Origin of the sequence: Geodermatophilus sp. TF02-6 (genome assembly GCF_003319115.1) — a bacterium.
Lineage (GTDB): Bacteria > Actinomycetota > Actinomycetes > Mycobacteriales > Geodermatophilaceae > Geodermatophilus.
Genome location: NZ_QOHF01000002.1, coordinates 1 through 227926, shown reverse-complemented (window position 1 = coordinate 227926; position 227926 = coordinate 1). Strand labels below are relative to the sequence as shown.

At 75.3% G+C, this 227926-nt stretch carries 213 protein-coding genes, 1 rRNA gene, 4 pseudogenes and 1 riboswitch (1 of these 219 cut by a window edge); of the genes and pseudogenes, 129 read left to right on the top strand and 89 right to left on the bottom strand.

Annotated features, from left to right (window positions below; genetic code table 11):
* The 7 genes in view from sufB to DQ238_RS03105 are tightly spaced (at most 44 nt apart) and all read left to right on the top strand, a layout consistent with a single transcriptional unit that may run on beyond the window.
* Positions 1 to 1116: the 3' portion of a Fe-S cluster assembly protein SufB gene (gene sufB / locus DQ238_RS03135; protein ID WP_113779836.1), read on the top strand. It extends 327 nt beyond the left edge of the window; only the last 1116 of its 1443 coding nucleotides appear in the window; the start codon falls outside the window, past its left edge; it ends in the stop codon at positions 1114 to 1116.
* Positions 1116 to 2501, top strand: coding sequence for a Fe-S cluster assembly protein SufD (gene sufD / locus DQ238_RS03130; RefSeq protein ID WP_113779835.1), 1386 nt, complete (start codon positions 1116 to 1118; stop codon positions 2499 to 2501). The genes sufB and sufD overlap by 1 nt, the downstream gene beginning before the upstream one ends.
* Positions 2502 to 2504: 3 nt before the next feature.
* On the top strand, positions 2505 to 2858 hold the full coding sequence (locus tag DQ238_RS03125; protein ID WP_113779834.1) for a non-heme iron oxygenase ferredoxin subunit: 354 nt from the start codon (positions 2505 to 2507) through the stop codon (positions 2856 to 2858).
* Positions 2859 to 2894: 36 nt separating this feature from the next.
* A complete protein-coding gene (sufC, locus tag DQ238_RS03120) occupies positions 2895 to 3668 on the top strand; it encodes a Fe-S cluster assembly ATPase SufC (protein WP_113779833.1) in 774 nt (257 codons plus the stop codon).
* Positions 3665 to 4996 carry a cysteine desulfurase gene (locus DQ238_RS03115; protein WP_113779832.1) on the top strand — a complete coding sequence of 444 codons (1332 nt, stop codon included), beginning with the start codon at positions 3665 to 3667 and terminating at the stop codon, positions 4994 to 4996. The genes sufC and DQ238_RS03115 overlap by 4 nt, the downstream gene beginning before the upstream one ends.
* 3 nt (positions 4997 to 4999) lie before the next feature.
* The gene (gene sufU, locus DQ238_RS03110; RefSeq protein ID WP_113779831.1) at positions 5000 to 5479 is read left to right on the top strand and encodes a Fe-S cluster assembly sulfur transfer protein SufU; all 480 of its coding nucleotides are present in this window, start codon (positions 5000 to 5002) and stop codon (positions 5477 to 5479) included.
* 44 nt (positions 5480 to 5523) lie between these two features.
* A complete protein-coding gene (locus tag DQ238_RS03105; RefSeq protein WP_255418008.1) occupies positions 5524 to 5871 on the top strand; it encodes a metal-sulfur cluster assembly factor in 348 nt (115 codons plus the stop codon).
* A gap of 139 nt (positions 5872 to 6010) precedes the next feature.
* On the opposite strand, the gene DQ238_RS03100 is transcribed toward DQ238_RS03105, so the two are convergent.
* Positions 6011 to 8149, bottom strand: coding sequence for a DUF2157 domain-containing protein (locus DQ238_RS03100; RefSeq protein WP_113779829.1), 2139 nt, complete (start codon positions 8147 to 8149; stop codon positions 6011 to 6013).
* Positions 8150 to 8275: 126 nt separating this feature from the next.
* Between DQ238_RS03100 and DQ238_RS03095 the strand changes: the two genes are divergently transcribed.
* The 7 genes from DQ238_RS03095 to DQ238_RS23470 all read left to right on the top strand — a co-directional run bounded on the left by DQ238_RS03095 (position 8276) and on the right by DQ238_RS23470 (position 14822).
* Positions 8276 to 9877, top strand: a complete 1602-nt coding sequence (locus DQ238_RS03095; RefSeq protein ID WP_113779828.1) for an ABC-F family ATP-binding cassette domain-containing protein — start codon at positions 8276 to 8278, stop codon at positions 9875 to 9877.
* Positions 9878 to 10379: 502 nt separating this feature from the next.
* The gene (locus tag DQ238_RS03090) at positions 10380 to 10607 is read left to right on the top strand and encodes a helix-turn-helix domain-containing protein (RefSeq protein WP_113779827.1); all 228 of its coding nucleotides are present in this window, start codon (positions 10380 to 10382) and stop codon (positions 10605 to 10607) included.
* Complete coding sequence (locus DQ238_RS03085) at positions 10604 to 11380, top strand: enoyl-CoA hydratase/isomerase family protein (RefSeq protein WP_113779826.1); 777 nt, start codon at positions 10604 to 10606, stop codon at positions 11378 to 11380. Before DQ238_RS03090 ends, DQ238_RS03085 begins: the two co-directional genes overlap by 4 nt.
* A 141-nt stretch (positions 11381 to 11521) precedes the next feature.
* Positions 11522 to 13414 (top strand): ABC transporter ATP-binding protein, encoded by a 1893-nt coding sequence (locus DQ238_RS03080; RefSeq protein WP_233495667.1) that lies wholly within the window; start codon positions 11522 to 11524, stop codon positions 13412 to 13414.
* A gap of 43 nt (positions 13415 to 13457) precedes the next feature.
* A complete protein-coding gene (locus tag DQ238_RS03075) occupies positions 13458 to 13919 on the top strand; it encodes an SgcJ/EcaC family oxidoreductase (RefSeq protein ID WP_113779824.1) in 462 nt (153 codons plus the stop codon).
* Positions 13916 to 14236 carry a sulfurtransferase gene (locus DQ238_RS23475; protein ID WP_233495666.1) on the top strand — a complete coding sequence of 107 codons (321 nt, stop codon included), beginning with the start codon at positions 13916 to 13918 and terminating at the stop codon, positions 14234 to 14236. Before DQ238_RS03075 ends, DQ238_RS23475 begins: the two co-directional genes overlap by 4 nt.
* Before the next feature lie 97 nt (positions 14237 to 14333).
* On the top strand, positions 14334 to 14822 hold the full coding sequence (locus DQ238_RS23470; RefSeq protein ID WP_233495665.1) for a sulfurtransferase: 489 nt from the start codon (positions 14334 to 14336) through the stop codon (positions 14820 to 14822).
* Positions 14823 to 14838: 16 nt separating this feature from the next.
* On the opposite strand, the gene DQ238_RS03065 is transcribed toward DQ238_RS23470, so the two are convergent.
* The 6 genes from DQ238_RS03065 to DQ238_RS03040 all read right to left on the bottom strand — a co-directional run bounded on the left by DQ238_RS03065 (position 14839) and on the right by DQ238_RS03040 (position 20845).
* Positions 14839 to 15537: a hypothetical protein gene (locus DQ238_RS03065; RefSeq protein ID WP_113779823.1), complete on the bottom strand. Its 699-nt coding sequence runs from the start codon at positions 15535 to 15537 to the stop codon at positions 14839 to 14841.
* A 154-nt stretch (positions 15538 to 15691) separates the two neighbouring features.
* Positions 15692 to 16072: a type II toxin-antitoxin system VapC family toxin gene (locus DQ238_RS03060; protein WP_113779822.1), complete on the bottom strand. Its 381-nt coding sequence runs from the start codon at positions 16070 to 16072 to the stop codon at positions 15692 to 15694.
* Entirely contained in the window at positions 16069 to 16314 is a 246-nt protein-coding gene (locus DQ238_RS03055; RefSeq protein WP_113779821.1) for a type II toxin-antitoxin system Phd/YefM family antitoxin, read from the bottom strand. Before DQ238_RS03055 ends, DQ238_RS03060 begins: the two co-directional genes overlap by 4 nt.
* A gap of 71 nt (positions 16315 to 16385) precedes the next feature.
* A complete protein-coding gene (locus DQ238_RS03050) occupies positions 16386 to 17192 on the bottom strand; it encodes a sirohydrochlorin chelatase (RefSeq protein ID WP_233495664.1) in 807 nt (268 codons plus the stop codon).
* Positions 17189 to 17935: an SDR family oxidoreductase gene (locus DQ238_RS03045; protein WP_113779820.1), complete on the bottom strand. Its 747-nt coding sequence runs from the start codon at positions 17933 to 17935 to the stop codon at positions 17189 to 17191. Before DQ238_RS03045 ends, DQ238_RS03050 begins: the two co-directional genes overlap by 4 nt.
* 27 nt (positions 17936 to 17962) lie before the next feature.
* Complete coding sequence (locus tag DQ238_RS03040) at positions 17963 to 20845, bottom strand: aconitate hydratase (protein ID WP_305037552.1); 2883 nt, start codon at positions 20843 to 20845, stop codon at positions 17963 to 17965.
* A 258-nt stretch (positions 20846 to 21103) separates the two neighbouring features.
* Here DQ238_RS03040 and DQ238_RS03035 point away from each other — a divergent pair, with 258 nt between their 5' ends.
* The 8 genes and pseudogenes from DQ238_RS03035 to DQ238_RS03000 all read left to right on the top strand — a co-directional run bounded on the left by DQ238_RS03035 (position 21104) and on the right by DQ238_RS03000 (position 29263).
* Positions 21104 to 21847, top strand: coding sequence for a Sir2 family NAD-dependent protein deacetylase (locus DQ238_RS03035; protein WP_113779818.1), 744 nt, complete (start codon positions 21104 to 21106; stop codon positions 21845 to 21847).
* Entirely contained in the window at positions 21844 to 22248 is a 405-nt protein-coding gene (locus DQ238_RS03030; RefSeq protein ID WP_233495663.1) for a hypothetical protein, read from the top strand. Before DQ238_RS03035 ends, DQ238_RS03030 begins: the two co-directional genes overlap by 4 nt.
* A complete protein-coding gene (locus DQ238_RS03025; protein WP_113779817.1) occupies positions 22245 to 22667 on the top strand; it encodes a DUF1772 domain-containing protein in 423 nt (140 codons plus the stop codon). Before DQ238_RS03030 ends, DQ238_RS03025 begins: the two co-directional genes overlap by 4 nt.
* A 102-nt stretch (positions 22668 to 22769) precedes the next feature.
* Positions 22770 to 24305, top strand: coding sequence for an AMP-binding protein (locus tag DQ238_RS03020; RefSeq protein WP_113779816.1), 1536 nt, complete (start codon positions 22770 to 22772; stop codon positions 24303 to 24305).
* Between the two features lie 43 nt (positions 24306 to 24348).
* On the top strand, positions 24349 to 25680 hold the full coding sequence (locus tag DQ238_RS03015; protein ID WP_233495662.1) for a C40 family peptidase: 1332 nt from the start codon (positions 24349 to 24351) through the stop codon (positions 25678 to 25680).
* A gap of 355 nt (positions 25681 to 26035) precedes the next feature.
* Positions 26036 to 26956, top strand: a pseudogene (locus DQ238_RS03010) (AAA family ATPase); the annotation flags it as partial.
* 266 nt (positions 26957 to 27222) lie between these two features.
* Positions 27223 to 28251 carry a DUF58 domain-containing protein gene (locus DQ238_RS03005; RefSeq protein ID WP_113779815.1) on the top strand — a complete coding sequence of 343 codons (1029 nt, stop codon included), beginning with the start codon at positions 27223 to 27225 and terminating at the stop codon, positions 28249 to 28251.
* A 55-nt stretch (positions 28252 to 28306) separates the two neighbouring features.
* Positions 28307 to 29263: a VWA domain-containing protein gene (locus tag DQ238_RS03000; RefSeq protein ID WP_113779814.1), complete on the top strand. Its 957-nt coding sequence runs from the start codon at positions 28307 to 28309 to the stop codon at positions 29261 to 29263.
* Between the two features lie 115 nt (positions 29264 to 29378).
* On the opposite strand, the gene DQ238_RS02995 is transcribed toward DQ238_RS03000, so the two are convergent.
* Positions 29379 to 30350 carry a zinc-binding dehydrogenase gene (locus DQ238_RS02995; RefSeq protein WP_113779813.1) on the bottom strand — a complete coding sequence of 324 codons (972 nt, stop codon included), beginning with the start codon at positions 30348 to 30350 and terminating at the stop codon, positions 29379 to 29381.
* Between the two features lie 97 nt (positions 30351 to 30447).
* Entirely contained in the window at positions 30448 to 31110 is a 663-nt protein-coding gene (locus DQ238_RS02990) for a TetR/AcrR family transcriptional regulator (protein ID WP_158550700.1), read from the bottom strand.
* A 150-nt stretch (positions 31111 to 31260) separates the two neighbouring features.
* Between DQ238_RS02990 and DQ238_RS02985 the strand changes: the two genes are divergently transcribed.
* Together DQ238_RS02985 and DQ238_RS02980 are read left to right on the top strand one after the other, a co-directional pair.
* Complete coding sequence (locus DQ238_RS02985; RefSeq protein ID WP_158550699.1) at positions 31261 to 32043, top strand: alpha/beta fold hydrolase; 783 nt, start codon at positions 31261 to 31263, stop codon at positions 32041 to 32043.
* A 32-nt stretch (positions 32044 to 32075) separates the two neighbouring features.
* On the top strand, positions 32076 to 33911 hold the full coding sequence (locus DQ238_RS02980) for an NAD(P)/FAD-dependent oxidoreductase (RefSeq protein WP_113779810.1): 1836 nt from the start codon (positions 32076 to 32078) through the stop codon (positions 33909 to 33911).
* Between the two features lie 89 nt (positions 33912 to 34000).
* On the opposite strand, the gene DQ238_RS02975 is transcribed toward DQ238_RS02980, so the two are convergent.
* Positions 34001 to 35029 carry an acyl-CoA dehydrogenase family protein gene (locus DQ238_RS02975; RefSeq protein ID WP_255418005.1) on the bottom strand — a complete coding sequence of 343 codons (1029 nt, stop codon included), beginning with the start codon at positions 35027 to 35029 and terminating at the stop codon, positions 34001 to 34003.
* A 214-nt stretch (positions 35030 to 35243) separates the two neighbouring features.
* On the opposite strand from DQ238_RS02975, the gene DQ238_RS02970 reads away from it, so the two are divergent.
* From DQ238_RS02970 to DQ238_RS02955, 4 genes are all read left to right on the top strand, one after another.
* Positions 35244 to 36806: an AMP-binding protein gene (locus DQ238_RS02970; RefSeq protein WP_113779809.1), complete on the top strand. Its 1563-nt coding sequence runs from the start codon at positions 35244 to 35246 to the stop codon at positions 36804 to 36806.
* A 97-nt stretch (positions 36807 to 36903) separates the two neighbouring features.
* Positions 36904 to 37617 (top strand): 3-oxoacyl-ACP reductase FabG, encoded by a 714-nt coding sequence (gene fabG, locus DQ238_RS02965; protein WP_113779808.1) that lies wholly within the window; start codon positions 36904 to 36906, stop codon positions 37615 to 37617.
* Between the two features lie 58 nt (positions 37618 to 37675).
* Positions 37676 to 38446 carry an enoyl-ACP reductase FabI gene (fabI, locus tag DQ238_RS02960; RefSeq protein ID WP_113779807.1) on the top strand — a complete coding sequence of 257 codons (771 nt, stop codon included), beginning with the start codon at positions 37676 to 37678 and terminating at the stop codon, positions 38444 to 38446.
* An 89-nt stretch (positions 38447 to 38535) separates the two neighbouring features.
* A complete protein-coding gene (locus DQ238_RS02955) occupies positions 38536 to 39672 on the top strand; it encodes a ferrochelatase (protein ID WP_113779806.1) in 1137 nt (378 codons plus the stop codon).
* An 80-nt stretch (positions 39673 to 39752) separates the two neighbouring features.
* Here the strand turns inward: DQ238_RS02955 and DQ238_RS02950 are convergent, their stop codons facing one another.
* Entirely contained in the window at positions 39753 to 40490 is a 738-nt protein-coding gene (locus DQ238_RS02950; protein WP_113779805.1) for a hypothetical protein, read from the bottom strand.
* A gap of 97 nt (positions 40491 to 40587) precedes the next feature.
* Here DQ238_RS02950 and DQ238_RS02945 point away from each other — a divergent pair, with 97 nt between their 5' ends.
* Both DQ238_RS02945 and DQ238_RS02940 read left to right on the top strand, forming a co-directional pair.
* A complete protein-coding gene (locus DQ238_RS02945; RefSeq protein WP_113779804.1) occupies positions 40588 to 41031 on the top strand; it encodes an NfeD family protein in 444 nt (147 codons plus the stop codon).
* Positions 41032 to 41123: 92 nt separating this feature from the next.
* Positions 41124 to 42329 carry an SPFH domain-containing protein gene (locus DQ238_RS02940; RefSeq protein WP_113779803.1) on the top strand — a complete coding sequence of 402 codons (1206 nt, stop codon included), beginning with the start codon at positions 41124 to 41126 and terminating at the stop codon, positions 42327 to 42329.
* A gap of 201 nt (positions 42330 to 42530) precedes the next feature.
* Here the strand turns inward: DQ238_RS02940 and DQ238_RS02935 are convergent, their stop codons facing one another.
* On the bottom strand, positions 42531 to 43487 hold the full coding sequence (locus DQ238_RS02935; protein ID WP_113779802.1) for an RNA polymerase sigma factor SigF: 957 nt from the start codon (positions 43485 to 43487) through the stop codon (positions 42531 to 42533).
* Complete coding sequence (locus DQ238_RS02930; protein WP_113779801.1) at positions 43484 to 43981, bottom strand: ATP-binding protein; 498 nt, start codon at positions 43979 to 43981, stop codon at positions 43484 to 43486. The genes DQ238_RS02935 and DQ238_RS02930 overlap by 4 nt, the downstream gene beginning before the upstream one ends.
* 215 nt (positions 43982 to 44196) lie before the next feature.
* On the opposite strand from DQ238_RS02930, the gene DQ238_RS02925 reads away from it, so the two are divergent.
* The gene (locus DQ238_RS02925; RefSeq protein ID WP_113779800.1) at positions 44197 to 46053 is read left to right on the top strand and encodes a SpoIIE family protein phosphatase; all 1857 of its coding nucleotides are present in this window, start codon (positions 44197 to 44199) and stop codon (positions 46051 to 46053) included.
* Between the two features lie 58 nt (positions 46054 to 46111).
* Positions 46112 to 47131 carry a DNA topoisomerase IB gene (locus DQ238_RS02920; protein ID WP_233495660.1) on the top strand — a complete coding sequence of 340 codons (1020 nt, stop codon included), beginning with the start codon at positions 46112 to 46114 and terminating at the stop codon, positions 47129 to 47131.
* Between the two features lie 213 nt (positions 47132 to 47344).
* On the opposite strand, the gene DQ238_RS02915 is transcribed toward DQ238_RS02920, so the two are convergent.
* Both DQ238_RS02915 and DQ238_RS02910 read right to left on the bottom strand, forming a co-directional pair.
* The gene (locus DQ238_RS02915; RefSeq protein ID WP_113779798.1) at positions 47345 to 47743 is read right to left on the bottom strand and encodes an STAS domain-containing protein; all 399 of its coding nucleotides are present in this window, start codon (positions 47741 to 47743) and stop codon (positions 47345 to 47347) included.
* A 351-nt stretch (positions 47744 to 48094) separates the two neighbouring features.
* Complete coding sequence (locus DQ238_RS02910; protein ID WP_113779797.1) at positions 48095 to 48508, bottom strand: hypothetical protein; 414 nt, start codon at positions 48506 to 48508, stop codon at positions 48095 to 48097.
* Positions 48509 to 48671: 163 nt separating this feature from the next.
* On the opposite strand from DQ238_RS02910, the gene DQ238_RS02905 reads away from it, so the two are divergent.
* The 6 genes from DQ238_RS02905 (at position 48672) to DQ238_RS02880 (ending at position 53871) form a co-directional block, all read left to right on the top strand.
* Positions 48672 to 49241 carry a DUF1360 domain-containing protein gene (locus tag DQ238_RS02905; protein ID WP_113779909.1) on the top strand — a complete coding sequence of 190 codons (570 nt, stop codon included), beginning with the start codon at positions 48672 to 48674 and terminating at the stop codon, positions 49239 to 49241.
* A gap of 180 nt (positions 49242 to 49421) precedes the next feature.
* A complete protein-coding gene (locus tag DQ238_RS02900) occupies positions 49422 to 50492 on the top strand; it encodes a Ku protein (protein ID WP_113779796.1) in 1071 nt (356 codons plus the stop codon).
* An 85-nt stretch (positions 50493 to 50577) separates the two neighbouring features.
* A complete protein-coding gene (locus DQ238_RS22660) occupies positions 50578 to 50718 on the top strand; it encodes a hypothetical protein (protein ID WP_158550698.1) in 141 nt (46 codons plus the stop codon).
* Positions 50715 to 51632: a non-homologous end-joining DNA ligase gene (gene ligD, locus DQ238_RS02890; RefSeq protein ID WP_113779794.1), complete on the top strand. Its 918-nt coding sequence runs from the start codon at positions 50715 to 50717 to the stop codon at positions 51630 to 51632. Before DQ238_RS22660 ends, ligD begins: the two co-directional genes overlap by 4 nt.
* A 101-nt stretch (positions 51633 to 51733) precedes the next feature.
* A complete protein-coding gene (locus DQ238_RS02885; protein ID WP_113779793.1) occupies positions 51734 to 52207 on the top strand; it encodes a Fur family transcriptional regulator in 474 nt (157 codons plus the stop codon).
* Entirely contained in the window at positions 52204 to 53871 is a 1668-nt protein-coding gene (locus tag DQ238_RS02880) for a catalase (RefSeq protein WP_113779792.1), read from the top strand. The genes DQ238_RS02885 and DQ238_RS02880 overlap by 4 nt, the downstream gene beginning before the upstream one ends.
* A gap of 63 nt (positions 53872 to 53934) precedes the next feature.
* On the opposite strand, the gene DQ238_RS02875 is transcribed toward DQ238_RS02880, so the two are convergent.
* Complete coding sequence (locus tag DQ238_RS02875) at positions 53935 to 54885, bottom strand: proteasome assembly chaperone family protein (protein WP_113779791.1); 951 nt, start codon at positions 54883 to 54885, stop codon at positions 53935 to 53937.
* A gap of 91 nt (positions 54886 to 54976) precedes the next feature.
* Positions 54977 to 56242 carry an AI-2E family transporter gene (locus DQ238_RS02870; protein ID WP_305037551.1) on the bottom strand — a complete coding sequence of 422 codons (1266 nt, stop codon included), beginning with the start codon at positions 56240 to 56242 and terminating at the stop codon, positions 54977 to 54979.
* A 358-nt stretch (positions 56243 to 56600) separates the two neighbouring features.
* Here DQ238_RS02870 and DQ238_RS02865 point away from each other — a divergent pair, with 358 nt between their 5' ends.
* The 3 genes from DQ238_RS02865 (at position 56601) to DQ238_RS02855 (ending at position 58678) form a co-directional block, all read left to right on the top strand.
* Positions 56601 to 57245 carry a hypothetical protein gene (locus tag DQ238_RS02865; RefSeq protein ID WP_113779790.1) on the top strand — a complete coding sequence of 215 codons (645 nt, stop codon included), beginning with the start codon at positions 56601 to 56603 and terminating at the stop codon, positions 57243 to 57245.
* Between the two features lie 94 nt (positions 57246 to 57339).
* A complete protein-coding gene (locus tag DQ238_RS02860; RefSeq protein WP_113779789.1) occupies positions 57340 to 57885 on the top strand; it encodes a hypothetical protein in 546 nt (181 codons plus the stop codon).
* A 46-nt stretch (positions 57886 to 57931) separates the two neighbouring features.
* Positions 57932 to 58678, top strand: a complete 747-nt coding sequence (locus tag DQ238_RS02855; protein ID WP_113779788.1) for a dienelactone hydrolase family protein — start codon at positions 57932 to 57934, stop codon at positions 58676 to 58678.
* Between the two features lie 12 nt (positions 58679 to 58690).
* On the opposite strand, the gene DQ238_RS02850 is transcribed toward DQ238_RS02855, so the two are convergent.
* Positions 58691 to 59611: an ABC transporter six-transmembrane domain-containing protein gene (locus DQ238_RS02850; protein WP_113779787.1), complete on the bottom strand. Its 921-nt coding sequence runs from the start codon at positions 59609 to 59611 to the stop codon at positions 58691 to 58693.
* Positions 59612 to 59694: 83 nt separating this feature from the next.
* On the opposite strand from DQ238_RS02850, the gene DQ238_RS02845 reads away from it, so the two are divergent.
* The 7 genes from DQ238_RS02845 (at position 59695) to DQ238_RS02815 (ending at position 64842) form a co-directional block, all read left to right on the top strand.
* Positions 59695 to 60105, top strand: a complete 411-nt coding sequence (locus DQ238_RS02845) for an ankyrin repeat domain-containing protein (RefSeq protein ID WP_113779786.1) — start codon at positions 59695 to 59697, stop codon at positions 60103 to 60105.
* 154 nt (positions 60106 to 60259) lie between these two features.
* On the top strand, positions 60260 to 61606 hold the full coding sequence (locus tag DQ238_RS02840) for an AI-2E family transporter (RefSeq protein WP_113779785.1): 1347 nt from the start codon (positions 60260 to 60262) through the stop codon (positions 61604 to 61606).
* 90 nt (positions 61607 to 61696) lie between these two features.
* Positions 61697 to 61960, top strand: coding sequence for a hypothetical protein (locus DQ238_RS02835; RefSeq protein ID WP_113779784.1), 264 nt, complete (start codon positions 61697 to 61699; stop codon positions 61958 to 61960).
* 91 nt (positions 61961 to 62051) lie between these two features.
* A complete protein-coding gene (locus DQ238_RS02830; RefSeq protein ID WP_233495659.1) occupies positions 62052 to 62480 on the top strand; it encodes an ATP-binding protein in 429 nt (142 codons plus the stop codon).
* A gap of 83 nt (positions 62481 to 62563) precedes the next feature.
* Positions 62564 to 62983: a DUF350 domain-containing protein gene (locus DQ238_RS02825; protein ID WP_113779783.1), complete on the top strand. Its 420-nt coding sequence runs from the start codon at positions 62564 to 62566 to the stop codon at positions 62981 to 62983.
* Between the two features lie 152 nt (positions 62984 to 63135).
* Positions 63136 to 63906 (top strand): 3-oxoacyl-ACP reductase FabG, encoded by a 771-nt coding sequence (gene fabG / locus DQ238_RS02820; protein ID WP_113779782.1) that lies wholly within the window; start codon positions 63136 to 63138, stop codon positions 63904 to 63906.
* A gap of 312 nt (positions 63907 to 64218) precedes the next feature.
* Positions 64219 to 64842, top strand: a complete 624-nt coding sequence (locus DQ238_RS02815) for an SGNH/GDSL hydrolase family protein (protein WP_113779781.1) — start codon at positions 64219 to 64221, stop codon at positions 64840 to 64842.
* A 269-nt stretch (positions 64843 to 65111) separates the two neighbouring features.
* Here DQ238_RS02815 and DQ238_RS02810 read toward each other — a convergent pair whose 3' ends face one another.
* A complete protein-coding gene (locus DQ238_RS02810) occupies positions 65112 to 66944 on the bottom strand; it encodes an NAD(P)/FAD-dependent oxidoreductase (RefSeq protein ID WP_113779780.1) in 1833 nt (610 codons plus the stop codon).
* Between the two features lie 130 nt (positions 66945 to 67074).
* Here DQ238_RS02810 and DQ238_RS02805 point away from each other — a divergent pair, with 130 nt between their 5' ends.
* The gene (locus tag DQ238_RS02805) at positions 67075 to 68367 is read left to right on the top strand and encodes a GAF domain-containing protein (RefSeq protein WP_113779779.1); all 1293 of its coding nucleotides are present in this window, start codon (positions 67075 to 67077) and stop codon (positions 68365 to 68367) included.
* Between the two features lie 137 nt (positions 68368 to 68504).
* Here DQ238_RS02805 and DQ238_RS02800 read toward each other — a convergent pair whose 3' ends face one another.
* Entirely contained in the window at positions 68505 to 69797 is a 1293-nt protein-coding gene (locus tag DQ238_RS02800) for a hydroxyacid-oxoacid transhydrogenase (protein ID WP_113779778.1), read from the bottom strand.
* Between the two features lie 158 nt (positions 69798 to 69955).
* Between DQ238_RS02800 and DQ238_RS02795 the strand changes: the two genes are divergently transcribed.
* Both DQ238_RS02795 and DQ238_RS02790 read left to right on the top strand, forming a co-directional pair.
* Positions 69956 to 71119, top strand: coding sequence for an AI-2E family transporter (locus DQ238_RS02795; RefSeq protein WP_233495658.1), 1164 nt, complete (start codon positions 69956 to 69958; stop codon positions 71117 to 71119).
* Positions 71120 to 71224: 105 nt separating this feature from the next.
* Complete coding sequence (locus DQ238_RS02790) at positions 71225 to 73663, top strand: phosphoketolase (protein ID WP_233495657.1); 2439 nt, start codon at positions 71225 to 71227, stop codon at positions 73661 to 73663.
* Between the two features lie 75 nt (positions 73664 to 73738).
* Here the strand turns inward: DQ238_RS02790 and DQ238_RS02785 are convergent, their stop codons facing one another.
* On the bottom strand, positions 73739 to 74143 hold the full coding sequence (locus tag DQ238_RS02785) for a cupin domain-containing protein (RefSeq protein ID WP_199506098.1): 405 nt from the start codon (positions 74141 to 74143) through the stop codon (positions 73739 to 73741).
* Positions 74144 to 74273: 130 nt separating this feature from the next.
* Here DQ238_RS02785 and DQ238_RS02780 point away from each other — a divergent pair, with 130 nt between their 5' ends.
* The 3 genes from DQ238_RS02780 to DQ238_RS02770 all read left to right on the top strand — a co-directional run bounded on the left by DQ238_RS02780 (position 74274) and on the right by DQ238_RS02770 (position 77084).
* Positions 74274 to 75665, top strand: a complete 1392-nt coding sequence (locus DQ238_RS02780) for a nitrate/nitrite transporter (RefSeq protein WP_233495656.1) — start codon at positions 74274 to 74276, stop codon at positions 75663 to 75665.
* Positions 75666 to 75893: 228 nt separating this feature from the next.
* Entirely contained in the window at positions 75894 to 76817 is a 924-nt protein-coding gene (locus DQ238_RS02775) for a hypothetical protein (protein ID WP_113779776.1), read from the top strand.
* 54 nt (positions 76818 to 76871) lie between these two features.
* Positions 76872 to 77084: a hypothetical protein gene (locus DQ238_RS02770; protein ID WP_147263001.1), complete on the top strand. Its 213-nt coding sequence runs from the start codon at positions 76872 to 76874 to the stop codon at positions 77082 to 77084.
* Between the two features lie 12 nt (positions 77085 to 77096).
* Here DQ238_RS02770 and DQ238_RS02765 read toward each other — a convergent pair whose 3' ends face one another.
* Both DQ238_RS02765 and DQ238_RS02760 read right to left on the bottom strand, forming a co-directional pair.
* Positions 77097 to 77717, bottom strand: a complete 621-nt coding sequence (locus DQ238_RS02765) for an FMN reductase (RefSeq protein WP_113779774.1) — start codon at positions 77715 to 77717, stop codon at positions 77097 to 77099.
* Positions 77714 to 78814: an LLM class flavin-dependent oxidoreductase gene (locus tag DQ238_RS02760; RefSeq protein WP_113779773.1), complete on the bottom strand. Its 1101-nt coding sequence runs from the start codon at positions 78812 to 78814 to the stop codon at positions 77714 to 77716. The genes DQ238_RS02765 and DQ238_RS02760 overlap by 4 nt, the downstream gene beginning before the upstream one ends.
* Before the next feature lie 181 nt (positions 78815 to 78995).
* Positions 78996 to 79156, top strand: a riboswitch (cyclic di-AMP (ydaO/yuaA leader).
* 231 nt (positions 79157 to 79387) lie between these two features.
* On the opposite strand from DQ238_RS02760, the gene DQ238_RS02755 reads away from it, so the two are divergent.
* Positions 79388 to 80272: a lytic transglycosylase domain-containing protein gene (locus DQ238_RS02755; RefSeq protein ID WP_113779772.1), complete on the top strand. Its 885-nt coding sequence runs from the start codon at positions 79388 to 79390 to the stop codon at positions 80270 to 80272.
* Positions 80273 to 80306: 34 nt separating this feature from the next.
* Here the strand turns inward: DQ238_RS02755 and DQ238_RS02750 are convergent.
* From DQ238_RS02750 to DQ238_RS02740, 3 genes and pseudogenes are all read right to left on the bottom strand, one after another.
* Positions 80307 to 80942: pseudogene (locus tag DQ238_RS02750) on the bottom strand (IS5/IS1182 family transposase).
* A 421-nt stretch (positions 80943 to 81363) separates the two neighbouring features.
* On the bottom strand, positions 81364 to 81753 hold the full coding sequence (locus tag DQ238_RS02745; protein WP_158550697.1) for a PIN domain-containing protein: 390 nt from the start codon (positions 81751 to 81753) through the stop codon (positions 81364 to 81366).
* A complete protein-coding gene (locus DQ238_RS02740; RefSeq protein ID WP_147263000.1) occupies positions 81750 to 81986 on the bottom strand; it encodes a hypothetical protein in 237 nt (78 codons plus the stop codon). The genes DQ238_RS02745 and DQ238_RS02740 overlap by 4 nt, the downstream gene beginning before the upstream one ends.
* Positions 81987 to 82493: 507 nt before the next feature.
* Here DQ238_RS02740 and DQ238_RS02735 point away from each other — a divergent pair.
* From DQ238_RS02735 to DQ238_RS02715, 5 genes and pseudogenes are all read left to right on the top strand, one after another.
* On the top strand, positions 82494 to 83129 hold the full coding sequence (locus DQ238_RS02735) for a methyltransferase (protein WP_199506097.1): 636 nt from the start codon (positions 82494 to 82496) through the stop codon (positions 83127 to 83129).
* Between the two features lie 18 nt (positions 83130 to 83147).
* Positions 83148 to 83825 carry a TetR/AcrR family transcriptional regulator gene (locus DQ238_RS02730; protein WP_233495655.1) on the top strand — a complete coding sequence of 226 codons (678 nt, stop codon included), beginning with the start codon at positions 83148 to 83150 and terminating at the stop codon, positions 83823 to 83825.
* Between the two features lie 57 nt (positions 83826 to 83882).
* Complete coding sequence (locus DQ238_RS02725) at positions 83883 to 85385, top strand: NAD(P)/FAD-dependent oxidoreductase (RefSeq protein ID WP_113779768.1); 1503 nt, start codon at positions 83883 to 83885, stop codon at positions 85383 to 85385.
* Positions 85382 to 86254 carry an SDR family oxidoreductase gene (locus tag DQ238_RS02720; protein WP_113779767.1) on the top strand — a complete coding sequence of 291 codons (873 nt, stop codon included), beginning with the start codon at positions 85382 to 85384 and terminating at the stop codon, positions 86252 to 86254. The genes DQ238_RS02725 and DQ238_RS02720 overlap by 4 nt, the downstream gene beginning before the upstream one ends.
* 3 nt (positions 86255 to 86257) lie before the next feature.
* Positions 86258 to 86716: pseudogene (locus tag DQ238_RS02715) on the top strand (DUF72 domain-containing protein); the annotation flags it as partial.
* A 219-nt stretch (positions 86717 to 86935) separates the two neighbouring features.
* Here the strand turns inward: DQ238_RS02715 and DQ238_RS23465 are convergent.
* Together DQ238_RS23465 and DQ238_RS02700 are read right to left on the bottom strand one after the other, a co-directional pair.
* A pseudogene (locus tag DQ238_RS23465) lies at positions 86936 to 87142 on the bottom strand (DUF2784 family protein); the annotation flags it as partial.
* A 556-nt stretch (positions 87143 to 87698) separates the two neighbouring features.
* Positions 87699 to 88082, bottom strand: coding sequence for a VOC family protein (locus DQ238_RS02700; RefSeq protein WP_113779766.1), 384 nt, complete (start codon positions 88080 to 88082; stop codon positions 87699 to 87701).
* 48 nt (positions 88083 to 88130) lie between these two features.
* On the opposite strand from DQ238_RS02700, the gene DQ238_RS02695 reads away from it, so the two are divergent.
* Positions 88131 to 89114, top strand: a complete 984-nt coding sequence (locus DQ238_RS02695) for a pentapeptide repeat-containing protein (RefSeq protein WP_113779765.1) — start codon at positions 88131 to 88133, stop codon at positions 89112 to 89114.
* Entirely contained in the window at positions 89111 to 89653 is a 543-nt protein-coding gene (locus tag DQ238_RS02690; protein WP_113779764.1) for a GXWXG domain-containing protein, read from the top strand. The genes DQ238_RS02695 and DQ238_RS02690 overlap by 4 nt, the downstream gene beginning before the upstream one ends.
* 279 nt (positions 89654 to 89932) lie before the next feature.
* On the opposite strand, the gene DQ238_RS02685 is transcribed toward DQ238_RS02690, so the two are convergent.
* From DQ238_RS02685 to DQ238_RS02665, 5 genes are all read right to left on the bottom strand, one after another.
* Positions 89933 to 90391: a hypothetical protein gene (locus tag DQ238_RS02685; RefSeq protein ID WP_113779763.1), complete on the bottom strand. Its 459-nt coding sequence runs from the start codon at positions 90389 to 90391 to the stop codon at positions 89933 to 89935.
* Positions 90392 to 90470: 79 nt separating this feature from the next.
* Complete coding sequence (gene pntB, locus DQ238_RS02680; RefSeq protein WP_113779762.1) at positions 90471 to 91877, bottom strand: Re/Si-specific NAD(P)(+) transhydrogenase subunit beta; 1407 nt, start codon at positions 91875 to 91877, stop codon at positions 90471 to 90473.
* Positions 91878 to 91882: 5 nt separating this feature from the next.
* On the bottom strand, positions 91883 to 93424 hold the full coding sequence (locus DQ238_RS02675) for a Re/Si-specific NAD(P)(+) transhydrogenase subunit alpha (protein WP_370447501.1): 1542 nt from the start codon (positions 93422 to 93424) through the stop codon (positions 91883 to 91885).
* Between the two features lie 298 nt (positions 93425 to 93722).
* A complete protein-coding gene (locus DQ238_RS02670) occupies positions 93723 to 94889 on the bottom strand; it encodes an acyl-CoA dehydrogenase family protein (protein WP_113779761.1) in 1167 nt (388 codons plus the stop codon).
* Positions 94890 to 94896: 7 nt separating this feature from the next.
* Positions 94897 to 96072 (bottom strand): acyl-CoA dehydrogenase family protein, encoded by a 1176-nt coding sequence (locus DQ238_RS02665; RefSeq protein WP_113779760.1) that lies wholly within the window; start codon positions 96070 to 96072, stop codon positions 94897 to 94899.
* A gap of 133 nt (positions 96073 to 96205) precedes the next feature.
* Between DQ238_RS02665 and DQ238_RS02660 the strand changes: the two genes are divergently transcribed.
* Positions 96206 to 97033 carry a hypothetical protein gene (locus DQ238_RS02660; RefSeq protein ID WP_113779759.1) on the top strand — a complete coding sequence of 276 codons (828 nt, stop codon included), beginning with the start codon at positions 96206 to 96208 and terminating at the stop codon, positions 97031 to 97033.
* A 113-nt stretch (positions 97034 to 97146) separates the two neighbouring features.
* Here the strand turns inward: DQ238_RS02660 and DQ238_RS02655 are convergent, their stop codons facing one another.
* From DQ238_RS02655 to DQ238_RS02645, 3 genes are read right to left on the bottom strand one after another with little or no spacing between them, the layout of a single operon-like run.
* Positions 97147 to 98577, bottom strand: coding sequence for an MFS transporter (locus DQ238_RS02655; RefSeq protein WP_113779758.1), 1431 nt, complete (start codon positions 98575 to 98577; stop codon positions 97147 to 97149).
* On the bottom strand, positions 98574 to 99743 hold the full coding sequence (locus DQ238_RS02650) for a 4-hydroxybenzoate 3-monooxygenase (protein ID WP_113779757.1): 1170 nt from the start codon (positions 99741 to 99743) through the stop codon (positions 98574 to 98576). Before DQ238_RS02650 ends, DQ238_RS02655 begins: the two co-directional genes overlap by 4 nt.
* A 50-nt stretch (positions 99744 to 99793) precedes the next feature.
* Complete coding sequence (locus tag DQ238_RS02645) at positions 99794 to 100570, bottom strand: IclR family transcriptional regulator (RefSeq protein ID WP_113779756.1); 777 nt, start codon at positions 100568 to 100570, stop codon at positions 99794 to 99796.
* 142 nt (positions 100571 to 100712) lie between these two features.
* Between DQ238_RS02645 and pcaH the strand changes: the two genes are divergently transcribed.
* From pcaH to DQ238_RS02615, 6 genes are all read left to right on the top strand, one after another.
* The gene (gene pcaH / locus DQ238_RS02640) at positions 100713 to 101459 is read left to right on the top strand and encodes a protocatechuate 3,4-dioxygenase subunit beta (protein ID WP_113779755.1); all 747 of its coding nucleotides are present in this window, start codon (positions 100713 to 100715) and stop codon (positions 101457 to 101459) included.
* Positions 101456 to 102076 (top strand): protocatechuate 3,4-dioxygenase subunit alpha, encoded by a 621-nt coding sequence (gene pcaG, locus DQ238_RS02635; protein ID WP_233495654.1) that lies wholly within the window; start codon positions 101456 to 101458, stop codon positions 102074 to 102076. The genes pcaH and pcaG overlap by 4 nt, the downstream gene beginning before the upstream one ends.
* Complete coding sequence (pcaB, locus tag DQ238_RS02630) at positions 102073 to 103398, top strand: 3-carboxy-cis,cis-muconate cycloisomerase (protein ID WP_113779754.1); 1326 nt, start codon at positions 102073 to 102075, stop codon at positions 103396 to 103398. The genes pcaG and pcaB overlap by 4 nt, the downstream gene beginning before the upstream one ends.
* A complete protein-coding gene (pcaD, locus tag DQ238_RS02625) occupies positions 103395 to 104201 on the top strand; it encodes a 3-oxoadipate enol-lactonase (protein WP_113779753.1) in 807 nt (268 codons plus the stop codon). The genes pcaB and pcaD overlap by 4 nt, the downstream gene beginning before the upstream one ends.
* Positions 104198 to 104665 carry a 4-carboxymuconolactone decarboxylase gene (pcaC, locus tag DQ238_RS02620; protein WP_233495653.1) on the top strand — a complete coding sequence of 156 codons (468 nt, stop codon included), beginning with the start codon at positions 104198 to 104200 and terminating at the stop codon, positions 104663 to 104665. The genes pcaD and pcaC overlap by 4 nt, the downstream gene beginning before the upstream one ends.
* 70 nt (positions 104666 to 104735) lie before the next feature.
* Positions 104736 to 106196 carry a benzaldehyde dehydrogenase gene (locus DQ238_RS02615; RefSeq protein ID WP_113779752.1) on the top strand — a complete coding sequence of 487 codons (1461 nt, stop codon included), beginning with the start codon at positions 104736 to 104738 and terminating at the stop codon, positions 106194 to 106196.
* Between the two features lie 5 nt (positions 106197 to 106201).
* Here DQ238_RS02615 and DQ238_RS02610 read toward each other — a convergent pair whose 3' ends face one another.
* Genes DQ238_RS02610 through DQ238_RS02590 form a run of 5 tightly spaced genes read right to left on the bottom strand, consistent with a single transcriptional unit; the run spans position 106202 to position 109945 of the window.
* Positions 106202 to 107044, bottom strand: a complete 843-nt coding sequence (locus tag DQ238_RS02610) for a biotin-dependent carboxyltransferase family protein (protein ID WP_113779751.1) — start codon at positions 107042 to 107044, stop codon at positions 106202 to 106204.
* Positions 107041 to 107652, bottom strand: a complete 612-nt coding sequence (locus DQ238_RS02605; RefSeq protein WP_113779750.1) for an allophanate hydrolase subunit 1 — start codon at positions 107650 to 107652, stop codon at positions 107041 to 107043. The genes DQ238_RS02610 and DQ238_RS02605 overlap by 4 nt, the downstream gene beginning before the upstream one ends.
* On the bottom strand, positions 107652 to 108404 hold the full coding sequence (locus DQ238_RS02600; RefSeq protein ID WP_113779749.1) for a LamB/YcsF family protein: 753 nt from the start codon (positions 108402 to 108404) through the stop codon (positions 107652 to 107654). Before DQ238_RS02600 ends, DQ238_RS02605 begins: the two co-directional genes overlap by 1 nt.
* A 4-nt stretch (positions 108405 to 108408) precedes the next feature.
* Positions 108409 to 108966 (bottom strand): dihydrofolate reductase family protein, encoded by a 558-nt coding sequence (locus tag DQ238_RS02595; protein ID WP_113779748.1) that lies wholly within the window; start codon positions 108964 to 108966, stop codon positions 108409 to 108411.
* A 43-nt stretch (positions 108967 to 109009) separates the two neighbouring features.
* Positions 109010 to 109945, bottom strand: a complete 936-nt coding sequence (locus DQ238_RS02590) for a helix-turn-helix domain-containing protein (protein ID WP_113779747.1) — start codon at positions 109943 to 109945, stop codon at positions 109010 to 109012.
* Between the two features lie 96 nt (positions 109946 to 110041).
* Between DQ238_RS02590 and DQ238_RS02585 the strand changes: the two genes are divergently transcribed.
* Positions 110042 to 110812, top strand: a complete 771-nt coding sequence (locus tag DQ238_RS02585) for a putative hydro-lyase (RefSeq protein WP_113779898.1) — start codon at positions 110042 to 110044, stop codon at positions 110810 to 110812.
* Between the two features lie 19 nt (positions 110813 to 110831).
* Positions 110832 to 111935 (top strand): NAD(P)-dependent alcohol dehydrogenase, encoded by a 1104-nt coding sequence (locus tag DQ238_RS02580; RefSeq protein ID WP_113779746.1) that lies wholly within the window; start codon positions 110832 to 110834, stop codon positions 111933 to 111935.
* Between the two features lie 99 nt (positions 111936 to 112034).
* On the opposite strand, the gene DQ238_RS02575 is transcribed toward DQ238_RS02580, so the two are convergent.
* Together DQ238_RS02575 and DQ238_RS02570 are read right to left on the bottom strand one after the other, a co-directional pair.
* Positions 112035 to 112220 (bottom strand): hypothetical protein, encoded by a 186-nt coding sequence (locus tag DQ238_RS02575; protein ID WP_113779745.1) that lies wholly within the window; start codon positions 112218 to 112220, stop codon positions 112035 to 112037.
* 314 nt (positions 112221 to 112534) lie between these two features.
* A complete protein-coding gene (locus DQ238_RS02570) occupies positions 112535 to 113230 on the bottom strand; it encodes a DsbA family protein (RefSeq protein WP_113779744.1) in 696 nt (231 codons plus the stop codon).
* A gap of 285 nt (positions 113231 to 113515) precedes the next feature.
* Here DQ238_RS02570 and DQ238_RS02565 point away from each other — a divergent pair, with 285 nt between their 5' ends.
* The 4 genes from DQ238_RS02565 (at position 113516) to DQ238_RS02550 (ending at position 117306) form a co-directional block, all read left to right on the top strand.
* On the top strand, positions 113516 to 114514 hold the full coding sequence (locus DQ238_RS02565; RefSeq protein WP_113779743.1) for a Gfo/Idh/MocA family protein: 999 nt from the start codon (positions 113516 to 113518) through the stop codon (positions 114512 to 114514).
* Positions 114511 to 115638: a zinc-binding alcohol dehydrogenase gene (locus DQ238_RS02560; RefSeq protein WP_233495652.1), complete on the top strand. Its 1128-nt coding sequence runs from the start codon at positions 114511 to 114513 to the stop codon at positions 115636 to 115638. The genes DQ238_RS02565 and DQ238_RS02560 overlap by 4 nt, the downstream gene beginning before the upstream one ends.
* On the top strand, positions 115635 to 116852 hold the full coding sequence (locus tag DQ238_RS02555) for a glycosyltransferase (protein ID WP_113779741.1): 1218 nt from the start codon (positions 115635 to 115637) through the stop codon (positions 116850 to 116852). Before DQ238_RS02560 ends, DQ238_RS02555 begins: the two co-directional genes overlap by 4 nt.
* A gap of 100 nt (positions 116853 to 116952) precedes the next feature.
* On the top strand, positions 116953 to 117306 hold the full coding sequence (locus DQ238_RS02550; protein ID WP_113779740.1) for a hypothetical protein: 354 nt from the start codon (positions 116953 to 116955) through the stop codon (positions 117304 to 117306).
* A gap of 79 nt (positions 117307 to 117385) precedes the next feature.
* Here the strand turns inward: DQ238_RS02550 and DQ238_RS02545 are convergent, their stop codons facing one another.
* The 3 genes from DQ238_RS02545 to DQ238_RS02535 form a co-directional block, all read right to left on the bottom strand.
* Positions 117386 to 117958 (bottom strand): DoxX family protein, encoded by a 573-nt coding sequence (locus DQ238_RS02545; protein WP_113779739.1) that lies wholly within the window; start codon positions 117956 to 117958, stop codon positions 117386 to 117388.
* An 82-nt stretch (positions 117959 to 118040) separates the two neighbouring features.
* Entirely contained in the window at positions 118041 to 119882 is a 1842-nt protein-coding gene (locus DQ238_RS02540) for a glycosyltransferase (RefSeq protein WP_113779738.1), read from the bottom strand.
* The gene (locus DQ238_RS02535; RefSeq protein ID WP_113779737.1) at positions 119879 to 121138 is read right to left on the bottom strand and encodes a glycosyltransferase; all 1260 of its coding nucleotides are present in this window, start codon (positions 121136 to 121138) and stop codon (positions 119879 to 119881) included. Before DQ238_RS02535 ends, DQ238_RS02540 begins: the two co-directional genes overlap by 4 nt.
* Positions 121139 to 121229: 91 nt before the next feature.
* On the opposite strand from DQ238_RS02535, the gene DQ238_RS02530 reads away from it, so the two are divergent.
* The 4 genes from DQ238_RS02530 to DQ238_RS02515 all read left to right on the top strand — a co-directional run bounded on the left by DQ238_RS02530 (position 121230) and on the right by DQ238_RS02515 (position 125954).
* Positions 121230 to 122309 carry a glycosyltransferase family 9 protein gene (locus DQ238_RS02530; protein WP_233495651.1) on the top strand — a complete coding sequence of 360 codons (1080 nt, stop codon included), beginning with the start codon at positions 121230 to 121232 and terminating at the stop codon, positions 122307 to 122309.
* Positions 122306 to 123394, top strand: coding sequence for a glycosyltransferase family 4 protein (locus DQ238_RS02525; RefSeq protein WP_113779735.1), 1089 nt, complete (start codon positions 122306 to 122308; stop codon positions 123392 to 123394). The genes DQ238_RS02530 and DQ238_RS02525 overlap by 4 nt, the downstream gene beginning before the upstream one ends.
* Positions 123395 to 123428: 34 nt before the next feature.
* Positions 123429 to 124868: an NADP-dependent succinic semialdehyde dehydrogenase gene (locus tag DQ238_RS02520; RefSeq protein ID WP_113779734.1), complete on the top strand. Its 1440-nt coding sequence runs from the start codon at positions 123429 to 123431 to the stop codon at positions 124866 to 124868.
* A gap of 138 nt (positions 124869 to 125006) precedes the next feature.
* Entirely contained in the window at positions 125007 to 125954 is a 948-nt protein-coding gene (locus tag DQ238_RS02515) for an NADP-dependent oxidoreductase (RefSeq protein WP_113779733.1), read from the top strand.
* A 106-nt stretch (positions 125955 to 126060) separates the two neighbouring features.
* Here DQ238_RS02515 and pdxY read toward each other — a convergent pair whose 3' ends face one another.
* Positions 126061 to 126912, bottom strand: coding sequence for a pyridoxal kinase PdxY (gene pdxY / locus DQ238_RS02510; RefSeq protein ID WP_113779732.1), 852 nt, complete (start codon positions 126910 to 126912; stop codon positions 126061 to 126063).
* A gap of 100 nt (positions 126913 to 127012) precedes the next feature.
* Between pdxY and DQ238_RS02505 the strand changes: the two genes are divergently transcribed.
* Complete coding sequence (locus DQ238_RS02505) at positions 127013 to 128194, top strand: cysteine--tRNA ligase (protein ID WP_113779897.1); 1182 nt, start codon at positions 127013 to 127015, stop codon at positions 128192 to 128194.
* Between the two features lie 142 nt (positions 128195 to 128336).
* Entirely contained in the window at positions 128337 to 129014 is a 678-nt protein-coding gene (locus DQ238_RS02500; protein ID WP_305037550.1) for a response regulator transcription factor, read from the top strand.
* Positions 129015 to 129084: 70 nt separating this feature from the next.
* Here the strand turns inward: DQ238_RS02500 and DQ238_RS02495 are convergent, their stop codons facing one another.
* From DQ238_RS02495 to DQ238_RS02470, 7 genes are all read right to left on the bottom strand, one after another.
* A complete protein-coding gene (locus DQ238_RS02495; protein ID WP_113779731.1) occupies positions 129085 to 130815 on the bottom strand; it encodes a GAF domain-containing protein in 1731 nt (576 codons plus the stop codon).
* A 70-nt stretch (positions 130816 to 130885) separates the two neighbouring features.
* Entirely contained in the window at positions 130886 to 131341 is a 456-nt protein-coding gene (locus tag DQ238_RS02490; RefSeq protein WP_158550696.1) for a pyridoxamine 5'-phosphate oxidase family protein, read from the bottom strand.
* 198 nt (positions 131342 to 131539) lie between these two features.
* Positions 131540 to 131743: a hypothetical protein gene (locus DQ238_RS02485; protein WP_113779729.1), complete on the bottom strand. Its 204-nt coding sequence runs from the start codon at positions 131741 to 131743 to the stop codon at positions 131540 to 131542.
* On the bottom strand, positions 131740 to 134151 hold the full coding sequence (locus DQ238_RS02480; protein ID WP_113779728.1) for a phosphatase PAP2 family protein: 2412 nt from the start codon (positions 134149 to 134151) through the stop codon (positions 131740 to 131742). Before DQ238_RS02480 ends, DQ238_RS02485 begins: the two co-directional genes overlap by 4 nt.
* 75 nt (positions 134152 to 134226) lie before the next feature.
* A complete protein-coding gene (locus DQ238_RS22655; protein ID WP_158550695.1) occupies positions 134227 to 134382 on the bottom strand; it encodes a hypothetical protein in 156 nt (51 codons plus the stop codon).
* Positions 134379 to 134603 carry a hypothetical protein gene (locus tag DQ238_RS02475; RefSeq protein WP_113779727.1) on the bottom strand — a complete coding sequence of 75 codons (225 nt, stop codon included), beginning with the start codon at positions 134601 to 134603 and terminating at the stop codon, positions 134379 to 134381. The genes DQ238_RS22655 and DQ238_RS02475 overlap by 4 nt, the downstream gene beginning before the upstream one ends.
* Positions 134604 to 134710: 107 nt before the next feature.
* Entirely contained in the window at positions 134711 to 135391 is a 681-nt protein-coding gene (locus DQ238_RS02470; RefSeq protein ID WP_233495650.1) for a TVP38/TMEM64 family protein, read from the bottom strand.
* Here DQ238_RS02470 and DQ238_RS02465 point away from each other — a divergent pair.
* From DQ238_RS02465 to DQ238_RS02445, 5 genes are all read left to right on the top strand, one after another.
* On the top strand, positions 135326 to 135724 hold the full coding sequence (locus DQ238_RS02465; RefSeq protein ID WP_199506095.1) for a GNAT family N-acetyltransferase: 399 nt from the start codon (positions 135326 to 135328) through the stop codon (positions 135722 to 135724). The two genes, DQ238_RS02470 and DQ238_RS02465, sit on opposite strands and share 66 nt — an antisense overlap.
* A 503-nt stretch (positions 135725 to 136227) precedes the next feature.
* Positions 136228 to 137379 (top strand): acyl-CoA dehydrogenase family protein, encoded by a 1152-nt coding sequence (locus DQ238_RS02460; protein ID WP_113779726.1) that lies wholly within the window; start codon positions 136228 to 136230, stop codon positions 137377 to 137379.
* 430 nt (positions 137380 to 137809) lie between these two features.
* Entirely contained in the window at positions 137810 to 141052 is a 3243-nt protein-coding gene (gene icmF / locus DQ238_RS02455) for a fused isobutyryl-CoA mutase/GTPase IcmF (RefSeq protein WP_113779725.1), read from the top strand.
* A gap of 12 nt (positions 141053 to 141064) precedes the next feature.
* Positions 141065 to 141973 carry a helical backbone metal receptor gene (locus DQ238_RS02450; protein ID WP_233495649.1) on the top strand — a complete coding sequence of 303 codons (909 nt, stop codon included), beginning with the start codon at positions 141065 to 141067 and terminating at the stop codon, positions 141971 to 141973.
* A gap of 31 nt (positions 141974 to 142004) precedes the next feature.
* Positions 142005 to 142373: a hypothetical protein gene (locus DQ238_RS02445; RefSeq protein ID WP_113779724.1), complete on the top strand. Its 369-nt coding sequence runs from the start codon at positions 142005 to 142007 to the stop codon at positions 142371 to 142373.
* A gap of 36 nt (positions 142374 to 142409) precedes the next feature.
* Here DQ238_RS02445 and DQ238_RS02440 read toward each other — a convergent pair whose 3' ends face one another.
* On the bottom strand, positions 142410 to 143057 hold the full coding sequence (locus DQ238_RS02440; protein WP_113779723.1) for a response regulator transcription factor: 648 nt from the start codon (positions 143055 to 143057) through the stop codon (positions 142410 to 142412).
* Entirely contained in the window at positions 143045 to 144790 is a 1746-nt protein-coding gene (locus DQ238_RS02435; protein ID WP_113779722.1) for a histidine kinase, read from the bottom strand. Before DQ238_RS02435 ends, DQ238_RS02440 begins: the two co-directional genes overlap by 13 nt.
* A gap of 522 nt (positions 144791 to 145312) precedes the next feature.
* Between DQ238_RS02435 and DQ238_RS02425 the strand changes: the two genes are divergently transcribed.
* Positions 145313 to 146467: a CaiB/BaiF CoA-transferase family protein gene (locus DQ238_RS02425; RefSeq protein WP_113779720.1), complete on the top strand. Its 1155-nt coding sequence runs from the start codon at positions 145313 to 145315 to the stop codon at positions 146465 to 146467.
* Between the two features lie 39 nt (positions 146468 to 146506).
* Complete coding sequence (locus tag DQ238_RS02420) at positions 146507 to 147271, top strand: crotonase/enoyl-CoA hydratase family protein (RefSeq protein ID WP_113779719.1); 765 nt, start codon at positions 146507 to 146509, stop codon at positions 147269 to 147271.
* A gap of 201 nt (positions 147272 to 147472) precedes the next feature.
* Here DQ238_RS02420 and DQ238_RS02415 read toward each other — a convergent pair whose 3' ends face one another.
* Positions 147473 to 148714 (bottom strand): acyl-CoA dehydrogenase family protein, encoded by a 1242-nt coding sequence (locus DQ238_RS02415; RefSeq protein WP_113779718.1) that lies wholly within the window; start codon positions 148712 to 148714, stop codon positions 147473 to 147475.
* A 168-nt stretch (positions 148715 to 148882) separates the two neighbouring features.
* On the opposite strand from DQ238_RS02415, the gene DQ238_RS02410 reads away from it, so the two are divergent.
* Entirely contained in the window at positions 148883 to 149914 is a 1032-nt protein-coding gene (locus tag DQ238_RS02410; protein ID WP_199506094.1) for a chemotaxis protein CheB, read from the top strand.
* A gap of 3 nt (positions 149915 to 149917) precedes the next feature.
* On the top strand, positions 149918 to 151951 hold the full coding sequence (locus tag DQ238_RS02405; protein WP_199506093.1) for a CheR family methyltransferase: 2034 nt from the start codon (positions 149918 to 149920) through the stop codon (positions 151949 to 151951).
* Between the two features lie 21 nt (positions 151952 to 151972).
* On the opposite strand, the gene DQ238_RS02400 is transcribed toward DQ238_RS02405, so the two are convergent.
* From DQ238_RS02400 to DQ238_RS02390, 3 genes are all read right to left on the bottom strand, one after another.
* A complete protein-coding gene (locus tag DQ238_RS02400; RefSeq protein ID WP_113779716.1) occupies positions 151973 to 153280 on the bottom strand; it encodes an ANTAR domain-containing protein in 1308 nt (435 codons plus the stop codon).
* 13 nt (positions 153281 to 153293) lie between these two features.
* Positions 153294 to 153692: a hypothetical protein gene (locus DQ238_RS02395; protein WP_113779715.1), complete on the bottom strand. Its 399-nt coding sequence runs from the start codon at positions 153690 to 153692 to the stop codon at positions 153294 to 153296.
* Between the two features lie 61 nt (positions 153693 to 153753).
* Positions 153754 to 154680, bottom strand: coding sequence for an LLM class flavin-dependent oxidoreductase (locus tag DQ238_RS02390; RefSeq protein WP_158550694.1), 927 nt, complete (start codon positions 154678 to 154680; stop codon positions 153754 to 153756).
* A 161-nt stretch (positions 154681 to 154841) separates the two neighbouring features.
* Here DQ238_RS02390 and DQ238_RS02385 point away from each other — a divergent pair, with 161 nt between their 5' ends.
* Complete coding sequence (locus DQ238_RS02385) at positions 154842 to 155441, top strand: YceI family protein (RefSeq protein ID WP_113779713.1); 600 nt, start codon at positions 154842 to 154844, stop codon at positions 155439 to 155441.
* Positions 155442 to 155561: 120 nt separating this feature from the next.
* Here the strand turns inward: DQ238_RS02385 and DQ238_RS02380 are convergent, their stop codons facing one another.
* Positions 155562 to 156425: an alpha/beta fold hydrolase gene (locus DQ238_RS02380; protein ID WP_113779712.1), complete on the bottom strand. Its 864-nt coding sequence runs from the start codon at positions 156423 to 156425 to the stop codon at positions 155562 to 155564.
* A 460-nt stretch (positions 156426 to 156885) separates the two neighbouring features.
* Here DQ238_RS02380 and DQ238_RS02375 point away from each other — a divergent pair, with 460 nt between their 5' ends.
* From DQ238_RS02375 to DQ238_RS02365, 3 genes are all read left to right on the top strand, one after another.
* Positions 156886 to 157740: an SDR family oxidoreductase gene (locus DQ238_RS02375; RefSeq protein WP_113779891.1), complete on the top strand. Its 855-nt coding sequence runs from the start codon at positions 156886 to 156888 to the stop codon at positions 157738 to 157740.
* A gap of 130 nt (positions 157741 to 157870) precedes the next feature.
* The gene (locus DQ238_RS02370) at positions 157871 to 158644 is read left to right on the top strand and encodes a cyclase family protein (RefSeq protein ID WP_113779890.1); all 774 of its coding nucleotides are present in this window, start codon (positions 157871 to 157873) and stop codon (positions 158642 to 158644) included.
* A complete protein-coding gene (locus tag DQ238_RS02365; protein ID WP_113779711.1) occupies positions 158641 to 160290 on the top strand; it encodes a thiamine pyrophosphate-binding protein in 1650 nt (549 codons plus the stop codon). The genes DQ238_RS02370 and DQ238_RS02365 overlap by 4 nt, the downstream gene beginning before the upstream one ends.
* Positions 160291 to 160383: 93 nt before the next feature.
* Here the strand turns inward: DQ238_RS02365 and DQ238_RS02360 are convergent, their stop codons facing one another.
* Positions 160384 to 161577 (bottom strand): MFS transporter, encoded by a 1194-nt coding sequence (locus DQ238_RS02360; protein ID WP_233495648.1) that lies wholly within the window; start codon positions 161575 to 161577, stop codon positions 160384 to 160386.
* Positions 161578 to 161765: 188 nt separating this feature from the next.
* Here DQ238_RS02360 and DQ238_RS02355 point away from each other — a divergent pair, with 188 nt between their 5' ends.
* Positions 161766 to 163049 (top strand): S8 family serine peptidase, encoded by a 1284-nt coding sequence (locus DQ238_RS02355; RefSeq protein WP_199506092.1) that lies wholly within the window; start codon positions 161766 to 161768, stop codon positions 163047 to 163049.
* A gap of 40 nt (positions 163050 to 163089) precedes the next feature.
* Positions 163090 to 163323 (top strand): hypothetical protein, encoded by a 234-nt coding sequence (locus tag DQ238_RS02350; RefSeq protein ID WP_113779709.1) that lies wholly within the window; start codon positions 163090 to 163092, stop codon positions 163321 to 163323.
* A 3-nt stretch (positions 163324 to 163326) separates the two neighbouring features.
* On the opposite strand, the gene DQ238_RS02345 is transcribed toward DQ238_RS02350, so the two are convergent.
* Complete coding sequence (locus tag DQ238_RS02345; RefSeq protein WP_113779708.1) at positions 163327 to 164943, bottom strand: acyl-CoA synthetase; 1617 nt, start codon at positions 164941 to 164943, stop codon at positions 163327 to 163329.
* A gap of 198 nt (positions 164944 to 165141) precedes the next feature.
* Between DQ238_RS02345 and DQ238_RS02340 the strand changes: the two genes are divergently transcribed.
* Complete coding sequence (locus tag DQ238_RS02340) at positions 165142 to 166170, top strand: ATP-dependent 6-phosphofructokinase (RefSeq protein ID WP_113779707.1); 1029 nt, start codon at positions 165142 to 165144, stop codon at positions 166168 to 166170.
* Positions 166171 to 166206: 36 nt separating this feature from the next.
* On the opposite strand, the gene DQ238_RS02335 is transcribed toward DQ238_RS02340, so the two are convergent.
* The 3 genes from DQ238_RS02335 to DQ238_RS02325 form a co-directional block, all read right to left on the bottom strand.
* Complete coding sequence (locus DQ238_RS02335) at positions 166207 to 167025, bottom strand: MBL fold metallo-hydrolase (RefSeq protein WP_113779706.1); 819 nt, start codon at positions 167023 to 167025, stop codon at positions 166207 to 166209.
* A gap of 423 nt (positions 167026 to 167448) precedes the next feature.
* Complete coding sequence (locus DQ238_RS02330; protein WP_113779705.1) at positions 167449 to 168867, bottom strand: selenium-binding protein SBP56-related protein; 1419 nt, start codon at positions 168865 to 168867, stop codon at positions 167449 to 167451.
* Between the two features lie 152 nt (positions 168868 to 169019).
* Entirely contained in the window at positions 169020 to 170297 is a 1278-nt protein-coding gene (locus DQ238_RS02325) for a DNA adenine methylase (protein ID WP_199506091.1), read from the bottom strand.
* A 105-nt stretch (positions 170298 to 170402) separates the two neighbouring features.
* On the opposite strand from DQ238_RS02325, the gene DQ238_RS02320 reads away from it, so the two are divergent.
* Complete coding sequence (locus DQ238_RS02320; protein ID WP_113779704.1) at positions 170403 to 171182, top strand: dienelactone hydrolase family protein; 780 nt, start codon at positions 170403 to 170405, stop codon at positions 171180 to 171182.
* On the opposite strand, the gene DQ238_RS02315 is transcribed toward DQ238_RS02320, so the two are convergent.
* Together DQ238_RS02315 and DQ238_RS02310 are read right to left on the bottom strand one after the other, a co-directional pair.
* On the bottom strand, positions 171179 to 173026 hold the full coding sequence (locus tag DQ238_RS02315; RefSeq protein ID WP_305037554.1) for a sugar phosphate isomerase/epimerase and 4-hydroxyphenylpyruvate domain-containing protein: 1848 nt from the start codon (positions 173024 to 173026) through the stop codon (positions 171179 to 171181). The two genes, DQ238_RS02320 and DQ238_RS02315, sit on opposite strands and share 4 nt — an antisense overlap.
* 193 nt (positions 173027 to 173219) lie before the next feature.
* Positions 173220 to 174110: a shikimate dehydrogenase gene (locus tag DQ238_RS02310; protein ID WP_113779702.1), complete on the bottom strand. Its 891-nt coding sequence runs from the start codon at positions 174108 to 174110 to the stop codon at positions 173220 to 173222.
* 193 nt (positions 174111 to 174303) lie between these two features.
* On the opposite strand from DQ238_RS02310, the gene DQ238_RS02305 reads away from it, so the two are divergent.
* The 3 genes from DQ238_RS02305 to DQ238_RS02295 all read left to right on the top strand — a co-directional run bounded on the left by DQ238_RS02305 (position 174304) and on the right by DQ238_RS02295 (position 178105).
* The gene (locus DQ238_RS02305; protein ID WP_233495646.1) at positions 174304 to 174924 is read left to right on the top strand and encodes a TetR/AcrR family transcriptional regulator; all 621 of its coding nucleotides are present in this window, start codon (positions 174304 to 174306) and stop codon (positions 174922 to 174924) included.
* A 228-nt stretch (positions 174925 to 175152) separates the two neighbouring features.
* Complete coding sequence (locus DQ238_RS02300) at positions 175153 to 176502, top strand: MFS transporter (RefSeq protein ID WP_113779700.1); 1350 nt, start codon at positions 175153 to 175155, stop codon at positions 176500 to 176502.
* A 163-nt stretch (positions 176503 to 176665) separates the two neighbouring features.
* Entirely contained in the window at positions 176666 to 178105 is a 1440-nt protein-coding gene (locus DQ238_RS02295) for a carboxylesterase family protein (protein ID WP_158550693.1), read from the top strand.
* 12 nt (positions 178106 to 178117) lie between these two features.
* On the opposite strand, the gene DQ238_RS02290 is transcribed toward DQ238_RS02295, so the two are convergent.
* Positions 178118 to 178462 (bottom strand): UBP-type zinc finger domain-containing protein, encoded by a 345-nt coding sequence (locus DQ238_RS02290; RefSeq protein ID WP_113779698.1) that lies wholly within the window; start codon positions 178460 to 178462, stop codon positions 178118 to 178120.
* 96 nt (positions 178463 to 178558) lie between these two features.
* On the opposite strand from DQ238_RS02290, the gene DQ238_RS02285 reads away from it, so the two are divergent.
* From DQ238_RS02285 to DQ238_RS02265, 5 genes are all read left to right on the top strand, one after another.
* The gene (locus tag DQ238_RS02285; RefSeq protein WP_113779697.1) at positions 178559 to 178918 is read left to right on the top strand and encodes a co-chaperone YbbN; all 360 of its coding nucleotides are present in this window, start codon (positions 178559 to 178561) and stop codon (positions 178916 to 178918) included.
* A 152-nt stretch (positions 178919 to 179070) separates the two neighbouring features.
* A complete protein-coding gene (locus DQ238_RS02280) occupies positions 179071 to 180729 on the top strand; it encodes an FAD-dependent oxidoreductase (protein ID WP_113779696.1) in 1659 nt (552 codons plus the stop codon).
* A complete protein-coding gene (locus DQ238_RS02275; protein WP_113779695.1) occupies positions 180726 to 182159 on the top strand; it encodes an ATP-binding protein in 1434 nt (477 codons plus the stop codon). Before DQ238_RS02280 ends, DQ238_RS02275 begins: the two co-directional genes overlap by 4 nt.
* Before the next feature lie 258 nt (positions 182160 to 182417).
* Positions 182418 to 183941 (top strand): MFS transporter, encoded by a 1524-nt coding sequence (locus DQ238_RS02270; protein WP_233495645.1) that lies wholly within the window; start codon positions 182418 to 182420, stop codon positions 183939 to 183941.
* Positions 183942 to 184051: 110 nt separating this feature from the next.
* Entirely contained in the window at positions 184052 to 184654 is a 603-nt protein-coding gene (locus tag DQ238_RS02265) for a hypothetical protein (protein WP_199506089.1), read from the top strand.
* Between the two features lie 83 nt (positions 184655 to 184737).
* Here DQ238_RS02265 and DQ238_RS02260 read toward each other — a convergent pair whose 3' ends face one another.
* The 6 genes from DQ238_RS02260 to DQ238_RS02235 form a co-directional block, all read right to left on the bottom strand.
* Positions 184738 to 185505 (bottom strand): sulfite exporter TauE/SafE family protein, encoded by a 768-nt coding sequence (locus DQ238_RS02260; RefSeq protein WP_113779694.1) that lies wholly within the window; start codon positions 185503 to 185505, stop codon positions 184738 to 184740.
* Positions 185502 to 186251, bottom strand: coding sequence for a hypothetical protein (locus DQ238_RS02255; protein WP_113779693.1), 750 nt, complete (start codon positions 186249 to 186251; stop codon positions 185502 to 185504). Before DQ238_RS02255 ends, DQ238_RS02260 begins: the two co-directional genes overlap by 4 nt.
* A 54-nt stretch (positions 186252 to 186305) precedes the next feature.
* A complete protein-coding gene (locus DQ238_RS02250; RefSeq protein ID WP_113779692.1) occupies positions 186306 to 187085 on the bottom strand; it encodes a sulfite exporter TauE/SafE family protein in 780 nt (259 codons plus the stop codon).
* 167 nt (positions 187086 to 187252) lie between these two features.
* On the bottom strand, positions 187253 to 189799 hold the full coding sequence (locus tag DQ238_RS02245; protein ID WP_233495644.1) for an RNA helicase: 2547 nt from the start codon (positions 189797 to 189799) through the stop codon (positions 187253 to 187255).
* A 92-nt stretch (positions 189800 to 189891) separates the two neighbouring features.
* Entirely contained in the window at positions 189892 to 190500 is a 609-nt protein-coding gene (locus DQ238_RS02240; protein WP_113779691.1) for a TetR/AcrR family transcriptional regulator, read from the bottom strand.
* A 64-nt stretch (positions 190501 to 190564) separates the two neighbouring features.
* Complete coding sequence (locus DQ238_RS02235; RefSeq protein ID WP_113779690.1) at positions 190565 to 191449, bottom strand: alpha/beta fold hydrolase; 885 nt, start codon at positions 191447 to 191449, stop codon at positions 190565 to 190567.
* Between the two features lie 226 nt (positions 191450 to 191675).
* Here DQ238_RS02235 and DQ238_RS02230 point away from each other — a divergent pair, with 226 nt between their 5' ends.
* On the top strand, positions 191676 to 192533 hold the full coding sequence (locus tag DQ238_RS02230) for a glucose 1-dehydrogenase (RefSeq protein WP_113779689.1): 858 nt from the start codon (positions 191676 to 191678) through the stop codon (positions 192531 to 192533).
* Positions 192534 to 192643: 110 nt separating this feature from the next.
* On the opposite strand, the gene mmuM is transcribed toward DQ238_RS02230, so the two are convergent.
* Positions 192644 to 193546, bottom strand: coding sequence for a homocysteine S-methyltransferase (gene mmuM / locus DQ238_RS02225; protein ID WP_113779688.1), 903 nt, complete (start codon positions 193544 to 193546; stop codon positions 192644 to 192646).
* 78 nt (positions 193547 to 193624) lie between these two features.
* On the opposite strand from mmuM, the gene yidD reads away from it, so the two are divergent.
* Positions 193625 to 194140: a membrane protein insertion efficiency factor YidD gene (gene yidD, locus DQ238_RS23460; RefSeq protein WP_233495643.1), complete on the top strand. Its 516-nt coding sequence runs from the start codon at positions 193625 to 193627 to the stop codon at positions 194138 to 194140.
* 17 nt (positions 194141 to 194157) lie between these two features.
* Positions 194158 to 194598: an alternative ribosome rescue aminoacyl-tRNA hydrolase ArfB gene (arfB, locus tag DQ238_RS02215; RefSeq protein WP_113779687.1), complete on the top strand. Its 441-nt coding sequence runs from the start codon at positions 194158 to 194160 to the stop codon at positions 194596 to 194598.
* A 78-nt stretch (positions 194599 to 194676) separates the two neighbouring features.
* Here the strand turns inward: arfB and DQ238_RS02210 are convergent, their stop codons facing one another.
* The 5 genes from DQ238_RS02210 to DQ238_RS02190 form a co-directional block, all read right to left on the bottom strand.
* Positions 194677 to 195897 (bottom strand): RNA polymerase sigma factor, encoded by a 1221-nt coding sequence (locus tag DQ238_RS02210; RefSeq protein ID WP_233495642.1) that lies wholly within the window; start codon positions 195895 to 195897, stop codon positions 194677 to 194679.
* Positions 195898 to 195914: 17 nt separating this feature from the next.
* The gene (locus DQ238_RS02205; RefSeq protein WP_113779685.1) at positions 195915 to 196262 is read right to left on the bottom strand and encodes a YciI family protein; all 348 of its coding nucleotides are present in this window, start codon (positions 196260 to 196262) and stop codon (positions 195915 to 195917) included.
* 80 nt (positions 196263 to 196342) lie between these two features.
* Entirely contained in the window at positions 196343 to 196981 is a 639-nt protein-coding gene (locus DQ238_RS02200; RefSeq protein WP_113779684.1) for a GNAT family N-acetyltransferase, read from the bottom strand.
* A 130-nt stretch (positions 196982 to 197111) separates the two neighbouring features.
* Positions 197112 to 198044, bottom strand: a complete 933-nt coding sequence (locus tag DQ238_RS02195) for an alpha/beta hydrolase (protein ID WP_199506088.1) — start codon at positions 198042 to 198044, stop codon at positions 197112 to 197114.
* A gap of 307 nt (positions 198045 to 198351) precedes the next feature.
* Positions 198352 to 198936 (bottom strand): helix-turn-helix domain-containing protein, encoded by a 585-nt coding sequence (locus DQ238_RS02190; RefSeq protein ID WP_199506087.1) that lies wholly within the window; start codon positions 198934 to 198936, stop codon positions 198352 to 198354.
* A gap of 68 nt (positions 198937 to 199004) precedes the next feature.
* On the opposite strand from DQ238_RS02190, the gene DQ238_RS02185 reads away from it, so the two are divergent.
* Positions 199005 to 200609, top strand: a complete 1605-nt coding sequence (locus DQ238_RS02185; RefSeq protein WP_113779883.1) for a bifunctional NAD(P)/FAD-dependent oxidoreductase/class I SAM-dependent methyltransferase — start codon at positions 199005 to 199007, stop codon at positions 200607 to 200609.
* Here DQ238_RS02185 and DQ238_RS02180 read toward each other — a convergent pair.
* Entirely contained in the window at positions 200584 to 201045 is a 462-nt protein-coding gene (locus DQ238_RS02180) for a DUF2000 domain-containing protein (RefSeq protein ID WP_113779682.1), read from the bottom strand. The genes DQ238_RS02185 and DQ238_RS02180 overlap by 26 nt on opposite strands.
* Positions 201046 to 201159: 114 nt before the next feature.
* On the opposite strand from DQ238_RS02180, the gene DQ238_RS02175 reads away from it, so the two are divergent.
* Complete coding sequence (locus DQ238_RS02175; protein ID WP_113779681.1) at positions 201160 to 201972, top strand: AraC family transcriptional regulator; 813 nt, start codon at positions 201160 to 201162, stop codon at positions 201970 to 201972.
* Positions 201973 to 201988: 16 nt separating this feature from the next.
* Here the strand turns inward: DQ238_RS02175 and DQ238_RS02170 are convergent, their stop codons facing one another.
* The 4 genes from DQ238_RS02170 to DQ238_RS02150 form a co-directional block, all read right to left on the bottom strand.
* Positions 201989 to 202789, bottom strand: coding sequence for a hypothetical protein (locus DQ238_RS02170; protein ID WP_113779680.1), 801 nt, complete (start codon positions 202787 to 202789; stop codon positions 201989 to 201991).
* Positions 202790 to 203595: 806 nt separating this feature from the next.
* Positions 203596 to 204729 carry a uroporphyrinogen-III synthase gene (locus DQ238_RS02160; protein WP_233495641.1) on the bottom strand — a complete coding sequence of 378 codons (1134 nt, stop codon included), beginning with the start codon at positions 204727 to 204729 and terminating at the stop codon, positions 203596 to 203598.
* Positions 204730 to 204866: 137 nt separating this feature from the next.
* Positions 204867 to 206330, bottom strand: a complete 1464-nt coding sequence (locus tag DQ238_RS02155; RefSeq protein ID WP_233495640.1) for a PP2C family protein-serine/threonine phosphatase — start codon at positions 206328 to 206330, stop codon at positions 204867 to 204869.
* Entirely contained in the window at positions 206330 to 207076 is a 747-nt protein-coding gene (locus DQ238_RS02150) for a GAF and ANTAR domain-containing protein (RefSeq protein ID WP_158550692.1), read from the bottom strand. The genes DQ238_RS02155 and DQ238_RS02150 overlap by 1 nt, the downstream gene beginning before the upstream one ends.
* Positions 207077 to 207217: 141 nt before the next feature.
* Between DQ238_RS02150 and DQ238_RS02145 the strand changes: the two genes are divergently transcribed.
* The 5 genes from DQ238_RS02145 to DQ238_RS02125 all read left to right on the top strand — a co-directional run bounded on the left by DQ238_RS02145 (position 207218) and on the right by DQ238_RS02125 (position 210371).
* Entirely contained in the window at positions 207218 to 207688 is a 471-nt protein-coding gene (locus tag DQ238_RS02145; RefSeq protein WP_113779676.1) for a PH domain-containing protein, read from the top strand.
* Between the two features lie 334 nt (positions 207689 to 208022).
* On the top strand, positions 208023 to 208652 hold the full coding sequence (gene infC, locus DQ238_RS02140) for a translation initiation factor IF-3 (RefSeq protein ID WP_199506086.1): 630 nt from the start codon (positions 208023 to 208025) through the stop codon (positions 208650 to 208652).
* A gap of 208 nt (positions 208653 to 208860) precedes the next feature.
* Complete coding sequence (rpmI, locus tag DQ238_RS02135; RefSeq protein WP_113779674.1) at positions 208861 to 209055, top strand: 50S ribosomal protein L35; 195 nt, start codon at positions 208861 to 208863, stop codon at positions 209053 to 209055.
* A 34-nt stretch (positions 209056 to 209089) separates the two neighbouring features.
* Positions 209090 to 209485: a 50S ribosomal protein L20 gene (rplT, locus tag DQ238_RS02130; protein ID WP_113779673.1), complete on the top strand. Its 396-nt coding sequence runs from the start codon at positions 209090 to 209092 to the stop codon at positions 209483 to 209485.
* A 100-nt stretch (positions 209486 to 209585) separates the two neighbouring features.
* Positions 209586 to 210371 (top strand): RNA methyltransferase, encoded by a 786-nt coding sequence (locus DQ238_RS02125; protein ID WP_113779672.1) that lies wholly within the window; start codon positions 209586 to 209588, stop codon positions 210369 to 210371.
* A gap of 187 nt (positions 210372 to 210558) precedes the next feature.
* Here the strand turns inward: DQ238_RS02125 and DQ238_RS22985 are convergent, their stop codons facing one another.
* Positions 210559 to 211137 carry a PAS domain-containing protein gene (locus tag DQ238_RS22985; protein ID WP_199506085.1) on the bottom strand — a complete coding sequence of 193 codons (579 nt, stop codon included), beginning with the start codon at positions 211135 to 211137 and terminating at the stop codon, positions 210559 to 210561.
* Positions 211138 to 211166: 29 nt separating this feature from the next.
* Positions 211167 to 212000, bottom strand: a complete 834-nt coding sequence (locus tag DQ238_RS22980) for an EAL domain-containing protein (protein WP_199506084.1) — start codon at positions 211998 to 212000, stop codon at positions 211167 to 211169.
* A gap of 192 nt (positions 212001 to 212192) precedes the next feature.
* On the opposite strand from DQ238_RS22980, the gene pheS reads away from it, so the two are divergent.
* Together pheS and pheT are read left to right on the top strand one after the other, a co-directional pair.
* On the top strand, positions 212193 to 213275 hold the full coding sequence (gene pheS / locus DQ238_RS02115) for a phenylalanine--tRNA ligase subunit alpha (RefSeq protein WP_113779671.1): 1083 nt from the start codon (positions 212193 to 212195) through the stop codon (positions 213273 to 213275).
* Positions 213276 to 213303: 28 nt separating this feature from the next.
* Positions 213304 to 215838 (top strand): phenylalanine--tRNA ligase subunit beta, encoded by a 2535-nt coding sequence (pheT, locus tag DQ238_RS02110; RefSeq protein WP_113779670.1) that lies wholly within the window; start codon positions 213304 to 213306, stop codon positions 215836 to 215838.
* Positions 215839 to 216098: 260 nt separating this feature from the next.
* On the opposite strand, the gene DQ238_RS02105 is transcribed toward pheT, so the two are convergent.
* Complete coding sequence (locus tag DQ238_RS02105; RefSeq protein ID WP_113779669.1) at positions 216099 to 216677, bottom strand: carboxymuconolactone decarboxylase family protein; 579 nt, start codon at positions 216675 to 216677, stop codon at positions 216099 to 216101.
* 191 nt (positions 216678 to 216868) lie between these two features.
* On the opposite strand from DQ238_RS02105, the gene argC reads away from it, so the two are divergent.
* The 11 genes from argC to DQ238_RS02050 form a co-directional block, all read left to right on the top strand.
* Positions 216869 to 217909 (top strand): N-acetyl-gamma-glutamyl-phosphate reductase, encoded by a 1041-nt coding sequence (argC, locus tag DQ238_RS02100; RefSeq protein WP_113779668.1) that lies wholly within the window; start codon positions 216869 to 216871, stop codon positions 217907 to 217909.
* A gap of 55 nt (positions 217910 to 217964) precedes the next feature.
* Entirely contained in the window at positions 217965 to 219128 is a 1164-nt protein-coding gene (gene argJ / locus DQ238_RS02095; RefSeq protein ID WP_113779667.1) for a bifunctional glutamate N-acetyltransferase/amino-acid acetyltransferase ArgJ, read from the top strand.
* Between the two features lie 16 nt (positions 219129 to 219144).
* Entirely contained in the window at positions 219145 to 220203 is a 1059-nt protein-coding gene (argB, locus tag DQ238_RS02090; RefSeq protein ID WP_199506083.1) for an acetylglutamate kinase, read from the top strand.
* A complete protein-coding gene (locus tag DQ238_RS02085; RefSeq protein WP_233495639.1) occupies positions 220200 to 221396 on the top strand; it encodes an acetylornithine transaminase in 1197 nt (398 codons plus the stop codon). Before argB ends, DQ238_RS02085 begins: the two co-directional genes overlap by 4 nt.
* The gene (gene argF, locus DQ238_RS02080) at positions 221393 to 222340 is read left to right on the top strand and encodes an ornithine carbamoyltransferase (RefSeq protein ID WP_113779666.1); all 948 of its coding nucleotides are present in this window, start codon (positions 221393 to 221395) and stop codon (positions 222338 to 222340) included. The genes DQ238_RS02085 and argF overlap by 4 nt, the downstream gene beginning before the upstream one ends.
* The gene (locus DQ238_RS02075; protein WP_113779665.1) at positions 222337 to 222867 is read left to right on the top strand and encodes an arginine repressor; all 531 of its coding nucleotides are present in this window, start codon (positions 222337 to 222339) and stop codon (positions 222865 to 222867) included. Before argF ends, DQ238_RS02075 begins: the two co-directional genes overlap by 4 nt.
* A complete protein-coding gene (locus DQ238_RS02070) occupies positions 222864 to 224066 on the top strand; it encodes an argininosuccinate synthase (RefSeq protein WP_113779664.1) in 1203 nt (400 codons plus the stop codon). Before DQ238_RS02075 ends, DQ238_RS02070 begins: the two co-directional genes overlap by 4 nt.
* The gene (gene argH / locus DQ238_RS02065) at positions 224063 to 225496 is read left to right on the top strand and encodes an argininosuccinate lyase (protein ID WP_199506082.1); all 1434 of its coding nucleotides are present in this window, start codon (positions 224063 to 224065) and stop codon (positions 225494 to 225496) included. Before DQ238_RS02070 ends, argH begins: the two co-directional genes overlap by 4 nt.
* The gene (locus DQ238_RS02060; RefSeq protein ID WP_370447500.1) at positions 225460 to 226155 is read left to right on the top strand and encodes a DNA-3-methyladenine glycosylase; all 696 of its coding nucleotides are present in this window, start codon (positions 225460 to 225462) and stop codon (positions 226153 to 226155) included. The genes argH and DQ238_RS02060 overlap by 37 nt, the downstream gene beginning before the upstream one ends.
* A complete protein-coding gene (gene tyrS / locus DQ238_RS02055; RefSeq protein ID WP_113779662.1) occupies positions 226152 to 227432 on the top strand; it encodes a tyrosine--tRNA ligase in 1281 nt (426 codons plus the stop codon). Before DQ238_RS02060 ends, tyrS begins: the two co-directional genes overlap by 4 nt.
* Before the next feature lie 372 nt (positions 227433 to 227804).
* Positions 227805 to 227926, top strand: a 16S ribosomal RNA gene (locus DQ238_RS02050); the annotation flags it as partial.

Below are 227926 nucleotides of genomic sequence, written 5' to 3'. Positions count from 1 at the left end.
CCGGCGGACATCAAGAGCACCTACGACAAGCTGGGCATCCCCGAGGCGGAGAAGCAGCGGCTGATCGCCGGCGTGGCCGCCCAGTACGAGTCCGAGGTCGTCTACCACAAGATCCGCGAGGACCTCGAGGAGCAGGGCGTCGTCTTCCTCGACACCGACACGGGTTTGAAGGAGCACCCCGACCTGTTCCGCGAGTACTTCGGCTCGGTGATCCCCTCTGGTGACAACAAGTTCGCCGCGCTCAACACCGCGGTGTGGTCGGGCGGCTCGTTCATCTACGTGCCCAAGGGCGTGCACGTGGAGATCCCGCTGCAGGCCTACTTCCGGATCAACACCGAGAACATGGGCCAGTTCGAGCGGACGCTGATCATCGTCGACGAGGGCGCCTACGTGCACTACGTCGAGGGCTGCACCGCGCCGATCTACAAGTCGGACTCGCTGCACTCCGCGGTCGTGGAGATCATCGTCAAGAAGAACGCCCGCTGCCGGTACACGACCATCCAGAACTGGTCGAACAACGTCTACAACCTGGTCACCAAGCGGGCGATCGCCCACGAGGGCGCGACCATGGAGTGGATCGACGGCAACCTCGGCTCCAAGGTCACCATGAAGTACCCGGCGGTGTGGATGACCGGCGAGCACGCCAAGGGCGAGGTGCTCTCCATCGCCTTCGCCGGTGAGGGCCAGCACCAGGACGCCGGCGCGAAGATGGTGCACGCCGCGCCGCACACCTCCTCGACCATCGTGTCCAAGTCGGTGGCCCGCGGCGGCGGCCGCACCTCCTACCGCGGCCTGGTGCAGATCGACGAGGGCGCGCACGGCTCGAAGTCGACGGTGAAGTGCGACGCGCTGCTGGTCGACACCATCAGCCGGTCGGACACCTACCCCTACGTCGACGTCCGCGAGGACGACGTCGCCATGGGTCACGAGGCGACCGTCTCCCGGGTCAGCGAGGACCAGCTGTTCTACCTGATGAGCCGCGGCCTGTCCGAGGACGAGGCGATGGCGATGGTGGTGCGCGGGTTCGTCGAGCCGATCGCCCGGGAGCTGCCCATGGAGTACGCCCTCGAGCTCAACCGCCTGATCGAGCTGCAGATGGAAGGTGCCGTCGGCTGATGCCGTCCGAGAAGTCCAACACCACCGGCCTGACCACGGAGTCGGCCACCCTCGCCGGCGAGCTGTTCGCCGAGGGGGTCGGCACCCAGGCCGGCCCGCCGACCACCCCGGCCGCGGGCACCGGCACCGCCGGCCAGGCCGCTCCGGGGGCGCACTCGCACGGCGGTGCCGTGCCATCAGGTGCAGCGACCTCAGGTGCGGCGGCAGGTGCCGCGACCTCAGGTGCAGCGCCCACCGGCTCCCCGGCCGAGCGGTTCACCTCGACCGACCCCGACGCGTTCGGCGTCCCCACCGGCCGCGAGGAGGACTGGCGCTTCACCCCGATGCGCCGGATCCGCCCGCTGCTGCAGGGTGGACCGTCGGAGGAGCACCTGGACCGGGACGCCGACCTGCCCGAGGGCGTCGAGCTGACCCGTGTCGAGGCCGACGACCCGCTGATCAAGGGCCTGCCCGAGCCGGCCGACTTCCTGGCCGCGCTCGCCCGGCAGCGCAGCGGCGGCGCCGTCGTCGTCCGGGTGCCCGCCGAGGCCCAGCTGGACCGCCCGGTCACCCTGCGGCTGTCGGGCACCGGCTCGGACGACGTCGTGTGGGGCCAGCTGGTCGTCGAGGTGGGCGCGTTCGCGCAGGCGACCGTCGTCCTCGACCACACCGGGCTGGCCCGCTACGCCGGGGGCGTCGCCGTCCTCGTCGGCGACGGCGCACAGGTGAGCCTCGTGTCGGTCCAGGACTGGGCGCCGGGGGCGGTCCACGGCGGCCAGTTCGACGCCGTCGTCGGCCGCGACGCCACGTTCACGCAGGTCGTGGTGACCCTCGGCGGCGACGTGGTCCGGCTGGTCAGCAACGTGCAGTACGCCGGCCCCGGGGGGACGGCGGAGCTGCTCGGCGTCTACTTCTCCGACGAGACCCAGCACCAGGAGCACCGGCTGTGGGTCGACCACGCGGAGCCCAACTGCACCAGCAACGTGCTCTACAAGGGCGCGCTGCAGGGCGAGGGCGCGCGCACGGTGTGGGTCGGCGACGTGCGAATCCGGCCCGCGGCCACCGGCACCGACACCTACGAGCTCAACCGCAACCTGGTGCTCACCGACGGCGCCCGCGCCGACTCGGTGCCCAACCTGGAGATCGAGACCGGCGAGATCGTCGGCGCCGGCCACGCCAGCGCCACCGGCCGGTTCGACGACGAGCAGCTGTTCTACCTCTGCTCGCGGGGCATCGACGCCGAGACCGCGCGCCGCCTGGTCGTCCGCGGCTTCTTCGCCGACGTCGTCTCGCGCATCGGCCTGCCCGAGCTGGTCGACCGCCTGATGGCATCCATCGAGACCCGCCTGGGCGCGCTGCCCGACCTCCCCGTCAACACCGACGAGCAGCCGGTCGAGGTGGCCTGACCGATGCCTTTTCAGCGGGTCTGCGCGCTGTCCGACATCGAGGAGCCCGGGGCGCTGCGGGTGGAGCTGGACGACGTCGACATCGCCGTCGTCCGGTTCGAGGGCGAGGTCTACGCCATCGAGGACCTCTGCTCGCACGCCGAGGTGCCGCTGTCCGAAGGCGAGGTCGAGGAGTTCGGCGGCGCCCCGACCATCGAGTGCTGGCTGCACGGGTCGTGCTTCGACCTGCGCACCGGCGAGCCCACCAACCTGCCGGCCACCGAGCCGGTCGACGTCTACCCGGTCCGCGTGGACGGGGAGGACGTGTACGTCGACACCGAAGCCGACGGCAGCCTCCCGCTCGCGGCCGGTGAGTGAGTGAGTGAGTGAGTGAGTGAAGGAGCGAGAAGAAGAGTGTCCGTGCTGGAGATCCGCGACCTGCACGCCAGCGTCGGTGAGGGAGATGACGCCAAGGAGATCCTCCGCGGCGTCGACCTGACCGTCCGCTCGGGTGAGACCCACGCGATCATGGGGCCGAACGGGTCGGGCAAGTCGACCCTCGCCTACTCGATCGCCGGCCACCCCAAGTACACGATCACCGGCGGCACGGTGACCCTCGACGGCGAGGACGTCCTCGCGATGAGCGTCGACGAGCGGGCCCGCGCCGGCCTGTTCCTCGCCATGCAGTACCCGGTCGAGGTCCCCGGCGTCTCGGTGTCGAACTTCCTGCGCACCGCCGCCACCGCCGTCGAGGGTGAGGCGCCGAAGCTGCGTACCTGGGTCAAGGACGTCAAGACCGAGATGTCGGCCCTGGAGATGGACCAGGCGTTCGCCGAGCGCAACGTCAACGAGGGCTTCTCCGGCGGTGAGAAGAAGCGCCACGAGATCCTGCAGATGCGGCTGCTCAAGCCGAAGATCGCCGTCCTCGACGAGACCGACTCCGGCCTCGACGTCGACGCGCTGCGGGTCGTCTCCGAGGGCGTCAACCGCACCCGCGAGGAGGGGGACGTCGGCGTCCTGCTGATCACCCACTACACGCGGATCCTGCGCTACATCACGCCCGACTTCGTGCACGTGTTCGTGAACGGCCGGATCGCCGACGAGGGCGGCCCAGAGCTCGCGGAGAAGCTGGAGACCGAGGGCTACGCCGCGTACGTCAAGGGCTCGAAGGAGACCGCGAAGGCATGACTCAGACCGTCTCGCGTCCCGCTGTCGGGGCGCGCACCCCGCTGCCCCTGGACGTCGAGGCGATCCGGGCGGACTTCCCGATCCTGTCCCGCACCGTGCGGGACGGAAAGCGGCTGGTCTACCTCGACTCCGGGGCCACCTCGCAGAAGCCCCGCAGCGTCCTGGACGCCGAGCGGGACTTCTACGAGACCTGCAACGCCGCTCCGCACCGGGGCGCTCACCAGCTGGCCGAGGAGGCCACCGCCCGCTACGAGGCGGCCCGGGCCACGATCGCCGCGTTCATCGGCGCTCAGCCTGCGGAGGTCGTCTTCACCCGCAACAGCACCGAGGCGATCAACCTGGTCGCCTACGCGCTGTCCAACGCGGCCACGGCCAAGGAGCCGGCCTTCCGCCGGTACGCCGTCGGCCAGGGCGACGAGATCGTGGTCACCGAGATGGAGCACCACGCCAACCTGGTGCCCTGGCAGCAGCTGTGCGAGCGCACCGGCGCCACCCTGCGCTGGCTCGGGCTGACCGACGACGGCCGGCTGGACCTCTCCGACCTGTCCACCGTGGTCAACGAGCGGACGAAGCTGGTCGCGGTCACCCAGCAGTCGAACATCCTCGGCACGATCAACCCGCTGGACCAGATCGTGGCCCGGGCGCACGAGGTCGGCGCGCTGGTGCTGGTGGACGGCGCCCAGTCGGTGCCGCACCAGCCGGTCGACGTCACCGCGCTCGACGCGGACTTCCTCGTCTTCTCCGGGCACAAGATGCTCGGGCCCACCGGCGTCGGCGTGCTGTGGGGCCGCTACGAGGTGCTCGACGCGCTGCCGCCGTTCCTCACCGGCGGCTCGATGATCGAGGTCGTGCGCATGGAGGGCAGCACCTTCATGCCACCGCCGCAGCGGTTCGAGGCCGGCGTCCCGATGACCGCGCAGGTGATCGGGCTGGCCGCGGCCGTGGAGTACCTGCAGCGGCTGGGCATGGAGAAGGTGCAGGCGCACGAGGAGGCGCTGACCGGCTACGCGCTGGCGAAGCTGGCCGAGATCCCCGGCGTCACGGTGATCGGCCCGCCGGACACCGTGGCCCGCGGCGGCGCGGTCTCCTTCACCGTCGAGGGCATCCACCCGCACGACGTCGGGCAGGTGCTCGACGACCTCGGCGTCGAGGTGCGGGTGGGCCACCACTGCGCCTGGCCGGTGGTGCGCCGCTACGGCGTCCCCGCGACGACCCGGGCGACCTTCTACGTGCACACCGGGTACGACGACGTCGACGCGCTCGCCGACGCCGTCCGGAAGGCCCAGGAGTTCTTCGGCGTTGTCCCCTCCTCGGAGGGGGTGGGCTGAACCGTGCAGCTCGAGTCGATGTACCAGGAGATCATCCTGGACCACTACCGCAACCCGCACGGCCGCGGTCTGCGCGACCCGTTCGAGGCCGAGGTGCACCACGTCAACCCCACGTGCGGTGACGAGGTGACCCTGCGGGTGCACCTGGACGGCGACCGGCTCGCCGACGTCTCCTACGAGGGGATGGGCTGCTCGATCAGCCAGGCGTCGGTGTCGGCGATGCGCGACCTGGTCGTCGGGCGGACGGTGCCCGAGGCGCTGGAGACCGGCGAGCACTTCATGACCCTGATGCAGAGCAGGGGCGACCCGTCGGTGGCCGAGAAGCTCGAGGACGAGCTCGAGGACGCCGTCGCGTTCGCCGGGGTGTCGAAGTACCCCGCGCGCATCAAGTGCGCGCTGATGAGCTGGATGGCCCTCAAGGACGCCTCCGCGCGGGCCCTGTCGGTCACCGACCCCACCACCCCGACGGGAGGGCACCAGTGAGTGAGACCACCGAGAACACGACGTCCGATGCTGCGCCGGCGGAGCTGCCGCCGTACAAGTCGGCGCTGGTCGAGGACGTCGAGGAGGCCATGCGCGACGTCGTCGACCCCGAGCTCGGCGTCAACGTCGTCGACCTCGGCCTGGTCTACGGCATCGACGTCGTCGACGACAGCGACGCCCAGGTCGCGGTCATCGACATGACGCTGACCTCGGCGGCCTGCCCGCTGACCGACGTCATCGAGGACCAGGCCCGCGCCGCGCTCACCGGCGGTCCCGGTCCCGGCCTGGTCGACGATCTCCGGATCAACTGGGTGTGGATGCCGCCGTGGGGCCCGGACAAGATCACCGACGACGGCCGCGAGCAGCTGCGCGCCCTCGGCTTCCGCGTCTGAAAGACCTCTCTGCTCCGCAGGCCCAGCGTGGGGCCCTGCGGAGGGCCACTCCGCCTCCGCGATCATGAAGTCCGGGGAGCGACACGCCGCGAATCGGCCGCGTGCCGCTCCCCGAACTCCGTGATCGCGAAGTGCGGTGTCAGCGCATCTGCGCCACCCAGGCCACCGCCTCGCGGGCTTGCTGCCGCCGCCGCTCGTAGGTGGCGCCGAGCACCAGCAGGACCACCCCGACGACGGCGAGCGTGAGCCAGCGCGGCAGCAGCGGGGCGTACGGCGTCAGCCGGCCCGTGACGACGAGGACCAGCGACGCGGCGCCGACGACGAACGGCGCCTGACAGTGGGTCAGCGTGCCGACGACGGTCAGCGCCGCGGCCGCGACCACGACGAGCACCAGCCGCACCACCGACGGCTCGGCGACCGCGACCAGCGCCGAGGGGACCAGGGCGGTCGCCACGGCCGGCCCCTCCGCCGCCCACGACCGGGCGCCGGCCCGCAGCTGCGGCAGGGCGACCAGCAGCAGGCCAGCCGCGGCCGGCAGCGTGTACGCCTCGGGCGTCTGCACCGAGGCGCCGCCCGCGGCGATCCAGCAGGCGACCACCAGGTCGGTGACGGCCAGCACCGCCACCCGCCGCCGGTGCGCGACGAGCGCGTAGCCCCCGGCCGCGGCACCGGCGAGGCCGAGCTGCAGCGCCGCCTGCCCCCATGCGCCGACCTCCGCGCCGACGAGCGCAGCGACGAGTGCGGCGACCGCGGCCGCCCCGGCAGCCGCCGGCTCTTCCGCGGCGCCGGTCCGGACAGCGGCCAGGGCGAACCCCGCGACGGCCACCAGGACCACGAGCAGCCCCGCGGCGGCCGTGCCCAGCACCCCGCCCTCCAGGGCGAGCAGGACCGCCCCGACCGGGAGCAGCAGGGCGGCGACCACCGCCTCCGGCCGCAGGGCGGGCAGCCGGACGGCGGCCAGCACCGCCGGCACCGTGCCCGCGAGGACGACGAGGGCCAGCGCGCCGAGCCGGTCGTCCAGGTACAGCAGCCCGCTCCCGCCTCCGGTGAGCACCCCACCGCCGGTGAGCAGCCCGGCCAGCGCCGCGCGCCGTCGCACCGCCGGGACCGCTGCGGTCAGCAGGAGAAGGCCCAGTCCCGCCGCGGCGACCCAGCCGGCCGGGCCGCCGTGGGCCAGCGCACCGGTCAGCGCCACGGCCGCGACGCCGGCACCCGTCCCCGCCACCGGCTCGGCGTGCGGCAGGCGCGCGGCCAGCCGTGGCTCCTGCCGCAGCAGCAGCACGACCGCGCCGGCCGCGGCGAGCAGGCCGGTCACCGCCCAGGCGTCGAGCGCCGTCCCGGTCCAGGCGACGCCGGCGCCGCCGAGCGCCGCGACCGCCGCCCACAGCGCCGCCAGTACCTGGGCGACCGGCACCAGCACCGGCCGCAGCCGCAGCAGCACCAGCACGTCGAGCAGCGCGACACCGAGTGCTACGGCGACCGGGGCCCCGGTCAGCTCGACGGCTGACGGCAGCAGCAGCAACGGCACCGGCTGAGCGGCCAGCAGGGCGACGAGGGGCCAGGTGACGGTGCTGCGGGTCAGCCGGCCGAGCGCCGCGGCGACGGCGGCGACGACGGCGCAGGAGACCGCCGTCCACAGCCGCGGTGGCACGTCGCCCAGCCCCCACAGCCCGAGCGCGCGCGCCGCACCGAGGTCGACGGCCAGCAGCGCGGCACCCGCGGCGGCCAGCGCCTCCTCCGTGGCCCGCAGGCCCCGCCGCGCCGTCCAGGCCGAGACGCCGCAGGCGGACGCCGTGACGGTGCCCATCACCGCGGCCTGGAACACCAGGCCCAGGCGGGTCCAGGCCACGGCGACGAAGGCGATCGCCGCGGCCACCACGAGCAGCGCGCCCAGCCCGAGCAGCACCTGCTGAGGGCTGACCCGGCGCGGTGGCGGGGGCACCGGGTGCCGCTCGTCGACCGAGGGCGGCGAGGGCGGCGCCGGCGACGGGGGCGCCACGGTGACCACGGGTGCGGCGACCGACGCAGCGGGGGCCGGGCGCGGTGGCGCAGGCGCGGCCGCGGGAGGCGGCGACGCCGCCGTCCGCAGGACGGCCAGCAGCCGGTCGCGGTCGCGGGCCAGCCCGTCGATGGCCGCGCCGATCCGGGCGACGACGGCGGCCGCCTCGGCGACGGCCGGCAACCCGCAGGAGGGACACGGCGCGGGTCCCCGGCCGGCAGCCGGCCGGCCGCACACCGGGCACGGCGGGCTCCAGGACGGCCCGTTCGTCGAGGTCATGCCGGGGATGGTGGCGTGCCGGCGCGCCGCGTGGCGGCCGGTTCACCCGCCCTGTGGACGCCGGTGCCGCCGACGTCACCCGAAACGCGGTCGGAGCGCACCGGGGGAGCGCCTACCCTGGGATCAGTGATCACGACGACCGGCCTCGAGCTGCGCGCCGGCGCCCGCGTCCTCATCAGCGACGCCACCCTGCGCGTGCAGCCCGGCGACCGCATCGGCCTGGTGGGCCGCAACGGCGCCGGCAAGACCACGACGCTCACCACCCTCGCCGGTGAGCGCCTCCCGCACGCCGGCGAGGTCGCGGTCACCGGGGAGATCGGCTACCTGCCGCAGGACCCCCGCAGCGGCGACCTCGACACCACCGCCAGCGACCGCGTCCTCTCCGGCCGCGGCCTCGACGTCCTGCGCGCGCAGCTGACCAAGGCGCAGATCGCCATGGCCGAACCGGCCGACGACGCCGAGCGCGACCGCGCGGTGCGCCGCTACGGCCGGCTGGAGGACCAGTTCGCCGCCCTCGGCGGGTACGCCGCCGAGAGCGAGGCCGCCCGCATCTGCACCGCCCTCGGCCTGCCCGACCGGGTGCTCGCCCAGCCGCTGCGCACCCTCTCCGGCGGACAGCGGCGCCGCGTGGAGCTCGCCCGCATCCTGTTCTCCGACGCCGAGACGCTGCTGCTCGACGAGCCGACCAACCACCTCGACGCCGACTCCATCACCTGGCTCAAGGGGTTCCTGGCCGCGCACAGGGGCGGGCTGGTCGTCATCAGCCACGACGTCGAGCTGCTCGAGGCCGTCGTCAACAAGGTCTGGCACCTCGACGCCAATCGGGCCACCGTCGACGTCTACAACCTCGGCTGGAAGCCCTACCTCGCCCAGCGCGAGACCGACGAGCGCCGGCGCAGGCAGGAGCGGGCCAACACCGAGCGCAGGATCGAGGCGCTGACCGCGCAGGCGGACCGGATGCGGGCCAAGGCGACCAAGGCCCGCGCCGCGCAGAGCATGGACAAGCGCGCCCAGCGGCTGGCCGCCGGCCTGGAGGCCGTACGGGTGCAGGACCGGGTGGCCCGGCTGCGCTTCCCGACCCCCGCGCCGTGCGGGAAGACCCCGCTCACCGCCCAGGGGCTGTCCAAGAGCTACGGCTCCCTGGAGGTCTTCACCGACGTCGACCTCGCCGTCGACCGCGGCAGCCGGGTCGTCGTCCTCGGCCTCAACGGGGCCGGCAAGACCACGCTGCTGCGCCTCCTGGCCGGCGAGGAGGCCCCCGACACCGGCGAGGTCCGGCCCGGGCACGGCCTGCGGATCGGCTACTACGCCCAGGAGCACGAGACGCTCGACCTCGACCGCTCCCTGCTCGAGGTGCTGCGCGCGGCGGCGCCGCAGAGCACCGACACCGAGCTGCGGCGCGTCCTCGGCGCGTTCCTCTTCTCCGGCGACACCGTCGACCAACGGGCCGGCACCCTCTCCGGCGGCGAGAAGACCCGGCTGGCGATGGCCACCCTCGTCGTCTCCGGCGCCAACGTGCTGCTGCTCGACGAGCCGACCAACAACCTCGACCCGGCCAGCCGCGAACAGGTGCTCGAGGCGCTGCGCACCTACACCGGCGCCATCGTGCTCGTGACCCACGACGAGGGTGCGGTGCGGGCGTTGGACCCGGACAAGGTGATCCTGCTGCCCGACGGCACCGAGGACGCCTGGAGCGAGGACCTCGCCGACCTGGTGGAGCTGGCGTAGTCACCGTCGTCCTACCGGACGACACCGCGGCCACGGACCGTCCCCGGCCTGCGCTGAGCCCCAGAGCCCCGTCCCCGCTCGGGGGAGCCTCCGGCCCCCCGCTCGCAGGGACCCGACACCGCGGCCACGGACCGTCCCCGGTTCGCGCTGAGCCCCAGACCCCCGTCCCCGCTCGGGGGAGCCTCCGGCCCCCGCTCGCAGGGACCCGACACCGCGGCCACGTGCCGTCCCCGGTCCGCGCTGAGCCCCAGACCCCCGTCCCCGCTCGGGGGAGCCTCCGGCCCCCGCTCGCAGGGACCCGACACCGCGGCCACGGACCGTTCTCCGGCAGCTCCGGGTCGCAGTCGATGGAGTGACTCCAACATTTTTCCGTCTCGCCTGGCCGAGCCCGCGTCCCTGGGTGATCATGGGTCGCGGACGCCGGGGTCAGCGGGCCCGGCGTCGAGGGGACGAGCACCGGCGGGCCGGACGGTCCGCAGCCGGTGGGGGACGGAGGGCAGCCATGGCCGACTCGAGCACAGCGGACCTCGGCAAGGGCAAGCGCATCACCGGGGGCGAGCGCACGTCGCTCGCCGACGAGCTGCGCAAGCGGTACGACGGGGGCGAGAGCATCCGGTCGCTGGCGACGTCGACCAACCGCTCCTACGGCTTCGTCCACCGCCTCCTGTCCGAGTCCGGTGCCACCCTGCGCAGCCGCGGGGGAGCCAACCGGAACAGCAGGAAGAGTTGAGCGGGGCAGACCCCGACGGCTGGGTGCGGACGGCGCGGGACGGCGCCGTCCTCACCGTCACCCTCGACCGGCCCGGCCGGCTCAACGCGCAGACCCCCGCCACGTGGGCCGCGCTGGCCGCCGTCGGCGAGTCGCTGGACGACGGGGTGCGGGTGGTCGTGGTGCGCGGCGCCGGCCGGTCGTTCTCGGCCGGGCTGGACCGCAGCCTGTTCAGCACCGACCCCGACACCCCCGGCGGGCTCGGTGAGCTGGCGAGGATGCCCCCGGAGCTGACCCAGGAGCGCATCCGCCGCTACCAGACCGGCTTCCGCTGGCTGCGCTCGCCGGGGATCGTGTCGGTCGCCGCGGTCCAGGGACACGCCATCGGCGCCGGCGCGCAGCTGGCGCTCGCCTGCGACCTGCGGGTGCTCACCGAGGACGCCGCGCTGCGGCTGCCCGAGGCGACCCTGGGGCTGGTGCCCGACCTCACCGGCACCAGCACCCTGGTCGAGCTGGTCGGCTACTCCCGGGCGCTGGAGATCTGCCTGACCGGGCGCGCCGTCGACGCGGCCGAGGCCCGGGCGGTCGGGCTGGCCACCTCCGTCGTCCCGGCCGACCGGCTCGACGCGGCCGTCGCCGAGCTCGCGGCGGCGCTCACCGCGCCGCCGGTGGGCGCCAGCCGGGAGACCGCGGCGCTGGTCCGCTCCGCCGTCCGCAACGACCCGCAGGAGCAGGACGCCGCCGAGCGGGCCGCGCAGACCCGGCGGCTGGCCGAGCTCGCCGGCGGGCGCTGACGCGGCGGCGGACGCCGGGAGACCGCCCGCTGGAACGTCGGTGAGCGCCGGGAGACCGCCCGCGGAACAGGCCGCACCGGCGCGGTGTTGGCCTGGGGGTCCGCTCCCCGTGGGACCGGAGAGGGAGGAGGTGACGTGGACGTGAGCAGTCCCATGACCTCCATGGCGGCGATGCGCTCCTTCCGCCGCGACCCATCGGTGACCGCGCGTGAGCTGCCCAAGGGCACCGTCCGCCGCATCCTGGGCATCGCCCGGCCCTACCGCCGCGACCTGGTGTTCTTCCTGCTGCTGGTGATCGGCTCGTCGGTCATCGGCGTGCTGACCCCGCTGCTGGCCGGCCGGATCGTCAACCGGATCGCCAGCCTGGAGGGGACGGCGGCCGACATCGTCCGCATCGCGCTGCTGATCGCCGCGCTGGCGGTCGTGGACGCCGGCATCTCCCTGGCCACCCGCTGGTTCTCCGCCCGGATCGGCGAGGGCGTGATCTACGACCTGCGCAGCCGGGTGTTCGAGCACGTCCAGCGCATGCCGGTCGCCTTCTTCACCCGCACCCAGACCGGTGCGCTGGTCAGCCGGCTCAACAACGACGTCATCGGCGCGCAGCAGGCGTTCACCTCGACGCTGTCGGGGGTGCTGTCCAACGCCATCGGGCTGGTGCTCACCGCCGGCGTGATGTTCACGCTGTCCTGGCAGATCACCGCGCTGTCGCTGGTGCTGGTGCCGGTGTTCGTGCTGCCCGCCCGGCGGATCGGCCGGCGGCTGCAGGAGATCACCCGGGAGTCCTACGGGCTCAACGCCTCGATGAACGCCACGATGACCGAGCGGTTCAACGTCGCCGGCGCGCTGCTGGTCAAGCTCTTCGGCCGGCCCGCGGTCGAGGCGGAGGGGTTCCGCGGCCGGGCCGCCCGGGTCCGCGACATCGGCGTCGTCTCGGCGATGTACGGGCGCACCTTCTTCACCGCCCTCACCCTGGTGGCCGCGCTGGCGACCGCGCTGGTCTACGGCCTCGGCGGCTGGCTGGCGTTCACCGGCTCGCTCAGCCCCGGCGACGTCGTGGCGCTGGCGCTGCTGCTGTCCCGGCTGTACGGGCCGCTGACCGCGCTGTCCAACGTCCGGGTCGACGTCATGAGCGCGATGGTCAGCTTCGACCGCGTCTTCGAGGTGCTCGACCTGCAGCCGATGATCCGCCAGGCGCCTGACGCCGTCCCGGTGCCGGAGACCGACCGGTCGATCGAGTTCGAGCACGTCTCGTTCAGCTACCCGTCGGCCGCCGACGTCTCGCTGCCCTCGCTGGAGGAGGTCTCGCTGCCCGAGCACGGCGGGCCGACGGCGGTGCTGCACGACGTCTCCTTCCGCGTCGAGCCCGGACAGCTGGTCGCGCTGGTCGGCCACTCGGGGGCGGGCAAGTCGACGATCGCCAACCTGGTGCCGCGGCTGTACGACGCGACCAGCGGCACCGTGCGGGTGGGCGGGCTCGACGTCCGGCGCGCGACGCTGGACTCGCTGCGCGACGCGATCGGCGTGGTCAGCCAGGACGCGCACCTGTTCCACGACACCATCCGGGCCAACCTCCTCTACGCCCGACCCGAGGCGAGCGAGGAGCAGCTGTGGGCGGCGCTGAGCGGCGCCCGGATCGCCGGGCTGGTGCGCTCGCTGCCCGACGCGCTGGACACCGTCGTCGGCGACCGCGGCTACCGGCTCTCCGGCGGGGAGAAGCAGCGGCTGGCGATCGCCCGGGTGCTGCTCAAGGCGCCGGGGATCGTGATCCTCGACGAGGCGACCGCCCACCTGGACAGCGAGTCGGAGGTCGCTGTGCAGCACGCGCTGGACACCGCGCTCACCGGCCGGACGTCGCTGGTGATCGCCCACCGGCTGTCGACCATCCGCAGCGCCGACCAGATCCTGGTCGTCGACGACGGTCGCATCGTGGAGTCGGGCACGCACTCGCAGTTGCTGGCGCTCGGGGGGCGCTACGCGGACCTGTACCAGACCCAGTTCGCCGTCGGGGAGGGTCGGACGGTCGGTGCGGCGTGACCACTACCGTCACTCTGGTCCCGGGCACGATGAAGGAGTGAGCGTGACGTCAGCGCACCCCTACGACGCGCAGATCCGTGCGCTCTACACCCAGTTCATCGACGGGTGGAACCGGCGCAGCGGTGCCGCGGTCGCGGCCGGGTTCGCCGACGACGGGGACATCATCGGCCCCGACGGCACCCACCACCGTGGCCGGCTCTCCATCGCCGCCGACCTGCGCCAGGCCTTCGGCAACCACCCGACCCCCACCTACGTCGGCATCGTGCGCTCGGTCCGCCCGATGGCCACCGGCGTCGCGGTGCTGCTGGCCCACGCCGGGATGATCCCGCCCGGGGCGAGCGACTTCGACCCGGCGCTGCACACGGTGCACACGCTGGTCGCCGTGGACGAGGGGGGTCGCTGGCGGATCTCGCTGCTGCAGTCCACCCCGGCCGGCTGGTACCACCACCCCGGGGCCAAGGACGCGCTGACCCAGGAGCTGCGCGGGCTGCTGGCCCCGCAGTGACCCCACCCGCCGACGCGCCCGTGCTCGTCACCGCGGGCGAGCTGCGGGCGCGGCGAGCACGGACGGTACTGCTCGACGTCCGCTGGGCGCTGGGCGACCCGCACGGCCGTGCCCGGTACCGCTCCGGCCACCTGCCCGGGGCGGTCTTCGTCGACCTCGACGCCGAGCTCAGCGACCGGCCCTCCTCCACGGCAGGCCGCCATCCGCTGCCCTCGTTACAGCGACTGCAACGAGCCACTCGGCGGTGGGGGATCCGGACCGGCGACCCGGTCGTGGTCTACGACGACGTCGGCGGGCTGGCGGCTGCCCGGGCCTGAGGAAGGACCCCTCTGCCCCCCGCCACTCGCAGGCTCGCGGCGGAACCCTGCAGAGGGGCCGCGGGAGCGCTGGGGCGGGCTGGCCGACGTCCGGCTGTTGGACGGCGGCCTCGCGGCGTGGACCCGCGCCGGCGGGCCGGTGGAGACCGGCGACGTCGTCCCCGAGCCCGGCGACGTGACGCTGACCGGCGGCGGCATGCCGGTGGTCTCGATCGACGAGGCGGCGGCCCTGCCGGCGTCCGGCGGAGTGCTGCTCGACGCCCGGGCCGCCGAGCGCTACCGGGGGGACGTCGAGCCGGTGGATCCGCGCGCCGGGCACGTACCCGGCGCGGTCAGCGCACCGACCACCCGCAACCTGGCCGGCGACGGCACCTTCCTTCCAGCCGCTGTACTGACCGCGCGCTTCGCCGGGCTCGGGATCGCGCCGGGGCGCCCGGTCGCCGCCTACTGCGGATCCGGGGTCACCGCGGCCCACGAGGTCGCCGCCCTGGCCGTCGCGGGCATCGAGGCGGCGCTGTACCCCGGCTCCTGGTCGCAGTGGTCGGCCGACCCCGACCGGCCGGTGGCCACCGGCGACCGACCCTGACGGCGGTCCGCCGCGTTCAGGACAGCCGCCGCACGACGCCGGTGACCTCCGTCGCATGACCGACGAACGGGTCCTCCCGCCGGTGCAGGGCGAGCTCGACGACGCGCCCGTCGGCGGGCTCGTCCGGGCGGTCGTCGGCGGTGGCGCCGAGCAGCGAGGTGAGTCCCGCGACGGTCGGCTGCCACAGGGCCGCCCAGTTGCTCCCGGGCGGCACCGTGTACGACAGCTGCAGCTGCACCGGTCCGGCGGGCAGCGCCTGCGCGCCGGCCAGCTGCTCGCCGACCTGGGCGGTGAACGCGGGTGACCCGGCCGAGGTGTCGGTCCGCACGGCGAACCGGCGCTCGCCGGCCGGGAGGGGCACCGGCCGCGCCGGGCCGACGCGCAGGACGGAGTCCGCGGCGGCGGCCTTGGTGGCCCACACGCTGGTGAAGTCCCGCCCGTGGGCGCCCAGCCACTCCACCAGCGGGCCGAGGTAGCGGGCCAGGCCGTACTGGTCGAGCAGCCGGGCGTCGCCGGGCAGGCCGACGTCCAGGCGCAGGGCGAGTGGGCCACCGACCATCGGTGGCGGCCCCAGCGCCTGCTCGGCGGAGGTCACGAACTCCCGGACGTGCACCGGGTCTGGGTTGCCGGTCACCAGCCAGCCGACCAGGCGCGGCGGCATCTCCAGCGGCCGGGGGTCCCCCTCCGGGCGGGCGTAGAACTTGGGGTCGGCCATGGTCGCGAGCCTCCCCGGGACCGCGGGACCGGACAACCGCACGGCCCGCAGGACTGCTCGGACGGCGGGTCGGACGGCCACCGCGGCGTCGTAGCGGTCGAGCAGGACGGCGACGATCCGCTCGTCGGGCAGCAGGTCAGCTGCGGGGTCCGGATCAGGCCAGCGCGTCGACGACCAGGACGCCGTACGCCCGGAACCGCGGATCGGCGGTCACCACGGTCAGGTCTTCGGCTATGGCCTGTGCGATCAGCAGCCGGTCGAAGGGATCGCGGTGGTGCAGCGGGAGCTCGGCGACCGCCAGGCCGTGCGCTGGCGCGAGCGGCAGGATCCGCGCTCCGCTGGTCACCACGTGCGCATGGAGATCCCTGTCGAGCGAGAGCTCCCCCACAGTGGCCTTGACCCCGACCTCCGCGAAGGAGACGACGCTGACCAGCAGCCGGCTCACGTCCGCGATCGCCTGCTGAGCGCTCGCACCGAGTCGGCGGAGGCCGCTCGCCTGCCACAGCACGACGTACGTGTCGAGGAGGAGCCTCACGCCGGATCGTCGATCATGTCGTCGATCTCCGTGTCGGTGAACTCGGAGTCGTCCCCGATCCAGACGTGTCCTGCCATCGCCCCCCACTCAGCGAGGAAACGGCTCCCCGGCGATGGCGGCTCGACGGGTACGAGTCGGGCGACGGGGACGCCGTCTCGGGCGATCTCCACCTCCTCGCCGGCCTCTACTCGAGCCAGCAGCTTGGACAGCTCGGTCTTGGCCTGTCCCACGTTGACCTGCACAGGATGATCCTCACCGGGTTGGCCGAGCTCGGCCAAGTACCGACCTGGACTGGACCGAGCGTCCGCGACGGTCAACCGGACGCCGGGGCCCCGTCGTAGCGGTCGAGCAGCACCCGCACGATCCGCTCGTCGGGCAGCAGGGGGGCGCTGACCGCGTCGGCGCCGGCCCCGGCCAGCCGGTCGTGGAAGTGTCCCGGGGCGAGCAGGTAGGCGGCCACCACCACCCGCGCGGCGCCGTCCCGGCGTGCGGCGGCGACCGCGTCGGGCACCGGCGGCTGCGCGGCCGACCCGTAGCCGGTGCTCACGGGGCCGGCCCAGCGAAACTTCAGTTGCGCGGCGGTGGCCTCGACATCGGCGACCGACCGGGGGTCGCTGGACCCGGCGGCGGCGAGGACGACGGCGGTGGCGGGGTCGCGGGGGTCCGCGCCGGCGGCGAGCAGCCGATCGTGCAGCACGGCGACCAGCCGCGGGTCGGGCCCCAGCGGCCGGGCGGCGCGGGCCGAATCGTGCTCCCCCACGGCGCGGGCGATGTCGACGTGCACGTGGTACCCGCCGGACAGCAGCAGGGGGACGACGACGGCCGAGCGGCCCTCGGCGGCGAGGCCGGCCACGACGTCGGCCACGGTCGGCGGCTGGACGTCGACGAACGCCGCGGTCGTGGTCAGCCCCGGGCGCAGCCGGCGGGCGGCCAGGGCGAGCTCGGCGACCAGCCGGCGGCCGGTCGGGTTGCGGGTGCCGTGGGCGCAGGCGACGAGGACCGGGCCTTCTCGCAGGGGCCCGCCGCGAGCCCGGATGGCCCCGTCCAGGGCACCGCCCTGAGCCTGCGAGGGATGAGGAGGACGGGGTCCTTCTCGGGGGGCGAGGGGGTCCTCCTTCACGGCGTTCGGAGGCGGCCGCCGTCGACGGCCACCATCGTGCCGGTGACGTAGGAGGCGGCCGGGGAGAGGAGGAACGCGGCCACCCGGCCGAACTCCTCGGGCTGCCCGACCCGGCGCAGCGGGATGCCCTCGGCGGCCCGCGCCATCCCCTCCTCGCCGTACAGCGTGGCGGTGCGGTCGGTGGCGATGGTGCCCGGCATCAGCCCGACCACCCGGACCCCGCGCGGCCCGAGCTCGTCGGCCAGGCCCTTGGCAGTCATCGCCAGGCCGGGCCGCAGCCCATTGGAGACGGCCAGCCCGTCGAGCGGCTCGCGCACCGACGTGGACAGCACGAACGCGATCACCGAGCCGGCGCCCAGGTGCGGGACGAGCGCCCGGACCAGCCGCAGCGGGCCGAGCAGCACGCTGTCCACCCCGGCCCGCCAGTCCTCCTCGGCGGTGCCCAGCACGGTGCCCGGCGCCGGACCGCCGACGCTGACCAGCGCGCCGTCCACCCCGCCCAGCCGGTCGGTGGCCGCCTCGACCAGCCGCTCGGCGTCGCCGGGGTCGGCCAGGTCGGCGACGACCCCGGACGCCGCCGGCGCCCCGCCCAGCGCGGCGACGGCGGCGTCCACCGACTCCCGGGAGCGCGCGCTGAGCAGCACCCGCGCCCCGTCCTCGACCAGGGCCCGGGCGGTCGCGAACCCCAGCCCGCGGCTCGCGCCGGTCAGCAGGTAGCGGCGACCGCCCAGGCCCAGGTCCATCAGACGGCGTCCATCAGGCGGCGTCCATCAGGCCCTGGCCGACCCGCGGAGGGACCGCAGGACGTACTGCATGATCCCGCCGTTGCGGTAGTAGCTCGCCTCGCCAGGGGTGTCGATGCGCACCCGGGCGTCGAACTCCACGTCGCCGGCCTTCACCTTGACCGTGCGGGGCGTGCGGCCCTCGTCGAGCTCGGTGATGCCGGTGATCGTGAACTCCTCGTCGCCGGTCAGGCCCAGCGACTCCCGGTCCTGGCCCTCGGGGAACTGCAGGGGCAGCACGCCCATGCCGATGAGGTTGGAGCGGTGGATCCGCTCGTAGCTCTCGGCGATGACCGCGCGGACACCGAGGAGCGCCGTCCCCTTGGCCGCCCAGTCGCGCGACGAGCCGGAGCCGTACTCCTTGCCGGCGAGCACGACCAGCGGGATGCCGGCTTGCGCGTAGGCCACCGACGCGTCGTAGATCGTCGTCGTCTCGCCGGTGAGGTGGTTCTTGGTGACCCCGCCCTCGGTGCCGGGCACCAGCAGGTTGCGCAACCGGATGTTGGCGAACGTGCCGCGGATCATCACCTCGTGGTTCCCGCGCCGGGAGCCGTAGGAGTTGAAGTCGCGCCGCTCGACGCCGTGGTCCCGCAGGTACCTCCCCGCCGGGCTGTCCGGCTTGATCGAGCCGGCCGGGGAGATGTGGTCGGTGGTCACCGAGTCGCCGAGCACCGCCAGCGTGCGCGCGCCGGTGATGTCGGCCACCGGGGCCGGCCGGGCCGGCATGCCCTCGAAGTACGGCGGCTTGCGGACGTAGGTGCTCTCCGGGTCCCAGGCGAAGGTGTCCCCGGTCGGCGTGGGCAGGTTCTGCCACTGCTCGGTGCCGGCGAACACGTCGGCGTAGTCCTCGGCGAACATCTCCGCGGAGATGGCCTCGTCGATGACCTGCTGCACCTCGTGCGGCGAGGGCCAGATGTCGGACAGGTACACGTCCCGCCCGTCGGCGCCCCGGCCCAGCGGCTCGGAGGTGAGGTCGACGTCCATCGAGCCGGCCAGCGCGTAGGCGATCACCAACGGCGGGCTGGCCAGGTAGTTCATCTTGACGTCGGGGTTGATCCGGCCCTCGAAGTTGCGGTTGCCCGACAGCACCGAGACGACGGCGAGGTCGGCCTCGTTGACCGCGGCGCTGACCGGCTCGGGCAGCGGGCCGGAGTTGCCGATGCAGGTGGTGCAGCCGTAGCCGACCAAGTAGAAGCCGAGCTTCTCCAGGTACGGGGTCAGCTGGGCCTTCTCGTAGTAGTCCATGACGACCTTGGACCCCGGTGCCAGCGTCGTCTTCACCCACGGCTTGGTCGCCAGGCCCGCCTCGACGGCCTTCTTGGCCAACAGCGCCGCGCCGATCATCACTTGCGGGTTGGAGGTGTTGGTGCACGAGGTGATGGCCGCGATCACCACGGAGCCGTGGTCGACGTGGGTCTCGGTGCCGTCCTCGAGCACCACCCGGGTCGGCTTCGAGGCGCGGTCGGGTACCCGGTCGGGGACGACGGTGCGCGGCTTGCCGGCGCCGCCGTCGCCGTCCTCGTCGCCGGGGGCCGCGGTGGCCGGATCGGAGGCCGGGAACGACTCCGCCGAGGCCTCGTCGACGGCCGACTCCACCCCGTAGGGCTGCTCCTGCTGCGGGACGCCGGGCTCGCGGTCCTCGCCGCCGGTCACGTCGTCGGCCACGTAGTCGCCGAGCGCGGCGCGGAAGGAGGCCTTGGCGTCGGACAGGGCGACGCGGTCCTGCGGCCGCTTGGGGCCGGCGATCGACGGGACGACGGTGGAGAGGTCCAGCTCCAGGTACTCGGAGAACACCGGCTCGCGGGACGGGTCGTGCCAGAGGCCCTGCTCCTTGGCGTAGGCCTCGACCAGCGCCACCTGCTCCGGGGATCGGCCGGTCAGCCGCAGGTAGGCGATGGTCTCCTCGTCGATGGGGAACATCGCCGCGGTGGAGCCGAACTCCGGGCTCATGTTGCCGATCGTGGCGCGGTTGGCCAGCGGGACGGCGGAGACGCCCTCGCCGTAGAACTCCACGAACTTCCCGACCACGCCGTGGCGGCGCAGCATCTCGGTGATGGTGAGGACCAGGTCGGTGGCGGTGGAGCCGTCGGGTAGTTCGCCGGTCAGCTTGAAGCCGACCACCCGCGGGATGAGCATCGACACCGGCTGGCCGAGCATCGCGGCCTCGGCCTCGATACCGCCCACACCCCAGCCGAGCACCCCCAGGCCGTTGACCATCGTGGTGTGGGAGTCGGTGCCCACGCAGGTGTCGGGGTAGGCGATCACCCGCCCGCCCGCCCCAGGGTCGCCGTCCTCCCGGGAGAAGACCACGCGGGCCAGGTGCTCGATGTTGACCTGGTGCACGATGCCGGTGCCCGGGGGGACGACCTTGAAGTCGTCGAACGCACCCTGGCCCCAGCGCAGGAACTGGTAGCGCTCGCCGTTGCGCTGGTACTCGATCTCGACGTTGCGCTGAAAGGAGTCCTCGGTGCCGAAGACGTCGGCGATCACCGAGTGGTCGATGACCAGCTCGGCCGGCGCCAGCGGGTTGATCTTGTTCGGGTCGCCGCCGATCTCGGCCATGGCCTCGCGCATGGTGGCCAGGTCGACGATGCAGGGGACGCCGGTGAAGTCCTGCATGACCACGCGGGCCGGGGTGAACTGGATCTCCTGGTCCGGCTCGGCCTCCGGGTCCCAGGTCGCCAGGGCGCGGATGTGGTCGGCGGTGATGTCGGCGCCGTCCTCGGTGCGCAGCAGGTTCTCCAGCAGCACCTTCAGGCTGAAGGGCAGCCTCTTCGCGCCCTCCACCGCGTCGAGCCGGTAGATGTCGTAGTCGGTGCCGTCGACGGTGAGCGTCGACCGCGCCCCGAAGCTGTCCTTGCTGGCTGCCACGTCTTTCCGCCTACCCCTCAGCTGGTCCATTGCGCTCGGTCCACCGCGCTGCTTGCCACCCCGCATCATCCCAGCCGCCCGCCACGCTGCGCAGGTGAGGCGACCCTTGCCCGCCCTCCGTCCTCACCCGAGGAGCCCCCGGATGACCAGCTGAGCTGGTCGAGCGACGTCCGGGCTCGCGGTCGACGGTGAGCCAGGAAGCGCGACGGTGAGCTCACCTGAGCGTCCGGCAACCGGGCGGCTCCTACCGTGGACGCCGTGACCGGCCTGCCCGAGCCCCTGCCCGACTGGCTGACGTCGGCGCGGCGGGTCACCGTCCTCACCGGCGCCGGCATCTCCACCGACAGCGGCATCCCCGACTACCGCGGCCCGCAGGGGCTGTGGACGAGGGACCCGGACGCCGAGAAGCTGGTGACGCTGTCCTACTACGTCGCCGACCCCGAGATCCGCCGCCGCGCCTGGCTGATGCGCCGCGACACCGCACCGCACGCCCGCTCCAACGCCGGCCACCGCGCGCTGGTCGACCTGGAGCAGCAGGGCCGGCTGCGGGCGCTGCTCACCCAGAACGTCGACGGTCTGCACCAGGACGCCGGCTCGACCGCCGTCCTGGAGCTGCACGGGACCGTGCGCGAGGTCGAGTGCCTCTCCTGCCGCGACCGGACGACGATGGCCGAGGCGCTGGCCCGCGTCGACGCCGGGGAGCCCGACCCGGCCTGCCGGGTCTGCGGCGGCGTCCTCAAGTCGGCCACCATCAGCTTCGGCCAGGCCCTCGACCCGGCGGTCGTCGAGGCAGCCGCGGCGGCGGCCACCGATTGCGACGTCTTCCTCGCCGTCGGCACCTCGCTCACCGTGCACCCGGCCGCGGGCCTGGTCGACCTGGCCGCGGGGTCCGGCGCGCGGGTCGTCGTGGTCAACGCCCAGCCGACCCCCTACGACGACCTGGCCGACCTCGTCGTCCGCGAGCCGATCGGGACGTCGCTGCCCCGCCTGCTCACCCGGTGAGCCGGGAGGCCCCGCCGGGCGGGGCGCGGCGGGAGGCACTTCTCGCCCGCTACCGGCAGCTGGTCGGCGAGGAGCTGCCGCGGCGGGCGCGAGCCGACCGCTGGGTGGTCACCGCCGACCACTGCTTCGGCCGCATCCTCCTCGACTCCGCCGTGGGGGGCTGCTGGTACGACGTCCTCGACCGCCGCCGCTCGCCGGCGTCCGCACAGCTGACCGACGCGCAGCTGGCCGCCGCCGTCGCGCTGGCCGAGCGGGTGCTCGCCGAGGGCGACCCGCTGCTGCGCGAGCTCGACGCGCAGAGCCTGGCCTGGCGCGGTAAGAGGACCTCCCTGCCCCCCACCGCTCGCGCGCTCGCGGCGGGACCCTGCAGGGAGGCCGGCCCGGGCCGGCACTGCCGGTGACGCTGCTGGTCGTCCACCTGGCGCTCACCGCGGCCTACGCCGGCTTCCAGTGGACGGTGCGCGCGCTGGTCTACCCGCAGTTCACGCTGGTTCCGCCCGACGCCTTCCCCCGCTACGAGCGCCGCCACCAGCAGCTGGTCGTCCGGGTGGTCGGCCCGCTGTTCGCCGGCCAGGGCGTCACCACGCTGTGGCTGCTGACCGCCCGGCCGGCCGGGACGCCGCTGGCGCCGGTCCTCGTCGGCGCGGCCTGCCTGGCGGTGGTGCTGGTGGTCACCGGGCTGCTCGCCGTCCCGCTGCACCGCAGGCTCGGGGCGGGGTGGGACGACGCCGCCCTCCGCCGGCTGCTGCGCGTCGACACCGTCCGGGCGGTCGCGGCGACCGCGGGCACCGCGGCCGCGCTCTGGCTCGTGCTCGCCTGATCGCGGAGGGCTCGGCTCGCCGCGCGCAGGTGCGGCGCTAGCGTGACGGCCACCACGTCGAGCGGCTGACCACCACGGCAGCCCTGGGACCCGGGAGCCGGCATGCGCGTGCCCTTGACCACCCGTGACTTCCTCGACCGGGCCGAGCTGGTCTACGGCGACCGGGTCGGCATCGTGGACGAGCCCGACCAGCCCGCACCGTCGCTCGGCGAGCTGACCTACGGCGAGGTGGCCCGCCGCGGCCGGGCGCTGCAGGCCGGTCTCGACGCGCTCGGCGTGGGTGAGGGCGAGCGGGTGGCGGTCGTCAGCCACAACTCCGCCCGGCTGCTGGAGTGCCTGCTGGCGCTGCCGTCGTCGGGGCGGGTCGTGGTCCCGGTCAACTTCCGGTTGCAGCCGGAGGAGGTCAGCTACATCGTCGGCCACAGCGGCGCCCGGGTGCTGCTGGTCGACCCGGAGCTGGAGGCCGCGCTCAAGGGGGTCGACGCCGAGCACCGCCTCGGCACCGGCGAGGAGTACGAGCAGCTGCTGCGCTTCGACACCGAGCCGGCGCCCTGGTCGCAGCCCGACGAGGACGCCACCGCGACGATCAACTACACCAGCGGGACCACGGCCCGGCCCAAGGGCGTGCAGATGACCCACCGCAACATCTGGGTCAACGCGGTGACCTTCGGCATGCACGTGCAGGTCGGCGACCGCGACGTCCTGATGCACACGCTGCCGATGTTCCACTGCAACGGCTGGGGGATGCCGTACACGGTCACGGGCCTGGGCGGCCGGCACGTCGTGCTGCGCAAGGTCGACGGCGCGGAGATCCTGCGCCGGGTCGAGCGGCACGGCGTGACCCTGATGTGCGGCGCGCCGGCGGTGTGGAACGCCGTCCTGGACGCCGCGGCCGAGTGGGACGGCGAGATCCCCGGGCGCGACCGCGTGCGGATCGTGGTCGCCGGAGCCCCGCCGCCGTCGCGGATGATCGCCCGCGTCGAGGCCGAGCTCGGCTGGCAGTTCAACCAGATCTACGGCCTCACCGAGACCGCGCCCCTGCTCACCATCAACCGCCCCCGCGCCGAGTACGACGACCTCGACCCCGAGGAGCGGGCCCGGCGGCTGTCCCGGGCCGGGGTACCGTCGCTGGGCACCCGCCTGCAGGTGAGCGAGACCGGCGAGGTGCTGGCGCGCAGCAACACCGTGCTCGACGGCTACTGGCAGAACCCGGACGCCACGGCCGAGGCGCTCGAGGGCGGCTGGTTCCACACCGGCGACGGCGGCTCGATCGACGACGGCGGCTACCTCACCATCTCCGACCGCAAGAAGGACGTGATCATCACCGGCGGCGAGAACGTCTCGTCGATCGAGGTGGAGGACGCCGTCTTCAGCCACCCCGCGGTCGCGGAGGTCGCGGTCATCGGCGTCCCCGACGACAAGTGGGGCGAGATGGTCACCGCGATCGTCGTCCTCGCCGAGGGCCGGTCGGCGACGGCGGAGGAGATCATCGCCCACTGCAAGGCCCGCATCGCCGGGTACAAGGCCCCCAAGCGGGTCGAGTTCCGGGACGCCCTGGCTCGGACCGCGACCGGCAAGATCCAGAAGTTCAAGCTGCGCGAGGCGTTCTGGACGGACTCGGAGCGCCAGGTCAACTGAGCGCGGCGCACCGTGGTGGTCCGGCGACGGAAGAGGTCGGTTGGTGCTCTCCAGCGGGCGCACGACCCCGGGACGGGTCCTGGGGACGGCGGTCGGCATCGCTCTGGCGACGGCGGTGGCCGTGGGTGCGACGGCCGGGTCGGCGTCGGCCGCACCCGGAGGTCCCAGCGACACCCGGATCGCCTCGGCGCAGGCCGCCGCCGACGCCGCCGCCGTGCAGCTGGAGCAGACCAGGACCCGGCTGGCCACCGCCCAGGCCACCGTCTCCGAGGTGCAGGCCCGCGCCGCCATCGCCCTCGACGGCTACCAGGCCGAGCAGGCCGCCCTGCAGGCCGCCCGGTCCACCGCGCAGGACGCGCAGGTCGCCGCCGCCCGGGCCGCCGTCGCCGAGCAGGCCGCCCGGGACCAGCTCGTCGCCTTCGCCCGGCGCAGCTACGAGGACGGGAGCACCTATCCCGGTGCCGCCGCCCTGCTCAGCGCCGACGGCCCGGCCGAGCTGCTCGAGCGGGTGGCGCTGCTGGACGCCGCCGGCGCGGAGCGCAGCGACGAGGTCGACCGGTTCACCGCGGCCGCGCGGGAGGCCGCCACCGCCGCCGACACCGCGCGGAACTCGCTGCAGCAGGCCGACGTGCTGCAGCAGCAGGCCGCCGCGGCCCTGGCCGTCGCGCAGACCGCCGAGCGCCGGGCGCGCGCCGAGGCCGCCGACCTGGCCGCGCAGCAGGCCGACCTGCAGGCCCAGGCCGACGCCGCCCACGCCCAGCTGGTCGAGCTGCTCGGCGAGCAGCAGGCCGCCGCCCGCGCGGCCCAGGCGGACGCGGCCGCCGCGGCGGCCGCCGCAGCGGCCTCGAGCAGCGCCCGCCCGTCGTCCTCCGCGGGCTCCTCGTCGGATTCGACGTCGCACCCGTCGTCCTCCGACTCCGCGGGCCCGTCCACGGTCACCCGCACCACGGCCGGCCCCGCCTCCGGCTCCGCCGTGGACACCGCGATCGCCGCGGCCGAGCACTACGTCGGCACCCCGTACTCCTGGGGCGGCGGCGGCGCCCGAGGCCCGAGCTCCGGCATCGACCCGGACGCCGGCGTGGTCGGCTTCGACTGCAGCGGACTGGTCCAGTACGCCTACGCCCAGGCCGGCTTCCTCCTCCCCCGCAACGCCCGAGCGCAGTTCGCCGTCCTGCCCAAGGTGGCGGCGGCCGACCTGCAGCCCGGTGACCTGGTGTTCTGGGCGTCGGGCTCGGACTACACGTCGATCTACCACGTGGCGCTCTACATCGGCAACGGCCGGGTGGTCCAGGCTCCGCAGAGCGGCGACGTGGTGCGGATCTCGTCGATGTGGTTCGGCAGCGACTACTTCGGCGCCGTCCGGCCCACGGCCTGACGAGGGGCCCACGGCCTGACGAGGGGAAGGGCGTCGGGCAGCCACGGGGGGAGCTGCCCGACGCAGGAGGGAGGCTAGCAGTCACGCGCAGCCGCGGGCAGGGGTGTGCACGCGCCGTGCGCCCGGCTCGGCTGACCCGGGAGCGCGCCCGGCTGCCGCCTGGAACGTGTAGGAGACTGGCGCGCAGGACGGGCACGCTGCCCGTCGCCGGCCCCGCGACCTCTCAGGGACGCGGGTCCGCGGACCGGCACGACCAGGGAGCCCCGTGAGCAGCGCCGCCAGCACCCCCCTCGAGCAGACCGCCGGGTCGCCGGCCACCGGGCAGCCGGTGCCGCCGTCGGTCGACGCCGCCCGGCTGGAGCGGGTGCTGTTCGAGATCAAGCGGGTGATCGTCGGCCAGGACCGGCTCGTGGAGCGCATGCTGGTGTCGCTCCTGGCGCGCGGGCACGTGCTGCTCGAGGGCGTGCCCGGCGTGGCCAAGACCCTGGCGGTGGAGACCCTGGCCACGGTGGTCGGCGGCAGCTTCGCCCGCCTGCAGTTCACCCCCGACCTGGTGCCGGCCGACATCATCGGCACCCGCATCTACAAGGCCGGGCAGGACACCTTCGACACCGAGCTCGGCCCGGTCTTCGCCAACTTCGTCCTCACCGACGAGATCAACCGCGCGCCGGCCAAGGTGCAGTCGGCGCTGCTGGAGGTCATGGCCGAGCGCCAGGTCTCCATCGGCGGGGTGACCCACCCGCTGCCCGACCCGTTCCTCGTGCTGGCCACGCAGAACCCGATCGAGTCCGAGGGCGTCTACCCGCTGCCCGAGGCCCAGCGCGACCGCTTCCTCATGAAGGTGCTCGTCGACTACCCGAGCCCGGAGGAGGAGCGGGAGATCATCTACCGGATGGGTTCGGAGCCGCCGGTCGCCGAGACCGTGCTCGGGGCAGAGGACCTCCTCCGCATGCAGCACACCGCCTCCCGGGTGTTCGTCCACCACGCGCTGGTCGACTACGTCGTCCGGCTGGTGGTGGCCACCCGCGCCCCGCGGGAGCACGGCATGGACGACGTCGCCGCATGGGTCTCCTACGGCGCCAGCCCGCGCGCCTCCCTCGGGCTGATCGCCGCCAGCCGGGCGCTGGCGCTGCTGCGCGGGCGGGACTACGTGCTGCCGCAGGACGTCCTCGACGTCACCGCCGACGTGCTGCGCCACCGGCTGGTGCTCTCCTACGACGCGCTGGCCGACGGCGTGCCGGCCGACCACGTGGTCAAGCGGATCCTGCAGACGGTGCCGCTGCCGCAGGTCGCCCCCCGTCAGCGGGCCGGCGGCTCCGGTCCCGGCAACCCCGGTGGGCCGGCCGTCCCGCTCCCGTCCACCCCGTCTGCCCCACCGCAGTTCGGGCCGCCCGCCACGCCGTTCGGCGTCGCCGGCCAGCACGGCCCCGTGCCGCCCGGGACCGTGCCGCCGGCCCAGCCCGGCACGGCGCAGGTCCCGCCCGGCGCCACCGCGCAGCCGGGTTCCTCCCCGAACGGCTGGCCCCGCGGGTCGACGTCGGCGTGAGGCTCCCTCGCCGCTCCGCCGGCGCTGCGCTGCCGCCGCCGGCCGGGCCCGCGCCCACCCCCGGCTCGGGGATCGCCCCCGCACCCGGTGAGGGCACGCCGCCGCACTTCGCCGAGGGCCCGGCCGACGTCCTGTTCCAGCGGCTGGAGCTCACCGTCCGGCGCCGGCTCGACGGCCTGCTGCAGGGCGACCACCTGGGGCTGGTCCCCGGTTCGGGCACCGAGGCCGGCGACTCGCGCACCTACCACCCGGGGGACGACGTCCGGCGGATGGACTGGCCGGTGACCGCCCGCACCCAGGTCCCGCACGTCCGCGAGACGATCGCCGACCGCGAGCTGGAGACCTGGGCGGTGGTCGACCTCTCCGCCAGCCTGGACTTCGGCACCGCCACCTGCACCAAGCGCGACCTGGCCATCGCCGGCCTGGCCGCGGTCAGTCACCTCACCGTGCGCGGGGGCAACCGGCTGGGCGCCGTCGTCACCACCGGCGAGCGGGTCGACCGCTACCCGGCCGCGGCCGGACGGCTGGCCGCCGACCGGCTGCTGCGCGCCGTCGTCGCCACCCCGCGGGCCTCGGGCGGGCGCCGCGGCGACCTCGCCGCCGCGCTGGAGTCGCTGCGCCGCCCGCCGCGCCGCCGCGGGCTGGTGGTCGTCGTCTCGGACTTCCTGGGTTCCGACGCGCGGGGCTCCGCCGACTGGGAGCGCCCGCTGCGCGGCCTGTCCGCGCGGCACGAGCTGCTCGCCGTCGAGGTGGTCGACCCCCGCGAGCTGGAGCTGCCCGACGTCGGCCTGCTCACCGTCGTCGACCCGGAGAGCGGTCAGACCCTCGAGGTGCCCACCGGCGACGCGGAGTTCCGCGCCCGCTTCGCCGCCGGCGCCGCGGCCCAGCGGCAGGAGATCGCCGCCGCGCTGCGCCGGGCCGGCGCCGGTCACCTGCAGCTGCGCACGGACCGCGACTGGCTGATGGACGTGGTCCGTTTCGTCGCCGACCGCCGACGCGCGGGCTCCGGAGGGGCGTCGCGATGACGTGTCGGTTCAGACCTCGTGACCGCCGACGCGCGGGCTCCGGAGGGGCGTCGCGATGACCTTCCAGGCCCCGCTGTGGCTGCTCGCCCTGCTCGCCGTCGCGGCGCTGGTGGCGCTCTACGTCGTGCTCCAGCTGCGCCGCAGGGCCTATGCGGCCCGCTTCACCAACGTCGCGCTGCTCGGCACGCTGGTGCCCAGGCGGCCGGGGTGGCGGCGGCACCTGGCGTTCGGCCTGGTCGCCCTCGGACTGGCCGCGCTCGTGGTGTCCCTGGCGGTGCCGAGCACCGAGGTCCGGGTGCCGCGGGAGCGGGCCACGGTGGTCATGGCCGTCGACGTCTCGCTGTCGATGCAGGCCACCGACATCGAGCCCAGCCGGTTCCAGGCGATGCAGAAGGCGGCCAAGGAGTTCGTCGACGTCCTGCCCGCGCGGATCAACCTCGGGCTGGTGTCCTTCGCCGGCACCGCGAGCACGCTGGTCACGCCGACCACCGACCGCGGTCAGGTGCGCAACGCCATCGACAACCTCGACCTGGCCGAGTCGACGGCGATCGGCGAGGCGGTCTTCACCTCGCTCACCGCCATCGAGAACTTCCAGTCCTCGATCGACACCGGCACCGAGGAGCTGCCACCGGCCCGGATCGTGTTGCTCTCCGACGGCTACAACACCGTCGGCCGCCCCGACACCCAGGCGGTCGAGGCCGCGGTCGCTGCCGGCGTCCCGGTCTCGACCATCGCCTTCGGCACCGACTACGGCACCCTCGACCTCGACGGGGAGCGGGTGCCGGTGCCGGTGGACCGCGCCACGCTCGAGCAGATCGCCGACGACACCGGCGGCAGCTACAGCGAGGCGGCCAGCGCCGCGGAGCTCGAGCAGGTCTACCAGGACCTCGGCAGCCAGATCGGCTACACCACCGAGCCCCGCGACGTCAGCTACTGGTTCGTCCGCGGCGGCGTGCTCGTCGCGCTGATCGGCGTCGTCCTCAGCCTGATCTGGACCAACCGCCTCCTGTGACACCGTCGCCCTACCGGGCGACACCGCGGCCAGGGTGCCGTCCCCCGTCGCGTGGAGCCGCTGCGTCGCGCCTGCGGACCCCTCCAGGGCCCACTCGGCGCGACATCCCCCTCCGTCAGCGGGAGGGGTCGAGGGAGAGCTTGCCGGTGGTGCGGCGGGCCAGCAGGTCCTGGTGGGCCTCACGGACGGCGCTCAGCGGATAGCGCCCCCCGGCGATCGGCCCCAGCGCGCCCTCGGCGACCAGCGGCAGCAGCTCGCTCATCGCGTCATCCATCATCTCCGGCCGGGCCATGCAGTGCGCCAGCCAGAACCCGATGACCGCACGGCTCCTCTGCAGAAGCGCGCCGGGCGCGACCGGGCGGGTCTCCTGGCGCGCCGCCATCCCGTAGGTGACCAGCCGGCCGAACGGGGCCAGCGCCGACAGTGCGCCGGCGAACACGTTGCCGCCGGTCATCTCCAGGACGACGTCGACCGGCTGGCCGCCGTTGGCCTCGCGCAGCGCGGCGGTGAAGGCCTTCGGGTCGTCGTCGGCCAGGGCGGGGTCGAGGGAGGCGTCGGCGCCGAGCTCCTCGGTCAACGCCCGCTTCTCCGGGCTGGAGGCCGTGGCGATCACCCGGCCGGCGCCCCACCGCCGCGCGAGCTGGACAGCCAGCGACCCCACGCCGCCGGCGCCGGCGACCACCACCACCGACTCACCTGCGGCCAGGTGGGCGCTGGTGCGCAGCAGGTGCCAGGCCGTGGCCCCCTGAAGGACGACGGCCAGCGCCTGCTCGTCGCTCACGCCGTCGGGCACCTGCCAGGTCAGCCGCGGATGTGCCACGACCTTCTCGGCATAGCCGCCGCCGTCGAGCAGGCCCACCACCCGCGGTCCGCCGCCGGCCGGCGTCCCGACGAACTCCGCGCCCGGGACCAGCGGCAGCTGCTGCGGGGACAGGTAGCTGTTCTCGATCTGGTGGGTGTCGGCGTAGTTGACGCCGGCAGCAGCGACGTCGAACAGCTGCTGGTCGGGGCCGGGCTCCGGATCGGGCAGGTCGACGACGTCGAGGACCTCGGGGCCGCCGAAGCGGGTGATCTGCACAGCGCGCATGACAGTGAGGCTATGGCGTGGCGTGGGGGGCTGCGGATCCGACGGTGCTCCCTGCCTGGGTGACGTGGGCGCCCCGCCTCCGCAGGGGATCGTCCACCTAGCGCGGCTCCGGGCCTTCGGGCAGTCGCAGTCCGTCGAAGACGAGCCGGGTGATGCTGTCGGCGACGGCCTCGTGATCGACGGGGCGGCCGCCGAGGCGCGCGACGGTCGTGTGGAACCACGCCGCCCCGAACACGGACTGGACGACGAGGTCGACGTCGAACTCGCGGTGCCGCCACGACGACAGGTTCAGTTCGACGACTCGACGGACCTGCGTGAGGAAGGGCGCTATTCGCTCGCTGAAGTAGCCGCTGGCCGTGTGTGCGTCACCGAAGAGCATCACCCCGAGCAGAGGGGCCATCTCCTCCATGCCGTGCAGGAGATCGGTGAGGTACTGGCGCGTCCGCTCGTACATCGCCTCCCCGGTCTCGTCGAAGTCCGGGGGTGGTGCCCCGGAGAGCTCCACCATCCGCGCCACGGTCTCCTCGAGAGGTGTGACGACGGCGGCCTCGAAGAGCTCCTCCTTGGACCGGAAGTGCTTGTAGACGAGCGCCTCGGTGACGTCCGCCGCTGCGGCGATGTCCCGGGTCCGCGCGCCGGCGAGGCCGCGCTCCACGAAGACGCTGCGCGCCGCGGCGACGATCTGCGACCGGCGTTCGTCGGCGGAGAGCCGCTGCCGGGGTGAGAGGTCGGGGGGCTCGCCATCCGGCTCCGCCGTCACGCGAGGTACCCGAGCCCGACGTCCATGCGAAGACCGTACCGGCCGAGTGCGCGCTGACGTGCCGGTCGTGGTTCCGACGGGACGGCGAGGGCCTTGACACGACATCGATCATTGACTAGTAAGTACCTACTAATCTAAGTGGGGGCAGCCGTGCTCGTCAGCGCTCGCGGGGTCCGTATCAACGCCATCGATCGAGGGGCTGGTGATCCCGTCGTCTTCCTGCACGGCATCGGGGGAGACGCCGGCAACTGGGCTCCCCAGCTGGAGGCGTTGGCGGCCACCCACCGGGTCGTGGCCCTCGACAGCCGCGGCTTCGGGCGGTCCGACCGCACCTACGGGCGGATGTCGCTTGCGGACTACGCGCGTGACGTCCTCGTGGTCATGACGGAGCTCGGCATCGGCCGTGCACCGATCGTCGGCCTGTCGATGGGCGGCATGATCGCGCAGACCGTCGCGCTGACCGCCCCCCAACGCGTCGCGAGCCTCGTCCTGGCCGACACCAGTTCCTCTGCAGATGCGGACATGAAGGCCGATCTGACCGCCTCCGGAGCGGCCGCGGTCGCTCACGGGATGCCGGCGGTGGCGACCGCGTTCATGCCCGCCACCTTCAGCCGGGCGGCCGTCGCGGAGAACCGTCGCTACGTCCGGGACTTCGAGGAGAACTTCTCCTCGACGGATCCGCTCACCTTCAACATCGGGCTGCAGGCCATCGCTGAGCTCGATCTCACCGACGAGCTGCACCGCATCGACGTTCCCACCCTCGTGCTGGTCGGCGACGAGGACGCACTGACCCCGCCGGAGCACTCCAAGACGATCGCCTCGACCGTTCCGGGCGCAGAACTCGTCGTCATCGACGACGCCGGCCACCTGTCGAACCTCGACCAGGCCGGCGCCTTCACCGAGCACCTCGTCCGCTTCCTCGACGCCGCCTGATCGCCACCCGCCGATCCACCTGGAGAGAAAGCATGTCCGCTGACACCAGCGCGCTCCCGTTCGTCGCACCCGTCGACAAGGACAGCCTGCGGCGCAAGTACGCAGAAGAGCGCGACAAGCGCCTGCGGCCGGACGGGCTCGACCAGTACGTCCGCCTGACAGGCCGGTTCGCTCATTTCGCCGAGGACCCCCACCAGCCGGTCGTCGAGCGCGAGCCGGTCACCGACCACGTCACCTTCGCGTTCATCGGTGGCGGCTTCGCGGGGCTCACCGCCGGGGCCCGCCTCAAGGAGGCCGGCATCGACGACATCCGCATCATCGACAAGGCGGGGGACTTCGGCGGTGCCTGGTATTGGAACCGGTACCCAGGCGTCATGTGTGACACCGCGTCGCTGATCTACATGCCGCTCCTGGAGGAGACCGGCTACGTCCCGACCGAGAAGTACGCCCACGGTCCGGAGATCCTCGAGCACTGCCGGCGGATCGGCCGGCACTACTCCCTGTACGAGAAGGCCCTGTTCCACACCGGGGTGACCGAGCTCGTCTGGGACGAGGATGCCGCACGCTGGATCATCAGCACCGACCGCGGCGATCGCTTCACCGCACAGTTCGCCGGGATGGGCATCGGGCCGCTCAACGTCCCAAAGCTCCCGGGCATCCCCGGCATGGACGAGTTCGCCGGTCACTCATTCCACTCGAGCCGGTGGGACTACGCCTACACCGGCGGCGATCCCGCGGGCGCCCCCATGGAGAAGCTGCGCGACAAGAAGGTGGCGATCATCGGCACGGGCGCCACCTCCCTCCAGTGCGTGCCCGCGCTCGCCCGGGACGCGCAGGAGCTGTACGTCATCCAGCGCACCCCGACCGCGGTTGACGTCCGCGGCAACGGGCCCATCGATCCTGAGTGGCACCGGTCGATCGCCACGCCGGGGTGGCAGAAGCGCTGGCTGGCGAACTTCACCCTGAACTGGGAGGGCTTCACCGGGCAGCCGCCGGCCGGCGTCGAGGTGGAGGACCTCGTCCAGGACGGTTGGACCGAGCTGGGCCGGCGCATGCGCGCGAACATCACCGCCATCCCTCCGGAGGAGTTCAGCGTCGAGCGGATGATGGCAGCGGTCGAGGAGGCGGACATCGCCAAGATGGAGCAGATCCGCGGCCGTGTCGACGACGTCGTCACCGACCCGGAGACGGCCGCGAAGCTCAAGCCCTGGTATCCGCAGCTGTGCAAGCGTCCGGGCTTCCACGATGAGTACCTGCAGGCCTTCAATCGGCACAACACCCACCTCATCGACACTGACGGCAAGGGCGTCGAGCGGCTCACCGAGCGGGGTGTGGTCGCGGGGGGCGTCGAGTACGAGGTGGACTGCGTGATCTACGCGTCGGGCTTCGAGTACGCCACCGACTACACCCAGCGCGCCGGCTTCGACGTGACCGGACGGGATGGCGTGACGCTGTCGAAGGCGTGGGCCGACGGCATGCGCACCCTGCACGGCATGCACGTCCACGGGCTTCCGAACCTGTTCATCGTGCAGCTGCTGCAGGGCGCCTTCCTGGGCTCCAACGTGCCGCACGGCTTCGCGGAGTCGGCCCAGACCATCGCCGCGATCGTCTGCCATGCCGTGGCCGAGGGCGCCCGGGCGGTGGAGGTGACGGACGAGGCTCAGACGGGGTGGGTCGAGATGCTCCTCCGGGACGGCGTGCCGTTCGGGAGGCCGGACTGCACGCCCGGCTACTACAACAACGAGGGCCAGGAGATCGGCCTTGCCGAACGCCTGAACGTCGGCTACCCGCTGGGCGCCACGGCCTTCTTCGGGATGATCGACGACTGGCGCACGTCCGGTGAGTTCGAGGGCCTGGCGTTCCGCTGATGTTCCGTCGGCGGGGCCGGCGACATCGAACCCCCGCCGACGTGCGTTCTGCTTTGGGCCGCGGGGGTGCGGCGGAGGACCCGGGACGTTCAGTAGCTGCGCGGCAGGCCCAGCACCTGCGTGCCGATGTGGGCGAGGACCAGTTCCTCGGCGACCGGGATGTTCTTGCCGATCCGCGCATCGCGGAACAGGCGTTCCACCGGGAACTCCTTGCTGTAGGCCATGCCACCGAAGACCTGGAACGCCCGGTCGGCCGCCTCCCACGCCACCTGGGCGCCGGTCAGCTTGGCCACGTTCGTCTCGGTGCCGCACGGCAGCCCCTGGTCGAACAGCCACGCCGCCTTGCAAGTCATCAAGCGGGCGAGCTCCGTCTCGGCCTCGATCTGGGCGAGCGGGAACTGGACCGCCTGGTTGGCCCCGATGGGCCGGCCGAAGACCCGTCGCTCCCGGGCGTAGTCGCACGCCACCCGTAGCAATGCCTCGGCCGATCCGACGCCTCCGGCGGCGGCCAGGATCCGTTCGGGGTTGAGGACGTCCCACAGCACCTCGAAGCCGCGGTCCACCTCGCCCAGCACCCGGGAGGCGGGCACGCGGACGTCGTCGAGCCAGACCTGGCTCGAGGTGACGACGTTGCCGCCCAGCTTGGGGATGGGCGTGTAGGTCAGCGTGCCGGCGGCGAGTGCCTCCGTCACGTCGACGAGGAACAGGGTGAAGCCGGAGGTGCGTGGCTGCGCCTCGGCGGCGGGCGTCGTCCGGGTGACGGCGATCATCCAGTCCGCGTTCTCGATCCCCGAGATCCACACCTTCTGCCCGTGCAGCAGGAAGTCGGAGCCGTCGCGCCGGGCGGCCGTCGTGATCTCGAGGGCGTCGCTGCCGGCGTCCGGCTCGGTGAGCGCCAGGCAGAACTGGACGTCGCCAGTGGCGACGCCGGGCAGGATCGCCTCCTGCTCCGCGGTGCCGTGCCGAGCCAGCGTCATCGCCCCGAAGCCGGGCGTGAGGATGTACAGGAAGATGCCAGCCGTACCGCCGGAGGCGGCGAGCGTCTCGCAGGCCACCGCGAGCTCCAGCATCCCCTGGCCACCCCCGCCGTACTCCTGCGGGACCGACGCCCGATCCATCCGCCGTCGGCCAGGTCGCGCCAGGCCTCGGCGGGGAAGCGGTGCTCGTCCTCGCACCGGGACCAGTACGCGTGGTCGTACCGGGCCCCGACGGCGCGCACTCCGTCGCGCACGACGAGGGCGGTGTCGGGCAGGGTGAAGTCCATGGGGGGTCTCCGGCCGGCCCGGGAGGGGTCCGTTCGTGTCCCAGCAATGGAATGCCGACCGTACGGCGATGCCGTACGCCGCGCGGCGCAACCACTGGAACAACCACGTCGAGCGGCACGGCTTCGCCGTACCGGACCGTCCGGCCTTCCGGTTCCAGGGCCGGACGACGACGTGGGCGCAGCTGGCCGAGCGCGTGCGGGCGCTGGCCGACGCGATGAGCCGCCGCGGCGTCTCCGCCGGTGACCGGGTGGCCGTCCTGACGGGGAACCGGCCGGAGTTCATGGAGACCGTGCTCGCCGCCAACCGGCTGGGGGCCATCGCCGTCCCGGTCAACTTCCGGCTCACCGGGCCCGAGGCGGCCTACATCCTGGAGAACTCCGGAGCACGACTGCTCGTCGTGGACGACGTCACCGCTGCCGTGGGCCGCGACGCGGTGACGCTCGCGTCCGAGCCGCTGCCGGTCGTGGTGGTCGACGGCCCGGGCTGGAGCGGCACCGAGCGGTACGAGTCGCTGATGACGGAGAGCGGTCCGCCCGCGGCACCGGTCGACGTCCCGGAGGACACCCCCGCACTGATCGTGTACACCTCCGGCACGACCGGGAGGCCGAAGGGCGCCGTCCTCACCCACCAGAACCTGCAGGGGCAGGCGCTGACGATCATCCGGGCCTTCCAGCTGACCGGCGAGGGCGAGGTCAACCTGGTGGCCGCCCCGATGTTCCACATCGGGGCGATCGGCTCGATCGTGCCGCTGATCCTCATCGGCGGAACGCTCGTCGTGCTGCCGAGTGGCGCCTTCGACGCAGGGCAGGTGCTCGGCCTCCTCGAGCGGGAGCGGATCACGAGCGTCTTCCTCGTGCCCACCCAGTGGCAGGCGCTGTGCACCGACCCGTCCGTGGCCGACCGGGACCTCTCCGCGCTGCACGTGACCTCGTGGGGCGCGGCCCCTGCCTCGGACACCTTGCTGCGCCGCATGGCCGAGGTGTTTCCCGGCGCGCTCAACGTGGCCGTGTTCGGGCAGACGGAGATGTCGCCGGTGACCTGCGTACTGGAGGGCAGGGACGCGCTGCGCAAGCTGGGATCGGTCGGCCGGCTGGTGCCCACGGTCGCGGCTCGGGTCGTGGACGGCGAGATGAACGACGTGCCCCCGGGCACGGTGGGCGAGATCGTCTACCGGGGTCCGACCCTGATGGCGGGCTACTGGCGCAACCCGGACGCCACGGCCGAGGCGTTCGCCGGCGGCTGGTTCCACTCCGGTGACCTGGTGCGGGTCGACGAGGAGGGCTTCGTCCACGTGGTGGACCGCGCCAAGGACATGATCATCTCCGGCGGCGAGAACGTGTACTGCGCCGAGGTGGAGAACGTCCTCGAGGGGCATCCCGCCATCCGGGAGGTCAGCGTGGTGGGCCGTCCCCATCCCAAGTGGGGCGAGACGCCGGTGGCCGTGGTCGCCCTGCACGATCCCGCGGCCTCCCTCGACATCGAGGAGCTGCGCTCCTGGGCCGCACGGTTCCTGGCCCGCTACAAGCTGCCCACCGACGTCATCCTGACCGATGCGCTGCCGCGCAACGCGTCGGGCAAGGTGGTCAAGGACCAGCTCCGCCAGCGGGTCGGCCAGGCACCGCCCGCCTGACACCGGCCCTTCCGCTCCGCCCGCGAGCAGGTGTGACCGGCGACCCTCGGCTAGGTTCGGCAGCCGACACAGGTGGTCGGCGCAGGGGAGTGGCGCAGTGGGGTCAGGTGGCAGATCGGTGCTCGTCACCGGCGGGAACCGGGGGATCGGGCTGGCCATCGCCCGCTCGTTCGCCGATCAGGGCGACCAGGTGGCGGTGACCCACCGCGGCAGCGGCGCCCCGGACGGGCTCTTCGGCGTGCAGTGCGACGTCACCGACGCAGCCGCCGTCGACGCGGCCTTCACCCGGATCGAGGAGCACCAGGGCCCGGTCGAGGTGCTGGTGAGCAACGCCGGCATCACCCGCGACGGTCTGCTCATGCGGATGAAGGAGGCCGACTTCACCGACGTCGTCGACGCCAACCTCACCGCCGCCTACCGGGTGGCCAAGCGGTCGGCGACGCGCATGGTGCGCAACCGGTGGGGCCGGATGGTGTTCGTCTCCTCGGTGGTGGGCCTCTCGGGCTCGGCCGGCCAGGCCAACTACGCCGCGAGCAAGGCCGGCCTGGTCGGGCTGGCCCGCTCGATCGCCCGGGAGCTGGGCAGCCGGGGCATCACGGCCAACGTGGTGGCCCCCGGCTTCGTGCAGACGGACATGACCGCGGCGCTGCCGGAGGAGCGGCAGCAGGAGATCCTCGGCCAGGTCCCGCTGGGCCGGTACGCCTCAGCGGAGGAGATCGCCGGCGTCGTGCGCTTCCTGGCCGGCGACGCGGCCGGCTACATCACCGGGGCGGTCGTCCCGGTCGACGGCGGACTGGGGATGGGGCACTGATGGGCACTTTCGGCTGGGGGGCTGTCCCCGTCATCCCGGGACTCGGGGTGGGGTACCGATGAGCGGCATCCTGGAGGGGAAGAACGTCCTGGTCACCGGCGTCCTCACCGAGGCGTCCATCGCCTACGCGACCGCCCGGATCGCGCAGGAGCAGGGCGCCACCGTCGTCCTTTCCAACTTCGGTCGTGCCCTGTCGCTGTGCCAGCGGATCGCCAAGCGGCTGCCGGCCGAGGCTCCGGTCGTCGAGCTCGACGTCACGGACACCGAGCACCTGGCGACGCTGGCCGACCGGCTGCGCGAGCACGTCGACGGCCTCGACGGCGTCGTCCACTCGATCGGCTTCGCCCCGCAGGAGGCGATGGGCGACGGCTTCCCCGGGGTCGCCTGGGAGCACGCGGCGACGGCGTTCCAGGTGTCGAGCTGGTCGATGGCCTCGCTCACCCAGGCCTGCCGCCCGCTGTTCGGCGACCGGGCCTCGGTCGTCGGCCTCACCTTCGACGCCAGCGTCGCGTGGCCGGTCTACGGCTGGATGGGCGCGGCCAAGGCGGCGCTGGAGTCCACCTCCCGCTACCTCGCTCGCGAGCTGGGCCCCGAGGGGATCCGGGTGAACCTGGTCGCGGCCGGCCCGCTGCGCAGCATGGCGATGCGGTCGATCCCGGGCAGCTCGCAGTTCGAGGAGGCGTGGGAGGCCCGCGCCCCGCTGGGCTGGTCGGTCACCGACACCGAACCGGCGGGCAAGGCCGTCGTCGCCCTGCTGTCGGACTGGTTCCCGGCCACCACCGGGGAGATCCTGCACGTGGACGGGGGCTTCCACGCGGTGGGGGTGTAGGGCCGTCGGGGTGTAGGGCCGCCGGCGTGTGACCCGCATCGTCCGGCGCCCGACCGCATCCGCCGCCGTCCTGGGGTAGAAGAGGAGGCGTGCCGCTCACGACCGACGTCGACATCACCCCCGCGGACCAGCGCCCCGACGAGGACCCCTCCCTGGCCGTCCGCAACAACGGCGGGACGCCGCCGTCCGCCGACCCGCCGCCGCCCGGACGCCGGGAGGCGCTGCTGGTCCTCGGCTTCGGTGGCCCCGAGGGCCCGGACGACGTCATGCCCTTCCTGGAGAACGTCACCCGGGGCCGCGGCATCCCGCGGGAGCGGCTGCTCGACGTCGCCGAGCACTACCGGCACCTCGGCGGGGTCAGCCCGATCAACGAGCAGAACCGGGCGCTGACCGCCGCGGTCGAGAAGGAGCTGGCAGCCGCCGGCACCGACGTGGCCGTCTACTGGGGCAACCGCAACTGGGCGCCCTACGTCGAGCACGTCTGGGCGCAGATGGCCGACGACGGCATCGAGCACGTCTACGTGTTCCCGACGTCCGGCTTCGCCTCCTGGTCGGGCTGCCGGCAGTACCACGAGGACGTCGCCCGGGCCCGCTCGGTGCTGACCGGGGTGGCGCCCGGCGGCGGGCCGACGGCGGAGAAGCTGCCGCACTACGGCGACCACCCCGGCTTCGTGCGGGCCAACGCCGACGCGCTCGCCGCCGCGCTGGCGTCCCTGCCCGAGGACGTCCGCGACACCGCTCGGCTGGTCGCCACCGCGCACAGCATCCCGGACGCGATGGCCGCCGTCGCCGGGCCATCGGGCGGGGCGTACCAGGAGGAGCTGCTGCGCTCGGCCCGGCTGGTGGTCGACGCGGTGGCGCCGGGCCGCGAGTTCGACCTGGTGTGGCAGTCGCGCAGCGGGCCGCCGTCCGTGCCGTGGCTGGAGCCGGACGTCAACGACCACCTGCGCGCGCTGGCCGCCGCGGGGGAGGCGGCGGTCGTGGTCTTCCCGATCGGGTTCGTCAGCGACCACGTCGAGGTGGTCTGGGACCTCGACACCGAGGCCAGGGAGACGGCCGAGGAACTCGGGCTGGCCTTCGTCCGGGCGGCGACCGCGGGGACGCACCCGGCGTTCGTGGCGATGGTCCGCGAGCTGCTCGAGGAGCGGCGGGCCGGGACGCCGCCCCGGTTGGGCACCAACTGCCCGGCCAGTTGCTGTTTCACGGCGCGGCCCCCTCGGCGGTGATCATCGGCGTCTGGCGGCCCGCCACGCCGAAGTGGGCAGCCACCCACCGATGATCACGACGGTGTCATCGCGGGACGGTGTCATCGCGGGACGGCGTTGTAGGCGGCGGTGGTCGCCTCGCGCACGGCCTCGGCCAGCGGGCGCAGGGCGTCGTCGCGGGCGGCCGCCTGGCGGTGGGTCACCGCACCGCCGGGCGCGTCGGAGAGCGCCAGGTCGAGCACCCTCGCCAGCCGCTGCGCCCGGGCCAGCAGCGACAGCGCCAGCGGGTCGGTGCCAGGCGGCATCCCCGGCACGTGCGCCGCCTGGGTCAGGCCGGCCAGCAGCGCCGGCACCTCGGGGTGCCAGCGCGCCAGGTCGAGCTCGGCCAGCGTGCGGGCCGCATCGGCGACGGCGAGGTCCAGGGCGCCCGACACCGCCCGCAGCGGGCCCTCGGCCGGCGGCGGCACGGGCGGGGCGCCGGTCAGGTCGAACGCGGTCCACTGCACCGCCTCCGGCCCCAGCGCCTCGGGCACCAGGGCCAGCGTCTCGCCGACGGCGGCCTGCTCGGCCTCCAGCGCCGCTTCGGTCAGGCCGGGCGCCCGCGGCAGCCCGCGCACGTCGCCGGGCACCGGCAGCACCAGCCGGACGCGGCGCTCGCCGGCGCTGCGCAGCGCGGAGAGGGCCCAGCCGAGCGGAACGGCCTCGTCGGTGCCGGGCAGGCCGGCCACCCGGTGCGCGGTGTCGACGAGCAGCGCGTCGAGGGCGTCGTCGTAGGAGGTGCGGCCGGTGAGCCAGGCGGTCGCCCAGACCGCGAACCGGCCGGCGGGGAGGTCGCGCACCCGGCGAGGTTATGTCGGGACGCCACCCGGCGTCCGCACCCCGTCCCGGGGACGCCGCGACCGATCAGCGCCCGGCCGGTTCTGGGAGGATCGGGTCGTGGACGCCTGGGTGCTGTGGCTCATCGCGTCGGGCCTGTTCGCCGCGGGGGAGACGGCCAGCGGCGACTTCGTCCTGCTGATGTTCGCCGGGGGCGCGCTGGGCGGCCTGGGCGTCGCCCTGCTCGGCGGCCCGGTCGTCCTGCAGCTGGTCGGCTTCATCGTCGTCTCCGCGGTGCTGCTGGCGCTGGTCCGCCCGGTGGCCAGGCGCCACCTCACCCAGCGCACCCCGCTGCAGCTCGACGGCGTCGCCGCGCTGATCGGCCGGACGGCGAGGGTGACCCAGCCGGTCGACGGGCACGGCGGGCGCATCCGCCTGGGCGCCGACGAGTGGAGCGCGCGCAGCCAGTACGGCGGCGAGACGTTCGCGGTGGGCTCGACCGTGCGGATCCTGCAGGTGGACGGCGCCACCGCCGTCGTCGGGGACGCCCTCGAGCTGGACTGACCCCGCGGGGTGATCCCGCGACGCGCCCCCACCGGGCGGCGCCCAGGGAGGGGGAGTATCGAGGGCGGACCCCGGAGAAGGGAGGCGTTCCCGTGACGCCCGCACTGATCGCCCTCATCGTGATCGCCCTGCTGGTGGTGGTCGTCGTCGCGAAGAGCGTGACGATCGTGCCGCAGGCGCAGGCCAAGGTCGTCGAGCGGCTGGGCCGCTACAGCCGCACGCTGTCGCCGGGCCTGTCCGTCCTCGTGCCGTTCATCGACCGGGTGCGGGCCACCATCGACCTGCGCGAGCAGGTGATCTCGTTCCCGCCGCAGCCGGTGATCACCGCCGACAACCTGCAGGTCGGCATCGACACCGTCGTCTACTTCCAGGTGACCGACCCGCGCCTGGCGGTGTACGGCATCGCGAACTACATCACCGGCATGGAGCAGCTGACCACCACGACGCTGCGCAACGTGGTCGGCGGGCTCAACCTCGAAGGGGCGCTGACCGGCCGCGACGGGATCAACAGCCAGCTGCGCGAGGTCCTCGACGGCACCACCGGCCCGTGGGGGCTGCGGGTGGCCCGGGTGGAGATCAAGGCCATCGACCCGCCGCCGTCCATCCAGGACTCGATGGAGAAGCAGATGCGCGCCGACCGCGACAAGCGCGCCATCATCCTGCAGGCCGAGGGCCAGCGGCAGTCGGCGATCACCACCGCCGAGGGGCAGAAGGCCGCGGCGATCCTGTCCGCGGAGGGCAACAAGCAGTCGGCGATCCTGGAGGCCGAGGCCGAGCGGCAGAGCCGGATCCTGCGGGCCGAGGGCGAGCGGGCGGCGCTGTTCCTGCGGGCGCAGGGCCAGGCCAAGTCGATCGAGACGGTGTTCCGGGCCATCCACGACGGCAAGCCCGACCAGGGGCTGCTGGCCTACCAGTACCTGCAGACGCTGCCGCAGATCGCCCAGGGCGACGCCAACAAGATGTGGATCGTCCCCAGCGAGTTCAGCAGGGCCCTCGAGGGGCTGGCCAAGCTCGGGGGTGCGGACGGCGACGGCCGCTCCTGGATGGACGTCGGCCCGTCGGGGAACGGCGCCGAGCCGACCGCGGAGATGGACACCAGCGGCTGGTTCGAGTCGCAGCTGCCGCCGGCCGCCGAGCAGCCCGAGGCGAGGATCGAGCTGACCAGCCTCGCCGACAGCGAGCCCGCCGTCCCCTCCCCGCAGATGCCGCCGACGACGTCCCTGGCGCACGCGGCGACCGAGGAGGTCGCCGCCCGCCCGACGCCGGCGGACGACGGCACCGAGCCGCCGCGGCCCTGACACCGAGTCGATCATGGACTTGTTGTCGGCGGCACGGCGCGACACGCCGCTGCGACCGGCAACAAGCCCATGATCAACTGCAACGGCGGGGGTGGCCATCCTGCAGGGTCCCACCGCGAGCCTGTGAGCGGCGGGGGCAGAGGCGGCCCTCTCCCGGGCACCGCCCCGAGCGTGCGAGGGGTGGGGAGGAGAGGGTCCTTTTCAGTCCTTGAGCAGGCCCTCGCGCAGCTTGGCCAGCGTCTGGCTGAGCAGCCGCGAGACGTGCATCTGCGAGATGCCGATGTCCGCCGCGATCTGCGACTGCGTCATGTTGCCGAAGAACCGCAGGATGAGGATGCGCCGCTCGCGGGCGGGGATGGTGGCCAGCAGCGGCTGCAGGGACTCGCGGTACTCCACGCCCTCCAGCGCGGCGTCCTCCTCGCCGAGGGTGGCCGCCAGGGTGGGGGAGTCGTCCTCGCCGGAGAGCCGCTCGTCGAGCGAGCTGCTGCGGTAGGCGTTGGCCACCGCCAGGCCCTCGAGGACCTCCGACCGCGGGATGCCCAGGTGCTCGGCCAGCTCGGACGGCGTCGGCGCGCGGCCGTTCTTCTGCGCCAGCTCGCCGACCGCGGCGTTGAGCGACAGGTGCAGCTCCTGCAGCCGCCGCGGTACCCGCACCGACCAGCCCTGGTCGCGGAAGTGCCGCTTGATCTCGCCGGTGATGGTCGGCACCGCGAAGGAGAGGAACTCCACCCCGCGGGTGGGGTCGAACCGGTCGATCGCCGCGATCAGGCCGAGCGTGCCCACCTGGAGCAGGTCGTCGAAGGGCTCGCCGCGGTTGCTGAACCGGCGGGCGAAGTGCCGCACCAGGGGCAGGTGCTCCTCGACGAGGATCTCCCGCAGCCGCTCCCGGCGCGGGTCATCCTTGTCCAGCGTGGCCAGCTCGGCGAACAGCGGCGCGGTGCGCTCGGCGCGACGCCGGTTGTCCGAGACGGGGATGGTCTCAGACTCGGCGCCGTCGTCCGGCGCCGGTACGGCCTCGCTGCGGGGGTCGGGCACCGCGACGCGCTGCTCCTCGGGCGCGACCTCTCCCTCCGTCCCTCCGGGGCCGGTCGGGGACTCGTCGTCGCGCAGGGTGTCCTCCTCGACGGTCGGGTGTTCCGCGGCTGCCGCCCCGGTCACCGCGCGACCGACACGTTCTGGCCCGTGCCACCGAGCATCTGGTCCGGGCGCTGTCCCGGGAGGTGCTTGTCCATGGAGATGACGGCGACCGGGCCGGTGCTGCCGTCCCCGGCCGGGACGGTCGCCTGCGTGGCGGTCCGGGCGTCGACGCTGTCGACCAGGGTCTGCAGCACCGCCCAGCCGAACCCGTCCCGGGGGACGTCGGTGCCCTCGGCCGTCGGCACCCAGGCGTCGATGTGCAGACCGGCGCGGCTGGTCTCGAACACCACCGTCAGCCGCCGGTCACCGGAGACGACCGCGGCCAGCGTCGCACAGGCCTCGTCGACGGCCAGTCGGAGGTCCTCGACCGCGTCCAGGTCGTAGTCCATCCGCATCGCCAGGTCACCGACCATGGCCCGCACGGCGGGCAGCTGGGTGGGCGTGGTGGGCACCCGCAGTTCCAGTCGTTCGGCGCGCCGCCGATCCTGGGCCTGGGCACCCCTCGAGTCCACCATCGGTCGTCCGCTCCTCGTCGTCGTGTCGCGCGCGCCGGGGATCCCGGCCGCACGGCCGGCACCCATCCTGCCCGAGGGCCGGTGCCCCTCGTACGGCACCCGCGTGCCTGCGCAACGATGCCGTCTACCCCTGCGGGCGGACCCGGCAAACCCCCCGGTCGCCGGGGTCTCGGCGCGGTTGCCGGGGGTGTGACCGTGGGGTTTGCTGGCCGCACATGAGCACCAGCCAGCACAGCCCGGCGCCGGGGTCGGGTCCCGTGGAGGACGCCGGCGGAGCCGCGCTGGTCGCGGCCATGGAGGCCGCTCCCGCCGCCATCTGGTGCCTGGCCGGCCCGGGCCTGGAGCCGGTGTGGGTCAACGCCCGCGCCCGCGCCCTCGGGACGGCGCGCGGGGACCTGCCGTCGGTCGACGGCCGCCACCTCACCGAGCTGGCCGACGTCGTCGCGCGCACCGGACGCCCGGAGACCGTCTGCGGTGTGCTGGGCTCCGACGGGCCGACGGCCACGGTGGTGCTGCAGCCGTTGCAGGTGGCCGGGCGGCCCGGGGTGCTGCTCCTCCTCGAGGCGGAGCGGGCCGGTGTCGAGCGGGGGACGGGGTCCGAGGCGCAGGCCCGCGTCGTCGAGCAGGTGCAGCACTCGCTGCTGCCGCCCGCCCTGCCGCTCCTGCCGGACGTGCGACTCTCCGGCAGCTACCACCGGGCGAGCTCGGTGCGGGCGGCCGGCGGCGACTGGTACGACGCCGTCCCGCTGGGGCGCGGCCGGCTGGCGCTGGTCGTCGGCGACGCCGTCGGCCACGGGGTGCCCGCCGCCGGGGCGATGAGCCGGCTGCGGGGTGCCATGCGGTCGGTCGCCCTGCGCGACCCGTCGCCGGTCGCCGTCGTCGCCGCGCTCGACGCCTTCGCCGGCCAGATGGAGGACGTCGAGGGCGCGTCGGTCTTCTACGCGGTCCTCGAGGCCGCCACCGGCCGGCTGACCTACGCCGCGGCCGGTCACCCCGCCCCGCTCGTCGTGCACCCCGACGGCAGCTCCTCGTTCCTCCCGCTGGCCCCGCGCCCGCCGCTGGGCAGCCTCCCCGGCGCACCGACGGTGGCCGCCACCGCCGAGCTGGAGCAGGGTGCGACCCTCGTGCTGTTCTCCGACGGGGCGGTCTCGGCCTCGGGTGCACCTCCGGTGGAGGGGCTGGCTCGGCTGGCCGACGCCGCCCGTGCGGTGCTGGCCGACCCGGGCCCCCTCGGCGGCGGCACGTCGTCGGGGCTGGCCGCGGCGATCGCCGCGCACCTGCTGACGCCCGGGGAGCAGGCCGACGACCTCGCCGTCCTCGTCGCGCACCGGTGCGCCGAGGGCACCGAGCCGCTGCACCTGGACCTGTCCGCCGTCCCCGCCTCGCTGCCGGCGGTGCGCCGCCGGCTCGGGGCCTGGCTGACCGCCCTGGGCATGGGCGAGCAGGACCGCGTCGGGGTGATGGTGGCGGCGGGGGAGGCCGCCGCCAACGCCGTCGAGCACGCCTACCGCGGTCTCGAGCCCGGCCGGGTGTCCGTGACCGCCACGGTCGACGTGGACGGGGTGCTCACCGTGACCGTGCGCGACGAGGGCCGGTGGCGGCCGCCGGACCGCGACCCCGGCGACCGGGGCCGCGGCCTGATGATCATGCGGCAGCTGGTGGACGGCGTGGTGCTCCAGGGGGAGCAGGGCACCACCGTCACCCTGAGCATGCGGCTGCGCCGCGGCCCCGACGAGGACGAGGAGCGCTCCGCGGGCGCCAGCGCGGCCGAGGTCGCCGTCGACCGGACCGGCGAGCGGCCGGTGGTGCGGGTCGCCGGCGCGGTGGACCCGGCGGGCGCCGAGCAGATGCGCATCCGGCTGCTGGAGGCCAGCCACGGCGGCACCGGCCGGGTCGAGCTGGACCTCACCGCGGTGACCCTGTTCAGCAGTGCGGCGGTGCGCGTCGTCCTCGCCGTGGCCCGGATCGCCGGCGACGAGGGCTGGGTGCTCCTGGTGCACGCGCCCGAGGGTGGAGTGACCCGGCACATCCTGGAGATCAGCGGGCTGGCGGGGCTGGTCGAGCTGCGCTGAGGGGGGAGGCCGCCGGGTCGACGGTTTGGACCCGTCCGGTCGTGCGCATCTTGATGGCGTGAGACTCCGCCGCAGTGACGTGCACGGCCCCGGGTGGCGACGCCGGCGCGCCGGTCGCGGGTTCGCCTACTACGACACCGACGGTTCGCTGATCAGGGACGAGCGGCTCGACCGCCTCCGCGCGCTGGCCATCCCGCCGGCGTGGAAGGACGTCTGGATCTGCCCGTGGCCCAACGGCCACATCCAGGCGACCGGTGTCGACGTCGCCGGACGCCGGCAGTACCGCTACCACGACGCGTGGCGGGCCAAGCGCGACGCCGAGAAGCACGAGCGGGTGCTGGAGATCGCCCGCCAGCTGCCCGACGTGCGCGACGCCGTCGTCGAGGCGATCCGCGGCCGGGGGCTGACCCGTGAGCGGGTCCTGGCCACCGCCGTCCGGCTGCTGGACCTCGGCGCCTTCCGCGTCGGCAGCGAGCAGTACGCCGAGGACAACGGCACCTACGGCCTGGCCACGCTGCGCCGCGACCACGTCCGGGTGCGCGGCGAGCGGGTGTTCTTCTCCTACACCGCCAAGGGCAGCATCGAGCGGGAGCTCGAGCTGACCGACAAGCCGACGGCGGACGTCGTCCGGGAGCTGCTCCAGCGGCCCGAGGACACCGGCGAGGACCTGCTCGGCTACTGGGTGGACGACCCGGCCGGCAACGGGCGGGTGTGGCACGACGTCACCAGCGCGGAGGTCAACGCCTACCTCAAGGAGATCAGCGGCGCGGAGATCACCGCCAAGGACTTCCGCACCTGGAGCGCCACGGTGCAGATGGCCGCCGAGCTCGCCGCGGCCGCGCGGCCGACGAGCCGCACGGCGCGCAAGCGGACGGTCAACGCCGCCTACAAGACGGTGTCCGAGCAGCTCGGCAACACCCCGGCCGTCTGCAAGGCCAGCTACGTCGACCCACGGGTGGTGGACCGCTTCGAGCACGGGGAGACCATCGCCGACGCACTGGCCGAGGCGCGGGGAGCCGAGGGGGACCGCGACGCGCAGCGCACGTTGGAGGCCGCCGTCTGCCGGCTCCTCGGCTAGGGGGCCCGGCACGGACGCGACGAGGCCCCGCCGGAGCGGGGCCTCGTCGTCGGTGCTGTGGCCACCTGCAGGGGTCCGCTGCCGGCCCCGTCCCGGCCCCGTCCGGAGGCTCGCGCCGAGCTTGCGAGGCGTGAGGGGACGGGGTCCTTCCACCGAGCCTGCGAGGGATGAGGAGGACGGGGTCCTCACACGGTGGGGGCAGGGGGTCCTTCTTCAGCGGGCGCTGCCGTCCACGATGGTGAACAGGTCGATCAGACCGGTGACCTCCAGCGGGCGGGTGACCGCACGGGTGGTGGCCACCAGCCGGAGGTCGACGTCGCGGGAGCGGGCCGACTTCTGCGTCTCCACCAGGACGGCCAGCCCGGCCGAACCGAGGAACTGGACCCCCGAGAGGTCGATGACCAGGCCCGTGGGCCGCTGCTCGAGCTGGGCGTCGAGCGACGACCGGAGCACCGGGGCGGTGAACGTGTCCACTTCACCGACGACCGTCACCGTGACCACGCCGTCCTCACCGGTGGAGGTCGAGAGCGTGATCACGTCGTCGAAGGGTGCCTCCGTGCCCTCGGTCGACACGTCGTACTGCCCCCCGGCAGGCAGGTCGGATGTGGTCACGGGCTGAGCTCCTCTCAACGGCAGTGCCCGGCGGCACGACCGCTCGGTGAATCTACCGCTGTGCGGACACCCGGCGTCGTGGCCCCGGACACGCACGTCGTCGTACGTGTCCGCGCCAGGTCTGCTCGCCCGGCGCGGCCGCGGCTGCCTGCTCAACCGCATTTACAACGTAGACAACCGAGATCGCGACCGCCAACCCGCCCCGGCGTGCACCACCGGCGGGTGACGCCGGGCGGGGTGGTTCGGCACGGTCCGGAGACGGCTCCTGGCCGCGGCGGGGAGGAGCGGGGCGGGGAGCCGTCCCCGACGAGCGGCCGGGTGGGCTCGGCCCGAGGACGGCCCCTGACCCGCTCAGTCGGTCAGGTGCACCGCCGCCTCCTCGGGACCCTCGCCGCCCGCCCGAGCCTCGAGGCTGGCCTCGACGTCGTCGGCGGTGCGGTCGGTGCCCGAGTCGGTGTTCGGGGTGGTGTCGTAGTCCTGCCCCAGCTGCCCGACCGGCTCGGCCGGGTCCTCGGCCGGGCGCACGTCGGGTTGCACGTCGGGCAGCTCGCGGTCGAGCCGGCCGCTGAGGGACTCGCCCTGTGACTGCTCGAAGGCGGTGGTGCCGAAGTCGACGCTGGCCCCGGGGTCGTCGCCCGGCAGGGGCGCGAACTGCGGGTCCTCCGCCCACATCATGGTGGGGGCGTCGTCCTGCGAGACCTCGGGGATCCCCTCGTCCTCGGGGAAGACGTCGCGGGCGGTCTGGCCCTCGGTGGGCTGCGTCATGGGTGTCTCCGTTCTGTGCGGGGTTCTGTGCGGGCCGGCCGGCGGGCGGCCGTGGACTGCTCCCTCGGCTACCCGCCGGCCCGGCGGCCATGCGTGGCACCGTCACCGCAGGTGCACCGACGGTGGCCGCATGGCCCCCGGGAAGCTGGGTAGCGCGGGTGCCATGGCTCTGGCAGACGAGGTGCAGCGGATCGGCGCGCCGGTCCGCCGGTGGATGCAGCACCAGAAGCGTGAGTACACGCGGGGGGAGCCGCGGCCCCTCGGCGGGGACCTCGGCGCGATGGGGGTGTACGTGAGCCTGGTCACAGCCGGGGCGGCGGCCGTGCACGCGTCGGGCAGGGAGCTCCCCGACCGGGTCCCGCTCGGGGACGCCGTGCTGCTGACCCTGGCCACCTTCCGGCTGGCCCGCCGGATCGCCAAGGACCCGGTGACCGCCCCCGTCCGGGCGCCGTTCACCGCCTTCCAGGGCCCCTCGGGGCACGCGGAGGTCGCCGAGGAGGTCCGCGAGCACGGCGGGGTCAAGCACGCGGTGGGGGAGCTGCTGACCTGCCCGTTCTGCCTGGCCCAGTGGGTGGGGACCGGCTTCGTGTTCGGCTACGTCACCGCGCCGAAGGCGACCCGCCTCGCCGCCCTGGCGATGGCCACGGTGGCCGGGTCCGACGTGCTGCAGTTCCTGTACGACGGGATCCAGAACGGCGCGTTCGGACTGCAGGCGACCGAAGGCGCAGAATGACCCCGTCGCGTCCCTCCCGCTGAGGGGTGCGGCGCGCGCCCGGGCCCCTCTTCCCCGTCCGGGCGTGTCCTCCCTACGGGGTGGGTCGGACGTCGGCCGTACGACCACCGGCCGCTGCCGTACCTATCCTGCGATCTTGACCGGTGGTCGGGTGGGTGCCCGGCCCGGGGAAGGGGCGGCATGCGGTCGGTCTGGCGCGGGGCGGTGTCCTTCGGCCTGGTCAGCATCGGCGTGAAGCTGTACGCGGCGACCGAGGACCACGACATCCGGTTCAACCAGGTGCACACCGCCGACGGCGGGCGGATCCGGTACCGGCGGGTCTGCTCGATCGACGGCGAGGAGGTCGAGTACGCCGAGATCGCCAAGGGCTACGAGCTGCCCGACGGCCAGTTGGTGGTCCTCACCGACGAGGACTTCGAGGACCTGCCGCTGGTCACCCGGCGGGAGATCGAGGTCCTGCAGTTCGTCGACGCCGACGAGATCGACCCGATCCACTTCGAGAAGACCTACTACCTCGAGCCGGACCCGGCGGCCACCCGTCCGTACGTGCTGCTGCGGGAGGCGCTGGAGAGCGCCGGCCGGGTCGCCATCACCAAGATCGCCGTCCGGCAGCGGGAGTCGCTGGCCGCGCTGCGGGTGCGTGACGGCGTCATGGTGCTGCACACCATGCGCTGGCCGGACGAGATCCGCCGGCCCGACTTCGCCTTCCTCGACGAGGACGTCGCCGTCCGGCCGCAGGAGCTGCAGATGGCCGAGGCGCTGATCGGGTCGATGACCGGCGGGTTCGACCCGTCGGAGTTCACCGACGGCTACCGTGCGGCCCTGGCCGCTCTCCTCGAGGCCAAGCAGAGCGGCGGGGAGGTGCATCCGCTGCCGCAGACCGCCGACTCCGGCGCCGCCGTCGTGGACCTGATGAGCGCCCTGCGCCGCAGCGTCGAGGCCGCCCGGGGGAGCGCCGCGGCCGAGGAGCCGCCCGTCCGCCGGGCACCGGCGGAGAAGCCCGCGCCGGCGAAGAAGCCCGCGCCGGCAGGAAAGGCAGCGCCGGCAGGGAAGGCAGCGCCGGCAGGGAAGGCAGCGCCGGTGGAGAAAGCGGGGGCGCGGCGGACGGCCGCGGTCGCCGACGAGAAGCCGGCCGCGAAGGCCCCCGCCCGCCGGACGGCTCGGAAAGCCACCGCTACCGAGCGGACGGCTGCCGCGACGAAGGCGACCGCCGACGGGCAGCCGGCCAAGCGCGCCCGCCGCACCGCCTGAGGTGCCGCCCATCCCGGGCGGCCGGGGGCGGGACCCGCTCACCCACCACCGCGCCCGACGCGGACCGACCCGCACCGCTGGACCGGTGCTGCCCGCCGACCGGCGCGGCCCGGTCCGCGGCGGCGACGCGGTCGTCGTCCACGGGGACGCCACCGCCCGCAGGCCCACGGAGAGGGTGCCCTGGTACCCGTGCCGCGGCGCGGTGTCCGTGGTGGAGGAGCGGTGAGCCGCCAGCGGGTGCGGGTGGACGGGCGGCAGCTGACCGTCTCCAACCTGGAGAAGGTCCTCTACCCGGGGATCTCCTTCACCAAGGCCCAGGTCATCGCCTACTACGTGCGGATCGCCCCGGTGCTGCTGCCGCACCTGTCCGGCCGGCCGGTGACCTTCACCCGCTGGCCCGACGGCGTGGAGGGCCCGGCGTTCTTCGAGAAGAACAGCGCCCGCCACGCGCCGGACTGGGTGCGCCGGGTCACCGTGCCCCGCCCCGGCAGCTCGCGCGGCCGGGAGACCCTCGACATGGTCCTCCTGGAGAGCGTCGCCGACCTGGCCTGGGCGGCCAACCTGGCCGCGCTGGAGTTGCACGTGCCCCAGTGGCGGGTGGGCAGCCGGCTGCAGCCGGCGCCGCCCGACCTGCTCGTGCTCGACCTGGACCCCGGTCCGGACGCCGGCATCCGCGAGTGCTGCCAGGTGGCCGCCCGGCTGCGCGAGCGGCTGCTCGACGACGGCCTCGACCCGGTGGTGAAGACGTCGGGGTCGAAGGGGGTGCAGGTGTACGCGCCGATCCGGGTGAGCGACCGCGAGCACCCCAGCCGGTACGCCAAGAGGCTGGCGCAGCAGCTCGCCGCCGAGACGCCCGACCGGGTGGTGTGGCGGATGGAGAAGGCGCTGCGGCCGGGCAAGGTGCTCGTCGACTGGAGCCAGAACAACCCGGCCAAGACGACGGTGGCGCCGTACTCGCTGCGCGCCCGGCCCGGCGCGACGGTGTCCACCCCGATCGGGTGGGACGAGGTCGAGGCGGTGCTGGACGGAGCCGACCCGGGCTCCCTGCGCTTTCGCACCGAGGAGGTCCTCGCCCGCGTCGAGGAGTACGGCGACCTGTTCGACGCCGCCGCGCCACGCGCCGTCCTGCCGCCGACGTGACGGGAGCTGCCCGGCACCGAGGCCTCCGGCCGTCCCGCTGTCCCGCCGTGGGTGTGTCGTTGTCTTGACTCAGTCAAGAGAACCGGGTTGGGTGGGCTCCGATGGAGACGACCTGGGAGGACCAGCTCCGGACGGCGGGACTGCGGGTCACGCGGCCCCGCCGGGCGGTGCTGCAGGTGCTCGCCGAGCGTCCGCACGCGGACGTCGACACGATCGTCACCGCCGCCCGCGTCCTGCACCCGTCGCTGTCGCCGCAGGCGGTCTACGGGGTGCTCGAGGCGCTCGTCGCCGGCGGGCTGGCCCGCCGGATCGAACCGGCGGGCGCACCCGCGCTCTTCGAGCTGCGGGTCGGTGACAACCACCACCACCTGGTCTGCCGTTCCTGCGGCGCGGTCGCCGACGTCGACTGCGCCGTGGGCGCGGCTGGCTGCCTGACGCCCTCGGACACGGCGGGCTTCGTCGTGGACGAGGCGGAGGTCGTCTTCTGGGGTCTGTGCCCGGCCTGCCGGGTACAGACGCCGCCGGAGACAGCCCGAGTGCCCGAGCACCACGATCGAGGAGGAGTACGAGCATGACCGACGTCGCATCGCAGGGCCCTGCCCCCAGCGAGGCGGGCCGTCCGGTCCTGACCAACCGTCAGGGCCACTCGGTCTACGACAACCAGAACCAGCGGACGGTGGGCGCGCGCGGCCCGGCGACCCTGGAGAACTACCAGTTCCTCGAGAAGATCAGCCACTTCGACCGGGAGCGGATCCCGGAGCGGGTGGTGCACGCCCGCGGTGTCACCGCCTACGGCTACTTCGAGGCCGACGGCACCGTAGGTGACGAGCCGATCAGCACGTACACCCGCGCCAAGATCTTCCAGGAGAAGGGCAAGCGGACCGACCTGGCCATCCGGTTCTCCACCGTCGCCGGCGGCCGGGACTCCTCCGAGGTCGCCCGCGACCCCCGCGGCTTCGCGGTGAAGTTCTACACCGAGGACGGCAACTGGGACCTCGTCGGCAACAACCTCGGCGTCTTCTTCATCCGCGACGCCATCAAGTTCCCCGACTTCATCCACTCCCAGAAGCCGGACCCGGTCACCTTCGAGGCCAGCGTCGCCGAGCGCGCCTTCGACTTCTTCAGCCAGACGCCCGAGTCGATGCACATGGTCACCCTGGTCTTCAGCCCGCGGGGCATCCCGGCCAGCTACCGGCACATGCAGGGCTTCGGCGTGAACACCTACAAGTGGGTCAACGACCAGGGTGAGACCGTCCTGGTCAAGTACCACTGGCTGCCCACGCAGGGCGTGAAGTCCTACACCGCGGCGGACGCCTCGGCGGTGCAGGCCCAGACCCTGGGCTCGCACACCAAGGACCTCCACGACTCGATCGAGCGCGGCGAGTACCCCCAGTGGGACCTGCACGTGCAGGTCATCAGCGACGACGAGCACCCGGAGCTGGACTTCGACCCGCTCGACGACACCAAGGTCTGGCCGGAGGAGGTCTTCCCGCTGCGCAAGGTCGGGACGATGACCCTCGACCGGATGCCGGAGAACTTCTTCGCCGAGAACGAGCAGATCGCCTTCGGCACCGGTGTGCTCGTCGACGGGCTGGACTTCTCCGACGACAAGATGCTGGTCGGCCGGACGTTCTCCTACTCCGACACCCAGCGCTACCGGGTCGGCCCGAACTACCTGCAGCTGCCGGTGAACTCGCCCAAGGCCCGGGTGGCCACCAACCAGCGCGACGGCCAGATGGCCTACGGCGTCGACCTCGGAGAGGGCCAGAACCCGCACGTCAACTACGAGCCGTCGATCCTGGGCGGCCTGCGGGAGGGCCAGTACCCGACCCACGACGAGCAGGGCCCGGTCATCACCGGCCGGCTGACCCGCAAGCGGATCCCGCGGACCAACGACTACGCGCAGGCCGGCGAGCGCTACCTGCTGTCGGAGCAGTGGGAGAAGGACGACCTGGTCACCAACCTGGTCGACGCGCTCAAGCAGTGCCGCCGCGAGATCCAGGAGCGGATGGTCTGGCACTTCTTCATGTGCGAGGACGAGTTCGGCCAGCGGGTCGGCGAGGGCCTGGGCATCACCGCGGACGACGTCCGCGGCCTGCCCCCGCTGCAGACGCAGACCCTCTCCGAGGAGGAGCAGCAGCGCGCCGCCAACCTCGGCAAGAACGGTCCGCGCGACGTGAGCGGCCACCAGATGACGCACTGCGTGCCCAACGAGCGGGTCGCCGCGGCGCAGAGCTGACGACCCAGCAGCACGGCCGGCGGGCCGCGACCGGGGACCCGGTCGCGGCCCGCCGGGCTCGGCTCACTCCCCGCCGCGGCGCTCCTGCTCGGCGAGGAACCGCTCGAACTCCGCGCCGATCTCCTCGCCGCTGGGCACCTCCCCGACGTCGCCGAGCAGGTCGCTGCCCTCGCGCACGGCGGTGAACTGGTCGTACTGCTGCTCCAGGGCGGCCACGACGGCGGCGTTCTCCGGCGAGCGGGCGATCTGCTCGTCGACCTCCGTGCGGTGGGCCTCGGCGGCCTCCTGCAGGGCCTGCGTCGGCAGGTGCAGCCCGGTCAGCCGGGACAGGTGCTCGACCAGCGTGAGCGACGCCGCCGGGAACGTCGCCTGCGCGAGGTAGTGCGGCACGTGCGCGGCCACGCCGAACGCGTCGACCCCGGCCTCGCCCATCCGCAGTTCCAGCAGCGCGGCGACGCTGCCGGGGATGCGCAGTTCCCCCCAGTAGACGGGGTAGTCCTCGATCAGCGTGCGCCGGGTTGCGTGCGCGGTCACGGTGACCGGCCGGGTGTGCGGTACCGGCATGGGGATCGCCTGCAGCGCCACCACGGAGGTGACGCCGAGCCGCTCCACCAGCCCGCCGACCGCGGCCACGAAGCGCTCCCAGGCGAAGTCCGGCTCGGCGCCGTGCAGCAGCAGGAACGGCTCCCCGGCGTCGTCCTCCACGGCGTGCAGCAGGATCTCCGGGGCGGTGAAGGACTCGTAGCGGTCGCCGTGGAAGGTCATCCGCGGCCGGTGCGCCCGGTAGTCGACCAGGCTGTCGACGTCGAACCGGGCGATCACCCGGTGCGGCAGGGCGGCCAGCAGGTGCGAGCCGGCCAGCGCCCCGGCGTGCGCGGCGTCGAACTCGCCGGCGAGGTCGTGCACGAGCACCAGTCCACGACGTCCGGCGGGCCCGGTGACCTGCGCCTCCCGGGCCAGGAACGGCTCGGCCTCGGGGAGGAGTTCGACGAGCTCCTCCGGTCGCTGCGCCACGGTGGTGCCTCCTCGCGGTACGGGTCTCCTCGGTGATCAGCTCCTGGCGCGGCGGTGGCATTCCCGGCCTCGCCCCGGGTGGGACGGCCGGTCAGGACTGCGGCCGGGGCGCATCGTCCGTGCGCTCCGTGTCGTCCGCGCGCTCCGCGCCGTCCTGCGCCTCGGAGCCGGGGGCCGGCGTCGGGACGCGCTCCCGGACGAGCGTGGCCCCCGCCTCGTCGCCGGTGACCTGCACCCGGGTGCCGTCGTCGTCGATCTCCGGATGCCGATCGTCGAGCTCGTCGCGGACGTACCGGTAGACGACGGCGATCAGGGCGGCCACGGGCACGCCGAGGAAGGCGCCGACGATGCCGAACAGGCTGCCCCCGGCGGTCACCGCGAGGATGACCACGGCGTTGTGCAGGTTCAGCCCGCGGCCCTGGATGATCGGCTGCAGGATGTTGCTCTCGAGCTGCTGCACGAGCAGGACGACACCCAGCACGATCAGCGCCGTCGTGAACCCGTTGAAGACCAGTGCGATGAGCACCGCCAGGGCGCCGGCGGTGACGGCGCCGATGATGGGGATGAAGGCAGCGAGGAAGGTGATGATGGAGAGGGGGAAGACCAGCGGGACGTCGAGGATCCACAGCCCCAGGCCGATGAAGAAGGCGTCGACGAACCCGACCAGGGCCTGCTGGCGGATGAACTCCGACAACATCTTCCACATCTTGTAGGACAGCGCCGTCACGTGCGGCGCCACCCGCTTGCCGGTCTGCGCGGCCAGCCACGGCAGAAAGCGGGGCCCGTCCTTGACGAAGAAGAAGGCCAGCACCAGCGCGAGGACGAGGTTGACCAGGAAACTCCCGATCGCCGTGGCGCCGGAGAGCGCGTAGCCGGCGATGGTCTGCGCGTTGTTCTGCACGGTGTCGATGACCGAGTTGACCGCCTGGCCGATCTGGTCCTGGCCGAGGTTGAGCGGCGGTCCGGTCGCCCAGTTCTGCAGGTCCTGCAGCGCGGCGACGACGCCGTCGGCCAGCGCGGGGGCTTGGTCGACGAACTGCGGGATGATCCACAGCATCACCCCCGCGATGACCGCCACGAAGCCGACCACCACCGTGAGCGCGGCCAGCGCCGGGGGGAACCGCAGCCGGCGGAGCAGCTTGGTGGGCGGCCAGAGCACGGTCGCGAACAGCATGCCCAGGACCACCGGGAGCACGATCACCCACAGCTGGCCGAGGACCCAGCCGATCAGCACCAGGGCGGCGGCGATGAGCAGCAGCTGGGCCGAGGCGGTCGCCCCCGCCCGGACGCCCTTGCGCAGCCGCGGCCCGCGCTCGGGAACGGGGGCCGGGGTGGCGGTGACGGCGGCGGTGGGCATGGCGGCGAAGTCCGGGGTGCGTCCGGTCTTCTCGGGGCGGTCGGGTTCCTCCGGGAGGCTGGTGGACGGGTCGTCCGACGCCGGGACGGCGCCGGACCCCGCCGATGCGGAGGAACGACCTGACGGGCGAGGCCTCATGCGCTCGGTCACCACACAGGGATGTCCGCTGCGCGCCGCTCGAAACGATCACGGCGGATCGACGTAGCGTCGGCGCATGCCGACGACCGCCTCCGCCGACCGCGTCGACCGGGCCGAGCCCGAGGAGCGTCCCCGTCCCCGGCGCGAGCGTCCCCGGCACGGGGCAGTCCCGCCCGAGGTCGTCGAGCGGCTCTGAGGCCCGCGCGGACCGGGCACGCGGATGCCGTTCGTGCTGGTCGTCGACGGGCGGGGCGGTCGTCGTGGCCCCGGCCGGGTCGACGACGTCCTGCGCCGGCTGGCCGACCGCGTCCCGTCGGTCGCTTCCTTCGCGTGGACGGCGCAGGACGAGCTGCAGGGCGTCCTGACCGACGCCGACGCCGTCGTGGACGTCGTCCTCGGCCTGGCGCGGGAGGACGCGGCGCGGGAGGGCCTGGCGCGGGAGGGCCTGGCGCGGGAGGGCACGGTGCGGGAGGCGGGCTGGAGCATCGGGGTGGGGGCCGGCGCGGTGCCGGACCCGCCCGAGGGCGCGCCGGCCGGCGCCGGGTCGGCGTTCCTCTGCGCCCGCCGTGCGCTCGACGCGGCCCGGCACCGCAGCACCCGGCTCGCCGTCCGCGGAGCCGTCCCGCCGGACGCCGCGGACGCCCAGGCGGTGCTGACCGCGCTGGCCGTCGTGGTGGCGCGTCGCAGCGGGCCGGCGTGGGAGGCGGTGGAGCTGGTCGGCGCGGGGCGCACCCAGGCCGGCGCCGCCGCGGCGCTGGGCATCTCCCGGCAGGCGGTCGGGCAGCGGCTGGCCGCCGGGCTGTGGGAGCTGGAGCGGGAGCTGCGGCCCACCGCCGCGCGCCTGCTCACCCGCGCGGCCGGGTGAGCGCGGCTGCTCCGCCCGGGCCGCCGTCGCGCGCGGTGATCACGGGACGGCGAGAATGGGCGTCGTCCGCCGTCGTCCGACCCCGGGAGGGCCTGTGCCCGAGCCGTCCGCACCAGGTGGGATCCGCAACGCCGAGCTGCTCGGCGTCTACACCAACGACCACCTGGCCTCCGCCACGGGCGGGATCGAGTTGGTCAGCCGGATGCTCGGCGAACACCGCGGCACGCCCTACGAGCGGCGGCTGGAGGAGCTGCTCGACGAGCTGCGCGAGGAGCGGACGGCGCTGTGCGGCACCATGGCGGCCCTGGGCCTGCCGGTGCGGCAGTACAAGCAGGCTGCCGTCTGGGTCGGCGAGAAGCTGTCGCGGGCCAAGCTCAACGGCCACCTGCTGACCCGCTCGCCGCTGTCGGACCTGGTCGAGGTCGAGTTCATCACCACCGCGGTGCTGGCCAAGCGGGCCGGGTTCGAGACGCTGCGCGCGCTGGCCGAGGTCGAGCCCCGCATCGACGGTGCGCTCTACGAGCGGCTGATCGCGCAGGCGGACGAGCAGCACCAGTGGCTGGCCGACGTCCGCCGCGAGGTCGCCGCCCGGGTCTTCGGCGGCCACCCCGGCCTGGCCGACGCCGCCGCGGACACCTGAGCCCGGTCGGCGGGCGGCGTCCCGGCGTGCCGGGTAGAACCGGGGCGTGTGCCACGACACCGACAGCCGCCCACCCGCCCCGCCGAGGAGCGGCGCCGTCGCCGAGCGCGGCACGCTGACCCTCACCTCCGCCGACGGGACCGACGTCGCCGCCGCCTGGGCCCTGCCCGAGGCCCCGGCCGGGGTGGGCGTGGTCGTGCTGCCCGACGTCCGCGGCCTGCACCCGTACTACGTGGCGCTGAGCGAGCGGTTCGCGCAGGCCGGCATCCCCGCCGTCGCGCTCGACTGGTTCGGTCGGACGGCGGAGCTGCCGGCGGGCGGGGCCCGCGACCGGGACTTCGACTGGCGGGCGCACGTCCCGCAGGTCACACCGGCCGGGGTGGACACCGACGTCGCCGCGGCGATCGGCCACCTGCGCGGACGCACCCGCCCGGACCTGCCGGTGGTGACCGTGGGCTTCTGCTTCGGCGGCAGCCACTCGTGGCGGCTGGCCGGCGGCGGCCTGGACCTGGCCGCCTGCGTCGGCTTCTACGGCAAGCCGGAGGTGGCCGGCGACGCCCCAGCCGTCCGCCCCACGCTCATGGTCATCGCCGGGGCGGACGCCGCGACACCCGTCGCCGAGCAGCTGGCGCTGGCCGAGCGGCTGCGCGCCGGGGGCGCCGAGGTGGAGACCGCCGTCTACGACGGCGCCCCGCACTCCTTCTTCGACCGCGCGTACGGCGACTGGGCTGCGGCCTGCGCCGACGTCTGGCGCCGGTTGCTGGCCCTCACCGACCGGGTCGCCCTCCGCTGACGGCGAGGTCGGTCATGGGGCGGGGTCCGCTGGAGGGTCCGGCCCGTCGACGCCCGCGAGGTCGAGCCGGCGCAGGACGTCGCGCGCCTGCACCGTGCGTTCGACGGTGGAGGGCAGCGTGTCGACGGCCGCGAGCAGGGCCCACAGGTAGGCCAGCGCCGCGAAGACGTCGCCCGGGCTGGGCGACCCGTCCCGGGTGAGCAGGACCAGGACCGCGACGGTCACGGCGACCGCGACGAGCTCGGTCGATCCCCAGGTGCGGGCCTCCGCGTCGGACAGGCGGACCCGCAGGTCGGCGACCCGGGTGAGGTGCGCGCCGAGCGCCCGTGGCCGGCGGCCGGCGATCACGTCGACCTCGTTCTCGGCCGCGTCGTTGAGCTCGGCGTCGATCCGCCCGGCACTGCGCGCGTAGCGCCAGTTGAGCACCCCGGCCACGGCGAGCAGGAGCACTGCCAGCCCGGCGGCGCGGGCCTCGTACACGCTGAGCAGGGCCAGCGAAGCGAGTGCGCCCACGACGGTGGTGAGCAGCCCGGGGACGTCGAACTCGAGGAAGTCGACCAGTTCCCGGGCCAGCGCGGCACGTCCGGCCAGCGTCGCGGTGGGGACGCCCCGGCCGCCCTGGGCCGCCACGAACTCGGTGACCGCCTCGGCGTACAGGCGGGTGAACAGCCGGGTGTCGTGGCGCTGGCGCACCACCCCGACCACCGTGTGGGCCAGCCACACCCCGACCAGGAGGAGGACCGCCGGTGGCCGGCCGTCGAGCAGCCCGTCGACGGCGATGCCCGTGGCCAGCGGGTAGAGCGTCTCGAAGCCCAGTTCCACCAGGGTGACGCCGTAGGTCAGCGCGATGCCCCGCTGCCGGCGGCGCACGACCGGTGGCCGGCGGCTGCGCCGCGGGACCCGGCCGGGCGATCGGGACGTCCTCGAGGTCATGGCCGGAGCCTGCGGCACGATCCGCCCTCCTGGGGCCGTCCGGCGCCCCGACCCCGCGCCGGCCACCTCCTAGGCTCGGCGGCGTGAGCGAGGAGCACAGCGGCGGCATCGACCCGGACGTCGTCGAACTGGCCGGGCGGGTGTTCGACCTGGCGCGCGGCGGCGCCACCGAGGAGCTGGCCGCCTACGTCGACGCCGGGGTGCCGGCCAACCTGACCAACCACAAGGGCGACACGCTGCTCATCCTGGCCGCCTACCACGGCCACCCGGACACCGTCGCGGCCCTGCTGGCCCGCGGCGCGGACCCCGGCCGGGTCAACGACCGCGGGCAGACGGCGCTGGCCGCCGCCGTCTTCAGGCAGTCCGAACCGACCGTCCGCTCCCTGCTCGCCGCGGGCGCCGACCCCGACGCCGGCGGGCCCACCGCCCGGGAGACGGCGGCGTTCTTCGACCTGCCGGCGATGACCGCGCTGCTGGACGGTGCGCGTCCGTGAAGCCGGCGGCCGGGCGTGCCAGGCTGCTGGCCTGGTACCGCGGTGCCGCCCGGGGGAGAGCGGAGTGCAGATGCCCGTCACCGACGACGACACCTCCGGTGGGCGCACGCCCGGCCGGGGCCGTGCCGCGGGCTGAGCCGGCGGGGCGGGGACGATGGTCGCGCAACCGGGTCTGCCGGACGCCGGAGCCGACGTGCCGGCCGCCGGCGCGACCGGACCGACCCCGGGCGCCGGCGCCACCGGGCTGACCGCGGCCGACGTCACGCAGGTGCAGGCCGCCGTCGTGCGGTCCCCGGAGGCCGTGCCGTCATCCGGGCCCGGGCAGGCGTCGACGGCACCGGTCGAGGAGACGGTGGGCCCGTCGACCGCCGGTCTGCCGCGCTGGCTGGTGCTGCTGGTCGGCGGGGCGACCGCGACCATCGCCATCGCCGGGGTCCGGTCGATCGCCTGGCTGGTCGGGCCGCTGCTGCTCGCCCTCGTCGTGGTCATCGCCCTCATGCCGGTGCAGCGCTTCCTGCAGCGGCACGGGTGGCCGCGGTGGGCCGGCGCCGCCGTGCTGCTCGTGCTCGTCTGGAGCGTCCTGCTGAGCTTCGTCGCCCTGCTGGTGGTCTCCATCGCCCAGTTCGCGGCGCTGCTGCCGCGCTACTCCGCCTCGGCCGAGGCGCTCCTCGCCTCGGTGGTCGACGACCTCAACGACCGCGGCATCGTCTCCGGTCAGCTCTCCGACCTCGTCGCCCGGCTGGACTACGGCCAGCTGGTGGGGGTGGCCACCGGCCTGCTGGCCCGGGTGAGCGACGCGGCTACCACGCTGGTGCTGCTGCTGTCGGCGCTGGTCTTCCTCGCCATCGAGTCCGGCGGGTTCGGCCGGCGGCTGGCGCTGGTCGCCGTCGACCGCCCGCACCTGCCGATCGCCCTGGGCCTGTTCGCCCGCGGCACCCGCAGCTACCTGTGGGTCAGCACGGTCTTCGGGGGGATCGTCGCGGTCGGCGACGCCATCGCGCTGGCGGTGATCGGCATCCCGCTGCCGGTGCTGTGGGGGCTGCTGGCGTTCATCACCAACTACGTGCCCAACCTCGGGTTCGTCCTCGGGCTGGTGCCGCCGGCGATCCTCGGGCTGCTCGACGGCGGGTGGACCGAGTTCTGGGTCGTCGTCGCCGTCTACGCGCTGCTCAACTTCGTGATCCAGACCCTGATCCAGCCCCGTTTCGTCGGCGACTCGGTGGGGTTGTCGATGACGGTCACCTTCGTCGCGCTGCTGTTCTGGGGCTGGGTGCTCGGCGCTCTCGGGGCGCTGCTGGCCATCCCGCTCACCCTGCTGCTCAAGGCGATGCTGGTCGACGTCGACCCGCGCGGGCACTGGCTGGACGCGCTGCTGCGCGAGGAACCGCGAGCACCCCGAACGAGCCGCGCCCGGCAGCGGGCGCACGCCCGCCGGGCGGCGATCGCCTCGGTGCGCGCACTGCACGTCCCGCGACCGCACCGGCGCCCTCCGGAGAGCTGAAACTGCAGGTCAGCACGGAATGTCGTACCCCCGGAGGACGTTGACACCACGTCGGGCACACCGCCCGGCGGTACGTCTACGGAGGTGGACATGAAGGGCGACCGTGTCGAGGTCGTGATCGACGCCGGTGGCAGCACGCGCACGTACGAGATCGAGGCCACCCGGGCCGGCCGGCGGGTGGACGTCAGCCACGGCCGCGGGCTGGTCGAGGTCACCGAGAGCACCCGAGGTGGGACGCCGGTCCGCACCGCCCGGTTCATGGCCGGCCGCGTCCTGGCCCTGGTGGAGCACCCGGCTCCCCGGCCGGGGCTGGACGACGACGCCGAGGTGACCCCCCTGCGCCAGTCCGCCTGAACAAGGACCCCCTGCCCCCCACCGCTCGCAGGCTCGCGGCGGGACCCTGCAGGGGGCCGAACTCGGGGCCGCCGAGGGAGCGGCCACGCCGATGACGGGGCAAGAGCTGGTCGTCATGGTGGGGATCCAGGGCAGCGGCAAGTCGACCTGGGTGCGCGAGCACCTGGCTGGCACGCACGCGGTGGTCAGCAAGGACCACTGGCGGGGCGCCCGCCGCCGCGAGGACCGGCAGCGGCGGGTGGTCGCCGAGCTGCTGGCTGCGGGGCGCAGCGTGGTCGTCGACAACACCAACCCCACGCCCGCCGACCGTGCGCCACTGGTCGCCGCGGCCCGGGCGGCCTGCGTCGGCGTCCGCGCGGTCTGGCTGGACACGCCCGTGGCGAGCTGCGTCGCCCGCAACGAGGCGCGGCAGGGGCGGGCACGCGTGCCCCTGGTGGGGCTGTACGGCACCGCTGGGCGGTTCGTCCCCCCGTCGGTGGGGGAGGGGTTCGGCCGGGTCGACGTGGTCGCACCCGGCTGACCCGGCACGCCGAGGGAGGTCGGCCGACGCCGTGCGGTAGACACGTCCCGCCGTCGTCCCTCGATCCTGTCGGAGGTCCGCCCGTGCTGGCCAGCATCGGTTACGCCGCCGCCTACACCGGGGTCGGCATCGCGCTGCTGACCCTCGGCTTCGTCGTCCTCGACCTGCTCACCCCCGGCCGCCTGGGTCGGCACATCCACGAACAGCGGTCGGTCAACGTCGGGATCGTGCTCGCGGCGGCGTTCCTCGGCCAGGGCCTGGTCATCTTCGCCGCCATCTGGACCAACGCCACCAGCGGCTTCGGGCATGCCCTGCTGTACACGGTGGTGTTCGGCGTGCTGGGCGTGGTCCTGCAGGCGGTCGCGTTCCTCGTGCTCGACCTGCTCACCCCGGGCCGGCTGGGCAGCCACGTCACCGAGGTGGGGTTCCACCCGGCCAGCCTGGTGCTCGCCGCGGCGCAGCTGTCCGTGGCCGCGGTCGTCGTCGCCAGCATCTGGCCGTGAGACACCGCCGGCACCCGGCCCCGACCTCGCCGTCCTCCCGATGTGGCACCCCGCCGGCGACCCGCCGGGCTACCGGTGAGTAGGTCGGGCGGTGCCCGGCCGTACCGTGTCCTGCAGCGCACCGGACGGCGCAGACACGAAGGGATCTCTTGATGAGCGAGTCGAACAGCACCGGCGCCCGCGTGGCCATCGTCACCGGCGCCGCGCGCGGCATCGGCGCGGCCACCGCCCTGCGGCTGGCGCGGGACGGGTTCGCCGTGGGCGTGCTCGACCTGGAGGAGTCGGCCGGCAAGGACACCGTGCAGGCGATCGAGGCCGCCGGCGGCCAGGCGATCGCCGTGGGCGCCGACGTCAGCGACGCCGAGCAGGTCGAGGCCGCGGTCGCCCGCGTCGTCGCCGAGCTGGGCCCGCCCACCGTGCTGGTCAACAACGCCGGCGTCACCCGCGACAACATGCTGTTCAAGATGACCGAGGCCGACTGGGACACGGTCGTGGACGTGCACCTGCGCGGCGCCTTCCTCATGGCCCGGGCGGTGCAGAAGCACATGATCGAGGCCGGGTGGGGCCGCATCGTCAGCCTGTCGAGCACCTCGGCGCTGGGCAACCGCGGACAGGCCAACTACGCGACGGCCAAGGCCGGCCTGCAGGGCTTCACCAAGACCCTGGCCATCGAGCTGGGCAAGTTCGGCATCACGGCCAACGCGGTCGCGCCCGGGTTCATCCAGACCGAGATGACCAAGGCGACCGCCGAGCGCATCGGCATCTCCTTCGAGGACTTCATCGCCGCGGCGTCCAAGGAGATCCCGGTCCAGCGGGTCGGGCAGCCCGAGGACATCGCGCACCTGGTGTCGTTCTTCGTCAGCGAGGGCGCCGGCTTCGTCAACGGGCAGGTCGTCTACGCCGCCGGAGGCCCGAAGGCCTGAAGAAGGACCCCCTGCCCCCGGCCACCCTGCAGGGAGAAGGACCCCCTCCTCCCCACCCCTCGCTCCGCTCGGGGCGGTGCCCGGGAGGGGGCCTGGCGCGAGCCTGCGAGCAGTGGGGGGCAGGGTGGCCCTTCTACCCGCAGGGGGCCGCCCGTCCTGCTCGCCCTTCGCAGGCTGAGGGCGGGGCGCGAGACGGGGCCGTCGCACGGATCCCGGCCGGGAGCGATCCCGGCCGGGCCCCGTCGCGTCCCGGCACCCCGTCCGCGGACGAGCACCGGGCATGGCAGAGCGTGCGGCAGCGTTGCACGGGCTGTGACACGTACTGCCCTCCGCCTGGCCCTCCTCGGTGACTCCCTCGCCCACGGCTCCGGTGCCGCCCGGCCGCAGGACGCCCTGGGACCCCGGCTGGCCGCGGCGCTGGAGGAGGCCGGGTACGCCGTCGACCTGCACGTCCTCGCCGTCCCCGGTGCGGTGTCCGCCGGGCTGGCCGCGCAGGTCCGCCGGGCCGCACCGCTCGAGGCCGACCTCGCCGTCGTCCTGGTCGGCGCCAACGACCTCACCCGGCTGGTGCCGCCCGCGCAGGCGGCCGCCGCGCTGGCTGCGGCCCTGCACCAGCTGCACGCGGCCGGCACCGACGTGGTCGTCGTCCCCGCGCCCGACATGTCGATGGTGCCGTGGGTGCCGCCGGCCCTCCGGCCCCTGGTGCAGTCCGCCTCCGCGCTGTTGCAGCGGGAGCAGGCCGCGGTCGCCCGCGCCGCCGGGGCGATGGTGGCGGAGGTGTCCGACGCCGTCGCCGTGACCTTCGGCGCCGACCCGGCGCTGTTCTCCGCCGACCGCTTCCACCCCTCGTCGGCCGGCTACGCGCACATCGCGCAGGCGCTGGTCCCGTTCGTCGTCGCCGCCGCCCACGCTCGCCGGGACGCCGCCGCCGCCTGACAGAGGACCCCGCTGCCCCCACCCCCCACCCCTCGCAGGCTCGCGCCCGCCCCCCTCCCGGGCACCGCCCCGAGCGGAGCGAGGGGTGGGGAGGAGGGGGTCCTTCCACCCGCAGCGAGGCCACCTGTCCTCCACCGCAGTTGATCATGGGGTTGTTGCGCATCGACACGCCGCTGTCAGCGTGTCCTCCGGCAACAACCCCATGATCGACTCGGGAGGGAGGGTGTCCGGGAGGGAGGGTGTCCGGGACGCCGAGGCGGAGAACGGCGTCAGGAGGTGTGGTGCACCTCCTGACGCCGGTGCACCGGGGTGGGGATCCCCTCGTAGCGGGCCTTGAGCTGCAGCGCCAGGTAGAGCGAGTAGTGCCGCGACTGGTGCAGGTTGCCGCCGTGGAACCACAGCCCCTCCTGCCGGGTGGGCCTCCACATGTTGCGCTGCTCGCCCTCCCACGGGCCGGGGTCCTTGGTGGTGTCCGAGCCCAGGCCCCACACCTTGCCGACCCGGTCGGCGACCTCCGGGGAGATGAGGTCGGCCGCCCAGCCGTTCATCGACCCGTAGCCGGTGGCGTAGACCACCAGGTCGGCGGGCAGCTCGGTGCCGTCGGCGAGGACGACGGCGTCCTCGGTGAGGTGGTCGACCTGCCCGTGCGCCAGCTTGACCTCGCCGTCGGCCACCAGGTCGGCGGCGCCCACGTCGATGTAGTAGCCCGAGCCGCGGCGCAGGTACTTCATGAACAGCCCCGAGCCGTCGTCGCCCCAGTCGAGCCAGAAGCCGGCCTGCTCCATGCGGCGGTAGAAGTCGGCGTCGCGCTCCCTCATCTGCTCGTACAGCGGGATCTGGAACTCGTGCATGATCCGGTAGGGGATGGAGGCGAAGACGAGGTCGGCCTTCTCCGTGGTGACCCCGTTGGCCACCGCCTGCTCGCTGTAGAGCGCACCCAGCCCGATCTCCATGAGGCTGTCGCTCCGGACGATGTGCGTCGACGTGCGCTGCACCATGGTCACGTCGGCGCCGACCTCCCACAGCGCCCCGCAGATGTCGAAGGCGGAGTTGTTGCTGCCGATGACGACGACCTGCTTGCCCTTATACTCGTCGGGGCCCGGGTGCGCCGAGGAGTGGTGCTGCTCGCCGCGGAAGACGTCCTGACCCGGCAGCCGGGGGACGTTCGGCTTCCCCGACATGCCGGTCGCCAGCACCAGCTGCTTCGGGCGCAGGGTGAGCGGCTGCCCGTCGCGCTCGACCTCGACGGTCCACTCCTGCGTCTGCTCGTCGTAGGACGCCGACCGGGCCACCGTGCTGCCCCAGTAGGGGATCTCCATGACGTTCACGTAGGACTCGAGCCAGTCGGCGATCTTGTCCTTGGGCGAGAACACCGGCCAGTTGTCCGGGAACTCGAGGTACGGGAGGTGGTCGTACCAGACCGGGTCGTGCAGGCAGAGGGACTTGTAGCGGCTGCGCCACTGGTCGCCGGGCCGCGCGTACTTGTCGATGACCAGGGCAGGGACGCCGAGGTGCCGCAGGCGGGCGCCCAGCGCGATGCCGCCCTGCCCGCCGCCGATGACGAGCACGTACGGCTGGGTGGTGACGCCGAGGGTGGCCTCCTCCTCCTCGCGCCGCTCCCGCCACGTCGTGCGGTCCCGGTTGACCCCGTGCTCGGCGCCCATCGGCCGGCGCGGCCCGCGCGGCTCCTCGTGGTCCGTGAGCTCGTACAGGGTGGTGAGCAGGGTCCAGGCCCTGGTCTCGCCGTCCTCCTCGACCAGCCGGACCAGCCCGCGGCCGCGGCCGACGCCGGTCTCGAAGGTCAGCCAGGCGGTGGTGACGCCGTCGGCCTCCTCCGCGGGCTCCTCGACGGCGAACGACCGCGGGTCGGTGGCCTCGAGGGTGTTCTCCAGCAGGTCGCGGACGCCGTCGCGGCCCTCGACCGTGGTGATGTTCCAGGTGAACGCAACGAGGTCGCGCCAGAAGCTCGTGGCGGCGAACAGGCCGGCCGCGCGGTCGACGTCGCGGGCGGTGAGGGCGTCCCCGAACACGGTTACCCAGGCCTCGGCCCGGGCGGCAGGGGAGTCCGCGGGTGCGGCGGGGCGTTCGGCGGTCTGGGTCACGGCAGGACCTCCGGCGTCGTCGGGGAGGGGGAGGGAGCCAGCACACCCGCCGGTCGGCCGGCTCGGGAGGCGTTGCAGGGGGTTGCACGGCACGTGGATCGTGGGGAGGGTCTCACCCGAGGAGCTGCCGATGTCCAGCGCCGTGCACAGCGCCCTGCCGCCGGGCGCCGACCCGCGGGTGCACACCCGCCTGCTCGAGCGGGTGCGCGCGGCGGCGCTCAGTGGCGGCACCCCGCCGGCGGCGCCGCGCCCGGTGATCGGGGCCTCCTGGCGGCGGGTCCGGTGCAGCGGGCTGGACCCCGCGGACGCCCCCGACGTCCCACCGCTGGACGGCGCGGAGCTGGAGCGCCGGCGGGCCGAGAGCGGGCTGGCGCCGCTGCTGCCGCTGCTGCGGGAGCGGCTGCTGCCGGTGGCGCGGGACGCCGGGCAGGTCCTGGTCGTCGTCGACGCCTCCTGCCGGGTGCTGTGGCGCGAGGGCGGGCCGCAGGTGTGCCGGCGGGCCGACCGGCTGGGCTTCGTCGAGGGCTCCTCCTGGGACGAGCCCACCGTCGGCACCAACGCCATCGGCACCAGCGTCGTGATCGGCGTGCCGCTGCAGGTGCACGCCGCCGAGCACTACGCCGAGGGGCACCAGCCCTGGACCTGCGCCGCCGCTCCGCTGCACTCCCCGGTCACCGGGCGGCTGCTGGGCGCGGTGGACCTCTCCGGCCCGGCCTCCACCGTGCACCCCAGCACGATCGCGCTGGTGGACGCCGTCGCCCGGCTGGCCGAGCTGGAGCTGCGCAGCGCGCACGCCCGCCAGGTGGAGCGGCTGCGGGTGCTCGCCGCGCCGCTGCTGGCCCGGCTGTCCGGGCCGGCGCTGGTCGTCGGCGCCGACGGGTGCACCGCGGCCGCCACCGGCCTGGCCGCACCCGACCGCGTCGCGCTGCCCGAGGAGGTGCGCCCGGGCCCGGTGTGGGTGCCGGCGCTGGGCCGCTGCACCGTCGAGCCCCTGCCCGGGGGTTGGCTGCTGCGCCCGACCGACCCGGAGGACGCCGACCGGCCGGTCGGCGTCCTGCTCGACCTGGCCGGTTCCCGGCCGCAGCTGCGGGTGACCGGCCCGAGCGGGACATGGACGGCGGCGCTGAGCCCGCGGCACGCGGAGATCCTGCTGGCCCTCGCCGAGCACCCCGCGGGCCGTTCGGCCGCCGAGCTGGCCGGGGACCTCTTCGGCGACCCGGCCCGGACGGTCACCGTGCGCGCCGAGGTGTCCCGGCTGCGGCGCACCCTCGGGTCGGTGGTGCTGGCCCAGCCCTACCGGATCGGCGAGGACATCGCGGTCGAGGTGCGGACGCCGGTGCCGGCCGCCCGGCTGCTGCCGGCGTCGACCGCACCGCTGGTCGAGCGCCTGCGGGGTGGCCGGTCCGGCCCCTCCCGGAGCTGATCATGGGGTTGTCGCCGGCGGCCGCGGCGTGTCGAGCCGTGTCGGCGACAACAACCCCATGATCGACTGCGAAGGGAGAGGCGGGATCGACCCCCGCTCGTCGGCCCGGGCGGCGGCGGTCGGTCAGCCGGCGGGGCTCACCAGAGGGTCAGCGACCGGCGGAAGATGCCGGCCACGTCGTCCTCGGTGACGTCCTTGGGGGCGGTGGCCAGCAGCCGCTGCTGCTTCATCGTGCCCTCGACCAGGGCGGGGATGTCGCCCTCGTCGTAGCCGACCGCGCCGATGCCGCCGGGGATGTCGATGTCGCGCATGAGCGCGGTGAGCACCGTCGGCAGGAACTCCGCGGGGTCGTCGGTCTGCTCGGCCCGCGGGTCCAGCAGCCGCGCGGCGCGCAGGTGCCGCTCGGGGTCGGCGTCGAAGGTGAACCGGAAGGCCTCCGGCGCGGTCAGGGCGACCGACATGCCGTGCGGGACCATCGGCTCGTCGGCGGGGTAGTCCTTGGGGTGGAAGTCCTGCACCCGCCCGGCGATCGGGTAGGCGTTGGCGTGCGGGATGTGCACGCCGGCGTTGCCGAACCCCATCCCGGCGAAGGTCGCGGCCATGGCCATCCGCCCGCGGGCCTCGGTGTCCTCGCCGTCGCGGACCGCGGTGCGGAAGGATCCGGCCAGCAGCGACAGCGCCTTCTCCGACCACATGTCGGCGATCGGGTTGGCGCCGCAGTAGGGCACCCGCTCCTCCGGCCGCTTGCGCTCGAAGGTCGTGTACGGCCGGGCGGTGTAGCTCTCCAGCGCGTGGCAGAGGATGTCCATGCCCGAGGCCGCGGTCACCCCGGCCGGCTGGGTGCGGGTCAGCGCCGGGTCGATGACCGCCAGCGTGGGCCGCAGCCGGGCGTGGCTGATGCCGGTCTTCACCTTCTGCGCCAGCACGTCGAGCACGCAGATCGTGGTGCTCTCCGAGCCGGTGCCGGTCGTGGTCGGGACGGCGACCAGCGGGTGCAGCGGGTCGACCGGCGCCCGGCCCTCGCCGACCGGCTTGTTGACGTAGTCCATGAGCTCGCCGGGGTTGGTGGTGAGCAGGTTGACCGCCTTGGCGGTGTCGATGCTCGACCCGCCGCCCACGGCGACGATCGCGTCCCAGGGGCCGTGCTCGCGGGCCCAGTCGACCGCGGCCTGCAGGCTCTCGTCGGTGGGCTCGACGTGGGCGCCGTCGAAGACGTGCGCCTCGATGCCGAACCGGTCCATCTGGTCGGCCACCCGCTGCGGGTGACCGGTGGCGGCCACGCCGGGGTCGGTGACGACCAGCACCCGCCGCGCGCCGGTCTGGGCGAGGTCGTAGCCGATCTCGTCGGAGGCGCCGGTGCCGAACTTCAGGTGCGGCGCGCCGTAGGTGAAGACGCTCTCCGGGTGGGCGGGGGAGTGGAAGGCGGACACGGGTGCAGCCCCTCCTCGTTCGGCGCTGGACGGTCGGGTGCGGTCACCGGCGAGTCTGCTGCCGCCACGCGGCCGCAGTCCAGCGCAGCCGGACCCGCAGGGGAGGCGTGCCGGGACCGCGCGCTGGGAACACCAGCACCGTGACCTCTCCTGCTGCCGTGCCGCAGCGACCCCGGGTGCCGGTGCGCACCATCCTCGCCGTCATCGGCCTGCTGCTGGCCACCGCGCTGCTGGTCTACGTGGTGCTCGAGATCCGGCAGGTGCTGACCTGGATCGTGGTCGGCGCCTTCTTCGCCGTGGCGCTGTCCCCGGTCGTCGGGTGGGTGCAGCGGCGGCTGCTCGGCGGCCGGCGCCGCGCCCTGGCCACGTTCGGCGTCTTCCTGGTGGCCTTCCTCGTGCTGGCGGCGGTGATGGCCGCCTTCGCCGTCCCCCTGGTGCAGGAGGCGACCAGGCTCGCGACGCAGCTGCCCGACCAGATCGCGGCCGCCCAGGCCGGGCAGGGCCCGGTCGGAGGGCTGCTGGTGCGCACCCACGCGCTGCAGTGGATCCAGGACAACCAGGACCGGATCAGCTCCTTCGCCAGCAGCCTCACCGCACCGGCGGCCGGCGTCCTCTCCAGCGTGGCCACCGGCCTGGCCGGCCTGGTCACCGTCATCGTGCTGGCCTACCTCATGGTGCTGGAGGGCCCGAAGATCGTCGACGGCACGACCGCGCTGTTCGCCCCGGCCACCGCGGAGCGGATCCGCCGGGTCGGCGGCGACTGCGCCCGGTCGATCACCGGCTACATCTCGGGCAACCTGCTGATCAGCATCGTCTGCGGGACCCTCACCTTCGTCGTCCTGGAGGTCGCCGGCGTGCCCTACGCCGGGCTGATCGCGCTGTTCGTCGGCATCGCCGACCTCATCCCCCTGGTCGGCGCCACCATCGGCGGCGTCGTCGCGGTGCTGGCCGGCTTCCTGCACTCGGTCCCCGCCGGCATCGCCGTCCTGGTGTTCTTCGTGCTCTACCAGCAGCTGGAGAACCACCTGCTGCAGCCGCTGGTGTTCGCCCGCACCGTCAAGCTCAACCCGCTCACGGTGATCATCGCCATCCTGGTCGCCGTGGAGCTCATGGGCGTGCTCGGCGCGCTGCTGGCGATCCCGGTCGCCGGCATGATCCAGGTCGTCGTGCGCGACGTGTGGGACCACCGCCGCGGCCGGCCCAAGGAGGAGCCGACCGTGGGCGAGGACCGCACGCCCGCGCTGGACGCCGGCGAACGCGCCGTCCTGGAGCCCGAGGAGCGCCGGGCGCCCGCCTCCGGCTCCTCGGCGCGGCGCGGCTGACCGCCGCGCACCGCGGGGTTGCCGCGTGCGCGGGGCGTCCGGTGGGATCGAGACGCCCCCGGGCAGCCCAGGTCCGGGTCACCCCGACGAGGGAGGGCACTCCGCATGGACGTCATGACCACCGCCGCGCCGGAGACGGCCGGGCCGCTGACCCCCGCCGAACTCGACGCCGTCCACGCGTGGTGGCGGGCGGCGAACTACCTGTCGGTCGGCCAGATCTACCTGATGGGCAACCCCCTGCTGCGCGAACCGCTGCGGCCGGAGCACGTCAAGCCGCGGTTGCTCGGGCACTGGGGCACCACGCCGGGGCTGAACTTCGTCTACGCCCACCTCAACCGGGCCATCACCGCCCGGGACCTCGACGCCATGTACGTCATCGGCCCCGGGCACGGCGGGCCCGGTCTGGTGGCCGCGGCCTGGCTGGAGGGCACCTACTCCGAGGTCTACCCCGACGTGTCGCAGGACGCCGAGGGCATGCGCCGGCTGTTCACCCAGTTCTCCTTCCCCGGCGGCATCCCCAGCCACGTCGCGCCGGAGACCCCCGGCTCCATCCACGAGGGCGGCGAGCTCGGCTACGCCCTCTCGCACGCCTACGGCGCGGCCTTCGACAACCCCGACCTGGTGGTCGCCGCCGTCGTCGGGGACGGCGAGGCCGAGACCGGCCCGCTGGCCACCAGCTGGCACTCGAACAAGTTCCTCGACCCGGCCCGCGACGGCGCCGTCCTGCCGATCCTGCACCTCAACGGGTACAAGATCGCCAACCCCACGGTGCTGGCCCGCATCAGCCCCGAGGAGCTCACCGACCTCATGCGCGGCTACGGCTACACCCCCTACGTCGTCGAGGGCTCCGACCCCGCGGTCGTGCACCAGGAGTTCGCCGCGACGCTGGACCGCTGCCTGGACGAGATCGCCGACATCCAGCGGCGGGCCCGGGAGGACGGCGACCTGACGCGGCCGCACTGGCCGATGATCGTGCTGCGCACGCCCAAGGGCTGGACCGGCCCGAAGGAGGTCGACGGCGTCCCGGTCGAGGGCTCCTGGCGGTCGCACCAGGTGCCGTTCGCCAACGCCCGGGAGGACGACGACCACCGCCGGGTCCTCGAGGAGTGGCTGAAGAGCTACCGGCCGGAGGAGCTGTTCGACGCCGACGGTGCCCCGGTCGCCGGCGTCCGCGACCTGCACCCGGCCGGCCCCCGGCGGATGAGCGCCAACCCGCACGCCAACGGCGGGGTGCTGCTCAAGCCGCTGCGGATGCCGGACTTCCGCGACTACGCCGTCGAGGTCCCGGAGCCGGGCAGCGGCGCGGTCGAGGCCACCCGGGTGCTCGGCACGTTCCTGCGCGACGTCATGCGCCGCAACGCGACCCAGTTCCGGGTCTTCGCGCCCGACGAGAACAACTCCAACCGGCTGGGGGCGGTCCTGGAGGCCACCGACCGCACCTGGATGGCCGAGCTGCTGCCGACCGACGACCACCTCGCCCCGGACGGGCGGGTCATGGAGATCCTCTCGGAGCACACCTGCCAGGGCTGGCTGGAGGGGTACCTGCTCACCGGCCGGCACGGCTTCTTCTCCTGCTACGAGGCGTTCATCCACATCGTCGACTCGATGGTCAACCAGCACGCCAAGTGGCTGAAGACGACCAACGGGATCTCCTGGCGGCGGCCGATCGCGTCGTTGAACTACCTGCTCACCTCGCACGTGTGGCGGCAGGACCACAACGGCTTCTCCCACCAGGACCCGGGCTTCATCGACCACGTGGTCAACAAGAAGGCCGAGGTGATCCGGGTCTACCTGCCGCCGGACGCCAACACGCTGCTGTCGGTGGGCGACCACTGCCTGCGCAGCCGGCAGTACGTCAACGTCATCGTCGCCGGCAAGCAGCCGGCGCTGCAGTACCTCGGCATGGACGCCGCCATCGCCCACTGCACCAAGGGCATCGGCATCTGGGAGTGGGCCAGCAGCGACGCCGGCGCCGACCCCGACGTGGTCATGGCCTGCGCCGGCGACGTCCCGACGATGGAGACCCTGGCCGCGGTGGAGATCCTGCACGGGTACTTCCCCGACCTGCGCATCCGGGTGGTCAACGTCGTCGACCTGATGCGGCTGCAGGACGACCGCGAGCACCCGCACGGCCTGTCCGACGCCGACTTCGACTCCTACTTCACCACCGACCGGCCGGTGGTCTTCGCCTACCACGGCTACCCGTGGCTGATCCACCGGCTGACCTACCGGCGCGAGAACCACGCCAACATCCACGTCCGCGGGTACGTGGAGGAGGGGACCACCACCACGCCCTTCGACATGTGCGTGATGAACCGGATCGACCGCTTCCACCTGGCCGCCGACGTCATCGACCGGGTGCCGCGGCTGTCCCCGGCGGGCGGGCACGCCCGCGACCAGCTGCGCGACAAGGTCATCGAGCACCGGCAGTACGTGCGCACCCACGGCGAGGACCTGCCGGAGATCCGGGACTGGCAGTGGTCGGGGGCGGCCGGCCCGGTCGTCACCGGCAGCAACGAACCGCTGCACGAGCCCGAGGCCTGAAGAAGGACCCCCTCGCCCCCCGCCACTCGCCAGCTCGCGGCGGGACCCTGCGAGGGGGCCATCCTCAGGGTCGGTTCAGCTGTCGGTCGGCGGCTCGTCCTTGCCGGCTTCTTCGGCCGCGTCGGCCTCCTCCTTGGTCCGGTGCACCGCGCCGTCGGCGTGCTCCGGCGGGCCGTAGACGGTGTAGAGGACCAGCGGGTTGGGCCCGGTGTTGACGAAGTTGTGCTCGGTCCCCGCCGGGACGACGACCAGGTCGCCCTGCGCCACCTTCTTCTTGGCCCCGGCGATGCGCGCCTCCCCGGTGCCGCTGACGAAGGTGAGGATCTGGTCGATGTCCTCGTGGACCTCCTCGCCGATCTCGCCGTCCGGCGGGATGGTCATGACGACCAGCTGGGTGTTCTCGCCGGTCCACAGGACGCGGCGGAAGTCGGCGTACTTCTCGGCCTCGGTCGCGATGGTGTAGTGGATCACGGACGCCATCGGGTGCTCTCCTCTCGTCGGGCGGTGCGGGACGTGCGGCCGGGAGCCGGCAGGCCCTGGCGGACGACGGTCTCCCTGCCCGCCGCCGTGCACGGTTACTCGCGCCGCGGGGCGGGGTGATCACCTCCGGGTGAGCAGACTCACCACCCCGGCGCGGAAGAGACCCGCGTCCGGCGGTGTCGGTGTCGGGGTGATGCCGCCGACCGCTCCCCGTCCTCCGGCCCGCGCGTACACCGTCTGGCTGGTCGCGCTGGCCGCCTACGCGGTCGCCGTCTTCCACCGCGCCTCGCTCGGGGTGGCCGGGGTCGAGGCGCAGGAGCGGTTCGCCGCGAGCGCGTCGGCGGTCTCGTTGTTCGTCGTCCTGCAGCTGGTGGTCTACGCCGGCATGCAGGTGCCGGTCGGGGTGGCGCTGGACCGCTTCGGCTCCCGGCGGCTGATCCTGGCCGGGGCGCTGACCATGGCCGCCGGGCAGGCGGTGCTGGCGCTGGCCGGGGACGTGCCGACGGCGGTCGCCGCGCGCGTCCTGGTCGGCGCCGGCGACGCGATGACCTTCGTCAGCGTGCTGCGGGTCATCGGCTTCTGGTTCCCGGGGCCGACGGTGCCGATGATCACCCAGCTCACCGCCCAGATCGGCCAGGTCGGCCAGATCCTCGCCGCCTACCCGCTGGTGGCGCTGCTGCACGGCGCGTCCTGGGAGGTCACGTTCCTCGGCGCGGCCGCGGTCGGCGTCCTCGTCGCCGTCCTCGTGGTGGTCGGGCTGCGCGACGCCCCGGCCGGCACCGCGCCGGCTCCGCCCGCGGGGCTGGCGGACGTCCGGCGCAGCCTGGCGCTCACCTGGCGCGAGTCGGGCACCCGGATCGGGCTCTACACCCACCTGGTCACCCAGTTCTCCGGCACGGTCTTCACGCTGCTGTGGGGCTATCCGTTCCTCGTGGTCGGCGAGGGGCGCAGCCCGGCGACGGCCGCCGGCCTGCTCACCGTGCTGGTGGTCGTCGGGATGGGCGTCGGCCCGCTGCTCGGCCGGTTGTGCGGCCGCTGGCCGCTGCGCCGCTCGACGTTGGTGTTCACCGTCCTGGCCGCCACGGCCGGGATCTGGACCGTGGTCCTGCTCTGGCCCGGGCCGGCGCCGCTGCCGCTGCTGGTGCTGCTGGTGGTCGTCCTGGGCACCAATGGGCCCGGCTCGATGATCGGCTTCGACTTCGCCCGCACCTGGAACCCGGCCGAGCGGCAGGGCAGCGCCAGCGGCGTGGTCAACGTCGGCGGCTTCCTGGCCTCGCTGCTCACCGTCCTCGCTGTGGGCGCGGTGCTCGACCTGCTCACCCCGGGCCGGTCGACCGACTACTCGCTCGACGCCTTCCGCGCGGCGTTCGCCGTCCAGTACCTCTTCTGGGCGATCGGGCTCGTCGGCGTGCTGCGGCACCGCCGGCAGCTGCGTGCCCGGCTGGCGCGCGACGGCGTCGTGCTGGCGCCGCTGCACGTGGCCGTGAGCGCTCGGTTGCGCGGCGGCTCGGCGTACCGCTGACCACCCTCCCCTCACCGATCGTGATCGTTCCGGTACGGCGCGACGGACTACGCCGACCAGCCGGCGCGCCCCCGCGGTGGCGCGCCCGCGAAGCGCTTGCAAACCGGTTGGCCCGGGCATCCTTCGCACAGCTCAGCAGTGTCGCTCAGCAGGGCAAGAGCTGTTCGGGCGGCCGGCCGGTCGAGACCTGCGAGCACGGTCGCCCCTCGGGTCAGGAGGGAGACCCACGTGTTCCGACGCAGCGAGGTGGCGGCCCCCGACGGTTCCGGACCGGGCGACGGCCCGTCGTCCGTCGGCTCGCCCCGACGGCCCAACCTGGCCGGTGACCTCGACACCCTCCTCGAACCCCGCCCCCTGTTCCGCACCGCGCTGCGCGGCTACGACCGGCTCCAGGTGGACAACTACGTCTCCTGGGCCGAGGCCGAGCTCACGGCCACCCGGCGGGAGAACGACGACCTGCTCGCCCGGTACGGCACCGCGTCGGCGGAGCTGGAGATCTCCCGCCGGTTGCTGGCCACCTCGCCCGAGGGGCGCGAGCTGGTCCGGACCTCCGAGCGGGTCGGCGAGATCCTGCGCCTGGCCGCGGACGAGGCCGCGCAGCTGACCGAGGTCGGCGCCACCGAGGCCGAGCGCCTGCGCGGCGAGGCCCGGTCCGAGGCCGACACCCTGCTGCGGCGGGCGCGGGAGGTCGAGGGCACCGCGGTGGCCGAGGCGGAACGGCTGCGCGAGGAGGCCCAGCAGGTCCGCACGACGGCGGCCCAGGAGCTCGAGCAGGCCCGTGCCGAGGCCGACCGGCTGCTGACCGGGGCCGCGACCCAGCGCGACCGGCTCGCCGCCGAGGCCGCCGCCGAGCGGGAGCGCCTGGCCGCCGAGGCCGCCGCGCAGCGGTCCCGGGCGGCGGCCGAGGCGGCGCAGCGGCTGGCCGAGGAGGAGCAGCACGCCCTGGCCGAGCTGGCGCACACCCGGGCCACCCGGGTGGCCGCCGCGCAGGCCGAGGTCGAGGACCTGCAGCACCGGCGGGACGAGGCGCGCGCCGCGCTGCACCGGCTGACCGGCCAGCTCGACGACGCCCTCGGCGTGCTCTCCACCCTGCTCGTCGAGGAGGCCCGCCCCGGCCACGAGGACCCCGGTCGCGAGCAGCTCGCCTCCTGAGCCGGGCGCCGCGGCGCCCGGCTGCTGCCGCTCGCGGTGTCCTGGGGAGTGGCGGTGGTCCTCGCCGCGGTGGCGGTGTCCGTGTGGATCAGCGTCGGCGCCGCCCTCTCCGGCGGCGGTCTGCACCCCGAGGTGTTGCGCAGCGACCTGCGGTCGGTGACGCCGTTCACGGCCGTGCTCCTCGGCGTTCCGGCACTGCTCGCCCTCCTCGCGGGGCACACCGCCGCCCGGTCGACCCCGCCGGGGCAGCGCACGGCCTGGGGGTAGCGCCGGGGGGAGTCAGCCGCCCCGCAGCAGCTCCTCGAACGAGGGAACGGAGGCGAACGGGTCCACCGGCCGGCGCTGTGCCGGCCGGCCGGTGACCAGGTCGGCCAGCTCACCGGCCGCGCGCTCGACCCGCCGGGCCAGGGCCGGGTCGACGCCGTCGGCGCCGGCCCAGTCCTCCGGCGCGGCGAACACGCCGGTCGGGACGGGGACCGTCCGCAGGTGGGCGAACAGCGGCCGCATCGCGTGCTCGAGCACCAGCGAGTGCCGGGCGGTGCCGGCGGTGGCGCCCATGAGCACCGGCATGCCGGTGAGCGAGTCCTGGTCGAGGACGTCGACGAACGTCTTGAACAGGCCGCTGTAGGACGCCGAGAACACCGGGGTCACCGCGATCAGCCCGTCGGCGCCGACCACGGTGTCGATCGCGGCCCGCAACGTGTCGTTGGCGAACCCGGTGACCAGGTGGTCGGCCAGGTCGCGGGCGTGGGTGCGCAGCTCGACGACCTCGATGGTGGCGTCCTCGCCCCGCTCGCGCAGGGCGGAGACGGTCGCGGCGGCCAGCCGGTCGGCCAGCAGCCGGGTGGACGACGGTGTCGACAGCCCGGCGGTGACCACGGCGAGGGTCCGGGTGCTCATCGGACGACCGCCTCCCCGACGGCGGTCCGGTGGGCCGCCACGAGGGAGGTGTGGGTGGGCGCGTCGGGGACGTGCGCGGGCTTGGCTGCGGCGAACTCGCGGCGCAGCACCGGCACGACCTCCTCGCCCAGGATGTCCAGCTGCTCGAGCACGGTCTTCAGCGGCAGGCCGGCGTGGTCGACGAGGAACAGCTGCCGCTGGTAGTCGCCGACGTAGTCGCGGAAACCCAGGGTGCGCTCGATGACCTGCTGCGGGCTGCCCACGGTCAGCGGGGTCTGGGCGCTGAACTCCTCCAGCGAGGGGCCGTGGCCGTAGACCGGGGCGTTGTCGAAGTACAGCCGGAACTCGCGGACGGCGTCCTGCGAGTTCCGGCGCATGAACACCTGCCCGCCCAGGCCGACGATCGCCTGGTCGGCCGAGCCGTGGCCGTGGTGCTCGAAGCGGCGGCGGTAGAACTCCACCATCCGGGCGGTGTGCTCGGCCGGCCAGAAGATGTGGTTGGAGAAGAAGCCGTCGCCGTAGTAGGCGGCCTGCTCGGCGATCTGCGGGGAGCGGATCGAGCCGTGCCAGACGAACGGCGCCACGCCGTCCAGCGGGCGTGGGGTCGAGGTGAAGCCGGACAGCGGGGTGCGGAACCGGCCGGACCAGTCGACGACGTCCTCGTCCCACAGCCGGCGCAGCAGCGCGTAGTTCTCCACCGCCAGCGGGATGCCGTCGCGGATGTCCTGACCGAACCACGGGTAGACCGGGCCGGTGTTGCCGCGGCCCAGCATCAGGTCGACCCGGCCGCCGGCCAGGTGCTGCAGCATCGCGTAGTCCTCGGCGATCTTCACCGGGTCGTTGGTGGTGATCAGCGTGGTCGCCGTGGACAGCTGCAGCCGGGTGGTCTGCGCGGCGATGTAGGCCAGCGTGGTGGTCGGCGAGGAGGAGAAGAAGGGCGGGTTGTGGTGCTCGCCGAGGGCGAAGACGTCCAGCCCGACCTCCTCGGCCTTCTTCGCGATGGTGACCACCGCCTGGATCCGCTCCGCCTCGCTGGGCGTGCGGCCGGTGGTGGGGTCGGTCGTGATGTCGCTGACCGAGAAGACGCCGAACTGCATGTCCGCCTCCGGTTGTTGAGAGTACAACTACCTGCTCCAACCCCGCGGACCGCTCCGGTGTTCCCCCTGCGCTGCGAGGTGGCTCACGGGACGGGTGTGGCCACCGGGATTGTCACGGGCGGGTGACGGCACCTACGGTGGCCGGGTCCGGTCGGTCGCGCCGTCCCCACCCGGGGAGCCTGGCCGGACGCCGCCGAGTCGTGCCCGCACCGCGGGCGTGAGCCGGGGACCCACCGCAGTACCGGGGTGAATCCGCACCCCCGAGCGCCGCTCGGGGGTCCGGTAGGGCACCTTCCCGCCCGAACCCGTCAGCTAACTCGGTAGGCGGCCACGGAAGGAACGGAGAGCACCCGCATGCCCCGCCCACGGGCCCTCGCGGCTCGACGGGTTCCCCGGCCGCGCGCACCTCGCGCCTCCTCCCCGGCCCGCTGACCCGTCCCGACCGCGCCCGCCGGCCCGGCGCTCCCTCTCCCCGCGCCGCCGGCGACCTCCCCTAGACCGCCGCACCCTGGGCTGCCCTCCGCACGCGAGGGCCGACCCGTGCGCCCTCTCGCCCCGGAGCACCCACCCCCGATGGACGACCGCACCACGCAGCTCCCGGCCGCCCAGGCCGCCCCCACCACCGACACCCCGTCCCGCCGCCGCCTGCGGCTACCCGCACCCCGCCGCCGCCCGGCGATCCTGCTGGCCACCGCCGCCGCCGGCGCGGTCGTCGTGGCGGTGGTCGGCGGCCAGCCCGCCGTCGACGCCGAGACCCAGACGGTGACCGCCTCGATGGGCGTCGCCGAGCAGCTGGGCACCCCGTCCGCCCCCGCGGCTCCGGAGTCGGCCGCGGGGACGGCGATCCCCGACCTCACCCCGCTCGAGGAGCTCGCCGTCTCGCGCAGCGAGCGCGCGGCCGCCCAGGCCAGCGCGACCCAGGCCGCCGCGAACCAGGCCGAGCGCCAGGCCGCCGAGCGCGCGGCCGCCGAGCGGGCCGCCGCCGAGGCCGCGGCCGCCCAGGCCGCCGCGGAGCAGGCCGCCCGCGAGGCGGCCGAGCGCGCGGCCGCCGAGCAGGCCGCTCGCCAGGCCGCTCGCCAGGCCGCCGAGCGCGAGGCCGCGGAGGCCGCGGCTTCGCGGACCACGGCCTCGCCCGCGCCGCAGAACGGCAGCGGGTCGTCGTCCGCCGCGCCGAAGGGCTCCTACCAGGACTACGCGCTGGCCGAGGTCGGCGCCGAGCGGTTCGGCTGCCTGGAGAAGCTGTGGGGCAGGGAGAGCGACTGGGACCCCGACGCGCAGAACCCCTCCAGCACCGCCTACGGCATCCCGCAGTTCCTCGACTCCACCTGGAAGAGCACCGGGATCGCCAAGACCTCCGACGGGTACCGCCAGATCGACGCCGGGCTGATCTACATCGACAACACCTACGGCAGCCCGTGCGCGGCCTGGGCGCACTCGCAGGCCACGGGTTGGTACTGATCCATTCCCAGTAGCGGCTCCGTCGGCCTGTTGATCATGTGGTGCGGTCGTGCGCGTGGTGGAGCAGCGCCAGGGCGGCGGCGGTGATCGCGCCGATCCGCCACGGGCACAGGCTGACCCGGCGCAGCGCCTTGACAGTGGTCCCCGGCAGCGAGTTGCCGCGTTCGGCCGGCGCGCGGGTTGCCGCGCGCAGCAGGTTGACGGTGCGCTCATCGGCGGTCAGCCGGCGACCGGCAGCCTGCTCGATCGGCGTGGTCAGCGCCGCCCGTTATCCTCGTCGCCCCGATCGGCCAGCCCATCGAGGACGGCGATGACCTGCCCGTTGCCGCCGTGTGCGGCGTGCTTGCCCGACCACGACAGGTCCATCCGCCGCTCGGGCCGGTCAGCCCGCACCGTCGGCCCGGCGACCGAGCAGCGGTCGATGCCTTCGTGCAGATACCGGTAGGCCGTCGAGGAGCCGATCTCGTTGTCGGCGACCAGCTGGGCCAGCCGGGTGCCATCGAGAAACCAGCGCAGGACCAGGACCGCCTGCCGGTAGCAGCCCAGCGCCCGACGCCCTGCACGGGTGCGGCGTCGGCGCCGGCCAGCGGCGAGCAACGCCGACACGAACTGCACCGTCTCCTCGGCGACCCGGAGCACGGCGGTGTAGGTGAGGATCAGACACGCCCACGACCTGGGGTGGAGGAGACGATCCGTGAGAAGACCTCCCTCCTACCGAGGTCCTGCGTCATCTCCTGGCATCTGGCCGCCATCGGCGTGTTCCTGACCTGCGAATCCTCCGCTACGGGGAGAGGCTCACTGCCATCGTCCCCGCACAGGGCGCCAGCAAGTCCTCTCCTACTGCACGATCCTGACCAGCCAGCGGCTCGCCAGGGCGTTCCTGACGTGGCCCGCCACTCACCCGCCCGCCGACCTGACCGCCGACGAACGCGCGGGGACGGAAGCACTCTTCACGGCCGCGAACAAGGCGCTCGCCCAGGAATCCCGCCAGAGCGAAGCCGATCGCACGAGTCGAGGAGATCGCCACGGTCTTGGGCCGTGGCACGTCCCGGACTCTCCGGAAGGCTCGTCGGGCGATCCTCTTCACGGGCTCAGGTCCGCACCGTTCCCAACCCGAGCCGGTCCGCCGCCTCCATCAGTCGGTCGTCGAATGACGCCACTGTGGCCGACGTCTGCCGTGCGGTGAGGAGAACGCAGCAGTCGGGCATCCGCAGCCGGGTGCTCACGCGCAACTGGGCGAGGGCTGTCGCCGTCTCGTTCGGGAACGGGATCTCCTGGACCTCCAGGTCGGAGAGCCGGGACATGACCTCGTCCAGGCGATCCTCCCGCGTGGGAACGACCAAGATCTCGCTGAGCGTGAGTGGGTTGACAGCAAAGTCCTCGGACTCCAACTCGCGGGCCAGCAGCCCTTCGGCGCGGGCATGCTGGGCGTCGTCCGCATCCAGGTGTGCGATGAGCACGCTGGCGTCGAAGACGATCACTCGGGCCAGCCCTCCCGCACCCGCTCCAGGTAGTCCGGCCCATACAGCCCGGTGAACACGCCGTTGAGGCCGCGAAGCGCTGCGCGGCGTCGTTCAATCCGCTCCTGCGCGGCCTCCTGCGCGGCCCGGTGCCCCTCCAATGCCAGCCGAGCGACCAGCTGGGTGCGAGTGAGCCCCGGCCAACGAAGCGATGCCGCATCCAAGGCGACAGCGAGTTCGTCGGTCTCGGTCACCATGTGACGCGGGCGGGTTGTCGGCACCACCCGAGTGTGACACCGCCCCGACCCGTGCAACACCGCCTCCGGTCACAGCGGTCGACCTGTTGCAGGCCCTCGTCGGACGGGTGCGGCCACGCGTGTGCGCCGAACTCGTGACCTTCGGCCCGAGACCCGCCGATGACTGCCGCGCAAGCACGAGCAGCGAGAACGGACGGGCCACGATGACCGAGACGATGGACTTCGACATCAGCGTGTCGATGACGGACAGCGCTCCGGAGTACACGGGCCTCTCGTCCACGCCATCGCCGTACCGCGAAACCAGGCCACCTCGACCGCGGCGCTGTGCGGAAGCCCGCCGCACGATCGAGTGACGTGCCTGACGCTTCTGTGGACGGTCTCATGACGCCGCACCGGACCCCCTCCTCCCCACCGCTCGCAGGCTCGCGGCGGTGCCCTGCACGGGGCCGGCCCGCGACGGAGCCGGCGGTGCCCGGGACGGGGCCGGGTGGTGCACTGCCGGGCGTGCGAACCGTCCCCTCCGGCTTCGTCCGGGCCCACACCCAGGTCCGGCGGCCCTCCTCCGTCCCCGAGGTGCGGTTGCACGTCGCCGACGACGTCGTCGCCCTCTGGGAGGCGATGGAGGACGAGGGCGGCGCCGGTGAGGCGCCGCCCTTCTGGGCCGCGGCGTGGCCCGGCGGCCAGGCGCTGGCCCGCTTCGTGCTCGACCACCCCGAGGTGGTCGCCGGTCGGGCCGTGCTCGACCTCGGCTCCGGCAGCGGCCTGGTGGCGATCGCCGCCTGCCTGGCCGGGGCCCGGTCGGTGCTGGCCAGCGACGTCGACCCGTTCAGCCGGGCCGCGGTCGGCGTCAACGCCGGGCTCAACGGCGTCGACCGGGTGAGCGTGACCGGCGACGTCCTCGACCGCGACCCGGCCGGCGTCGACGTCGTCCTCGCCGGCGACGTCTGCTACGACCGGGAGATGACCGAGCGGGTGCTGCCCTTCCTGGAGCGGACCCGCGCCCGAGGGCGCGAGGTGTTCGTCGGCGACCCCGGCCGGCCCTACCTCCCCCGCGAGCGGCTGACCGCGGTCGCCGCCTACGACATCCCCGAGACCGAGGGCCCGGGGCTGCGGCGGACGACGGTGTGGCGGCTGCCCTGATCGGTAGGGTCGGCGGCCGTGGCCGCCCCGCTGTCCGCCGCCTCCGGTCCCGGACCCGCATCGAGCCGGAGCCGCCGGGCGCGCCGACCCTCGGGTGACGACCGCGAGCGCGCCATCCTGGCCACCGCCGAGCGGCTGCTCGAGCAGCGGCCGCTGGCGGAGATCTCCGTCGACGACCTGGCCCGCGGCGCCGGCATCTCCCGGCCGACCTTCTACTTCTACTTCGCCTCCAAGGACGCCGTCGTCCTCGCCCTGCTCGACCGGGTGGTGGCCGAGGCGCGGGCGCTGCGCGCCGAGGCGGTGAGGGGCAGCGCGCTGGGCGGCGACGTCCGGGAGAACTGGCGGGCGGCGCTGGGCGCGGTGCGCGACACCTTCCGCGCGCACCGGGCGCTCACCGCCGCGGCGACCCAGCTCCTGGCGCACAGCCCCGAGGTCCGGACGCTGTGGGCGCAGGTGATGGAGGGCTTCGTCACCGAGACCGCCGCGGCGATCGAGGCCGAGCGGGCCCGCGGCGCCGCCCCCGCCGGCCCGCCGGCGCGGGACCTGGCGGTGGTGCTCAACTGGATGAACGAGCGGGTCGTGCAGGTGACCCTGGCCGGCCAGCAGCCCGCCGTCGCGGAGGAGGACCTCATCGACGTCCTGCTCACCGTGTGGCTGCGCGCCATCTACGGCACCGACGACCCGACGGGGCGTTGACGCTCTCGACAGGGTGTCGACTACCGTGGGCAGCGTCACCGCGAGCCTGGGGGAGCCATGACCGCTGCCACCACCGTCGAGCACGTCGACGTCCTCATCGTGGGCGCCGGGCTGTCCGGCATCGGCGCCGCCTGTCACCTGCAGCGGGAGCGCCCCGGGACGAGCTGCGCGATCCTCGAGGCCCGCGACGCGATCGGCGGGACGTGGGACCTCTTCCGCTACCCGGGCGTCCGGTCGGACTCGGACATGTTCACCCTCGGGTACTCGTTCCGGCCGTGGACCCAGGCCCGCGCCATCGCCGACGGCGCGTCGATCCGCGAGTACATCCGGGAGACCGCCCGCGAGCACGACGTGGAGCGGCACATCCGGTTCGGCCACCGGGTCGTCGCCGCGGAGTGGTCGACCGAGGACGCCCGCTGGACGGTGACCGCCGAGCGGTCCGACACCGGCCAGACGGTGCGGCTGACCTGCTCCTGGCTGTCGGTCTGCTCGGGCTACTACCGCTACGACGGGGGCCACCGGCCGGCCTTCCCCGGCGAGGCGCGCTTCCGCGGCCGGATCGTGCACCCGCAGACCTGGCCCGAGGACCTGGACTGGGCCGGCAAGCGGGTCGTGGTCATCGGCAGCGGCGCCACCGCGGTGACCCTCGTGCCGAGCATGGCCGAGCGGGCCGCGCACGTGACGATGCTGCAGCGCACGCCCAGCTACGTGCTCGCCCTGCCCGGCCGCGACCGGCTCGCCGACGCGCTGCGCCGCCGGCTGCCGGCCCGGGCCGTCTACCCCCTGGTGCGGTGGAAGAACGTGCTGGTCTCCATGGCCTCCTACCAGTTCAGCCGGCGCCGCCCGGCGGCGATGAAGGCCTTCCTGCAGAAGGCGGCCCGCGCGCAGCTGCCCGCGGGCTTCGACGTGGCCACCCACTTCGACCCGCCGTACGACCCGTGGGACCAGCGGCTGTGCCTGGCGCCCGACGGCGACCTGTTCACCGCCGTCCGCGAGGGCCGGGCGTCCATCGTGACCGACCGGACCGCCTCGTTCACCGAGCACGGGATCGCGCTGGCGTCCGGCGCGGAGCTCCCGGCCGACGTCGTCGTCGCCGCCACCGGGCTGACCCTGCTGCCCCTCGGCGGGATGACCCTCACCGTGGACGGCGAGCCGGTGCACCTGTCCGAGCGGGTCTCCTACAAGGGGATGATGGTCTCCGGCGTCCCCAACCTGTCGATGACCATCGGCTACACCAACGCCTCCTGGACGCTCAAGGCCGACCTGGTCGCCCGCTACGTCTGCCGGCTGCTCGACCACATGGCGGCCTCCGGGTACGCCACCTGCACCCCGGTCGCGCCCCCCGAGGGCGGCACCGCCCCGTTCCTCGGGCTGACCTCCGGCTACGTGCAGCGCAGCCTGTCCGCGCTGCCGACGCAGGGCTCCCGCGCACCGTGGCGGCTACACCAGAACTACGTGCGCGACCTGCTCCTCATGCGCCGCGGCCCGCTGGAGGACGAGGGCGTCCGCTTCGCCCGCCGGCAGCCGGCCCGGGCCGCCGAGGAGGTCGCCGCAGCGTGAGCGAGCACGCGAGCCCACCGGGAGGCAGGGTCCGGCTCGCCCCGTACCGGTTCGCCGGGGGGACGGCGGTGGTGACCGGCGCGGCCGGCGGCATCGGCGCCGCCCTCGCGCACGGCCTGGCCCGACGCGGCAGCTCACTGGTGCTGCTCGACCGGGACGCCGACGGGCTGGCAGCGGTGGCGCAGGCCGTGCGGACGGCGCACCCCGCACTCGCCGTCACCACCCACGGAGTGGACCTGGCCGACGCCGCGGACACCCGGCGGGTCGCCGACGCGGTCGTCGCCGCGCACCCGGAGACCACCCTGCTGGTCAACAACGCCGGCATCGCCCTCGCCGGGCGGTTCGACCAGGTGACCCTCGAGGAGTTCGAGGAGGTCGTGGCGGTCAACTTCTCCGCCGTCGTCCGGCTCACGCACGCCCTGCTGCCCACGCTGAAGGCCCACCCGGGCGCGCACCTGGTCAACGTCTCCAGCCTCTTCGGGCTCATCGCCCCGGCCGGGCAGGCGGCGTACGCATCGAGCAAGTTCGCCGTCCGCGGGTTCACCGAGGCGCTGCGCTCCGAGCTGGCCGCGGACGGCGTCGGAGTCACCAGCGTGCACCCCGGCGGGATCCGCACCCGGATCGCCGAGAACGCCCGGGTCGGCTCCGGCGTCCCGGCGGAGGAGGCCGAGCGGGGCAAGCGCGACTTCGCCCGGCTGCTGACCATGGACCCGGCGAAGGCGGCCGAGGTGGTCCTCACCGCCGTGGAGCGGCGCCGGCCCCGGCAGCTGGTCGGCTGGAGCGCCGTCGTCCCCGACCTGCTGGCCCGGGTCGCGCCCGGCTCCCACGGCCGGGTGCTGGCCGCGCTGACCCGGCGGCGCCGGGGCTGAGCGGTGGGAGCGGTCCACGTCGGCACGTCCGGCTGGAGCTACGACCGCTGGGACGGCGTCCTCTACCCGCCCGGCACCCCGCCCCGCGACCGGCTGGCGCACTACGTGCAGCGCTTCGGCACCGTCGAGCGGGGCGCCAGCTTCTACCGCTGGCCCCGGACGGCGACCTCCGCCGGCTGGCGGCGCCGGCTGCCCCCGGGCTTCCAGCTGTCGGTCAAGGCGCCCCGCGGCCTGACCCACGCCAAGCGGCTGCACGCGCCGGAGACCTGGGTCGGCCGGCTCACCGAGTGCTGGCACGAGCTGGGCGAGAAGCGGGCGGTGCTGCTGGCGCAGCTGGTCCCCACCCAGGAGCGCGACGACGCCCGGCTCGACTCCTTCCTCGGCCTGCTGCCGGACTGGATGCGGGTCGCGGTCGAGTTCCGCCACCCCAGCTGGCACGACGAGGGCGTCTTCGCGCTGCTCGAGCGGCACGGCGCGGCCTACTGCGTCCGGTTCCGGCCGCGACGTGTACGCGTACTTCAACAACGACGGGCGCGGCCACGCCGTCCGCAACGCCGACACCCTGCGCGCGCTGCTCGGCTGCTGACGGCGGCGGACCGCCCGGGCGGCGAGCAGCCCGTACCCGGCGGCGTTCGGCACGAGCACCACCGTGTGGATGCCTGCCTGCACCGCCGGGCTGCCCACGTCCAGGCCGAGCGGGGCCAGCGCGTAGTGGCCCAGGAAGCCGCCGGTGTACGGCGCGGCGCCGGCGTGCTCGCGCAGCGCCAGCTCGAACTCGGTGAGCGGGCAGGGCGCCCCGGCGAGGTTCACGGCGAGGACCGCCGCGGCCACCGGGACGTGCACCAGCAGCAGCCGCGGCACCCGCAGCGCCAGCGGCGCGCCGGCCACCACGAGGACGACGGCGAGGCCGTGCACCACCGCGACGGCGTGCGCCCAGAACACGCCCCCAGCGTGGTACGCGATGAGGGCGCGCCGGGAGCCGGCGGACGGGACACTGGGGGCATGAGCGAGCACGACGACGGCGGCCGCGAACCGGGCTCCGGCAACCTGGTCAGCCGGTCGGTCGAGGAGTTCGTCAGCCAGTTGCGAGCCTTCACCGACCGCGCCCGCGGGCTGGCCAGCGGGGCCGCCGGTGCGGTGCCCTTCTCGCTGCCGCGGCTGCCCTCGCCGCCCGGGGCGCTGTCGGCGGCCCAGCTGCGGGCGATCGACCGGGCGGTGCGCGGCCAGCGCACGCAGATCCAGGCGATGACGGCCCAGCTGCAGGCCTTCGACGAGCAGCTGGCCGTCTTCGAGCGGATCCTCGACCCGCTGGTCGAGTGGAGCACCACCTGGGCGCGGCTGGAGGAGTCGGTGGGCGACTTCGTGCGCGGGACGCCGTCCGAGCGCTCCCAGCCGAAGCCGGCCGACCCCACCCTCTGACCGGTCCGGCTGCCCGACCGCGCGTTCAGCGGCGGTCGCGGCGCAGCGGGTGGTCGGGCGGCACCTCGACCAGCACGATCCGGACCCCGTCGGGGTCGGCCACCCACGCCTCGACCAGCCCCCACGGCTCGGTCCGCGGCTCGCGCAGCAGGCTCACCCCGGCCGCGCGCAGCCGCGCGTACTCGGCGGCGGCGTCGCGCACCTGCACCCACAGCGCCATCCCGCGCGGCGGCTGGTCGCCGCGGCCGGAGACCTCCAGCAGGCCGTTGCCGAGGAAGAACACCACCCCGGGGTGCTCCGGTGGGCCGAACTCCCGGTAGACCGCGAGCCCCAGGACGTCGCGGTAGAAGGCCTGCGACCGCGCGGGGTCGAGCGGCGTCACCAGCACCCGGCTGCTCAGCACGTCCACCCCGGCATCATCGGCAGGCGACCCATCCCAGGCGAGAGGAGAACGGCGATGGCCCAGCGCCGCGGAGGAGCCGTACCCGCCGCCGCCGACCCCCGGGCGCACCTGCGCGCGGACTGCGCCCGATGCGCGGGGCTGTGCTGCGTGGCGCCGGCCTTCGCCGCGTCGGCGGACTTCGCCATCGACAAGCCGGCCGGGCGGGCGTGCCCGCACCTGCAGCCCGACTCCCGCTGCGGCATCCACGCCGAGCTGCGCGAGCGCGGCTTTCCCGGCTGCACGGTGTTCGACTGCTTCGGTGCCGGCCAGCAGACGGTGCAGGTCACCTTCGGCGGGCGGGACTGGCGCGAGTCGCCCGAGCTGGCCGACCGGGTGTTCGCGGCGTTCGGCGTGCAGCGGCAGCTGCACGAGCTGCTCTGGTACCTCACCGAGGCGCTGGCCCTGCCGGCGGCCGCGCCGCTGCACCGGGAGCTCACCGCCGCCCGGGAGCGCACCGTGCGGCTCACCGCCGCCGGCGCCGACGAGCTGGCCGCCGTCGATCCCGCCGCCCTGCGCGCCGAGGCCGGGGCGCTGCTGGCGGAGGTCAGCGAGCGGGCGCGGGCCACCGTCCGCAGGCGGCCCCCTGCAGGGGCCCGCCGCGGCCCCGGCCTGGGCAGGCCCCGTCCAGAGGCTCGCCGCGGCCCCGTCCCGGGTCCCACCCTGAGCTCGCGAAGGGTGGGGAGGACGGGGTCCTTCCCCGGTGAGGAGGACGGGGCCCTTCAGCAGCGGGGCGCCGACCTGGTGGGCGCCGACCTGCGCCGCGCGGACCTGCGCGGGGTGAGCCTGCGCGGGGCCTACCTCATCGGCGCCGACCTGCGCGACGCGGACCTGCGCGCGGCCGACCTGCTGGGCGCCGACCTGCGGGCGGCGGACCTGCGCGGCGCCGACCTGTCCGGTGCGCTGTTCCTCACCCGCCCGCAGGTGGCCGCCGCCCGCGGGGACGCGGCCACCCGACTGCCGGCCGGCCTGGAGCACCCGGTGCACTGGGAGCGGCGGTGACCGAGGCGCTGCGCTGGCTCGACCGGCACCGGGGCGGCGCCGCGCCGGTCGACGTCCTGGCGTTCTTCGACCGGCTGCCCGCCGTCGGGCCGGACACCCTCGTCGGCCGCTGGCGGGGCACCGAGCTGCCCACCGGGTCCCGGCTGGACGGGCTGCTGCCGGCGTACCGCTGGTGGGGCAAGGAGGTGGTGGACGCCGAGACGGTGCACCCGCTGCTGTTCTGCGACCGGGCCGGCCGGCCCCGCCCGGTCGACCCCGCGCCGGCACCGCTGACCGTGCTGCGCCGGGCCCCGGCGCTGGCCCGCAGCCGGCCCGCCCGCGCCGCGTTCACCGTGGTCCGGCCGCTGCTGCGCACCCGCCGGCCCGGGGGCCGGCTGCGGCCGGTCGAGCACCGCGGCGTCGTCACCACGGCGCTGCTCTACGACCGGCTGCCGATCGTCGACGTCTTCCGGCAGGTCGACCCGGACGTGCTGCTCGGCCTCATGGACATGCGCGGCCTGCCCGAGCCGTTCGCCTTCGTGCTGGCGCGCGACCGGTGAGGCGCGTCGCCGCTCGATCGTCGCACCTGTAGCACAGGTTGCTACGGTGACGTCCGCGGTGGAGGTCATCGCGCAGCGGGAACTGCGCACGACGCGACGGTGATCGACGCCGTGGAGCCGGCTGGCCGACCTGCTGATCGCGGCCACCGCACACGCCCACGGACTGGACCTCTGCACCCGCAACGGCGATGACTTCGCAGAACGATGACTTCGCAGGACTCGACGATCTCGTCCGGGTCGTTCCCGTCTGGCGCACCCTGGCCGTGCGGCTGCGGTGCGTCAGAGGACGTCGTCCTCCGGCCGGCCCTTGTTCCCGGGCGCATGGCGGCGCAGGATCCCGGTGACCGTCCCGGAGACGGTGCCGAGCCGGGCGGTGGCCTGCCGCAGGGCGTGCACCAGCGGCAGCAGGTCGTCGGCGATGGTCCGCAGCGTGTCGGGCACCGTGTCGATCGCCGGGTCGTCCAGCACCCGGCCCACCCGCTCCAGCCCGGGCCGCAGCGCCCGCACCGGCTCCTCCAGCTCCTCGACCAGCCCCTCGAGGCGCTCGGCGGTGCGCTGTGCCGAGGTGATCGTCTCGGTCGCCACCCTGGTGGCGGCGATCAGCTCGCGGACGGCGCTGTTGAGGTCGGTGAGCGTCCGCGGCAGCTGCGCCAGCGCCTCGGTCTGCGCCTGCAGCTGCGCGAGCAGCTCGGACAGGCCGGGGATGCGCGGCATGCCCAGGCCGCGGAAGGGGTCCACGGGGAAACCGTGGGCGACCCGGGCCGTCCCCGCAACCGGCGGTGCGCTCACAGCGCCTTGATCTCACAGCGCCTTGATCTCAGAGCGCCTTGATGATGTCCTCGACCCGCTCGCGGGCGTCGCCGAAGAGCATCCGGGTGTTGTCCCGGAAGAACAGCGGGTTCTGCACCCCGGCGTAGCCGGTGTTCATCGACCGCTTGAAGACGACGACGTGCTCGGCCTCCCACACCTGCAGCACCGGCATGCCGGCGATCGGGCTGCCCGGGTCCTCGAGCGCGGCGGGGTTGACCGTGTCGTTGGCGCCGATCACCAGGACGACGTCGGTGCCGGCGAAGTCGTCGTTGATCTCGTCCATCTCCAGGACGACGTCGTAGGGCACCTTGGCCTCGGCCAGCAGCACGTTCATGTGGCCGGGCAGCCGGCCGGCGACCGGGTGGATGCCGAAGCGCACCTGCACGCCCTTGTCGGTGAGCTGGCGGGTCAGCTCGGCGACCGGGTACTGGGCATGCGCGACGGCCATGCCGTAGCCCGGCGTGATGACCACCGACCGGGCGGTGCGCAACAGGTCGGCGGCCTCCTCCGGGCTGATCTCGGTGTGCTCGCCGTCCGCGGTGCCCGCCGCCGTGCTGCCCTCGGTGCCGAACCCGCCGGCGATGACCGACAGGAACGAGCGGTTCATCGCCCGGCACATGATCCAGGAGAGGTAGGCGCCCGACGAACCGACCAGGGCACCGGTGATGATCAGCAGGTCGTTGTCGAGCAGGAAACCCGACGCCGCGGCCGCCCACCCGGAGTAGCTGTTGAGCATCGACACGACCACCGGCATGTCGCCACCGCCGATCGAGGCGACCAGGTGCCAGCCCAGGGCCAGGGCCAGCACCGTGACGACGGCGAGCACGCCGAGGTTCGGGGAGAGGACGAAGGCGACGGTGAGCGCGGCGAAGGCGACCAGCACACCGACGTTGAGCCAGTTGCGGCCGGGCAGCATGAGCGGGCTGCTCTTGATCCGCGCCGAGAGCTTGAGGAAGGCGACGATCGAGCCGGTGAAGGTCACCGCGCCGATGAACACCCCGATGACCACCTCGGCGGAGTGGATGCCGAGCAGGCCGGCGGGCACCTCGGTCTGGGCCGCGCCGGCCCGCTCCACCGACAGGTAGCCGTTCCAGCCGACGAGGACGGCGGCCAGGCCGACGAAGCTGTGCAGGACCGCGATCAGCTCCGGCATGCCGGTCATCTCGACCCGGCGGGCCCGCCACAGCCCGATGGCCCCACCGGCGGCCATGGCGACCACGATGAGCCCGACGGCAGCGGCCTCGAGGCTGCGGGCGGCCAGCCCGATGGTGGCGGCCAGCGCGATCGCCATGCCGGCGATGCCGTAGGCGTTGCCGGTCTTGGCGGTCTCGTGCCGGGACAGCCCGGCCAGGCTCAGCACGAACAGCAGACCGGCGACGATGTAGGCCGCGGCGGCGGCGGAGGCAGCGGTCACCGTCGTCAGCTCCTCGAGAACATGCCGAGCATGCGGCGGGTCACGGCGAACCCGCCGAAGACGTTGATGCTGGCCACCAGCACCGCGACCGTCGCCAGCACGGTCACCAGCGTGCTGGTGTGGCCGATCTGCAGCAGGGCGCCGACCAGGATGATCCCGGAGATCGCGTTGGTCACGCTCATCAGCGGGGTGTGCAGCGCGTGGTGCACCGACCCGATGACGTAGAAGCCGACGACGACCGCCAGGGCGAAGACGGTGAGGTTGCCGATCAGCTGGTTGGGCGAGAGGGCGGTCAGCAGGAACAGCAGCACGGCGGCGGCGCCGACCAGGGCGGAGGTGCGGACGGGGGAGCGCGCCGGCCTCGTCGCCGGCGCGGCGGCGGCCGGGCGCGGGGCGGGCGCGGCAGCCGGTGCCGCCGACACCTGCACCGGAGGAGGTGGCCACAGGACCTCGCCGTCCCGGACGACGGTCATCGACCGCTGCACGACGTCGTCGAGGTCGAGGACGAGCCGGCCGTCCTTGCCCGGGGTGAGCAGCTTGAGCAGGTTGACCAGGTTCGTGCCGAACAGCTGCGAGGCCTGGCCGGGCAGCCGGCCGGGCAGGTCGGTGTAGCCGACGATCGTGACCCCGCCCGGGGTGACCACCACCTCGTCGGGCACCGAGCCGGCCACGTTGCCGTCCTGCGCGGCCGCCATGTCCACGACCACGCTGCCCGGTCGCATGCTGGCCACCATCTCCTCGGTGATCAGCCGCGGCGCCGGGCGGCCGGGGATGAGCGCGGTGGTGATGACGATGTCGACGTCGCGGGCCTGCTCGGCGTACATCGCCGCGGCCCGCCGGTCGTAGTCCGCGGAGGTCACGCTCGCGTAGCCGGTGCCGCCGCCCTGCTGCTCCGTGCCGTCGGAAGGCGAGGCCGGGACGCCGACGTACTCCCCGCCCATCGAGGCGATCTGCTCGGCGACCTCGGGGCGGACGTCGGTGGCCCGCACGATCGCCCCGAGGCTGCTCGCCGCCCCGATCGCAGCCAGGCCGGCGACGCCCGCGCCGACGACGAGCACCTTCGCGGGGGGCACCTTGCCGGCGGCGGTCACCTGGCCGGTGAACAGCCGGCCGAAGGCGTGCGCAGCCTCGATCACCGCCCGGTAGCCGGCGATGTTGGCCATGGAGGACAGCACGTCCAGCGACTGCGCTCGGGAGATCCGCGGGACGGCGTCCATCGCCAGCGCGGTGACCCGCCGGTCGGCGAGGGTCTCCACGACGCCGGGGTCGAGGGCGGGCGCGAGCGTGCTCACCAGGACCGCGCCCCCGCGGAGTCGCCGGATCTCGCCGTCGGTCGGCTTGGCCACGTGCAGGACGACGTCGGCGCCCCAGGCCTCGTCGCCGCTGCCCACCCGCGCGCCGGCCTCGGCGTAGGCCTCGTCGGGGAAGCTGCTGGCCGCTCCGGCGCCCGACTCGACCACGACCCCGTAGCCGAGGGCGAGCAACTGGCGGACGGTGGCCGGGGTGGCCGCCACCCGCGTCTCGCCGGGGCGGGTCTCCCTGGGCACTCCGATGAGCACGGCGGCTCCGTTCTTCGGCGGTCGGACGCGGGGTCCCCGTATGATGCCGAACCCCGTGATCTGCACCACCACCCGGGCACCGGCTGTGCGGCGATCCACACACGAGGCGGCCGGCGTCCCGAGGGGACGCCGGCCGCTCGGCCCCCTGCAGGGCACCGGGGAAGGACCCCGTCCTCTCACCCCTCGCAAGCTCGGGATGAGCCTCGGGACGGGGCCAGCGGCGGGACCCTGCAAGGGGGCCAGGGTCCCGCCGCGAGCGTGCGAAGGGTGGGCAGGACGGGGTCCTTCAGCCGGTGTAGGGAGCGCCGAGCGGGTCGACCGTCTCGTAGCGGGTGACGGTGCGCGCGAGCCGGTCGGCCGCCCAGTCGCCGTCGCCGAGCAGGTGGTCGATCGCGGTGAGCCGGCTGGTGTGGTGGCCGACGGTGTACTCGGCGGTGACGCCGATGCCGCCGTGCAGCTGGATGGCCTCCTTGCCGATGTGCCGCCCGGCGCGGCTGGTCTGCAACCGGGCGCGGTCGGCCGCGGCGACGACGTCCCCGCCGGCGTCGGCGACCATGCTCGCCCACAGCGCGGTGCTGCGGGCCAGTTCCAGCGAGACGTACATGTCCGCGGCGCGGAAGGTCAGCGCCTGGAACCGGCTGAGGGTGACGCCGAACTGCCTGCGGGTCTTGAGGTACTCGGCGGTGGTCCGCAGCGCGGTGTCCATGACGCCGATCGCCTCGGCGGCGTAGGCGATCCGGGCGAGCGCCTGCGCCCGCTCGACGTCCGCCGTCCGGTCGCCGGCGTCCGCGCCGAGCACCTCGGCGGGGGTGCCGTCGAAGCGGACGTGCGCCGCCCGGCCGCCGTCGGAGGTGCGGTAGCCGGTGCGGGTCAGGCCCTCGGCGTCGCCGCGGACGAGGAACAGCGCCGTCCCGCCGTCGACGACGGCGGAGACCACCAGGACGTCGGCCCGAGCGCCGTTGGGGACGGGCTCCTTGGTCCCGGTCAACCGCCAGCCGTCGCCGTCCCTGTCGTTCGGTGACGGAGTGGCGGTGACGGCGGACGCCGACGGGCTCCACCGGGTGCCGGGCTCGGCGTGCGCGAACGCGGCGAGCGTCGTCCCCTCGGCGATGCCGGCCAGGACCTCGCTCTTCTGCTCGTCGGTGCCGACGGCGGCGACCAGCCCGCCGGCCAGCACGACCGCCTCGACGAACGGCTCGGGCGCGAGCACCCGGCCGATCTCCTCGGCCACGACCGCCACCTCGATCGGGCCGGCGCCCATGCCGCCGTGCTCCTCGGCGAAGGGCAGCCCGAGCAGGCCCATCTCGGCCATCCGGGCCCAGGTCTCCTCGTCGAACCCGGGGTCGGAGGCGGCGACCTTGCGGCGCTGCTCGCCGTCGCCGTAGGACCGCTCCAGCAGGCCGCGCACGGCCTCCCGGAGGTCGTTCTGCTCGCTGTCGAAGGTGAAGTCCACGGTTACCTCACAGCCCCAGGATCGTGCCGGCGATGATGGTGCGCTGCACCTCGTTGCTGCCTCCGTAGATGGAGACCTTGCGGTAGTTGAGGTACTCCGGCGTGGCCACCCGGGCCCACTCGGGGACCTCGGAGCCGCCGTCGGCGAACGAGGTGACCGAGAGCGGGCCGGCGATGTCGACGACCAGCTCGGTGGCGGCCTGCTGCAGCTCCGAGCCGCGCAGCTTGAGCACCGACGACGCCGGGTGCGGCCGGCCGTCGGCGGAGTGGGCGACCACGCGCAGCGCGGTGAGCTCCAGCGCGACCAGCTCGTTCTCCACCTCGGCGATGCGCGCGGCCATCCGCGGGTCCTCCGCCAGCGGGCGCCCCGCCACGGTGACCTCCTGGGCGTACCCCTTGGCCTGGGCCAGCAGCCGCTTGGTGAAGCCGATGCGCGCGATGCCCACCCGCTCGTTGCCGAGCAGGAACTTCGCGTAGTCCCAGCCGCGGTTCTCCTCGCCGACGAGGAACTCGCTCGGCACGCGCACGTCCTCGAAGAAGACCTCGTTGACCTCCCGGCTGCCGTCGATGAGCTCGATCGGGCGCAGCGTGACCCCGGGGGAGTCCATGGGGAAGACCAGCATCGAGATGCCGCGCTGTTTCTTCTCCGCGAGCGGGTCGGTGCGGACCAGGCAGAAGATCCAGTCGGCGTACTGGCCGAGCGTCGTCCAGGTCTTCTGGCCGTTGACCACCCAGTCGTCGCCGTCCCGGACGGCGGTGGTGCGCAGGGACGCCAGGTCGGAGCCGGCGTCGGGCTCGGAGAAGCCCTGGCACCACCAGATGTCGATGTTCGCCGTGGCGGGAAGGAACCGCTCCTTCTGCTCCTGGCTGCCGAAGGCCGCGAGCACCGGGCCGATCATGCTGGTGTTGAAGGCCAGCGGCTCGGGCACGCAGGCCAGCTGCATCTCCTCGCGCCAGATGTGCCGCTGCAGCGGCGTCCAGTCCCGGCCGCCCCACTCCACCGGCCAGTGCGGCACGGCCAGCCCGGCGGCGTTGAGGATGCGCTGGCTCCGGACGTAGTCGTCCCTGGACAGGTGCCGCCGGGCCGCGACCGTGTCGCGGATGTCCTGGGGTACCTCGGTGGTGAAGAACGTCCGCATCTCCTCCCGGAAGGCCGAAAGCTCCGGGGACAGCTGCAACCGCATCGGACCTCTCTCTCGACGGCTCCGTGGAGCGGCCGTCTCGCAGGTTGGGACCCCGACGATCCCACACTTGCTACCGGCCGGTAGATCTGCCCTCCCGGGCGTGCTCCGGCGTGCGCTGGGCACGGTCGGGGGCGTGTTCGACGTCGACTGGATGGGGCAGCTCACCCGGGACGTGCTGCGCGAGCGGCTGCCCGCCCTGATCGCCGAGGCCTGCGCGTGGAGCGTCGGCATCTCCGACCGGCCGCACGTGGAACGCCGCCGTGGCCGGCTGGTGGCGACCGGCGGCACCAACGGCGACCGGGTGGCCCGCGGACAGGCGCTGTCCGGCGAGGAGGACGGGCGGCTCGACCTCGGCGACGCCCGGCCGGGCAGCTTCCGCGACGTCCTCAACGCGGTGGACGCCGACGGGGTCGTGTACGCCGACCGGTTCGACCAGGAGGTGCTGGAACCGTTCGTGCTGGCCACCTGCGTGCTCGCCGCCGAGCGGGCCCGGGCCACCCGTCGCGCGGAGTGGGCCGAGCTGCTCGACGACCTGGGGGAGGACGGCCGCGACCTGGTCGGCGTGCTCCGCGCCGGGGAGTGGGAGGCGCCGCTGCGCACCGAGGCCGAGCACCTGGTGCTGGCCGCGCTGGCCGACGTCCCGCTGCTGGAGGTCGAGGCGGAGGGGCTGCCGCTGTCGCTGGTGCGGACGGCCGAGGCGCTGAACCGGGAGGCCGCACCGCCGCCGGCTCCGGCCGCTGCCGAGGACCCGGACGCGTCGGGCGCGGTCTTCCTCGCCCGGGCGGCGCTGTCGGCCGGGGGCCTGGAGCAGCCGGTGGCGCCGTCGGACGCCGACCGGCTGTTGCGCGCTCTGCTGGCCGAGGGGATCGAGCCCGAGGAGCTGCCCGGCGTGCTGCCGCACCTGCCGCTCGCACCGGGGACGGCGGAGGCCGTGCTGACCCTGCTCGACGCCGGCCGCTGAACCGCTCCTGCTCACCCGTCAGGGGGCACGATCGGTGCAACGGCGCGTGCCGAGCCCCGTGGGTCTGCCGGCCGGGACGCCGGCTCGCGCTGGTCGCCGTCGGCCGCCGCGCGTCAGCGGCCCGAGGACGCCGGTTCGGTCGTCGGCGCCGTCGGCGCTCGGGCCGGCAGCACCCAGGTGACGGCCGCGGTGAGCAGGCCGATGGCGCAGCCGATCAGCCCGATGACGGCGTAGCCGCCGGCGACCGGGTAGCCCGCACCGGGCGGGGTCGCCGCCTCGAGCACCGTGGCGGTCGTCGCGCTGCCGACCGCGAAGCCCACGTAGCGCAGCACCTGGTTGAGGCTCATGGCGCTGCCGGTCTCGCCGGCCGGCACCGCCGACACGACCAGCGCCGGCAGCGCCGCGAACGCGGCCCCGACCCCCAGGCCGGCGACCGTCATGACCACGCACAGCTGCCACAGGCCGCCGCCGGTGAGCGCGTACAGCGCGTGCGCCGCGGCGATGACGACCGCGCCGACCGGCACCACGGCGCGGATGCCGGCGCGGTCGGCCAGCAGCCGGGCCAGCCGGCCGGCCAGCACGCTGGCCACCGAGAAGGGCAGCAGCACCAGCCCGGCGACTCCGATCGACGCGCCCGCGCCGTAGCCGGTGGAGGTCGGCGTCTGGGCCAGCAGCGGGACCGACGAGAGGAGCAGGTAGTTGGCCAGCCCGACGAGCAGGGCCGCGCTGTGCGCGGTCCCCGCCGTCCGCCCGCGGGCCAGCCGGAGGTCCACCACGGGCGACGGCGTGCGCAGCGCCCAGGCCACCCAGGCGGCCAGGGCGGCGACGCACACCCCCGCCAGCAGGGCCAGCCGCGGTGAGGTCCAGCCGAGCACCTCGGCCTCGCTGAGCGCCAGCACGCCGGCGGCCAGGCCGGTGCCGAGCAGCAGGGCGCCGACGACGTCCAGCCGCCGGGCCGGCACCGCGGGGGAGGGCGGCAGCACGAGCGCGGCCGCGGCCAGGGCCGCGCCGCTGACCGCGGCGCCGGCCCAGAAGGCCGCGTGCACGCCGCCGGCTCCGGCGACCAGCCCGGCGAGCGGGTAGCCCACGCCGACGCCGGCGGCCACCATGATCGACAGGGCGGCCTGCGTCGCCCGGGCGCGCGGCCCGGGCAGCGCGTCGCGGGCGATCGCGATGGCCACCGGGGTCAGCCCCAGGCCGAGGCCCTGCAGGCCCCGCCCGGTGATCAGCCAGCCCAGGCCCAGCGGCAGGGCGGCCAGCACGCTGCCGGCGACCACCACTCCGAGCACGGTGAGGACGACGGCGCGCCGGCGCGGACCGTCGCCCAGCCGGCCCAGCACCGGCGTGGCGACCGCGCCGACGAGGAGGGTGACGGTCAGCGCCCACTGCGCGTCGGGCAGCGAGACGCCGTTCGCGGCGGCGATGGCCGGCACCAGCGGCGCACCCAGGCTGCTGATCGCGGCGACGACCACGCCCGTGGACAGCAGGACCGGGACCAGCGCCCGCGACGCCGTCCTCCGCCGCGGGGCAGCGGGTCCGGTCACCGGTCGAGCGGCAGGCCGGTGTAGTTCTCCGCCAGCTCGCGGGCGGCGGTGTCGGACGAGCAGATCCGGCGCAGCTGGGACAGCTGCAGCTCGGCGTCGAAGTCGTCCCCGGAGCGGTGCAGCATCGAGGTCATGAACCAGGAGAAGTGGGTGCACCGCCACACCCGGGCCAGCGCGCGGTCGGAGTAGGAGTCGACCAGGTCGGTCTCCTTCTCCTGCAGCAGCCGCACCAGCGCCTGCGCCAGCAGGGTGACGTCGGCGACGGCGAGGTTGAGGCCCTTGGCGCCGGTCGGCGGGACGATGTGCGCGGCGTCCCCGGCCAGGAACAGCCGGCCGCGGCGCATCGGGGTGCTGACGAACGAGCGCATCGGCAGGATCGACTTCTCGGTCACCGCGCCCCGGTTGACCGACCAGCCCTCGTGCGCGAACCGGGTCTCCAACCCGTCCCAGATCCGCTCGTCGGACCAGTCCTCGATCTGCTCGGCCGGGTCGACCTGCAGGTACAGCCGCGACACCGACGGCGAGCGCATCGAGTACAGCGCGAAGCCCTCGGGGTGCCAGGCGTAGATCAGCTCGTCGGTCGCGGGGGCGGCGTCGGCCAGGATGCCCAGCCACGCGTAGGGGTAGGTGCGCTCCCGCACCCGCCCGCCGGCGGCCTGCACCACCGGCCGGGAGACCCCGTGGAAGCCGTCGGTGCCGGCCACGGCGTCGCACTCGAGCACCTGCGGGGTGCCGGACGCGTCGGTGAAGCGGATCCGCGGGGCGTCGCCGTCGACGTCCTCGAGGCGCACGTCGGAGACGCAGAACAGCAGCGGCGGGCCGCCGTCCAGCTGGGCGGCGATGAGGTCCTTGGTGACCTCGGTCTGCCCGTAGACCCACACGGTGCGGCCGCACAGCGACGGGAAGTCGAGCTTGTGCCGGGTGCCGGGGTACTGCAGGTGGATGCCGGAGTGCTCCAGCCCCTCGCGCTGCAGCCGCATCCCCACGCCGGCGGCGGTCAGGGTGTCGACGGTGGACTGCTCGAGGATGCCGGCGCGGATGCGGGCCTCGACGTACTCCCGCGACCGGTTCTCCAGGACGACCGAGTCGATCCCCGCCAGGGCGAGCAGCCGCGACAGGAGCAGGCCGGCCGGGCCGGCGCCGATGATCCCCACCTGTGTGCGCACCAGCAGAGTGTGACCGCCGGTACGCGCGGCTGGGAACCGCCGGCTCCCGCTCAGCGGAAGGACCGGCCCCGCGACAGCTCCCGCCCGACCCCCCGCGCCGCCACCTCCAGCACCGGCACCAGCCGGGTCGGGTCGCGCCGGTGGCTCGGGACGACGATGCCCAGGGCGGCGACGACGGCGGGCCCCCCGGGTCGCTCCGCGCGGATCGGGACGGCGACCGACAGGGTCCCCAGCGACATCTCCTCGGCGGTGCGCGCGTACCCGCGCCGGCGGACCTCGCCCAGCTCCCGGCGCAGCCGCGCGGGTTCGACGACGGTGTGCCGGGTCTCCCGGGTCAGCGTGCGCAGGACGGCGTCCACCACGTCCTCGGGTGCCGCGGCGAGCAACACCTTGCCGACCCCGGTGGCGTGCAGCGGCAGCCGGCTGCCCACCTGGCTGACCACCGGCACCGACTCGCGGCCGGAGATCCGCTCGACGTAGAGCGCCGAGCGCCCGTCCCGGACGGCGAGGTGCACGGTGTCCCGGGTCGCCGTGTGCACGTCCAGCAGGAACGGGGCGGCCACCTGCCGCAGCTCGAGCTGGACCGGGGCGAGCAGGCCGAGGTCCCAGAGCTTGCGGCCGATCTCGTAGCGCCCGTCGGGCCGCCGGTGCAGCGCCCCCCAGGCGGTCAGCTCGCCCAGGAGGCGGTGGGCGGTCGACAGCGGCGTCCCGGAACGCAGGGCGATCTCCGACAGCGACAGCCGGGGGGAGGTGCTGTCGAACGAGTCGAGCACCGCCAGCGCACGCGCGGTGACCGACCGTCCGGACGTCGCGCTGCCACCGGCCACCGCCGAGCCTCCTGCTGCCCGGGGACGGACGGGCGGCGCGGATGCTAGACCGCGGGTGCTCGACCGCGGGTGCTCGACATGGCCTCCCGTCCAGCGGAAGTCGGTGCTTGGGAGGTCCGGGGGTCGGCCGTACGGTCGGGACATGACCGGGACCACATCCGGGAGCCGGCTGCACCTGCCGCGCTACCGCCGCGAGGACCCCTCCCTGCGCACCCCCGTCGGCTACCCCGACTACAAGAGCACCGGGCTGCGGGCGCCGCTGCGCACCCCGGTCGACCTGCCGCAGCGGCTCACCGAGGTCACCGGTCCCCTGCTGGGCGAGGACCGGGTCACCGCGCTCGACGCCGACCTCACCAAGCGCAACGGCGGCGAGGCCATGGGGCAGCGGATCATCGTCCACGGCCGGGTGCTCGACAGCGACGGCCGGCCGGTACCGCACACGCTGGTGGAGATGTGGCAGGCCAACGCGCACGGCCGCTACCGGCACGTGGTCGACAACTGGCCGGCCCCGCTGGACCCGCACTTCGACGGCCTGGGCCGGGTGATGACCGGCGACCAGGGCCGTTACGAGTTCCTGACCATCAAGCCGGGCGCCTACCCGTGGCGCAACCACCACAACGCGTGGCGGCCGGCCCACATCCACTTCTCGCTGTTCGGCCGCGCCTTCACCCAGCGGCTGATCACCCAGATGTACTTCCCGGACGACCCGCTGTTCTTCCAGGACCCCATCTTCAACGCGATCCCGGAGGGCGCCCGCACGGCGGCGATCAGCCGGTTCGACTACGACCGCACGGTCGACCACTGGGCCCTGGCCTTCGAGTTCGACTTCGTGCTCCGCGGCAGGGACCAGACCCCCTTCGAGACCGACGACGACGGAGACGTGGCGTGACGACGGCGAGCCAGACCGCGAGCCAGACCGCGAGCGCGGCGGTGAGCGTGCAGAACCCCGACCTGGTCCTGACCCCGAGCGCGACCGCCGGCCCCTACCTGGCCATCGGACTGACCTGGGACAACGGTCACGGCGTCGTGCCGGTCGGGACGCCCGGGGGCTTCTGGATCCGCGGCATCGTCTTCGACGGCCTCGACGAGCCGGTCGCCGACGCCCTGGTGGAGACCTGGCAGGCCGACCCGAACGGGCGCTTCGACCACCCCGACGACCCGCGCGGGGCGCAGGAGTACCCGGACCTCACCGGCTTCGGCCGCTCGCAGACGGTCAACGGCGGCGAGTTCTCCTTCTACACCCTCAAGCCCGGCCGAGTGCCCGACGGCGAGGGCGGCCTGCAGGCGCCGCACATCGACGTCTCGGTGTTCGCCCGCGGCCTGCTCAACCGGCTGGTCACGCGGATCTACTTCGAGGACGAGGCCGAGGCCAACGCCGAGGACGTCGTCCTGAACTCGGTGCCCGAGGAGCGGCGCAGGACGCTGCTCGCCCGGCGGACCGAGGACGGCTACCGCTTCGATCTCAACCTGCAGGGGGACCCGGAGACGGTCTTCTTCAGCCTGTGACCCTGTTCGACGGGATCTTCGCCCGCGGCGGGGCGGCGGCCGCCGTCTCCGACGACGCCTGGTTCCGGGCGCTGCTCGACGTGGAGGTCGCCCTCGCCCGGGCAGCCGCACGGACCGGGCTGGTGCCGCGGACCGCCGCCGACGCGGTCACCGCCGCCTGCGCCGACCCCGGGCGGCTCGGCCTCGCCACCGTGGCGGCCCGGGCCGCCGACGCGGGCAACCCGGTGCCGCCGCTCGTACGGGTGCTGCAGGACGCGGTGGGGGAGCGCGACGCCGGAGCCGTGCACGTCGGCGCCACCAGCCAGGACGTGCTCGACACCGCCCTGGTGCTGCTGGCCCGGGGTGCGGTCGGGGCGGTCGACGCCGACCTGGCCACGGCCGCCGAGACGGCGGCGGACCTGGCCCGCGCGCACCGGGACGACGTCGTCATGGGCCGCACCCTGATGCAGCAGGCGCTGCCCACCACCTTCGGGCTCAAGGCCGCGACCTGGCTGGCCGGCCTGGACGGCGCCCGGCTGCGGCTGGCCGAGGTGGTCGCCTCCCTGCCGGTGCAGTACGGCGGCGCGGTGGGCACCCTGGCCGCGTCGTCCGGCCGCGGGGTCGCGGTGCGGGCCGCGCTGGCCGAGGAGCTGGGCCTGGCCACCACCGCCGTCCCGTGGCACACCGTGCGGCTGCCGGTCGCCGACCTGGCCGGGGCCCTGGGCGCCGCCGCCGGGGCGGTCGCCACCGTCGCGGTCGACGTCGTGCTGCTGGCCCAGTCCGAGGTGGCCGAGGTCGCCGAGGTCACCGAGGGCCGGGGCGGGAGCTCGGCGATGCCGCACAAGCGCAACCCGGTCGCGGCGATCTGCGCCCGCGCCTGCGCCCGGCGCGCACCCGGCCTGGTCGCCACCCTGCTCGCCGCGATGGAGCAGGAGCACGAGCGGGCCGCCGGGGCCTGGCACAGCGAGTGGCCCACGCTCACCGAGCTGCTCGCCACCGTCGGGTCGGCGGCGTCCTGGCTGGCCGAGAGCCTCTCCGGGCTGCGGCCCGACGTCGACCGCATGGCCGCGACCGCCGCCGCGGCCGACGAGGGTCCGCTGGCCGGCGCGCTCGCCGACGCGCTGACCCCCGGGACGGGCCGGGCAGCCGCCCACGACGCCGCGGCCGCCGCCGTCCGCGCGGCCCGCGACGCCGGCCGCCCGCTCGCCGAGCTGGTCGCCGCGCGCACCGACGTCGACCCGCGGGCCGTGCTGGCCGCCGCGCAGCCCGACACCGGCGAGGCCGGCGCCCAGGTCGACGCCGCCCTCGCCGAGCACGCCCGACTGACCGGAGGGGACACATGACCGCCGTCGAGGTCTCGTACACCGAGGACGGGCCGGGCGACGCGCCGGTCGTCGTCCTCTCCAACTCCCTCGGGGCCACCCGCCGCATGTGGGACCCCCAGGTGCCGGCCCTGGCCGAGCGCTACCGCGTGGTCACCTACGACACCCGCGGCCACGGGGACTCGCCGGCGCCCGAGGGGCCCTACACCCTCGACGACCTGGCCGACGACGTCGTCGCGCTGCTGGACCGGCTCGGCGTGCGGCGCGCGCACGTCGTCGGGCTGTCCCTGGGCGGGATGACCGCGATGCGGCTGGCCGCGCGCGAGCCCGACCGGGTCGACCGGCTCGCCGTCCTGTGCACCTCGGCGAAGACCGAGCCGCAGGGGTTCCTCGACCGGGCGGCCGCCGCCCGGTCCGACGGCACCGCCTCCATCGCGCCGGCCGTGGTGAGCCGCTGGCTGACGCCGCGGTACGCGGCCGAGCACCCCGACCTGGTGGCCCGGCTGGAGGCGATGGTCGCCGACGCGGACGACGAGGGCTACGCCTCCTGCGCCGAGGTGGTCGCGCACCTGGACCTGCGGGACGACCTCGGCCGCATCGCCGCGCCGACGCTGGTCGTCTCCGGGGCCGAGGACCCCGCGCTGCCCCCGGACCACCAGGAGGCGATCGCCGAGGGGATCGCCGGCGCCGAGCTGGTGTCGGTCAGCCCCGGCGCCCACCTGGCCAACCTCGAGTCGCCGCTGGAGGTCACCGGCGCGCTGCTCGCCCACCTCGACGAGGCAGGACCCGGCCGCATCGACACAGCGGCAGGTGACCACGCGTGACCGGGCCGGCCGACGACCAGGCCACCGACGACCAGGCCACCGACGACCAGGCCACCGACGACCAGGCCACCGACGACCAGGCGCGCCGCGAGGCCGGCATGCGCACCCGCCGGGAGGTGCTCGGCGACGCCTGGGTCGACCGCGCGGTGGCGAACACGACCCCGTTCACCGCGGACTTCCAGGACTTCATCACCCGGGTCGCCTGGGGCGACGTCTGGCAGCGACCCGGCCTGTCCCGCCGCGACCGCAGCCTGATGACCCTGTCGATCACCATCGCGCTGCGGCACTGGGACGAGTTCGCCCTCCACGTGCGCGCGGCGAAGAACAACGGCCTGACCGACGAGGAGATCGCCGAGGTGCTCCAGCACGCCGCCGTGTACGCCGGCGTGCCCGCGGCCAACCACGCCTTCAAGGTGGCCGGGCCGATCCTCGACGAGCTGCGCACAGGTGGCTCACAGGCCTGACCGACGCGCAGCGGAGTCCCACGGTGCAGGTTTCCCGTACTCCTGCACTCCACCACCACCGAGGAGAGAGATGGCACTGCTGGACGACGGCGCGTGGCAGGGCAAGGTCTGGACCGGGGCCTGGACCGACGGGTCGGGCGGCACCTACGACGCGGTGGAGCCGGCGACCGGCGACGTCATCGCCCCCGTGGGCCGCGCGACGCCGGAGGACGTGTCCGCCGCCGCCGAGCGGGCGGTGGAGGCCCAGCGGGCGTGGGCCGCGCTGCCGTTCGAGGAGCGCGCCCGGGTGCTGCGCCGCGCCGGCGAGGTGCTCGAGGCCAACGCCGAGGAGATCAGGGGCTGGCTGGCCAGGGAGTCCGGCGCGATCGGCCCGTTCGGCGACTTCCAGGTGCACACCAGCGCGGCCGAGTGCTACGAGGCCGCCGCGCTGCCGTCCCTGCCGTACGGGGAGCTGCTGCGCACGTCCGCGCCGCGGCTGTCGTTCGCCCGGCGGGTGCCGGCCGGCGTGGTGGGCGTGATCGCGCCGTTCAACGTGCCGACCATCCTGGCCATCCGCGCGGTCGCCCCGGCGTTGGCGCTGGGCAACGCGGTGGTCCTCAAGCCCGACCCACGCACCGCGATCTCCGGCGGAGCGGTCTTCGCCCGCGTCTTCGCCGAGGCCGGGCTGCCGGCCGGCGTGCTGCAGGTGCTGCCCGGCGGGGTCGACGTCGGCGAGGCGCTGGTGACCGCGCCGCCGGTGCGGGTGATCGCGTTCACCGGGTCGACCAGGGCCGGGCGCGCGGTCGGCGCCCTGGCCGGCCAGCACCTCAAGCGGGCGCACCTGGAGCTGGGCGGCAACTCCGCGCTGATCGTGCTGCCCGACGTGGACGTGACCGCCGCGGCCTCGGTCGGCGCGTTCGGCACGTTCTCCCACTCCGGGCAGATCTGCATGGCGACCTCGCGGCACCTGGTGCACGAGTCGATCGCCGAGGAGTACACCGCCGTCCTCACCGAGAAGGTGGGCGAGCTGCCGGTGGGCGACCCGTTCCGCGAGCAGGTCGCGCTCGGCCCGCTGATCGACGCGACCCAGCGCGACCGGGTGCACGGCCTGGTCACCGCCAGCGTCGAGGGCGGGGCGACGGTGCGCACCGGCGGCACCTACGAGGGCCTGTTCTACCGGCCCACCGTGCTCGCCGACGTGCCGGTCGAGGCCCCGGCCTACCGCGAGGAGGTCTTCGGCCCGGTCGCCCCGGTCACCCCGTTCTCCTCCCTCGACGAGGTCGTGCAGCTGGCCACGGGCACCGAGTACGGCCTGTCGCTGGGCATCCTCACCCGCGACGTCTACGCCGGCCTGCAGCTGGCCGAGCGGATCCCCTCGGGGCTGGTGCACATCAACGACCAGACGGTCAACGACGAGGCGGTGGCCCCCTTCGGCGGGGTGGGGGCGTCGGGCACCGGCTCCCGGCACGGCGGCCCGCAGGCCAACGTCGAGGCGTTCACCGAGACCCAGTGGGTGACGCTGCGCGGCGACCTGCCCGTCTACCCCTTCTGACGGTGTCAGCGGCGCAAGCGCAGGGTCTGGCCCGGGCGCAGCTGGCCGCAGCGGTCGACGTCGTCGTCGGCGACGTAGCCGATGACCGGGTAGCCGCCGGTGACCGGGGTGTCGGCGAGGACGAGCACCGGCTGTCCGGACGGCGGCACCTGCAGCGCGCCGCGCACCATCCCCTCGCTGGCCAGCTCCCCGGCCCGGACCCGCTGCAGGCCGACGCCGGCCAGCCGCAGCCCGATCCGGTTGCTCTCGGCGGTGACCGTCCACGGGGTACCGGTCAGCGCGGCCGCGGCGTCCGGGGTGAACCAGTCGGCGCGCGGTCCGGGCAGCACCCGCACGGTGACCTCGCCGCCGGGCGGGTCGGCGACCGGGACGAGGTCGACCCCCGGCATCGGCCCGGCGGCCGCGCCGACCGGCAGCACGTCCCCGGGACGCAGCACCGGCGGGCCGAGTCCGGAGAGCAGGTCGGTCGAACGCGAGCCGAGCACCGGTGCGACGGCGATGCCCCCGCGGACGGCGACGTAGGTGCGCAAGCCCGTGTCCGGCACGCCCAGCGCCAGCCGCGCGCCCGCGGCCAGCCGCACCGGGGCGTGGTGCGCCGGCGACCCCGGTCCGCGCGCCCCCGTGGTGGCCACGACCAGGTCGGCGTCGGCCCGCAGCACCAGCCCGCCCAGGGTGGCCTCGAGCACCGCCGCGTCCGGGTCGTTGCCGACGAGCCGGTTGGCCAGCCGGGCGGCGGCCCGGTCGCAGGCGCCCGAGCGGCCGACGCCGAGTGCCCCCAGCCCGGGGCGGCCGGCGTCCTGGACCGTGGTGAGCGGCCCGGCCGCCAGCACGGTGAGCGTGCGGCTCACGACGCGTCCACGAACCGCACCCGCACACCGGGTCGCAGCAGCGCCGCCGGGTCGCGGGAGAGGTCGAACACGGCGACGTCGGTGCGGCCGACCAGCTGCCAGCCGCCCGGCGACTCCCGCGGGTAGACGCCGCTGAACGGCCCGGCCAGGCCGACCGCCCCGGCCGGCACCCGGGTCCGCGGCGTCCGGCGGCGGGGGACGTCCCACGGCTCGCCGTCGGGGGTCAGGTAGCCGAAGCCGGGCGCGAAGCCGCAGAAGGCCACCGTCCACGCGGTCGCGGTGTGCCGCCGCACCACCTCGGCCGGCTCCACCCCGAGGGCGGCCGCGACGTCGGCGAGGTCCGCGCCGTCGTAGACCACCGGCAGCTCGACCCGCTCGCCGGGACCGCCGCGACCGGGCCGCGGCCGGGCCCGCCGCACCGCCTGCTCGACCGCGGCGGGCGAGGTCAGCGCCGGGTCGAGCACCAGCAGCACGGTCCGCGCCGCCGGGACGACGTCCACCACGCCGTCCACCGGCTCCTCGGTCAGCGCCGCGTACAGGCCGAGGACCTCCTCGAGGCCGTCGAGCTCGACCAGCAGCGCGGCCGACCCGCTGGGCAGGACCCGCATCAGGCGGCGAACGGGGCGAGGGCGACCCCGGCCCGGGTGAGCGCCGCCCGCACCCGCCGGGCGATCGCCACCGCGCCGGGGGTGTCGCCGTGCACGCACACCGACTCCGGCGCCAGTCGCAGCGAGCCGCCGTCGACGTCGCGGATCGGCTCCCCGGTGGCCATGGCGACGCAGCGGCGGGCGATCCGGTCGGGGTCGTGCAGCACCGCGCCGGGGCAGCGGCGGGGGACCAGCGTGCCCTCGGGGGTGTAGGCCCGGTCGGCGAACGCCTCGGCGACGACGGTCAGGCCGGCGTCGGCCGCCCGCCGCAGCCACGCCGACCCGGGCAGGCCCAGCACCGGCAGGGTGCGGTCGTACTCGACGACGGCGCGCACCACCGCGGCCGCCTGCTGCTCGTGCGCTCCGATCGCGTTGTAGAGCGCGCCGTGCGGCTTGACGTAGCGCACCCGGGAGCCGGCGACCCGGGCGAAGGCCTCCAGCGCGCCGAGCTGGTAGAGGACGTCGGCGGTCAGCTCGTCGGGCGCCACGTCGACGAACCGGCGGCCGAAGCCGGCCAGGTCGCGGTAGGAGACCTGGGCGCCGATCACCACCCCGGCCGCGGTGGCCCCGGCGCACACCCGGCGCATGATCGAGGGGTCGCCGGCGTGGAAGCCGCAGGCGACGTTGGCGCTGGTGATCACGCCGAGCAGCGCGTCGTCGTCCCCCAGCTGCCACTGGCCGAAGCCCTCGCCGAGGTCGGCGTTGAGGTCCACCCGGTCATGATGGGCCGCCCGGGCGGACGACGTCGTAGCGCACGCACACGAACTCGCCGTTGACCGCCTCCTCCGTGCGCGCCAGCTCGACCCGGCGGGGCAGCAGCGGTGCTCCGCCGCCGAGGGTGACCGGCGCGATGGAGACGACGACCTCGTCGAGCAGGCCGCCGTCGGCGAACTGGCCGGCGAGGTCGCCGCCGCCGACGACCCACACGTCGCGGTCCCCGGCGGCCGCGACCAGCTGCGCGTGCACCCCGGCGACGGCGTGGGGGGTGTCGGCCGCGGTGAACCGGATGTCCGCGCCGGGGTACCCGGTCAGCTCCCGGTGGGTGAACACCCACGTGGGCGCGGTGTAGGGCCATGCGTCCCGCTCGCCGTGCTCCTGCACCCACAGGTAGGTGGTGGCGCCCATCGCCAGCGCGCCGACCCGCTTCTCGAACGCCTCGTAGCCCATCGGGCCGGCGGGGTCCGACCGGCGGGAGAGCAGCCAGTCCAGCGAGTGGTCCTCGGTGGCGATGAAGCCGTCGAGGCTGGTCGCGGTGTAGTAGACGGTGCGGGTCACGGGTTCCTCCCTGTCATCGGTCCCCCTGTCATCGGTCCCTCTGTCATCGGTCTCTGCGGGTCAGCCAGTCGATCGGGTCCCCGGTGTCGACGGCCAGGCCGGCGTCCCGGAGCAGGTGGCGCGCCAGCAGTCGCCGGTGCGCGGAGAACGTGAGGACGTGCGCCACGACGCTGCCGAGGACGAACGTCTGCGGCGGCTCGCACAGCGCGTCGACCAGCCGGTCGCCCCAGGCGCCGCGGCGGTCGACGTCCCGCACGGCGGCCAGCCAGCGCGGCGCCACCGCGTCGTGCCGGTCCAGCAGGGCGACCGGGTCGTCGGCGCCACGAGCAGGGGAAGCGGCGCCCTCGATCGAGGCCACCCACACCTCCTTGGTCCACACCAGCGTGTCGAGGACGGCGGCCACCGACTCCTCCGGGCCGTCCCACGGCAGCACCGACCACCCGGGCACCCGGGTGCGGCGGTACTCGCCGTCCGGCAGCTGCCCGGCGGTCTCGAGCAGCGCGCGGGTGTCCTCGACGTCGTGGTGGACCAGCAGCGCGGTGACCTCGTCGGTGCCGCCGCGGCCGGCCTCCGCGGCGACCCACAGCGAGGTCGGCGGGTGGAAGTGGATGCCGTTGGGCGCCGGCAGCCAGTGCTCGTCGCGGGTGCGCCGGCAGCGGTCGTCCGCCGTCCCGGGAGAGCGGCCGTAGGCGCGGGCGAACGCCCGGGCGAACCCCTCGACCGACTCGTACCCGGCGGCGAAGGCGACCTCCGTGACGCTCGCCCCCGAGGACAGCTGCCACGCCGCCCGCTCCAGCAGCACCCGGCGGCGCAGCGCCACCGGCGGCTCCCCGGCGCCCCGGCCGACCTGCCGGGTGAAGTGCCAGGGGCTGGCGTGGGCGTCGCCGGCCATGTCGGTGAGCGTGCGGTTGTCCTCGTCGAGGACGGCGTCGATCAACTCGCGGAGGCGGTCCCGTCCGGGCAGGGGGTCGTCGGCCACGGAGCGATCCTGGCCGGGGACGGCGCCGCGGCGCCCGACCGTTCTTGCCCTGCTGTCCGCTCGCCGTGGGCGGGGTGTCGGGTCAGCATGGACCGCATGGCGTCCCCGGCCGAGCACCGCGCCCGGTACCGGGCCGGGCTGGCGGTGCCGACGTCCGGCGCGGCGCCCGGGTACGCCCAGGCCAACCTGGTCGTCGTCCCGCAGGACTGGGCGTTCGACGTGCTGCTGTTCGCCCAGCGCAACCCCCAGCCGGTGCCGCTGCTCGACGTCACCGACACCGGGTCCCACCGCACGGCGCTGGCGCCCGACGCCGACCTGCGCACCGACCTGCCGCGCTACCGGGTGTGGCGCGACGGGGACCTGGTGGACGAGCCGACCGAGGTCACCGACCTGTGGGCCGACGACCTGGTCGCCTTCCTCGTCGGCTGCAGCTTCACCTTCGAGGCGGCGCTGCTGGCGGGCGGCGTGCCGGTCCGCAACGTCGAGCAGGGACGCAACGTGGCGATGTACCGCACCAACCGGCCCTGCCGCCCGGCCGGCCGGCTGTCCGGGCCGCTGGTGGTGTCGATGCGGCCGGTCCCCGGCGAGCTGGTGACCACCGCCGTGCAGGTCACCGGCCGGATGCCGCAGGTGCACGGCGCGCCGGTGCACGTGGGCGCGCCGGCGTCCCTCGGCATCGCCGACCTCGACCGGCCCGACTTCGGGGACCCGGTCGAGCCCGCCGACGGCGACGTCCCGGTGTTCTGGGCCTGCGGCGTGACCCCGCAGGCGGCGCTCGCCGCCTCCCGGCCGCCGTTCGCCATCACCCACGCGCCGGGCCACATGCTCGTCACCGACGTCCCCGACAGCGCCTACCGCCGCCCCTGAGCCCCCCGAGGAGACCACCGTGCAGATCACCGCCGCCGTCGTCGAGGAGCGTCACGGACCGTTCGTCGTCCGGGACGTCGAGATCGACGACCCCGGGCCCGGCGACGTCCTGGTCCGGGTGGCCGCGACCGGCTTCTGCCACACCGACGGCATCGCCCGCGACGGCGACCTGCCCTTCCCGTTGCCCGGCGTGCTCGGGCACGAGGGCGCCGGCACCGTCGTCGCCGTGGGGGAGGGCGTGACCGGCGTCCGCGAGGGCCAGGACGTCGTCCTCGGCTGGCCCTGGTGCGGCTCCTGCGACAACTGCCTGGCCGGCCAGCCCCGCTACTGCCTGCGGCTGGGCGAGCTGATCGGCGCCGGGCACCGGCCGGGCGGCCCCTCGGCGCTGCGCACGACCGACGGCGCCCCGCTGGCCAGCCACTTCTTCGGCCAGTCCTCCTTCGCCACCTACGCGATGGCGACCGCCTCCTCGCTGGTGCCCGTCCCCGAGGGCCTGCCGGTGGAGCTCATGGGGCCGCTGGCCTGCGGCCTGGCCACCGGCGCCGGCGCGGTGTTCAACACCCTGCGCCCCGAGCCGGGCAGCTCGATCGTGGTCTACGGCGCCGGCACGGTCGGCCTGGCCGCGGTCATGGCCGCCCGCAACTCCGCGGCCACCCGGATCATCGCCGTCGACCGGCACGCCGGCCGGCTGCGGGTGGCCACCGACCTGGGCGCCACCGACACCGTCGACGCCACCGACACCGACCCGGTGCAGGCGGTCACCGACATCTGCGGCGGGCCCGCCGACGCGGCGCTGGACTGCACCGGGGTCGTCTCCGTCCTCCGCCAGGCCATCGACTCGGTCGGCATGCTGGGGACGGCGGTGCTCATCGGCGGCGCCCCCGCCGGCGCGGAGTTCAGCGCCGACCACATGAGCACCCTGTGGGGCAAACGGATCGTGGGCACCCTCGGCGGCAGCGGCCGCGGCCAGGTGCTCATCTCCTCCCTCATGGACCTCTTCGCCCAGGGCCGGTTCCCCTTCGACCGGCTGGTCGAGTACTTCCCCCTCGAGCACGTGCAGGACGCCGTCGAGGCCTCCTACAGCGGCGCCGTGGTCAAGCCGGTCCTGCGCATGCCGCATTGACCCGCGCGGCGGCTCGCACCGTTGCCGTCCAGCACGGGTCCCGCCTGCGGGAACACCCGCCGGCGGGTCGACGCCCACCTCACCGACGGCGCGACGGGCTCAGAGTCCCTGCTCCACCTCGCCGGTCCGGGGATCCCCTCTGGTCTCACCGCCCGACGGGCCCGACAGCCCGGTGCTGCGCCGGACCAGGCTCTTGTTCTTCTTGGCCAGGCGGTAGGCGTTGCCGATCCACACCGCGAGGACCAGCGCGACGACGACCACGGACACGACGATCCACACCCACACGGGCGCCACCCTCCCGTCGGGGCCGTCCGGCCCACCGGTTCTGGCGCTGCTCCCAGCGCAACGGTCCTCCGCTCCTACCCCGGAACGCGCGACGTACGCCCGTCGGGAGCGGACGACGCGGTCGAGGGCCGTGCGCGGTCCCGGGACCTCAGGTTGGGTGGTCGGGTGGTCCCCGACCAGGCAGACGTGCACCGCGAGCCCTCTCCGTCCCCGGGAGGCGCTGCAGGTCCACGGGGGACGTGTCCCTCCGCGCGGAGGGCATCGACGCCGACTCCCGGCCCACGTCGACTCCCGGCCCGCCTCGGGGCGCGGCGTCAGGTACCGGCTCCGGCCCGGGCGGCGGCGTCCGCCGCGCGCCGCACGAGGTCCTCGTAGACGTCCGGGTCATCGGCGTCGACCAGCGGGTACCCGGCGTCGGCCCAGTGCAGCGAGATGCCGGGGTTGTGCACGTCGGACCCGTCGGCCAGGAAGAAGTGCGGACTGCCTTGGACCTCGTCCACGTGCGCCCGGTAGTCGGCCATCATGGCGCCGCGGGCGCGCCCGTCGTCGAGCGCGGTGGCCAGCGCGTCGGCGTCGACGGAGTCGCAGCCGCGGGCCACGTCGACCACCTCGTGCAGCATGCTGATGCACCGGCTGTCGCGGAAGAACGCCACCCGCAGGGCCATGTCCAGCTGTTCGGCGGCCGCGGCCGACTGGGCCTTGGCCGCGTGCACCGCCTCGTCGGCCAGGAGCGCCGTCACCGGCCAGTCCGACGGCTGTCCCTGCCAGGGGGTCATGCCGAGGTCGGGCTCGAGGGGGCCGACCACCGGGATCTCGGCCTGGAGCATGCGCATCGGGAGGGCGAACCGGTTGATGTCCTCCAGCAGGTACAGCCGGTGGTCGACGCGCACCCGGTCGTCGAGGCCCAGCCGGGACCGTGCCGCGTAGAAGCGCTGGAACGCGACGGTGGACCACGCGCAGACCACGTCGGTGTACACGGCCACGGTCCCGGGAGCGACGTCGACTGCCATGGGGAGCCCTTACCCGCGGACCGGCCGGGTGTATGCCCTCGAGGACGAGCACCGTGTCGGCCGACCCGACCTCGGCCGGCCGGGCGCCGGACCAGGCGGTGGGGTGGATGACGCAGAGCACGACCGCCGCGTCGTCACCGACCTCCTCGGGCAGCTCCACCGGGTCGACGTCGGCGGAGGGCACCCGCGCGTTCGTCTGCGGGCTCCTCCACCGGGCCGGTGGTCTGCGGCCCGCCGGAGGAGCCCGCAGGATTGCCGCCGGCCGGAGCGGGGCAGGACGCGCGGGTGACGACGACGATCGGCCTGGTGGGAGCCGGGTTCATCGCGGGCCGGCACGTGGACGCGCTGACCGCCATCGACGGGGTGATCGTGGCCGGGGTCGCCGACCCGCGGACCGACCGCGCCGAGGTGCTCGCCGCCCGCTGCGGCGCCACTCCGTACGCCCGCTGGGAGCAGCTGCTGGACGCCGAGCAGCTCGACGCCCTCTACGTCTGCGTGCCGCCGCACGCCCACGGGCCGGTGGAGGAGGCCGCCGTCGACCGCGGCCTGCCGCTGTTCGTGGAGAAGCCCCTGGGCACCGACCTGGCTCCCGCCGAGCGGCTGGCCGACCGGATCGACGCCGCCGGCCTGCTCACCGCCGTCGGCTACCACTGGCGCTACCTCGACACGCTCGAGCGCGCCCGGGAGCTGCTGGCCGACCGCCCGGCCCGGATGGTGCTCGGCGCGTGGCTGGACCGGGCACCCCGGGTGGACTGGTGGGCGCGGCAGGCCGGCTCCGGCGGGCAGACGGTCGAGCAGGTCACCCACCTGTTCGACGTCGCCCGGGTGCTGGTCGGCGAGGTCGAGGGCGGCTGGGCCACCGGCTCCCGCTCGCCCGACGGGCCCGGCGACATCCTCGACGTGTGCACCGCCGCGCTGCGGTTCACCTCCGGCGCGGTCGGCTCGTTCAGCAACAGCTGCCTGCTGCCGCGCGGCCTGCGGATCGGTGTCGAGCTGGTCGCGCCCGGCCTGGGCCTGTGGCTGACCGAGCACCAGCTGGTGGTCACCGACGCCGACGGCGAGCGGACGATCGACCGGGGGGCCGACCCGTTCGAGGTCGAGGACCGCGCGTTCGTGGCGGCGGTCCGCGGCGAGGCCCACGACGTCCGCACCTCCTACCGCGAGGCGCTGGGCACCCACCGGCTGGCCGTCGCCGTGGCCACCGCGGCCGCCGACGGCGGAACGGTGCGGCTGTCCGAGGCTGCGTCACCGGCCGGCTCCGCCGGCGCGGGAGCGGACCGGTGAGCGCTGTGACCGGGCGGCCGGTGCGCACCATCGGGGTGGTCGCGCCGGGGCGGCCGGCGGTCGTCGACGACGTCGAGCCCGAGCCCGGGCCCGGGCAGGCGTGGGTGCGCACCGAGTGGAGCGGCATCAGCGCCGGCACCGAGGTGGCGATCGTCCGCGGCACCGACCCGCACCACCAGCTGCACTGGGACCCCGACCTGCGCTCGTTCGACGGCGACGGGCCGACGGCGGGCTACCCGGTGCGCGGGCTGGGCTACATGGAGGTCGGCCGGGTCACCGAGAGCCGCACCCCCGACCTCCCCGAGGGGATGCTGCTCGCCCTCGCCGTCGGCCACCGCACCGGGGCCTGCGTCGACCCCGCCACCCGGCCGGTGATCGGCGTGCCCGACGACCTCGACCCGCTGCTCGGCGTCTACCTCGCCCAGATGGGCCCGATCTGCGTCAACGGGCTGCTGCACGCCGCGGCCTCCCTCGCCGGGCCGGGTGCGGGCGTGGACGCCGGGGTGCGCGACCGGTGCGTGCTGGTCACCGGCGCCGGCGTGATCGGCCTGCTGACGGCGGTGCTCGCCGTGCGGCACGGCGCCGCCGACGTGGTGGTCGCCGAGCCCTCGGCCGAGCGGCGGGCGGTCGCCGAGGCGCTGGGGCTGGCCACGCTGGAGGACACCGCCGGCCCCGACCGGCCCGCCTGGCGGGCGGTCAAGGAGCGGTGGCGGCACGGGCCGGGGGACGCCGGCGCCGACGTCGTCCTGCAGTGCCGGGGGCACGACGCCGCGCTGGCCACCGCGCTCAAGGCGCTGCGGCCCCAGGGCACCGTCGTCGACCTGGGCTTCTACCAGGCCGGGGCCGAGGCGGTGCGCCTCGGCGAGGAGTTCCACCACAACGGCCTGGCGGTGGTCTGCGCGCAGATCAGCCGGGTGCCGCGCGGGATGGCCGGCGCCTGGCCGCGCGCTCGGCTCGCCGAGGTCACCCTCGACCTGCTGCGCGCGCGGGGGGACGACGTGCGCACCCACCTGGTCAGCGACGTCCTGCCGTTCGAGGAGGGGCCGCGGTTGCTGGCCGACCTGGCCGGCCGCCGGCTGGCCGCCCCGCCGCTGCAGGCGGTGCTGCGGTTCTCCGGGTCGTGAAGGTCCTGCTCGTCGGCAACCACTGGACGCAAGCGCCCGGCGGTGCCGAGACGGTGCTGGTGCTCACCGCCGACCTGCTGCGCGCCGCCGGGCACGAGGTGGTGCCCTTCGCCGTCGCCGAGGAGCGGACGCTGCCCACGCCGGTGCGCGACCGGCTGCCGGCCGCGGCCGGCGCGGGCGCGCGGACCCGCTTCGGGGAGGCGTGGGCGGGGACGTGGTCGCCGCGGGCCTACCGGGCGCTGGCCGGGGTGGTCGACCGGGTGCGCCCGGACGTCGCCCACGTGCACCACGTCTTCGAGCGGCTCACCGTCTCGGTGCTCGACGCGCTGCGCCGCGGCGGCGTGCCGACCGTGATGACGCTGCACGACTACAAGCCGGTCTGCCCGAACTTCCGCCTGTTCACCGACGGCGCGCCGTGCACCCGGTGTCTGTCCGGGCGGTACGCGAACGTCGTGCGGCACCGCTGCCTGGAGGGCTCGCGGTGGCGGTCGGTCGCGGCGGCCGCCGACGCCTACGCCTCCCGCGCCCGGGGCGTCTGGTCCCGCGTGGACCGGTTCGTCGCGCCGAGCGCGTTCCTGCGCGACCGGGTGGTGGACGGCGGGCTGCCGGCCGACCGGATCGACGTGCTGCCCAACCCGGTGGTCGCGGGGGCTGCTCCTCGGGCGGCGGCCGCCGAGCCGCCGTCGGTCCTCTACGCCTCCCGGCTGGTGGCGGAGAAGGGGGTGCACACCCTGCTGGACGCCGCGGCGCGGCTGCCGGCCGGGGTGCGGGTGCGGCTGGCCGGCTCGGGGCGGCTGGAGGCCGCGGTGCGGGCGCGGGTGGCGGCCGAGGGGCTGCCGGTCGACGTCCTGGGCCCGCTGCCGCCCGCGCGGGTGGTGTCGGAGCTGCGCGCGGCGGCGGTCGCCGTCCTGCCGGCGCTGTGGTGGGAGAACTGCCCGATGGCGGTGCTGGAGGCCGCGGCGCACGGGGTCCCGGTCGTGGCCTCGGCGGTGGGCGGCATCCCCGAGCTGGTCGACGACGGCCGCACCGGGCTGCTCGTCCCGCCGGGCGACGCGGACACGCTGGCCGGCGCGCTCACCCGGCTGGTGCGCGACCCCGGTGCGGCGACCCGGATGGGGCGCGCGGGGTGGGCGCGGGTCCGGGCGCGGCACGACCCGGCGGGCCACGTCGCCGCCCTCCTGGAGGTCTACCGGCGTGTCGGGGGTGTCCCGTGACGGCCGGGCTTGTCCCGACCGCGCGGCGGCGGGATCCTCCCAGGCATCGCCGCGGACGCCGGGGGCCGGCTCGCGCGGCGGCTCCGGAGGAGGGGCCGTCATGGGGTGGGCGATCGGCAGCGCCGTCGGGTTCGTGCTGCTCACGACGCTGGTCATCGGACTGGCGAGGAACAGCACCGCACGGTGGGAGCGGGACCGCTGCGCCACGCGGATCCCCGATCCACCACCCGAACCGGCGTCCCCGTCGGTCCGGCGCCGCACGGGGGTGGCCCACCGGGGGCCACGCACCGTCCGGCGGCTGCCGCGCCCGCACGTGCACCTGCCGCACCTCCCGCACCCGCACCTCCCGCACCCGCACCCACGTCTGCCGCACCTGCCCCGCCACCGGCAGCAGCCGGACCCGGCACTGCACGCCCAGGCCCCCGAGACCCCGACCGACGCCTCAGCCTCCTGACCGTCCGGCGTCCTGACCGTCCCGCCCGGCCGGGTCGCCGGCTGCCTCCTCCGCCCGACGGCGGGGCCCCGACGAGGGGTCAGGCCCCGGCCGTGGTGGGGTCGCCGGCGGTGCCGCCGTGCGCGGCCTCGGCTGCGCCGCCCCCGGCGCCCGAGGAGGGCGCCGGCTTCCCGCGGCTCCCGGCGGCCATCGTCAGCGCGGCGGTGGCGACGCCGGTCGCCAGAGCGGCCAGCGCCCAGGCCGGGCCCCGCCGCTCGATGCCGAGCGCACGGTCGAGGGAGAGGTCGCCGGGGCCGGTCTCGGCCAGCGCGGTGACCGCGCCGATGAGGACGGCGTTGTACTCCCACCCGCCGTTGGCCGCCCACGGCCCGTTGGGCCGGTGGACTTTCGTGATGGCGGTGGTCATCACGCCGGTCAGGGCCGCCGAGGCCAGCGGGGTGGCCAGCCCGGCGGCGAGCAGGCTGCCCCCGGCCGTCTCGGTGACGCCGGCGGCCAGCGCGTTGAGCTTGGCCGGGCGCATGTCGAGCGACTCCATCATCCCCTCGGTGCCGGCCCGGCCGGGGCCGCCGAACCAGCCGAACAGCTTCTGGGTGCCGTGTCCGATGAACAGGCCGCCGATCAACAGGCGTGCCCCGAGCCGTCCCACGCTCATCTGTCCCCTCCCGTCGCTCACCCCGTGCCTGGACCCCGGTTCCGGGGCCGGGGCTCGGGCAATCACACCAGCGTCCCGGCGCCTACGCCAGCGAGCCGAACAGCTCGACCAGCCGGTCGGCGTGCGCGTCGAAGGTGTGCTGCTCCCGCACCGCGAGCGCCGCCGTCCCACCGCGCCGCGCGGCCAGCTCCCCGGCGAGGACGCCGGCCACGTCGTCGGCGTCCCGGTAGAACAGGCCCGTCCCGTCCCGGCGCAGCACCCGCTCCACCGAGACGACCGACCCGGGGTTGGCCTGCTGCAGCACCGGCAGCCCGGCGGCCAGGTAGATCGGCAGCCGGGCGGGGGAGTTGAGGTCGTCCCAGCTGGCCCGCCGCAGGTCGCCGCCGTTGGCGCTGTCGAAGCGGTGCAGCCAGCCGGCGTCGTAGCGGGACAGCTCGCGCACCCAGTCCTCGGGCCCGACCGCCGGGTGCACGTGCACGAACCGCGGCGCCGCGGCCAGCGCCTCGGCCAGCCACCCGGTCCACGACCCCTTCGGCCCCGGCGCCCGCACCTGCCCGTACAGGTGGGTGTGCACGCCGCGGCGGGCCAGGTCGAGCACCCAGTCCAGGTCCAGCCCGGCCGGGCGGCCGGCGACGACGGTGTGCGGCTGCCCGTCCGCGTCGGACAGCTTCGGCGACAGCGGTCCGTCCAGCCAGTCGCGCTTGGGCAGGTCGCCGTCCAGGACGCCGAGCCGGTCGGGGTCGACCCGGCCGCGCAGCGCCAGGGCGAACCAGTCGCGCTCCTCCTCGGTGGCCAGCAGCACCGCGTCGGCGCCGCACACCAGGTCGGCCAGCAGCGGCCACTCGCCGCGCACGATGCTGCGCTGCGGAGCCTCCTTGTAGGTCCACACGAACGGCAGCTCGGGGAACGCCGAGCGCACCGCGTGCGCCAGCGGCACCGCCCGCCAGTTCAGCTGCGCCCACACCACGTCGGGGGCCAGCGCGCGCACCGGGTCGCGCCAGCGGTCGCGGTCGGCGCCGTCGACGAGGTCGGGCACGTGCCCGAACGGCAGCGGCCCCACGGTCGCGTCGCCCAGCCCGTCGGGAGTCCACAGCCCGGTGAGTCGGTGCCCCTGCTCGGCCAGCGCCAGCACCCGCTCGGGGTTGAACGCCAGCTCGCCGACCACGAGCACGCAGAGCCCGTCCGCCGCTCGCGGGTACTCCCGCGACCGGAACCGGGCGTAGCGGGCCACCTCGTCGACCGAGCCGCCGTCGGTGGAGGCGAAGCGCAGCGGCTCGCGCACCCGGTAGCGGCTGCGGAAGACGTTGAGCCCCCCGTCCAGGGACTCCCGGATGGCCGCCGAGCGCTGGCCGGGGTGGCGGGTCCAGGAGCAGGTGACCCGGCCGGTGTGCGCCGTCCGCCCGCGGGCGCGCACCCGGTCCCACATCAGCCGGGCCAGGTCGTCGGACTCGAGCTCGGCCCGCTCGGTCCACCGGTCGCCGGTGGCCCGGTGCGCCACCTGGACCAGCTGCTCGTAGCCGGTGCCCGAGGGCTCGGCCAGCCCGCTGGCGGCCAGCACGACGTCCGGGTCGGCCAGGCAGGCGAGCAGCGCGGCCAGGTGGTCGGGGGACCAGACGTCGTCGGCCGGCAGGTAGGCCACCAGGGGGGCGCCCAGTGCGTCGAGCCCGGTGTTGAGGGTCGCGCCCAGCCCGCGGTTGTCCGGCCAGCCCAGCAGCCGGACCCGCGGGTCGCCGAGCGCGGCCACGACGGCGGTCACGGCGTCCGGGTCGGGGGAGCCGTCGTCGAGCACCGCCGCCGTCCAGTCGCCGACCTGCTGCGCGAGCAGGCTCTCCAGCGCGCGGGGCAGGAACGCGGCCTGGTCGTGCACCGGGACGACGACGCCCACCCCGCTCGCGCGGTCGCCGCTCGTGCCGTTGCCGCTCACGCCACCGCCGCGCGGGCGGCGTCCCCCTCCCGCACGTGGGCGTAGACCGCGGCGACCCGCGCGGCCAGCTGCGGCCAGGCGTAGTCGGTGGCCCGGGCCCGGGCCCCGGCCGACAGCCGGGCCCGCAGGACGGCGTCGGCGGCCAGCCGGTCGAGCGCGGCGGCCAGCGCGCCGACGTCCCCGGGCGGCACGAGCAGCCCGGTCCCGCCGTCGCACACCACCTCCGGGATGCCGCCGACGTCGCTGGCGACCACCGGCAGCCCGGAGGCCATCGCCTCGGTCAGCACCGAGCCCATCTCCTCGTAGGCCGAGGGCAGCACCAGCACGTCGAGCGAGGCCAGCACGGCCGGGACGGCGGTGTGCTCGACGAACCCGGCGAGCGTGATCCGGTCGGCGTGCGGGCTGCCCGCCGCCAGCTGCCGCACCCGGTCGCGGTCGGGGCCGTCGCCGACCACCACCAGGTCGGCCGGCCGGCGCATCCGGCCGAAGGCCTCCACCAGCAGGTCGGCCCGCTTCTGCGGGGCCAGCCGGCCGACGTAGCCGATCCGCGGGCGGCCCGCGCCGGGGAAGACGTCGTCGTGGGACCCCGAGAACAGCGACGGGTCGAAGCCCGAGGGGATGGTGGCGATGCGCTCGGCCGGGACGCCGTCGTCGCGCAGCGCCGCCGCCGTCCGCCCGGTCAGGACGACGACCGCGTCGGCCCGGCGCAGCGCGGCCCGCTCGATCCGGCTCCCGAGCGCGCGCAGCAGCCGCGCCCGCGGGGACCGGCCGCGCAGCGTGTGCCCGACGCTGCAGTGCACGGTGACCACCAGCGGGCAGCGGTGCCGGCGGGCGGCCAGCCGGGCCAGCGGCAGGGTGGCGAGGTCCTCGCCCTGGTGGGCGTGCACGACGTCGACCGGCCGCACGGTGCGGTGCAGCGCCGTCCGCAGCGCGCCGAGCGCCCACAGCTGGCGCAGCCGGGAGACGGGCAGGCCGGTGCGGTGCACCCGCGCCGCCCGGCCCAGCCGGGTGGTGCCGCGCGGCCCGGCCAGCCGGGAGGTCACCACCGTCTGGGTGTGCCCCTGCGCGTCCAGGCAGCGGGTGAGGCTGGCGGTGTGGTTCTGCATGCCGCCGATCGGGTCGAAACGGGCGGCGCGGTGCTCCAGCTCCCCGTCCAGGGCACCCGCGCCCGCCGGCCGGGCAGCCGACGGCGGTTCGAAGACGCTGCACAGGCGCAGCACGTGCGTGCTCCCGGGCGGAGCGGGGAAGTGGGTCACCGGACCTCCTCGCTGATCGACCCGCCTCGCTGATCGACCCGCAGTAGAGCAGAGTCGTTACACCCACGCCTCGGTGGGGAAGAGGCCGCAGGTGAGCGCCCCCCTGACCGACCCGGCCGTGCGCCGGGTGGCCCTGGTCCGGCTGCGACTCGGCCTGGGGGACCTGCTCTGCTCGCTGCCGGCGCTGCGCCGGCTCCGGGCCGCGCGGCCCGACCTGCACGTCACCCTGGTCACCTGGCCGGAGGTGGCGCCGGTGGTGGCGCGCCTCGGCGAGGTCGACGAGCTGCTGCCCTTCCCCGGCGCCGACGACGTCCCCGACCGGCCGGCCGGCCGCGAGCCGGATCCGGCCGCTTGGGCGTCGTTCGTGGCCGCGGCCGCGCGGCGGCGCTTCGACCTGGCGCTGCAGGTGTACGGCGACCGGCCCGCGGCCAACCGGGTCACCGCCGCGCTGGGCGCGCGGCTGGTCGGCGGCTTCGCGCCCACCGGCTGGCAGCCGCCGGCCGGCACCGGGCACCTGCACCTGCGCTACCCGGTGCACCTGCACGAGGCCGAGCGGCACACCCGCCTCTTTGAGCACCTGGGGCTGCCCCCCGGCGGGCCGCCGGCGATGACCTTCCCGATCACCGCGGCGGACGAGGCCGAGCAGGCCGCCACGCTGGCCCGGCACGGGCTGGTGCCCGGCGGCTACGCCGTCCTGCACCCCGGCGCGTCGGCCCCGACCCGGCGCTGGCCGGTCGCGCGCTACGCCGCGGTGGGCGACGCGCTGGCCGCCGACGGGCTGGCCGTCGTGGTGACCGGCGTACCGGCCGAGCGGGACGCCGCCGCGGCGGTGGTCGCCGCGATGCGGGCCTCCGCGGTCGACCTCACCGGCGCGACCGGGCTCGGCGGGCTGGCCGCGCTGCTGCGCGACGCCGCCGTGCTGATCGGCAACGACACCGGCTCGGCGCACCTGGCCGCCGCCGTCGGCGCCCGCAGCGTCACCGTGTTCCTCCCCGGCGACCCGGTGCGCTGGGCCCACCCCGGCCGGCGGCACCGGGCGGTGGTGGCCGACGTCGCCTGCGCGCCCTGCCCGCACCTGGTCTGCCCGATCGACTTCCGCTGCGCGGACTCGGTGCGGCCGCAGGACGTGCTCGCCGCCGTCCGCGAGCTGGCCGGCGAGGACGCCGCGTGAAGCGGGTCTCCCTCGTCTGCGACTCGGAGAACTGGGGCGGCGCCGAGGTCTACCTGACCTCCCTGCTGCGCCGGGCGGGCGGGCTCGGCGCGACGGCGTCCCTGGTCTGCGCCGAGCCGCTCGCGCACCGCTTCGCGCCGGTCGTGCCGGCCGACCGGCTGGCCGCCGTCCCGCTGGCCCGGCACACCGCCGACGCGCCCGCGGTGCGCGCCGCGCTGGCGGCCCAGCGTCCCGACGTCGTCCTGGTCAACCTGGTCGACCCCGGCTCCAACGCCGCGGCCGTGGCCGCGGCGCTGGCGGTGGCCCCCACCGTCGGCGTACTGCACCTGGCCGGCGACACCGGCGCGGGGGAGCGGCGCCGCCGGCTGGCCGGGCTCTACGGCGCGATGGCCGCGGTGCTCACGCCGGCGTCCGGCGCCCGCGCCCAGCTGCTGGCCGACCTCGGGCTGCCGCCCGGCCGCGTGCACGTCGTCCCGAACGGCGTGGACCTGCCCGCCGACCCCGCCGGGCCGGCCGGGCGGGTGGTGCCCCGGGTGGGCGGGCTGGGCCGGCTGACCGAGCAGAAGGGCTTCGACGTGCTCGTCGAGGCGGTCCGGCGGCTCACCGACCGCGGAGCGGCCCTGGAGGTCGTGGTCGGGGGGGAGGGCCGCGACGCCGGGCGGCTGCGGGCCGCGGCGGCCGGGCTGCCGGTCACCTTCGCCGGCTTCGTCACCGACGTCCGCGGCTTCCTCGCCGGCCTGGACCTGTTCTGCCTGTCCTCCCGCCGGGAGGCGCTGCCCCTGGTGCTGCTCGAGGCCATGGCCGAGGGGCTGCCGTGCGTGGCCACCGACGTCGGGGACGTCGCCGCCGCGGTCGGCCCGCACGCCGTCGTCGTCCCGCCGGACGACCCGCAGGCGCTGACCGACGCGCTCGGCGGGCTGCTGGCCGACCCGGTCGCGCGCGCCGAGCTGGGCCGCCGCGCGCGCCGGCGCGCCGAGGCCGCGTTCGACGCCGACCTCATGGCCCGCCGCACCCTCGCCGTCCTCGCCCGCGCGGCGGGTGTGCCGCCGACGGGAGCGGGGAAGGCCCGGGAGGGGGCAGGCTGACGCGCGGGACCCCGCACCCGAGAGAGGACCACCCATGGCCACCACGTCCAGGAGCATCGCCACGATCAACCCGGCCACCGGCGAGACGCTCGCGACCTTCGAGCCGCTGTCGGAGGAGGAGCTCGAGGAGAGGATCGCCCGCGCGGCGGCGGCGTTCGCCGGCTACCGGCTGACCACCCCGCAGCAGCGGGCCGGCTGGCTGCGCGCCGCGGCCGACGTCCTCGACGAGGACGCCAAGGCCGTCGCCGAGCTCATGACCACCGAGATGGGCAAGACGCTGGCCTCGGCGCAGGCGGAGGCTGCCAAGTGCGCCAAGGCGCTGCGCTACTACGCCGAGCACGGCGAGGAGATGCTCCGGCCGCAGCCGGCCGACGCGGCCGCGGTGGGGGCGGTCGAGGCCTACGTCGTCCACCAGCCGCTGGGCGTCGTCCTGGCCGTCATGCCGTGGAACTTCCCGCTCTGGCAGGCCATGCGCTTCGCCGCGCCGGCGCTCATGGCCGGCAACGTCGGCCTGCTCAAGCACGCCAGCAACGTGCCGCAGACCGCGCTGTACCTGGAGGAGCTGTTCGGCAAGGCCGGCTTCCCCGACGACGTCTTCCAGACCCTGCTCATCGGGTCCGGCGCCGTCGAGCGGGTGCTGCGCGACGACCGGGTGGTCGCCGCGACGCTGACCGGCAGCAACGCCGCCGGGCAGGCGGTGGCGCGGGTCGCCGGCGACGCGCTGAAGAAGACCGTGCTCGAGCTCGGCGGGTCCGACCCGTTCATCGTCATGCCCTCGGCCGACCTGGCGCGGGCCGCCGACGTCGCGGTGACCGCGCGGTGCCAGAACAACGGGCAGAGCTGCATCGCGGCCAAGCGGTTCTTCGTGCACGCCGACGTCGCCGAGGAGTTCACCCGGCGCTTCGCCGACAAGCTGGCCGCTCTCACCGTCGGCGACCCGATGGCCGACGACACCCAGGTGGGCCCGCTGGCCAACGAGGCGGGCCTGGCCGACGTCGAGCGGTACGTGGCCGACGCCGTCGAGAAGGGCGCCACCGTGGTGACCGGCGGGCGGCGGGTCGACCGCCCCGGCTGGTTCTACGAGCCGACCCTGGTGACCGGGGTGACCCCGCAGATGGCGATGCACTCCGAGGAGGTGTTCGGCCCGGTCGCCGCGCTGTACACCGTCGCCGACCTCGACGAGGCGATCGGGCTGGCCAACGACCACGTCTACGGCCTCGGCGCCAACCTGTGGAGCGAGGACCAGGGCGAGCGGCTGCGGTTCATCCGCGACGTCGCGTCGGGCATGGCGTTCGTCAACGGCATGACCACCAGCTACCCGGAGCTGCCCTTCGGCGGGGTGAAGCAGAGCGGCTACGGCCGGGAGCTCACCGAGCTGGGCATGTACGAGTTCATGAACGCCAAGACCGTCTGGATCGGGGCGCCGGGCAGCGAGGCGAACGAGCGCAGCACCGCCGGCGCCGCCTCGGAGTGACGCCGCCGCTGCGTCGGCCCCCGGCGGCGGGCCCGGCGGCGCGACCGCCGGGCCCGCCGCCGGGCCCGCCGCCGGGCCCGCCGCCGGGCCCACCGCGGGGTCGGAACAGCGGGGCACGTCCCGCGGTTGCGGTCGGGCGTGACCCGCGTCGTCGAAGCGGCCGCCTACGGCGGCCCCGAGGTGCTCACCGTCGTCGAGGCGCCGGTGGGCGACCCCGGCCCGGGCCGGGCCCGGGTGGCCGTCCGCGCCGCCGGGGTCAACCCGGCGGACTGGAAGAGCTACACGGGCGCCTTCGGCGCCGATCCGGACCGGCTGCCGCTGCGCCCGGGGTACGAGGTGGCGGGGGTGGTGACCGCGGTCGGCCCGGACGCCGTCGGCCCGGCCGGCCCGCTGGCGGTCGGCGACGAGGTGATCGGGTTCCGGGTATCCGGCGGGTACGCCGCCGAGCTCGTCGTCCCCGCGTCGGCGCTGGTGCCCAAGCCGGCGCCGCTGGGCTGGGAGCCGGCCGCCGGGCTGATGCTGGCCGGGGCGACCGCGGTGCACGCGCTCACGGCCACCGGCGTCGGCGCGGGCGACACCGTGCTCGTGCACGGCGCGTCGGGCGGGGTCGGGCTGATGGCGGTCCAGCTGGCCGCCCTGCGCGGTGCCCGGGTGGTCGGCACGGTCGGTCCCGACAGCGCCGACCTGGTGCGCCGGTTCGGCGCCGAGCCGGTGCGCTACGGCGAGGGGCTGGCCGAGCGGGTCCGCGCGGTCGCCCCGGACGGTGTGGACGCGGCCGTGGACGCCGTCGGCACCGACGAGGCCGTCGACGTCTCCCTCGAGCTGGTGCCCGACCGGCAGCGCATCGCCACCGTCGTCGCGTTCGCCCGCGGCGCGGCCGAGGGCATCCGGCGCCTCGGCGGCGGGCCGGGCGCGGACCCGGGCACGCAGCTGCGGGACGCCGCCCGGACCGAGCTGGCCGAGCTCGCCGGCGCCGGCCGGCTGGAGGTCGTCGTCGCCGGCGCCTACCCGCTGGACGAGGTCGCCGCGGCGCACCGGCGCGGGATGGCCGGGCACACCCACGGCAAGCTGGTGCTGCTGCCCTGACCCGGGGGCGCCCTGACCCGGGGGCGCCCTGACCCGGGGGCCGAAGTGGCCACCAAGGCCCCTGCGCGAGCGGCCCTCGTGGCCCGGCCCCCGGCTCCCTCCAGGCTCACACCTCCTCGGCGGGGAAGGTGCGGCTCGGCGCCACGACCTCCTCCTGCGCCGCCACCAGCAGGATCTCCCGCGACCCGGCGTCCGCGGTGGCCTTGAGCAGGCCGTGCACCGAGGCCGCGGCCCGGCCGAGGGCGGTGCCGGCGTCGCGCGTGTCCAGCCAGGAGGCGAGGAACAGCGCGGCGATGGCGTCGCCGGCGCCGTTGACCGACAGGTCCAGCCGCGGGGTGCGCACCCGGAAGTGCCGGCCGCCCTCGGAGGCGAGCAGGTCGACGGCGTCCTCGGGGGTGTCGTCGGTGACCAGCGAGGTGGTGAGCACCACCCGCGGGCCGAGCTCCTGGACGGCGGCGACGGCCTGCTCGACGTCGGACAGCGACTTCGTCGTCGTGCCCGCGAGGAGGTCGAGCTCGAAGTGGTTGGGGGTGACCAGGTCGGCGGCGGGGACGGCGACCTCGCGCATGAACTCCGGGATGCCGGGCCGGACGAACACGCCGCGGCCGACGTCGCCGATGACCGGGTCGCAGCAGTAGACCGCCGCCGGGTTGGCCTCGCGCACCCGCTGCACGGTCGCCACGACGGCGTGCCCGATGTCGGCCGACCCCAGGTACCCGGACAGCACGGCGTCGCAGCCGCCCAGCACCCCGCGCTCGGCGATGCCCTGCACGACCTCCTCGATCGCCTGGCCGTCGAAGACCCGGCCGCGCCACTCGCCGTAGCCGGTGTGGTTGGAGAACTGCACGGTGTGCACCGGCCACACCTCGATGCCGAGGCGCTGCAGCGGGAAGACGGCGGAGGAGTTGCCCACGTGGCCGTAGGCGACGTGCGACTGGATGGAGAGGACGGCGACCATGGCCGTAACGGTGGCACAGCGCCCACGCCCCGCCGACGGCCAGGTCGAGCCCGGCCGGGCGGTGCGGGAGGGCCGAGCACCCGGCGGGCAGGATGACGGCATGACCCCCATGTCCTCCTCCGGTGTGGTCGGTGCAGCAGGCCGGGTCGGCGAGCCGGTCGAGGTGCGCACCGGCGACCTGCGGCTGGCCGGGCGGCCCCTGCCGGTCACCAGCCCGGCCCGCGTCTACGTCTGCGGGATCACCCCCTACGACGTCACCCACCTCGGGCACGCGGCGACGTTCGTGTGGGCCGACGTCCTGGGGGCGGTGCTGCGGACGGCCGGCGTCGAGGTGGTCGTCAGCCGCAACGTGACCGACGTCGACGACGTCCTCACCCGGGCCGCCGACGCCCGCGGCCGCCACTACGACGAGTTCGCGCTGAGCCAGGAGTTCGCCTTCGAGCAGGACATGCGCGCCCTGGGCGTCCGGCCCCCGACGCACGCACCGCGGGCCCGGCACCACATCGGTCACGTGCAGCAGCTCGCGGCGGCGCTGCTGCGGGCCGGCCGGGCCTACGTGCGCGAGGGGCACGTGTTCTTCCGCGGGGCGGGGGTCGTCGAGGCGGCCGGTCTGGACGCCGGCCGGGCGCGGGCGCTGGCCGCCGAGTTCGGCGATGCGCCCGAGGAGGACCCCGCCGACCCCCTGCGGGAGGACCCGTTCGACGTGCCGGTGTGGCGGCCGTCGGGCGAGCGCGACCCCGCCTGGCCCTCGCCCTGGGGGTGGGGCCGGCCGGGGTGGCACGCCGAGTGCGCGGCCATGGCGACGGCGACCCTCGGCCACGGCGTCGACGTCCTGGTCGGCGGCGCGGACCTGGCCTTCCCCCACCACGCCCACCAGGCGGCGATGGCCGAGGCCGCGTCCGGTGTGGGGCCGTTCGCGCGGGCGCGGGTGCACGTCGGCGCGGTGTCGCAGGACGGCGCCAGGATGGCCAAGTCGACCGGCAACCTGACCCTCGTCTCCGAGCTGCTGCGGGTGACCAGCGGACCGGTGCTGCGGCTGCTGGTGCTCGACCGCCCGTGGGCGCAGCCGTGGGAGTACCGGCCGTCGTCGATCGGGGGCGCGCAGGCCCGGCTGGACGCGCTGTTCTCCGCCGCCGGCCGCCCCGGCTCCTCGCCGGCGGCCGGCCGGGCGGTCGTCGACCGGCTGCTCGACGACCTGGACGTGCCCGGTGCGCTGGACGTCGCCATCGCCGAGGGCGGGGACGCCGCCCGCCGGGTGGTCCGGGTGCTCGCGCTGGGCTGACCGGCTCCGGCGACGAGTTCCGCCGCGCCGGTCGTCCCGGCCACCGTCGGACCGACCCCGGCAGGGTCCTCCGATCCCGCGCGCGGGCGACGACCCGGGTCCTAGCCTGGGCGCGACCGGTCCTCCGAGAGGAAGGTGACGGGTGAGCGACGACGTGCAGCGCCCCGAGATCCGGGTGTTCCTCCTCGACGACCACGAGGTGGTCCGCCGTGGCGTGGCCGACGTCCTGGAGAGCGACTCGCACATCCGGGTGGTGGGGGAGGCCAAGAACGCCGCCGAGGCCCTGGCCCGGGTGCCCGCCCTCAAGCCGGACGTCGCGGTGCTCGACGTCCGGCTGCCCGACGGGGACGGCGTCTCGGTCTGCCGGGAGCTGCGGTCGCGGATGCCCGAGCTCAAGGTCGTCATGCTGACCAGCTACAGCGACGACGAGGCGCTGTTCGAGGCGATCATGGCCGGCGCCTCGGGTTACCTGCTCAAGCAGATCCTCGGCTCGGACCTGGTCAGCGGCGTCCGTGCCGTCGCCGCCGGCGGCTCGCTGCTGGACCCGACGGCCGCGACCGCGGTGCTCGAGCGGCTGCGCCGGGCGGCGCAGCCGGCCGGCCCGCTGGCCAAGCTCAGCGAGCAGGAGCGCACCGTGCTCGAGCTGATCGGCGAGGGGCTCACCAACCGGCAGATCGGCGAGCGCATGTTCCTCGCGGAGAAGACGGTCAAGAACTACGTCTCCCACCTGCTCGCGAAGCTCGGCCTGGAGCGCCGCACCCAGGCCGCGGTGCTCGCCACCGAGCTGCGCGGCACGCCACCGGCCGGCCGGCCCGGCTGAACGTCAGGTGGCGGCCCCGTCCAGAGGCTCGCCGCGAGCGTGCGAGCGGTGAGGAGGACGGGGTCCTTCGTCAGCGCAGCGGCGCCCACCAGCGCAGCCGCGTCCCGCCCTCCGGCAGCGGCTGCACCGCCGCGCCGCCGCCGCGCCGGCGCGCGCGGTCCTCGACGTTGCGCAGCCCGCTGCGGGCGGCCCGCGGGTCGATGCCGCGGCCGTCGTCGGTGACCTCGAGCACCACCTCGTCGGCCACGTCGAGGGTCACCGTGACCGAGGCGGCGCCGGAGTGCCGGGCCGCGTTGCTCACCGCCTCGCGGGTGACGGCCTCCACGTCGGCGGCGAGGTCCCCGGTCACCAGGCTGTCGACGGCGCCGGACACCCGCACGGTGGGGTGCAGGTCACGTCCCAGCGTCTCGGTGACGATGTCGAGCACCCGCCGGCGCAGGCTGGTGCGCGGATCGGCGTCCTCGGCGGTGTGCAGGTCGAAGATGGTCGTCCGGATGTCGCGGACGGTCTCGTCGAGCTGGTGGACGACGGCCCGGATCCGGCGCTGGGCCTCGGCGTCGGGAAGCCGCGGCAGCACCGACTGCAGCCCCAGGCCCGCGGCGAACACCCGCTGGATGACGTGGTCGTGCAGGTCGCGGGCGATGCGGTCGCGGTCGGCGTAGACGTCGAGCTGGCGGGCCAGCCGCGCCCGGGCGGCCATGTCCAGCGCCGCGGCGATCTGGTCGGCGAAGGTGCCCACCAGCGGCTCGAGCGGGGCCGGGAACGCCGGCGCCCCGACCCGGCGGGCGGCGAGCAGCACGGCGTGCTCCGCGTGACTGCCGCGCAGCCGGACACCGATCCACGACCCCCAGGCGACGTCGCCGCCCGGACCCTCGAGGGCCAGCTCGCTGCTGTCGCCGGTCACCACGCGGTCGGCGCCCGCCACCGCCTCCAGCACCGGGTCGGCCTCCGGCCGCAGCCGGACGCCGACCGTCGGTGCCAGGCCCTCGCCGCTCTCCGCCCGGACCACGGAGACGCCGTCCCCGGGGCCGGACCCCTCGACCAGCCAGACGCCGTCGGCCTCGGTGAGCTCGGCGACCCGGGTGACCACCAGGCACAGCGCCTCGTCGATCGAGCCGCTGCTGAGCAGGCAGGCCCGGACGTCGGAGACCGCGGTCGTCCACCGCCGCCTCGCCTCGGCCTCCTCGTACAGGCGGGCGTTGTCGATGGCGATGCCGGCCGCGCCGGCCAGCGCGGTGAGCACCGCCTCGTCCTCGGCGGTGAACTCCCCGCTGCGCTTCTCGGTCAGGTACAGGTTGCCGAACACCTCGCCCCGCACCAGCACCGGGACGCCGAGGAAGGAGTGCATCTCGGGGTGGTGCGGCGGGAAGCCGACCGACGAGGTGTGCTGGCTCAGGTCGGGGATGCGCAGCGGGCGGGGCTCGGTGATCAGCTGGCCGAGCACGCCCTTGCCCTCGGGCAGCGACCCCATCCGGGCGGCGCGCTCCTCGTCGATGCCCACGTGGACGAACGCGGCCAGGCCGCCGCGGGCCGCGAGCACGCCCAGGGCTCCGTAGCGGGCGTCGACCAGGTCGACGGCGGCCTCGACGATCCGCCGCAGGGTGGACTCGAGGTCCAGGCCGGTCGCCACGCTGAGGAAGGCGTCGAGCAGGTGCTGCACGCGGGTCTGGCTGCGGGCCACCGTCGCCAGGCGCTCCTGGACCTCCTCGAGCAGCTCGGTCAACCGCATCCCGGCGAGGGCGGACTCCCGCGCGGGCCGCGCCGGCCCACCGGACGCCGGCGGCCGGGACGCAGCTGCCATGACGGTCGGACCTCCTCCCCGCCGAGACTCGCACGGCCCCGGTGGGAAGGGAAGCCGGGCAGGGTGTCGGTCAGCCGCTGCGCCCGGCCAGGCGGGCGACGCTCCCTGCCGGCTGCCGCGGGACCGTCCGCCAGCCGCGGACCAGCCCGAGGCCGACGCTGAGGTAGCGGCCCGGCCGGGTCGTCGGCGGCGGCCACGGCAGGGTGTCGAGGACGGCGATCTCGCCCGGGTCGGTGACCGAGCGGGAGAGCCCCACGACCGTCACCGTCCAGCCGGTGCGGGTGTCCTCGTCGAAGCAGTCGACCTCGAAGGCGACCACCGCCCCGCGGCGGCCCGGCAGCAGCCGGCTGCCCGCCCGCACCGGGATCACCACGCGGGAGCGGTGCAGCCGGAAGGAGACCGGCTGGATCGCCGGCATCGCATCCAACGTGTAGCCCAGCCGGCCGATGCGCACCGTGTCCAGCAGCCGCTCGCAGTCGGCGGCGGCCAGGACCTCGACCTCCCGGTCGTCATCGGTGGTGGGCACGGGGGTCCTCTCCGAGCTGCGCTGCTCCGGGGACGCGGGGGCGCCCCGCGGTGCGTCCACTGTCGGCGCGGGTCGCGTCGGCGGCGCAGGGACCTACGTCCCGAGCGGGGCGGACCACCGTCCCCGCACGGAGCACCGGCCGAGCACCGGCCGTGCACCGGCCGTGCACCGGCCGTGCACCGGCCGTGCACCGGCCGCTCAGGCCCGCGTCGTCCCGCCGCGGCCGTCGGCGACCGGGTGGCCGCGGCACCCGCCGGAGGACGTCGGGACGCCGACGAGCAGGGCCACCGAGCGCCGCCGCAGGTACGGGGCCAGCAGCACCACGACGCCCGCGGCGACGACGACCGCGGCCAGCGCCGTCCACAGGTCCCCGGCCCGTCGCCGGTACGCGGTGGCGGTCACGCGCCGAAGCGGTGCTCGAAGCGGGCCGACAGCAGCCAGCCGAGGACGGCGGGGACCCAGAACACCAGCAGCCGGAAGACGACCGCGGCGGCGCACGCGCTGGCCAGCGGCGCGCCCAGCGCGGTCAGCGCCAGGACGAGGGAGACCTCGGCGGCCCCCGGCGCGGCGGTCACCGGCAGCACCGACCACAGCAGGTGCAACCCCCCGTACACGGCCGCGGTGGCCAGCAGCGGTACCGAGCCGCCGACGGCGTGCACCGCGGCGGCCAGGGCGGCGCCCTCGAGGGCGACCCCGGCGGCCGACCAGCCCAGCTGCGCGCCCCGCCGCCGCGGGGTGCGGCGCGCCGAGGCCAGCCCGTCGCGCAGGACCCGGGTCACCTGGCGCCGCAGGTGCGGGGCGGTGTCGGCTCGGCGGGCCAGGCCCTGGCCGGCCAGCACCAGCGCCCACGCGCCCACGCCCAGGGCGACGGCGGGGACCAGCGCCTCCGGCGCCCGCCAGCCGGTCAGCCGGCCCTCCACCAGCGCCAGCACCAGGGTGCCGGCGGCGACGAGCACCGCGGCGACGATCGCGCCGGCGACGTAGCGGTCCACCGCCCGCCGCGCGCCCTCGGGGGACACCCCGGCGCGTTCGAGGAACCGCGCGGCCGACCGCCGCCAGCCCTCGCCGCCGTGCACCAGCGAGGCGCCCTCGGCCACCATCGTCGCCCCGTAGGTCCGGCCCAGGGACAGCCGGCGCTCGACGGTCAGCAGCGCCGCGGCCGCGTTCGCCGCGCGGGCCAGCACCGCCAGCACCAGCGCCGCCCCGAGCCAGCGCCAGCCGCCGCGTTCCACCGAGCCGAGGAACGCGGTCGCCCCGGCCAGCAGCGGCACCCCGACGAGCACCAGCCCCGCGCCGGCCGCCACGGCCAGCCGGGCGGGCACCCCCGGCGGGCCGTACTCGGGACGGTCGGGGTCGGGCAGGCCGAGCCGGTCGCGCACCGCGCGGCGCAGCAGGTCCAGCCGCGAGCGGTTCGCCCGCACCTCCGCCCGGGTCGCCGACGACAGGGCGAGCGGCACCAGCGCGGGCAGCGCCGCGGCGACCGCGTCGGCACCGAGGGCACCGACGGCGGAGCCGGCCACGACCGCCGGATCGGTGCGCAGCGCCAACGACGCCATCAGCTCGGCGACGTCACCGGCCAGCGCGTCGTCGTCCGCCCCGGTCTCGGCGTTGCCGAAGTCGACGACCCACGGCCGGCCGACGCCGTCGACCAGGACGCTGGCGGCCACCAGGTCGTGGTGCGCCACGCGGGCGGCGCGCAGCAGCGCCACCTGATCCCAGACCCGGCCGAGCAGCTCGGGGGTCAGCGCCTCGGGCGGGAGGTCGTCCAGCCCGCGGCCGGGCAGGAACTCCTGCACCACCACGGCGCCGCGCTCGGAGCCGCGGGCCAGCAGCACGCGCGGGGCGCACACCCCGCGCTCGCGGGCGGTCATCGCCGCGACCGCCTCGTGCTCGGCCTGCTGGCCCAGCGGCGCCACCGCGTCGGCGTCCTTGACGTCGCGCACCGCCAGCAGCCGCCACAGCCGGTAGAGCCAGTCCCGCTCGTACCGGTCGGGCTCGAGGAACTTGACGTACAGCCGCCGGCCCTCCCCGTCGACCGCCTCGAACGGGTGCGAGCTGCGCGCCCGCACCGCGGCCGGGCGCAGCTCGCGCACGGGCAGGCCGAGGCGGTCCAGCAGCCGCGCCACCCGGGCGGCCGGCACCTCGCGGCGGGGGACGCCGAACACCCAGTGCGCCAGCGAGCCGATCGCCCAGCCCAGCCCCAGCCCGCCGACGACGTCCAGCGGCAGGTGGGCCCCGACGTAGATGCGGGCCAGCCCGACCGTCCAGGCCAGCACCCACACCCCGCGCCGGCCGCGGCGGGTCAGGTACGGGACGGCGGCGGCCGCCATCGCCGCGGCGACCGCGGAGTGCCCGGACACGAAGCCCAGACCGGTGACCGGCCCCTCGGGGAAGTTCACCGCGACGGCGAACCCGGCCGGCCGGGGGCGCGCGACCACCTGCTTGACCAGGTCGGCGGCGACGTAGGCGAGCAGGCCGGACACCAGCAGGTCCCGGGCCAGGCGCACCCGCCTGGTCAGCGCGGCGACGCCCGCCAGCACGGGGACGGCGACCACGTTGCCCAGCTGCATGACCACCCAGACGACCGGGAAGAGGATCGCCGGCAGGTCGTTGACCAGCTGGAAGACGTCCCGCTCGAACGCCGACAGCTCGCTGCGCTGGGCGACGAGGACACCCAGGCCGAGGACGGCCAGACCCAGGACCGCCCGCACCAGGTCGACCGGGTGCCGCTGCACCGGCCGGGAGCCCGCGCGCACGGGACCCGGCCGCCGCAGCCGGGGCTCGGCGGGGGGCACGACGCGCGCGGTCATGCCCGCAGTCCACACCGCGGCGGCCCGCAGGGAGAGGGTCTTCCGCCTCCGGCCGGGCCGGAGGGCGCCGCGCGGTCAGGGCACGCGGCGGGTCCAGGTCGGCTCCACCGCGGCCCACTCGCGGGTCCAGCGGCGGTCGCGGCAGCGGCCGAGCAGCCAGCAGAGGGCGCCGTGGGCTGCGCCGAGGAGGGCCAGGAGGAGGGCCAGGACGCCGAGCCAGCCGAGCGTCACCAGGACGACGGTGCTGCGGGCGACCTCCCGGGAGGTCGTGGGCTCCTCGGCGAGCCGCCCGTCGCGACCGGCACCGAGGTCAGCACGAGCAGGGTCAGCAGCAGCCGCGCGGCGACCTCCACCCGGTCGCTGCCCCGCGCGAGCGCGCTGCGACCCGGGAGGAGGCCCAGGGTGAAGCGCCGGAGGGCCCGCAGCGGGGAGCTGTTCGGGGACGCGGGCACGGGAGGCCTCCCTCCGGTGGGAGCCGGACACCGGCGAGTGTCCTGCGCGCCGCGGCGCACCGACGCGGTCCGAAGGCGCTCCGGGGAGGGACTTGGGGCCCGGCCGGCTACAGCCAGCCCAGCACCGAGGCCCCGATGCCGACGTAGAGGACGCCGCCGGGCACCACGCCGACCAGGGTGGCCAGCGCGTGCGGCAGCCAGCGCACGCTGGACAGGCCGGCCGCGTAGCTGACGATCCAGAACGGCACCGGGCTCAGCCGGGCGGTGAGGACGGCGAGGAAGCCGCGGTCGCGGAAGAGCCGGTCGGCCCGCCCCAGCCGCCGTCCGGCGAGGCGGACGACGGCGTCGCGGCCCAGGGACCGCCCGACGGTGAACCCGCCCACCCCGCCGAGCCACCCGGCGACCACCGCCACCGCCAGCCCCGCGGGGAAGCCGGCCGCGGCGCCGAGCAGCAGCGACAGGGCCGTCCGCGGCACCGGCGTCATCAGCGCGCCGGACACCCCGAGGACGACGGCGGCCCAGCCGAGCGGCCCGGCGGCGTGCAGCCAGCCGCGCAGCGACGGGACCTCCGGGCGGTCGACCGTCAGGGCCAGGACGACCGCCGCGGCGAGCAGCAGGCCGAGGACGCCGAGGCGCAGCCACGCCCTGGCAGGCTGGCCGGCGTGCTGGTCCGTGCCCTCGACCCGGCCGCCGACCTCGCCGTCGCCGCCGAGCTGCTGGCCGTGCAGAGCGCCGCCTACGCGGTCGAGGCGCGGCTCCTCGGGGACGACCGGATCCCCGCGCTGCACGAGGACCTCGACGGGCTCCGCGGCGCCGGGCTCGCCTGGCTCGGCGCCGTCGACGGCGACGGACGCCTGGCCGGCGCGCTGGCCTGGTCCGAGGACGGCGGCGTCCTCGACGTCGAGCGCCTGGTCGTCGCCCCCGCCCTCGCCCGGCGCGGCGTCGGGACGGCGCTGGTCCGGGCCCTGCTCGACCGGGCCGGGGAGCGGCCGGCCGTCGTCGCCACGGGGCGGGACAACGCCCCCGCCCGGGCGCTGTACGAGCGGCTCGGCTTCGTCCGCACCGGCGACCGGGAGGTGGCGCCCGGCCTCTGGGTCACGACCTACCGGCACGGGAGCTGAACTCCGGGGCTGCGGCGCACCCGCCCACGCTACGGCCGCCCGCGCTACCGCTGCCCACGCGACGGCCGCCCGTGCTACGGCCGCCCTCCCCGGCGGGCAGGGACGGACCGGTTGCCGGCGCTGGGAGGGTGCGGAGGTGACCACCGACCGCCTGCCCGCGGACTCCTCCCACGCCCAGCAGCTGGCCCACGCGATCGAGGCGGTCCGGTACCGCATGGGTCGCGCGGCCGCCGTCCCCGGCCCGAGGTCGCGGTGGCGCTCGACCCCCCATGCCACGCACCTGTCTGTGACCGACGGGGCAGGGCCGCTGGCACGACGTCGCCTGGAGCCGGCGACCCCTCGGCGACGCGGGGGACGACGACGCGGGGGACGACGACGCGGGGGACGATGACGCGGGGGACGATGACGTGCCGCCCGAGCCGCCGCGCTGAGGTCCGAACGCCGCGCTGAGGTCCGAACGCCGCGCTGAGGTCCGAGCCGCCGCGCTGAGGGAGGCTGCCGGCATGAGCCCCCTGGCCGAGCACGAGCAGCAGATGGTCGACCTCACCGCGCGGTTCGTCGACGAGCGGGTGCGCCCGCGGGTCGCCGAGTTCGAGGCCGAGGACCGCTACCCCGAGGAGTTCGTCGAGGAGATGAAGATCCTCGGCTGCTTCGGGCTGCTGGTGCCCGAGGAGCACGGCGGCGCCGACGTCAGCACCGCCTGCTTCGCCCGCGTCACCGAGGAGCTGGCCCGCGGCTGGATGAGCCTGGCCGGCGCGATCGGCGGGCACGCGGTGATCGCCCACCTGATCCGCACCTTCGGCACCGAGGCGCAGCGGTCGGCGTACCTGCCGCGGATGGCCGACGGCTCGCTGCGGGCCACGATGGCGCTCACCGAGCCCGGGGGCGGCAGCGACCTGCAGAGCATGCGCACCCACGCCGACCCCGACGGCGACGGCTACCTGGTCACCGGCAGCAAGACGTGGATCTCCAACGCCCGGCACGCCGGGCTGGTCGGCCTGCTCTGTCGCACCGACCGGGACGCGACCCCGCCGCACACCGGCATGGGCGTCCTGCTGGTCGAGCCGGCCGACGGGCTGACCGTGGGACCGAAGATCCCCAAGCTCGGCTACCGCGGCATCGAGGCGTGCGAGCTGGTCTTCGACCGGATGCCGGTACCGGCGTCCGCCCTGCTCGGCGGCGAGCCCGGTCGGGGCTGGGCGCAGATGATGCGCGGGCTGGAGGTCGGCCGCATCCAGGTCGCCGCCCGCGCGGTCGGCGTCGCGCAGGCCGCGCTGGCCGCGGCCACCCGCTACGCGCAGGAGCGGGAGTCCTTCGGCAAGCCCATCTGGCAGCACCAATCTGTCGGCAACCTGCTCGCCGACATGGCCACGAGGGTCTGCGCCGCCCGGCTGCTCACCGCCGACGCCGCGCAGCGCTTCGACAGCGGCGCGCGGGCGGACATGGAGGCGGGCATGGCCAAGCTGTTCGCCTCGGAGGCGGCGGTGCAGGTCGCGCTGGACGCCATGCGGGTGCACGGCGGCTACGGCTTCTCGAAGGAGTTCGAGGTCGAGCGGTACTACCGCGACGCGCCGCTGATGGTCCTCGGTGAGGGCACCAACGAGATCCAGCGCAGTGTCATCGCCGCGCAGTGGATCGCCCGACACCGGACCTGACAGCGGTCCGCCCGGTGGGTGGTACGTGCGTGCGTCTGGTGTGCAGGTCCCCGGCGCTCCCTCGAGGGCTGAGCCGCCGAACGAGCAGCAGTCGTCGGTCCCCCACGTCTGCTCGTGGCAGGGGGAACCGCACGTCGGCCTCGTCTGTCCACCACGCCCGTGGGCAGACCGCTTCGGGCGACCGGTCACGTCTCCGCGGCCGCCGCCGTGGAGACCTCGTCGTCCAGTTGGGGGGCGTCTCCGGCCGGGTCGGCAGCACGGCGACCGTGCCGCGCACCGGGTCGACCGTCGCGGTGGTGCCTGTCCCACCCGTCCAACCCCGGGGCCCCGGTGAGCCCCGCGTGGACAGCGCGTCCTGGAGGACAGATACTAGGACGTCCAACTAATTCGGCCCGGCGGCGTCCGCGGGGCCGGACGACCAGGGAGTGGCATGCCCGCCGAGCGGTCCGACCTGCACGTCCCCGTCCACCCGGTGCGATTCGTGACCGCGGCGAGCCTCTTCGACGGGCACGACGCCGCGATCAACGTGATGCGCCGGCTGCTGCAGAGCCAGGGCGCGGAGGTGGTGCACCTCGGGCACGACCGCAGCGTCGACACCGTCGTCCGGGCGGCGCTGGAGGAGGACGTGCAGGGGGTGGCGATCTCCTCCTACCAGGGCGGCCACGTCGAGTACTTCACCTACCTGGTGGAGCGGCTGGCCGAGGCCGGCGCCGGGCACGTGCAGGTGTTCGGCGGCGGCGGGGGCGTGATCGTCCCGGAGGAGATCGCCCTCCTCGCAACACGAGGAGTGCGCGTCTTCAGCCCCGAGGACGGCCAGCGCCTCGGCCTGCCCGGCATGATCAACGAGCTGATCCGCGCATGCGACGTCGACCTGACGGCCGAGGGTCCGGACGTCGACGCGCTCCTCACCGGCTCACCGGCCGCGCTGGCCCGGGCGATCACCGTGCTCGAGGCCGGCCGCTCGTCCGACCTGGCGGCGCGGGTGCGCGAGGCCGCGGCCGGGCGCGCCGTGCCGGTGCTCGGCATCACCGGCACCGGCGGCTCGGGCAAGTCCTCCCTGACCGACGAGTTGCTGCGCCGGCTGCGCACCGACCAGGAGGACAAGCTGCGGGTCGCGGTCCTGGCGATCGACCCCACCCGGCGCCGCGGCGGTGGCGCGCTGCTCGGCGACCGCATCCGGATGAACGCGCTGGAGACCGGGGAGGGCTCGCACACCTTCTTCCGCTCGCTGGCCACCCGCTCGGCCGGTGCGGAGACGCCTGCGCACCTGGACGACGTGCTGTGCGCGGTCCAGGCGGCCGGCTTCGACCTGGTGGTCGTCGAGACGCCGGGCATCGGGCAGGGCGACGCGGGCATCGTGCCGTTCAGCGATGTCGCGCTGTACGTGATGACGCCGGAGTTCGGCGCCGCGTCGCAGCTGGAGAAGATCGACATGCTCGACTTCGCCGACGTCGTCGCGATCAACAAGTACGAGCGGCGCGGCGCGGAGGACGCCCGCCGCGACGTCGCCCGGCAGCTGGTGCGCAACCGCGAGGCGTTCGGGCAGCCGTGGGAGGAGATGCCGGTCTTCGGCACCAGCGCCGCCCGGTTCAACGACGACGGCGTGACCGCGCTCTACCAGGACCTGCTCGGGCTGCTGGTCGAGAGAGGGCTGCCCGCGGGCGCCGGCGTCCTGCCGCGGGTCGACGTCCGGGCGTCCTCGGGGCTGACCAGCGTGGTGCCGTCGTCCCGGTCGCGGTACCTGGCCGAGATCGCCGAGGCGGTGCGCGGTCACCACGCGGCCACCGAGGAGCAGGCCGACGTCGTCCGCCGGCGCCAGCACCTGACCACGGCGGCCGAGGTGCTCGAGGGCGACGCCGCCGACGCCGCACGCGCCGCCGCCGAGGTCGCCGACGCGGAGCTGTTGCCCGAGGTGCGCGCCCTGCTCGACGAGTGGCCGGCGCGGGTGCAGGCCTACTCCGGCGACGAGTACGTCTACACGGTGCGCGGCCGGGAGATCCGCACGCCGCTGACCCGCCAGACGCTCTCGGGCACCGAGGTGCGCCGGGTCTCGTTGCCGCGCACGACCGACGAGGCCGAGCTGCTGCGCTTCCTGCGCCGGGAGAACCTGCCCGGCTCCTACCCGTTCACCGCCGGGGTCTTCCCGTTCAAGCGGTCCGGCGAGGCGCCGGCGCGGATGTTCGCCGGCGAGGGCGACGCCTTCCGCACCAACCGCCGGTTCAAGCTCCTCTCCGCCGGGAGTGAGGCGACCCGGCTGTCGACGGCGTTCGACTCGGTCACCCTCTACGGCCGCGACCCCGACCCGCGGCCGGACGTCTACGGCAAGGTCGGCACGTCCGGGGTCTCCATCGCCACCCTCGACGACATGCAGGTGCTCTACAGCGGCTTCGACCTCTGCGCGCCGACCACCTCGGTGTCGATGACGATCAACGGCCCGGCGCCGGCGGTCCTGGCGATGTTCCTCAACACCGCGATCGACCAGCGGCTCGCCGCGTTCCGCGCCGAGGAGGGCCGGGAGCCCGACACGGGAGAGGCCGAGGAGATCCGCGCCTGGGTGCTGGCCAACGTCCGGGGCACGGTGCAGGCCGACATCCTCAAGGAGGACCAGGGCCAGAACACCTGCATCTTCTCCACCGAGTTCGCGCTGCGCTGCATGGCCGACATCCAGCAGTGGTTCATCCAGCACCGGGTGCGCAACTTCTACTCGGTGTCGATCTCCGGCTACCACATCGCCGAGGCCGGGGCGAACCCGATCAGCCAGCTGGCGTTCACCCTGGCCAACGGCTTCACCTACGTGGAGTCCTACCTGGCCCGCGGCATGGCGATCGACGACTTCGCGCCCAACCTCTCCTTTTTCTTCTCCAACGGCATGGACGCCGAGTACTCGGTGATCGGCCGCGTCGCCCGCCGCATCTGGGCGATCGCGATGAGGGAGCGCTACGGGGCCGGCCCCCGGTCGCAGCAGCTGAAGTACCACGTGCAGACCTCGGGCCGCTCCCTGCACGCGCAGGAGATGGACTTCAACGACATCCGGACGACGCTGCAGGCCCTCTGCGCCGTCTACGACAACGCCAACAGCCTGCACACCAACGCCTACGACGAGGCGGTGACCACCCCGAGCGAGCACTCCGTCCGCCGGGCCCTGGCCATCCAGGTGATCATCGACCGCGAGTGGGGGCTGGCCGGCAACGAGAACCCGCTGCAGGGCTCGTTCGTGATCGAGGAGCTCACCGACCTGGTCGAGGAGGCGGTGCTGGCCGAGTTCGACCGGATCGCCGAGCGCGGCGGTGTGCTGGGCGCGATGGAGACCGGCTACCAGCGCGGGAAGATCCAGGACGAGTCGATGCTCTACGAGCACCGCAAGCACGACGGCAGCCTGCCGATCGTCGGGGTGAACACCTTCCTCGACCCGCGCTCGCGTTCCGAAGCGCCCAAGCCGATCGAGCTCGCCCGCGCCACGGAAGGGGAGAAGGAGTCGCAGCTGCAGCGGCTCGCGGACTTCTCCGCCCGCCACGCCGACGAGGCCCCGGCCGCGCTGGCCCGACTGCAGCAGGTGGCGATGGAGGGCGGCAACGTGTTCGCCGAGCTGATGGACGCCGTCCGGGTGTGTTCGCTCGGGCAGATCTCGGAGGCGTTCTTCGAGGTCGGCGGGCAGTACCGGCGCAACGTGTGAGAAAGGACCCCCGTGCCCCCCGAGAAGGACCCCGTCCCCCTCACCCCTCGCACGCTCGGGGTGAGCCTCCGGACGGGGCCGCCCGAGCTCGGCGCGGGCCCCTGCACGGGGGCCGTTCCATGGCGTCACCGGCCGTTCCAGCACGTCGCCAGGGACGACCTGGGGACGGCGGTCGAGCTGCCGCGCCCGCCGCGGCGGGTGGTGTCGCTGGTGCCCTCGCTGACCGAGGCGCTCGCGGCCACCGTGCCCGACCGGCTGGTCGGCGCCACCGACTGGTGCACGCACCCGGCCGACCTGGACGTCGCCCGGGTGCGGGGCACCAAGAACCCCGACCGGGCGGCCATCGCCGCCCTGGCGCCGGACCTGGTGGTCTGCAACCGGGAGGAGAACCGGAAGCTGGACGTCGAGCGGCTGCGGGCGGCCGGGGTGCCGGTGTGGGTCACCGTCGTCGAGTCGGTCGACCAGGCGCTGGCCTCGCTGCGGCGGCTGTTCGGCGAGGTGCTCGACGCGGGGGAGCCGGAGTGGCTGGCCGCGGCCGCGGCGGTGTGGGCCGAGCCCGCACCCGAGCCCGCACCGCGGACCGGGCTGCGGGTCGCCGTCCCGGTGTGGCGCGACCCGTGGATGGTGGTGGGCTCGCGGACGTTCACCGGCGACGTGCTGGCCCGGCTCGGGCTGGTCAACGTCTTCGCCGAGGCCGCCGACCGCTACCCCAGGGTGGACGTCGAGGAGATCGGCGCGGCCGGCCCGGACGTCGTCGTCCTCCCCGACGAGCCGTACGTCTTCACCGCCGACGACGGACCCGAGGCCTTCCCCGGCACCCGCTGCGCCCTGGTCTCCGGCCGCGACCTCACCTGGTACGGGCCGTCGCTGGGCCCCGCCCGTGCGCGGCTGCTGGCGGCGATCACCTCGGCGCCGCGTTGACGGCGCGTGTGCGCACCAGCAGCCTGTGGGGATGACGGTCCTGCCCCTCCCGACCCGCGGACGGTGGGTGTGGGACGCCCACGACAGGGGCCGCGCGGTCCGGGTGTCCACGCACGGCGAGGTCGGCCTGCTCAACCTCTCCGTGTGGCGGGACGAGACCTGCGTGGGCACGGTCAAGCTCCGGCCGGGCGAGGCCGCCGAGCTGGTGGCCGCCCTCACCGACGGCCTGGCGCAGCTGGCGGCCGAGGCGGGCCGGCCGTCCGCGTCCCCGGGAGCCGCCCGGCTGGCAGCTCTAGAGCAGCGGCTGGCGGAGGTGGAGTCCCGGCTGGCAGTGCCGGCCTGGCGGCGGGTGGCGGCCGACGCGGCCGCCCTGGCCGAGCGCCTCCGCCGCCGCGGCTGACCCGCGCGGCCACCCCTTCCCGGGCAGGCCGGCGACTCAGCGGGAGAGGTACCGGAGGACGGCTCGGACGCGGCGGTGGTCGTCCTCGCTGGGCGGGAGGCCGAGCTCGTCGTAGATGTGCGAGGCGTGTCCGACGACGGCCTTCTCGGTGATCGACAGCCGGCGGGCGATCGAGGCGTTGCTGCGACCCTCGGCCATCAGCGCGAGCACCTCGAGCTGGCGTGCGGTGAGCCGGTCGAGCGCGTCGTCGTCCCGGCGGGCGCGGGCGAGCATCAGGGCGACGACCTCCGGGTCCAGCACCGTGCCCCCGGCGCGGACTCGGTCGAGGTCGGCGCAGAAGGTGGGGATGTCGGCGATGCGCTGCTTGAGCAGGTACCCGATCCCGGAGGGCCGTTCGGCGAGCAGCTCCACGGCGTAGCCACGCTGGACGTGCTGGGAGAGGACGACGATCGCGATCCGCGGCCGGGTGCGGTGGATCTGCAACGCCGCGACCAGACCCTCGTCGGTGTGGGTGGGCGGCATCCGGATGTCGGTGACCACCAGGTCGGGGTCGCGCTCCTCGGTCTGACGGACGAGTTCCGCGGCGTCCGCGGCGGTGCCGACGACGTCGTGGCCGGCGTGCTCGAGGACGTGGGCGAGCCCCTGCCGCAGCAGGGCCTCGTCCTCGCCGATCACGATGCGCACGGCAGCTCCGCGACCAGGACCGTGCCACCGCCCACGGCGCTGCGCACCTGCAGCCGGCCGCCGAGGGTGTCGACCCGGTCGGCCACCCCGTGCAGTCCGGACCCGCTCGCGCTGGCGCCTCCGACCCCGTCGTCGTGCACCTCCACGACCAGCCGGCCGTCGGTGCTGGCCAGCCGCACCAGGAGGTGACGGGCCCGGGCGTGCTTGAGCGCGTTGGTCAACCCCTCCGCGACGACGAAGTAGGCGGTGCTCTCCACCGCCGGCGCCAACCGGTCGTCGATCGCCCCGAGGTCCAGCCGGGTCGGCACCGGCATCCGGTCGACCAGGTCCTCGGTGGCCGCCGCCAGCCCCCGTTCGATCAACGCGGCCGGCATGACCGCGTGCACCAGCCGGCGCAGCTCCGCGGCCGCGGCGTCGATGCCCACCCGCAGGGCGACGGCTGCCTCCCGTGTCCCGGCCGGCGCACCGGGGCCCTCGGCGACCTGTTGGGCGTCCATCGCCAGCAGCACCAGCCGCACCTGCAACCCGTCGTGCAGGTCGCGGGCGATCCGGCGCCGCTCCCGGTCACCGGCCTCGACGATGCGGGCGCGGGAGAGCCGCAGCGCGTCCTGGCTGGCCCGCAGCTCGGCGGTGAGCCGCTCCCGGTCGACGGCGATCGCGACGACCCGTCCGGCGGTGCGGACCAGCTCGGCGTCGGCGATCAGCGTGGCGTCGTAGACGATCGCACCGACGCGCCGCCCGGCCAGCTCGATCTCGACGGCCCGGCGTCCCGAGCCGGGTTCTGGCAGCTCGACCGGCACGCCGTCCGCCGCCACGTACCGGTCGTGCGCCCGGAAGACGAGCTGCAACGAGTCGTCGCCGAGGGTGCGGGCCAGCGCGTCGGACAGCGAGAGACGGGCGCCGCCGGAGGCGCCCAGCCACTCGGCCAGCTCCTCGATCTCCTTGGTGCGGGTGAACCCACCGCGCAGTACGCCCAGCGTGAACGCGACCGGGATCCCGGCCAGCACGGTCAGCTGGACGAGGGCCACCGTCTCGGGCCGCAGCCCGTACGCCGGCGCGATCCAGTTCGCGATGACCGACAGCGACGGCACCGCCAGGGTCCCGTACGCCGCCAGCGGGGCGAGCACCCGGCGCTGCGCCGGGGTGGCCCGGCGCAGCCGGGCGACCAGGATCCCCGCGGTCGCCAGCAGCACCACGCCGCCGGCCGCCTGCTGCACCCTCGCCCCGGTCGCCGCGAGGTCCGGCCGGTCGGCCACGACGAGCAGGTCGAACGGCGCCGGTGCTCCGGTGAACAGGTACAGCGGAGCCTGCAGGACGAGCGCCACGACGTACGCGGCGGCGACGACCACCCGGGACGCCGGAGTCAGCAGCCGCCCGGACGGGAACGCGAGCAGCAGGTGGATCACCACCGCCAGCGGCGCCGTGGCCAGCACGGTGCCGACCGCGATCAGGACCCGGTTCGGGACGTTGGCCAGGTCCGCCGCGAGCCAGGCGAACGCCCCGAGCAGGAGCACGGCACCGAACCGGTTCCTCGGCCGGCGCCACCAGGCCAGCAACCCGGCTCCGGCGTAGACCCACGCCACCACGACGAACAGCGCCAGCGCCGCCGGTGGACCGACGGGCGTCTCCAGCACCAGCGCCAGCTCGACCACGCCCAGGGCGAGCACCGCCACGCCGACCAGCACCAGCGCCGCGCCCAACGACGACCGCGCAGTGAGGCGCGCGATGCCCACGCCGAGATGGTGACAGCCCCGGCGCCCCGCTCCAAGGGACCTGGGTCGGGTTCGACCAGGCGACCCAACTCCCTTGTCCCCGGTCCGGGCGGCCACGAGCGTTGACGCCGCAGCGGGACACCCCCTGCCTGACGAACAGCACCGGGGAGCACCGCACCGAGGAGAGACACGATGGCCACCGCCGACACCCTTCCGCCCACCGGGGCCCTCCCCACCGTGCCCCCGATCCGGTGGTCGCTCACCCGGTTCCTGAGGCAGCGCGTCGCCGCCAGGCGCCGCCTCCCGACGACGGTGGCCCGTCCCGCCCTCCCCTGTCCCCGTCGCTTCGGGAACAGCTACCTCTGGCCCGACGGCACCTGGACCCACTGCGGCTGAGCCGAGCCGGAGCCGGGTCTCCCGGAGGGTGACCCGGCTCGGCGGACACCCCGGGGCAGGTCGGGGTCGGGTTCGCGCGATGGCGAGGTCCGCCCTGAGCGGGTCGTCCAGGGCGGACGTCGCGGAACGGGGTACTAGCGTGACCCCGTGCAGCCTGCCTCCGGCCCCCTGACCGGGATCCGCGTCGTCGAGCTGGCCGGGCTGGGTCCCGTCCCCTACGCCGGCATGCTCCTGGCCGAACTGGGCGCCGACGTCGTCCGCGTCGACCGGCCCGGCGGCGGCACCCTCCTGGTGGACCCGGAGCAGGAGGCGCTGCACCGCAGCCGCCCGTCGGTCGCCGTCGACCTGAAGACCCCGGCCGGCCGTGACGTCGTCCTCCGGCTGGCCGGGGCCGCCGACGTGCTCGTCGAGGGGCTGCGCCCCGGTGTCACCGAGCGGCTCGGCGTCGGCCCCGACGACGCCTGCACCCGCAACCCGCGGCTGGTCTACGCCCGGATGACCGGCTGGGGCCAGGACGGCCCGCTGGCCGCCCGCGCCGGCCACGACATCAACTACCTCGGCCTCACCGGCGCGCTGCACGCCATCGGGACGGCGGACAAGCCCGTCCCCCCGCTCAACACCGCCGCCGACTTCGGCGGCGGCTCGCTGTTCCTCGTCGTCGGCGTCCTCGCCGCGCTGGTCGAGCGGGCCACCAGCGGGCGGGGGCAGGTGGTCGACGCCGCCATGGTCGACGGCGCCAGCTCGCTGGTCACCATGGTGTACGGGCTGCTCGGCGCCGGGCTCTGGCAGGACCGCCGGGCGGTGAACCTGCTCGACGGCGGCGCCCCCTTCTACGACACCTACGCCTGCGCCGACGGGCGGCACGTGGCGGTCGGCGCGCTCGAGCCGCAGTTCCACGCCCAGCTGCTGGCCGGCCTCGGCATCGACGCCGACGAGCACGGCCGCCAGCACGACGTCGCCCGCTGGCCCGAGCAGCGGGCCCGGATCGCCGGCGTGTTCACCGCCCGCACCCGCGACGAGTGGACGGCGGTGTTCGAGGGCACCGACGCCTGCGTGACCCCTGTCCTCGGGCTCACCGAGGCCCCGACGCACCCGCACCTGGCCGCTCGCGGCACCTTCGTCGACCGCGACGGGCAACCCGAGCCGGCCCCGGCCCCGCGCTTCTCCCGCACCCCGGGCGCGGTGCGCGGCGCGCCGCGGGCCCCCGGCCAGGACACCCGCACGACCCTGGCAGCCTGGGGCTTCACCGAGGACGAGGTCACCGGGCTGCTCGAGCGCGGCGCGGTCGTCCAGACGGACTGAACCGGCACGGCACGGACAGCGACTCCCGGAGGAGGCCCGGTGGCGGACGAGGTACTGGTCGAGCGGCGCGACGGCGTCTGCGTCATCACCATCAACCGGCCGGGCGCGAAGAACGCCCTGGACCGCGCCGTGGCCGAGGGGGTGGCGGCGGCGGTGGACGAGCTCGACGCCTCCGACGAGCTGCGGGTCGGCGTCCTCACCGGCGCCGGAGGCACCTTCTCCGCCGGCATGGACCTCAAGGCGTTCCTCCGCGGGGAGACGCCGGCGATCGAGGGCCGCGGGTTGTGCGGCATCACCCAGGCCCCGCCCCGCAAGCCGCTGCTCGCCGCGGTCGAGGGCTGGGCGCTGGCCGGCGGGTTCGAGCTGGTGCTCGCCTGCGACCTGGTGGTGGCGGCCGAGACGGCCCGCTTCGGCGTCCCCGAGGTGAAGCGCTCGCTGGTCGCCGCCGGCGGTGGCGCGCTGCTGCTGCCCCGGCGGGTGCCCTACGCCGTCGCGCTGGAGATGCTGCTGACCGGTGACCCGCTCGACGCCCCCCGCGCGGCCGAGGTCGGGCTGGTCAACCGGCTGACCCCCGAGGGCGGCGCGCTGGACGGCGCGCTCGAGCTGGCCGCCCGGATCGCACCGAACGGCCCCCTGGCGCTGGCCGCCACCAAGGCCGTCGCCCGCGGCAGCGCCGACTGGACCTTCGCCGAGGGCTGGGCGCGCCAGGCCGAGATCACCGCCCCGGTGTTCGCCAGCGAGGACGCCCGCGAGGGTGCCGCCGCCTTCGCCGAGAAGCGCGCGCCGGTCTGGCGCGGCCGCTGAAGCAGAAGGACCCCCTGCCCCCGCCCCGAGCTCGGTGACAGACTGGAACGGCCCCTCTGCAGGGTCCCGCCCCGAGCCTGGTGACAGACTGGAACGGCCCCTCTGCAGGGTCCCGCTGCGAGCCTGGTGACGGACTGGAACGGCCCCTCTGCAGGGTCCCGCTGCGAGCTTGCGAGCGGCGGGGGGCAGAGGGGTCCTTTCTCAGTCGACGGCAACCCGGCCGGGCGGCAGCAGCGGCTCGCGCCGGAGCTCGGCGCGGGCCACCGAGCGCAGGTGCACCTCGTCCGGCCCGTCGAACAGCCGCATCGCCCGGTGCCAGCCGTACATGGCCGCCAGCGGGGTCACGTCGGTGACCCCGGCGCCGCCGTGCACCTGGATGGCCCGGTCGATGACGCGGGTGGCGGCCCGGGGGACGGCGACCTTGGCCATGGCCACCAGGTTCCGCGCGGCCTTGTTGCCCTGCGTGTCGATCACGTGGCAGGCGTGGTGGCACAGCAGCCGCGCCTGCTCGATCTCCAGCCGGGACTCGGCGACCTGCTGCTGGACGACGCCCTGCCCGGCCAGCGGCCCGCCGAAGGCCACCCGGTCGCGCGCCCGCGCCACCAGCAGCGCCAGCGCCCGCTCGGCGGCGCCGAGGGCGCGCATGCAGTGGTGGATGCGGCCGGGGCCGAGCCGGGCCTGGGCGGCGGCGAAACCGCCGCCCTCCTCCCCGAGCACGTTGGTCACCGGCACCCGGACGCCGTCGAAGCGCACCTGGGCGTGGCCGTGCTGGTCGTGGTGGCCCATCACCGGGTAGTCGCGGACCACGGTCACGCCCGGGGTGTCGCGCGGGACGATCACCATCGTCTGCTGCCGGTGGGTCGGCGCCGACGGGTCGGTCTTGCCCATGGTGATGAGCACGGCGCAGCGGGGATCCATCGCGCCGCTGCTCCACCACTTGCGGCCGGTGATGACGTACTCGTCGCCGTCGCGCTCGATGCGGGTGCCGATGTTGGTGGCGTCGCTGCTGGCGACGTCCGGCTCGGTCATCGCGAACGTCGAGCGGATCTGGCCGTCCAGCAGCGGCTCGAGCCACTCCTTCTTCTGCTGCTCGGTGCCCAGCAGGTGCAGCAGCTCCATGTTGCCGGTGTCCGGCGCGGCGCAGTTGATCGCCTCGGGGGCGAGGTCGAGGCTCCAGCCGGACAGCTCGGCGATCGGCGCGTACTCCAGCTGGGTCAACCCCGACTCGGCGGGCAGGAACAGGTTCCACAGGCCCCGCTCGCGGGCCTTCCGCTTGAGCTCCTCGACGACCGGGGGGACCTCGTGGCCGTCGGGGCCGGCCGCCCGGCGGTGCGCCAGGTAGTCGCCCTCGGCCGGCAGCACCTCCTCGCGCACGAAGGCGAGCATGGTGTCGTACAGCTCGCGGGCGCGGGCGGACGGTGCGGGCAGCTCGTAGTCCGTCATGGTGGCTCCTCCTCGACCGGGCCGGTGCTCCGCACCCGACGGTAGGGGGCCGCACCCGGTCCGCGCGCGGGGGTGGGCGCCACGGATGGGAGTGGGCAACTACCGTTCGGTGCACACGCCGCCCCGATGCCATCTTCGGCGGCCGCGGCGACGGGATGGGTGGGACGAGTGCCGACGACTCAGCGCGACCTCGTGGTGGTCGGCGCCTCCGCCGGTGGGGTGGAGGCGCTGCGCGACCTGCTCGGCGGGCTGCCGGCCGACCTGCCCGCCGCCGTCCTCGTGGTCCTGCACATGCCGTCCAACGGCCGCAGCTCGCTGCCCCGGATCCTCGACCGGGTCTGCGCGCTGCCGGTGCGGCCCGCCCGGGACGACGAACCGCTGCAGCCGGGCACGGTCACCGTCTGCGTCCCCGACCGGCACCTGCTGGTGACCGGGGACCGGGTCGCCCTGTCCCGCGGACCGCGGGAGAACGGGCACCGGCCGGCGGTCGACGTCCTCTTCCGGTCCGCCGCCCGGTCCGCCGGCCCGCGGGTGGTCGGCGTCGTCCTCTCCGGGGCGCTCGACGACGGCACGGCCGGCACGATCGCCATCCGCGCCCGCGGCGGCGTGGTCGTCGCGCAGGCCCCGGGCGACGCGATGTACCCCAGCATGCCGCTGCACGCCCTGGAGATCGGCCGGGCCGACCACGAGGCGCCGGTCGCCGAGATGCCGGCCCTGCTCAATCGGCTGCTGACCGAGAAGATCGACGTGGAGGACGCCCCGCCACCGTCGCAGCTCATGGAGACGGAGACCGCCATGGCGGAACTGGACGGCGACGCCTACGAGGACGACGACCGACCCGGTCGCCCGTCCGGCTTCGGCTGCCCCACCTGCCACGGCGCCCTGTTCGCCATCGAGGAGGGCGGCATGGAGCGCTACCGCTGCCGGGTGGGGCACGCCTGGTCGCCGGAGGCGCTGGCCGAGGAGCAGTCCCAGGCGCTGGAGGGGGCGCTGTGGATGGCGCTGCGCGGCCTGGAGGAGCGGGCCGCGCTCAGCATGCGCATGGGTCGGCGGGCGGAGGAGCACGGGAACCGGCACAGCGCCCTGCGGTTCCAGCGGCGGCACGACGAGGCCCAGCAGGCGGCGGCGCTGCTGCGCGGGCTGCTGCACCGGGGTGAGCTGAGCGCCGAGGCGCTGCCTGACGAGGTCGGCGAGGGCTGAGTCGTGGACGAGACGGCGCGGGAGGCGCAGGAACCGGGCGCGGAGACGCCCCAGCGGCCGCCCACCGACGGAGTGCCGTCCGGGGACGGCGCTCCCCGGGACGACGCTCCCCGGGACGACGCTCCCCGGGACGACGCTCCCCGGGACGACGCTCCCCGGGACGACGGCGCCGACGACGCGGCCGACACCGGTGACGACCTCGCCGCCGGGCTGGACCCCGACTTCGAGGCGCTGCTGGTCTACCTGCGCGAGCGGCGCGGCTTCGACTTCACCGGCTACAAGCGGCCCAGCCTGAGCCGGCGGGTGCGGCGGCGCATGGCCGAGGTCGGCATCGGCTCGGTGAGCGAGTACCAGGACCACCTGGAGGTCCACCCCGACGAGTTCGCCCCCTTGTTCAACACCATCCTCATCAACGTCACCAGCTTCTTCCGCGACCGGGCGGCCTGGGACCACCTGCGTGACCACCTGCTGCCCGAGCTGCTCGCCTCCGCCGGCCCGGTGATCCGCGTGTGGAGCGCCGGCTGCGCCTCGGGCCAGGAGGCGTACAGCCTGGCGATCCTGCTCACCGACGCGCTGGGCGCGGACGAGTTCCGCAGGCGGGTCAAGATCTACGCCACCGACGTCGACGAGGAGGCGCTGGCCCACGCCCGCCAGGCGCTCTACACCGAGCGCGAGCTCGAGGGGCTCACCCCGGCGCAGGTCGGCGAGTACTTCACGTCCGAGAACGGCCGGTACGTCTTCCGCAAGGACCTCCGCCGGTCGGTGATCTTCGGCCGGAACGACCTGGTGCAGGACGCACCGATCTCGCACATCGACCTGCTGCTGTGCCGCAACACCCTCATGTACTTCACGGCGGAGACGCAGGCACGGATCCTCGGCCGGCTGCACTACGCGCTCAAGCCGACCGGCCTGCTCTTCCTGGGCAAGGCCGAGATGCTGCTGGCGCACAACCAGCTGTTCGCCCCGGTCGACCTCACCCGGCGCTTCTTCCGCAAGCGGGACAGCGGATCGGTGCCCGACCGGCGGCTCGTCGTCCCCACGGCCCGGGTCGCGGCGGACGACGCCGACGAGGACCTCGCCCGGCTGCGGCACGAGGCGCTGCTGTCCGGCCCGGCCGCTCAGTTCGCCGTCGATGCCGACGGCCGGCTGGCGATGGCCAACCGCCAGGCCGAACGGCTGTTCGGGGTCGAGCAGCGCGACGTCGGCCGGCCGTTCCAGGACCTGGAGGTCTCCTACCGCCCGGTGGAGCTGCGGGCGTCGATCGCCGAGGCGGTGCAGACCCGCCGGCCGCTGTGGCTGCGCGGGGTCGAGCGGCGCCGACCGGGGCAGGAGCCGCAGCTGTTCGACGTCCAGGTGGTGTCCCTCTGGCGGGAGGACGGCGAGCTGCTCGGCACCGCGATCCTCTTCGACGACGTCACCCGTTACCGGCAGCTGCAGGGGGAGCTGGAGTTCGCCAACCGCCAGCTCGAGACGGCCTACGAGGAGCTACAGTCGGCCAACGAGGAGCTGGAGACCACCAACGAGGAGCTGCAGTCGACGGTCGAGGAGCTGGAGACCACCAACGAGGAGCTCCAGTCGACCAACGAGGAACTGGAGACGATGAACGAGGAGCTGCAGTCGATGAACGACGAGCTGAGCTCCACCAACGAGGAGTTGCGCGCCACCACCGACGAGGTGGGTGCGGTCAACCGGTTCATGAACGGGGTGCTCAGCAGCTTTCGGGCCGGCGTGGCCGTGGTGGACGCCGAGCTGCGGGTGCTGGTGTGGAACGCCGCCGCCGAGGACCTGTGGGGCCTGCGCCAGGACGAGGTGGCGGGCCGGCACCTGCTCAACCTGGACGTGGGCCTGCCGGTGTCGCGGCTGCAGGCGCTGCTGCGCCGCCAGGTCTCCGGCGAGGGGGACGGCCACGACACCCTCGAGCTCGACGCGGTCAACCGGCGCGGCCGCCCGGTGCGGGTGCGGGTCACGGTGACCACGTTCTCCGAGACGCCGGGGCAGCGCCACGGGGCCGTCGTCCTCATGGACCCGATCGCCTGAAGGACCCCGTCCTCCCCACCGTCACCTCGAGGCGGCGATCACCTCGTCGGCGTGCCCCTGGACCACCAGCTGGGCGAGGTCGCGCAGCTTGACGTTGAGCCGGTTGCTCAGCGTGATCAGTCGCGCGAAGGCGTCCTCCGCGTCGATGCCCAGCCGGGCCATGAGCACCCCCTTGGCCTGGTCGATGGTCGCCCGGGAGGTCAGCGCCTTCTCCAGGTTGACGGCGAGGTCGCGCAGCGACTCGCGCTCGGTCACGTTCTGCAGCACCCCGCCGACGGCGGCGGCGACCAGCTCGGCGATCCGCCGGCTGTCCGGACTGAAGGCGTCCACCTCCGTCGAGTACACGTTGAGCACGCCCACCGGCTGCTCCCCCTCGCGCAGCGGGATGGCCAGGACGCCGCGCACCGGGCCGTCCCCCGCCGTGCGGCGCAGCCGCGGCCAGCGCTCGTCGGCGGTGACGTCGGCCGTGAGCACGACGGTGCCGGTGAGGTGGGCTTCCCAGCACGGCCCCTCCTCGGCCTCCAGCTGCCGGCCGTCCGCCTCCTGGGCGACGGTGGAGTCGCTGCCAAGCTGCTGCGGATCGCGCGGCGAGCCGAGGGTGATGCTCACCGCGCCGGCCGCCGGGACGGCACTCTGCACGAGCACCGCCATCCGGGTGAGCAGCCGCTGCCGGTCCGCGTCGCCGATCGGTAGCCGGGACAGCTCGGCCAGCGCGGCCGCCAGCCCCAGGGAGTCGATCGCGGACAGCCCACCGCCCGGCTCCGCGGGCCGTCGCGGCGAGCCCTGCACGGTGCGGCCGGCGGGCACCATCACCCACTGCAGCCGGGTGTCGCCGGTCTGCCCGGCCGCCCGGTCGGCGAACCCGAACAGCTCGGCCGCCGCCTCGCCGTGCCGGCGACCGAGCAGGGTGACCTGCAGCCGCTGCTGCTCCGCCTCCCCTGTGGCCAGCGCCCGGACCGCGGAGCGGAACGCCGGCACGTCACCGGCTCGCAGGTAGACCGACAGCGGTTTGCCGCGCAGCCGGTGCAGCGGTACCTGCAGGTACGAGGCCAGCGCGGGGTTGGCGTCGACCAGCTTGCCGGCGCCGTCGCTCACGCACAGCGCGACGGGGACCAGTCCGGAGAGCTGGCTGCGCCACCGCCGCTCGGACTCGTACCGGGACAGCAGCGCCTCGATCTGCTCCTGCTGGACCCGCACCTCCTCCTCGGCGACCCGCAGCTCCTCGTGCGCGACCTCCAGGTCGGCCAGCGTGCTCAGCGCCTCTGCCGGCTGGAGAGAACGGAGGGCGGCGGCGTCGGGCTCCGGTGCCGGCGGGGGGACGGTGCTCAACGGGGTTCCCTCCTCACGCGTCGGGGGCGGGTGCGTCGTCCTGGGGGGCGGTGCCCTTCTGGGTGTCGGCGGTCGCCGCGGCGCGGTTCGCCGTCGCCTCGCGCCGGTGCTCGGCGGCGCGGCGACGGTGTTCGTCGGCGTTCCCCACCCCGCGCTCGGCCGCCCGCTCGTGGGCGGCGGCTGCGGCCTCGTGGCCCTCCGCGGCCCGCCGGTGGCCGGACACCGCCCGCTGCAGGGCGACCTCGGCGTGCGCGGCGGCCTCGGCGGCCCGCTGCTGGGCCTGCTGGAGGTCGTCGGCGGAGGAGCCGTGCTCTGCGCCCATGTGAGTGCGCCGCTCGGCCAGCTCGTGGGCGCGCTGGGCGGCCTCCGCGGCCCGCGCCGCCGCGCGGCCGCCCGGGGTCTCGGTCTCCACCCGTCCATCCTCCTCCTCGGCGGGGACTCGTTGCACGGACGTTGATACCCGGCGCAGGGATTCAGCGCACCGTGACCTCTCCACCGAGCCGGGGGAGCACCGCGGTGGTGAACAGGTCCACGATCCCGGCCCGGACACCTCCCTCGCCGACCGGGGAGAAGACCAGCGTCCCCGCGCCCGCGTCGGCGTACTCGCGGGCGCGGCCGGCCACCCGGTCGGGGTCGCCGTGCAGCAGGTAGCGGTCGGCCAGGGCGGAGAAGTCCTGCCCGTAGACGGCGCTGACCGTCTCGACCACCTGCTGCCGGGAGCGGGCCGGGTCCTCGTCCACGCCGCCCCAGCAGAACACCGCCCCGCGGACCGCCGCCGGGTCGCGGCCGGCGGCCTCGGCCGCCTCCCGCACCTGGGCGAGGCTCCCGGCCAGCTGCTCGGGCGTGTACATGTAGGGCATCCAGACGTCGCCGAACCGGCCGGCCCGGCGGATCGCCGCCGGTCGGCGCCCGCCCAGCCAGACCGGCGGGCCGCCGGGCTGCACGGCGCCCGGGTCGAGGGTCAGGCCGGGCACGCGGGTGAAGCGCCCGGTGAAGTCGACCGGGCCGCCGGCCCACAGGGCCCGCAGCAGCGCCAGCGCCTCGTCGGCGCGGGCGCCGCGCTCGGACACCTCCACCCCGGCGGCGACGAACTCCGCCGGGTGCTCGCCGCCCACACCGACGCCCAGGTCGAAGCGGCCGCCGCTGACCCGGTCGAGGGTGGTGGCCAGCTTCGCCGCCAGGGCCGCCGGGTAGAGCGGCAGGACGGTCAGCGAGCTCAGCAGCCGGATGCGGCTGGTCGCCCCGGCCGCGGCGGCGAGCGCCACGAAGCCGTTGCCCACCGGGCCGGAGAAGAACAGGTGCTCGCCGGTGGCCACGCCGGCGTAGCCGCGCTGCTCCGCGGCTCGAGCCTCCGCGGCGACGGCGGTCTGGTCGCTGCTCAGCGTGAGGACGACGCGCACCGCGGGTCCAGCCGTACGTCGAGGGTGGTCACGCTGCCTCCAGGGTCGGCCGGGTCGAGCCCCCATCCTGGGCCTGCCGCGGCGCCGGAGGACCCTCCCGCGTCGCCCTCCCCGCCATGAGTCAGGATGGAGCGGATACGGAGAGGGAGGAGGGGCGGACAGTGGGCAAGCACCGGGCACCTGAGGCGGACCCCACCGACTTCGACGCGGCGACCAGCGCGCTCGTCGACGTCAGCGGCGACTACGAGGTCGACACGGCGCACACCCGCATCGGCATCCGCGCCCGCCACGCCATGGTCACCACGGTGCGCGGTTCGTTCCCCGACTTCGCCGGGACGGCGCACCTGGACGTCGCCGACCCCGGGGCCAGCTCGGTGACCCTGCGCATCCGGACGGCGAGCATCGACACCGGCCAGGCCGACCGCGACGCCCACCTGCGCTCGGCGGACTTCCTCGACGTCGCGCGGTACCCGGAGATCGTCTTCGCCTCCACCTCCGTCGAGCAGGTCGAGGTCGACGTCTACACGGTCACCGGCGACCTCACCATCCGCGACGTGACCCGCCCGGTGTCGGTCGACTTCCTGCTCACCGGGTCGGCGCGGGACCCGTTCGGCAACCTGAGGGTCGGCTTCGAGGGCGCGCTGGCGATCAAGCGCAGCGACTGGGGCCTGACCTGGAACACCCCGCTGGACACCGGCGGCGTGCTGGTCAGCGACCGCATCCAGATCGAGTTCGACGTCTCCGCCGTCCGCCCCGCCTGAAGAAGGACCCCGTCCTCCCCACCCTTCGCAAGCTCAGGGCGGGACCCGGGACGGGGCCGCCCCTGCCACTCGCACGCTCGCGGCGGGACCCTGCAGGGAGGCTTCGGAGGGGGTCCTCGTTCAGGCCGGCCAGACGGCGAGCAGGGTGCGCACGCCGGTGACCAGGGCCAGCGGCTGGTCGAGCATCGGGTGGTGGCCGGCCTCGGGCAGGGCGACCACGGGCAGCCCGTCGGGCACCAGCGCGGCCATCTCGGCGGCCATCTGCGCGGTGACCAGGCCCTGCTCGCAGCGGAACAGCGCGGCCGGCGCGGCCAGGTCGGGCAGCAGCTGGCGCACCGGCGGCCGGCTGTCGAGGAAACCGGGGTCGAACTTCCACGTCCACCCGCCCTCGACCGGCCGCAGCGAGCCGCGGGCGACGTGCTCGCGGACGTAGGGCAGGTAGACCTCCTGCGCCGGCAGGGTGCGGAAGCGGGCCACCGCCGTCCCGACGTCCGGGTACACGCGGTGGACGCGCGGCCGCTCGAGCAGCGTCTGCTCCTCGGGTGGCTGCCGGTCCAGCGGCGAGTCGATGACGGCGACCCCGGCGACGTCGTCGCCGTGCTCGACGCCGGCGGTCAGCGCCACCCAGCCGCCCATGCTGTGGCCGATCACCACCGGCCGGCGCAGGCCCTCGGCCGCCGCGACGGCCAGCACCTCGCGGGCCCACTGCCGCATGTCGTAGGAGCCGCGCCAACCGCTGTCGCCGTGGCCGCTGAGGTCGAGCGCCACGACGCGGTGGGTGTCCAGCAGCGGCGCCACGTGGTCCCACCAGCCGGAGTGCGCGGCGCCGCCGTGCACCAGCACCAGCCCGGGCCGGTCGGTTCCACCCCACGCCCGGTAGTGGACGCGCACGCCGTCGACCTCGACGTCCCGGTGTGCGGGAGTGGTGGCGATCGCGCGGGTGAACCAGGTCGGCAGGGGTTCGGCGGCTCCGGGGCGGGACATCGCTGCAGCTCCTCGGGGACGGCAGCCCCGGGGTGGGGCAGACGCCCCGGACGTTACGCAGCGCCGCCCGGCGGCCGAGCCGGTGGCCCCGTCCGGACAGAGCGCGCTCGCCACCCGCAGCAGGTCGACCGGAGCGCGGCGGGTGAGCCTCACGGCGCGCCCACGGGCGCGGTCCGCGGGGCGGCCGGGGGCGGCGGCCCACCGCCGACCCACCACCGGCGCACCGCCGGCACCCACCGGACCGTCCCGGCCCGACCCCTGGACACCGTCGGTGCGGCCACCGGTGCACCGGCACCTGCACCTGGACGTGGACGTGGACGGGGCGACGGCGCACAGCCGGGCGCGCCTCGGGATCGCTCCGGAGGAGACCGTCGGACGGGGCGAGGGAATCTCGACGCCGCCGTCCGGGTTCGCCCCGACCGAGCACGATGCACCTGCCCGCAGCACCGGAGGAGCCCGCATGCCGATTGTCGTCACCGGAGCCACCGGCCAGCTCGGCCGGCTGGTCGTGGAGGAGCTGCTCGCCCGCGACGTCGCCCCGGGTGAGGTCGTCGCCGGCGGCCGCAGGGTGGGCGAGCTGGCCGACCTGGCCGGGCGCGGGGTGCGCACCGCCCGGGTCGACTACGACGACCCCGCCACGCTGGACGCCGTCCTCTCCGCCGGCGACACCCTGCTGCTGGTGTCCGGCAGCCAGCCCGGCGCCCGGGTGGCGCAGCACCGGGCGGTGGTGGATGCCGCCGTCCGGGCCGGGGTGGGCCGCGTCGCCTACACCAGCATCCTGCGCGCCGACGAGACGCCGCTGCCCCTCGCGCCCGACCACCGGGCGACCGAGGAGATGCTCCGCGACAGCGGGCTGCCGTACACGCTGCTGCGCAACGGCTGGTACACCGAGAACTACCTGCCCACCCTGCAGCAGGCTCGCCGGACCGGCGAGCTGGTGTCCAGCGCCGGCGACGGCCGGGTCGCCAGCGCCACCCGCCGCGACTACGCCGCCGCCACCGCCGCCGTCCTGGCCGCCGACGGCCACGAGGGCGCGGTCCACGAGCTCTCCGGGGACACCGCGTGGGGCTTCGACGAGCTCGCCGCCGCGATCGGGGAGCTGGTCGGCCGCCAGGTGATCCACCGGCGGCTCTCGCCCGAGGAGCACCTGGCGACGCTGCGGGAGGGCGGCCTCGACGAGGGCACCGCCGGGTTCGTCGTCGCGCTGGACGCCGGTATCCGCGACGGCGCGCTGGCGCTGACCACCGGAGACCTCTCCCGGCTGGCCGGCCGCCCGACCACGCCGCTGGTCGAGGGACTGCGCCCGTACGCCTGAGCGTCCCCGTCCTCCCCGGACGGGCCGCCGTCCCCTCGCCGCGCACCGCCGCCGGCGTGGAGAAGCCGTCGCCCCGGGCGGCGGGTGCGGCATGCTCGGCGGGCCCCGTGTCCTCGAGCTGGAGGGACCCATGTCGATCCTGCCCGGGTTCGCCGCCGCGCTGGCCGGTGGCGGCATCGAGGTCGTCGACCTCACCGCCCCCCTGTCGGCCGAGACGCCGGTGATCGCGCTGCCGCCGCAGTTCGCGCAGACCGCGCGCTTCGAGCTGCACGAGCTCTCCCGGTACGACGATCGCGGCCCGGCCTGGTACTGGAACGACTTCCGCACCGGCGAGCACACCGGCACGCACTTCGACGCGCCCAACCACTGGGTGACCGGCAGGGACGGCGACGACGTGGCCTCGGTGCCGGCGCGCCGGCTGATCGCCCCGGCCGCCGTCCTCGACCTCTCCGCCGAGGCCGCCGCCGACCCGGACTTCCTGCTCGAGGTCGACCACGTGCGGGCCTGGGAGGCCGAGCACGGCCCGCTGCCCGACGGCGGCTGGCTGCTCTACCGCACCGGCTGGGACGTGCGCAGCTCCTCCCAGGAGGAGTTCCTCAACGCCGACGCGGCCGGGCCGCACACGCCCGGGATCTCGTCGGGGTGCGCCCGCTGGCTGGCCGAGGAGGCGCCGGTCGTCGGCCTCGGCGTCGAGACCGTCGGCACCGACGCCGGCGCGGCGCACTCCTTCGACCCGCCGTTCCCGTGCCACGCCGCGCTCATGGGCAGCGGCAAGTACGGGCTCACCCAGCTGCAGAACCTGGCGCTGCTGCCGCCCACCGGGGCGCTGCTCGTCGCCGCGCCGCTGCCGATCGTGTCCGGCTCGGGCTCCCCGGCGCGGGTGCTGGCCCTCGTCGAGCGGTGAACGTCCGCACCACGGTCGCCGAGGCGGTCGGCGCGGCGCTGGTCGGCTGCGGCGTCGACACGGTGGTCGGCGTCGTCGGCTCGGGCAACTTCGCCGTCACGACCGCGATGGTGGCCGCCGGGGCCCGCTTCGTCGCCGCCCGCCACGAGGGCGGCGCCGCGACGATGGCCGACGCCCGCGCGCGGATGAGCGGCCGGCCGACCGCGCTGAGCCTCCACCAGGGGTGCGGGCTGACCAACGCGCTCACCGGGGTCACCGAGGCGGCCAAGAGCCGCACGCCGCTGGTGGTGCTGGCCGCCGAGGCCACCTCGCCGCGGTCGAACTTCGCCGTCGACCAGGACGCGCTGGCCGCCGCGGTGGGCGCGGTGCCGATGCGGGTCACCTCCGCCGGCGACGCGCTGGGCCAGGTGGCCGCCGCGGTCGGCACCGCCGTCCACGGCCGGCGCACCGTGCTGCTCAACCTGCCGCTGGACGTGCAGGCCCAGGAGCTGCCGCTGCCGGCCGGGCCGCCCCAGGTGCCGGCGCCGCCCGGTCCGGCGCCGGACGCCGAGCAGGTGGCGCGGCTGGTGCACGCGCTGCGGCGGGCCCGGCGCCCGGTGTTCGTGGCCGGCCGGGGCGCCCGCGGCCCGGGCTGCCGGGCGGCGCTGGAGGCGCTGGCCGAGCGGTGCGGCGCGCTGCTGGCCACCTCCGCGGTCGCCCGGGGCCTGTTCGCCGGCAGCCCGTGGTCGCTGGACGTCTCCGGCGGGTTCGCCTCCCCGCTGGCCGCCGAGCTGGTCTCCGCCGCGGACCTGGTCGTCGGCTGGGGCTGCGCGCTCAACGCGTGGACGACGCGGCACGGCCGGCTGATCGGCGAGGACGCCCTCGTCGTGCAGGTCGACGACGACCCCGCGGCGCTGGGCGCGAACCGCCCGATCGGCCTCGGCGTGGTCGGCAACGTGCGGCGGACCGCGCAGGCCGCGGCCGCCGCGTTGGGGGAGGGGATCGGCCCCGGCTACCGGACGGCGCAGGTGCGGACGGCGATCGCGGCGCGGGGGCGCTGGCGGGACGTGCCGTTCACCCCGGCCGGCGGGCCGGACCGGATCGACCCCCGCACGCTCACCATCGCGCTGGACGACCTGCTGCCGGCCGAGCGGGTCGTCGCCGTCGACTCGGGCAACTTCATGGGCTACCCGAGCGCGTTCCTCGGCGTCCCCGACGAGTTCGGCTTCTGCCTCACCCAGGCGTTCCAGTCGGTCGGGCTGGGCCTGGCGTCGGCCATCGGCGCCGCGCTGGCCCGGCCCGACCGGCTGCCGGTCGCCGCGCTCGGCGACGGCGGGGCGCTGATGGGTGCAGCCGAGTTCGAGACGGTCGTGCGGCTGGGCCTGCCGATGGTGGTCGTGGTCTACGACGACGCGGCCTACGGCGCCGAGGTGCACCACTTCGGCCCGGACGGGCACCCGCTGGACACCGTGCGCTTCCCGGAGACCGACTTCGCCGCCATCGCCCGCGGGTACGGTTACGCGGCGGTGACCGTGCGGGCGGTCGACGACCTGGCCGCCGTCGCCGACTGGGTGGCCGGCCCGCGCACCGCGCCGCTGCTCGTCGACGCCAAGGTGGCCGCCGAGGAGCCGTCGTGGTGGCTCGAGGAGGCGTTCCGCGGCCACTGACGGGCTCGTGCGCACCGCCGGGAGCGCCGGCGACCGGGCACTCCGGGCCACGCTCCCCGGGCGTGACGGCCTCGTCCTCCGCACGCCCGCTGCTCAGCGGCGCGCCGGGTCGGCGCCGGCCCGGCGCGGCTCCGCGGTGTCGCCCGCCACGGTCCCCGCGGCGGGACGGCGGGGCAGCGCCAGCGCCGCGAGCAGGCCGAGGCCGAACACCGCCGCGCTGAGCCCGAAGGCCACCTGGTAGGAGCCGACGTCGGTGAGCCAGCCGGCCGCCAGCGGCCCGGCGATCGCGCCCAGGTCCGACGCCATCTGGAACACCGCGACCAGCCGGCCCCCGCGGGCCGGGCTGACGTCCCCGACGAGCGCGGCCGGCACGCTGGACAGCAGCGAGGCGGCCAGGCCGGTGAGCGCCATCGACAGCAGGAAGACGCCGAGCGCCGGGGGGAGCGCCAGCAGCGCCGTCGACGCCGTCGCCAACGCGGTCCCCAGCACCAGCGCGGGCCGCCGTCCCCAGGCGTCGGCGAGCCGGCCGGCGCGCAGCAGCGCCAGGGCCTGCGCCAGGGAGCCGGCCAGCAGCCCGGCGCCGGCCCAGGCGACGCCGCGGCCGAGGTCCTCGGTGACGTAGAGGGGGACCAGGGAGTTGCGGACCCCGAACAGCACCCAGCCGACCCCGAGGTTGACCACCAGCGCCGTGACGTAGCGCCGGGAGCGCAGGGCGGTGCGCAGCGGCACCGGGTCGGCCGCGGGGGCGGGAGCGGCGGGGCCGACGGTCCCCGGGGCGGGACGGAGGAACAGCAGGGCGACCGCGCCGGCCACCAGCAGGGACTCCGCGTAGAGCAGGAACGGCAGGCGCGGGGACAGCTCGGCCAGCAGGCCGCCGACCGCCGGCCCGGCGATGCCGCCGAGGATGAAGCCGCCCTGGTAGGTCGCGGCCGCCCGGGCCCGGTGCTCCGGCGGCGCGACCCGCAGCAGCAGCGACAGCGCCGCCACGGTGAACATGGCGCTGCCCACGCCGCCGGCGGCGCGCAGGCCGAGGAAGAGCGGGAACGAGCCGGCCAGGCCGGCCAGCCCGGTGGTGACCGCGACGGTGCCCAGCCCGGTGGCCAGCACCGTCCGCTCGCCGAGGCGCTCCACCAGCGAGCCGCCGCCGAAGGCGGAGACGAACCGGAAGAAGGCGAAGGCGCTCACCGCCAGCCCCACGGCCGTGGTGCCGACGCCGAAGGAGCGGGCGAACAGCGGGATGGCCGGGGCCACGACGCCGAACCCCAGGGCGACCACGAAGGCCACCACGGACAGGACCCCGACCTCCCGTGGCAGCCGCTCGGGAGGTCGGGACCGGGTTCGCAGTCGCACGGGCAGCGATGCTCGCACGGCCCGGGAATCCCTGCGCTCCGGGTGCGCGGACCGTTGCGGGTCGTCACCATGGGTGCCCGGACCGCCCGGGTCCGCCGCACCGCCGCCGAGCCGAGGAGGCCACCGTGATCGAGCGACCGCCGCAGCGCGAGCCGGTACCGGGCAGCCCCGGCGCTCCGGCGCCGGTCGCGACGACCGGCCGGTCGGTGCTGGTCCTCGACCCTCACGCGGACGCCGCGGCCACGGTGCGGCAGGTCGCCGGGCTCTCCGACGTCGCCGACTCCCGCGACTTCGAACCCGCGGACGTCGACGCGCTGGGACTGCGGCAGGCCGAGGCGGTCGTCTTCCCCGAGCTGGGGCTGGCCGTGGCCGGCCTCGACCCGGACCAGGTGGCGGCCGCGGGGTCGGTGGTGACGGTGACCCCGGAGCTGGTGCACCACGTCCTGCCGGAGATCCCGGCCGGCTACCTCGCCGGCTACCGGGACGCGGTCACCGACCTGACCGGGCGGCTGCTCGACCAGATCGGGGACGGGCAGGCGCCCGGCGGGCCGGCGTACAGCGACACCCCGCAGTACACCTGGGGGCTGCAGGCCACCGGGGTCGTCGGCTCCCCGCGGTCGGGTCGGGGGATCCGGGTCGCCGTCCTCGACACCGGCTTCGACGCCACGCACCCCGACTTCGCCGGCCGGGCGGTCACCGCGACGTCGTTCGTGCCGGGGGAGTCCCCGCAGGACGGGTACGGGCACGGGACGCACTGCGTCGGCACCGCCTGCGGGCCCCGGACGCCGGCGGGGACCCGTCGCTACGGCATCGCGTACGAGGCCGAGGTCTTCGTCGGCAAGGTGCTCGGCGACGAGGGCTCGGGCACCGACGCGCAGATCCTCGCCGGGATCGCCTGGGCGCTGCGCAACGGTTGCGCGGTCGTCTCCATGTCGCTGGGCGCGGACACCCCCGAGCCCAGCCCCGCCTACACCGCCGCGGGCCGCCGGGCACTCGGCCAGGGGACGCTCGTCGTGGCCGCGGCGGGCAACAACGCCGACCGGCGCCAGGGCGACGTGGGGTTCGTCGGCGCGCCGGCGAACAGCCCGCACGTGCTCGCCGTCGGCGCCCTGCAGCAGGACCTCGAGGTGGCCTGGTTCTCCGCCCGCAGCACCGACACCCCCGGCGGGCAGGTCGACCTGGCCGCGCCCGGCATCGACGTGTACTCCTCCTGGCCGATGCCCACCCGGTACAACACGATCAGCGGCACCAGCATGGCCACGCCGCACGTCGCCGGGCTGGCCGCGCTGTGGGCCGAGGAGACCGGCCTGCGCGGGCGGGACCTGTGGTGGGCGCTCACCCAGGCGGGCCGGCGGCTGACCGCGCCGTCGGCGGACGTCGGGGCGGGGCTGCTCACCGCGCCGCAGTGAACCGGCCGGCGGGGGTCCGCGGCGGCGCTACGGTGCGGGGATGACCGCTGTCATCGTCACCGTGGACGACGCCCACCGGACCCAGGTGGACACGGTCGCCCAGGAGCTGCGCGAGCGCGGGCTGCGCGTCGACCAGGTGCTCGACGAGATCGGCGTGATCTCCGGTCGGATGCCCACGGGTCGGCCGCTGGCCGCGCTGCAGGTGGACGGGGTGAGCTCGGTGGAGGAGGCCGGCCGCGTGCAGCTGCCCCCGCCGGACGCGCCGGTCCAGTGACGCTCACCCCTCCCCGGCGGCGGTGTCGGCGGCGAGGCCGGCGTGCTGCTCGCGCAGGTCGCGCTTGAGGATCTTGCCGCTGGGGTTCTTGGGCAGGGCGTCGGCCAGGACGACGTACTTGGGCTGCTTGAAGCCGGCCAGCCGTTCCCGGGTGTGGGCGCGCACGTCCGCAGCCGTCAGGTCCGCCCCCGTCTTGGGGACGACGACGGCGGTGACCGCCTCCACCCAGTACGGGTGGCTGATCCCGAAGACGGCGACCTCCGCCACGCCGTCCAGCGCGTAGATCGCCTCCTCGACCTCCCGGCTGGCGACGTTCTCCCCGCCGGTCTTGATCATGTCCTTCTTGCGGTCGACGACCGTGAGGTAGCCGTCCTCGGTCATCACCCCGAGGTCGCCGGAGTGGAACCAGCCGCCGCGGAACGCCTCCGCGGTCTTGTCCGGGTCGTCGTGGTAGCCCAGCGCCGCGTGCGGGCTGCGGTGGACGATCTCGCCGACCTGCCCGGGCGGGACCGGGCGGTCGTCGTCGTCGACGAGCACCGTCTCCACGTTGAGCGCCGCGCGGCCGGCCGAGCCGGCCCGTTCCAGCTGCTCGGACGGGCGCAGGATCGTCGCCAGCGGGCTCATCTCGGTCTGCCCGTAGAAGTTCCACAGGGCGACGTCGGGCAGCCGGCGGGCCAGTTCCCGCAGCACCTCGACCGGCATGGGGGAGGCGCCGTAGTAGCCCTTGCGCAGGCTGGAGAGGTCGGTGGTGTCGAAGGCGGGGTGCCGCAGCAGCGAGATCCACACCGTCGGCGGGCAGAAGAGCTTGGTCACCCGCTCCCGCTCGATCGCGGCCAGGATCGCCGCGGGGTCCGGGCCGGGCAGGATGATGCTGGTCGCGCCCAGGTAGACGTCGACGGAGAAGAAACAGTCCAGCTGGGCGCAGTGGTACATCGGCAGCGCGTGCACCTCGACGTCGTCGGCGCCCATCCCCCCGTCGACGGTGCAGCTGACGTACTGGGTGACCAGCGAGCGGCTGGACAGCACCACGCCCTTGGGGCGCGACTCCGTGCCGGAGGTGTACATCAGCCGCAGCGGGTCGTCGTCGGCCACCGCGATGTCGGGCGCGCCGTCGTCCCCGGTGCGCCACCACGGGTCGACGTCCTCCCACCCGGCGGTCGGCGCGGCCCCGGACGACGGGATCCACCCGCGCACGCCGTCCGTCAGCCCGGCGGTGGCCAGCGCCTTCTCCGCGGTGGGTGCCAGGGCGTCCTCGGCGACGATCCCGCGGGCCCCGGAGTGCCCGAGGATGTAGGCGATCTCGTCCGGGCCGAGCATGAAGTTGACCGGTACGAGCACGACGCCGAGCTTGGCGGTGGCGAACGCGAGCACCGCGAACTGCCAGCAGTTGTGCGACAGCAGGGCCAGCCGGTCGCCCTTGCCCAGCCCCCGTTCGGCCAGGGCGTGCGCGGTGCGGTTGACCGCCGCGTCGAACTCCGCGTACGTGACCCGCAGGTCGCCGGCGACGACGGCCGGCTTGTCGGGGTGGCGGCGGGCGGTGCGGTGCAGCAGGTCGCCGACGGAGTGCTGCCGGGCGCGGGCGACCGCGGCGGTGGGGGCGGAGGTGGGGTCGGCAGCCATGGGAACGGACCTCTCGCGGACGGCGGGTCGGGGCCGTCAGCCTGCCCTGCGGTGGGGTGCCACGGTACGGCTCGGCGCACGGCCGACCGGTCGGGCCACCGGCTGTGAGCCGACACACCGGCGGTTCCCACCCTGTCGTCATGTCGTCATGACGTATGTTCGGTGGGGACCCGGCCCGCGACTCGAGGGGGACAGCCGGTGCGCATCGGCATCCTGACCGGCGGGGGCGACTGCCCCGGCCTCAACGCCGTCATCCGCTCCGTCGTCCGCACCGCGGCGACCCACCACGGCAGCGAGGTGATCGGCTTCCGCGACGGCTGGCGCGGCCTGCTCGAGGACCGGACGACGCCGCTGGACGTCCCCGCCGTCGACGGCCTGCTGACCCGCGGGGGGACGACGCTGGGCTCGGCCCGCGTTCAGCCTGCGAAGCTGCACGCGGGGCTGGGCCGGATGACGGGTGTGCTGGCCGCGCACGACGTCGACGTGCTCATCCCGATCGGCGGCGAGGGCACGCTGACCGCCGCCCACCTGCTCTCGCAGGCCGGCGTCCCGGTCGTCGGCATCCCGAAGACGATCGACAACGACATCGACTGCACCGACCTGACCCTCGGCTTCGACACCGCGGTCAGCATCGCCACCGACCTGATCGACCGGCTGCACACCACCGCCGAGTCGCACCAGCGGGTGCTGCTGGTCGAGGTCATGGGCCGGCACGCCGGGTGGATCGCCCTGCACGCCGGCCTGGCCTCCGGCGCGCACATCACCCTGGTACCCGAGGAGCCGTTCGACGTCGCCGAGGTGGCCAAGATCGTCGAGGACCGCTTCGCCCGCGGGGACTCGCACGTCATCGGGGTGGTCGCCGAGGGGGCGCACCCGCTGCCCGACACGATGAGCGTCCGCGACGGCGGCGTGGACGAGTTCGGCCACAAGCGGTTCACCGGCGTCGCCCAGCAGCTGGGTGAGGAGCTGGAGCGGCGCACCGGCAAGGAGGTGCGCACCACCGTCCTCGGTCACGTGCAGCGCGGCGGCACCCCGACGTCGTTCGACCGGGTGCTGGCCACCCGCTTCGGCCTGCACGCGACGATCGCCGCGCACGAGGGCCGGCACGGGCAGATGGTCGCGCTGCGCGGCACCGAGATCGAGCTGGTGCCGCTGGCGCAGGCGGTCGCCCGGCTGAAGACGGTGACGCCCTCCCGGCTGGCCGAGACCGGCGCCTTCACCGGCTGACGCAGCGAGGCATCCCTCCCCGCGGACACGCGCCGCCTACGAGGGCGGTCGCTCCCCGTGCAGGCGGGCGACGTAGCGGTCGGCGGAGCGGCGGACGGTGGCCGCGCCGTCGTCGACGACGATGCGTCCCCACCAGCCGCCGTAGACGCGGTCGAAGCCGAACCGTTCGACGCGGCGGGCGATGTCGAGGACGGTGTGCTCGTCCAGGGGGATGAGGTTGGGAAAGCTCCACATGAAGCTGACCCACTCGCGGTCCTGGACCACGGTGATGGTGTCGCCGGTGAGCAGCGCGCCGCGGCCGTCCGCGCCGGCCGGCCAGTGCAGCACGGCCGCGCCGTCGAAGTGACCGCCGATGCGGGCCAGCGTCAGGCCGGGGACGGGCTCGACGTCGTCGTCGAACAGCTCGATCCGCGGCGAGGGCCGCTGGACCCACTGCCGGTCGGCGCGCGGAACGAGCACTCGAGCGTCGAAGGCGTCGGCGAACTCGACGTGGGCGGCGTAGAAGTGCGGGTGGGACGTGCAGATCGCGTCGATGCCGCCGAGATCGGCGATCCGGCGCCGGGCGTCGTCGTCGAGCAGGGAGATGCAGTCCCACAGGACGTTGCCGTGCGGAGTGCGGACGAGCAGCGCGCGCTGGCCGATCGCGAAGCTGGGCTGGACGCCGATCCCGACGAGGTCGGGTTCTTCCTCGCGCACCTCGACGCTGTGATCCCGGGCGAGGTCGGCCATGGTGGTCCACTGCTGGCCGTTCCAGCCGACGTACTGCCGTTCGTCCTCGCAGATCGGGCAGCGTTCCGGTGCGCGTTCGGTGTCGGGGTACTGGACGCCACAGGTGACGCAGATCCAGGCGGGCACCGCGGTTCTCCTCTGCCTCCGTCGACTCTGCCTCCGTCGACGACCCACCGCCACCGTGGGCGCCGGCCGACGTTCCGTCACCCGGGACACACCTGGTCTCGCCGATGCCCGGGAAGTGCAGGCCTGGGCCGAACGCCTGGGCGCGATCCGGTCGCGGGTCGGATCGGCGCGGTCGTCGTCGCGGCGTCGACCCGAACCGTCCGAGGTCTCGTCTCCGAGTTGGAGCTGACTCCGGACGACGACGGCGTGCCGACCACCTGCGTCGTCGACTCCGACCTGCACACGTTCCCCGAGGATGCGTTCCGCCGGTGGGTCACCAGCCTGTCGGCGGCACGGATGCAGCATGCGTGTCGTGTGCTCGCTGCGGCCACGGGATGCTGACCCGACCTGGCCGCCGCCTGCCCGCGGAACTGTGCAACAGCCCTACCGATAGCAGTAGGAGTCGGAGGACGCGTCCCCGCCCTGCAGCCGGACCTGGTGCGGCCGCAGCCCGCGCCAGTCGTCGCCGTGCGGGAAGAACCGCTCGTCGAGGGTCATCCCGCCGGCCTGCGGATCGGTGTCGATCTTCGCCATCCACGAACCGCAGCCGGCGGGGAAGAACTGGTCGTCCCAGGCGCCGTAGAGCGAGTTGGTCAGGTACACCCGCCGTCCGTCGCGGCTGATCTCCACCATCTGCGGCCCGCCGGCCAGCGGCTCGTCCGGCGCGGCCGGGTGCGGGGTCCTCCGGACGACGCCGCCCAGGTGCACCGAGCCGACCTCGCGCGGGTGCGCGGGGTCGGTGACGTCGAACTGCTTGAGCTCGCCGATGCCCCAGCAGGACACGTACAGCATCCGGTCGTCGACCGACAGGTCGATGTCGGTGACCAGCGGCGGCACCGCGGCGAAGGGCTGCAGCGCCGGCGGGAGGTCGGCGGGGTCGGCCGGCTCGGCGGGGATGGTGATGACCTTCTCGGCCCGCCACTCGTCGCCGTCGCGGAACCAGCGCCACACCGACGCCGACAGGTCGGCGGTGGAGACGACGACGCCGGCGAAGCCCCAGGTGGCGTCCGGATCGTGGGAGGGCCGCAGCTCCAGCACCATCTGGTGCTCGGCGCCGAGGTCGACCGTCTGCCGGAGCCGGCCCTCCGCCAGGTCCCAGAAGTGCAGCCGGTGGCCGTACCGGTTGGCCAGCAGCTGCTCGGGCACCAGCCCGTCCTCGATCATGTCCGGCGTGCCCCACTCGCTGGAGACCAGCGTGTTCTGGTTGAGGTGCCACCAGGCGTCGTAGGCCAGGTACTGGTCCCCACGGTCGGTCTCCCACGCCCGCAGCACGTCGAAGGTGGCGTGGTCGAGCAGCGCGATCCCGCCGGGTCCGTCCCCGTCCGCCGTCCCGCCCAGGCAGGTGAGGAAGACGCCGTCCGGGCCGCAGTGCAGGGTGTGCGGGCGCGAGTAGCCGGCCTTCTCGGCCAGCTCCGCGGCCTCGATGGTCTTGTGCAGCACCGGGTTGCGCGGGTCGGGCTGGGTGTCGTAGACGTGGATCCGGGAGCTGCGCAGGCCGGGCAGCAGCAGGTAGCGCCGCTGCAGGCTGTCGTCCCCCATGTCGTGGCCCTCGTGCTTGAGGGCGCTGGAGCAGGCGTTCCAGCCGAAGTGGTGCAGCTCGTCGCCGATCGTGGGCAGCTCCGCCCAGCCGACCACGGTCCCGTAGCCGGCCGAGGCCGGGTCGACGTCGACGACGGCCAGGGCGTCGGGTCGCTCGGCGGCGCGGTCGAAGGCGACCACGTAGGCCAGCTGCTCGGTCGGGGCGGCGATCGCCTCGGCCGCGCTGCGGTAGAAGGTCGGGTCGGTGGTCGTCGGCGAGCTCATGGCGGACCTCCAGCGCATGCGGGGACCCTGACCCTCCCGCGCAACGCGCTCCGGGGGAAGACCTCTGGGCTCTGCCGTCCCTCACCGGCAGGTCGACCCACAGCAGCCCTCGCACGCGGGTTGCTTCCTCGAGAACGGCTCGGAAGTCCCCCTCACGCGCTGCGTCCGATGAACAGGTACTCCTTCACGTTGCGGCGCGTCGCAGCTCCATGTGTGCCGAAGCTGTACTTGTGATCCACTTCTCGCACTTCGACGTCGTCTTTCACGCGCTTGAGCAACTCCAGTATGCGAGCGGCGTCAGGTACGGCATTCGATGAGTACGAGAGGACGATCGTCCCCGAACTGGCGAATCGCTCGAAGGTGCGCTGCAGCGCGTCCTCGATCGTCCTCTTGTAGGCAAAAGGCGTGAAACGCTTGGCCAGCTTCTTCGTCTTCGTGTTCTCCATGATGGTCGAGCCGCGCCAGTAGTTGCTGAGGCCCTCGAGGAAGTGATAGCGCTTGATGTAGTCGTTGTCATCGGAGGGCGGCGCATACGGTGGGTCCAGGTACACCAGGTCGTAGGGGCCGGCGTCGATCTCGAACACCTCGCCTTGTGAGGCCCGGCTGACCCGTCCGTTGTCGAACACCACGGCGTTGTACTCGGCGGCGCGCTCCCGGAAGTGCCGGCGCAGTGACAGCTCGAGGTCCCGACGGCCATCGACATAGCGGTTGGCGTCCGTGAACGTGAAGACCCCCCGCGGCTGGCGCCTGGCGGCGGACAGCACGAGTGCGGAGATGGCCAGGTCCTTCTCGGCGCCTTCCAGGCGGTCGATGTGAGACCAGGCCGAGTCGAGGAAACGACGATCCTGCTCGGTGAAGTACAACCCCTCGAAAGTCGTGCTGATGAAGTCGCGGTCATCGGCGGAGGGGCCGCAGATGGTCTCGATGGCCTCCTCGCTCAGGATGACGTCACTGTTGACCGTCGTCGCACGGGCGATCACGGAGGGGAAGTTGAGGTAGTCGCTGCTCGTGACCGAACAACCCTGGCACTTGAGCAGGTAGCTCACGACACCGGAGCCCGAAAAGGGATCAGCAGCCGTCTCGCCGCCTACTTCGGCGAAGACGTCAGCCAGATGGGGCACCAAGCGGTACTTCGACCCCATGTACCTCAACCGCGGGAACGTCGCTGCTCGGGTCATCACATCGGGGGCGATGAGGGCAGCCGGTCGTTCCGGAAGAGCGGTCACGCCCGGAGTCTGACCGATGGCAGTGACGGAACCGGGCACCTGTGGTCCGGCGCGGCGGTGCGCCGGCCCCTGTGCCGAACGACCACCCCGCCGCATCACCTGACGGTGGTCGAACGTGCCCACACGAGCCGGTCGCTCGGTGTGGGTCGCCCGGGTCATCAGCCTCCGGGCGCAGCGCGGCCAGCTGAGGAGATGCGCGACCACCGCGGAGAGGTACGACCCGTCGGGGAGGGCCGAGCTCCTCGACCTGCCGGGCCGGCGGCCGGTGGGTAGCGTCCGGGTCCTCTGGTGGCGACGACAGGAGACCCGGTGCCCGAGACCACGATCCCCGGTGCGGCCAGTGCACCGCAGCTGCGTGCCCACCTCGCCGTCCCGCCGTTGGGGGAGGGGCCGTGGCCGGGCGTGGTGGTGGTCCACGAGGCGTTCGGGCTGACCGACGACACCCGCCAGCAGGCCGACCGGCTGGCCGCGGCCGGCTACCTCGCCGTCGCCCCGGACCTGTTCACCGCCGGCGGGGCCCTGCGGTGCCTGCGGCGCACCTTCCGCGACCTGCTGCGCCAGGAGGGCCCGGCCTTCGGCGACCTGGAGGCCACCCGCCGCTGGCTGGCCGAGCGGCCGGACTGCACCGGGCAGGTCGGCGTCATCGGCTTCTGCATGGGCGGCGGCTTCGCCCTCCTGGCCGCTCCGCGCGGCTTCGACGCCGCGGCGCCCAACTACGGGGTCGTGCCGAAGAACGCCGAGGAGGTGCTTGCCGGCGCGTGCCCGGTCGTCGCCAGTTTCGGCGCCCGGGACCGCGGGCTGCGGGGGGCGGCACAGCGGCTGGAGGGCGTGCTCACCCGGCACGGCGTGCCGCACGACGTCCACGAGTACCCCGACGCCGGTCACTCGTTCATGAACCGGCACAACAGCGGGCCACTGGCCGTCGTGGAGCGGATCGGCGGGCTGAGCTACCACCATCCCTCGGCCGAGGACGCCTGGACGCGGATCCTGCGCTTCTTCGACACCCACCTGCGGGAAGGACCCCGTCCTCCCCACCCTTCGCAGGCTCAGGGCGGCCCCCGGGACGGAGCCGTGGACGGCAGCGCCTAGGTGGTCCGGGCCTGGCGCCGCCGGCGGTGGGCGGCCATGCGCACCGGCGCGTCGGCGCTGCCGTAGCCGTCGTAGCCGCCCAGGCGCTGCACCACCTCGAAGAACACCCGGTCACCGAGGACCTCGGTGGCCAGGTGCAGGTAGCCGCCGGCCGCGTCCTCCTCGTACATGAGCCCGTGCTCGCGGATCGCGGCCACCAGGTCCGCGGGGAGGTCGAAGCGGGACACCAGGTCGTCGGCGTAGTTGGCCGGCAGCGGCAGCAGCGGCGCGCCGGCTTTCCGCAGCCGCCGCGCCGTCGCAACCAGGTCGGCGGTGGCGAACGCGACGTACTGCGGCTCGGGGACCCCCGGTGCCCAGCCGCCGCGGCGCAGCGCGGCGGCGGACAGCGCCAGGCGCACCGCCCGGCCGGGGTCGGTGACCGCGCGGGTGCGCACCAGCCCGAAGGGGGCGGCTAGCTCGGTGACCTCCTGCGGCTCCAGGCCCAGCACCGCACGGTAGAACGACCCGGCCTCGTCGAAGGAGTCGAACGGCTGGGTGAGGCCGACGTGGTCGACGCCGGTGATCCCGGCGCCCGGCCCGGCCTGCGCCCCGGTGGGCAGGAAGTCGGCCGGCCAGCCGTCGGGGACGGTGCGGGCGAAGAAGACCTGGGTTCTGTCGGGGGCGGCGACGGCGGACAGCTCGGCCTCCGCCGTACCCCGGGTGCGGGGGAGGACCGGGGCGCTCATCGCCTCGGCGCGGGCGGCCGAGCGCCCCGGGTCGCTGCTCTCCAGGCCCAGGGCGGCCACCGAGGCGATGCCGGCCACCGAGGCGATGCCGGCCACCGAGGCCACGCCGGCCGCGGCCGGCCGGACGACGGAGGCGTTGACCAGCACCCGCGCCCGGCCCTGCTCCCACAGCTGCACCGGCTTGGAGCGGTGCTGGCCGGTGTGCGCGAAGCCCAGCTGCTCGAGGACGGCGGCCACCCGCGGCCCGGAGACGCCGTCCACGCCGAGCTCGGTGAACGACCACCCGGACAGCGCCGGCGCGGCCGGGGGCAGCGGGAGCCCGGCGTCCGGGCAGCGCAGCGCGAGCGCCTCGGCCAGCCACTGCAGCGAGCGCATCGCGTCGACCGCCGTCCGGGCCGGGTCGGACTGCCGGTAGACGTCGTTGAAGACCTCGAGCGAGAGCGGCCCGGCGTAGCCGGTGGCGAACACCGCGGCGACGAAGCCGGGCAGGTCGAAGGCGCCCTGCCCCGGGAAGAGGCGGTGGTGGCGGCTCCACTGCAGCACGTCCATCCGCAGCTGCGGCGCGTCGGCCAGCTGGAGGAAGAACAGCTCCTCGCCGGGCACCTCGGCGAAGCCGGCCGGGTCCCCGCCGCGGGAGAGCACGTGGAAGCTGTCCAGGCACAGCCCGAGGGCGGGGGAGCCGACCCGGCGGACGGCGTCCCAGCTGCGCTCCCAGGTGGAGACGTGCCGGCCCCAGGCCAGCGCCTCGTAGGCGATCCGCAGGCCGCGCTCGCCGGCGGAGGCGGCGGCGGTGGCCAGCTGCTCGGCGAGCAGGTCGGCGTCGGCGACGGCGTCGGGCGCGACCGACGAGCAGACCAGCACGGTGTCCGCGCCGAGGGCCGCCATCACGTCGAACTTGGCGGCCAGCCGGCGCAGGTTGCGCGCGAAGCGTTCCGGGTCGGTGGAGTCCAGGTCGCGGAAGGGCTGGTAGAGGTCGATCGCCAGGCCGAGGTCGGCGCAGCGGGCGGCCAGCTCGGCCGGCGACCACGGGGAGGCGACCAGGTCGGGTTCGAACACCTCGACGCCGTCGAACCCGGCGGCCGCCGCCGCGGCGAGCTTGTCCTCGAGCGTGCCGGACAGGCAGACCGTGGCGATCGAGCGGCGACCCCGTCCCGTGGCCCCCTGCCGGGTCCCTGGCCCCGTCTCGGGTCCCGCCCCGAGCTTGCGAGGGGTGGGGAAGACGGGGTCCTTCTCCGAGGGGCGGGGAGGACGAGCGGCCCCCTGCAGGGTCCCGCCGCGAGCTTGCGAGTGGCGGGGGGCAGGGGGTCCTTTGTCAGCCGATCCGGACATCGGAGCCGGTTGCCGCGACCAGCGTGGTGAAGTGCGCCAGCATCCGCTCGGCGTCGGGCTCCACGCCGGTGAACAGCCGGAAGGCGTCCACGGCCTGGAAGACCGCCATGCCGCCGCCGTCGAGCACCCGGCAGCCGAGCGCTCGCGCGGTGCGCACCAGCTCGGTCCGCAGCGGCCGGTAGACGATGTCGGCGACCCACAGGTCCGGGCGCAGCAGCCCGGCCGGCAGCGGCAGCCCCGGGTGGGCGGCCATGCCGGTGGGGGTGGCGTGCACCAGCCCGTCGGCCTCGCCCACCGGGACGGTCAGCGCCGCGAGGTCGCCGGCGGCGGCGCGCCCGGCGCCGAAGCGCGCGCGCAGCGACGCGGCCAGCCGGCCCGCGCGCGAGGCGTCCACGTCGACCACGGTCAGCCGGTGGGTGCCGAGGGTGAGCAGCGCGTGGGCGACCCCGGCGCCGGCCCCGCCGGCCCCGAGCAGCACGACCCGGCCGAGGGCGGCGTCGGGCAGCCCCCGGTCGAAGGCCCGGGCGAAGCCGGACCAGTCGGTGTTGTGGCCGACCGCCCGTCCCTCGCGCAGGACGACGGTGTTCACCGCGCCGAGGGCCTCGGCGTCGGGGGAGAGCTCGTCGAGGTGGCGCAGCACCACCTGCTTGCACGGGTGGGTGACGTTGAGCCCGTCGTAGCCGGCCAGCCGGGCCGCGGTGAGGACCTCGCCGACGGCGGTGGCCGGCAGCCCCAGCCGGTCGAGGTCGAGCCGGCGGTACAGGTAGCGGATGCCCAGCTCGTCGGCCTCCCGCTCGTGCAGCAGCGGGGTGAGCGAGGGACCGATGCCGCAGCCGACCAGGCCGGCCAGGAAGCTCGGTGAGCCGGACGTCATGGGCCGTCTCCTCCCCATGTACCAGTTGGTGAGTTGTTACAGGGGACCACATCGGCCCGGCGGGCGCCAGTCCGGGCTGAGCCCGGGGCGGCCCTACGCTGCTCGCAGGTCCCCGTCCAGGCTGGAGGAAGCCGTGACCGCGCGTCCGTCCGAGGGGGTGGAGCCTGCCGCCACCCCGCCGTCAGGTGGGCCCGTGCGGGTGCGCGACGCCGACCGCACACGGGCGGAGATCCTCGAGGTCGCCACCGCGGAGTTCGCCGACCGGGGCTACGCCGGGGCCCGGGTCAACGAGATCGCCGACAAGCTGAGCACCACCAAGCGGATGATCTACTACTACTTCGGCGGCAAGGAGCAGCTCTACGTCGCCGTCCTGGAGCAGGCCTACAACCGCATCCGCGGCCTGGAGCAGCAGGTCGACGTGGAGCACCTCGACCCGGTCGAGGCGATCCGCGAGCTCGCCGGCCTGACCTTCGACCACCACGAGGCGCACCCGGAGTTCATCCGCCTGGTCAGCATCGAGAACATCCACCGTGCCGAGCACATCACCCGCTCCGAGGTGCTCTCCGGGCTGGCCACCCCCGCCCTCGACGTCCTCGGCCGGATCCTGGAGCGGGGCCGGGACGCCGGGGTGTTCCGGGACGACGTCGACGCCCTCGACGTGCACCAGGTGATCAGCGCCTTCTGCGTCTTCCGGACGGCGAACCGGCACACGTTCGGCGCCATCTTCGGCCGCGACGTGCTAGACCCGGCCCGCCGCGAGCACCAGCGGCGGATGCTCGGCGACCTCGTGGTCGACTGGCTGACCGTGCGCTGAGGTGTCCTGCACGGCCCGCGCCGCAGGCTTGACACGGTGACGGCGGTCACCTCACCATTTGGTACGTAACCAAACGGTACATAGCCGCTCGCGCCCTCCACCGAGGGCAGGGCGGTACGGGGGCCGGGGATCCCGGCCGCTGTCCACTGCACCGCCGTCCCGAAGAAGGGCCCTCACCGCCCTCCGGCACGACGAGATCGCTGCCGCCGCGCCCCGCAGGAGACCGACATGAGCACGACCACCGCCTCGGGCGGGACCACGCACGTGCACACACCGCGCAAGGCCGCCGTCGCCAGCTTCGTCGGCAGCATGCTCGAGTACTACGACTTCTTCATCTACGGAGCGGCCGCCGGGCTGGTCTTCCCGGAGGTGTTCTTCCCGGAGAGCGACCCGTCCACGGGCACGCTGCTGTCCCTGGCCACCTTCGGCGTCGCCTACGTCGCCCGGCCCCTGGGCGCGGTCGTCATCGGCCACTTCGGCGACAAGGTCGGCCGCAAGCGCATGCTCGTGCTCACCTTGCTGATGATGGGGGCCTCGACGTTCCTCATCGGCGCGCTGCCGTCCTACGGCGCGATCGGGGTGGCCGCCCCGGTGCTGCTGGTCCTGCTGCGCATCCTGCAGGGGCTCTCGGCCGCCGGCGAGCAGAGCGGCGCCAACTCGATGACGCTGGAGCACGCCCCCGAAGGCCGGCGGGGGTTCTTCACCAGCTTCACCCTCGAGGGCACGCAGGCGGGCCTGATCCTGGCCAACGTGGTCTTCCTCCTGGTCGCCCTGCTGCCCGAGGACCAGTTGCTGTCCTGGGGCTGGCGGATCCCGTTCTTCCTGTCCGCGCTGGTCGTCGCCGTCGGCTACTGGGTGCGCCGCTCCCTGCCCGAGACGCCGGAGTTCGAGCGGGTCGAGGACGAGCACACCGTCGCCAAGCTCCCCGTCGCCGTCCTGTTCCGCGACCACTGGGCCGCGGTGCTGCGGGTGGTCCTGTGCGCCCTGGTCTCGGTGGTCAGCACGATCATCGGCACCTGGTCGCTCGCCCACGGCACCAACGTGGTGGGGCTGGAGCGTTCGACCCTGCTGTGGATGGTGATCCTGTCCAACGTGGTCGCGCTCGGCGTGCTGCCGCTGTGGGCGATGCTGTCCGACCGGATCGGCCGCCGTCCGGTGTTCGCCTTCGGGGCGCTGGGCTCGGCCGTGGCGGCGTTCCCCTTCCTGTGGGCGCTGCAGCACGGCAACGTCGCGCTGGTCTTCGTGTTCGGCATCGGCCTGTCCGGTGTCCTGTACTCGGCGGCCAACGGCGTGTGGCCCTCCCTCTACGGGGAGATGTTCGACACCCGGGTCCGGTACTCCGGCATGGCCATCGGCACCCAGATCGGCTTCGCCCTCGGCGGGTTCTCGCCGGTGATCGCCGCCGCGATCGTCGGCGGGGGCCCCGACGGCTGGTGGCCGGTCGCGTTCCTGACCGCCGGCGCCGCCGCCGTCGCCGGGCTGTGCGCCCTCACCGCGCGGGAGACCGCGCACGTGCCGCTGGAGCAGCTCGGCCGCACGGACGCCACCCCGCGCGACCGGCAGCTGGTCGGCGCCTGAGAAAGGACCCCGCTGCTCCCCACCCCTCGTCGAAGGACCCCCTGCCCCCCGCCACTCGCAAGCTCGCGCCGGGACCCTGCAGGGGGCCAGCGGGACCCTGCAGCGGGGCCGGGCGCCGGCTCTCCGGCCGGGGCCCGCGGCCGTCCCCCGAGGAGGCGTGCTCGTGTCCGTGCGGGTCGAGACCACCGCCGGCCCCGTCGTCGGCCGGTCGGCGGACGGCGTCCGCAGCTGGCGCGGCGTCCCGTACGCCCGTGCCGAGCGGTTCGGCCCGGCGCGGCCGGTGGCGTCCTGGGTCGAGCCCCTCGACGCCACGCGGCGGGGGCCGGTCGGCGTGCAGCACCTGCCGAGCGGGGACCTGACCGGCGTCGAGGAGTGCCTGACCCTCGACGTGTACGCCCCGGCGGAGGCCGACGCCCCGCTGCCGGTGCTGTTCTGGGTGCACGGCGGCGCGTTCCAGACCGGCGCCGCCGCCGACTACGACGGGTCGGCGCTCGCCGCGACCGGCCCGGCCGTCGTGGTCGCGGTCTCCTACCGGCTGGGCCCGCTCGGGTTCCTGCAGCTGGGCACGGCCGACGACCCCGAGCCCAGCCCGGCGGTGACCGACCTGCTCGCCGCCCTCGACTGGGTGCGGCGGGAGGTCGCCGGCTTCGGCGGGGACCCCGACCGGTTCGCCCTCGCCGGCCAGTCCGCCGGCGCCAGCCTGGTCTGCGCGCTGCTCGCCACGCCGGCGGGGCGGCGGGCCCGCGCGGCGGTCGCCTTCTCGATCGGCGGGCTCCCCGAGGAGCCGGCCGCGGCCGTGGACGTCGCGGCCCGGGTGCTGGCCCGCCTGGGCGTGGACCGCACCGACCGGGCGCGGCTGGGCGAGCTGCCGGTCGCGGCGGTGCTGGCCGCGGCGCGGGAGGTGGCGGGACGGAGCCGGCGCGAGCGGCTCGGCGGCGTGCTGTTCGGCCCGGTCGTCGACGGCGCCGTCCTGCCCGAGCGGCCGGTGGACGCCGTCGCCCGCGGCGATCTGCGGGCGACTCCCCTGTGGCTGGGCTCCTGCCGCGACGAGATGGCGCTGTTCCTGCAGGGCGGCGCGGACGGCGCGGCCGCGGTGGCGCACAGGCGGGTCGGGGCCGCGGAGTTCGGCCGGCTGCTCGGCGTCTACACGCGGACGGCGCGGCCGGGGGAGGACCCGCTGCAGGCGCTGCTCACCGACGAGATGTGGGTGCGCCCGGCCTGGCAGCTGGCCGAGGCGCAGGCGGCGGCCGGTGGGCGGGTGTGGCTGAGCCGCTTCGACCACGCGCCGTCCCTGCCGCCGTTCGACCGGCTCGGCCCCACCCACGGCGCGGACAACGCCTGCCTGTGGGCGCACCCGCCGCGGTTCGTCGAGCGGCCGCTGCTGGCCCGCCCGGCCGCGGGCATGGACCCGGCCGACCTGGCGGTCACCGCGGCGCTGCACGGGTCGGTGCTGTCCGTGGTGCGCGGCGGGACGCCGGCCGCCGGCGTCCTCGACCGGTGGCGGCCCTACCAGCCGGGCTCGCGCTGCGTCGCGCTCCTCGACGCGGCGCCCCGGCTGGTCGCCGACCCGGACGCCGAGCGCCGCCGCGCCTGGGCGGGCTGACCCGGTCGGGGATCAGTGCAGGCGGGTCCGCCAGTCGGCGGGCACCCGGCCGCGCGGACCGGGCGCCGGCTGGTCGCTCGGGTGGTGCCCGGGCGGGGCGAGCTCGGGGCCGTCGACGACGCCTTCGCGGGTGAAGTCCCAGAACCACCTCTCGCCGGGCTCGAAGCTCCGGATGACCGGGTGCCCGGCCTCGGCCGCGTGCCGGCGGGCGTGTCGCGACGGCGAGGAGTCGCAGCAGCCCACGTGCCCGCACTGGGCGCAGCGGCGCAGGTGGAACCACCACCCGCCGCTCACCTCGCACTCCACGCAGCCGGTGCCGCTGGGCGGCACCGACGGGTCGATCCCGACGCTGGTCACGGCGTCCCCCGTTCAATCGTCGGGGCGGTGTCCGTCCACGGTAGGGACGGCGGACCACGACCGGAACCCGCCCGCGGCCGGGCACACTGGATCGGCATGCAGACGGTCAGCCTCACCGAGGACGACTTCGCCGCCACGGTGGACGCCGGTGGCATCGTGCTGGTCGACTTCCGGACCGCGCGGTCGGGCTCGAGCCGGGCCTTCGCCGCGGTGTTCGACGCCGCCGCGCACCGGCACTCCGACCTGGTCTTCGCCGCCGTCGACACCGAGGCCGAGCCCGGCCTGGCGGCGGCGGTCGGCGTGCGGCGCTCACCGACGCTCATGGTGTTCCGGGACGGCGTGCCGGTGTTCGCCGAGCCGGGCTGGTTGCCGGCGGACTCGGTGGACCTGCTCATCGCCACCGTCCGGGAGCTGGACATGACCGCCGTGCGCGAGCAGTACCCCGGTCCGGTCTGAGGCCGCGACCGGGCCGGCCGAGGCTGTCGCGGGGTCGCCGCGGCGGTCTAGCGTGGACGGCACGGGGCAGCGTCGGTCCCCGCGCCCGGCAGCGCCACCGTCCACCGCACCCGCCCTCCCGACGTGCGGGAGGCGCCGGACAGGAGGCCGCCATGGGCAAACCCGCCATGCTCAGCGTGGACGACGACCCGGCCGTCTCGCGCGCCGTCGCCCGCGACCTGCGCCGCCGCTACGGCGAGGAGTTCCGCGTGCTGCGGGCCGCCTCCGGCGCCGAGGCGCTGGACGCGCTGCGCGAGCTCAAGCTGCGCGGCGACCCGGTGGCGGTGCTGCTCGCCGACCACCGGATGCCGGAGATGGACGGCATCGAGTTCCTCGAACAGGCCATGGACCTCTTCCCGCGGGCCCGCCGCGCGCTGCTCACCGCCTACGCCGACACCGACGCCGCCATCTCCGCGATCAACCTCGTCGACGTCGACGCCTACCTGCTCAAGCCGTGGGACCCGCCGGAGGAGAAGCTCTACCCGGTCGTCGACGGCATGCTCGACGCCTGGCGGGACACCCCGGACCCGGAGGTGGTCGGCGTCAAGCTGGTCGGCCACCGCTGGTCGGCGCCGTCCTTCCGCGCCCGCGACCTGCTGGCCCGCAACGCCGTCCCCTACCGGTGGTTCAGCGTCGACGAGCCGGAGGGGCAGCGGATCCTCGCCGCCGCGGGCGCCGGGCCGGACGACGTCCCGGTGGTCGTCACCGCCGACGCGCAGGTGCTCCGGCACCCCAGCGAGGCCGAGCTGGCCGCGGTCGCCGGCCTCGCCGTCGACCCGCGCGAGACCTTCTACGACCTGGTCGTCGTCGGCGGCGGACCGGCCGGGCTGGGGGCCGCCGTGTACGGCGCGTCGGAGGGGCTGCGCACGGTGCTGGTCGAGCGGGAGGCCACCGGCGGGCAGGCCGGGCAGAGCAGCCGGATCGAGAACTACCTGGGCTTCCCCGACGGCGTCTCCGGCGGCCAGCTGGCCGACCGGGCCCGCCGCCAGGCGGTCCGGTTCGGGACCGAGCTGCTGCTGGCCCGCGACGTGGTCGCCCTCGAGGCGCACGGGCCCAAGCGGGTGCTGCACCTCGACGACGGCCGCCGGATCGCCGCGCACGCCGTCGTCCTCGCCACCGGCGTCTCCTACCGCAGCCTCGGCGTCGACGGCGTCGACGAGCTGACCGGGCGCGGCGTCTACTACGGCTCGGCGCTGACCGAGGCCGCCGAGTGCGCCGATCGCGACGTGTACATCGTCGGCGGGGCCAACTCCGCCGGGCAGGCGGCGGTGTTCTTCGCCCAGCACGCCCGCTCGGTGTGCCTGCTGGTGCGCGGGCCGTCGCTGGAGGCGTCGATGTCGGCCTACCTCATCGAGCAGATCGCCGGCATCCCGTCGATCCGCGTGCGCACCTGCACCACGGTGGCCGGCGCGCAGGGCGACGGGCACCTGGAGGCGATCACCGTCGAGGACGCGCGGACCAGCGAGCGCGAGACGCTGCCGGCCAGCCACCTGTTCGTCTTCATCGGCGGCGCGCCGCGCACCGACTGGCTCGACGGGGCCGTCGTCCGGGACGAGCGCGGCTTCATCCCCACCGGCCCCGCGCTGCTGCACGAGGGACGCCGGCCCCGCGGCTGGACGCTCGACCGCGACCCGTACTTCCTCGAGACCAGCCTCCCCGGCGTCTTCGTCGCCGGCGACGTGCGCGCTGAGTCGGTCAAGCGGGTGGCCTCCGCCGTCGGCGAGGGCGCCATGGCCGTGACCCTCGTGCACCGGTACCTGGAGGAGAGATGACGACGGCGACCCGGCTCCCGCCCGCCGAACTGCGCGAGCTGTTCCTCTTCGCCGACCTCGACGACGAGCAGCTGGACTGGGTGGCCGCGCACGGCGACGTGGTCGCCTACCCGGCCGGCTCCGCGGTGTCGGTGGAGGGCGAGCCCGCCCGCTGCTTCTCCGTCCTGCTGGAGGGGACGTTGAGCATGGTCCGCCTGGCGGCCGGCAGCGAGGTGGAGACCGTGCGGACGTCGCACCGCGGCGTCTACTCCGGCGCGGTGCAGTTCTACTTCGGCGACCGGCTCCCGCAGACCTACCCGGCGACGGTGCGCGCGGTGACCGACTGCCGGTTCCTCCAGCTGCCCGCCGCGGAGTTCGCCACCGTGTTCCGCCGGTGGTACCCCATGGCCGTCCACCTGCTGGAGGGGCTGTTCCTCGGCCAGCGCAACGCCGCGGAGCTGATCGGCCAGCGGGAGCGGCTGCTGGCCCTGGGCAAGCTGACCGCCGGCCTCACCCACGAGCTGAACAACCCGGCCGCGGCCGCGTCCCGCGCCGCCGCCGAGCTGCGCGACCGGTTCGCCGGCATGCGGCACAAGCTGGCCCTGCTCTCGGAGGGCCGGCTCGACGGAGGGGTGCTGCGGGCGCTCACCGGGCTGCAGGAGGAGCTGGTCGCCCGGGCGGGGCGGGCCGGCGAGCTGTCCGCCCTGGAGCGCGCCGACCGCGAGGACGAGCTGGGCGACTGGCTCGACGAGCACGACGTCGGCGGGGCCTGGGAGCTGGCCGCGGTCTTCACGACCGCCGGCCTCGGCCCCGACGACCTCGACCGGGTGGCCGACGCCGTCGAGCCCACCGCGCTCGAGCCGGCGCTGCGCTGGCTGGCCTACACCGTGGAGACCGAGTCGCTGGTCACCGAGGTCATCGACAGCACCGGCCGCATCTCCGGCCTGGTCGAGGCCGCCCGGCAGTACTCGCAGCTGGACCGGGCCCCGCACCAGCCGACCGACCTGCACGCCGGGCTGGACGCCACCCTCGTCATGCTCAGCGCCAAGACCCCGCCCGGGGTGAGCGTGGTCAAGGACTACGACCGGTCGCTGCCCCTCGTCCCGGCCTACGCCGGCGAGCTCAACCAGGTGTGGACCAACCTCGTCGTGAACGCGTTCGACGCGATGGCGGGGGAGGGGACGCTCACCCTGCGCACCGCGCGCGACGGCGACCGTGCGCTGGTGGAGGTCGCCGACACCGGGCCCGGCATCCCCGAGGAGCTGCGGCAGCGGGTGTTCGAGCCGTTCTTCACCACCAAGCCGGTCGGCCAGGGCACCGGGCTGGGTCTCGACGTCTCCTGGCGGATCGTGGTCACCCGGCACGGCGGCGACCTCCGGGTGGTCTCGCGGCCGGGGGACACCCGCTTCCAGGTGCGGCTGCCGCTGACCGAGCCGTCACCCCCGAGCTGAGAAAGGACCCCCTGCCCCCCACCGGTGAAGGACCCCGTCCCCCTCACGCCTCGCACGCTCGGCGCGAGCCTCCGGACGGGGCCGCGGCGGGACCCTGCAGAGGGCCGGCGGGTCTTCTGGCAACAACCCCGTGATCAACTCCACGGAGGGAGGTGACGCACCAAGCCGGCGCGGGGACGGCGGCCCCGCCGTCCGCGGCGCAGAATCGAGGGCACGGAGGGCGCACCCGGGCGCCTCCACGGCTTCCCGGAGGCGCCCGTGACGACCCGGCACGACCTGGACCAGCTGGACCGCACCGGCCACTCCGAGGGCTCCGGTCGCAGGCAGGACCCGGCCGGGCCGGACCCGAGGCGCTGGCGGGCGCTGTCGGTGACGTTGGTCGTCGGCTTCATGAGCCTGCTCGACGTCAGCATCGTCTCGGTGGCGCTGCCGTCGATGCAGCAGGACCTGGCGGCGTCCCCGGCCTCGGTCCAGTGGGTCGTCTCCGGGTACGCGCTGACCTTCGCGCTCGCGCTCGTCCCCGCCGGGCGGCTCGGTGACGCCCTCGGCCGGCGCCGGATGTTCCTCGTCGGGCTCCTGGCTTTCGTGCTGTGCAGCGCGGGGGCCGGCGCGGCACCGACCGTGGGGTGGCTGGTCGCCGCCCGGCTGGCGCAGGGGCTGGCCGCGGGCTGCCTGGCGCCGCAGAACTCCGGCCTGATCCAGCAGCTGTTCCGCGGCGGGGAGCGCGGGCGGGCGTTCGGGTTGTTCGGCGCCACGGTCGGCATCTCCACCGCGGTCGGGCCGGTCGTCGGCGGGCTCATCCTCCGGCTGGCCGAGGGGCCGGGTGGCTGGCGGTGGATCTTCTACGTCAACGTCCCGATCGGCGTGGTCGCCTTCGTGCTGGCCTGGCGGCTGCTGCCCCGCGGCGGCACCGGCCGGCGCGGAGGTCTCGACGTCGGCGGGGTGCTGCTCCTCGGCGCCGGGGCGCTGGCCGTGCTCTACCCGTTGGTGCAGGCCGAGTCCGGCGGGCTCACCCGGCTGTGGTGGCTGTTCCCGGTCGGGGTGCTGGTGCTGGCCGGGTTCGTCGCCTGGGAGCGGCGGGTGGTCCGCCGCGGTGGCGAGCCGGTCTTCGACCCCCGGCTGGTCACCGAGACCCGCGGCTACGCGATCGGCGCCGCGCTGGCCACCGTGTACTTCGTCGGCTTCAGCGGCGTGTGGCTGGTGTTCGCGCTGTTCTTCCAGACCGGCCTGGGCTACTCGCCGCTGCAGTCGGGCCTGGCGGTGACGCCGTTCGCCCTGGGCTCGGCGACGGCGGCGGTGGTGGCGGGACGGCTGGTCGAGCGGTACGGCCGGGCCCTGACGGTGTTCGGGCTGGCCGCGGTCATGGCCGGCCTGGGTGCGACCGCCGTCGTCCTGCTGCTGGTCCCCGCCGGGACGGCCGGCTGGGCCGTCGCGCCGGCCCTGCTCGTCGGCGGCATCGGCGGCGGCTTCGTCATCTCCCCGAACGTCACGATGACCCTGAGCAACGTGCCGGTCCGGATGGCCGGGGCGGCCGGGGGCGGGCTGCAGACGGCGCAGCGCTTCGGCGCCGCGATCGGCACCGCGGCCCTGCCCGGCCTCTTCTACGTCGTCCTCGCCGACACCGACCGCGACTTCCCCACCGCGGCCGCGGCCGGGCTCGCCGTGGCGGTGGCCGGAGCCGGGGCGGCGCTCGTCCTCGCCGTCGTCGACCTCCGGCGGGACCGACCTCCCGATCACGACGAGGTCGACGAACACGACCACCGGCGCGCCGCCCACTTCTGACCCCGCCTCGTCCGACGTCTGGCCGACGGCGACCCGTCCGACCGGTGGGTCGGCATGTCGACACGTCGACGTCCCGGGAAGTGTCGGCCGGTCGCCTAGCGTGGGTGGCGATGCCCGAGGCGCCACGCACCCCGTCCCCGTCGACCACCGAGCTGCCGCCCGTCCCGCCCACCGGCGCGACCCCCGCCGGCGCCACCTCCGGAACCGGTGGGCACCACGCCACCGGTCCCACCCCGGTCGGCGCGCCACCGGCGCCTCCGCAGACGGCCGAGGCGCCGCCGGCCGGGATCGCCCCGACCGCCCGGGCGGGGTCCGCCGAGGGGCACCAGCCGACCGGACCGGTGCCGAGCCGGTCCCGGGTCGGCCCCCGCCGGCCGAGCCCGCTCACCCGGATGGGCCCGTGGGCGCCGGTCGCCGGCGCGGTGGCCGGGCTGCTGGCCGGCCTGGTCGTCACGCTCCTGCTGGGTGGGGTCGCCGAGGCGTTCTCCGAGCGCCTGTCGCTGGTCTTCCTCACCGTCGGGCTGGCCATGCTCGGCGCCTCCGGCGCGCTCCTGGCCGACGAGGTGCGACTGGTGCGCCGCGGCGCCCGGGAGGCCGGTGTCCGCCCGGCCTGGGTCGAGGCGACGGCCAACCTCGTCAACGGCCTCACCCCCGCCCGGCTGCTGCTGCTGGCCAGCGCGTTCGTCCTCTTCCTCGCCGCGTACGTCAGCTGAGACGCACCCCGGCACCTGTGCGGCGGCTGGACGAGCTGGCAGCCGGCTGGGCACCGCGCGGGCGCCGCGCGGCGTCCGGGCCCTCAGCCGTAGGCCTGCACCGCCAAGTGCGCCGCCAGCCCCAGCCCGGCGACGGCGATGACCCGGCGCAGCGCGGCCTGGGGGGCGCGGCGCACCACCGGCGGACCCAGCCGGCCGCCGACGAACAACCCGACGGCCAGCGGCAGCGCCGCCGACCAGGCGACCGGGGTCAGCACCACGAACGCTGCGGCCGCGACAGCGTTGGCCAGGCCGAGCACCAGGTTCTTCAGCGCGTTGCCCCGGGCCAGCCCCTCGCCGGTGACCAGCAGGAACAGCGCCAGCATCATGACCCCCGCCGCGGCGCCGAAGTAGCCGCCGTACACGGCGATGGCGGAGGTGGCCAGGGGCAGCCACCACGGGTCCCGGTGCGACGGGTGCGCCCGTGCGCCGGCCGCGGCCAGGTCACGGGGCGGCCGCTGCACCAGCAGCGCGACCGAGGCGCCGGCGATCATCCAGGGCACGATCCGCTCGAAGGCACCCGACGGCGTGAGCAGCAGCAGCGCGGCGCCGGCCGCGCCGCCGAGCAGCGCCCCGGCCGACAGCCGCAGCAGCCGGCGGCCCTGCCCCGAGAGCTCCGGCCGCGAGGCGCTCACCGAGCCCACGCTGTTGAGCACCAGCGCCACGGTGTTGGTCACGTTGGCCGTGACCGGGGGGATGCCGGAGGCCAGGAGGGCGGGGTAGCTGATCAGCGACGCGAGCCCGGCGATGCTGCCGGTCAGCCCCGCGCCGACACCTGCTGCGACCAGGAGGAGGAACTGCAGCGGCGTCACCCGGCGCCGTCTTCGTGGACGGGCGCGGCCGGCAGGTCCTGGGGCGTGAGCCGCCCGGTCACGATGTCCTCGGCGATGTCGTCCACCACGCGGCCCGAGGCCAGCGCGGCGGCCTGCATGGTGGCGATCGCGTCGGGGCCGTCGAGGTCGAAGGCGATGCCGACCAGCCCCATGGCCTGCCAGACCTGCGCGCGACGCCGCGCGTCCGGCCCGTCCAGCCAGCCGCTGCCGTCGTCGGGGAACTCCGGCCCGGTCACGGTCACCGCCAGCTCGTGGGTGGTGCAGCTGGCCACGGCCTCGACCTCGGCGCGGTCCAGGAGCACCAGCGCGGCGGGGTCGCGCACGTAGAGGTCGAGGACCACCAGCGGCCCCATCGGCGGCGGCAGGGGCACCGACAGCACGGCCCGGAACGGGGTGTCGGTGAGCAGCGAGGCCCACAGCCCGGGCCAGTTGCGCTCGATGTCGTCCGGGTCGAAGGCGATCGTCGCGCCGTCGTCGTAGGCCCGCAGGCAGGGGCCGTCGCCCAGGGTGAACTGCAGGCGCTCGGCGTACCCGGTGACCTCGTCGCTCGCGCCGATCGGCGTCCGCAGCGCGCCGACGTGCAGGCTCAGCCCGGCGCCGTCCACGGTCAGGGCGAGGGCGCAGGCCCGCGCCAGGCGGGAGGGCAGCAACCCCGCGCCGGTCAGCTCGGGCGGAGAGGTCCCGAGCGCGTGGTCGAACCGTTCGGCTGCTCGCCTCGTCGTCATGGCCCCAGCTTGCTCCCCGGCGCGCACGGCATCGACCCCGGACCGCGGCCCATGTCACCGGGTGAGCAGGACGCCGACCGCGACGCAGCCGAGCACCACGATCGCGGCCCGGAGGACCCCCGACGGCAGCCGCCGGCCCGACCGCGCGCCGACGTACCCGCCGAGCAGCGAACCCGCCGCGACCAGCCCGGCGGCCCGCCAGTCGACACGGTCGCCGGCCACGACGACGTACGCGCCGGCGGCCACCGCGTTGACCGCCAGCGTCAGCACGTTCTTCAGCGCGTTGAGCCGCTGCAGCGACTCGCGCAGCAGCAGGCCGAAGACGCCGACCTGCAGCACGCCCTGGCTGGCCGCGAAGTAGCCGCCGTAGCTGCCGGTCGCGTACGCGCCGGCGACCAGCCCGGCCCACCGGCCCGGACCGATCCGCGCCGGCGGGGCGGTGGCCGGCCGCCGCCGGGCCAGCTCCCGCTGCAGCACCGGCTGGACGGCGACCAGCACCACCGCCAGCCCGACCAGGACCGGCACGACCACCTCGAAGGCCCGAGCGGGCAGGTGCAGCAGCAGGAAGGAGCCGGTGATCGCGCCCAGCACCGACGCCGGCAGCAGCCGCAGCAGCAGCCCGCGCTGACCGGACAGCTCCCGCCGGTAGCCGAACGCGCCCGCGAGGTTGCCCGGCACCAGGCCGAGGGAGTTGCTGATCGTCGCGGTCACCGGCGGCAGCCCCACGGCCAGCAGCACCGGGAAGGTGACCAGCGTGCCCGAGCCGACGACGGCGTTGATGCCGCCGGCGGCCAGCCCCGCCGCGGCGACCGCGAGCACCTCCCACCCGGTCACGCGGTCACTCCCCGCCCCGTCACGCGGTCACTCCCCGCCCCGTCTCGTCGATCATGGGCTCGTTGCCGGCGTCCACGGCGCGTCCTCCCGTGTCGTCGACGACAACCCCATGATCAACTCCGAGGGAGTGCGGGGTCCTTCCACGGTGGGAGCAGGGGGTCCTCCGATCAGTCTCTCCGGCCCGCGTCGACCACGCGCAGGACGACGTGCCCCTCCTCGTCGGAGGCAGCGAGGTCGACCTCGACGTCGAAGCCCCAGTCGTGGTCGCCGGCCGGGTCGTCGAGGATCTGCCGCACCCGCCAGACGCCGGGGGTGCCCCGGTCCCAGACGAGCAGCGCCGGGCCGCGGGCGTCGGCACCCGTGTCCAGCGACCCGTGCTCGGCGAAGTAGGCCTGCACGACCTCGCCCCAACGGTCGGCGTCCCAGCCGGAGGCGCGGTCGAGCTCGCCGAGGTCGTACCAGCGCCGGCGGGCGAACAGCTCCACGCGGCGGAACAGCGCGTTGCGCACCATCGCGGTGAACGCCCGCTCGTTGCCGGTGAGCGGTCGCGGCCGCACCGGGACGGCGACCGGCTCGTCCAGCGGCTGGTCGGGCGAGGTCAGCTGCTCCCACTCGTCGAGCAGCGAGGAGTCCACCTGCCGCACCAGCTCGCCGAGCCACTCGACGAGGTCGGTGACCTCCTCGGTGCGCGCGGCGGCGGGGACGCCGGAGCGCAGCGCCTTGTAGGCGTCGGACAGGTAGCGCAGCACCGCCCCCTCGGCGCGGGTCAGCCCGTAGGCGTTCACCAGCTCGCGGAAGGTGTAGGCGTTCTCCCACAGCTCCCGGACGACGGACTTCGGCGACAGCTGCGCGTCGGCCGCCCACGGGTTGCTGCGCACGTACACCTCGAACGCGTGCGACAGCAGCTCCTCCAGCGGCTTCGGGTAGCCCACCTGCTCGAGCAGCTCCATGCGCTCCTCGTACTCGATGCCCTCGGCCTTCATCTGGGCGACCGCCTCGGCCCTGGCCTTGGAGAGCTGGGCGGTCAGGACCTGCCGCGGGTCGTCGAGGGTGGCCTCGACGACGCTCACCACGTCGAGGGCGTGGGTGTCGCTCGCCGGGTCGAGCAGCTCGATGGCGGCCAGCGCGAAGGTCGACAGCGGCTGGTTGAGCGCGAAGTCCGGCGGCAGGTCGACGGTCAGCCGGTAGCGGCGGCCGTCGGGCTCGGGCTCCTCGAGCCGTTGCAGGACGCCGGCCTGCAGCAGCGACCGGGCGATGCCGATCGCCTCCCGGATGTGCGCGAGCTGCCGCCTGCGCGGTTCGTGGTTGTCGGTGAGCAGCCGCCGCATGGCGACGAACGGGTCGCCGGGGCGGTCGACGACGTCGAGCACCATCGCCGTCGTCACCCGGAAGTGGCTGGTCAGCGGCTCGGGGTCGGCGGCGACCAGCCGGTCCATGGTCGCCCTGGACCAGGGCACCATGCCCTCGGGCGCCTTCTTGCGCACCAGCTTGCGCCGCTTCCTCGGGTCGTCGGCGACCTTGGCGAACTGCCGGAGGTTCTCCACCTCGTGCTCCGGCGCCTGGACGACGACGGTGCCGGCGGTGTCGAAGCCCGCGCGCCCGGCCCGCCCGGCGATCTGGTGGAACTCGCGGGCGGACAGCAGGCGGGTGCGGGTGCCGTCGTACTTGGACAGCGCGGAGAACACGACGGTGCGGATCGGCACGTTGATGCCGACGCCGAGGGTGTCGGTGCCGCAGATGACCTTGAGCAGGCCGGCCTGGGCCAGCTGCTCCACCAGCCGCCGGTACTTGGGCAGCATCCCGGCGTGGTGCACGCCGATTCCGTGGCGCACCAGCCGCGACAGCGTGGCGCCGAACGCCGAGGTGAACCGGAAGCCGCCGATCACCTCGGCGATCGCGGCCTTCTCCTCGCGCGTGCACACGTTGACGCTCATCAGCGCCTGGGCGCGCTCCAGCGCCGAGGCCTGGGTGAAGTGCACGACGTAGACCGGCGCCTGCCGGGTGTCCAGCAGCTCCTGGATCGTCTCGTGCACCGGCGTCGTCGCGTAGTAGTGGTGCAGCGGCACCGGGCGCTCGGCGGAGGCCACCAGGGCGGTGGGCCGGCCGGTGCGGCGGGTGAGGTCCTCGCGCAGCCACGTCGTGTCGCCGAGGGTGGCGCTCATCAGCAGGAACTGCGCCTTCGGCAGCTCCAGCAGCGGCACCTGCCACGCCCAGCCGCGGTCGGGGTCGCCGTAGAAGTGGAACTCGTCCATGACCACCAGGCCGACGTCGGCGTCCGCCCCCTCCCGCAGCGCGATGTTGGCCAGCACCTCGGCGGTGCACGCGATGATCGGCGCATCCCGGTTGACCGCGGCGTCGCCGGTGAGCATGCCGACGTTCTCCGCGCCGAAGACGCCGCAGAGGGCGAAGAACTTCTCGCTGACCAGCGCCTTGATCGGCGCGGTGTACCAGCTGCGCCGTCCGGCCGCCAGCGCGGCGTACTGCGCGCCGGTGGCCACCAGCGACTTGCCCGACCCGGTCGGCGTGGCCAGGACGACGTTGGCGCCGCTGACCAGCTCGATCAGCGCCTCCTCCTGCGCCGGGTACAGCACGGTGCCGTTCGCCTCGGCCCAGGCGGCGAAGGTGGTGAACAGCTCATCGGGGTCGGCGCCCCGAGCGCGCAGGGCGGTGAGGTCGGTGGAGTCGTCGAGCAGAGGAGGGGCGATCGCGGTCATCGTGGACAACAGCGTGCCGGACGCCGTTCTGCTTCCCCGTGAGGCGGTTCGGCTCGGCTCCGCTGAGGTCAGCCGGCTCGGCCCCGCCGAGGTCAGCCGGCGGCCGGGCCGAGCACGCGGTCCAGCTGGTGGCGCAGCACCCGTAGGGCGTCGTCCGCGCCGCGCTGCCGGCCCAGCACGCCGGCGGTGAGGCCGTTGACCAGCGCCAGCAGCAGCACCACCTCGGTGCGGGCGTCGAGGTCCTGCGGTGCGTCGCCCTCGGCCTGGGCCCGCTGCAGCCGCGCGGTCAGCCAGCCCTCCAGGGCGGCCGGGTGGTCCCGGCCGCCCGCGCCCAGCGCCGGGTCGGTGAGGGCGACGGCGTAGTAGGCGGCCCAGGCCAGGGAGTCGGCCCGGCTGCCGTCGTCGCTGGGCAGGATGCTGCCCAGCACGACCTCGAAGACGGTCCGCACCGGTAGCCCGGCGCCCGCGGTGGCCGCCCGTTCCCGCACCCGGCGGTCGAGCCGGCCGGCCAGCTCGGCCAGCCCCGCGGTGAGCAGGGTGGCCTTGTCGGTGAAGTAGTACTGGACCACGCGCAGCGACACCCCGGCCTCCGCCGCGACCTCCCGCATCGTTCCCGCCTGCAGGCCGCGGGTGGCGGCGATCCGCAGCAGGGCGGCGGTCAGCTCGGCACGGCGCTGGCCGTGGTCGACCTGCCGGGGCACGGCGCCTCCCTCGTCGGCTGCGTCGGTGCGCCGTCCATCCTGTCGGGTGCGCAGGCCCCGGGTCTCAGCCGCCGTCGCCGAGCACGCGGGCGACGACCAGCTCCGGCGCCTCGAGGGGAAGCGCGTGGCCGGTGTCCGGGACCACCTCCACCGACCAGGACGGCGCCACCCGGGCCACCCGCTCGGCGACCGCGGCGGAGTCGTGCAGCGTGCTGCGGGCCCCGAGCAGCAGCCGGGTGGGCACCTGCACCGCGGCGAGCTCCGCGTCGGTCAGCACCGGCGGGGTCGGCAGCCGGCGCCGGAAGCCGCGGCCGGCTACCCCCAGCGCGAGCAGCTCGGCCTCGAGCAGGGTGCCGTTGACCAGCCGGCGGGCCGCCCGGCGGCGCAGCGCGGCCGGCAGCAGGGCCGCCAGGCCGCCGAGCACCACCCAGCGGAGGAACTGCCGGTCCAGGGAGGCGAACCCGGCCGGGTCGACCAGCGTCAGCGCGGCGATCCGGCTCTCGACGTCCCGCCGCTGGGCGACCAGCGCCGCCCACCCGCCGAACGACGACCCCACCAGGTGGGCCCGCCGCGCCCCGACCGCGGCGAGCACCTCCAGCAGCCAGCGGGCGACGTCGTCCCCGTCGGCGATCGGCGCCGCCGCCTCCGACCGCCCCGGCTCGCCCAGCGGGTCGACCGCGAGCACCGGCCGCCGCTCGGCCAGCGGGCCCACGTGCCGGTACCAGGACAGCGCGTTGCCGCCGGCACCCGCGAGCAGCACCACGGGGTCGTCGCCGCCCGGGCCGGCGCGGTACACGCGCACGGTGCCGAGCGAGGTCGGCACGTCCTGGGCGTCCACGGGCACCGGCCAGAGCCGGTCGACGGCCCGGTCGTAGGCGGCGAGCAGGCGCCGCCGGGCGCGGTCGCCGGAGAAGCCGGAGAAGGCCGAGGGCCGGTCGATGGTGGTCACGGGTCCTCCCCGGCGGAGGCGGGCTGCGGGGTGGGACGACCCTCCACAGGCTCGGATACAACCGTATCCACACGTGTGTCGTCAAGGCCGCCGGCCCGGGTTCCACCCGGCATCGACCGGGGTAGGCGGAGGGCCACGCAGCACCGCACGGCCGTCCCGACGGCGGCCGCGGGCGCGAGCAGAGCGCCCGGGTGCTGCCGCCGACGAGCAGAGAGGTGGACGACCCGTGTCCGAACCCCGTCCCGAGTCGCAGCCCGCCCAGTCCCAGGAGGTCCCCGGCACGCTCGGGGAGATGACCCCCAAGCCCGACCACGGTGAGCAGAGCTACCGCGGCTCGGGGAAGCTCACCGGCAAGGCGGCGGTCATCACCGGCGGCGACAGCGGCATCGGCCGCGCCGTCGCGATCGCCTTCGCCCGCGAGGGCGCCGACGTCCTCATCGCCTACCTCAACGAGCACGAGGACGCCAAGGACACCGCCAAGTACGTCGAGCAGGCCGGCCGCAAGTGCGTGCTGGTCGCCGGCGACCTGTCCGACAAGGCGCACGCGCACACGGTCATCCCCAAGGCGGTCGAGGAGTTCGGCCGGGTCGACGTCCTGGTCAACAACGCCGCGTTCCAGATGAACCACGAGTCGCTGGACGAGGTCTCCGACGAGGAGTGGGACCACACCCTGGCGACCAACCTGACCGCGATGTTCGTCCTGTGCAAGGACGCCGTCCCGCACATGCCGGAGGGCGGCTCGATCATCAACTCGTCGTCGGTGAACTCCGACATGCCCAGCCCCACGCTGGCGCCCTACGCGATGACCAAGGCCGGCATCGCCAACTTCACCGCCAGCCTCGCCCAGCTGTTGGCCGAGAAGGGCATCCGGGCCAACAGCGTCGCCCCGGGCCCGGTGTGGACGCCGCTGATCCCCTCCACCATGCCCGAGGAGAAGGTGGAGAGCTTCGGCCAGCAGGTCCCGCTGGGCCGCGCCGCCCAGCCGGCCGAGCTGGCGCCGGTGTACGTGCTGCTGGCCAGCGACGAGGCGTCCTACGTCTCCGGCGCCCGCATCGCGGTCACCGGCGGCAACCCCATCCTCTGAGGACCCCGGGATGATCAGCTGAGCTCACCTCTCTGCGTCCTGGCTCACCGTGGCGCGTCCTGGCTCACCGTCGACGGTGAGCCAGGACGCGCGACGACCAGCCGGGCTGATCATCCGAGCGCGGCGGCGATCCCGGCGATGTGGGCCGGGCGCACCCGGCAGCAGCCACCGACCAGGCGGGCACCCGCGGCCACCCACGGCGGGACGGCGTCCGGCGCCACCCCCGGGACGCCGGTCCAGCGGCGGGCCGCGGCGTCCCAGCCCTCGCCGCTGTTGGGGTAGGCCACCAGCGGCGTGTCCGCCGACGCCGCGACCGCCAGCGACGGCCCGACCGCGGACGGCGCGGTGCAGTTCACCCCGACCGCGACCACCGCGTCGACGCCGGCGGCCAGGGCGAACACCGCCTCGGCCCGCTCGCCGCGGCGGGTGCGGACGACGCCGTCGTCGTCCACCACCGTGGTCAGCGAGAGCCACACCGGCACGCCCAGTGCGTCGGCCTCGGCCACGAGCGCCTCGGCCTCCACTGCTGCGGGCACGGTCTCGCAGGCCAGGACGTCGGCGCCGGCCGCGGCCAACAGCTGCATCCGGGGCCGGTGGAAGGCGCGCAGCTCGGCGACCGACATCCGGGCGCAGTAGTCCCCGGTGTACTCCGAGCCGTCGGCCAGCACCGCCCCGTACGGCCCGACCGACCCGGCCACCCACGCACCTGGCGCCCCACGGCGGGCCAGCTGCACGGAGGAGGCGATGAGCCGGCGCGCCTCCGCGGCGCCCACGCCTGCCGCGGCGAACCCCTCGACCGAGGCCTGGTAGCTGGCCGTGGTCACCACCTGCGCACCGGCGGCGGCGAAGGCGGCGTGCGCGGCCACGACCGCCTCCGGGGGGTCGCGCAGCAGCCGTGCCGACCACAGCGCCGAGGACAGGTCGTGCCCCTGCACCTCGAGCTCGGTGGCCAGGCCGCCGTCGAGGAGGACCGGCCCGGCGGCCAGTGCCGCGGAGAGGGGAGTGTCCGGCACGGCCCCGATCGTCCTCCGCCGACCGGGCGCCGGTCGCTCGGCCTGCGGCAGCCGCCGGGTGCCCGGAGGATCGTCCGCATGGTCTTCGTCTGGATCAGCGGCTGGAGCCCGCGCCGGCGCCGGCGCGGCCCGTGGCGCGGCACCGGCTACGGCTACGGCCGCCGCTACGGGTACGGCTTCGGCCCGCCGCCGGGCTACGGACGGCGCTACCGCGGCGGGTACGACCGTGATTCCTCGTGCCTGCGCAACCTGCTGTTCCTCAACACCGGCTGCTGCCTGGCCAACGCGATCGGCTGCGGCGTCGACGGGCTGTTCCTGGTGCCCATGACGGCCCGCCACGTGCACGCCGCCGGCACCGGGCGGGGCGGCACGCCGCTCCGGGACCGGCTGGTCGCCGCCGTCCGCGTCTACCAGCGCGAGGTCAGCCCGCGGCGTCCGCCGTGCTGCCGCTTCGAGCCCACCTGCTCGGCCTACGCCGTCGAGGCGCTCGAGCGGCACGGCGCCGGCCGCGGCGGCTGGCTCACGCTGCGCCGGCTGACCCGCTGCCGGCCCGGCGCGGCCGGCGGCGCCGACCCTGTGCCGGCCGCGGCCTGACCGCCGGACCGGGCACCGTGCCGACCGCCGACGACGCCACCGGGGACCTGCCGGTCACCAGGTCGCTCGTCGTGCCGGCGGCCGCGCTGGGTTGGCGGTTCTCCCGCTCCTCCGGCCCCGGCGGGCAGGGCGTCAACACCGCCGACTCGCGGGTGGAGCTCTCCGTCACCCCGCTGGAGCTGCCCGGCCTCACCGACGCCCAGCGGCAGCGGCTGGCCCAGCGCCTGGCCGGCCGGCTGGTGGACGGCGTCCTGACCGTGACCGCGAGCGAGCACCGCCAGCAGCTGCGCAACCGGCAGGCCGCCCGCGAGCGGCTGGCCGCCGTCCTGCGCGCTGCGCTGGCCCCGCCGCCTGCTGCGCGCCGGCGCACGAAGCCCACGCGCGGGTCGCAGGAGCGGCGCATCCAAGCCAAGAAGCAGCGCGGCGAGCTCAAGCGCTCCCGCCGCCGCTGGGACTGACTCCTCCTCCCGGGAGGGTCGTGCTCTGCCCACCACGGTGGGCAGAGCACGACCCTCCCGGAGGACAGACGGGCCGCGTCAGGCGCCCGCCGCTCCGGCCCGCCGGCGCACCAGGAAGGCCCGCTCGGCAGCGTTGCCGGCCAGGGCGATCGCCGCGTCGTAGGCGGCCGTCGCCTCGGCGTGGCGGCCCAGCCGACGCAGCAGGTCGGCCCGGACGGCGGGCAGCAGGTGGGAGCGCGGCAGGTCGAGCCGTTCGACGAGCGCCAGCGCCGCCGCCGGCCCGTCGACCTCGGCCACCGCGACCGCCCGGTTGAGCGCCACCACCGGCGTGGGCGGCAGCAGGTCGTAGAGTGCGAGCACCTGCCGCCGGTCGGTCGGGGGGTCGCTGTGCACGGCCTGGATCGCCGCCTGCACCTGGTACGGCCCGGGTGCGCCCCGGCGCAGGCAGCGGCGCACCAGCTGCTGCCCCTCGGCGACCAACGCGGCGTCCCACAGCCGGCGGTCCTGCTCGGGCAGCGGCACCAGGTCGCCGTCCGGTGCGACCCGGGCGGCGCGGCGGGAGTCGACCAGCAGCACCAGCGCGAGCAGGCCTACCACCTCCGGCTCGTCGGGCATCAGCTCGGCCAGCTCCCGGCCGAGGCGGATCGCCTCCGCGGACAGGTCGGTGCGCAGCAGCCGCTCGCCGGAGCTGGCCGTGTGCCCCTCGGTGGAGACCAGGTAGACGACGGCGAGGACGGCGGAGAGCCGGTCGGGCAGGTCGGCCTCGGCCGGCACCCGGTAGGGGATGCGCGCGGCGCGGATCTTGGCCTTGGCCCGCACCAGCCGCTGGGCCATCGTCGCCTCGGGCACGAGGAACGCGTGCGCGATCTCGGCCGTGGTGAGCCCGCCGACCAGCCGCAGGGTCAGCGCGACCCGGGTGGCCGGGGCCAGGGCGGGGTGGCAGCAGGTGAACAGCAGGCGCAGCCGGTCGTCGCGCACGGCGCCCTCCTCGGGCGGCGGTCCGGGGTCGGACAGGAGGGCCGTGTCGTGCAGCAGCGCCGGGTACAGGAGGAGCATGGCGCGGTGCCGGTCGGCCCGGGTGGACTCGCGGCGCAGCCGGTCGATCGCCCGGTTGCGGGCGGTGGTGACGATCCACCCGGCCGGGCTGGGCGGCACGCCGTCGACCGGCCAGCGCCGCACCGCGGTGAGGAAGGCCTCCTGCACCGCCTCCTCGGCGGCGTCGATGTCGCCGAGGAGGCGGGTCAGGACGGCGACCGCCCGCCCGTAGGACTCGCGGAAGACCGCTTCCACGTCGGGCACGCAGACGCCGGGCACGGTCAGGAGCGCTCCCGGAACGGCCGCACCTCGATGGGCAGTGTGCTGGCCAGGGCCGTCCGCCGGCCCCACGCGAGGGCGGCGTCGAGGTCCGGGACGTCGACGATCGTGAACCCGCCGAGGTGTTCCTCGGCCTCGACGTAGGGCCCGTCGGTCACCAGGACGTCGCCGTCCGCCGGTCGCAGGACGGTCGACGCGTCGGGGTCGTGCAGGCCACCGGCGAACACCCAGGCGCCGGCGGCCTGCATCTCCTCGCGCAGCGCGTCGAGGTCGGCCATCACCTGCTGCAACACCGCCGGCTCCGGAGCCGGGCCGACGGGCTGGTGCATCGCGAGCAGGTACAGGGCCATCTGGTCCTCCTCGGTCCCTCGTCGCCGGCACCGTGCCGACTCACCCTCTGGACGAACGGGCCGGCTCCGGATCGACACCGTCAACCCTGAGGCCGTCGCACCAGCAGCCAGAGCGGCAGCTCGCCGTCCGCGGTGTGCATCGCCTGCTCGACCTCGAAGCCGACCTGCCGCAGGAACCGGACCCCGGCCCAGGAGTACACGGCCGTCGCGGCGAGCCGACCCGCGGCGTCGCAGCGGTCGAGCACCGGCTGCAGCAGGGCACTGCCGTAGCCCCGCCGTCGGCTGCTGGGCCGGGTGCCCAGGTGGGCCAGCCACCAGTGCGGCTCGGCCGGGCGGGCGGCGTCCACCAGCTCCCGGGTGCGGCGGACGGCGTCCCAGCGCGACCCGGCGATGTGGGGCAGCTCCCGGGCCAGCGCGGCGCGCACGTCGTCCGGCAGCGGGTGGGTGCCCGGCTCACCGGGCGGGGCCTGCCAGGTGGCGACCGCCGTGACGTCCTCGGTGACCCAGCCGGTGCCGGTGGACACCGCCCGGTGCCCGGCGTCGAGCTCGGCCAGCCGGGTGAGCCGCTGGGTGCGGCCGTCCTCGGGCAGCGCCCAGCGGGCCCACCGTGACGAGGTGAGGGCGAGGGTGAGCGTCGCGGCGATCCGCGGCACGTCGCGCTGCTCGGCCGGGCGCACCGAGGGAGCCCCGAGGTGCACCGTCACGACCCGGTCGCTCACCCGATGAGCTCATGGGGGTCTTCGTCGGCCCCTCCCGGGCACCGCCGGCCCCCTGCCGTGTCCCGCCGCCGGCCCTCCTTCAGGGCCCCGCCGTGAGCCTGCGAACGGTGGGGGGCAGGAGGGCCCTTCGTCAGCCGAGCGCCTTCCGGACGGCGGCGGCGAGGTCGGACACCAGCGGGTCGAAGGCCTGGCTGCACGCGCCGCTGAGCCAGAAGATGCCGTGGATCTGGCCCTCGTAGCGCTTGAGCTCGACCTGGCCGCCGGCCTGTTCGAGGGCCTTGGCGTAGCGCTCGCCGTCGTCGTGCAGCGGGTCGAACTCCGCGACGGCGACGAAGGCCGGCGGCAGCCCCGAGAGGTCGTCGGCCCGCAGGGGAGAGGCGTAGGGCTCCGCGCGGCGCGACTCGTCCGGCACGTAGTGGTCGCGGAACCAGCGCATCGAGCGGGCCGTCAGCAGGTAGCCCTCGGCGTTCTGCCCGTAGGAGTCGGTCTCGAAGCTCGCGACGTCGGTCACCGGGTAGATCAGCGCCTGGAAGGCCAGCTGCGGGCCGCCGCGGTCGCGGGCCATCAGGGCGACGACGGCGGCGAGGTTGCCCCCGGCGCTGTCGCCGGCCACGACGATCCCGGCCGGCTCGGTGCCCAGCTCGGCCTCGTGCTCGGCCACCCACTGCGTCACCGCGTAGCAGTCCTCGGGCGCTGCCGGGTAGGCCGACTCGGGCGCCAGGCGGTACTGCGCCGCGACGACGACGCAGCCGGCGGCGTCGGCCAGCGCCCGGCAGGGGGAGTCGACGATCTCGATGGTGCCGATGACCCAGCCGCCGCCGTGGAAGTAGACGAGCACGCCCCGCGGCGAGCCGGTGGGCGTGTAGACGCGGACCGGCAGGTTGCCGGCGGGACCGGGGACGGTGAGGTCGCGGACGGAGGCCATCTCGGGCGCCGGGGCCTGCATGTCCTTGAAGGCCGCCGCCAGGTCGCGCGCCTGGGACACCGACAGGTCGGCGAAGTCCGGGGTGCCCTGCGCCTCCATGGCGGCGAGCAGCTCGGCGGTCTGCGGGTGCACGGGCACGAGGTCCTCCTGACGTCGGCGTCTCGACGTGCGTAACGTAGGTCACACCCGGCGGTGCGGTCCAACGGCAGCGGCACCGGGGCCGTGAGCCGCCCGGTGCACGACGTCGACCTGGTCGTCGAGGTCTGAAGAACCGCCCTCCCGCGCCTCGTAGGAGGGCCCCGCGTCCGCCGTGATCATGGGGTTGTGGCCGCCCTCCGCGGCGCGTCCGTGCGTGTCGCGTGCCACAACCCCATGATCGACTCCGGAGGGGACCCCATGATCGACTCCGGAGGGGGTCCACCGGCCGCAGATCGGCGGACGGCGGTCAGCGCCGCGGCCGGGCGCGGACGTGCATCCGCTCGCCCTGCGGGCCGAACAGGGTGAGCACCTCGGCCGGCTCGGGCCCCGGGTTGCCGAACCAGTGCGGGGTGCGGGTGTCGAACTCGGCCACCTCCCCGGGGCCGAGCAGCAGGTCGTGCTCGGCCAGCACCAGCCGCAGCCGGCCGGAGAGCACGTAGAGCCAGTCGTACCCCTCGTGCGCCTGCTGCGCCGGCTCCCCACCCGGCCAGCCCGGCGGGTAGACCTGCTTGAACGCCTGCACACCGCCCGGCCGGCGGGTCAGGGGCAACGAGGTGACGCCGTGGTGGGTCACCGGGCGCGGGTGGATGCGCGGATCGCCGGTGGGCGGTGCGCCGACCAGCTCGTCCAGCGGCACCCGGTGCGCCCGGGCCAGGGGCAGGAGCAGCTCCAGCGTGGGACGCCGCTGCCCCGACTCCAGCCGGGACAGCGTGCTCACCGAGATGCCGGTCGTCTCCGACAGGGAGGCCAGCGTCGCGCCGCGCTGGCGGCGCAGCGTACGCAGCCGCGGGCCGACCGCGGCGAGGACGGGCTCGACGGGTTCGTCCGGCACACCCGACACCTTGCCATTCTGGCAAGGAGCTTTGCCAGGCGCGGTCCATCCGGTGCACGGTGCCCGGCATGGACGAGAACTACGACGTAGTGGTGGTGGGCGGCGGCGCCGCCGGGCTGAGCGGGGCGCTGGCCCTGGCCCGGTCGCGCCGCTCGGTGCTGGTCGTCGACGCGGGCGAGCCGCGCAACGCACCGGCCGGGCACGTGCACGACTACCTGACGCGGGACGGGACGCCGCCGGCCGAGCTCGCCGCGCTCGGCCGGGCCGAGGTGACCGGGTACGGCGCGCAGGTCCGCCCCGGGCGGGTGACCGGGCTCCGGCGGCGTGACGACGGCTTCGCGGTGGAGCTGGCCGACGGCGACCACGTGCACGCGCGCCGGCTGCTGGTCGCGACCGGCGCCGTCGACGAGCTGCCCGACGTCCCCGGGCTCGGCGAGCGGTGGGGGCGCGACGTGCTGCACTGCCCCTACTGCCACGGCTGGGAGGTGCGCGACCGCCGCATCGCCGTCCTGGCGACGACGCCGTTCGCCGTCCACCAGGCGCTGCTGTTCCGGCAGCTCTCGGACGACGTGACGCTGTTGCGCTGCACCGGCCCGGCCCCGAGCGCCGAGGAGGCCGAGCAGCTGGCCGCCCGGGGGATCGCCGTGGTGGACGGCCGGGTCGTGGCGCTGGAGGTGGTCGACGACCGGCTCGCCGGCGTCCGGCTGGCGGACGGGCGGGTCCGGGCCTGCGAGGCGCTGGTCGTCTCCCCGGTGGTGCACGCCCGCGCCGACCTCCTCGCCCCGCTCGGCCTGGTCCCGGAGCCGGTGCTGATGGGCGGGCAGCTGCTGGGCACCGCGGTCCCCGCCGACCCGACCGGTGCCACCGCCGTCCCCGGGGTCTGGGTCGCCGGCAACGTCACCGGTCCGAGCGTCCAGGTCGTCGGCTCCGCGGCCGCGGGTCTGACGGCGGCCGCGCGGATCAACGCCGACCTGGTCGCCGAGGACGCCGGCCGCGCCGTCGCCGCGCACCGGCACGCCGACGGGGAGGTCGTGCACGACCAGGCGTGGTGGGACGAGCGCTACCGCTCGGCGCCGCAGCTGTTCAGCGGCTCCGCCAACGCGGTGCTCGTCGCCGAGGTGGCCGACCTCTCGCCGGGCCGGGCGCTCGACGCCGGAGCCGGCGAGGGCGGCGACGCGCTCTGGCTGGCCGAGCGCGGCTGGCAGGTCACCGCGCTCGACCTCTCACCCGTGGCGCTCGGTCGCGGTGCCCGCGCCGCGGAGCAGCGGGGACTGGCCGAGCGGATCGAGTGGCGGCAGGCCGACCTCACCGCCGAGCCGCCTCCCGCGACCGCCTACGACCTGGTGACCAGCTCCTTCCTGCACCCGGCGGCGGGTGTCCGCGAGGAGGTGCTGGCCGGGCTGGCCGCCGCCGTCGTCCCGGGCGGGACGCTGCTCGTGGTCGCCCACGACCCGAGCGACCTGGCGCGGGGGATCCGCGAGCACGCGCGGCCCGAGTACTTCGCGCCGGCCGAGGAGCTGGCCCGGCTGCTCGACCCGGCGGAGTGGGAGGTGCAGGTCGCCGAGGCCCGGCTGCGGACGGCGCGCGGGCACGAGGGAGACGTCCAGGAGGTGGCCGACGCGGTGCTGCGGGCTCGCCGCCGGCCGTTCACGGGTGCATCCGGGCGCCCTTGACCACCTTGTCGACGACGTTCTTCGGCCCGTGCAGCGCGACCCCCACGAGGTCGAGGGCGGGCCCCGCCACCGCGGCCACCGCCGCCCGGTTGTCGGCGTCGCCGCCGGTGGCGAACAGGTCGGCCGTGAACAGCGCCAGCGGCAACCCCCGCTCGAGGGCACGGGTCCGGGCCCGCTGCAGCACCTCGCCGGTGCCGGTGAGCACGAGCACCGGCTGGCGGAACATCGCCAGGTAGCCGGTGCCGTCGGCGTCCTGGTACGGCCGGCCGATCAGCTCGGACACGGCCGCGGCGACGGCACCGGCGAGGAAGGCGGTGACGTTGAGCTCCTGCCACGGCAGCAGGTCGTCCCGCAGCACGACGGCGATCTTGGTCGGCCAGGGGGGTCCGGGCTCGTCGGTGCCCGGGGAGGTGGCGGGCGCGGTGGCGGTGTCCATGCGGGTCAGCGTCCGGCTCCTCCGGCGCCGCGGTCTTGTACGTTCCTGACCCCCGTACGCCCGGGAGTCGCGTACGCCGGGGGTCGCGTACGCCGGGCCTCGTACGCTCGGGGCATGGCGGCTCGTGCCGACGTCGTGGCCCAGGTGACGGCATGGCGCCCGGACGTCCCGGGCCTGACCGAGGTCCTCCACGCCCGCTTCGCCGACCACGCCTACCCGTCGCACACCCACGACTGCTGGACCCTGCTGCTCGTCGACGACGGCGCCGTCCGCTACGACCTGGACCGGCACGCCCACGGCGCCTCCCGCGCGGAGGTGACGCTGCTGCCGCCCGGCGTGCCGCACGACGGCCGCGCGCACTCGCCGGGCGGGTTCTGCAAGCGGGTGCTCTACCTGGACGCACCGACGCTGGGCGAGGACCGGATCGGCCGGGCCGTCGACCGGCCCGCGATCGACGACGGCGTCCTGCGCGCCCGCATCTCCGCCCTGCACGCTGCGCTGCGCCCGGGCCGCGACCGGCTGGAGGCGCAGAGCCGGCTGACCTTCGTGCTGCAGCGCCTCGGTCAGCACCTGGACCGGATGGTGGCGCCGGCCCCGCCGGTGCGCGACGACGCCGTCGCCGACCGGCTGCGCGAGCTGATCGACGCCCGGCTGACCGAGGGGGTCGACCTGAACCAGGCCGCGGCCGCCCTGGGGGTGCACCCGACGCACGCGGTGCGGGCCTTCACCCGGCGGCACGGGCTGGCGCCGCACCGCTACCTCACCGGTCGACGCGTCGACCGCGCCCGGCGGCTGCTGCTGGACGGGATGCCGGCGGCGCAGGTGGCCCCGGCGGTCGGCTTCTACGACCAGGCGCACCTGACCCGGCACTTCCGCCGGATGCTCGCGACGACGCCGGCGGCCTACGCCCGCAGCCGGACGCGCTAGCCCGCAGCCGACCGCGCTAGGCGGACGGCGACAGCTCGGCCAGGGCCGCGGCGACGTCGTCGTCCAGCACGAACCCGAGTGCCATCAGCCGGTGCACCAGCACGCCGCGGCGGGTCAGCCGCAGGTCGGCCGGACGCAGCCGGGGGAGGGCGGCGCCACCCGGCCGCGGCTGCGCCGGGGGCGGGTCGAGCAGCCCGGCCCGCTGCAGGTCGGCGACGTCCTCGCGGGCGCCCCACGCCGTCCAGCCGCGCGGGTCGTCGACCAGCGGGGTCATCGGCAGCGGCGCGCGCTCGCGCCGGCCGACCGCGGCCAGCAGGACCAGCTGCCGCCACGGCAGGCCGGCGGCCAGTCGCAGCGCCCGGTCGACCAGCGCGGCGTCCAGGTCGGGGGAGACCGCCACCTCGGCCAGCAGGTAGCCCAGGTGCCGCACCCGCCGCTCGTCCACCGCGGCGCGGGCCGCGGCGACCACGGCCTCGGTGACCTCGTCGGCCGCCGAGCGGCCCCCCGCGCGCGGGACGAAGAAGCCGTCGTCGCGGATCCGCCGGCCGCCGCCGGAGAGGGTGGCGCTGTGCTCGACGGCGAAGGCGAGGACGGCGCCGGCGCGGGCCCGTTCGCGCGACAGCGGGAGCGCGGCGGCCTCGTCGGCGGCCGTCCCCAGGCAGCGGGCCAGCGGATCGTCCAGGCGCACCGCCGGCGTCGGGCCCGCGGAGCCGGGGAACACCACCGCCGCCGCGGCCCGGCTCATGGAGCCGGCGACGGCGGCGCCGGCCTCCAGCAGCGAGCGGCCCGCTGCCGCGGAGTCCTCGGTCGTGGTCACCCTCCGATCCTCTCCGGTTCGACGAGCCCGTGCACGCGGCTGCGCGCGGGCCTCACCACGGCGGGTCGGCGGCGGTGAGCACGACGGCTGGCCACGGCCGGGGTCGAGCACCCGCGGCGGATCCTGGCCGTCCACATCCCGCTGATCGTCGCCGCCGCCGCCGGTGCGGCCCTGCTCATGGACGACCCGACCACGGCACGCAACCAGCCGCGGACCATGCGCGAGGCGACCCGCGAGCCGCACACCCACACCAAGTCGTCCCTCCACATCGGTGCCTTCGGCTCGTTCATCGGGTTCGGCTCCGCCTTCGGCCAAGTGCTGCAGATCCAGTTCGCCGACGACTTCGCGACCCCGCTGGCCGCGGCCCCGCTGACCTGGCTGGGCCCGCTGCTCGGCTCGCTGATCCGCCCGCTCGGCGGCTCGCTGGCCGACAGTCGTTCCCCACCACCGGCAGCGGGGACGGCGCCTACCTGGCGTTCATCGCCTTCTCCGTCGTCTGCCCGGTCGTCACCTGGGCGGTCCACCTGCGCCTACAGGCCCGCATGGCCGGGGTGTGGGAAAGGACCCCCCGCCCTCACCGCTCGCGAGCTCGCGGCGGGACCCTGCAGGGACCGCCGGGGCCCGGGACGTGGCCGGCGGTGCCCGGGAGGAGGCCGCCTCCTCGCTCGTGATCATGGGGTTGTTGCTGGTGCCGACGGCGTGTCGACGCGTGTCGCCGGCAACAACCCCATGATCAGCTCCGGAAGGCCGGAAGGCCGGAAGGCCGGAAGGCCGGAAGGCCGGAAGAGGGAGGGAGCCTGGAGGTCTCAGATCTCGAGGCGGTAGCCGCGCTCGACGACGGTCTCCACCAGCGGGGCACCGAGCGCGGCGCGCAGCCGGGTCACCGCCATCTCCACCGCGTGCCCGTCGCCGCCGCCGGGCAGCACCGTCACCAGCTCGGCCCGGGACAGCACGGTGCCCGGCCGGACGGCCAGCGCCCGCAGCACCGCCATCGGGTCGGGCGCGAGCTCCACCGGCCGGCCGTCGACCAGCACGGCGTACCCGCGCACCTGGACGTCGTGGTCGCCGACGCGCAGCACCGGGTCGCGCTCGGGCAGCCGGGCGACCACCTCGCGGGCCAGCGCCCCCAGCCGGGACCGTTCCGGCTGCACCGACGCGACGCCGGCCGCGGTCAGCGGCCCGGCGGTCACCGGCCCGACCGCGAACGGCAGCACGCCGTCGGTCAGCGCGGCCACCAGCTCCGCCCGCTGGCCCAGCTCGTCGGCGACCGCCAGCAGGCTCGCCGCCGCCGGGGCGCTGGTGAACGTCACCGCGTCCACCGCGCGGGCGGCGATCGTGCCGACCAGCCGGCGCACCGGGGCGACGTCCTCGGGCAGCGCCCACCGGTAGACCGGCACGGGGAGCACCTCGGCGCCGGCCTCCCGCAGGGCGTCGACGAAGTCCGGCAGCGGGTCGCCGTGCAGCTGGACGGCGATCCGCCGTCCCGCGAGCGGGCCCTCGGCGCCGGCCAGCAGGTGCTCGAGCACCTCGGCCGAGGACTCCGACGGCGGCGACCACGCGTCGACCAGCCCGCCGCCGCGGATCGCGCCGCGCGCCTTGGGGCCGCGGGCCAGCACCCGGGCGCCGCGCAGGTGGTCGACCAGCGGCAGGTCCCAGGCGTCGGCGGCCTCCAGCCACCCGCGGAAGCCCACCCCCGTCGTGGCGACTACGAGGTCCACCGGCTGCGCCAGGACGGCGCGGGTCGCGGCGACCAGCTCGGCGTCGTCGGCCAGCGGCACGATGCGGATCGCCGGCGCGTAGACCACCCGTGCGCCGCGCCGGGCCAGCAGGACGCCGAGCTCCTCGCGGCGTCGGGCCGCGGTCACCGCGACGGTGTAGCCGGCCAGGGGCAGCGGCGGCGCCTCGTCGCCGGGCTCGGCCTCGGGCAGGACGTCGGTCACGGTTCCCCCTCGTCGAACGCGCATCCACGACTCGTCGCGGTGCTCCCATGGTGCGTCCTGCTCGTCGCGGGGATGTGCCGGGCCGGGCGTCGAGCGCGTCACAGGGCCCTCAGGACAGGGCCCTCAGGACAGGGCCCTCAGGGCCGCGGGTCGCGCACCCAACGGGCCAGCAGCACGCTGGCGTCGTCCTGCAGCAGCCCGTGCTGGTGCTCGAGGACGGCGTGCACGAGCCGGCGCGCGGTCTCCGGCGGCGGCTGGCCGGCGGCGACCTGGCGGCTGAGCAGGTCGACCAGCCGGTCCTCGCCGAACCAGGCGCCGGCCGCGTCCCGGGCCTCGGTGACCCCGTCGGTGTGCAGGGCCAGCCAGTCGCCGGGCTGCAGGGCCTCCTCGGCCACGGTGAGCGCCCCGTCGCCCAGCCCGAACGGGACCCGTCGCCCACCGGCGAGCCGCTTGACCACCTTCCCACCGCGCAGCAGGTGCGGCCCCGGGTGGCCCGCGCTGACGTAGCGCAGCCGGCCGCTGCCCACGTCGAGCTCGGCGAGGACGCCGGTGACGAACGCGCTGCCCGGGAAGGCGTCGGCCACCACCTCGTCGATGGCCCGCGCCTGGTCGTCGATGCCCCGGCCGTCGCGCCGGGCGCTGCGGTAGGCCGCCAGGGCCGCCGCGGCCAGCAGCCCGGCCGGCAACCCGTGGCCCATCGCGTCGAAGACGGCCAGGGAGACGCTGCGCTCGGACAGCGAGTAGTCGAAGGCGTCCCCGCCCGCCTCGTAGGCCGGCTCCAGCAGCCCGGCCAGCTCGAAGGCGTCGCTGGCGGCGGTCAGCGGCGGCAGCTGCTGCCACAGCAGCTCGGCCGACGGCGTGGGCGGCCGGTTGCGGCGGGCCCGCTCGAGCCCGTCGCCGTACTGCGCCATGGTGACGACGAGGGAGCCGACCATCGCCGCCAGCCAGCCACACTCCTGCCGCAGCGCCGGGTCGTACAGCTCGACCGTCGAACCGACCCGCACCTCGAGCACGCCCACCCGCTCGGTGCCGTCGAGCAGTGGCAACCACAGCCGGGGCACGCCGCCGGCCTCCGAGGGCAGGGGGCGCACCGTCTGGAACACCCGGCCGGGCAGGGAGCCGTCGATCGGCAGCGACTCCCCGGACCGGCCGCCCGCCGGGCACAGCGCCCACAGCCGGCGCTGCTCGTGGTCGGCCACGTGCACGTCGACTCCCACGCCCATGGCCGCGCCGGCCTCGGCCGCCAGGGCGGCCAGCCGGTCCGGCGGCGCCGAGTGGGCGGCCTGCACCAGGTGCAGCAGCGCGGCGAACGGCCCGCTGACCGGCGGGCGCCGGCGGATCGGGGTGCTGTAGGGCACCCGCCGCTGCGTGAACAGCTCGTCGAGGCGCTCGTTGAGGGTGTGCGCCAGCACGTCGGCCTCCGCGGACGCCAGCGGGATGAGCCCCTGCAGGTGGCCGTCGACCTCGAGGAGGTCGGCGTTGCCGCCCAGCGCGAAGAACCGCGTCCAGACCTGCTCCAGCGTCAGGTCGGCGACCTCGAGGGCCGACCGCAGCGCCCGGCGCTGCTCCTCCTCGGGCGGGACCTGCCCGGGTCTGGTCATCATCGACGCCGGCGGACGGCGGAGTCGACCACCGCCCGGGCCACCTCGGGCAGCGTCCCGGCCTTCTCACCCGAGCGGGCCAGCAGCATGGTGAAGGCGACGTCCTCGGGGACGCCGTGCCTGGCCATGAGCACGCCCTTGGCCGTGCTGACCACGTCCCGGGTCGCGACGGCCTGCCGCAGGCCCTCGCTGAGCCGCCGCGCCCGGTCACGGGTCTGCACGTTGGCGACGAGGATCGCCGCCTGCGCGGAGCACAGGACCAGCCGCCGCTCGGCGGGCTCCTCGAAGGTCCCCGGCCGCTCGGCGTAGACCTTCAGGGCGCCCAGCGAGCTGTCGCCGGCCATCAGCGGTGCGCTCATCGCGGCGCGCAGCCCGAGCGGCGTGACCGCGGCCGCCCAGCGCGGCCAGCGCCGGTCGGTGGCCAGGTCGTCGATGCGGACCAGTTCACGGCCCGCCGCTGCCGCCAGGCACGGCCCCTCGTCGAGCTCGTACTGCAGCGCGTCGGCGCGTTCGGTCCGGGCGTCGGTGGACCCGGAGCTGCGCCGGCCGCGCTCGTCGACGATCGACACCCCCGCGCCCACCGCCCCGGGGACGGTGTCCAGCGCCAGCGAACTCACCAGCCCGAGCGCCGTGGCAACCGTCTCCTCGGACAGCAGCAGGCCCGCCATGCGGGCGAACACAGCCGACAGCTCGTCGGCCAGGGGGAGGTCGCGGGGACGGTCACTGCTTGCAGGGTCGGAGCGCACGCGCACCCCTCGGTGGTCGGCCGCACGCCCCGCCGGTGCTGGACGGAGGACACAGCGCTCTTCCAGGGTAACGCCCCCCGCGGGTGTGGACCGGCCGGTCGTCGGCACGGTGGCGGCCGTCCCACCTGGGACCATGGAGCCGTGCCGACGCCCGCTCCGCCCGCCGTCTCCGCCGTCCCCCGCCGGTGGCGGTCCCTGTGCGCCGTGCTCGCCGTCGTGGTGGCCGCCGTCCTGACCTACGTGGGGGTGTCGCTGCCGGACAACGTCACCGGTGTCGCCCGCTACACCGTGGCCGACCAGGTCGCCGTGGTCGGGCTGGGCCTGGTCCTCGGCGGCGGGCTGCTGGCCCTCGGACGGCCCCGGGTGGACGCCGACGCCACCGGCATCCGGGTGCGCAACCTGCTCGGGCAGCGCGAGCTGCCCTGGACGGCGGTGCGGGCCGTCCGCTTCGACAAGCGGTTCCGGTGGGCCACCGTGCTGACGACCGACGACGATGAGTTCGCGCTGCTGGCCGTGCAGGGCGCCGACGGGGACCGGGCGGTGGACGCCGTGGAGGGCCTGCGCGCGCTGCTGGCGGCCAGTCGGGCGCAGCCGCCGGCGACCCGGGGATGAGCAGGGACCCCCGTGCCCCCGCGCTCCGGCCCCGTCCGGGGACCCTGCACGGGGGCCGGGCGAGCGGAATGTCCGGACGGCCCGCGGCGCTGTAGCATGTACGCGCCTCCCCGCTACACCGAGGCGCGCGAACCACGCAGGCGGCCTGCGCCCCAGGCCGCCGACCAAGAGGAGCCCGCTCCCACCTGCCGCCGCCCCGGCGTCCAGGTCCCCGGATCGCGGAGCCCGGCCACCGGCCGGTCCCCGCGGCGTGCACGAGCCTCCTGGCTCGGCGCACCGGCGAGTGGGCCCCGTGAGCAGCAGCTCGCGGGGCCCTCTGCTCGTCGGGGTCCGGGTGGACGAGCGAGCCCTCCCGTGCAAGAGCAGAGGAGAGGCCATCACCGAGCCCCGCATCAACGACCGTATCCGCGTCCCCGAGGTCCGCCTGGTCGGCCCCGAGGGCGAGCAGGTCGGCATCGTGCCGATCGGCGAGGCGCTGCGCCTGGCCCAGGACTCCGAGCTCGACCTCGTCGAGGTCGCTCCCATGGCCCGGCCTCCGGTCGCCAAGCTCATGGACTACGGGAAGTTCAAGTACGAGTCCGCCCAGAAGGCCCGCGAGGCCCGGCGGAACCAGGCGATGACCGTCATCAAGGAGATGCGGCTGCGCCTGAAGATCGACCCGCACGACTACGAGACCAAGAAGGGCCACGTCGAGCGCTTCCTCAGGAGCGGCGACAAGGTCAAGATCACCGTGATGTTCCGCGGCCGCGAGCAGTCCCGGCCGGAGCTGGGCTACCGGCTGCTGCAGCGGCTGGCCGCCGACGTCGCCGAGCTCGGCGTCGTGGAGTCCAACCCCAAGCAGGACGGCCGCAACATGGTCATGGTGATCGCCCCGCACCGCAACCAGCAGGCGCAGCAGTCGCAGCAGGGCCGCCGGCAGGCGAGGGGCGAGCAGTCGGCCTCGGAGCAGGCGCCCCGCGCCTGAAGAAGGGCCCTCTTGCCCCCCGCCACTCGGAGAAGGACCCCGTCCTCCTCACCGTTCGCAGGCTCACGGCGAGCCTCTGGACGGGGCCGGGACCCTGCAGGAGGGCCGCACGACCGCACCACCGAGGCGCACCGGCGCCGTCGGGGCAGCCGCGTGCTGCTCCCGGCGCCGACGGCGCCGATCACAGACGAACGAGGACACCGAGGACATGCCGAAGCAGAAGACCCACAAGGGCACCGCGAAGCGGATCCGCGTGACGGGCAGCGGGAAGCTCATGCACGAGCAGGCCAACAACCAGCACAAGTTCGAGCACAAGTCCTCGCGCCGCAAGCGCCGGCTGGACCAGGACCAGGTCCTGTCCCCGGCCGACACCCGCAACATGAAGAAGCTGCTGGGCCTCTGAGCGCCCCCGGTAACGAGAAGACAGGAGCCCTTCAGTGGCACGCGTGAAGCGGGCGGTCAACGCCCAGAAGAAGCGCCGGACGACCCTCGAGGCCGCCAGCGGGTACCGGGGCCAGAGGTCGCGCCTGTACCGCAAGGCCAAGGAGCAGGTCCTGCACTCGGCCACCTACCAGTACCGCGACCGCAAGGTCCGCAAGGGTGACTTCCGCAAGCTGTGGATCACCCGGATCAACGCCGCGGCCCGCCAGAACGACATGACCTACAACCGGTTCGTGCAGGGCCTCAAGCTCGCCGGCATCGAGCTCGACCGGCGTGTCCTCGCCGAGCTGGCGGTCAACGAGCCGGCCGCCTTCACCGCCCTGGTGGAGACCGCGCGCGCCGCCGTCGCCGCCGCCCCGGCCGGCGGCGCCACCGGCAGCGCCGCCGCCTGAAGTCACGCCCCTCCCGACGCCGTCGGCGTCCGGTCCCTCGGGCCGGCGCCGGCGGCGTCGGCGTGTCCGGGGACCACGTCCGCCGCGGAGGAGGGAACGCGTGACCGAGCCGCTCACCGAGCGGTCGGGGCGGGTGGCGGCCGCGCGCCGGCTCACCCGCCGGGCCGAGCGGGACGCCGCCGGGCTGTTCCTCGCCGAGGGCCGGCAGGCCGTGGCCGAGGCGCTGGCCGACCCGGCCCGGGTGCGCGAGGTCTTCGTGACCGACGCGGCCGCCGCCGCGCACCGCGACCTGCTGGCCGCGACGCCGGTGCCGGTCCGGCGGGTCACCGAGAGGGCGGCGGCCTCGCTGTCGGAGACGGTCACCCCGCAGGGGCTGGTCGCCGTCTGCGCGCTGCGGGACGTGCCGGCCGAGCGGCTGACCGCCGACCCGCCCCGGCTGGCCGTCGCCCTCGCCGAGCTGGCCGACCCCGGCAACGCCGGCACGGTGCTGCGCACCGCCGACGCCTGCGGTGCCGGCGCGGTGGTCTTCGGCGCCGGGTCGGCCGACCCCTACGGCGGCAAGGCGGTGCGCGCCAGCGCGGGCAGCCTCTTCCACGTCGACGTCGTCCGCGGGACGGCGCTGGCCGGCCTCCTGCCGCGGCTGCGGGACGCCGGCGCCACCGTGCTCGCCGCGGACGGCGGGGGAGAGACGACCCTGCCCGAGGTGACCGACCGCCTCACCGGCCGGGTCGTCTGGCTGTTCGGCAACGAGGCCCGCGGCGTGCCGGCGCAGCTGGCCGCGCTGGCCGACGCGCGGGTGCGCATCCCCATGCGCGGCCGGGCCGAGAGCCTCAACCTGGCCGCCGCCGCGGCGATCTGCCTCTACACCACCCAGCTGGCCCAGTAGGAGGCCCCCCGCCCCCACCGTGACAGGACCCCGTCCTCCCCCCCTCGCTCGGGCGGGACCCGGGACGGGGCCGGCGGCGGGGCCCTGCAGGGGGTGGCGGACGGGGGCCGCCTCCGGGCACTCCGACCGGTGATCATCGGCGGCTGGCCGCCGCCTGCCGGCGTGTCGCCCAGCCACTCGCCGATGATCACGGCCTGGGTGCCGGGCGCTCAGGGGCGTCGGCCGCGGCGCCGTCCGCCGGGAGCCCGGTCAGCGCCACCAGGAACTCGTCCCCGCCCAGGCCCTCGTCCCGGGCCCGAGCGTTCCACAGCGCGGTCTCGACCTGCTCGGCCAGCCGGCGCCGGTTGGGCAGCCCGGTGAGCGGGTCGGTGTCGGCCAGCTCCTCGATGCGGGCCAGCGCGGCGCGGGTGCGGTCGCGCTCCTGCACCAGCGCGCGCTCAGCCGCCACGCGCGAGGTCACGTCCACCTGGACGCCGATGTAGTGGGTGACCGTCCCGTCGTGCCCGCGGACCGGCGCCAGGTGCAGCTCGTTCCACCACGGCGTCCGCTCGGCGCCGCGGTGGTTGAGCACGGTGACCCGGCACTCCTCCCCGGCCGCGACGGTGCGGCGGATCGCGGCGGTCGCCGCGGGGTCGGTGTCGGTCCCCTGCAGGAACCGGCAGTTGCGGCCCAGCAGCTGCTCGCGCGGGAGACCGGCCAGCCTCTCGAACGCCGGGTTGACGTAGACCAGCGGCTGGTCGGGCAGCCGCACGTCGACGATCGTCACACCGCTGGGGGTCGCGGCCAGCGCACCGGTCAGCAGCGTGTCGCCGGGCGAGGCGACGAGCGCGCCGGCGCTGCGCGGCTCGGTGGACGGGACGGGCGCGGGGGGCTGCTGCGGCGCGTGCGGCAGTTCCTCGGACCTCGGGGCGACCCGCGCCAGCAGCGCGGCGGTGGCCCGGACGACGGTGTCGCGAGCGCGCGGGCCATCCGCAGGTGGACGGCGTCCTCGATGCCCTCGGCCAGCACGACCGCGCCGGTGCGCTCGGCGTGCGCGTTGACCGCGTTCATGATCCCGGCGATCACCGGGCCGGGCCGCTCCTGCACCAGCCGCAGGTCCAGCTTGACCACGTCCGGACGCAGCAGCGGCATGAACGCCAGCGACATCGGCTCGGCGCCGACGTCGTCCACCGCCACGGCCCAGCCGACGGCACGCACCCGCTCGACGGTGCGCAGCAGCTCGGCCGGGCGGGTGGCCAGCGCCCGCTCGGTGATCTCCAGGACCACCCGCCACCCGCCCGGTGCGGCCTGCGCGATGGCCAACAGGTCCTCCATCGGCGCCCGGTCGAGCACCTCGGGCTCGACGTTGACGAACAGGGTCAGCGGCGCCTCCAGGCCCTGCTCGAGGGCGCCGCGCAGGGCCGCGGAGCGGCAGGCGGCGTCCAGCTCGGCGAGGCGGCCGGCCTCGCGGGCGGCGGCGAAGAGCGCGTCGGGCCGCTCCAGCGGGCCCTGCGGTCCGCGGGCCAGCGCCTCGTAGGCGACCACCCGGCGGCTGTCGAGCTCGACGATGGGCTGGAAGACGCTGCGCACGGTGCCGTGCCGGAGGACGTCGTCGATCGTCGTGGACGGCGCGCTCGAGGAGGTTGCCACGGGGAGGTCATCGGCCGCGACCAGGGGGGTGCTGAGCCGGACCGGCGCATCTCCCCCTCCGGGAGGAGCCCGGGCCGCCGGCACCGCGACCACGGGCGGCGAGGGGGCGGGCCGGCGGGGGGATGAGGACGACCGGGGGAACGTCGAAACCCGGGCGCGGGGCTTCGCGGGTGGCGGGCAGAATGGCCTCCCGTGTCCGGCGCCAACGACCCCTACGACCCCAAACAGGTCGCCGCCCTCTCCGCCGAGGCCCTCGACACCGCGGTGACCGAGGCGCGGAAGGCCTTCGCCGAGGCGATCGACCTCGAGGTGCTGGCCGCCGTCCGCCCGGCCCACCTGGGCGACCGCGCGCCGGTGCTGCTGGCCCGTCGCGAGCTCGGCGCGCTGCCGCCGGCCGCCCGGGCCGACGCCGGCAAGCGGGTCAACGCCGCCCGCGCCGCGGTCACGTCGGCGTACGAGGAACGCCTGGCCGAGCTGGAGGCCGAGCGCGACGCGCGTGTCCTGGCCGAGGAGCGGGTCGACGTCACCCTGCCCTGGGACCGCCTCCCCCGCGGCGCCCGGCACCCGCTGACCACGCTCACCGACCGGATCGCCGACGTCTTCGTGGGCATGGGCTACGAGGTCGCCGACGGCCCCGAGCTCGAGGCCGAGTGGCTCAACTTCGACGCGCTCAACATCGGCCGCGACCACCCGGCGCGCACGATGATGGACACCTTCTTCGTCGCGGGTGGGCCGGGTCAGGACGAGGACTCCGGCCTGGTGCTGCGCACGCACACCAGCCCGGTGCAGGCCCGGACCATGCTGGCGCGCACCCCGCCGATCTACGTCGTCGCCCCCGGCCGGGTGTACCGCACCGACGAGCTGGACGCGACGCACACCCCGGTCTTCCACCAGGTCGAGGGGCTGGCCGTCGACCGCGGGCTGACCATGGCGCACCTGCGCGGCACGCTGGACCACCTGGCGCGGGCGCTGTTCGGCGCCGACGCGGTCACCCGCTGGCGGCCGTCGTACTTCCCGTTCACCGAGCCGTCGGCGGAGTTCGACGTCTGGTTCCCCGAGCACCGCGACGGGCCGCGCTGGGTGGAGTGGGGCGGCTGCGGGATGGTCAACCCGCGGGTGCTCGTCGCCTGCGGCGTCGACCCCGAGGAGTACCGCGGGTTCGCCTTCGGCGTGGGCATCGAGCGCGCCCTGCAGTTCCGCTCCGGGGTCGGCGACATGCGCGACATCGTCGAGGGCGACGTCCGGTTCACGCGAGCGTTCGGGGTAGACCAGTGACCGACCGTCACGATGGGAAGGCAGAGTAGTGAGGGTCCCCGTCGGCTGGCTGGCCGAGTACGTCGACCTGCCGTCCGGGACGACGGTGGAGCAGCTCGACGCCACCTTCGTCCGGCTCGGCCTGGAGGTGGAGAAGGTCCACCGGCCCGAGGAGGTCACCGGTCCGCTCGTCGTCGGCCGGGTGCTGGAGGTCGAGGAGCTGACCGGTTTCAAGAAGCCGATCCGCTTCTGCCGGGTCGACGTCGGGGAGCAGGCCCCCCGGGGCATCGTCTGCGGCGCCCGCAACTTCGCCGTCGGCGACGCCGTGGTGGTGGCCCTGCCCGGCGCGGTGCTGCCCGGCGGGTTCACGATCGCCTCGAGGAAGACCTACGACCGCATCTCCGACGGGATGATCTGCTCGGCCCGCGAGCTGGGCATCGGCGAGGACCACACCGGGATCCTGGTCCTGGCGGACGGCGCGGCCGGCAGCGCCCCGGCGCCGGGCACCCCGGCCGGCCCGGTGGTGGGTCTCGACGACGTCGTCGTCGAGCTGGCCATCACCCCCGACCGCGGCTACTGCCTGTCCATGCGCGGCATCGCCCGTGAGATCGGCACCGGCCTGGGCGTGACCTGGCGCGACCCGGGCGCGCTCCCGGTGCCGTCCTGGTCGGGGGAGCCGGCGTGGGAGGTCGCCGTCGCCGACCCCGACCGCTGCGACCGGTTCTCGATGATCGCGCTGGAGGACCTGGACCCGACCGCGCCGACGCCGTGGGGGATGCGCCGGCGGCTGGCCGAGTCCGGCGTCCGGAGCGTCTCGCTGGCCGTCGACGTCACCAACTACGTGATGCTCGAGCTCGGCCAGCCGATGCACGCCTTCGACCGCGACCGGGTCAGCGGGCCGATCGTCGTCCGCCGGGCGCGCGAGGGGGAGCGGCTGACCACCCTGGACGGGGTGGACCGCGTCCTGGACGCCGACGACCTGCTGATCACCGACGACTCCGGCCCGATCGGGCTGGCCGCGGTGATGGGAGGCGCATCGACCGAGATCGGCGACGACACGGTGGACGTGCTGCTGGAGGCGGCGCACTGGGAGCCGACCGGGGTGGCCCGCACCGCGCGCCGGCACCGGCTGCCCAGCGAGGCGGCCAAGCGTTTCGAGCGCGGTGTCGACCCGGAGATGACGACGGCCGCGCTGGTCCGCGCCGCCGAGCTGCTGGCCGAGCACGGCGGTGCGCGCGTCGTCGGCGCCCCGGTGGACGTCGACACCCGCGGGCCGCGCCCGACCATCCCGCTCGACCCCGCGCTGCCCGGCCGCGTGGCCGGGGTGCCGTACCCGCCGGCGCGGGTCACCGAGCTGCTGGCCGCGGTCGGCTGCGCCGTGGACGGCGCCACGGACGACGGCGCCACGGACGACGGCGCCACGGAAGACAGCGGGGGCGGCCTCCTCACCGTGACCCCGCCGTCTTGGCGCCCGGACCTCACCGACCCGGCCGACCTGGTCGAGGAGGTCGTCCGGCTGGCCGGTTACGACGACGTCCCCTCGGTGCTGCCCACCGCCCCGCCCGGACGCGGGCTGACCGAGGCCCAGCGCCGCCGCCGGGCGATCGGCCGCACGCTGGCCGAGGTCGGCTACGTCGAGGCGCCGTCCTACCCCTTCGTCGGGCCGGCGGCGCTGGACGCGCTGGGCCTGGCCGAGGACGACGAGCGGCGGCAGGTCGTCGTCGTCCGCAACCCGCTGTCGGAGGAGGAGCCGGCGCTGCGCACCACGCTGCTGCCCGGGCTGCTGGCCACGCTGGCCCGCAACCTCTCCCGCGGCCAGCGCGACCTCGCCCTGTTCGAGCACGGCGCGGTCTTCCCCGGCGGAGTGCGTCGGCCGGCTCCGCTGCCCGGCGTGGACCGGCGTCCGGACGACGAGACGATCGCCGCGCTGCTGGGCGCGGTCCCGGCCCAGCCCTGGCACGTGGCCGTGGCGCTGGCCGGCAACCGCGAGCCGCGCGGCTGGTGGGGCCCGGGCCGGCCGGCGGTCTGGGCGGACGCGGTGCAGGCCGCCCGCCGGGTGGCCGAGGCAGCCGGCGTCGAGCTGACCGTGCGGGCGGGGGAGTGCGCACCGTGGCACCCGGGCCGCTGCGCCGAGCTGCTGGTCGGTGACGGAGCCGGGGGCCATCGCACCGTGGGCTTCGCCGGCGAGCTGCACCCGCGGGTGTGCGCGGCGCTGGCCCTGCCGGCCCGCACCTCGGTGATGGAGCTCGACGTCGACGCGCTCCCGCCGGCGCCCGTGCCGGTCGGCCCGCACATCTCGACCTTCCCGCCGGTGCTGGTCGACGTCGCGCTCGTGGTCCGCGACGAGGTGCCCGCCGCCGAGGTGGACGCCGCGCTGCGCGCCGGCGCAGGACAGCTGCTGGAGTCGCTGCGGCTGTTCGACCTCTACACCGGCCCGCCGGTGCCGGCCGGGTCGCGCTCGCTGGCCTACGCGCTCACCCTGCGGGCCCCGGACCGGACGCTGACCAGCGAGGAGGCCACCGCCGTCCGCGACGCCGCGGTCGCCGCCGCGGCCCAGCGGACGGGCGCGCAGCTCCGTGCCTGAGGAAGGACCCCTGCCCCCTGCGGCCCCGTTCCGTGGCCTCCTCCTGCCTGGTCGGGTCGTTCCCTGCGCGCCGGCGCCGACGACCCCGCCGTCCTGCGCGAGACCACCCCGGGCGACGCCGCTCGCCGGCTGCGCCTGCGCCCCCACGGCGAGGACGACCCGCTCGCCTGAGCTCAGCCGGCGCGGTCCGGGTCACGGTCGCCGGACGGGGCGGACGTCCGGCTCGCGTCCCTCCGCGGTGGGTGACCAACAGTGGTCGGTCATGCCGTCGACGGTGCGGCGAGCGGCTCCAGGTCACACGCCGCCGCGAAGCCCTGCGACTCGATGCCGAACGCGGTGTTGGTGCGGGTGTAGAGGTTCGCCAGCCCGATGAACGCGGTCAGCTCCACCAGCGCGGGTGCGCCGAGCTGCTCGAGCAGCCGCGCGGACATCTCGTCGGTCACCGTCGGCGGGGTCCGGCTCATCGCCTCGGCGTACTCCATGACCTCGCGCTCCAGCGGCGTGAACACGTCCGATCCGCGCCAGCGCGGCACCTCGCGGGCCTTGGTCAGGTCGAGCCCCTCGTTGTGGGCGTGGAAGTAGCCGAGGTCCAGGCAGAAGCTGCAGCCGACCAGGCTGGCCACCGCCATGTGGGCGAACGACTTCAGGTCCTCGTCGCACTGGTCCCACTTCTGTGCCCTGCGACCGACGCTGAAGCTGAAGTCCAGCACCTTCCGGTTGTGCCACGCCACCTCGACCGGCTCGGGCACGCCGCCGAACACCCTGCGGGACACCCGCTTGACCACCGCGCCGTAGACGCCGGTCAGCTCCGCCTTCGGGATCCTGGTACTGCTGGCCATGACTCCTCCTCCGGTCACTCGCTCTCGGCATGGAGACACCGGCCAGGAGTCGGGTGTGACACGCGAGCCGGACGTCCTCGCCGGCCGCGGCTGGAGGAGACCGGTACTCCGAGTGCGCACAGGCGACCTGGACGTCCGGATGACGACGCCCTGGATGAGCAGCCATGCACGATGGTGTATCGTCATGCACCATGAGTGGGGCGCGGACGTGGACGGTCGGGGTCACCGGCGCCACCGGCTACGCGGGGGGCGAGGTGTGCCGGCTGCTGGCCGGGCACCCGCACCTGCGGCTGGCCGGGGTGCACGCCAACTCGAGCGCCGGCCGACGCCTGGGTGAGCTGCAGCCCCACCTGCTGCCCTGTGCCGACCTCGAGGTCCAGCCGAGCGACGCCGACTCGCTCACGGGCTACGACGTCGTGGTCCTGGCCCTGCCGCACGGGGAGTCCGCCGCGGTGGCCGCGCAGCTGCCCGAGGACACCCTCGTCATCGACTGCGGCGCCGACCACCGGCTGAACGACCCCGCGGCCTGGGCGCGGTGGTACGGCTCCGAGCACGCCGGCTCCTGGCCCTACGGCCTGCCCGAGCTGCCCGGCCAGCGCGAACAGCTGGCCGGCGCCCGCCGGATCGCCGTCCCCGGCTGCTACCCGACCTCGGTGGCCCTGGCGATGGCCCCGGCGCTGGCCGCCGGCCTGGTCGAGCCCGACGTCGTCGTGGTCGCCGCTTCCGGCACCTCTGGGGCCGGCAAGTCGCCCAAGCCGCACCTGCTCGGCAGCGAGGTCATGGGCTCGGCGAGCGCCTACGGCGTGGGCGGGGTGCACCGGCACACCCCGGAGATGGTGCAGACCCTCTCGCAGGCGGCCGGGACGCCGGTGGGCGTCAGCTTCACCCCGACCCTGGTGCCGATGAGCCGGGGCATCCTCGCCACCTGCTCGGCGCCGCTGACCGCCGGCGCCGACGCGGCCGCCCTGCGGACGGCGTACGACAAGGCCTACGACCAGGAGCCGTTCGTGCACCTGCTGCCCGAGGGCCGGTGGCCGACGACGGCGCAGGTGCTCGGCGCCAACACCGTCGCGCTGCAGCTGGCGGTCGACCCCGACGCCGGCCGGCTGGTCGTGGTCGCCGCGGTCGACAACCTGACCAAGGGCACCGCGGGCGCGGCGGTCCAGTGTGCCAACCTCGCCCTCGGCCTGCCCGAGACCACCGGCCTGCCTCTCGTCGGGGTGGCGCCGTGAACCCACCCCACGACGACGCTCCGCTGGCACTCCACGTCCCCGCGGAGGCCCCGGTATGAGCGTGACCGCACCGCAGGGGTTCCGGGCCGCGGGCGTCGCCGCGGGGCTCAAGAGCACCGGCGCGCAGGACGTCGCCCTGGTGGTCAACGACGGCCCGGACGACGCCGCGGCGGGGGTCTTCACCACCAACCGCTTCCCGGCCGCGCCGGTGCAGTGGAGCCGGCAGGTCCTGACCACCGGGCGGGTGAGGGCGGTCGTCCTCAACTCCGGCGGCGCCAACGCCTGCACCGGGCCCGAGGGCTTCGGCGACACCCACGCCACCGCCGAGCACGTCGCCGGCGAGCTCGGCATCGGCGCGGTCGACGTCGCGGTCGCCTCCACCGGGCTGATCGGCGTCCGGCTGCCGATGGAGGAGCTCACCGCCGGGGTCACCGCCGCCGCCAAGGGGTTGTCCGAGGACGGCGGCCGGGACGCCGCGCTGGCGATCATGACCACCGACAGCGTGCCCAAGACGACGGTGCAGGCCCGCGGCGGTCCGGACGGCGGCTGGACCGTCGGCGGCATGGCCAAGGGCGCCGGCATGCTCGCCCCCAGCCTGGCCACGATGCTCGTCGTCCTCACCACCGACGCCGCGGTCCCGGCCGACGTGCTGCAGACGGCCCTGCAGCATGCGACCAGCGTCAGCTTCGAGCGGGTCGACTCCGACGGCTGCCTGTCGACCAACGACACGGTCATCGCGATGGCCAACGGCGCCAGCGGGGTCACCCCCAGCGCCGAGGACGTCGCCGAGGCGCTCACCGCCGCCTGCACCGACCTGGCCGCGCAGCTGCTCGCCGACGCCGAGGGATCCACCAAGGACGTCGCGATCACCGTCCGGGGCGCTGCCAGCGTCGCTGACGCCCTGACCGCCGGCCGCGCCTGCGCCCGCAACAACCTGCTCAAGACCGCGCTGTTCGGCAACGACCCCAACTGGGGCCGGGTGCTCGCCGCGATCGGCACCACCGACGCCGCGTTCGAGCCCGACCGGGTGGACGTCGCCATCAACGGCGTCACCGTCTGCCGGGGTGGCGCGATCGGCGACCCCCGCGAGCTGGTCGACCTCACCGGCCGCGCGGTCGCCATCGACGTCGACCTGGGAGCCGGCGGCGAACAGGCGACGATCTGGACCAACGACCTGTCCGTCGCCTACGTGCACGAGAACTCGGCATACTCCACATGAGCACGGCGTACTCCACATGAGCACCGACCGGACCGGCGAGCCCGAACCGCACGTGAGCACGGTGCACGACGCGGCCGCCCAGGACCCCACCCCGCCCGACGTCCGCGTCGACGAGGCGTCGCCGGCGGTGCCCGCCTCCCGGCGGCGCATCGGCACCACCCGGGTGATGCGCACCTACGACCCGGAGGGCGACGCGCGCAAGGTCGCCGTCCTCACCGGGGCGCTGCCGTGGCTCAAGGAGTTCCACGGCAACGTCGTGGTGGTCAAGTACGGCGGCCACGCGATGGTCGACGAGGAGTGCCGCCGGGCCTTCGCCGAGGACATGGTGTTCCTGCGGACCTGCGGCATCCTGCCGGTCGTCGTCCACGGCGGCGGTCCGCAGATCACCGGGATGCTGACCCGGCTGGGCATCGCCAGCGAGTTCCGCGGCGGCCTGCGGGTGACCACCGAGGAGACCATCGAGGTCGTCCGCATGGTGCTCACCGGCCAGGTGACCCCCGAGGTGGTCGGGCTGATCAACCAGCACGGCCCGCTGGCGGTGGGACTGTCCGGTGAGGACGGCGGGCTGTTCACCGCCGAGCGCACCACGGCCGTGGTGGACGGCGAAGCGGTCGACGTCGGCCTGGTCGGCGACGTGGTCGCCGTCGACCCCACGCCGGTGACCGCGCTGCTCGAGGCCGGCCACATCCCGGTCATCGCCACCGTCGCCCCCGACCGGGACGGCGTGGTGCACAACGTCAACGCCGACACCGCGGCCGCCGCGGTCGCCGTGGCGCTCGGCGCGGTCAAGCTCGTCGTCCTCACCGACGTGGAGGGCCTCTACGCCGACTGGCCCGACCGCGACTCGCTGGTGCAGCAGATCGACGCCGCCGAGCTGGCCGAGATCCTGCCCGACCTGGACGCGGGGATGGTGCCGAAGATGGCCGCCTGCCTGCGGGCGGTCAACGGCGGGGTCACGCGGGCGACCGTCGTCGACGGCCGCACCCCGCACGCCCTGCTGCTGGAGATGTTCACCACCGAGGGCACCGGGACGATGGTCGTCCCGGCCCCACCGACCGAGGAGGCGACGGCGTGAGCGCTGGTCCGACGCGCACGGAGGAGCTGGCCGCCCGCTGGTCGGCGGTGATGATGAACAACTACAAGGCCCCGCCGGTGGCGCTGGCCCGCGGCGAGGGGGCGACCGTGTGGGACGTCGACGGCCGCGAGTACACCGACCTGCTCGGCGGCATCGCCACGACCATCCTCGGCCACGCCCACCCCCGGGTGGTCGAGGCGGTCACCCGGCAGGCGCAGACCCTCGGGCACGTCTCCAACCTGGCGATGCACGAGCCCGGCGTGCTGCTCGCCGAGCGGCTGTTGGAGCTGGCCGGCCGGCCCGGGCGGGTCTTCTTCTGCAACTCCGGCGCGGAGGCCAACGAGGCCGCCTTCAAGATCAGCCGGCTGACCGGCCGGCCCGAGGTGGTCACCGCCGAGGGCTCCTTCCACGGCCGGACCATGGGCGCGCTCGCCCTCACCGGCCAGCGGGCGAAGGCCGCATCTTTCGAACCCCTCCCCGGCGGCGTCCGGAACGTCCCCTACGGCGACCCCGCGGCTCTGGCCGGGACCGTCTCCGAGCAGACGGCGATGGTGCTGCTCGAGCCGGTGCTCGGCGAGGGCGGCGTGCTGCCCGCCCCGCCCAGCTACCTGGCTGCGGCCGCGGCAGCAGCCGGGGAGGCCGGCGCGCTGTTCGCCGTCGACGAGGTGCAGACCGGCACCGGCCGCACCGGGCACTGGTTCGCGCACCAGGCCGACGGCCTCCAGCCCGACCTGGTCACCGTGGCCAAGGCACTCGGTGGCGGCCTGCCGCTCGGCGCGACGCTGGCTTTCGGCGAGGCGGCCGAGCTGATGCAGGCCGGCATGCACGGCTCCACCTTCGGCGGCAACCCGATCGCCGCCGCGGCCGCGCTCGCCGTCCTCGACACGATCCGCGACGAGGGGCTGCTGGAGCGGGCCAAGGAGCTCGAACACCGGTTCACCGCCGGCATCGAGGGCCTGGGCCACCCCGGGGTCAGCGGGGTCCGCGGGCGGGGGGCGCTGCTCGGCGTCGTCCTCGCCGCGCCGGTCGCCGCCGCGCTGGAGGCGGCGCTGCGGGAGGCCGGCTTCCTCACCAACGCCGTCGCCCCCGACGTGCTGCGGCTGGCCCCGTCGCTGGTGGTCACCGACGCGCAGGTCGACGCCTTCGTCGCCGCCCTCCCGGCGGCCCTCGACACCGTCCTGGAGGACCAGTGACCCGGCACCTCCTGCGGGACGACGACCTCGGCCCCGCCGAGCAGGCCGAGGTGCTGGCGCTGGCCGCCGAGCTCAAACGCACCCGGCACACCGACGCCGCGCCCACCCCGCTGCGCGCCCCGAACGGGGTGCCGCGGACGGTGGCGGTGCTGTTCGACAAGCCCTCCACCCGCACCCGGGTCAGCTTCTCCGTGGGTGTGGCCGAGCTCGGCGGTCACCCGCTGGTGATCGACGCCACCACCAGCCAGCTCGGCCGCGGCGAGCCGGTCGAGGACACCACCCGCGTGCTCGACCGGCAGGCCGCCGCGATCGTCTGGCGCACCTTCGGCCAGGACCGCCTCGAGGCGATGGCCGCGGTCAGCCGGGTGCCGGTGGTCAACGCGCTCACCGACGGGTTCCACCCGTGCCAGGTCCTGGCCGACCTGCAGACGGTGCTCGAGCGGCGCGGCCGGCTGGCCGGGCTGACCCTGACCTACCTCGGCGACGGCGCCAACAACATGGCGCACTCCTACCTGCTCGGCGGCGCCACCGCCGGCATGCACGTGCGGATCGGCTCGCCGGAGTCCTTCCAGCCGTCCAAGGAGGTGCTCGAGCGGGCCGAGGAGATCGCCGCGGGAACCGGGGGTTCGGTGCGCTGGATAGACGACGCGGCGGCCGCCGTCGACGGCGCCGACGTCCTGGCCACCGACACCTGGGCGTCCATGGGGCAGGAGGACGAGGTCGACGCCCGGATCGCGCCGTTCCTGCCCTATGCGGTGGACGACGCCGCGCTGGGCCGCGCCGCCGCCGATGCCGTCGTCCTGCACTGCCTGCCCGCCTACCGCGGCAAGGAGATCGCCGCGTCGGTGATCGACTCACCCGCCAGCGCGGTCTGGGACGAGGCCGAGAACCGGCTGCACGCCCAGAAGGCTCTGCTCTCCTGGCTCCTGGAGCGATCCGGGTGACGTCCGCGCTGACCCGCTCGGCGCGGCAGGCCCGCATCGCCGAGCTCATCGCCGCCCGACCGGTGACCTCGCAGACCCACCTGGCCGCGCTGCTGGCCGAGTCCGGCATCGAGGTCACCCAGGCCACGCTCTCGCGCGACCTGGAGGAGCTGGGCGCGGTCAAGCTGCGCGGCTCCGACGGCGCCCCGGCGTCCTACGTGCTCCCCCCGGAGAACGCCCCGCTGCGCCCGGCCCAGGCCGCGCCCGCCCGGCTGACCCGGCTGCTGGCCGACCTGCTGACCTCTGCCTCGGGCAGCGCCAACCTCGCCGTCCTGCGCACGCCCCCTGGTGCCGCGCAGTTCCTCGCCTCCGCCCTGGACAAGGTCGGCCTCCCCGACGTCCTGGGCACGATCGCGGGGGACGACACTCTGCTCGTCGTCTCCCGCGCGCCCGACGGCGGCCCGGCACTGGCCGACCGCCTGCGTGCGCTCGCCGAGCGCGCACCCTCCCTCAGCGACAACACCGACGTGGAAGAGAGCGAACCGTGACCGAACGTGTCGTCCTGGCCTACTCCGGAGGCCTCGACACCTCCGTGGCCATCGGCTGGATCGCCGAGGAGACCGGCGCCGAGGTGATCGCCGTCGCCGGCGACGTCGGCCAGGGCGGCGAGGACATGGAGGTCATCCGCCGGCGCGCCCTCGACTGCGGCGCCGTCGAGTCGATCGTCGCCGACGTGCGCGACGAGTTCGCCGACGACTTCTGCCTCCCCGCGCTGCAGGCCAACGCCCTCTACATGGACCGCTACCCGCTGGTCTCCGCGCTGTCCCGGCCGCTGATCGTCAAGCACCTCGTCGCCGCCGCGAAGCAGCACGGCGCCTCGACGGTCGCCCACGGCTGCACCGGCAAGGGCAACGACCAGGTGCGCTTCGAGGTCGGAATCGGCGCCCTCGCCCCGGACCTGTCGGTGCTCGCCCCGGTCCGCGACTCGGGCATGACCCGCGACAAGGCGATCGCCTTCGCCGAGGAGAAGGGCCTGCCGATCGCGACCACCAAGAAGTCGCCGTACTCGATCGACCAGAACGTGTGGGGCCGCGCGGTCGAGACCGGCTTCCTCGAGGACATCTGGAACGGGCCGATCGAGGACGTCTACGAGTACACCCAGGACCCGTCGGTCGCGCGGGAGCCCGACGAGGTCGTCATCGGCTTCACCGCCGGCGTGCCGACGACGATCGACGGCCGGCCGGTCACCGTGCTGCAGGCCATCGAGGAGCTCAACACCCGCGCCGGCGCCCAGGGGGTCGGGCGGCTGGACATGGTCGAGGACCGGCTGGTCGGCATCAAGAGCCGCGAGGTCTACGAGGCCCCCGGCGCGATCGCGCTGATCACCGCCCACTCCGAGCTCGAGGCGGTCACCGTCGAGCGCGACCTGGCCCGGTTCAAGCGCACGGTCGGGCAGCGCTGGGCCGAGCTGGTCTACGACGGCCTGTGGTTCTCCCCGCTGAAGAAGGCCCTCGACGCGTTCGTCGCCGAGTCGCAGCAGCAGGTCACCGGCGAGATCCGGATGACCCTCTCCGGCGGCCGGGCGGTGGTCACCGGACGGCGCAGCGACGCCTCGCTCTACGACTTCAACCTCGCCACCTACGACACCGGCGACACGTTCGACCAGGGGCTGGCCAAGGGCTTCGTCCAGCTGTGGGGGATGCCGTCGAAGTTGGCAGCGGCCCGCGACCAGCGGCTCGGTCAGTGACCGCAGCCAGCCGGACCCGGCTGTGGGGCGGCCGCTTCGGCGGCGGCCCGTCGGACGCCCTGACCGCGCTGTCCCGGTCCACCGCCTTCGACTGGCGGCTGGCGCCCTTCGACCTGGCGGGCTCCCGGGCGCACGCCCGGGTGCTGAACCGGGCCGGGCTGCTCACCGACGACGAGCTCGCGCGGATGCTCGGCGCCCTGCGGGAGCTCTCGGCCGAGGTCGCCGCCGGCGCCTTCACCCCGCTCGAGAGCGACGAGGACGTGCACGAGGCGCTCGAGCGCGGCCTGACCGAGAAGCTCGGCACCCTCGGCGGCAAGCTGCGCGCCGGCCGCAGCCGCAACGACCAGATCGCCACGGACCTGCGGCTCTACCTGCGCCACAACGTCCGGGCTCTGGTCGGCGAGCTCTCCTCCCTGGAGTTCGCGGTGCTCGGTCTGGCCGAGCGGTACGCCGACGTCGCCGCCCCGGGCATGACCCACCTGCAGCACGCCCAGCCGGTGCTCGTCGCCCACCAGCTGCTGGCCCACGCCCACGCGTTCGCGCGCGACGTCGACCGGCTGCGCGACTGGGACCGGCGGACGGCGGTCAGCCCCTACGGCTCCGGCGCCCTGGCCGGCTCCTCGCTGCCGCTGGACCCGGACGCCGTCGCCGCCGAGCTCGGCTTCGACCGGGCCTCGGACAACTCCATCGACGGGGTCAGCGACCGCGACTTCGCCGCAGAGTTCTGCTTCGCCGCGGCGCTGATCGGCGTCCACCTGTCCCGGCTGGGCGAGGAGGTCGTGCTCTGGACGTCGACCGAGTTCGGCTGGGCCCGGCTCGACGACGCCTGGGCCACCGGGTCGTCGATCATGCCGCAGAAGAAGAACCCCGACGTCGCCGAGCTGGCCCGCGGCAAGTCCGGTCGGTTCGTCGGCAACCTGACCGGGCTGCTGACCACGCTCAAGGGCCTGCCGCTGGCCTACGACCGCGACCTGCAGGAGGACAAGGAGCCGGTCTTCGACTCCGCGGAGCAGCTGCTGCTCCTGCTGCCCGCGGTCACCGGGATGGTCGGCACGCTCACCCTGCGCCCGGAGGTGCTGGAGGCGGCCGCGCCGCAGGGCTTCGCCCTGGCCACCGACGTCGCCGAGTGGCTGGTCCGCCAGGGTGTGCCGTTCCGGTCGGCCCACGAGATCGCAGGCGCCATGGTGGCCTTCTGCGAGGAGGCCGGGCTCGAGCTCGACGGGCTCGACGACGACCAGCTCGCCGGCATCGACGAGCGGCTCACCCTGGAGGTCCGGTCGGTGCTCTCCGTGCCGGGCGCGCTGGCGGCCCGCTCGACCCGCGGGGGGACGGCGCCCGCGCGCGTGGCCGAGCAGTTCGCCGCCCTGGAGGCGCTGGCCACCGAGCACGCGGACTGGGCGACGTCCTCACCCGTGGCGGCCGCGCTCTGAGCACCCCGGCGCCCGGGCCGCCCGGGCCGCTCCTGACCCCGGAGGAGCTGCTCGGGCCGGCCGACGCCGTCGCGCCGGCACTGCTCGGCTGCTGGGTGGTGACCGACCGGCCCGAGGGCGAGGTGGCGGTGCGGCTCACCGAGGTCGAGGCGTATTCCGGCGACGGCACGGACCCGGCCGCCCACTCCCACCGCGGGCCCACCCCGCGCGCGGCGATCATGTTCGGCCCGCCCGGCCGGCTCTACGTCTACTTCAGCTACGGCGTGCACTGGTGCGCCAACGTCGTCGTCGGGCCGGAGGGGCACGGCTCGGCGGTGCTGCTGCGAGCGGGGGACGTCGTCGTGGGGGAGGAGCTGGCCCGCGCTCGCCGTCCCGCCGCCCGCTCGGCCCGGGACCTCGCCCGCGGACCGGCCCGGCTCACCCAGGCGCTGGCCGTGGGCCCCGGCGACAGGGGCGCCGACCTGCTGTCGCCGACGAGCTCGGTCCGGCTGCACCGGGGACCGGCGCCGTCGGCGGTGTCCGCCGGTCCCCGGGTCGGGATCACCCGGGCGACGGAGCTTCCGTGGCGGTTCTGGGAGACCGGTGCGGCCTCGGTGAGCGTGTTCCGTCCGGGGAGCACGCGACGGCGCCGCGGCGCCGGGCAGGATGGGGTTCCGTGACCGACGTGATCGACGAGCTGCACCGCCGCGGGCTGATCGCCCAGAGCACCGACGAGGACGCCCTGCGCAAGCACCTCGGCGAGGGGCCAGTCACCTACTACTGCGGGTTCGACCCGACCGCGCCGAGCCTGCACGTCGGGCACCTGCTGCAGTTCATGGTGCTGCGGGCCCTGCAGCGGGCCGGCCACCAGCCGATCGTGCTCGTCGGCGGGGCGACCGGCCTCGTCGGCGATCCACGGCCCGCGTCGGAGCGGCAGCTCAACGACAAGGACACCGTGGCCGACTGGGTCGACCGGATCCGCCGCCGGGTGGCGCCGTTCCTCGACCTGCCGGCCGAGCGGGACGGGCTGCGGACCCCGATCTACGTGGACAACCTCGACTGGACGGCGCCGCTGTCGGCCATCGACTTCCTGCGCGACCTCGGCAAGCACTTCCGGGTCAACCGGATGCTGGCCAAGGAGGCGGTGTCGGCCCGGCTCAACTCCGATGCGGGCATCAGCTACACCGAGTTCAGCTACCAGATCCTGCAGGCCAACGACTTCCTCGAGCTGCACGGCCGGCACGGCTGCACGCTGCAGAGCGGCGGGTCCGACCAGTGGGGCAACATCACCGCCGGCGTCGACCTGGTCCGGCGGACCGAGGGCGCCACCGTGCACGCGCTGGCGACCCCGCTGGTCACCACCGCCGACGGGAGGAAGATCGGCAAGACAGAGGGCGCGACCGTGTGGCTCGACCCCGAGCTCACCAGCCCCTACGCGTTCTTCCAGTACTGGCTCAACCTCGATGACGTCGACGCCCGGACCTGGCTGCCGCTGTTCTCCGAGCGGACGGGCGAGGAGATCACCGCGCTGATCGCGGAGTCGGTCGAACGGCCAGCCGCCAGGGCGCCGCAGCGGGCGCTGGCCGAGGAGCTGACCCGACTCGTGCACGGCCCCGACGAGCTGCGCCGGGCGGAGGCCGCCGGGCGGGCGCTGTTCGGGCGCGAGGACCTGCGCTCGCTGGACGCCCCGAGTCTGGCGGCCGCCCTGCAGGAGGCCGGTTCGGTGACGGTCGAAGGGGAGACCCCGACCCTCGCCGCGCTGTTCCAACGGTCCGGTCTGGTCAGCAGCCTGTCCGAGGCGCGCCGCACGGTGAAGGAGGGCGGGGCGTACCTCAACAACGAGCGGGTCACGGACGCCGACGCCGTGCCCGCCGAGGCCGACTGGCTGCCCGGCGGGTGGCTGGTGCTGCGGCGCGGCAAGCGGGTCGTGGCGGGGGTGCGACGCCGGCCGAGGTGAGCAGATGGCGCCCGGACGAGGACGTCGCGACCGGGTGTCCCTCGCGTTGCACAGCGGTGTCGGGCGTCACCACTCGGCTCGTTTGACACGGCCTCCGGGGGCACGTAGCTTTCTCTGTGCGCCGCGCGGGCCGAGAGGTCAACCGGGGAGCTCCCTGAGGGAGCCCACCGGCCGCGGGGTAGGGTAGGACATCCCACCAACGACGAAGCCCGCGAGGGTGGAGTTGTTGTGTGTCCGTTCCTTGAGAACTCAACAGCGTGCCGAAAGTCAGTGCCATGGTTTGTGACCCCGTTGTGGGGTTGTGTGGGTTGGCTGATCTCGGGGGTGTGTTGTTTCGGGGTCGGTCAGGTCGGGTGTCGAGCTTTTACAGCATCTTTGGAGAGTTTGATCCTGGCTCAGGACGAACGCTGGCGGCGTGCTTAACACATGCAAGTCGAACGGGGTTCACCGCTTCGGTGGTGGGCTTGAGTGGCGAACGGGTGAGTAACACGTGG

Bases quoted from the DNA above. Each gene is read 5' to 3' on its own strand.
- DQ238_RS02760 (WP_113779773.1), bottom strand. From the start codon at position 78,814: ATGCAGTTCGGCGTCTTCTCGGTCAGCGACATCACGACCGACCCCACC.
- DQ238_RS02755 (WP_113779772.1), top strand. From the start codon at position 79,388: ATGGACGACCGCACCACGCAGCTCCCGGCCGCCCAGGCCGCCCCCACC.
- DQ238_RS02805 (WP_113779779.1), top strand. From the start codon at position 67,075: ATGTCCAGCGCCGTGCACAGCGCCCTGCCGCCGGGCGCCGACCCGCGG.
- DQ238_RS02330 (WP_113779705.1), bottom strand. From the start codon at position 168,867: ATGAGCTCGCCGACGACCACCGACCCGACCTTCTACCGCAGCGCGGCC.
- DQ238_RS02980 (WP_113779810.1), top strand. From the start codon at position 32,076: ATGTCCGCTGACACCAGCGCGCTCCCGTTCGTCGCACCCGTCGACAAG.
- DQ238_RS02830 (WP_233495659.1), top strand. From the start codon at position 62,052: ATGACGGGGCAAGAGCTGGTCGTCATGGTGGGGATCCAGGGCAGCGGC.
- DQ238_RS02790 (WP_233495657.1), top strand. From the start codon at position 71,225: ATGGACGTCATGACCACCGCCGCGCCGGAGACGGCCGGGCCGCTGACC.
- DQ238_RS02905 (WP_113779909.1), top strand. From the start codon at position 48,672: ATGGCTCTGGCAGACGAGGTGCAGCGGATCGGCGCGCCGGTCCGCCGG.
- DQ238_RS02375 (WP_113779891.1), top strand. From the start codon at position 156,886: ATGCCGATTGTCGTCACCGGAGCCACCGGCCAGCTCGGCCGGCTGGTC.
- DQ238_RS02445 (WP_113779724.1), top strand. From the start codon at position 142,005: ATGACGGTCCTGCCCCTCCCGACCCGCGGACGGTGGGTGTGGGACGCC.
- DQ238_RS02180 (WP_113779682.1), bottom strand. From the start codon at position 201,045: ATGGACACCGCCACCGCGCCCGCCACCTCCCCGGGCACCGACGAGCCC.
- DQ238_RS03090 (WP_113779827.1), top strand. From the start codon at position 10,380: ATGGCCGACTCGAGCACAGCGGACCTCGGCAAGGGCAAGCGCATCACC.
- DQ238_RS02370 (WP_113779890.1), top strand. From the start codon at position 157,871: ATGTCGATCCTGCCCGGGTTCGCCGCCGCGCTGGCCGGTGGCGGCATC.
- DQ238_RS02615 (WP_113779752.1), top strand. From the start codon at position 104,736: ATGGCACTGCTGGACGACGGCGCGTGGCAGGGCAAGGTCTGGACCGGG.
- DQ238_RS02545 (WP_113779739.1), bottom strand. From the start codon at position 117,958: ATGAGCGTGGGACGGCTCGGGGCACGCCTGTTGATCGGCGGCCTGTTC.
- DQ238_RS02185 (WP_113779883.1), top strand. From the start codon at position 199,005: ATGGACGAGAACTACGACGTAGTGGTGGTGGGCGGCGGCGCCGCCGGG.
- icmF (WP_113779725.1), top strand. From the start codon at position 137,810: ATGCCCGCCGAGCGGTCCGACCTGCACGTCCCCGTCCACCCGGTGCGA.
- DQ238_RS02995 (WP_113779813.1), bottom strand. From the start codon at position 30,350: ATGCGCGCTGTGCAGATCACCCGCTTCGGCGGCCCCGAGGTCCTCGAC.
- DQ238_RS02665 (WP_113779760.1), bottom strand. From the start codon at position 96,072: ATGCGGTTGCAGCTGTCCCCGGAGCTTTCGGCCTTCCGGGAGGAGATG.
- DQ238_RS02345 (WP_113779708.1), bottom strand. From the start codon at position 164,943: ATGGCTGCCGACCCCACCTCCGCCCCCACCGCCGCGGTCGCCCGCGCC.
- DQ238_RS02925 (WP_113779800.1), top strand. From the start codon at position 44,197: ATGAGCACCAGCCAGCACAGCCCGGCGCCGGGGTCGGGTCCCGTGGAG.
- DQ238_RS02930 (WP_113779801.1), bottom strand. From the start codon at position 43,981: ATGGTGGACTCGAGGGGTGCCCAGGCCCAGGATCGGCGGCGCGCCGAA.
- DQ238_RS02970 (WP_113779809.1), top strand. From the start codon at position 35,244: ATGCCGTACGCCGCGCGGCGCAACCACTGGAACAACCACGTCGAGCGG.
- argC (WP_113779668.1), top strand. From the start codon at position 216,869: ATGAGTGGGGCGCGGACGTGGACGGTCGGGGTCACCGGCGCCACCGGC.
- DQ238_RS02285 (WP_113779697.1), top strand. From the start codon at position 178,559: ATGCAGACGGTCAGCCTCACCGAGGACGACTTCGCCGCCACGGTGGAC.
- argJ (WP_113779667.1), top strand. From the start codon at position 217,965: ATGAGCGTGACCGCACCGCAGGGGTTCCGGGCCGCGGGCGTCGCCGCG.
- DQ238_RS03020 (WP_113779816.1), top strand. From the start codon at position 22,770: ATGCGCGTGCCCTTGACCACCCGTGACTTCCTCGACCGGGCCGAGCTG.
- DQ238_RS03045 (WP_113779820.1), bottom strand. From the start codon at position 17,935: ATGGACCTGGGCCTGGGCGGTCGCCGCTACCTGCTGACCGGCGCGAGC.
- DQ238_RS02205 (WP_113779685.1), bottom strand. From the start codon at position 196,262: ATGGCCCTGTACCTGCTCGCGATGCACCAGCCCGTCGGCCCGGCTCCG.
- DQ238_RS02850 (WP_113779787.1), bottom strand. From the start codon at position 59,611: ATGACCTCGAGGACGTCCCGATCGCCCGGCCGGGTCCCGCGGCGCAGC.
- DQ238_RS02840 (WP_113779785.1), top strand. From the start codon at position 60,260: ATGGTCGCGCAACCGGGTCTGCCGGACGCCGGAGCCGACGTGCCGGCC.
- DQ238_RS03115 (WP_113779832.1), top strand. From the start codon at position 3,665: ATGACTCAGACCGTCTCGCGTCCCGCTGTCGGGGCGCGCACCCCGCTG.
- DQ238_RS02585 (WP_113779898.1), top strand. From the start codon at position 110,042: ATGGCGTCCCCGGCCGAGCACCGCGCCCGGTACCGGGCCGGGCTGGCG.
- DQ238_RS02495 (WP_113779731.1), bottom strand. From the start codon at position 130,815: ATGGCAGCTGCGTCCCGGCCGCCGGCGTCCGGTGGGCCGGCGCGGCCC.
- fabI (WP_113779807.1), top strand. From the start codon at position 37,676: ATGAGCGGCATCCTGGAGGGGAAGAACGTCCTGGTCACCGGCGTCCTC.
- DQ238_RS03065 (WP_113779823.1), bottom strand. From the start codon at position 15,537: ATGGCCGACCCCAAGTTCTACGCCCGCCCGGAGGGGGACCCCCGGCCG.
- DQ238_RS02155 (WP_233495640.1), bottom strand. From the start codon at position 206,330: ATGACCAGACCCGGGCAGGTCCCGCCCGAGGAGGAGCAGCGCCGGGCG.
- argB (WP_199506083.1), top strand. From the start codon at position 219,145: ATGAGCACCGACCGGACCGGCGAGCCCGAACCGCACGTGAGCACGGTG.
- pcaD (WP_113779753.1), top strand. From the start codon at position 103,395: ATGACCGCCGTCGAGGTCTCGTACACCGAGGACGGGCCGGGCGACGCG.
- DQ238_RS02725 (WP_113779768.1), top strand. From the start codon at position 83,883: ATGACCGCTGCCACCACCGTCGAGCACGTCGACGTCCTCATCGTGGGC.
- DQ238_RS02265 (WP_199506089.1), top strand. From the start codon at position 184,052: ATGCCCGAGGCGCCACGCACCCCGTCCCCGTCGACCACCGAGCTGCCG.
- DQ238_RS02910 (WP_113779797.1), bottom strand. From the start codon at position 48,508: ATGACGCAGCCCACCGAGGGCCAGACCGCCCGCGACGTCTTCCCCGAG.
- DQ238_RS03125 (WP_113779834.1), top strand. From the start codon at position 2,505: ATGCCTTTTCAGCGGGTCTGCGCGCTGTCCGACATCGAGGAGCCCGGG.
- DQ238_RS02245 (WP_233495644.1), bottom strand. From the start codon at position 189,799: ATGACCGCGATCGCCCCTCCTCTGCTCGACGACTCCACCGACCTCACC.
- DQ238_RS02520 (WP_113779734.1), top strand. From the start codon at position 123,429: ATGGCCACCACGTCCAGGAGCATCGCCACGATCAACCCGGCCACCGGC.
- DQ238_RS02885 (WP_113779793.1), top strand. From the start codon at position 51,734: ATGGAGACGACCTGGGAGGACCAGCTCCGGACGGCGGGACTGCGGGTC.
- DQ238_RS02380 (WP_113779712.1), bottom strand. From the start codon at position 156,425: ATGTCCCGCCCCGGAGCCGCCGAACCCCTGCCGACCTGGTTCACCCGC.
- DQ238_RS02785 (WP_199506098.1), bottom strand. From the start codon at position 74,143: ATGGCGTCCGTGATCCACTACACCATCGCGACCGAGGCCGAGAAGTAC.
- DQ238_RS03100 (WP_113779829.1), bottom strand. From the start codon at position 8,149: ATGACCTCGACGAACGGGCCGTCCTGGAGCCCGCCGTGCCCGGTGTGC.
- DQ238_RS02695 (WP_113779765.1), top strand. From the start codon at position 88,131: ATGGCCCAGCGCCGCGGAGGAGCCGTACCCGCCGCCGCCGACCCCCGG.
- rpmI (WP_113779674.1), top strand. From the start codon at position 208,861: ATGCCGAAGCAGAAGACCCACAAGGGCACCGCGAAGCGGATCCGCGTG.
- DQ238_RS03000 (WP_113779814.1), top strand. From the start codon at position 28,307: ATGACCTTCCAGGCCCCGCTGTGGCTGCTCGCCCTGCTCGCCGTCGCG.
- DQ238_RS02310 (WP_113779702.1), bottom strand. From the start codon at position 174,110: ATGACGTCCGGCTCACCGAGCTTCCTGGCCGGCCTGGTCGGCTGCGGC.
- DQ238_RS02505 (WP_113779897.1), top strand. From the start codon at position 127,013: ATGACCCCCATGTCCTCCTCCGGTGTGGTCGGTGCAGCAGGCCGGGTC.
- DQ238_RS02175 (WP_113779681.1), top strand. From the start codon at position 201,160: ATGGCGGCTCGTGCCGACGTCGTGGCCCAGGTGACGGCATGGCGCCCG.
- DQ238_RS02300 (WP_113779700.1), top strand. From the start codon at position 175,153: ATGAGCACGACCACCGCCTCGGGCGGGACCACGCACGTGCACACACCG.
- DQ238_RS02105 (WP_113779669.1), bottom strand. From the start codon at position 216,677: ATGGCCAGCAGTACCAGGATCCCGAAGGCGGAGCTGACCGGCGTCTAC.
- DQ238_RS02415 (WP_113779718.1), bottom strand. From the start codon at position 148,714: ATGACGGACTACGAGCTGCCCGCACCGTCCGCCCGCGCCCGCGAGCTG.
- DQ238_RS02880 (WP_113779792.1), top strand. From the start codon at position 52,204: ATGACCGACGTCGCATCGCAGGGCCCTGCCCCCAGCGAGGCGGGCCGT.
- sufD (WP_113779835.1), top strand. From the start codon at position 1,116: ATGCCGTCCGAGAAGTCCAACACCACCGGCCTGACCACGGAGTCGGCC.
- DQ238_RS02480 (WP_113779728.1), bottom strand. From the start codon at position 134,151: ATGACCGCGCGCGTCGTGCCCCCCGCCGAGCCCCGGCTGCGGCGGCCG.
- yidD (WP_233495643.1), top strand. From the start codon at position 193,625: ATGGTCTTCGTCTGGATCAGCGGCTGGAGCCCGCGCCGGCGCCGGCGC.
- DQ238_RS02550 (WP_113779740.1), top strand. From the start codon at position 116,953: ATGGGGTGGGCGATCGGCAGCGCCGTCGGGTTCGTGCTGCTCACGACG.
- DQ238_RS02765 (WP_113779774.1), bottom strand. From the start codon at position 77,717: ATGAGCACCCGGACCCTCGCCGTGGTCACCGCCGGGCTGTCGACACCG.
- fabG (WP_113779782.1), top strand. From the start codon at position 63,136: ATGAGCGAGTCGAACAGCACCGGCGCCCGCGTGGCCATCGTCACCGGC.
- DQ238_RS02570 (WP_113779744.1), bottom strand. From the start codon at position 113,230: ATGGCAGTCGACGTCGCTCCCGGGACCGTGGCCGTGTACACCGACGTG.
- DQ238_RS02460 (WP_113779726.1), top strand. From the start codon at position 136,228: ATGAGCCCCCTGGCCGAGCACGAGCAGCAGATGGTCGACCTCACCGCG.
- DQ238_RS02350 (WP_113779709.1), top strand. From the start codon at position 163,090: ATGACCGCTGTCATCGTCACCGTGGACGACGCCCACCGGACCCAGGTG.
- DQ238_RS02870 (WP_305037551.1), bottom strand. From the start codon at position 56,242: ATGCCCACCGCCGCCGTCACCGCCACCCCGGCCCCCGTTCCCGAGCGC.
- pdxY (WP_113779732.1), bottom strand. From the start codon at position 126,912: ATGGTCGCCGTCCTCTCCATCCAGTCGCACGTCGCCTACGGCCACGTG.
- DQ238_RS02255 (WP_113779693.1), bottom strand. From the start codon at position 186,251: ATGACGACGAGGCGAGCAGCCGAACGGTTCGACCACGCGCTCGGGACC.
- pcaH (WP_113779755.1), top strand. From the start codon at position 100,713: ATGACCGGGACCACATCCGGGAGCCGGCTGCACCTGCCGCGCTACCGC.
- DQ238_RS02280 (WP_113779696.1), top strand. From the start codon at position 179,071: ATGGGCAAACCCGCCATGCTCAGCGTGGACGACGACCCGGCCGTCTCG.
- DQ238_RS02835 (WP_113779784.1), top strand. From the start codon at position 61,697: ATGAAGGGCGACCGTGTCGAGGTCGTGATCGACGCCGGTGGCAGCACG.
- DQ238_RS02605 (WP_113779750.1), bottom strand. From the start codon at position 107,652: ATGCGGGTCCTGCCCAGCGGGTCGGCCGCGCTGCTGGTCGAGCTCGAC.
- DQ238_RS02865 (WP_113779790.1), top strand. From the start codon at position 56,601: ATGCCGTTCGTGCTGGTCGTCGACGGGCGGGGCGGTCGTCGTGGCCCC.
- DQ238_RS02900 (WP_113779796.1), top strand. From the start codon at position 49,422: ATGCGGTCGGTCTGGCGCGGGGCGGTGTCCTTCGGCCTGGTCAGCATC.
- DQ238_RS02275 (WP_113779695.1), top strand. From the start codon at position 180,726: ATGACGACGGCGACCCGGCTCCCGCCCGCCGAACTGCGCGAGCTGTTC.
- DQ238_RS02975 (WP_255418005.1), bottom strand. From the start codon at position 35,029: ATGGATCGGGCGTCGGTCCCGCAGGAGTACGGCGGGGGTGGCCAGGGG.